Raw genomic sequence first — 230686 nt, 5'->3', positions numbered from 1 at the left:
CGTCTATGCACCAAGATGTGCAGCATAAACGTCAAACAGAAATAGAAAACATTAGTGGTTATGTGGTGAGCCAAGGGGAAAAGTTATCGGTATCCACCCCAGCAAATAGCAGTTTACTTGAACAGATAAGAAAAATAGAGACTTATTACAAGTAAGAATAAGTCTCTATTTGACTAGAATGTGATTAGTTATTCCTGAGTGCCCTGAGGTCTCATGTGCGGGAATAAAATAACATCTTTTATGGTTGGACTATCAGTGAATAGCATCACCAAACGGTCGATACCAATACCTTCACCAGCAGTAGGAGGAAGACCATACTCAAGCGCCGTTATGTAATCTTCATCAAAGTGCATGGCTTCGTCGTCCCCAGCATCTTTTTCTTCTACTTGCTTTTTAAAGCGCGCAGCTTGATCTTCAGAGTCATTCAACTCCGAGAAACCATTGGCTAGTTCACGTCCACCCACGAAAAATTCGAATCTGTCGGTAACAAAGTGATTTTCATCATTACGACGGGCCAAAGGTGAAACTTCCCATGGGTAAGCCGTGATAAACGTAGGTTGGATTAATTTCTCTTCCGCAGTTGCTTCAAAGATTTCACACAAATATTTACCAGCGCCCCAGATACCATCAACTTCAGGCTCTTTAATTTTCAGCTGTTTAGCCATGGCTTTCAACTCATCCAAGTGATTTTCTGGATCTTTAATTGCCGCTTCATTGGCTTCAGGCCAGTATTTCAGAACTGCATCGTTCATAGTTAGGCGTTCGAATGGCTGACCAAAGTCATATTCAACTTCACTGATAACATTGCCTTCAATGTCTTTTTCAGTGCTTTTGATAATAGTGCTACCTAAAACATCCTGGGCCAATGTGCGCAGCATGTCTTCGGTTAAATTCATTAGGTCGTGATAATCAGCATAGGCCTGATAAAACTCAAGCATGGTGAATTCAGGGTTGTGACGAGTTGACAGACCTTCATTACGGAAGTTTCTGTTAATTTCAAACACTCGCTCAAAACCACCGACCACAAGACGCTTCAAATATAGCTCTGGAGCGATACGTAAATACATATCAATATCTAAGGCATTATGATGAGTAACAAAAGGTTTGGCCGTTGCACCGCCAGGAATAACCTGCAGCATAGGTGTCTCAACTTCCATGTAATTTCTTTGGGTTAAGAAATTACGGATACCGGTCACAATTTTACTGCGGATCATAAAGGTATCACGGGTTTGGGTATTGGTGATCAGATCCACATAACGCTGACGATACTTGGTTTCTTGATCTGCCAAGCCATGGAACTTCTCAGGTAACGGACGCAGAGATTTTGTGAGTAATTGATACTCATCCATGTTGACATACAAATCGCCTTTACCAGATTTATGCAACACACCCTTTACGCCGATGATGTCGCCAATATCCAAACTACCGTAACGGGCTTTAATATCTTTTTGGGTATCTTTTGCTGCGTATGATTGAATACGCCCAGTCATGTCTTGTAGCAACAAAAATGGACCACGTTTAGCCAGTATACGACCTGCGATACTAACCACTTTGCCTAACTCAGCAAGGACATCTTTTTCGTGCTCGCCAAATTCGTTTTGTAAATCCTGGCTATAAAATTCACGTCTAAATGAATTTGGAAAACCATTAGAGCTACACTCACTACGAATTTGCTCTAGTTTGCTGCGGCGTTCCGCAATTAGTTTATTTTCATCTTGCTGAATGTCAGTCATCGACTTTCCTGAAAGTGTTTAATCTGTAAAAAGACTCTATTTGTTAAAGACCAGACTTTAAGCTGGCCTGAATGAATTTATCTAAGTCGCCATCTAAAACGGCTTGGGTATTTCTGGTTTCAACACCCGTTCGTAAATCTTTAATCCGCGAATCGTCTAATACATAAGAACGAATTTGACTGCCCCAACCTATATCGGACTTACTGTCTTCCATGGCTTGTTTCTCGTCGTTCTGTTTTTGCATTTCGTATTCGTGTAATTTAGCTTTTAACTGTTTAAAAGCCTGATCTTTATTTTTATGCTGTGAACGGTCATTTTGACATTGCACCACAATATTTGTGGGTAAATGGGTAATCCGTACCGCTGAATCTGTGCGGTTTACGTGTTGCCCACCGGCTCCCGATGCGCGATATGTATCAATACGTAGATCAGCTGGGTTAATATCAATTTCGATATCGTCATTGATTTCTGGATAAACAAAAGCCGATGCAAATGACGTATGACGACGGTTACCTGAATCAAAGGGTGACTTTCTCACTAGTCGGTGCACCCCAGTTTCAGTGCGTAACCAACCAAATGCATACTCTCCTGCAAAGCGTATGGTAGCACTCTTGATCCCTGCTACATCACCATCAGAAACCTCAATTAGTTCTGGTTTAAAACCGTGGGCTTCGCCCCATCGCAAATACATACGCAAAATCATATTTGCCCAATCTTGGGCTTCGGTTCCGCCAGATCCCGATTGAATATCAAGATAACAATCATTGCTATCATTCGGCCCTGAAAACATACGACGAAATTCAAGCAACTCCAGTTGCTCAACCAACTGATCAAGTTCAGCTTGGGCTTCGTCAAAGGTTTCTTGATCTTCAGCTTCAACGGCCAATTCAATAAGGCCTTCTACATCTTCGGTACCTTGATCAAGTTTTTCAATAGTTTCAACAACTTGTTCTAAAGCTACTTTTTCTTTACCTAAAGCTTGGGCACGGGATGGCTCATTCCAAACTTCGGGATTTTCTAGTTCGCGGCTAACTTCTTCTAATCGTTCTTTTTTAAGATCGAAGTCAAAGATACCCCCGAAGCAATGCATTACGCTCTCTAACGTCTGCTAGCAAATTTTGTATAGGATTGATTTCAAACATAAATCTTATTTGAGTATTTTAAATTAGGGCGTGGATTCTACCGGATTTAGCGACGTTTGGACAGATAGCAAACAGGATAAAGGCAGTATTAATGATACTGCCTTTATTTGATCTAAGCACAATGGCTGGTTTTTCAGTTAGTCGCCAAATGTATCCCGCGATTTTAAAAATGTAGCATCCTCAGTTACATTTTCTCTAAGGTGCTGATACCTAACAAATCTAACCCTGATTTAATGGTTTTAGCCGTCAGTGCAGACATCGCAATTCGGCTGTTCTTTTGCTCGTCACTCACACCATCTTTAAATATAGGACAGGCTTCGTAGAAGGTCATGAAGCTGCTGGCCAATTCATAAAGATAGGTACATAACACGTGCGGTGTCGCTTCACTAACCAGTAAATTTAATGCTTCAACATACTGTAATAATTTCACCGCTAAAGCACGTTCTTGAGGGCTTTGTAACTCAATATTGGCAACAAATTGGGTAATATCACCAGCCCCATCTTTAAATATTTTATTGGCTCGCGTGTAAGCATATTGAATATAAGGGGCTGTATTGCCTTCAAAACTCAACATGGAGTCCCAATTAAAAATATAATCAGTGGTTCTATTTTTACTTAAATCTGCATATTTAACTGCGCTGATACCAATTTTTTCCGCGATTTCTTGGCGTTCTTGAACACTGAAATCAGATTTTCTGGCTGCCATTAATTTTTCAGCACGTTCAATCGCTTCATCCAATAAGTCAGCTAACTTTACAGTGCTGCCGCTGCGCGTTTTAAAGGGTTTTCCGTCTTGCCCTAACATCATCCCAAAAGGACAGTGTTCATAGGTTTGTTCAGGAGCAATGAAGCCCGCTTTACGCGCCACAATCTCAGTTTGTTTAAAGTGCAATGCTTGACGTGCATCGGTAAAGATTAAGGTTCTGTCAGCCCCTAATGTTTGACAGCGATAACGAATTGCAGCTTGATCTGTGGTTGAATATAAATAACCACCACCGGATTTTTGAATAATGTATACCGCAGGATCGCCATCTTTATTGGCTAACTCTTGGATGAATACAACTAACGCACCTTGATCTTCAACAGCAATGCCCTTTTCAATGAGTTCATCAACTGTCGGTTTTAAGTCGTCGTTGTAAGCACTCTCACCCATTATATCTTTGCGGGTAAGGGAAACATTTAGCTTGTTGTAAACTTCTTCACTGTGCTTAATTGAGATATCGATAAAATCTTTCCACAATGACAAGCAGTGGGCATCACCACCTTGCAGTTTCACCACATATTGACGTGCACGGTCGGCAAAACCTTCTTCTTCGTCAAACCTAACTTTAGCTTCACGATAAAAATCTTCTAAATCGGAAAGTGCGGTTTCCGCCACTTGGTTAGAGGCTATTTTGTCACTTAAGTGTGCCAACAACATGCCAAACTGCGTACCCCAGTCTCCCATGTGATTCTGACGAATAACATTATGCCCCATAAACTCAAGGGCCTTGACCACGGCATCGCCGATAATGGTGCTGCGCAAATGGCCTACATGCATTTCTTTGGCAAGGTTAGGTGAAGAATAGTCGACCACAACAGTTTGCGCTGGTTGTTTCTCTACTCCTAAACGCTCGTCAGCATAAGCTGTTTGTAACTGGCTAGCTAACCATTCAGGCTTTAGGTGAATATTGATAAAACCTGGACCGGCAATCTCTAACTTTTCTACGACGTCATCAAGCTCCACCGCTTCCACTATTTTCGTAGCGATATCTCTGGGCTTTTGCTTTAATAACTTTGCTAACGCCATAGCGCCATTGAATTGATATTCACCAAACTCTGGACGCGTGCTTTTGGCTAATGGCGCTGGCGCGTCTTCAGGTGCACCTATCGCTACTAATGCGGCTTTAAAACGGTCTAATAAGACAGTATGTAAATTCATAATTTAAGCTTAATTTCTTTATAATTTAATGAATATTAGTGTTCACGAGTAGTATGGAACTCTATATCCGGATAGCGTTCTTGGGATAAATTTAAGTTCACCATAGTGGGTGCGATGTAGGTCAGGTTATCACCACCATCGAGGGCTAAATTCACTTCAGCCTTACGTCTAAATTCATCTAATTTTTTCTCATCTTTACTGTAGACCCAGCGTGCGGTACTGACATTTACATGCTCATATAATGCATCCACATTGTACTCTGCTTTCAAACGAGCGACGACCACATCAAACTGCAATACACCCACAGCGCCAACAATCAAATCATTGTTCACTAAGGGTCTGAAAACCTGCACAGCCCCTTCTTCAGATAACTGTATTAAGCCTTTTTGCAGCTGTTTTTGTTTCAAAGGATCACGTAATCGAATACGTTTAAATAGTTCTGGTGCAAAATTCGGAATACCGGCAAAACGGAATTTATCCCCCCAAGTGAAGGTATCGCCAATTTGAATAGAACCGTGATTGTGTAAACCGATAATATCACCGGCATAGGCTTCTTCTAACAAAGCTCGATCTCCGGCTAAAAAGGTAAGCGCATCTGAAATACGCACATCTTTACCAATCCGAGTTTGGTGCATTTTCATGCCTTTTTCGTATTTACCTGACACGATACGGCAAAAAGCAATACGATCTCGATGTTTCGGATCCATATTGGCTTGAATTTTAAACACGAAGCCACTGAATTTATCTTGCTCAGATGACACTGGCCCATCATTAGATTCCCTACCCTGGGGTTTAGGAGCCCATTCCACCAACCCATCTAGCATGTGATCGACACCGAAGTTACCTAAAGCCGTACCAAAATAGACTGGAGTCAGTTCACCATCTAAAAACTCTTGCATATCAAATTCATGTGAAGCGCCTTTGACCAACTCTAGCATTTCACGGATTTCTTCAGCATAACTACCAATGGCTTCATCCAATTGAGGGTTATCTATACCTTTGATAATTCGCTCTTCTTGGATTGTGTGTCCCATGCCAGTTTGATAAAGAATGGTTTCATCTCTGAGTAAATGATAAACACCTTTAAATTCTTTACCCATACCAATTGGCCAGGTTATAGGTGCACACTTAATTTTCATTACATCTTCGATCTCATCTAAAAGATCAATAGGATCGCGAGTATCTCTATCTAGCTTATTCACAAAAGTAATGATTGGCGTATCTCGTAACCGAGTCACTTCCATCAGCTTAATGGTTCTAGCTTCCACCCCTTTGGCGGCATCAATAACCATCAAACAAGAATCCACGGCAGTCAATGTTCGATAAGTATCTTCAGAGAAGTCTTCATGTCCTGGTGTATCGAGTAGATTCACTAGGTGATCTTTATATGGAAATTGCATCACCGAGGTTGTCACAGAAATACCCCGTTCCTTTTCCATCTCCATCCAATCAGACTTAGCGTGCTGACCTGATTTTTTACCTTTTACAGTACCTGCTTTTTGCAACGCATTACCGAACAAAAGCACTTTTTCAGTGATAGTGGTTTTCCCCGCATCGGGGTGAGAGATGATAGCGAAAGTTCTTCGCTTATTGATTTCATTAAGAAAATCGGCGTTTGCCATGTATCTAAATTCCCGTTTTGTACAACTATTTGTACAAAAAAATAAAGTTAACTCTAAGCCCCGATGTTTCACTCAATAAAGAGCCCAAGCAGATTGCCACGGCCTACAGCCAGCAAAACCTCCCATCAAAGCATTGAAAAATTTGAGCGCTATTCTAGCAAAATAACTAAGTACTATAAATCAAACATTCAGTACTTCTTTTAGCTTTTCTAGCGCTAGCTTATGTTTGTCATCTGGCATTTTGGCCAGATTAATCTGTTTCCATTTAATGGCCGGAAGCTCACTTACATAATCAAGACCAAGCAACGCCCAATCCGGCTCACGGTTTTTAAACGACAGTAAAAAGCCTTTCTCACTATCGGTTAGCCCTTGGTGAATAAGCTCTACCAAACGCTCTCTCACGGCCACCAGCTCTTCAAGCGGTACGTCCGTCTCGGCCATATTTGTAAATTCACCTGCATAAATAGCCGCTATATCTTTAAATTGCGGCCTTAACAATTCGGCCATCGGCCGATTGTGACTTGAGAGATAGATTATTAGTGCTTTTCGTATCTCATCCGTCATACCTTCATTTTCCAAGAGCCACTTCACATCAAACAAGTCTCTTGGGTGCTGCCTATCCAGTGCGGCGCATATTTTGCCAGCATAAAGATCAGCCAAGGCCACCACAGGCACTTCTGCATAACCAAATTCATTTTCTACGGCGGCGCATACTTCCATCAATTGCGGATCGTAAACCGTGCCACGTAATACGGGCGATAACTCCACTTTAATCTGCACGCCATTACGGCCAACGATTAATCTCAGTGCATCGCGCTTTGATTTATAGGCTTCTGTAAGCTCTATATCTTTAAACGCGGCTTTTAAATCTGCTCTTATGGCATCTAATGCATCGCTGATTTCCTGCAATGCTGCATCACGGCCTTTCATGGGTAGATAAACCAAATCAATATCAACCGACAAACGCGGAAACTCTCTGACAAAGAGATTAATCGCCGTACCGCCTTTAAGCGCAAAGCACTCTTGCTTGGCGACAAAGGGCAAAACCTGCATCAATAACTGCACTTGCTTGTAATAAATACTGTTTCTATCTCTCATTTTCTAATCAGGGCTAGCTTTCGCTTTACATTACCAAATGTGACGGCACAGTGATTAAAAAATCTGTATCCAGTTTTCCGCTTTTGGCTACCACACGCTTACCAGAGCCTAAGTCATAGTCCTTGACGTTTAGCTTGCTAAACCAAGGATAGGATTGGCGTTTAGCCAACCAGAAAAACAAGCGCTTGGCCTTTACGCTCTTACAAGCTTTTAAAAGCGTATCGAGCTTTCTAGGCGATAGGTTCACAAGCCCCTGCATAAGCTCGTCAGAATGCTCAAAGGTCACAGTCTCTGGCAAATCCATCAATAATTCTAATATCGCCTTCTCAGGGCATGAGAAATATACAGGCGGTAATTCAGCCTCCCACTCATGCTCTTTGATAAAAGCTTTGTCTGATAACAGGCTTTCAGGCCATAACCTGCTTGTACTGTGCCCTTCAAACTCAAAAGGTAATGACAAACGCGCCATCCATGTCGGCAATTTACCTGCCGCATAGAGATGAATATGCGTTTTATTGCCCAATGACAAATACTGCGACAATCCAGACAAAGAAAGCGCTGATAACCCACCAACCACTACGGGCGTCATACCCTCCCCCTCGTCTTGCTCCATACGCTGCATAGAGGCAACTACGCCTTCCCAGCTCACAGAACGGGAGTACTGGCTATATACACCTGCTGCGAGTAACAACAAGGTTTCTGTTTTTACGGCATTATCTATGGCATGGGCGCTTAAGCCCTGCTTGGCCAGCCACTTTTTAGTGGCCAACATACCATAAGGTAAAAGCGCTTTAAGCGACTGCTTATATGCGCCTTTTACGCCATCGTCCTGTAAAGTTGTGCTATTCACTAAGCGCACTGACCTTTCTATGGTTTTTGGCTATCAAGCCCACTAAAACATCAAAACAGTTTATAACTTATACTATTCGCGGCGCTAATCGCCGTAAATATCAATAGACATAAACTAACATAATTCAAATAAGTTTACCAATGTTATTTTATCCGGCGTTAATCGCCGCATAAATAACAAAAAACAAACCAACAGGTTTAATAAAAAGCGTTTTTAGGTACTGAAAGTACCGAAAACCAGCCTTATTCAAACTTTTGGGGCGGAAGCCTGACGACAGCGGAGACAGTACAGCGAAGCATGAGCGGTATAGGCCGACAGGTCTCTTAAGCCCCAAAAGCGCGCAAGCGTTGCCCCTGCCCCAAAGGGCAAGGGCTCCTCGTGTTAATGGTTCCAGAATATATGAACTTCCCGTTTCCGGCTACCGTTGTAGTAATACCGCAACGAATATGTCACCTTACCCTTTGGAGATACGCGAGCGCATAGTCCATCACGATCAGCTTTAACAAGTTCTTTGGTTTTTGTTTTACCGTACTGCGCTTTTAACCAAGATTCAGTGAGTGCCATACCTTTTCCTCTAAGTTATTGAAAACCAAGAAAAGGTACAAAATTTATTTAAGCCCTTTGCACACAAGAATTTATACCCAAATTTGTACCCATTTCCAGTGATTCAGGGTGGCAAAAGTAGGCTTTGATGGTCAATATGACAACTCAAAGTGCTTAATAACATTTTGTTTTTATTAATATTTATGTCTTTAGGTGGCTTACGTTGTCTTACCGGTTCAAGTCGGGGTGCGAGATGATAGCAAAGGTGCGACGTTTATCGACTTCTTGCTGATATGACATGGGCCCTTCAATCTAGCTAAATAATTACAAAGAATTTTGGGCGCGAGTTGTATATGAGATAGGCGAAAAAGTCCCGCAGCTTATGAGCACTTTCAATTATTTTGACTAATTAGTCTAAATTTTACAAAAATAAAGTAAAAAAATGAAATTTTAGATTTACTGTTAGGTTTTTTTAGCTTATATTTTAAGCTGGTAAGTTTTTTACCGATTCTTATTTATATTGGAAATGTCGATGTCACGAAGAAAGAGGTTTAGCGGCGAGCAGTTGCGTTCTTTGAGAAAAGAAGCTGGTTATACTCAGGAAGAACTTGGTCTGAGAGTTGGGATCAGCAGAGAAACTGTATCAGCCATAGAAAATGACAAACCTGAAACCATGAATAGTATTGGTGTAGAGGTTATCAGTAAATGGTGGTCTGTTTGTCGTCAAAGGGCCTCTGAACAAACGAGAGAGTCATTTTTCTCAACCGTGATGGATTATTTCGGCTTTTCACAAAGCTGATGCTACTTTCTCACTATTTACCCAAATTGATTACAGCCCTCTTAGGAGGGCTTTTTATCTTTGCGGGTATGTATACTTTTGGCACCCCCCTTTTATTCGATAGATTATTTATCTGTATCCTAGTGTTTACTGCAATCGTATGCCGGAAAAATATCAATATCTTAGGGGTTGTTTTAATTTTGGTGCTTCAGCGATTAGTTGAAGAAACGGCCTGGTCTATCAGCGAACTAGAATTTACTGATTTAATCAAAGCATCTTTTTATCTCCTAAGCATCGCTGTTTACTGCAAGATCAAATACGACAAAGCTAGTAGACTCCTGTTGCTAAGTCTAATTATTTCAATATTTGCTGAATTTTATTGGATATTTTATCAAATAATCGCCCCTGAAATTTACTGGTATATTACTTTACAGTCATCTTATTTGTTTGCTCGCCATCTTTTTTTCATGCGTGTTGCTTACATGTCTGATTTATTGCCAAAGCAACAAGTCGAATCCGTAAACCTCGATTGGCAAATGTACAAACTCAATGCACTATTCGCCGCACTGCAAATGTTTATGATTATTGAATACATTATTCGAACTGTATTTGGCTATACAAAAGTAATGTTGATTTGGACTTCATATCCATACCTAGCTCAACTTTGCTATACCTACCTGATCTGGATAGTTTTCTACGAAAGCTATAAATTACTCATTCCCAAACTACTTCGCGCATAAATTACTGCAAAATTGTTTAAAAAAAACGCATACTGTTACACTGTGTGGATTTAAATCCACATTTGAGTTTGAACAATATGTAAGGAATACAATGAAGCACGAAAGCGTAATCAAACATATTCAGTTTGCGTTAGTCCTATCCACCACCCATGTGGTTAGTCGTGCACGCGCAAGTCTTAAACTAAAATCACTTTTTGCCGAAACAGATAAACCAAGGGTTTGTTACGGCAATGCCCCCAATATTTCAACTATTAAAACTCCATTAACTCATTACTTTATTTAAGGAAAGACCATGAAAAACAAAACTCTTATCAAAGCCGCTATGTTGACACTAGCCCTGACTACTTCTGTTGCTGCCACTCAAGCACATGCAGGCTCTAAACAAAAGCCACCCATTGGTACTGAAGAAACTAGCAGCTGGTATGGCAACATTCTTGATTTTTTCAGCTAAGTAAACACCACTAACCCATTAATAAAAGTAAGGAAATATTATGAAACACAACACTCTTATCAAAGCCGCTATGTTGACACTAGCCCTGACTACTTCTGTTGCTGCCACTCAAGCACATGCAGGCTCTAAACAAAAGCCACCCATTGGTACTGAAGAAACTAGTAGCTGGTATAGCATTTTTTGGAGCTTTTAAAGGCGTGATCTGATTTTTTAAAAAAATTAGTACAAACTTAAGACTACTTATTTAGGGATACTTTAAGTGAATGGTAATCCAATATTACTCACCTTAAGTATTAAAGTATAAATAAGTAACTTAATAGCGCGATCATTCCAACAAAGTAATACTCCGTTACTTTGAGGCTAAATTCGTTTCAGAAAGGTGCTATAGACATAACAAAAGCACCTTCTTCCCCCTTTAAATCCATTTTTTTGGATAAAATCATCTTAATCGGTAATTTATTTACCTATAAAAAACAAACAGTTATAAATTAAGGATGATTTTTTACACAATGTGGAATTCAATCCACAAAACCTTGCATACAATATGTTTAAAATTAAAGCAGACAATAAATATTTTAACGCCAATTCAAATATTGTTTGCTACATATATAACAATAAATGGAGTAGGAACCTTATGTATATAACGGGTAGTGATTTGCGTAAAATGCGTTTAGAGGCAGGTTTAACAACAGTTCAAATGGCTAAACTTGCAAATGTAAAAACCAGAAAGACTTATGAAAACTGGGAAAAGAATATTGGCAGTCCAAGTATGAATCAATTCATAGCCATGTGTACTGGATGTCAATTCAACTCTTCTACAATAGTTCAAATGGCTATGGAACGCTCTGATACAAGCCAGCAAATGAATTTAGAGAGTGCTGCTGTAAGGTAATTATTGCTTTATAGTTGCTTTCATAATCAGGCCGTTTTCACGGCCTGATTTAGTTGGGTAGTAATCTTTTCGAACTTTTACAAACTCGAAAGCACTTTTTGTATAAAGTGTTACGGCTGCTTGATTCGATTCTCTCACTTCCAGCCAAACCTCTTCACAATTAAATTGGTCACATTGCTGCATAAAATGATCTAGCAACTGCTGACCGAAGCCTTTACCTCGACATTCTTCCCTTACACCAAGATCCATTAAAGTTGCTTCACCTGCCACAGTGAGCCCAACGTAATAGCCAACAACTTGATTATCGATTATCAATTGAAACGCAAAATAAGGTTTACTTAGGCTATCCATAAAAACAGATTCTGACCATGGATTAAGATGACAAGATTGCTGTATACAAAATGCAGTTGAGTAATTGCTTTTATTTATCTCTTGAAGTGCCCTATCCATAACAACTCAAAACAACTGATGTAAAATTTGCCACAATTGTTTTTTGTCTTGGCTAGACGTAATTTGATCTGGGGCTGGAGCAGTTAACACCAAACCATTGATAGAGATTTTTTCACCGACCTGCCAGACTAATTTGAAATCAGCATAATCTTTTGGATCTGCGCTTTCTTCAAACATACAGTCTGTCATGCTTAAATCTGCAAACACGAGTATATCGGACAAAAGCTGACTTGTTTTGCACTCAGGCAAACACAAAAGCACATCATGATTTACAGATTTACGTGTAGTTTCAATTTTCTGTCTTAGCCTTTGCAATCCAGCCTGTTTTTGCTCTTGACTAAGCATTTGAGGCTCAACACTAGATACGTCGTTTTCATTAGGCCGCTTGCTTTCCAGATTAACTGGATCTTGATCGTTGGATTTTAATTGCCACGGCACAATTCCCATATGGGTAAGCATGGCAGATTGATATTTGCTTAATGGTTTCGAGGTAAGTTCGGTCATTCTTTAAGACTAACAGAAAAATTGGCAGGGGTGGAGAGATTCGAACTCCCAACCGTCGGTTTTGGAGACCGCTGTTCTACCAATTGGAACTACACCCCTGCAGAAGAAGCAGCATTATACTCATGGATAATAAAAGGTAAAGTAGTTTGCACAGCAATTTAGTAAAATTTATTCACTTTTCTTGAACTTAACTATTTCCATCGCCTAATAAAATGGTTTTTGCCGCTTCTTTCCACAAGTCATAAGTCAATTGTACAATAGGAAATTGTTTTTGGAACTGCTCGAATACAAGGTGTTCGCTTAATTCACAAAATTGAGCATAACTATACTGCAAGGTTATCATCTCATGATGATCCATATCATTTATTAGTGCACATGAGGCTAAATCAAAATAGCGATTACCTAAAGATGCGTACTCCCAATCAAACACGAAAGCGGGCTCATGAATAGCCACATGTTCCATGGCAAGATCGTTGTGGCAAAGTACTTGATCAGTTTTGTGCGTTTCAATCCAACTTGGTTTACATCCGTTTATCCTTTGCTGCCAATACTCTTCATCATCAACACTGGCCGCATGCAAATAAATTAGCCAGTCTTTGGGTAAGTCAATTGAGGTAGCCAACGTTGGTAGAGAATGGATTTCACTTAGTACTTTTGCCAATATTTGAATTTTGTCATTTTTTGGTTTGTTTACGTTTAATAAGGAAACATGCTCAATCCAATACTCAACTTGAAAATCATGGGCTTTGGATAGGTAAATCGGCTGTGAAGTTATTCCTAGTTCACTCAATTGCTGTTGTTGAATAAACAAGGCTTGCCTGTCTGTGGGGGTAATATGATTTAGTTCAAAGGTCTTTAGAAAATACACCGCCGATTGAGTAGTGAGGCGATAGCTTAAGTTCACCGCCCCACCCTTTACAGGTTCTAAAGACAAATGTTGTCCAAAAAGTTGACTCGCTAACAATTCATCAATGATTCGGGCCTTTTTCATTATATTATCTCTAATCTAGGAATGTCAGCATACGCTTGCTATGCAACCGACTCAAGTTAGGTTTTATAGGTAAACCTCTTTGCCCACGGAGTCAGCGAGGTAGTCTTTTCGCCACTTCAGATAACCGTAAATAGCTAAACCAAAATACCAAATAAACATAACACCCGTGAGTAGCAGCCCATTAATAAAGTACAAATAAGCAGCAAAAGAGTTAATAACAATCCAGAATAGCCAGTTTTCTAGCACCTTATTGGCCATTAAGTAAGTGGCATACACACTAAATACGGTTACCAATGCATCTAGATATAAGTCTGCTCCCTGCCACGATAATGTCACTAGATGTGGCAACGCTACCCCAACCATTACTAATAAAGAAACAATCCATAGGTGAACAAATAGCGGTTTAACCGAGACCTCTAGAGCTTTATCTTGATCTTTCTTTTGCCATTTTAGCCACCCATAAATTGCCATCATTAAATAGTACAGATTAAGAACACTATTAAAGGGTAAACTGACTTCCCAAAAGATATAGACATAAAGTGTTGTGCTAATTAATGCCGCTGGCCAGCATAGAATATTTTGTCGAGCTGCCAACCAAGGGTAAAGCAGTGAAAACATCACAGCCACTACCTCTAACATTGATTGTTGCTGAAACTGTTCCAACAGAACAGCATAAAGTTCGCCCATTAGTTAGATTCACCCATGGCATCACCATTTAGGAACTTGCAAACAAAAATAGCTTGGCCCACTTCCGTATAAGTCTTTTGCATTTCAGTATTCAAAATACCCATTAACTCCGTCATGTCTCCGCGCACTATGGTACTAGTGTCGCTAGTTGACGTAGTTAACTGGGGGTAACTGTTAAGACGATCAATAAAATCTTGAATCGGAGCTAAGTATTTTTGGTTAAGTGGGTATAACGAGATTTCGACTACGGATTTCATAATAAGCGTCCAATATAATTAATAACGTAAACTTGCAGTCAGTCCAAATTGGCGACCATCACCAAGCTGTAAGTAAGGTTCAGGTGTCGCATATTCGTCTCTTGGATCATTACTAAACCCGCCAAAACCACGAACATAGTGTTCACGGTCCAGTATATTTTTACCCCATACTGAAAACGTCCAGTCTTGCCAATCTAGACGCAGTTGGGCATTGACTAAGACCGTAAAAGGAGACTCCACATCATGTCCATCTGAAAAACGATAATTATCTTTTCCATCTGCTTCTATACGCACACTTAAATTTTGGGATATATAGCCTAACGCTGCTAGGTTAAATGAATTTTTTGGTGCTTGAGCTTGCCATTGTTTATCAATATAGGTGCCATCGGCTTGGGTGTAACCACCAAAATAAGCATCTAGGTATCCATAATTTGCACTAAGGTTGATGGAGTCCGATACTTGCCAATCAAGCTCCACTTCTACCCCTTTGTTTGTGCCTACGTCAGCATTACCAATAATATCGATAAAACTCGGTATTCCTTCTTCACTTATTTGTACGTCGTAATCGCTAACCTGTGTATCCTCTCTATCCATGTAGAAAAGCGCTACCCGCACAAAAAGTTGATCTTCGAATGCTTGCCCTTTTATACCAATTTCGTAGTTCCAATTATATTCAGGAGCAAATAAACGACTTTCCTCGGTGACTCTTTGATCAGGATTAAATCCGCCAGCTTTATACCCTCTAGACACACTCGAATACACAGAAGCTTGATTTATAGAATATTTAAGTACAACTTTACCGCCTACCATGGTGTCGGTTTGTTGCTCCACATACCCCTCATTATTGACATAATCCATTTTAAAACGGTCAGCTCTAAGGCCTAAGCTCAAACTTAGATTCTCGTTAAACTGAGTATCAGTTTGCCCGTAAATGCCTAGATTAATGGGGTCGTATTGGCTGCTAAAATCTTGTTCAGCATAGGTGTAATTTCTGCGGGTGTTTTCGTCAATATCTCGGCCGAAGAAGCCGACTAACCACTGTGTTGTGTTATCAAAAATCAAGCCCTTATCATTTGATACCACTCGCAAATCAACGCTGGTTAAGTCTCTTTCGCGAAAGTAGTAATCCGTTGAACTATATTCCCACGGGTGAAAGCCCACATAAGTCCAATCTTCGTCATAGCCATACACAGAATCAGATGTGGTGTGATTTAACGAACCAATTAGAGTGGATTGGGAAAACTCAATTTTCGCTTTCATACCAAACGCATGAGTTTCTTGGGTATCAACACCGGGTTCATCTGAACGGGTGATCCCGTCATTATCAAGTGAAAAAGCATCGTAGCCGTTATCAATATCAAAATACTGATAATTAAAATCTATTGTTGTATTTTCAGTCGCTAAATATTTCAACTTCAATCGAGCAGTTAATTCATCAAGATTATCGGTATCATCCCTATCAAGAAATTGATTATAGATAAAGCCGTCACTTTTAAACTGATTAATAGCAACACGATAAAACAGCTTATCGTTAATTTGATTTCCGTAAGCGGCACCAACATTCCAAGTACCTTGCTGAGCAACAGTAGCTAGAAATTTGGTTTGTTGCTGATCATCAGCTTCAGTGGTTTTTATTTTAATGGTTCCAGCCATACCTGCCGCGCCAAACTCAGTGGCTTGCGGTCCACGCAAGATTTCGACTTGTTCAACATCAAACAAAGTGCCTAAACCTGCAAACCCAGAAAAATCGAAATCATCAACCAGTAACCCCACTGATGGGTTATTTGGTTCAGAATACTGACTGCGCTCACCAATACCTCGGATTTGAATAAAGCGTCCTCTAGAAGCCCCACTACTAAAATTTATATTCGCGCCCATACCTAAAATATCTTCAAGATGAAATGCGTTACGTTTTTCGATGATATCTTCAGATATAACACTCACACTGGCGGTTACATTTTGAATATCGTTTTCTCTAAAATCAGACGTAACAGTAATCACTTCTAGACTTTCAGCAGACAAGGCTAATGAGGGGATAGCGCATAAAAAAGTAGTGTAAAGTACAGGAAATTTCAATTTCATTTGGATCTCTTCTAATTAATGAAAAGATCCGGTATTTCGGCAGTAAATGGAAAGCTTTAAAAAATTCTTGATGACCATTCCTACGCCGGTATTATCCGGATCAGGTATAAGGGTTTTCAACAGTTTGAATCTCAGCAACGAGCACCCCTTGGTGTAACAAGTTATTGTTTAACTTGAACAATCAGATGATAGCAAGGGCGCAATCGGATCTCCATGAATAAATGAGTGTTTTTTAGAATTCACCTGTTCCTATGCTACTTTAACCAAGAAGCCTCCCTTTTCGTCAGCCAATTTCAGAAACATGGGTTAACCAGTTGAATAGTCTAAACTTGTAAAAATACGCTGAAAGTAAGGGAAATTATTGAATATATGAATGACAGTTAATTCATACATTCAACTTGAATTTCTCACTTAGTGGTTCAATATAGATAATCGAAACCTTTCAGCTTCTTAACCTTATTTTGGATTTGAAAATGCAAAACTTTATCTACTACAATCCTACTAAAGTTGTTTTTGGAAAAGACACTATTAGTAAGTTATCTTCCTTATTACCCGACGCCAAAATCATGTTGATATACGGTGGAGGGAGCATCAAACATAACGGTATCTACCAACAGGTTGTTGAACAACTTGAGGGCCATAATTGGTGTGAGTTTTCAGGCATAGAGCCCAACCCTGAATATGAAACTTTGATGAAAGCCGCTTCAATGGTTAAAGCTGAAGGTGTGGATTTTATTCTTGCAGTTGGTGGCGGTTCAGTCATTGATGGGGCTAAGTTTGTTGCTGCAGCCACACATTACGAGGGAGATCCTTGGGACATTCTAGCCAAGGGGAAAAAAGTTAAACAGGCCACTGCCCTAGGATGCATTTTAACATTGCCAGCCACGGGTACAGAAACAAACACGGCCGCGGTAGTAACACGGCGACAGCACAACCTTAAATTGTCCTTTATGTCTGAACATGTCAGGCCTAAATTTGCGGTACTTGACCCAGAAGTGACCTATTCTTTACCACAACGGCAACTAGCTAATGGCGTAGTCGATGCCTTTGTTCATGTTATTGAGCAATATCTAACTTACCCTGTGAATGCCAGTGTTCAGGATCGCTTTGCGGAATCAATTTTAAGTAATCTAATTGATATTGGTCCACAAGTTCTCAATTCAAAAGAGTATGATTTACGAGCCAATCTGATGTGGAATGCTACACAAGCATTGAGTGGCTTAATTGGTGTAGGTGTTCCTCAAGATTGGTCTACTCATATGATAGGACATGAATTAACTGCACTCCATAACTTGGATCACGCAGTTACATTGGCAATTATTTTACCCAGAGTGATGCAATATCAACGAGAGCACAAACGAGAAAAGTTGCTTCAGTACGCCGAACGTGTTTGGGGGTTAAGTCGCTATGACGAAGAAGGTGCAATTAATTTAGTAATTGAAAAAACTGAACAATTCTTCCGTGATATGGGAATAAAAACGACACTTTCTGAATATAATATTGACTCAGATGTGGCTGATAAGGTTGCTTCAAGGCTCGAAAAAGCGGGTATGACAAAAATTGGGGAGAGACAAAACATCACCCCTGAAGACGTTAAAAATATAGTAAGTGCAAGCGTATAAATCAAAACATGCCGCTTACGTTGAATTAAAATCTCATCGTTAGCGGCATTGAACCAACTCATTATTGTAATTTCGATTAAATGAAAAGGAATTAATCGTTTAAATTTAATGATCTCAATTCTTGTTTCGTTTGTTCTTCCAGCTCTTTCATCGATTTGCCATGGGGGATTGGCTCTCTGGTTGCTGGATCTAAACTTACAAAAACAATATCATCTGCCATGCAGATGGTTTTTTTAGTGGCTTTGTTTCGAACCATACAAGAAATGGTAATGGAGGTACGTCCCACTTTTTTAGTCGCTAAGCCAAACTCCACAACATCACCTTTCAAAGCCGGTGATTCAAAAGTAATTTCACCAATATGTTTTGTTACCAAAACATTGGTTTCTAACTGACAAATTGCGTAAATAGCCGCTTCTTCGTCAATCCACTCTAAAGCACGCCCACCAAACAAAGAGTCCGCATAATTTAAATCTCCAGGCATCACTAATCTTCGCGTTAGAAAGCGCATTCGTATTCCTCAATTTTATTCAATACACTAGGGGAAATAAACTATATCAAGAATTTAACTAAAAAAGCATATGACAACAGAAGTAAAATCTTGGCTTGCAGAACGAAAGCGGCATAAATGCCATCGACAATTGTTAGTCATATCCGGTACGCAAAAGTGGGTATACGACTCAATTACCCAAATATTTGCTGCTAATGGGCCTTCAACAAACATTTGTGTAGGTCAAATAGCGGGTTTGAATAATATTCAAAGCAAACAATATCGAAGTGTCTTAGGTCAGGAGTTTGAATGGGTCATATATGACGGTTTTGCTGAACTAAGAGGCAATGCACTACTGGCTATGAGTGGTTGTGTTAGCCAAAGTGGGTTAATGATCCTACTTTGCCCCGATCTAGAAACTTGGTCGACATATACCAAAACCCAAAGTTTAGTAGAAGGCTTAACCAGCGATAAAAGTAGTCAGCGCTCTGCATTTATTGATTGGTTAGTTGAACATATAAAATCCTTTCCTGAGGTTTCAATTTGGCAACAACATCACGCCAAGCTCACTCAAGTCAAAGGGGTAAATGTAAACGAGCAACGTTTCCAAGACGAAGCCTGTAAGACTGCAGACCAATACCAATTGGTGGAATATATAAAGTATGTACATGGCAAAAAAAACAACCAGATAGTTGTTCTAGCTGACCGAGGTAGAGGAAAATCTTCAGCCCTAGGCATTGCAGCAGGACAACTAGCCCAATCAACTACGTCTAGATTTATAGTTACCTCCGCCCATCGCTCAATGACTCAGCAAATATTTAATCAAGCGGCTAAATTTATTGAGTCTAAAAAAGAGGACGTTGCCAGTAGTAATCAGCATGTTAATCCAATCCAGTACCTTGCATTTGACAAAATAATTAAATCGCAACCTAAAGGGGACTGGTTGTTCATTGATGAAGCTGCTTCTATACCAACAGAAGTGCTGGAACAATTAGTATCACAGTATCCGAACGTTATACTTAGTACCACAATACACGGCTATGAAGGCAGCGGAAGAGGATTTGAGCTGCGCTTTAAACCGTTCTTAAAAACTCACTTTGCAGGCTTTCGTGAATTTGTGTTACATACTCCGATAAGATGGTTTGAAAATGATCCACTTGAAGCGTTTTGGCATCAGGTTATGGCCCTTAAAAACACCACTGAAAACACGTTATCACAACAACCAACAAGCCAAACGCCCTCTGTTCAAGGGGGATCTAATCAACTATTGACGAGCACAAACAACAGTAAAGGTTTAGCTGACTCAATAAGTTATCAAACCTATAATGGCCACCAATTGATTTTGCAGCCAGCACTGCTACATGGAATATTTGAGCTTTTAGTCGACGCCCATTACCAAACTACACCAGACGATTTAGTCAGAATGTTGGACGCCAACCAACATATACATGTAATACATGATCAGCATTTAGACCCTATTTGCGTGGCTCTTACGGCATTAGAAGGTGGAGAATACCTGAAGCCGTTGGCCATAAACATTGCACAGGGCAACAGAAGAATCCCTGGGCACCTAATCCCACAACGATTAGCGTTTGACCATTGTGAACCTAAATTCATGGTAGACAGCCACCTACGCATTGTTAGAATTGCGGTCAAACAGCAATTTAGACATCAACATTTTGGCTCTACGATGCTGAAGCTGATTAAACAAGACGCTGTAAAAAACCATATTGACTTCTTAGGGAGCTCATTTGGATTAACCAAAGCACTGGCGAGATTTTGGTTTAAGAATGATTTTCAGCTGGTAAAGCTTGGTATTAAACAAGATGCTTCAAGTGGTGAATTTAGCGCGATTATGCTCACCCCTCTATCGTCAAGAGCAAAGGGCTCAATACAATTTTTAAGCCTAATTTGTAATCAACAAATAAACTATCAACAAGATTATCGCTTAAAAACCCTCTCCCCTGAATTAATTGCACTGGTACAAAAAAACCTACCGCTTAATCTCCCACAACAAACAAACAACAGCCAGGAAACAAAAAACTATTGGCTGAGTCTACTAAAGCAATTTATAGCCGGAAACCGCCCCTTATACAGCGTGGAATTTGCCATATTTCATTGGCTAGATTCCCTTAATATAAATTCTGAAAGGCTAGCGCCACATTTAAGGCAATCTAATAACTTCATAAATGATGTGCTCGTAAATAAGAAGAGTTATGAGTACATATCCAGAGAGTACAAACTTACAGGTAAAAAGCAGATTGAGAGTTATCTTCATGAGCAATTAAGACTGCTGATAGAACAATACCTCTAATCCTTAATATATTTTAATAATGTCTGAGCACCAATCTAATCTCTCTCGCTACACAAAAACTTGTTATAACAAGTTAGGTATCACACTAAAAGTTTCATAAAGACGCCCTATTCCCCTTAGGTATACAAACTCAAAGTTAATGTGTTTAGTTTTAAATAAACATTGGGAAAACATATTTAATGGGGAACCTAATAACACGCAGGATTCGTAAACGTATTTCAGGAAGGAACAAAGCGAAATAAAAAAGGCTTCGATTAAGAAGCCTTTTATGAATTCGGATATGTAAGTCGTTTAAACTAGACTTTAATACCGCGATTTTTTGCTTTTTCTTTGATATAGGGTTCCCAAGCTCTCGCAGTACGTGCAACGTTTTTGTCTTTCTTCGCGGCACGAACATGAACCATTGCTTGACGGAAGTTACCAGTATAAATATTTGCTTCCATCATTGCGATATGAATACGGCCAGTTTGATCTGCTCCGTTATCTAACGCTTTCTGTAAAGCATTTATAGAACCTTTGTAATCTTCAGCAGCTAATAATAAAATACCTTGCTTACGATATAAGTCAGCATCGTTTTCTACCTTAGCGGCCTTTTCGTAATAACTAGCAGCTGTCTTATACTCTCTAGCTTGATGATAAGAATTAGCAAGACTCGATAAAGTCTGAACAGATTCTTCTATCAAACCCGACTTCATATGCTTTTCCAAAAGCACTGCTGCTCTATATGGAATTTCATTAGTCGCGTAAAGTTGAGACAACGCTTTTATTTCAGACTTCTTAGACAGATAACCCTGATTATATGCAATTTCAAATGTAGAGAGAGCCTTTTTATAGTCCTCTACTAACATGTAGAAAAATCCTAATTGTGACCACCACTGTTTATTATCAGGAAATATACGCACTAGCTCTTCAGCAACAGCAACAGTTTCCGGATACATTTTACGTTCGTAAAATGATTGTAACTTTAAAACATACGGGTTTTTATTAGGTTTTTCATATAAAGCAATGGCTTTATCAGAAGGTGGTACCATCTTAGGAAGCTCTTTCAACTCATAATAAGCTTGCGCCATACGAGTATAGATATCAGGATCTTCCTTACAAGTGAACTTCATCCACTCTTGATAGTACTTAACTGCTTTACCGTATTCCTTTTCTTGCATACTAAGGTCAGCAACAAGTCTTACGGTATTAGCATGCTCAGAATCATTAAGCGCTTTAGGATTAACTGAACCTTCAAGATACTCTAAAGCTTTAGCTCCTTTGCCATCCTGACCAGCCAACATCTTACCGATAAAGTTATCAGCAAACGCTTTGTCGTATCCATCTTTAGCATCAACTTCGTACAGAATTGCTAATGCTTCATCAATCAGATCGTTGTTATATGCTTCAAGCGCCTTCTGGATCTTTTTACCAACGCGCTCACCAACGATGTTGGTTGTGCCACGCTTGTAATCTGCACAAGCAACGGGTGCCGACTGAGCTGCTGCTGAGTTTGATAGCAATGTAGCGGCACCTAAAGTTGCTATCGCAGTAACATTTAATACAAACTTTTTCATTAGCCTTGATCCAATTTAAAGTCCAATTGCACTTTCATATTGAACTGTTTTTCAGGTTTCCCATCGACGATTTTTGGCTTGTATTTCCATTTACGTAATGCGCGCTTAGCTTCACGGTCGAAGATACGTTTAGGATCTGCATCCAAAACATCAACATCATCCACGCCGCCTACCTCATTGATAGTGAAAGATAAGATAACCCATCCTTCCTTACCATCACGAGCAGCTTGCACTGGGTATTTAGGTTCAATACGAACAATTGGAGTTGCTTCACCATCGCGTTGCATATTTCCAACGCCACCAATATCAATCGACGCGCCACCCACATCTACAGCTGGCATATTAAAGCTTACACCGTCTGCGTTTGCATCTTCAACATCAGGTTCAACCGGCTGAATTTTAGGCGGTTGCTGAGGCGGAGGAGGAGGTGGTGGTGGAACACGTTGACGAGTTTGAGTAGATTCGTCTGGGTCCGACATTACAATATCAATAACAGGCGACTCAGGTACTTCACTTGCTGGTTGCGAAGAGTTCGCTACCAGTTTAGCCATAATTACAAACAGGCCAAAAGCGACTACTGCACCAAGCAATATAGAGACAATTACTCGCATAATTAAGAAGCTCCTCTTGCTGCTACTGAGATTTGGTCGATACCTGCGGCTTTGATTTGATCCATCACTTTAACCACAATACCATGTTCAGCCTTTTCATCTGCTTGAATAATAACAACATCTGAAGGCTGTTCGGCTAAAAGCTTTTCAAGGTTAGCTTGAATAGATTCAACCTTAACTTCGCGCTTATCCATCCATATAACACCGTCTTCCGTGACAGCAATAAAGATATTAGCGTTTTTAGGTAAAAACGCCTGGCTAGCGCCCGGTTTATTCACTTGTATCCCTGCTTCTTTCACGAAAACAGTGGTTACAATGAAGAAGATAAGCATGATAAACACGATATCAAGCATCGGTGTCATATCAATCGCTGCATCTTCCTCTGGTGCACGTTCTTTACGAGCCATAAACTTCTCTCTTAATGGTGAGGAAGGCTGTCAATCAGCTTCTCTTTGGCGATTTTTACTTTTGATTCCAAACGAGAACTAAAGAAAACGCCAGACAAAGCTGCAACCATACCTGCCATAGTAGGAATTGTTGCCATCGAAATACCAGCTGCCATTAATCGAGCATTACCGGTTCCTTGTGTAGCCATAGTTTCGAATACGTTAATCATGCCCCAAACTGTACCTAGTAAACCTATTAGCGGACACATTGCCACTAAGGTTTTAATCAACAACATGTTGCTGCCTAGTTTGTCTGAAGCTTGAGAAATCCAAGCATCACGGATTCTATGCGCGTACCAGGAGGTGGTATCAACTCTGGCATCCCAATCTTTGATGATATTCTTTCTCATCTTAGGATACACAGAATTCAAAAACCAAAAGCGCTCTATCATTAACACCCACATGAGAAAGAGCGCTAAAGCGACGAGATATAAAACCCCGCCTCCTGTCGCGATAAACTCCCTGACGGAATCCCATAATCCAATCAGGTCAGCCATATTATGCTTTCTCCGACTCTGCGTGAGCAGCTACTATGCCCGCAGTTTGTTCGTCAAGGATATGCACGATTGATTTACTACGACCAGCAACAATGCTGTGCATAAGAATTAGCGGTAGTGCCGCGATAATACCTTGAGCTGTAGTTACCAATGCCATTGAAATACTTCCTGCCATCAATCTTGGGTCGCCAGTACCAAACAATGTGATTTGTTGGAAGGTAGCGATCATACCAAGTACCGTACCTAGTAGACCTAGTAACGGAGCGATTGCAGCAAAAATCTTGATGATGTTAATTCCACTTTCTATCGTTGGAAGTTCTTTCAGAATTGCTTCATCAAGCTTCATTTCTAGATTTTCAGTGTCAGCTGTTTTATTTTCGTTGTAAACCTTCAATACACGTCCAAGAGGGTTAGACGATGAAGGTGAGCCTGGGTTACTCAACTGTTTACGCATTTTGCCACTGATAAGGGTAAGAGTGATGATTTTGTAGAAACCTATCAATAAACCAATTACTAACATTACAGTGATAGTGTATCCAACCGGACCACCAGCATGGTAACGTTCTTCCCAAGTCGCTTTTTGCTTCAATAGACCTAGGATTGCACCGCTTGAAGGATCCACAAACGTAGGAATAACGCCTGAAGTAGAGGCATATAGTTCGCGAGCTGTTTCAGCTTGGAACTCATCAGGTTGACGACCTAGAGGTTGAACTTTTTCTTCTTGATCATCATATACTAAATAACCAACTTCACCCACTAAGTTAAATGCACCGATGCGCACGACTTCTTGTTGTGAAGAACCACCTTCTAGGTTAATTACTTCAGTATTAAAACGAGCAATTTTACCAGATTCAGTCATTTCAGTTTGAAGTGCAATCCACATATCTTCTAGTTCGCGGATATTTGGAAGACCTTCAGACTCTTCTGACATTCTCTTAAGGAATGCAGCACGACCTGGGAACTGAGCACTTACAATTGAAGTAGCGATACGACCGTAAGACTCTGAAGCTGCTTGACGTACAACACCAAACATCTCACCAAGGTCACCGGTAGCCATGTCAAGCTCTGTGCTTTTCTCTGTTAACGTTACTTCATTATCAGAAAATTGCTTAGCAAGACGGTCACCACGATCTTCTTCAGCTTTTAAGTTAGCTTTAGCTGTTCTAAGTAGTGCTTGTTTATCGGCACGTGCAGATTGGAACTCTGCTTCGCGTTTCTTATCAAGCTTCGCTTCAGAAACACGATTTTGTTTTACTTCTTCTAACAGTTGGTCAAGGCTTGACTGAGCATGGGCGCCAGATGCTAAAAGTGTAACTGCTGTTGCAGCAAATACGGATTTAAATGTTAATTTCATTTCTTATTACTCCGCTGCTGGAATGGGTAGTTTAACTAGATTAACTGGCAATTGTTTTCTTGCCATACGAACTGCAGCGATACTAGATTCAAGGTATTCACTTCCTAGCTCTACCCAGGTGCGCTCTGCGGTATCCCACATCCATGCATTTTTCTGGTCAAGAGATAAGGCAATTAACGCAGTACGACCAAGGTTGAAGAAATCAACCGTAATGTCTGTACCATTATAAGTCATGTTACCTTGGTAAGCTGAAATCTTTGAGCCGTAATCTAATTCAATTTGGTAAGCTTCGATAACTTGGCGAAAACGCTCTGATACAGTTACATTCGAGTTACCCATAACGTCACGTAAACGTTCTACACGTGCACGTCGCTCTGCCATTTTAATTGGCACGTCGGCTTCGATGAATTTTTCAAGACTGTCGATCATTCTGAAAAGTAAAGGAACGATACCACGCTTAGTTTCATCAATTTGATCGATTTGTTTTTGTAGAGAATCGATACCGCGTTGTTGGTCAGCAACTAGAGTTGCAACATAATCATTGTAAACTTTCAGATTTTCTGTTTCGTCTACAACTGCACGATAATCTACTAAAAGTTCTTGTGATTGTTGAAAGAGATTATCAATTTTCTCTTGAGATTTTGCTGCAGCAACATGGATTTTAGCTTCTTCTTTGTGAAGATCATTCAATGTATCTGCAGAGACTGCACTACTACCAAGTGCAAATGCACCCACAACGGTAGAGGCAATAAGGGTTCTCTTGCTCATTTTGGACATAGTTCCCAACCAATTTTCTTGTTATGAATCCCAGTCTAGGTGAAAAGTTCACTGACAAGGGGCTATATAATTATTTTTAGGATTATAGTGTTATTCCATAAATCGATTTAACACTATTGCACTCGAATGTTCACACGGAAGTTATCGAGTTGTCAAGATATCGTATGCCACACTTTAGCATTTAGTGACTAACGGTAGTTTTTATAATCAATGGCGGATAAAAAAATCCTTATTGTCAATATAAATGAGACTTGAAGCACTATTTTCATAATACATTCTTAGTGAATAATTCAACCTTTTTATGAATAGAAATAGCGCTTTTACGACAATTCATTCAAAATTAGCGATAAAAAGCTGGTAAGACCATTTGAGTAACCTACCTAAAATAAGCTTAGGCCACTTTTTCACTAAATGCACCAATCATTTTGTTGATTTTATAGGTAATAAATCAAAGGCCACTGACATTCTCTCTTGAGAATCTTCAAATGCTTCTGTTCCGTGCCAAAAATACGAAGGAAATAAAACTAACTGGCCAATTTGGGGTTTAACCCATTTTTGTTCAGCTAACGGATCAGGCAGGCCAATGCCAGGTTTACCAAAATGCAGCCAACCTTGTTTACTTGTTTCATCAATTACCGAAGGTACATGCACATAAAATGCACTGCTCAACCAACCTTTAGGGTGTACATGGGAAACATGGAACCCTTGGTTACTTAATTTAACTGACCAATTGGCTGAAAATTCGATTGCTTTGCCAGCATGCTGATAAAATGGGTGGGCCTGATCTGGTTTAAGGCCAACCAACAATGAATCAATGGTATTTTTAAGGGCTCCTCTAAGTTGTTGAATGATAGGAACTTGTTGTGAAAATAAGTTGCCCATGGTCTGAGTGCCATGACGTAACGATTGATCTAAGGGATTGCGTTGGCTCACGTGAATTTCATTTAAAGCTACGCGTAAAGCCTGGCTAAATTGTTCGATATTTTTATATTGATTTGGCAGTATTATAGGCTGCTGGAAGACCATATTCTGATAATCACATAGGTACTCATATTCAAAGCTTTGTAACTGTCTTAGCGCTGTTGTTTTCAAAGCCCAAAACAGTTGATCATTAGGGGCTAATTGCAACATATGTTCAAGCAGTTTAAGCCCCTTCTGATTTTCACCTATAGCTAGGTAGGCTTTTACTAACTTTTCATTTTCGGAAATTGATAAAACCGCTTTTGATGAAATTTTATCCCTAAAATAGCCAACGATATCGTCATGCTTTTGCTCTTTTTCCCATAACATTAGCTGCAGATTTTTGGCTACGCCTTTTTTATCGGCATGGACAAATAGTTCATTTACAAGTTGCTTAGCCTTAGCAACTTCATCAATTTTAACTAGACCCACAATATAATCGGCAATTAATTCATCAGACATTTTTTCGAATGCTTGTTGGCGATAATGAGATAAATGGTCATCTTCATTCATTTCATATTTCAAAGCACTAAACAATTGGTTTAGCTTGCGATTATCCGGTGCTCTTTGGATACCCTGCTTAAGGGTATCCATGGCGTTTACAGGTTGCTGAAGGTCTAAGTAAACTAATGCTAAGTCTTCATAATATTCAGGATTAGTTGGCTCAATCGTTAATCTTTTTTTGAATAATTCTGCGGCCTGTGGATAATTGCCTTGGTCTTTTTGTAACCAGCCCAATTCTGATAGCACCCGTAAATTATTAGGTTCGATTTTATCAATGGCAATTAATAACTCTTCAGCTTTTTTATGTTCATTTCGTTTCTGTAAAATACGGCTGCGTCCAAGCTTAGCCTCAAGTGAGTTAGCTTGCAGTTTTTCACAGTTGATAAAAGCTTGTTCAGCTAATTGCAACTCGTCCATATGAAAATAGGTCTGACCCAGCTTTAACCAAACCTGCGGATTTTTATTGTCAAATGAGAGGCACTGTTTGAAATAGTTAACTGCTTGTTCAAAAGCTTTTGAAAAATAGGCTATCTTGCCTAAAGCATAATATAAATCAGGTTGTTTGGGATTAAGTAACAAAGATTCGGAAAAATAACGTTTAGCTTCGCTGTTATTTCTCAAGCGTTCATAAGCGGAGCCCATGGCTCTGGATAAGCGAAAATCTTTAATACCAACATCTTTTAGAATTAGGAAATGAGATAACGCTTGTTCAAATTGGCCTTTATGCATTAACTGCATTGCCAAGTTCAGCCTTTGTTGTGCGCTTAAGTTTGGATTTTGCATATTTGGATTTTGCATAAAAGTCAGATACTAGAATCAGGTTACAAGTGGGTATGAACCAAGTTGCGAATCAAGGTAAGATACCACTTAATGAAATCCAACCCAAGATTAAATCTATTACCTATTGTTATCTGATGTTATTAAACTATCTGCCCAAATGAATTACAAAGCATTAGGCGACAAGATGCAACAAACTGCACAACCACTTTAAATATTGAACGAATGTTATACAGTCAGTGAATCTTCCTTGATGTGTAGTTGTAGTAACGGTAAGAAGTGATTGCAGCTGACAGTAAGTCACTAAATCTATTCGCTAATAGCATTTTTAGCATGTATTTTTATATACTTTAGGCTAAAGCCAATTATCTATTAGAATGTTAAAAGGGGTCAAGTAAGTTTTTACATTAAACTTACTTGAAACCCTTATTATGTTTAAGCTTAAATTAATTTTCTATTGAACAAGGCCCTACTCCTGGGCAATTTCCAGGTCCTGAACCTCCTCCTGAGCCACCACCAGATCCACCGCCAGATCCACCGCCATTATCTATATACGCGTCCACGCTCTTGAAACGCATAGTAGAGGAATATACACCGTCGCGAACGGTGGCTCTAACTGTAATTGGACATGCATAATAGTCGAAATTGAAGGTATTACTAGCACCTGATTTCAAGTATTCCCACTCAGCATTGTCCGAGTTGGTCACATCACACCACTTGTTACCGTTCGCTCGCTCTCTTACAACTGCGTCATGTTTTATTTCCCATAAATAATTTATGGGTTTATTTTCTCGCCCGTATTTTGAATAAGTGTCTATCGAACCACCATTTGCTGTGAAAGTCCCAATAATTCTATTTCCGATCTCGTTATACTGAACAGTAAGTGAAGAAAGTTCAGGTGATTTTTGAACCCAGATACCTTCTGCTGAACACATACCACTAGCTCTAGCCACCCACACGAGTCCGTATCCATAGGTGTTAGGAAAGCTCATATAGTGATAAGCATTTGCGTACTCATCTGACTTATCTGTACCAACATACCCCATTTCTGAATTATAAAATTGAACATTTGCTAGTATATCAAAAAGGTTTCCCTTAGCTCTGAATGAGCTTCCTTGAATGACGTGTTTAGGTGCTTCAACCCTCAAATAATCGTACCCATCAACAATATTATATAGACTAATCAAGAAATTACTCCAAGCCAAGTAGCCTGCTCCCGTGACAGTACTATCATTGTATATGTCGTAACCAGATTCCAGAGCTGTGTTTAACTCATCTCCAGCTATATCGTAGCTTTCCACTCTACCGTATTCACATCCAACAGGTAGTTCATAGGATTGAGCAAGCACCTCGTTACTTAAAGAAACTGAGACTGTAGATAAAAGCAATATTTTTCTAAGCATAAAAAATCCTTTTATGGTTCAGTTAAGATTAGAGCTAACCGGTAAATTAACTCACCTTGAATTTAAAGTTTAATGCTCCTGAATGCAACTAAAATATCACTCTTAGCTATAGATTAATTAATATACACCAATGGGCATTAAGACTTAACAACTGCTGTCAGATGGTGCCAATTAATAGGAGGAAAGCTCTTGCTTTCTCACCGTTGCGAACAGTCGTGAGTAACTTTACGCCTTTCTCATACAGTGTGTCTTCCAGATATATATTGGATCCCTTTTATCACCATAAAATTTGTTAGGTAGACACTCAGCAAGGCACTCGATTGCTTTAATGTTAAGTGGGCTTGAACATTTGCTGTGTTACTGTAGCTATTACTAATTAACCATCATCATTGCGACTAGAATGTTACTTGAATCTCCCCATCGAGCTATTGCCTCGCGGTGCAGGGCTACAGAACTTTTATGATGGTAAAACAAATCATATGACGTAATTATAGATTATTAGAGTCAATAGTAAATTGCAGTTGAACTTACCTTTAAGCGCGCATCGGTCCTTCCGGGCGAGGCATAACCGCGAAAACCTCGTTTAGCTCAGTAAATCAGTGAGAACACTTTTATAAAACTTTTTTACAAGACCAAGATAGTAATTTTGACAATGTTATTATTGTGACAGGTGTAGTGGAGCACGGTGAAAGAATCGAACAAGGAACGAGCATTTAGTTCAATTTTCTCGAAGGAGATTAATAGTAATATGGTAAAAACTTTCCTTATTGGGAGCGTACTATTGGAATGTTCGACTTTGGGCTTAGGAATCCTAAAGCAGTATATAGAGAAACTGCGACCACTTCTAATATGAGATAAAGCGATATAAGCATAGTTCTTTTATCCGATTAAAAACCCTAAACTTGTAAGCGTTAAGTTAACTGCTAGCTAGGACGCCATTCACCAGTTAAAAGGTAACCTATTGCCTTTCCTTCCTGTATGACTACATCACTATTGATATTCGTAAATCCGTTGTCGAACAAAGTACTAACTAGTTTGTCTTTATCGTCATTGCTAAGCGCGGATTGAAGTAAATTTTGTAGACGATTAAACTGTCCATGCATTTCTCTTTCAAAGACTAATAACATTTCTTTTTTTTCACTAAAGTTTTTATCTTTTTTCATAACTTCTTTTAAAAACCTTGGAAATCCGGTGCCAAAAAGCCCCTCTTCACTCTTTTCAACACATTGCTGTAAAGCTGAGTTAAAAGCAGCCCTACATCGCTCAGCTTCTTTAGAATACTGTCCGTATTTTTCCAATACGTCAATCAACTGGTGCAACATTTTAATTGGACCATTATTTTCTTGTAAAGCAACCAATATAGTGTAAATAGAACTATTTGGTTTGACTATGGAACTTTCCATATCATGTATTACCCAATGTATTTTACCGCCGTTTTTCAATATTCGTGCGCACTCAACAATAGATTTATCCAAATCACTATATTCTATGCCAAATTGTGATACGACATAATCAATTGAGTTATCGCTGAAGGGTAAAGCTTCTGCAGGCGTTTCAGGATAAAAAGTTACGTTTTGTTTATTCACTTTACTGTTTACATATAATTTAGCAGAGTCAATGCCATAAAATAGAGCATTTGAACAACCTACTTTATTTACTGCTATATCAATTAATGCGCCATTTCCAGTACCAATATCAATCACTACTGCATTGCTGCCTTTTATAGGTTCAAAGTAAGCATGCCAACAGTCAAACAATGCCCCCTCATAATTGTCCTCAATATCTTCCCCGAAAGAAGTTAAATGACCTTGTTTCCAATAGTCTGTCCAGTAGCTACTCATATACATACTCTTGTCGTTGAATTGTTCTACATTAAGTAAACGCTAATTGATTATTAAAACGCTCAATAGACTTCATCGTCATTTTTATTTATTTTACGACCCTAACTACCAATATATATCAATATTAATTTAGCTACCATTACTTTGGCCTCCTTTAAAAATAGTCTCTTTCTTAGCAAATATTCGTACTCGACAATACAAATTCCTGAATCTATTTTGATTATTATATCTACTCTTATCTGAAAAAAGTCAGTAAAGAAGGCTTTATAGGAACTATGGGGTAATATGCTCAATGAAAACGTTTATGATCGTTACCAGAACTACCTAGCAGAACGTATTAATGTCATATTGAAGACATAGTAACTGCGACTAAAAAGAAAGGATATAGAAAAATTTTGGCAAATGCTTAAAGAGTCAATAGTGTTTATAGTAGTCGTCGGCAACATATGGCCTTAAAATACAAAAGCGCCCGATGAAGTACATCGAGCGCCTAAATTAAAGCAAAAATTAACTTATTTCCGAACTAGTCAGAGTTAAAGTTTACAGTTTCAGCTATTAGAAGCTAATTTGGTAATTAATGCGGTAATCGCGACCAAAGTTATTATATAGATCTTGATCATCCCAAGCTCCTGTCGATGTTAGAACAGGATCTTCATCAGTCAAATTATTGACTGTAAGAGTAACCGCTCCATAGCTTCCAGCATTATAAGTATAAGTCAAGTTGTGAATTAACCAGCTGTCTAACTTACCAGATTGTACAAAATAACCATCATCACCAGCTGATTCATTTTCAGATGTACTGTCTGTATAAGTCAAGTTCCATGCAAGAGAATGATCTTCTAATGCCCAAGACAAGGTTGCTACAGATTTGAACTCTGGCTGACCAGACCAACCTGCAGTATCTTGAATTAAACCACCAACTTCTTCTTCATATGACATGACAAAACTGTTGACATTTGTAAAGCGGAAGTCACCAAATTCAGTCTCAATATTAGCATTGATGGTGAAATCAATCCCTTCAACTGTAAAACCGACACCATTAAAATATGATGTTCCAGCTTCAACTAAAGTACCTGAAACTGTACGTTTCAAATAGAAAGTATCAGTGGTGTCTTCATCTGCACCATATGCGGTGATCAAACCATTTGCTTCATCTGAAAGCAAATCTTGCAATGTCTTTTGTTGAATAACGTCTTGTATATCAAGATTGAAATAATCTAATTTCAGTCCTACATTATCATTAATGTCCCATGCCACACCGATATTAATATAATCAGATGACTCTGGACCTAGCTCAGAGTTAGCTGCATAGTACGTATCGTACTGCTTGGTTGATGAAGCACCTTGAGAGTAATCAATTGCACCTTCAGCTGAGAAAGTTAAAGCAGCATTTAAAAGGTCAAGGCCCGGAGCACGGAAAGATTCTGAGTAGGATGCACGGAAAATCAAGTTATCCATAGCTTCCCAGCGGGCTGAAATTGCAGGAGAAACTTTATCACCAAAATCAGAATAATCATCATAACGAGCTTTAACGTTCACCTCAACAGTGTCTGAAACAGGCAATACTGATTCAAAGAATAAGGCTGTAACATCACGTTCACCAAGGGACGAATTACCAGCAGAGCCGCCAACTATACCAGCTTCAGATTGACCATCGTAGATGTCTGCATAAGTTTGTTCAAAGTACTCAGCGCCAAAGTAGTGTGCTACCGTTCCACCACCAAGCTCGAACATATCGAAACCAATACCAGCGAAGAACTGATTAAATGTAGATTGCGAATTCTGTAATGTCGTTAAACGAGTGTTAGCAATCCCTTCTTCACTTCTTAAAGGAATATCATTCGCCTCATTATACGCTAAACCACCGTAAGACAAATAATAATCACCAACTGATTTATTATTTGCGCTATTGTAGTGATAATAAACTTCCCAAGAAGCATCATTCCAGTCTAGATTACCACGTAAGCCAGTAGTGTAATCTTGGTTATAGTCGTCAACATTACCGTCACGAACACCAACGTCTGCCCATCGAATATAAGTACGGAATGAAGTTTCATCCCATGGGTTATATGTTGAACTAAAGTATCCTTCATCTTCAGAACCGACCGCTCCAATACCATCTATAGCAGCAGCAGGAGGAGCATAACGCCCAAATGAACTGTTTTGAACAAACATAGCTTGACCAAACCATTCTACGTCTTCTGCAACTTCATAATTAGCATTAATATATAGGGTATTGCGGTCTATTGACGCAGTATTAAATGAAGCATTAGCAAAAGCATACATACAGTAAGTAGAGCCTTCACTCCAGTCGTCATCAGCTGCAGTCTCTAAAAATGTATCGGAGCCAAACTCTGCAGTCAAATCATCACAAACGGGCGATGCCAACGTCATTGAGGCATCAGCATTTGTCGCTGTTGCACCATAAATCGACCAACCAATAGTTTCTGAATAAGCTTGAATAATACCGTCACCATCAAGATCGTTGCGCTGAGCTGAAGTGTAAACTCGATCAGCATCAGCAATACCTTTACGCTTCTGGTGATCAAACGAGAAGGTGATATTTCCTTTATCGTTAGACACACCGCCCACGATAGAGAACTCATTTGATGTAGTGCCTTCATCATTATCGCGGTGACCCGCACCTATATTGAATGTGAGGCCTTCAAAATCATCTTTAAGGATAACGTTAACAACACCAGCCATTGCATCTGAACCATAAATAGCAGACGCACCTTCAGTCATGATATCGATACGCTCAACAGCTGCCATTGGAATAGCATTCAAATTAGCAGAAGCTCCACCTAAAGTAGGTGAACCTGGGAAACGACGGCCGTTCAATAGAACTAGAGTACGTCGAGAACCAGCACCACGAAGGTTAATCGTTGCTTGAGACTGTGCAGAGCTACCAGAACGCTCAGAGAAAGAACCAAACGAGTTCAAAGAGCTACTACGCAAGGCATCAGCAACAGTAAAATCACCTTCCATTTTTATATCAGCAGCGCTGATCGAAATTACTGGGGATGCGCCTTCAAGGTCGGTACGTTTAATACGTGAACCGGTTACAGAGATTTTCTCTACGCCAGCTGAATCTTGTGCAACAGCTGTTGCAGGAGCCAATACTGCTGTTGAAGCAGCACCGACGGCTAGAGCTAGACGAATTGACTTCGTTAACTTTGAATTTGTATACATGTATGTCTCCCTGGACCACTATTTTATAGTGTTAGTTTTATCGCTTATGCGACTTTTTATTAGTAAGGTAGTGAACCTCGCATTGAATAATAAACACATCATAGTGCCGTGGTCAACTCGTTGTATTAGCCTATTACATAAAAGTTCAACATATTTCATAAAGGAATAAGTAACTAAAAGTTTACGCTTTCGATCTTGGCTAAATTTAAAAGAATTGCTTCTGTTAATAACAAGTAGAATTTTTAAAACCAAAACTTTTCGACTAGTTGTAACTATTTCATCTAGCCAGTCTTAACTTTCGGTTTAAAAACTCCAAGCACACATCTTGTAACAGTATGAAATCAAATGAAATAATAATTACATCTGAACTTTAAGAAAGCCGTTGTCCCTGTCTTTTCCTATTTTGACTGAATAGAATTATGAGTAAGAAGAATATTTATCATCGGTCTTCAGCCCACTTTAAGCAGGTGTTAACAGCGTGTTAAAAAGCATTAGAATTATTAGACAAATGTATTTTTGGTTTTTTGAGGCTAAATTTAAACAACCACATCGATTGATTATAAATCAAACAGCCTGGGCCTTTACAGAAAGCTATTGGTATTATCAAACGATTCCACTAAGCTAATATTTTGCAGAAAGATTGAGCGAGAGCCAGTAATAATGAAACTTGATGATGACATCCACAATTATTATGAACATCTAGTATTAGAAAGAATTGAATTGTTGGAGTTGGATAACTTTAAAGCTTCAGACTATATCGCAGACTTGTGTTGCTTAGCACTTAACCAATTACCGCCAAGGTATATAAGGTTTGACGTGGATATGTCTTTTTACCTTCCGCAAAGTGAACGTGAGCAAATGGAAAACAAAGTGATTAATGCTGTTTCTAAAGCTATGAGCTATTTAGATGATCCAGAGTCGGTAGATTCCTAGATATTAATGAATTGATGCTTAATCAGTATAAAAGAGGGAATGTATTTAAAATGGAGAATTTGGGTGGCGGCCCATCAGCCACATTCCGGCACATGAGTCGTCTGCTGCGGCTGCTCCCTTCCGGGCCTGACCGATTTCACAGAGTATCATTGCGGAAGGACCAACAGGCCACCATTGAAACTCAGATTCAATAAACTTAGCCCTAAGCAAGAGTCATTGAATCGGCGCGCATTATGACCAAAGCCGTATTAATATGCAAGGTTGAATTCACATCCAAACAATTAGTTGCTGAATTTTCAGCCTACAATAAGGCAAAAGCTCATTTAGCGCCCTATAAAAAACCTATTCTGCTAAAAAGCGCTCTTCTGCCATACGATTGGAAATCACATTAGTTGCTTGCTGCTCTGCCGCGGCACGCTCATATATTTGGGTTAATGTATCTGCTATACCTTCAATATGGTTGCGCATGGCTTCAGCAGTACTGAGCATGCGTTGATGGTAGATATCGATAACGCCACCAGCGTTGATCACATAATCGGGGGCATATAAAATACCCTTTTCACGCAATAACTCCCCTATCGATTCCTGGGCCAATTGATTATTCGCCGCACCAGCAATCACTTTCGCTTTAATTCTGTTGAGGGTTTGATGATTAACAGAGGCCCCCATGGCGCAAGGCGCGTAAACATCAACATCAAGATCAAAGATCTCATCGGGACTAACCGCTGTTGCAGCAAACTTTTCAATCGCTAGGTTTACATTGTCTGGATAGATATCAGTGACGTATAGTTTTGCGCCATGTTGATACAAATGTTCAGCTAATCGAAAGCCCACATGCCCCATACCCTGTATTGCTACTTTTACACCTTGTAAATCCGAGCCTAACCCATATTTAACTGACGCTTCTAAGCCTTTAAATACACCATAGGCAGTAGACGGTGCCGGATTGCCATCGGCTTCACCACCATCAACTCGATATTTCGCCTGAATTCCTGATACATGGGCGGTATTCTGCGCCATCATTTTAATATCGGTTACTGCAATGCCTGAATCCTCGGCGGTTATATAGCGACCGCCCATTTGCTCTACAAAGGTTCCCATTGCCGCCATTAGCTCTGGACTTTTTTGAGTGCGCGGGTCGCCAATAATAACCGCTTTACCACCGCCCAACTTAAGTTGCGCCATGGCAGCTTTATATGTCATCCCTTTTGATAACCTGAGTACATCGTTGAGGGCTTCTTCACTGCTGGCATAAGGCCACATTCTACATCCACCTAGCGACGGACCAAGATTAGTATTGTGCACGGCAATAATTGCCTGCAACCCGGTTTTTTGGTCATTAAAAAACGCCACTTGCTCATGGCCATCAAATTCTAAGTGATCGAACACAGACATTACTAAACCTTATAAATAGTTTGCTATTTTTAAGTATAGTAGCGCAAGGTATTGAGGATATGTTTTGCTAAGAATTTTACGCTAGCAGAAAACGCGCAATTGTGTAACGATTGGATTCCAACATTTAGGATAATTATCCTAGTATCTTTCCTTGAAAAAGATAAAGATTTTGCGCATGCTCCACTATTAAATTAAATAATCCAGTTTTGACAAGATCATCATATGAAGTTTGATAAATTTGACCGTGAAATTCTACGAGTTTTACAAAAAGACGCCACTGTATCTATGGCCGAGTTAAGCCAAAAAGTAGGTTTGTCTCACACGCCATGCTGGCGTCGAGTAAAACGCATGGAAGCCGATGGTATTATTAAGCAAAAAGTAACCATATTAGATAATAAAAAACTTAACCTAGGTGTTTCAGTATTTATTTATGTTACCTTGAAAAATCATGATGGCGAATCACTCAACGAATTTGAAGCATCAGTGCAAAGTATTGATGAAATAGTTGAATGTCACACCACCAGCGGCGACAAAGATTATCTTTTAAAAGTCATCGTTGAGAGTATTGAAGAATATGAGCACTTACTAAAAAGTAAACTCACCAACTTACCTTTAGTCGATCACCTTAGCTCTACGTTTGCCCTTAAGCAGGTTAAGAACACCACAGAGCTACCCATTAAAAATATATAATCTCAGCTCAAACTGCATCTACCTGATTTTCGGGTTTGGCATCGATAAATGCTTGCAATTGATTACAATTGTCTGCGACCCGCTGAATTAAGGGAAACTGCTCCATATCCACGCCATATCGTTCAGCGTTATAAACTTGAGGTACTAAACAGACATCGGCCATGCTGAGGTCGAAACCAAAGCAGTAGTCAGCAACGGTATTTACCATGCGCTTTTCGATTCCTTTAAACCCCGTTTCAATCCAATATTTACACCATGCAGCATTATCTTCTTCGCTGGATTGAAAGTTCGTTTTTAGATGGCGCAATACACGTAGGTTCGTAATGGGCTGAATATCACAAGCAATATCCTGTGAAAAACTGCGCACTCTTGCACGGTCTAAGCGATGAATAGGTACTAATTTCACCGGCTCTTCATAACGCTCATCAATATATTCAATAATCGCCATCGACTGATTTAGAAAAATATCTTCATCATCATCGACAAAAGTAGGCACTAAGTGCGCTGGGTTTAATGCACTATATTGTTCACTAAACTGTGCGCCACCGTCTTTAGTTAAATTAACCGGAACATAGGTATAATCTAATTGTTTTAAATTAAGTGCTATTCGAGCTCTATAAGAAGCAGAAGAACGCCAGTACCCGTGTAAATATAAACTCATTTATTATCTCCTCGAACTAAGTATATTCCATGTTTCAAAAAACCATGCTATTAACCCAGATTAGCCTTTATAACTTTCTGTTCGATACTGCCAAATATAGAACTTCCCTGCTCATCCTTCATCTCTATTTTAATGTGGTCACCAAACTTCATAAACTCAGTACTGGGTTTGCCGTCTCGAATTGTTTCTATCATTCTTACTTCCGCAATACAGGAGTAGCCTACTCCGCCCTCAGCTATACTGGTTCCGTATTCGGTACCTTGTTTGTTAGATACAGTACCAGACCCAATAATAGTGCCGGCACTTAAATTACGACTTTTCGCGGCGTGTGCTACTAATTGGGAAAAATCAAATGTCATATCCACACCCGCTTGAGGACAACCAAATAGCTTATGGTTATATTCAGAGATCAAGGGCAGATGCACTTTATTATTAACCCATTTGTCACCCAACTCATCAGGCGTAACGGCAACAGGGGAAAATGCAGATGCAGGTTTAGACTGGAAAAAACCAAAACCTTTGGCTAACTCCCCAGGAATCAGCCCTCTTAGAGATACATCATTAACTAACATGATTAATTTAATATGTTGGCCAGCGTTTTCGGGCGCTGTGCCCATTGGAACATCGTCTGTCACCACAGCGACTTCCGCTTCAAAGTCCACGCCCCATTGATCGCTGGGCAGAACAACATCATCTGTTGGGCCAATAAAGTCATCGGAGCCACCTTGATACATGAGGGGATCGTGCCAGAAACTCTCGGGAATCTCTGCACCTCTGGCTTTTCGAACCAGTTCCACATGATTAACATAGGCGCTGCCGTCGGCCCATTGATAAGCTCTAGGCAAAGGAGACTCACACTTTTTACTGTCGAAGGACAAAGCATGTTGCAGTGTTCCCGCATTTAATTGTTGATATATTGACGCTAATTTCGGACTTGTTTGCGCCCAATTATCCAGAGCCTGCTGCATAGTGCTGGCAATATCAGTGACTAAAACACACTGAGTAAGGGTTTTGTTTACGACTACCAGCTGACCATCTCGGCTGGCATTTTTATAACTTGCTAATTTCATGGCAATCCTTTTCAGATAATTATTTAACTTGCCAACTATTTACATAGTCAGCATTTTCAACCAATGAGGAAACTTCCGCCACTTGCAACGCATCCCGTGTATCCAACATTACCGCCACTTCATCGGTGAAGGTCTTTTTATGGGCACGACCTGCGGCAAACGCTTTTGGATGAGGTCCGTGGGTAAAGCCAGCTGGATGGAATGAGACCATTCCTTTTTCAATATTATCTCTAGAGAAAAAGTCACCTTGGTGATAAAACAAGACTTCGTCATAATCGTCATTATTATGATAAAAAGGAACCTTTAACGCCCCAGGATCACTCTCTATGGGTCTGGGTACAAAGGTACAAATCACAAATCGATTGGCAACAAAGGTAGTGTGCGCCGAAGGTGGCAAATGATATCGGTGACTCATCAATGGACGAATATCCCGCCAATTAATTCGCACCACACTCAAATCACCATGCCAACCAATGGCATCAAGGGGGTTAAATGGGTAAGTCACTTCGGAAATCTGGTTATGCCGTTTGATTTCCACTTGCCATCTTTGTTCGCTGTACTGCTGTTTGAACCTATCATTGATTTCAGGGACATCTAACATCCCCGCATCAAAAATCGCATGGGGACCCACTAACCCTTTTTCTGGTAATTGATAGCTATCATTAGTGGCTTCAATCATCAAGATTTGCATGTGTGAATCAGGCTCTATTCGCCATAAAGTCGAACGGGGGATCACCACATAATCCCCTTCTTTGATGGACAAGTGCCCATAGTCACAAAACAACTGCCCGCTACCTTGATGAATAAATAACAATTCATCACCATCGGCATTTCGGGCGAGCTTTTTCATTGCCCCATGACAATGCCAGATGCGATAGCGACAATGAACATTGAATAAAATGTCCGGTGCACTCCATGGGGAGTTGCCGTTTATAGCTACCTTTTTTTCTGGCAATAAATTTAAATCAAAAGCTCTAGGACGCAAAGGCCCGTGCCAATCAATCCATCCCGTTGGTGCATGGGTATGATGGAGGTGAGTAGCAGGTCCAAAAAATCCATTACGGCCAATTTCCCGTTCGAAAATGGCTTGCTCAGGAAAGTCAGCATGGGCTTGACGGGAACAGGTGCCCGCTTGGCGAGGAAAATGAATCCATCTACGCATCTGACTTTTCACCGTTATTTTCGATCACGCCACGTCGAATTTGATCTTGCTCAATGGACTCAAACAAGGCTTTAAAATTACCTTCTCCAAAACCTTCATTGCCTTTACGTTGAATAATTTCGAAAAAGACCGGCCCAATCACGGTATCAGTAAATATTTGTAGTAAAATCCCGTCTTTCATAGGTGCGCCATCAATCAGCACTTTTAGCTCTTGCAAAGTGGCTAAATCTTCTCCGTGTCCTTCAACACGTTTATCCACATTCTCATAATAAGTATCAGGCGTATCCATGAACTTAAGTCCACGTGCTTTTAAGGTTCGCACAGTGTCGTAAATATCTTCCGTAGATAAAGCAATATGTTGAATACCTTCACCATTGTATTCACGGATGAATTCTTCGATTTGCGATTTATCGTCAGATGACTCATTGATGGGAATACGGATTTTACCGCAAGGAGAGGTCATAGCTTTACTCACTAACCCCGTTAACTTGCCTTCAATATCGAAATATCGGATCTCGCGAAAGTTACCAATTCGTTCATAAAAATTAGCCCAAACCGCCATATTCCCACGTTTCACATTGTGAGTTAGGTGATCGAGTACCGCTAACCCCGCATTGGCTTTTTGCATACGCTCTTGCCAATCAGGATAGAATTTGAAATCAATGCTATAAATTGATTCGTCACCATAACGGTCCACAAAATATAGCGTACTTTCGCCAATACCGTATACGGCTGGAATATTGAGTTCCATAGCCCCTAAATTACCAATAAATTGCTTAGCGCCGTTTTTGACTGCATGTTGCAATGCTTTGCCTGCATCCTTCACCCGAATTGCCATGCCACAGACACTTGGTCCCCGTAAACGGGCAAATTCTTCAGCTTGAGATGCAGGTTCGGCGTTCACAATAAAATTAATATCACCTTGTTTAAACAACCAAACACGTTTAGAGCGATGTTGGGCAACTTCTGCAAAGCCCAGTGATACGAAAAGATCTTTTAGATCTTGAATCCCTTTTTCATCTGCTGCGGTATATTCCACAAATTCGAAACCGTCACATTGCAAAGGGTTAAAGTGAATGTCAGTAGTCATTGATATTTCTCGCAAAAGTTAAACAAGTAGAGGGCTATACTTAAGCGTATTATTTGCCAGAACTGAAGAGTCTGCTACAGGATAGTTGTTAACTGAAAAACCCATATTTTGTAACGTAATTCTTACATCTGATAGAAGGCATTAAAAAGCCGCTAAAAAGCGGCTTTATATGTCAACAAAAATGAACACTGCAAAAATAACTGTATCTAAAGTTTTACAGTCTTCTTATTTATCCCATATTCCCGTAACTTGTTGGCAATCGCGGTATGACTCAAACCTAACTTTTTGGCGAGTTGACGAGTACTGGGGTAATAAGGATAGAGACGCCTCAACAAACTTTTTTCGTAGCGCTTCACTTCTTCTTCCAAAGAGCCTTCGAACTCTTCAGGAATGAAATTCAAGTTTGTTGAACTGCTGGGCAGTTGAATATGCTCTTTACACATCTCATTTCCTTCGAGCAAAGACAATGCTCGATATAGCGCATTTTCAAGTTGTCTAACATTGCCGGGCCAAGAGTAAGACTGTAAATAATCAACACAGGATTTACTTAATTTTGGCGCGCGACGACCAAGTTTCATACAATGTTGTTTGATGAATCTATCGGCCAACGGAATAATATCGGATTTACGCTCACGCAACGCAGGGACAGTTAAACTCAACACATTAAGGCGGTAATAAAGATCTTCTCTAAACTGCCCTTCTTCCACAAGTTTAGCTAAATCTTTTTGCGTGGTGCAGACAATTCTCACATCCACAGTCACTTCATTGCTATCACCTACTCTGCGGAATGTGCCGTTTTGCAACACCCGCAACAGTTTAGATTGCAACTGATCTGACATATCCCCCACTTCATCTAAGAAAAGGGTGCCACCTTTAGCTTGTTCTAAAATACCCTCTTTGCCCTCTGCTTGCCCAAACTCTCCAGGGGCGTAACCAAATAACTCGGTTTCAGCCACATTGTCCGGTAATGAAGCACAGTTAAGGGGTAGGAATTGACCACTGGCTCGGCGACTCGCTTCATGACAAGCTCTAGCTAACATTTCTTTGCCGGTACCGGTTTCACCAAATATCAAAATAGGCCCATCTAACTCGGCCATGCGGGTGGCTTCTTTAACCACCTTTTTCATCACATTGCTACTAGCTTGCACCGAGGCAAAACTATCGTTACTGATTTGGTGGAAAACGGTAAGTTGCTGTTCCAATCTAAACTCGGATTTAAGCATCAGCAGTGCACCAGCTAGAATCGAGGAGCCACCAGCATCGGGGATCATGACTGGCAATATATCTGCTAAAAAGTCTTGTTCTAAAAAACTAACTTTTTGAGTCTGAGCGGTTGTCGGGTTACCTTCAAACCATTTTTGAAAAGTGAAACCGCGAACAAATTCACCAATTTCTTCTCCTAACAAACTTTCAGAGCTTTGCTCAACGCTAGCGGTTACTGCCTCATTAACTAGCAAAATCCGACCTCTGGTATCTAAAGAGAAGATGGGGTCAGGTAAAGTTTGTAGCAGCGCTCGTAGCTGGTTTTGTTCTCTCTCAATTGGCATAAAAGGCGTTGTTTTAACATCTTCTATACCTTTAATACGCCGAATTTCAGGCATAAACTGCTGAAAATCTTCAAATTTAATATTGGGAAAATTTAAGAAAATTTTCCCAGCGATATCTATTTCAATACCACGTAAATCAATTTCGTAATTGACTAATATGTCTAATACATCTTGCGCTATGCCCAATCTGTCCTGACAGATAATTTCCAATCGCATACAGTCACGATCCATTTAAAAAGGTGTAAAGATATTATTACAAATTTAGAGGGTTGTCTTCAAATTCAGTGAGGTAGTTAACCTAAATTTGAGACAAAGGGAGAAATACGTGCTTTTTGTAGGAACCATAGCTAACAAAAAGCACGATATAGTATAGCCTGCAATTTTAAGGTTTGCCTTTAAACCTATTGCAAATTAGCTGACTAACTTGTCCTTAGCTTCAAACAGCGGTGCTTTTAAACCTAGTTTTTTAGCTGCGTTCACTAAAGCCATAATGTCGAGTTGGGTTAATTCAAACAATTGTTCAAAGTGATTAAGGGTAAAGTAGATAGGCTGCATAATGTCTATTCTATAGGGAGTTCGCAACGCCTCTAGAGGAGACATTTCTTGTCTGATAGGCTTATCACTTTCTAGGGCATATATAGTTTCACTTGGTGACGATAAGATCCCTCCCCCATAAATACGCATTCCTTCAGAGGTGTGCAGTAAACCGAATTCAACGGTGAACCAATACAATCGAGCCAAATATGCGCGATCCTGTTTACTGGCGGCTAACCCCAATTTACCGTAGGTATGCGTAAAATGCGCAAAAGATGGATTGGTCAGTAATGGACAGTGACCGAAAATTTCATGGAAAATATCAGGTTCCTGAAGATAATCAAAATCTTCACGACTGCGGATAAAGGTGGCTACCGGAAATTTTTTATTCGCCAATAATGTAAAAAAGGCATCGAAATTAATCAATGATGGAACTTGCTCCACTTGCCAGCCAGTTGTGGCTGCCAACACTTCATTAACTTCACCTAATTGGGGGATTCGATAGGAAGGTAGATCAAGTAAATTAAGGCCCTCCATAAACTCATCACAGGCTCTATTTTCAATAATAGCGACTTGTCTTTTAAATAAGGATTGCCATACAGAGTTTTCATTTTCCGACCAATCCACTAAACCATTTTCATCCATACTACGAGAGTAATATTTTGTTGATTTTGCCATCTGTAATTCCTCGGCCTCAAATTTAACAGAAGCCATTTTTCGGTTACATTTTGTGGCTAACCACAGTAGAAACCGTTTTAAATTGCTGTACTTCAATTCCTTTAAGTCTACTTAAATCAACACAAAGGAACAGAAACAGAGGCATATACAGCTCACTCAAAAATGTAACATTACTTTTACATTTTTGAGTGTTTTTATAATTATTTCAGTAAGTTATAAAGTAAGTTTTTTTAGGTCAGCTAACAATTGTTGGCTTAATTTAGATAATCCAGGAGGTTTGCTGGCTATCCAAGGTAATGGACGGCAAGCACGCATCGCTTTTACTCCTATTCTTGTGGTTAACACACCGGCTCCTAACCCTTGCGCGACCCGTGATGATAATTTGCCAGTCACCCCAGCTCCAAGAGCATAATTTCCGGCGTCACTTATAATCTCAGCCGCGCCAGCGATTAACATCGATTTGAAGACCCGCTTAATCAAACTGATTCTTCCCCAGTATCCCAACTGTATTCCATAACATTGGCTCACTTGTTTGAGCATCACTAAGTTACGCCATAAAACCACTATCATATCTAGCAAAGCAAAGGGACTAACTGCAATCATGGCTGCCGAAGCGGAGGCGTGTTTGGTTACGCAGGCCAAGGCTTTTTCATCAACTTTTTGTAATACTTTTTGCTCAAATAATTGTAAGACTTCACTGTCTACATGGTGTGCTTGCAATGCATTTTTCCACTGACTAATTTCCTGCTCATATTCTTCAGCAGGCAGATTAGCAATGAGCTTTTCACAAAACCCTTCTGACTGACCAATAGTGGGTGCAGCAATCAATTGCTGGGCTTGTTGTTTAAATTGCTCGTGACGTTTCAGATGAGCCAACCCTCGCCACTGGGAAAACAACTCTTTGCCTGCCATTAGTACAATAAGTGCAAACAACACAAGCCAGATAGCAGATAAATAGTCCTTATATACCATTACTTCACGAATAAACAACACCAGCTCAACGCATCCAAGGCCTAACATCATCAACAGTAGCCAGAATAACTTGGAACTTTTCACTGTTTTAGCATCTTGCTCAATGTCGAGATCATCATGTTGCGCATTCGCAGAGTTACTTTCTTCCCACTCCACTTCGTCAGCTAACAATGTCGCTGGTTTTAACCTATTCACACCCCCTTCGTTGGGCGCACTAGTAACATTGTCTTGTTCTTCGCTCAGAATCAGACTCGATTGAATACTGTCTTTGCCCGCTTGATCAGATTGACTCATAATTTCACTCCAGCTTGTCACCCAACACAAACTGCAATACATGATCTAAGCGTATGTGTGGAAAGGCTATTTTATTGTCGCTTTTAGGCATCGGCCGAAAATTTGGAAAAGCAAATCCTTGATGTTGCCAAAATGACTGATCAGGACACTCTTTAGGTACTTCCCCAGGAAACAAGGTAATACTTTTACCTTCAATTGTTGTGCCCTTGAGTACCTGAATAGGTTCTCCATTTAAGGCACTACTGCCAACCTGCGAAGTGCGAATAGCACTAAAAGCAGTAGACTCTGTTTCTACGCCTTCGTATTGAATATGTTGCCTGGCCTCATGGATCATTGACTCTAACAGCATCACTAAATTCGACTGTTGTTCGGGGGTGATGTGGTCAGACTTACTTGCGGCAAACATAAGTTTGTCAATATTAGGTGAGAAAATCCGCTTTAATATATTGCTGGTTCCATAATGAAAACTGCCCAATAACCAATTTATCGCTTTACGCAAATCGTTGAAGCTGTGGGCACCCATATTTAATGCGGATAAACAATCGACTAAAATTATTTGTCGATCGAAGCGTTTAAAGTGCCTTTTGTAAAACGGTTTAATGACTTTCTTTTGATATTGTTCAAACCGACTATTTAATAAGCCCAATAATGCATTATGCTCACCTTTTTGCTGATTTTCTGTTACCCATTTAAGCTGAATAGGAGTTAACGGGAAAAACTGCAAAACCGGTGCTCCGAGCAACTCCCCAGGAAGCACAAAACGTCCAGGTTGAATAAGTTGATATCCTTGCTCTTTGCATTTATGCAGAAACTGGGTAAACACCTCTGAGATACGCTGAATTTGCATTTCATCAGCCGTCTCAGTTAAATCCAAAGTCGCTAACTCGGCTTTAAAGTTTTCAGCCAAAGAACTTTTGATTTGATCATGTAAGTCATCCCAGAATTTCTGACACCATTGTAAATAATCCAATTCTAATAAAGGTAAATCAAGCAGCCACTCCCCAGGATAATCGGTAATATCAAGGGTTAAAGTGCTATGCTCTGAAACTAATCTGCGCAGTCGAGACTGATTGCGATATTTAATAAGTAGTCTTACCTGAGATACGCCATTGGTGGATTCCGGCCAGCGTGGTGGTTCGCTATTAAGACTTTCGAGCCCTTGCTCATAAGCAAAACGAGCAACGGTGACATCGGGTTGAACATCACGTTTAACACCAATAAGTCGATCTTCGGAGACGACGGAAAAAAACGGTAACTCGGATGATCCTCGCGCATTTAGCAATTGATTGACCAAAGAGGTAATAAACGCTGTTTTGCCACTTTTACTAAGACCAGTTACCGCCAAGCTGACATGATGGTCCATCAACCGATGGCCTAGTACCTTGGCTTGGCTTTGAAAACGTTGCATGGAAGCATTTTGGGATAATTTAGATAGCAATCAAATGACTCCTGAAATCACAAAACAGGTTAGCGAGGGAAGTATAATAAAGAATCTTACCTTTGTTTAATTGAGAAACAAACGCTCTGGCTAGTTTATGACTCAATAGGATTAGATGTTTGCCGTTTAGGTAACATTCAAACTCATTGTAGTTACCTAACCGAATGGCTGCACCTGAATAATCAAATTCTCGGTGCAGTTATGCATAGTAATGCAAGTTGTGAGCAGAATAAGTGTTTACAGTTTATTTATTTCCCTATTCAATTGAAACTCAGATGAAGTTACATAGGTTTCAATTTTTCTCAAACGAGCTTCAGTGCGCAAATATTGTTGTTTGATATCATAAAAAGCTTGTTTTGGTGGCTCTCCAGCCTGCCATACCTTTGCTTTAACAGATACTTTTTTATCAGCATCATCAATATCATTGTGCCAGCCTTTAACGCCAGATTTACCGTGAAAGTGATGTTGGCTTTGGGCCGCATGCTTAGATTCAGGTGATTTTTTATCTAAAATAAACCAAGCTGCGATATAAAATACTGGGATAAAAGGCCCAGCTAACAACAACATAGCAGCTACAGCTGAAATGCGAACTAACCAAGTCTCTATTCCGAAGTATTCAGCAATCCCTGCACAGACACCGGCTATTTTTCCATTTTCCGAATCTCGCTGTAATTGCTTGCGTGCTGTCATGATTTATTTCTCCAATCTGGTGATTCTGCATCCAAAATAGCTTCTAACGTTTGAATACGATCCGCCATTATTTCAGCCTTATTGGATAACTCCTGTAATGACTTATATTCATCTTCAGATAACCCTTGGCTGACCTGCTTTTTGCTTCGGTAATGCAAAATCAACCAAATAGGTGCGACAATTATCATGAAAATAATAGTAGGCACACCTACAGTCACAATCAATATATCTTCCACAGTCTTACTCCTTCCTGGCTACAACTTTTATTTTTTAGCTTTTGTATTTTTAGTCTGTACTTTTTTCTTAAGTGCCGCCAGTTCATCATCAATCACATCGTCAGATTCCAAATCAGCAAACTCATCAGCTAAGGTTTTCTTACCTAGATCATAGGCATCAACCTGTGATTCTAAATCATCAATTTTACGTTCGTATTGTTCAAAACGTCCCATCGCAGCATCAACTTTACTATTATCTAAAGTACGTTTCACTTCAAGACGAGAGCTCACTGTCTTCTGACGCATAATAATCGTTTTCTGACGAGCTTTGGCATCCGCCAATTTGTCTTGTAGTTGACTAATTTCGCCTTGCAGCTTACTGATTTGCTCATCAATAAGTGACAATTCGTTAGCAAGAGATTCACTGTGCTCTACACATTTTTTCTTCTCTTGTAGGGCTGCCCTTGCAAGGTCTTCACGGTCTTTGCTTAGAGCCAATTCCGCTTTAGACTGCCAGTCTTCTGCTTCACCATTTAATTTGGTGATTTGCGAACTTATATCTTTTTTGTTCGCTAAGGTTTTAGCTGAGGCAGAACGCACTTCAACTAATGTATCTTCCATTTCTTGAATAATGAGACGAACCATTTTTTCTGGATCTTCAGCCTTATCAAGTAATGAATTAATATTTGAGTTCACGATGTCTGTAAAACGCGAGAAGATACCCATAATCTTTTCCTCTACTTCAAGTTATCAAATAAATGCTTTTGGCATTTGCTGCATTAACTTATTCAATATACAGGCCAACTAATCAATTAATATTAACCTTATGATTTTTAAATAAAAATAATTTTATTCCTTAACTTTGTGATTTTAGCGTATTATGATTATCAACCACATATTAGCGGATTAGACCACTTTTTATTTTGATGTACACATGAACGAGTAAAAACTTTGGGGTTTTATCTCTTTGAACATGAATAGCATCTTCGATAAAGTCGTTTAATCTCCACAACTTTCAAATAGAGGACACCTGTCAATGAGCCGATTTCGTCAACAAGACAATCTGCTGGGACAATCCAACAGCTTCCTTGAAGTACTTGAACAAATCTCTCAAATTGCTCCCCTAAATAAACCGGTTTTAATCATTGGAGAAAGGGGGACAGGTAAAGAACTAGTGGCCGCTCGGCTGCATTACCTATCTAAGCGTTGGGAACAAAATTATTTAAAGCTCAATTGCGCAGCCTTGAGTGAAAGTTTATTAGAAACCGAGCTTTTTGGTTATGAAGCGGGTGCCTTTACAGGCGCACAAAAACGTCGTGAAGGTCGTTTCGAAGTAGCCAACAATGGCACCTTGTTCTTAGACGAGTTAGCCAATACCTCTGGTCTGATCCAAGAAAAGCTACTTCGAGTCATCGAGTATGGTGAATTTGAACGTGTGGGCGGTTCCCGCTCGGTAAAAGTGGATGTTCGAATTGTCGCGGCCACCAATGAAGACTTGCCGTCTTTGGCTGCTTCAGGGGAGTTTAGACCGGACTTATTAGATCGACTCGCATTCGATGTTATTACGCTCCCTCCTCTGCGAGAACGGCTTGATGATATTATGATGCTGGCAGAGCATTTTGCAATAAACATGGCTAGAGAATTAGAAATGGAATTGTTTAGCGGCTTTACAGAAAAAGCTAAACGCACATTGCTTGAATATGAATGGCCTGGCAACATTCGTGAATTGAAGAATGTAGTGGAACGAGCAGTATATCGCAGTAACAACCCCCATGTGCCCGTTCATCAAATCATTATCGATCCCTTTGAGTCGGTCTATCGCCCAACAGGCAGAATAAAAACCCAAGACAGAATTACCGCTGTTGCACCTACGCCAACACCCCCTCAACCAGTTGCAATAGACAATTCAAGCAATAATGATGAACCCAAACTAGCGGCAAAGGACACAAAGCCCTTGCAGTTCCCCGTTGATTTAAAAAACCTATCCCAAGACTTTGAAGTAGATTTAATTAAACAAGCTCTAGCAGATAGTCAATTTAATCAAAAAAAGACCGCAGAGAAGCTCTCTTTGACGTATCATCAATTACGCGGCTATCTGAAAAAGTATAATTTGTTGGATACTTCCCCGGAAGATATAGAAGATTAAGGTAATGCATTTTAAAAACGCCAATCGATTTTTGCGCTCCACATTTGCTGCTTTTTCAGCAGTAATCGCGCTGAGTTTAAGCGGTTGCTTCGATAAAACCACAGAAACATCTCCTGTTACGGGTGTGATTTATTGCTCTGAGGGAAACCCTACTAGCTTCAACCCCCAACTGGACACCTCTAGCACTACCTCGGATGCATCTTCCCATCAAATCTACGATCGTTTGCTCAACTTCGATCCGCAATCTGGAAAAATCGTCCCCGCATTGGCCAGTAGCTGGCTGATTAGCCAAGATGGCCTGACTTACACCTTTCAACTTAGGCGGGGGGTAAAATTCCACGATACAAAATACTTTTCTCCCTCTAGAACCTTCAATGCTAATGACGTTATTTTCAGTATCGAACGCTGGCGAGTCCCTACTCATCCATATCATTATGTCTCTGGCGGAAATTATCCGTATTTTACGAGCATTGGCTTAATTGACTTAATCTCAAAAGTAAAACGGATAAATGGATACCGCGTGGAAATTACCCTATCCCGCCCAGACAGTTCTTTTTTAGCTAATTTGGCCACTGACTTTGCCGTGATTCTTTCAGCTGAATACGCACAAAAACTTACCCAGAGTAAGCAAAAAGAACGAATCGATAATTATCCTATCGGTACAGGGCCTTTTAAATTTGTAGAGTACAAAAAGGACCACTATATTCGCTACAAAAAGCACCAAGATTATTGGCAGCATAAAAACGCACCGGAAAAACTGATCTTCGACATAACCACCACTAGCTCACTCCGGTTAGCCAAACTGATGACCGGAGAATGTGATGCTATCGCTTTTCCAGCCCATAGTGAATTAGACACTATCCGTGAAAGAAAAGATTTAACCTTAGATGGTAGGCCTGGTCTAAATGTTGGGTTTTGGGCGTTTAACACTTCAAAATATCCATTCAATAATCCTAAAGTAAGACGGGCATTGGCCATGGCCATTGATAAAAACACCATACTAGATGCTGTGTATTATGGCAGTGCGGTAAGTGCAAAAAGTTTACTGCCTGAGTCATCGTGGGCTTTTCAGTCTGATATTAGTGAAACTAATTACAATCCAGTGCTATCCCGCAAACTACTAAGAGAAAGTGGCATAGATGAAGGATTCACCATGAATATTTGGGCCATGCCAGTTGAAAGAGCTTACAACCCTAATGCTCGAAAAATGGCTGAGCTAATGCAAAACTATCTTATTCAAGTGGGGATTCAGGTTAATATTATAAGTTATGAGTGGACAACTTTTCGCGAGAAGCTCAAAGAAGGGCAACATGACTCGGTACTCATAGGTTGGTCAGCTGACAATGGCGATCCGGATAACTTTTACCGCCCTTTATTATCTTGTTCCGCAATAGAGTCCGGCACAAACCGAGCCATGTGGTGTTCAGATGAATATGACTCTCTTATCTATCAAGCGTTACAATACTCTGAAATAGAACAAAGAATTGAATATTATAAATTGGCCAATAAATTGTTAGCCGAACAAATTCCTTTGCTGCCATTGGCCCATGCGTATCGCTATCGAGCACATCGACAAGAGCTTAATGGCTTAGTCATTAATCCATTTGGTGCAATTCGTTTTGGGGATGTTGACAAACAATGATGCTGATCCAAATTATTCGAAAATTCAATTTGCTGATTCTTACCTTATTTGTATTAAGCGTTTTGTCTTTTTCGTTAGTCTATTTATTTCCTGGCGATCCACTAGTCAATTTAACTGGTATCAAATACACTTCTGACGAAACCTATCAATATCTAACACAACTCCATGGTTTCGATCATTCTTATATTTATCAATATTGGGTGTATTTAAATAACCTTGTAGAGGGGCAATGGGGCCTGAGCTTTAGTTCTGGTAACCCATTATGGGAAGAAATCTCTCAAACCCTGCCAGCTAGCATGGAATTAAGTGCTTACGCGTTACTACTTTCACTACTAATTGGTGTCCCTTTGGGGTTTCTAGCAGGTTTTCAGCACTACAAAGCTTCTGATTATAGTTTGCTAGCGGCAAGTGTTATTGGCTATTCCACACCGGTTTTTTGGTTGTCGCTAATTATGATTTTGGTGTTTTCGTTGCAGCTAGGCTGGTTTCCATTGTCGGGGAGAATCAGTTTACTGTTTGATATTCCCCATCAAACTGGCTTTATGTTCATAGATATTTTTTTGAGTGATTTTGAATATAAAAACGATGCCGCTCAAAGTGCCCTGCAACATTTAATTTTACCGACTTTATCTTTAACCATAGTAACTGCATCTATTATTTTTCGGATTACCCGTCGTTCGGTTATCGATGTGATGGCAAGCCAATATATTCTGACCGCTTACACTCGTGGGTTAAGCGGTTTACAAGTGGTATTTCGTCATGGGGTTAGAAATGCGCTGATTCCTATTATTCCATTATTTGGGATGCAATTTGCCGTGCTTCTTACCAACGCCATGATCGTTGAAGTAATCTTCTCTTGGCCAGGCATTGGAAATTGGTTAATTCAGGCCATTTATCAGCGAGACTACCCGGCGATAAGAGCCGGGATGCTAGCGGTATCAACTATAGTAATTATATTAACTGTCTGTACCGATTTATTTGCAAAACTGCTTAATCCAGCACTGACGGGAGAGCGTCGTGCCCAAATTTGATATCTACCAAGAAGAGTTTCATCCATCACCATTAATTCATACGTGGTGGGAGTTTCGTAAGAGCCATATTGCTGTCCTAGGCTTATGGATTCTGGCATTTTTTGTTTTTCTAGTGGTTTTTGGCCCCCTTATCGCGCCTTTCGACCCCGTTTTGCAAAACCCCAATGCATTTTTAGTCAAACCGTCTTGGGATGTAAACGGCTCTATTCGCCACTTGTTTGGTACCGACAGTTTAGGCAGAGACCTCCTTTCGCGACTGATTTACGGCTGCAGAATGACCCTGGGGATTAGTTTATTGTTAGTCTTATTAGCCATGCTGATAGGCGTGGCATTAGGAGCGCTTGCGGGTCTAACTCACGGCGTACGTTCTAGTGTGTTGAACCACTTATTAGATTCTATACTAGCTATACCGACGCTGCTTATTGCTATTGTCATAGTCGGTATTTTAGGGGTGGGTTTGGTGAACAGTATGTGGGCCATCAGTTTGGCACTGATCCCACAGTTTGTGCATAACACCCGAGAAGTGGTTAGAACAGAAATGGCGAAAGAATATATTTTGGCCTCTAAATTAGATGGCGCAAAAAACACCTATCTATTCTTTTACTGTATTTTACCCAATATGTACGAAATGTTGGTTGTACAGGGAACCATGGCTTTATCCATTGCGATTTTAGATATTAGTGCTTTAGGGTTTTTAGGTCTGGGGGCACAAGCGCCAGCACCAGAGTTGGGAACAATACTTTCTGAAGGCTTGCGTGTAGCTTACAAATCTCCTTGGAGTATTGCCTTGCCCGGCAGCGCGATATTTTTGATGGTGTTATCAGTTAACGTAGTAGGTGACGGACTTCGCTCTGCCCTTCGAAATAGGCTGCAACGATAATGGCTTTACTAGACATTAAAAACCTGACCTTGGAAATCAACGGATCAACTGGTTGGATAAAAGCCCTAGATAAAGTTAACTTGCGTATCGAAGAAGGGGAAATCCGTGCCCTCGTGGGTGAATCTGGTTCGGGTAAAAGTTTAATCGTTAGAGCTGTGGTAGGAGCAATACCCGAAAACTGGCGACTAACCGCTGATAGGCTCACGTGGAAAGGACGAGACTTACTTAAAATTAGCCAATCTGAAAGACGTAAAATAATGCGCAGTGAAATAGCGGTAATATTTCAAAACCCCGTCGCGTCACTCGACCCCTCATCTACCCTTGGTGAACAATTAATAGAAAGTATTCCAGGACATATTCTAAAGGGGAAGTGGTTTTGGCAAAGAAGCCAACATAAACTGCAAATCGCAATAAAACTGCTGCATAAAGTTGGCATTAAGGATCACAAAAAGTATTTACAGGCTTACCCTAATCAAATTGCCGATGATATAGGTCAGAAATTTTTAATAGCCTGCGCATTAGTGTCATCTCCCCAGTTATTAATCGCTGATGATCCTACCCGGGGCATGGAGATCACTACGAAAATACAAATATTAAAATTGCTTTCGCAACTAAATAAGACCCGTAATTTAAGTATTTTATTTGTAAGTCACGATTTGCTCGCCATCTCCAGCATGGCAAATAAAATGACCGTTTTATATTGTGGGCAAACCGTAGAGGACGGCAAAATGGCGCAGTTGCGCAAGCGTCCGTTACATCCATACACTAAAGCACTGTTAGACAGTGCGCCAAGTTTTAGAAAAGACTTACCACCTAAATCGCCTCTTTCGACCCTTGATGGCACCATCCCTACTTTGCAACATTTACCCATAGGTTGTCGTTTAGGCCCACGCTGTCCTCGAGCCCAACGAGAATGTGTTAAGGTCCCTGAGCTGCGATACGTTCAAGATCATTTTTACAGTTGCCACTTCCCTTTAATACGAGAAAAAGAATGACAGCTTTACTGAAGATTGAAAACCTCGAGTACATCCAAAAACCCGTAAGAAGTCTGTTTAAGAAACAGTCCGGATTCACCTTAGGTAAAGTAAACTTCGAGCTTAATGAAGGAGAAACCTTAGCCATACTCGGCGAGAACGGTTCGGGAAAATCACTATTAGGCAAGCTTTTAGTGGGAGCTGAGAAACCTACGTCAGGTAATATTTACCTGAATAATCAGAAGTTATCCCCGCATAATTTACGACAGCGCTGTTTAAATATTCGCATGATTTTTCAACACAGCAATGAATCCTTAAATCCAGGCATCAACATCGCCAAAATATTGGAAGGGCCGTTAATTCTCAATACCAAACTAAATGCATCAGAACGACTACAAAAAATTGAAGAAACCTTAAAGTTAGTTGGCTTATTGCCTGACCACATGTTCTTTTATCGACATATGTTATCCGATGGTCAACGACAGCGTCTAGCCTTAGCCAAAGCCCTGATTCTAGACCCTCAAGTCATAGTTGCCGATGAACCTTTTGCAGCCTTAGATCCGTCTGTTCGTTCACAAACCATAAACCTAATTATGAAATTGCAAAAAGACCTAGGTTTGGGGTTTATCTTTATTTCCCATAATTTAGGCATCATTCGTCATATTAGTGACCGCGTGTTAATTCTTCAAAACGGTAATTTGGTGGAAGCGGGTAAAACCGATGTGGTATTTAACTGGCCTAAAAGTTCATACACCGAAAAACTTGTCAAATCTCACCAGTCTCTTATTACCCCCAATTAACTTTGCGCATAAAAAAACCCGCAGTGATGAACAGCTGCGGGTTTTGTCGATGATTTTAACCAGTCGCTAAGTTAGCCAACCAAAGCTAGCAATATACCTGCAGCTACAGCTGACCCTAATACGCCTGCTACATTAGGCCCCATGGCATGCATCAGCAAAAAGTTATGGGGGTTTGCTTGCAGCCCCACTTTATTAACAACCCTTGCCGCCATAGGAACAGCTGAAACGCCTGCTGCACCGATTAATGGGTTAATATTTGCCTTGCTATACTTATTCATTAATTTAGCCATTAGAACGCCTGTGGCGGTTCCTATTGCAAATGCAACGGCACCTAAAGCTAATATACCTAGGGTTTCTGCTTTCAAAAATTTATCAGCAGACAATTTAGAGCCTACTGCCAAACCTAAGAATATCGTAACGACATTAATCAACTCGTTTTGCGCGGTATTACTTAGTCTATCCACTACCCCACACTCTTTCATTAAGTTGCCTAAACAGAACATACCAACTAAAGGCGTAGCTGTAGGTAAGAACAGAATAGTCATCAGTAGCACAGCTAGTGGGAAAACGATTTTTTCTCGTTTTGAGACGATGCGTAATTGCCCCATTTGAATTTGTCGTTCTTCTGGGTTAGTTAGTGCTTTCATAATTGGCGGTTGAATTATCGGCACCAAGGCCATGTAGGAATAAGCGGCGACGGCTATAGTTCCTAATAATTCAGGGGCTAGTTTTGACGCTAAGAAAATAGCTGTCGGTCCGTCTGCCCCACCAATGATGGCGATAGCTGCGGCGTCTTTTAAAGTAAACTCAAGACCTGGCACAAAATTAAGTAGTATTGCCCCTAGTAAGGTGGCAAAAATACCAAACTGTGCTGCAGCGCCAAGTAAAAGCATACGCGGGTTTGCAATAAGCGCACTAAAATCAGTCATTGCTCCTACGCCCATGAAAATAAGCAGAGGGAACACCCCTGTATCGATTCCAATAACATAGATGTAATGCAGTAACCCACCAGCTTCACTAAAACCGGCTAACGGGATATTGGTTAATAGGGCACCAAATCCGATAGGCAACAATAATAATGGTTCGAATTTTTTAACGATGGCCAGATAAAGCAGCAATAGGCCAACCACCATCATGATCACCTGACCGGCTTCGAAATGCGCAAGGGCAGTGCTTTGCCACAGGATTTCTAACTTCTCCATGGAATTATCCTACACTCAATAAAGGTTGGCCAGATTGAACAGCTTCACCTTCGGCAACAAACACTTCGGTAATAGTGCCGCTTTCGGTAGCTCGTATTTCTGTCTCCATTTTCATCGCTTCCATAATGATGACCACATCACCTTCACTTATCTCATCTCCTTCACGGACTAAGATTTTGAAAATGTTACCGGCTAAAGGTGCGTTTAATTCAGCACCTTGAACTGGGTATAAAGTAGGAATGGGAGTTTCTGAACTTTTCACTGAAGACAACTGACCACTGGGTGCCACTTCAACTTCATAAGACTTACCATCAACCCGTACTGAGTAACTTTCCGCTTTTCCTTGGGCCGGTGCTGCAGCAGTTGCCTCGGGCTTAGTGTCAGCCACACCAGTAGGTACAGGTTCAAATGCGTCAGGATTTCCTCTGTTTTGCAAAAACTTAAGTCCAATTTGTGGAAACAGTGCGTAAGTCAACACATCATCCACTTGGTCATCTGCTAAGGTGATATTTTGCTGTTGAGCAATATCTGTCAACTCAGCCGTTAAGCTAGCTAATTCAGGCTCAATCAGATCAGCCGGTCGACAACTAATAGGTTCCTGACCATCCAGTACTCTGGCTTGTAATTCTGCATTCACAGGGGCTGCAGTTGCGCCATACTCACCTTTAAGTACGCCAGCCGTTTCCTTAGTGATACTCTTGTATCGCTCGCCTGTTAGAACATTTAAGACAGATTGAGAACCAACAATTTGTGATGTCGGCGTTACCAAAGGAATAAAACCGAGATCTTCTCTTACCTTAGGAATTTCTTTAAGCACCTCATCCATTTTGTCTTCCGCACCTTGCTCACGAAGTTGATTTTCCATATTGGTCAACATTCCGCCAGGGACTTGGGCGATGAGAATTCGAGCATCGACGCCTTTCAAGCTTCCTTCGAATTTAGCGTATTTTTTCCGTACTTCTCGGAAATAACTAGCGATTTCAGCCATTAAGTGCAGATCTAAGCCAGTATCTCTGTCTGTACCTTCAACAATTGACATTATGGTTTCAGTGGCACTGTGTCCGTATGTCATACTCATAGACGAGACAGCACAATCAACCATATCAATACCGGCATCAATGCCCTTCTGATAAGTTGCAGTACTTAAACCAGTAGTGGCATGGCATTGCATTGCAATAGGCACACTGATAATTTCTTTCAAGCGAGTGATTAACTCTTCACATTCATAAGGCTTCAACAAGCCAGCCATATCTTTAATACACAAGGAATGAATCCCCATATCCTCTAAAGATTTAGCCATATCTAACCAGCGCTCAAGAGTATGTACAGGGCTTACAGTATAAGAAATAGTCCCTTGTGCATGAGCCCCCACTGAAACGACAGATTTTATTGCAGTCTCTAAGTTGCGCGTATCATTCATAGCATCAAAAATACGGAAAACATCCACACCGTTGGTATGCGCTCGCTCTACAAACTTTTCAACCACATCATCAGCATAGTGACGGTAACCTAAAAGGTTTTGCCCTCTTAACAACATCTGTTGAGGTGTGTTTGGCATCGCTTTTTTCAATTGACGGATACGATCCCAAGGATCTTCACCAAGATATCGAATACAAGAGTCGAATGTAGCGCCTCCCCAAGATTCCATTGACCAAAAACCAACTTTATCTAATTTATCTGCGATGGGTAGCATATCGTCCAAACGCATTCTGGTGGCTAATAAAGATTGATGTGCGTCGCGCAGTACCAATTCAGTTATTTTAAGGGGGTTACTCATGGAGGCTCCTAAAAGATCGATTTATTTAGTCTATCTATTCTTTCGATATTGATGAACTGCTGCGGTTATAGCTGCAATTGGTACAGAAGAACTTGATTTATCAGTAGTGACTTTCCTTTGCGTCCTAGCGGCAGCCGCAGGTACGACTTCTTCAGGAAGTCTACGGTTAATGGCAGCAATTAAATTGACTGCACCGATTAGTAGCGTTAGAAAGACAAACACCACAACCATGCCCACTACCATCAAGTTGGCAGCTTCAATTAGTAATTCAGAAATGGACGCTTGCATATAATTCACACTATTATTTATTTAGGTAAGGATAAGTATCACCTAAGCATTGAAAACTCAACTAAAATCCACAAAGTGAACTTTAATTTTGCGGTATTTATTCAACTTTTTTGAATCTTTACCCAAGCATATTAATCATGTGGCTAGTTCCAGCAATCAATTAGTCAGCCTGTTTATTTGAATATGGCGAACATCTATTGCTTCTATAGCTAAGTTAATTTTAATGCAAAGGCAGGCTATCATATCAATCGTGACGTTTAGATTAATATTATTTATTGGGAATTACTTATAAATATTTAATTTAGTTTAATTTACAGGCATAAAAAAACCGCTTTTAAAAAAGCGGTTTTTTTAAAATCGTTCCTGACGATTTTGTCGAACCTCCTACGGAGCTTCGATTCAATGTGGCGCGTGTGGAAGGATTCGAACCTCCGACCGCCTGGTTCGTAGCCAGGTACTCTATCCAGCTGAGCTACACACGCGTGGTTTCTAACTTACTCGTACTAACCGTTAAAATCTAAAAGCGATTCTAACATTGTCGAACCTCCTGCGGAGCTTCGATTTAATATGGCGCGTGTGGAAGGATTCGAACCTCCGACCGCCTGGTTCGTAGCCAGGTACTCTATCCAGCTGAGCTACACACGCGTAAAACATTTATCAACCATCTCTAAAAAGAAATGGCGGAGAGAGAGGGATTCGAACCCTCGATAGGGCTATAAACCCTATACTCCCTTAGCAGGGGAGCGCCTTCAGCCACTCGGCCACCTCTCCAAATGTGGGAGCGAAGTTTACTGAATCACAAAAGGAAGTCAAACCTTTTTTTACACTTTACTACCTGTATGCTGGGATTTTAAACGATCAGCTTAAAACTGCAATGTTATGCTGGCTTTTTAAGCGATTTTTCAGCGTAATAAATATTTTCTGCCCTGAAATTTTTTTAAAAATAATTGGAAATAATTAAAAAAATCAAAAAAAAAGACTGGTAAACCAGTCTTTTTTAAAGTGTTTTGCTTCGTTTTACTCAACATCTTCGCTTGAATTGCCAGAACGTTCGCTAGCTGTTCCATTTTTTTCTGCTTGAATGCGCATGTAAATCTCTTCTCGATGCACAGATACTTCTTTAGGAGCATTGACCCCTATTCTTACCTGATTCCCTTTAACACCCAATACGGTTACGGTGACTTCATCACCTACCATCAAGGTCTCACCTACACGACGGGTTAAAATTAGCATTCTATTGCTCCTTTTGCGTTATACCACAATGTTCCCTAGTTAAAATTAGCATATTTACCAGTTCACTCCAGAAAATACACAATTAGCATTCCTTGTTTTTGTCGTCACTTACAAAAACTCTCTAATAAATACTTATAAGCGTTCTTCTAACCAACTATGTACTGAGTTAATAGCTGCCTCTAGGTTTTCAGGCTGACTCCCTCCAGCTTGCGCCATATCAGGTCTGCCACCACCTTTTCCACCTACTTGGCTGGCTACATAATTAACTAACTCGCCAGCTTTAACTTTGCCAACCAGATCTTTGGTTACACCAACAATAACACTTACTTTATTATCGGCTGGTAACCCTAGAACTATGACACCACTGCCTATTTGATTCTTCAGGTCATCGACCATTGTACGCAAAGTTTTAGATTCTACCCCTTCAACTTTAGTCGAAAGAACTTTCACTCCCTTCACATCAGTGGTCTGAGACGCTAAATCGGTTCCAGCTTGAGCAGCCATTTTCTGCTTCAACTTGGACAATTCCTTTTCTAACTCTTTAGCATGATCAATTACAGTCACGATTCTACTTTGTAAATTAGCAGTGTCTGTTTTAAGTAGACCCGAGACATTGCTAATTAATTTCGATTGGTCTTGCACATATTGTAGTGCAGCTTGGCCGGTAATCGCTTCTATCCTTCTCACACCAGAGGCGATGCCACTTTCGCTGACAATTTTAAATAAACCGATGTCACCTGTTTGGTTGACATGTGTGCCTCCGCAAAGTTCCATTGAGAATGACCCCATGGTTACAACACGGACATCGTCGTCGTATTTTTCACCAAACAACGCCATTGCACCGGCGTTTTTAGCTTCCTCTAATCCCATCAGTTTAGTGTTTAAACGATGGTTAAGGCGAATTTGATCATTTACTAGTGTTTCAATCTCTTCAAGTTGCTGTGCAGTCACCCCTTCCATATGAGAAAAGTCGAAACGTAAACGCTCAGCGTCCACCAAGGAACCTTTCTGATTAACATGCTCACCTAAGATGGTTTTTAACGCCGCATGCATTAAATGGGTGGCACTATGATTAAGTTTGATGGCAGCACGACGTTGTCCGTCAACTTGTGCTTCAACCATATCCCCAACTTTGATATCACTTTGGGCAATACCTTTGTGAGCCACGGCATCATTTAATTTAATCGTGTCGGTAACTTTGAATTCAGTGGACACACCTTGCAACACGCCAGTGTCACCAACTTGACCACCCGACTCGGCGTAAAATGGTGTTTTAGTTAATATAACCATGCCTGACTCACCCGCTTTGAGAGATTCAACAGAACCGTTTTCAGCAAATAACTCGGTAACTTCAGAGCTATCCGTCTCAGAATCATAACCGCTGAATTCGCTAATGGTTTTAGCATGCAAAGTGTCATTATAATCTTTACCAAAATTGCTGGCCTGTTGAGCGCGTTCACGCTGTTGTGCCATCGCTTGGTCAAAACCATCCTGATCAATAGTAAAACCTTTCTCACGAGCCACATCATTGGTTAAATCAGCAGGGAAACCATAAGTATCATAGAGTTTGAATGCTAACTCTCCTGGCAGCACTTCACCTTCTAACTCAGACAATGCTTCATTAAGTATTGTCATACCGCGCTCTAATGTACGAGAGAATTGCTCTTCTTCAACTCGCAAAACTTTTTCAAGCACAGGCTTTTGCGCGATAAGTTCAGGGTAGGCTTCGCCCATTTGAACGCCTAATTCATCAACTAATTTATAAAAGAAGATGTCTTTCGCACCTAACTGATAACCGTGTCGCACCGCTCGACGAATAATTCGACGAAGCACATAACCACGGCCTTCATTGGATGGCATTACTCCATCACAAATTAGAAATGCACAAGAACGAATGTGGTCAGCGATTACTCGTAACGATTTATCCTCTAAATCTTTAGAGCCTACGATTTTGGCGGCAGCAGCAATCAATTCTTGAAAAATATCGATTTCGTAATTGCTGTGCACGTTTTGCATAATTGCCGAGATACGTTCTAGCCCCATACCTGTATCAATTGATGGCTTGGGAAGTGGATGCATAACGCCATCAGCAGTGCGATTAAACTGCATGAATACCAAGTTCCAAATTTCAATGAAACGATCACCATCTTCTTCTGGTGAGCCTGGAGGTCCACCCCAAATATGTTCGCCGTGATCATAGAATATTTCAGAACAAGGTCCACAAGGCCCGGTATCGCCCATTGACCAGAAATTATCTGAGGTAGCTATGCGAATAATCTTTTCCGCTGGAATACCAATTTCTGTATTCCAAATATCAAATGCTTCATCATCTTCATGATAAATAGTAACCAGTAACTTTTCTTTTGGTAGCCCAAGAACATCAGTTAAAAAGTTCCAAGCATAATGTATCGCTTTTTGCTTAAAATAGTCGCCGAAACTAAAGTTACCCATCATTTCAAAAAATGTATGATGACGAGCAGTATAACCTACGTTCTCGAGGTCATTATGCTTTCCACCTGCACGCACACAGCGTTGTGAAGAAACTGCTTTATTATATTTGCGAGTTTCAGTGCCTAGGAAAACGTCTTTGAATTGATTCATTCCGGCATTGGTAAACAAAAGCGTAGGGTCATCCGCCGGGACCAATGAAGAACTGGGTACAATTTGATGACCTAAATTGGCGTAATAATCCAAAAAGGCACTTCTAATTTCAGCGGTAGTTTTACTCATTCATTTTCCTGATTATCAAGTTAGTTCCGACAAGTACTAAGACTTGCTCGTAAAGGGCTATAGGCGGCGAACGATAGCATAAATTAGGGAACCTTGTTAAGCCGTGAATTCGTTATGCCCTATTGTTAATTCTTATTCATCCGATTCGCCTTTTAATGCAAGTCGAATTTGTTCATGGTTAAAACCACGATATTGCAAAAAGCGCATGCGTTTTTGTTTGTCTTGCCAGTCCTGTATTGGTTTACTACCGTACTTTTTACGGTAAGCTTGAATCGCTGTCTCAGCAAAATCTGTTTCACTCTCTGCAAGGGCATTTGAGACGGTTATTTCGTCAATATTATGTTGTTGTAATTCAACTTGGATACGCTTCAGCCCCTGCCCTTTGAGTGCACGATGTCGAATAAAGGCTTCCACAAAACGTTTATCACTTTGAATATCTTTTTCAGCAAACAGCGCAATTTGCTGTTTTAGCAAATTCCTATCTAGCCCTTTTAACGCCAGCTTTGTCACTAGCTCATGTTGGCTGTGTTCTCGACGAGCCAATAGACGAGTTATAGAATGATTGATGATCTTCACATCATAGTCTGACATATTAATAGCCTATCAACTTGATTCATCGGAACCTTTGCTTTGTTTTTTCAATTTATCCATTCAACCGACGCCATCCCCAAACAGATCTGGGATGATTTAAATCAAAATCAAGCACTGTTTTGCAGATATGAATTTTTAACCGCCTTAGAACAGTCGGGTTCTGTTGGCGGTGACACAGGTTGGACACCCCATCATTTGATAGCTTATCAGGACGACAAAGTTATCGGTATCCTACCTATGTACCAAAAAAGTCATAGTTATGGAGAATATGTGTTTGATTTTGCATGGGCGGAAGCCTATCAGCGCTATCAAAAACAGTATTACCCCAAATTAATCAATGCTATTCCCTTCACACCTGTTACCGGTATTCGTTTGTTAACGGATCATGCAATCGACCCTAAGGTTTTATTAGGCAAGATGTATGAATTTATTAAACAACAACTGCCTGTATTAAACCTATCGTCGGTACACTTTCTTTTTCCGCAGGAGCAAATTAGTCATCAACTACAAAATTTTGGCGCGGTGCAAAGACGAAGTGTCCAATTTCAATGGTTTAACCGCGACTACCCGCATTTTGATGATTTCTTAGCCACCTTTACTGCAAGACGCAGAAAAAGTGTGCGTAAAGAAAGGCAAAAAGTGGCGCAGCAAGGGTTAACGGTAAAACGTTTTCACGGCGATAAGTTAACCTCGGTAGAAATGGACTTCTTTTATCTTTGTTACTGCCAAACCTATTTAAAACGCAGCGGCCACAGTGGTTATTTAAGCAAATCATTTTTTTCACAGATTCTCGACACTATGGCAGACAACATTTTGTTAGTCATCGCCTCTGTGCAAGATACTCCCGTTGCTGGGGCACTTTATCTATATGACCAAAATCAGCTTTGTGGACGCTATTGGGGCGCCCTGGAAGAATTTGATGGCCTTCACTTTGAGTGTTGTTATTACCAAGGCATTGAATTCTGTATTGAGAAAAAAATAAGCAGCTTTAATCCTGGCACCCAAGGTGAACATAAAATTCTAAGGGGCTTTGAGCCCATATTCTGTTATTCAAACCATTGGCTGCACGATCCCTCGTTCCAAGACGCTGTATCACGCTTTGTTGAACAAGAACGGCCAGGTATTGAAGCCTATAAAGTGAATGCAGCTGAAGTGTTACCCTTTAAAAAAGCACAAGACTAACAAACAAGCTTATTTACGCCACACTAACAAATGATTATTAGCCGGCATCTGAATCATATCATCTAAGGTTAGAGGCACGGCCCAGCTTTTTAACTCGGTAATGTCACGGATGCCACCATAACCTCGCTGACGCAAACTTTGATCAAATTGTGCATTGCTATCACTGGTAAAGTTACCGTCAATTTTAAACGGACCATACTGACAAAACACGCCAGACTTGGGCAAGTTAACCGCGATAGTTTCCATCATTAGCTGGGCTTCATGTGGCTGCATAATATGGGTAGTGTTCGCGCTAAACACACTATCAACACCACTGAACGTCCATTTATCCCTGCCAATAAAAAACTCTACAGGCGACAACACATTGCTGCATTGTGATTCCGCTACCCAAGCATTTATGCTGCCATGGTTGTCTGGAATATCGGTAGGTTGCCAAGTTAAATGAGACAATGCAGGGGCGAAAAACGCCGCATGCTGTCCTGTACCTGAACCAATTTCCAATACTTTGCTTTGATTGGCAAAATGCTCTCGCAGCTGCGTTAAAATAGGTGCTTTGTTATTCTCACAAGGTTGGGAAAAATCTTTGTTATCGAACATCTATCACCTATATGAAATCAAATTAACCGTTTAGATTCGGCGCTAACCACTTCTGTGCAAGTTCTAACGTCCAGCCTTTACGCTGTGCGTAGTCTTCTAGCTGATCTTGTTGAATTTGCGCAACTGCAAAATAACGGGCATCTGGATGAGAGAAATACCATCCAGATACGGCAGCACCTGGCCACATGGCATAGGACTCTGTTAGTTGCATACCTGTTGCGTTTTGGGCATCTAACAAATCCCAAATGGTTTGTTTCTCAGTATGTTCAGGACACGCTGCATAACCTGGAGCGGGACGAATTCCTTGATACTTTTCTCGGATCAAATCGTCATTGCTTAACTGCTCATCGTCAGCATAACCCCAGATTTCCTTTCTGACTTTTTCATGTAGATATTCCGCAAAGGCTTCAGCTAAACGATCGGCAATGGCTTTGACCATAATCCCGTTGTAATCATCACCATCATCAATATAGGCTTGCGCTAACTCATCTTCACCAATACCTGCTGTCACCGCAAAAGCACCAATATAATCCGCTTTTTTACTGGCTTTAGGGGCAATATAATCACTTAAGCAATAATTGAATCCTTTCGGCTTTTGGGTTTGTTGGCGTAAATGATGGGCAACATGAATTACCTCTTGGCGACTGTCATCGGCGTAAATTTCTACGTCATCGCCCACTCGATTGGCAGGGAAGATGCCCACTACACCTTTAGCAGCCAAGCTACCTTCTGCACAAAGTTTATTGAGCATATTAGTGGCATCTTGAAATAGCTTTTTCGCTTCTTCGCCAACTACTTCATCTTCGAGGATACGAGGATATTTCCCGGCTAATGACCAGGTTAAGAAAAAGGGTGTCCAATCAATGTAATCAATCAAATCCGCTAATTCAACATCGACAGTTTGCACACCCAATGCCTTAGGCACAGGAGGATGATATACCTGCCAATCACATTCAAAGCGATTTTCTCTGGCAGACTCCAAGGTCACCGGTTTAGAGCGCGGCTTTTTGCGGGCGTGCTGTTCCCGAACCACATCATATTCTTTTTGCAATTGGGCAATATATTCAGGTCTAAACTCATCAGAGATCAGTTTTTGGCAGACCCCAACCGCACGGCTGGCATTCGGAACATAAACCACAGGTCCTTGGTAATTTTGTTCTATTTTAACCGCGGTATGGGCTTTTGAGGTGGTAGCTCCACCAATGAGTAGAGGTAAATCTAACTCTAAACGCTGCATCTCTTTCGCCACATGCACCATTTCATCTAATGACGGAGTGATTAGGCCCGACAAACCTATCATGTCAACCTTTTCATCTTTGGCTACCTGCATAATTTTAGCCGCAGGCACCATCACGCCTAGGTCGATAATTTCATAGTTATTACACTGTAAAACCACACCCACAATATTCTTACCAATATCGTGTACATCGCCTTTTACCGTGGCTAATAATATTTTGCCGTTGCTGCTGCTTTGGTCTTTTTCCAATTCGATGTAAGGTTCAAGATACGCCACGGCTTTTTTCATTACCCGCGCTGACTTAACCACTTGAGGTAAAAACATTTTACCCTCACCAAATAAATCCCCTACTACGTTCATGCCGTCCATTAACGGCCCTTCAATCACATGCAAAGGTTTATCAGCTTCTAGCCGTGCAGCCTCGGTATCTTCGATAATAAAGTCGGTGATCCCTTTGACCAACGCATGTTCCAGGCGCTTGTTAACTGGGTATTCCCGCCATTCTAGGTTTTCTTTGACTACGGCTTTGCCATCACCTTGATATTTTGGCGCTAAGGCTAACAAGTTATCGGTGGCATCTGGATGGCGGTTAAGGATCACATCTTCAACAGCGTCTTTTAATTCTTTAGGAATATTATCGTAAACTTCTAACTGACCCGCGTTGACGATGGCCATGTCCATACCGGCTTTGATGGCATAGTACAAAAATACCGAGTGCATCGCTTCACGAACCGGATTATTACCTCTAAACGAAAACGAGATATTCGATAAACCGCCGGATATATGGCAATGGGGTAAGTTTTGTTTTATTTGACGAGTAGCTTCGATGAAATCAACCGCATAATTGTTGTGCTCTTCAATACCGGTTGCAACAGCAAAAATGTTCGGGTCAAAAATAATGTCTTCTGGTGGAAAACCAATTTTTTCCGTCAACAGCTTATAACTGCGCTCACAAATTTCGTATTTTCTAGCTTGGGTGTCGGCTTGACCTTTTTCGTCAAAGGCCATGACCACAGTAGCCGCGCCATAACGCTTTAACAGTTTGGCTTGTTTTAAAAATGGCTCTTCACCTTCTTTTAAGCTAATAGAATTAACTATGGCTTTACCTTGAACGCACTTTAATCCCGCTTCGATGACACTCCATTTAGAGGAGTCGATCATAATAGGCACGCGGGAGATATCCGGTTCAGAAGCAATCAGACTTAAAAAGCGTACCATTGCCGCTTCCGAATCCAACATAGCTTCATCCATATTAATATCGATAACTTGTGCACCGTTTTCAACCTGCTGACGAGCAACATCTAAGGCTGTCTCATAGTTATCTTCGAGGATCAGGCGTTTAAACATTGCTGAACCTGTTACGTTGGTACGTTCACCTACGTTAACAAAGGTTGCACTGGAATTTTGTTGTTGTTGAGACACGAAAAGCTCCTGTTAATGCACGAAGGGTTCTAAACCAGACAAGCGCATTCTAACTTCTTTTTTAACTGGGACTCGAGGCGCAATGCCTTCTACGACTTTGGCAATTTCTGCAATGTGTTCTGGTGTACTGCCGCAACATCCGCCGACAATATTAACTAACCCTGATTTTGCCCACTCTTGAATATGTTCTGCCATTTCGTGTTCATCCATATCGTATTCACCAAACTCGTTGGGTAAACCCGCATTAGGGTGCGCTGAAACCAAACATTCTGCTTGATTGGCAATCTCTTCCACATACTGGCGCAATAGATCGGGTCCAAGGGCACAGTTGAGTCCAAATGACACAGGGTTGATATGTCGCAAAGAGTAATAAAAGGCTTCGGCAGTTTGCCCCGATAGGGTGCGGCCAGAGGCATCGGTAATAGTGCCTGAAATCATAACCGGTAAACTTATGCCTAGCTCATCAAACACAGTGTCTACAGCAAAGGCTGCGGCTTTTGCATTTAAGGTATCAAAAATGGTTTCGATTAAAATAATATCCGCGCCACCTTCAATCAAACCGTGCGTTGCCTCTGAATAGGCTTCGACTAACTGATCAAAGTTAACATTACGTTTGCCAGGATCATTAACATCGGGAGAAATAGACGCCGTTCGGTTAGTTGGCCCTAACACGCCTGCCACAAAACGTGGTTTATCTGGTGTTTTCGCAGTGTATTCATCTGCCGCTTTACGGGCCAACTTTGTGGCTTCAATATTGATTTCTTTGGCCAGTGATTGCATATCGTAATCAGCCATGGCAATAGTGGTGGCATTAAAAGTATTAGTCTCAATGATATCAGCGCCAGCTGCAAAGTACTGGCAATGAATATCATAAATAATTTGCGGTTGGCTCAACACCAATAAATCGTTGTTGCCTTTGACATCACAATGCCAATCAGCAAAGCGATCACCTCGGTAATCGTCTTCTTCCAGTTTATGCCGCTGAATCATTGTTCCCATTGCGCCATCAAGAATAAGAATTCGTTCTTTGGCAATAGAATACAGTTTATCGGTGTTATTTTGCGCCACGCAATTACCTCTTATTTTTTACTTGGAAGATCTGCAAGATCAAATGGTGTCGTCTGATAAACATAGTAGTTTAACCAGTTTGTTAACAGAAGCGAACCATGGGAGCGCCATGTTACATGATAGGGCTGGCTAGGGTCATCATTTTCGTAATAGTTTTCTGGTACCTTGGGGGTTAAACCATTATTAATATCCCGCTTAAACTCCTGCTCCAGAGTATCAGGGTCATATTCAGGGTGCCCCGTTACACACACCATGCGTTTATCTTTCGAGGCAACTAAGTAAGCCCCAGCTTTTTCCGAACTGGCCAATACATTCAGTCCCTCAACACTTTTATATATGTCGATGGGAATTTCCCCAAAGCGAGAATGCGGTGCATTAAACTGCGGATCGAAGCCACGCATTAACGCATCGTGGGGATCATTCACATTATGGGTGTAAACACCAGATAGCTTATCGTCTCTAAGTCGACGATTGTGGCCGTAAAAATGGAACATCGCCGCATGGGCAGCCCAACAGGAATACAGCGTCGACTGCACATGACGTTGGGTCCACTCCATAATAGTGGTGATTTTGTCCCAATATTTCACCGCAGAATAATCTAGATGAGCAAGGGGCGCGCCTGTAATAATAAAGCCATCGTAATTTTTATGGGCCACATCATCAAATGACAAATAAAACGCATCCATATGAGCTTTAGGGGTATTTTTAGGTGCCTGATTATCAATGCGAATAAGGTCTATATTAATTTGCAAAGGCGTATTGGAAAGCAGACGCAGAATCTGAACTTCAGTTTCAATCTTATTTGGCATTAAATTCAAAATCCCCACTTCTAGAGGACGAATGTCTTGCTTAGCAGCGGCTTCGCTGTCCATCACGAATATATTTTCCGCGTTCAAGACCCCTTGGGCGGGAAGATCACTAGGTATTCGAATAGGCATAAGTTCTCCAATGTGGTGGTAAGGCAACAAATTTCGCTCATTCACACTGAAAAGTCAACATCTTTACGTCTAGACGTCTAAACGTTTATCCGGCTTATAATGTTTATAGTTGAATTTTTCTCACTCTCACATCCTAATTAGCCTTATTGCCACATTTAACTCATTCATTACCTAAATCTAAATTGAAGCTAATTCATTCATGTTTAACGGTTCATGAGCACAATTTACAATATTGAAAATTTGTTCAGCACTTTTTCGATCTGAGTTAGATATTTTGAATAATTTAATATTTTTGATGCTTTAGATAAAACTTAATGCTGGGGAATATACTGGTATTTAATAATATTGCCCTGAGGTTTATGAAGCTGCGGTTTGGGACACCCTTGTATGCGACTAGCGGTATTTAATAATACCCAATCATTACGGTGAGCAAACCCAAGATGTATGGCTTTATTTTTATCAAAACAAAGCCCCTCAACTAACTCAAAACTTAACAATATAAATCGGTTTTTACTGTTACCTATCCATTGGTAAGCTGCTTTGACTTGCTCTGCATTGTCAGTGTGATAACCAAAATGAGTAATAGGATAAGGGGAAAATAGAATAAATTGCTCAGCAAAATCGACAAGCCCTAATTCTGCATTTTGGGAGAGCACTTGTTGGCTAACCAGTTCTTTCTGTATTTGGCTAAATATATGTTTAGGGGTTTTAACCGCTTCGAGTAACCCGTAGCCCCATGTGCAATACAATATCCATAAGCCACTGAAAAATATCGGCCAACTCCACCACTTTTGCTGTTTGTAGGTAATAATGGTGCCCAAAAGCCCCACCCAACCAATACTCATAAAAAAGTACCAAGGTGAAATAGCGTATTCAGTCACCAGTTTTTCGGTAAAACTGGCATTGTTTAATCCAGCGAGCGCAAAAACTAATAATCCAGTAGATAAACCAACCACCAGTCCCCATACAATCCAATTAACTGCCCTTCGCTGTAAAACTTGTCGCACATAAGGTGCACTGATCAAGGCTAACATTGGCAAAGCAGGCAATATATATACGCCCCTTTTGCCAGGGCTGATACTGAAAAACACTAACACTAATACAATCCAAGCTAACGGCAGAATGACACGGGCATCTTGCTTTTTGATTGCCCGTAGCCAATACGGAATTAACCACGGAATGAGAATACTTAGGGGTAACCAAAAGGCTGGGATTACTGCAACAAAATAGTACCAAAACGGTTTAATATGATGCCAAGAATCCGCATAACGAGTGACGGTTTGTTTAAACAAAATGTTATCGCGATATTGTTCTAGTAACGGATTCTGGCTTAGTTCAACCAATGACAACATAGGTACAAACCACAAACCTATTGCTAATAACATCACCAATAGTCCCATCAGCCACTTAACAATAGACTCATTATTCGGTTTAAGTATTAAGTGACAGTGGCAAATAAAGCGCATAAGCAAATACGGGATCAGTATCAATATCGGTAAAAAGCCTACGCCTTTGGTGATAACCCCAATTCCCATAAAAAAACAGGCCAAATAGAACCATCGCCATTTAGGGTCAAATAACAAAAATCTCAACAAACCATAACAACCAAGGGTGATCCACGCACACTCCATTGCATCAATTTGTGCACTTTTAGCCTGCAACATAAATTGAAAGCTAAACACTAATAACAGACCTGCTATAAAACCAGTTTCTGGATTCCAGAGCTTACGTCCAACATCAAAGACTAAATAAATAGTCAGTAGTGAGCACAAAGCAGAAGGTAATAAGAAAGCTATATTTAATGAGCCGAGCAATAGGTAAAAAATCGCAATTGACCACATAAACACAGGGGGTTTATCTGGATAAAATTCACCAGCTCTAGCGGGGAAATACCATTGACCAGTTTCTACCATCTCTTTGGCAATTTGTGCGAAACGAGGTTCATCTGCAGGCCATGGATCGCGAAACCCTAAGCCGACAAAGATCAATGTGATGGCAGTAATAAAAAGCAACGCCAACAGTTGCCATTCGCGAGCATGTTTTTGAGAGGATAATTGGAACAGAAACACATTAACCATCATCTTATTGTTTATGACCATTGCTAGGGCTTAGATGTAGGCTACTTTGAGGGTTAACCCTGGTGTTTAAATATTTATCAGTCTTAAACTTTTTATAGACATAAAGACTTAACAAACTGGATATGGCGAGAAATACAACACTGAGAATTATTTTCCAATAAGATTGCACCACCACACCTTTTCCCATAAAGGCGAAAATAGCCATCTGCGGGACGTAACCAAACATAGACCCCATCACAAACGGCCAAATTTTAATTGTGCTAACCCCGGCAGTGATATTAGTAATGAGGTTATTACCTACTGGCAACAACCTAACAATTATAGTTTTCAGAAAAACTTGATTGGTCAAAAATCGATTGAGATCCATCACCTTGTTTGGAAAAAAGTGCATGACCACAGGTTTGGCATAAAAACGAGAAGCAAGGGTAGTGAGTAAACAACTTAAGGTAATGGCAAAAGTCGAATAAATCACACCTTCTGTAAAGCCAAAAGCATAGCCGCTTAAAAACGCAATAAATTGTCTAGGAGCGCCTAATGAAGCGAATAAACAACTCAACAAAACAAAATTCGTTATCCCCTTCCACCCATTATGTCGGGTATGAGCATCTATCCAGGTTTGATTAAAGCTGTCGATAGATGGGATCTGCGCTAATAATTCACTGCCAATTAAGCAAATTAACAACAGTGGTAAAAAACGCCCTAGAACACTGACACATAACCTTAAAAAGTCACTGTTCATGAATGGTTTCAACCAACGCGGAGTTGCTGCGTCTTTGTAACCACATCACCCCAAGTAAATCCACGATCCCGACCCGTAATCTCCCCAACATATTATACTTGGAAGTACCTGATTGACGGTCTCGGTGGCTGACCGCAACCACCACTATAGCGCCGCCAAGACGGCGAACTAACGCCGGAAGAAAGCGGTGCATATGATCGAAGTATGGAAGTTGTAAAAAAGTATCTTTGGGAAAGATTTTTAAGCCGCAACCGGTATCAGGGGTATTGTCACCCAAAATTCGACTCCTAATATTGTTGGCAATCTTAGATTGCATGCGCTTCCAAGCCGTATCTTTGCGGTTTTTGCGGTAACCGGCGATACAGAAATCAGTGCCAACGGGAAATTTTTGAGCTTCTTTCAATAACTGCGGAATATCAGCAGGATTGTTTTGGCCGTCGGCATCTAGGGTAACGATCAGCTTTCCCTTGGCATAACTGACGCCGGTATGAATCGCTTTGCTTTGGCCAACAGAATACTTATGTCGAATAGGATTTACTTGCGGATAGTCACCTGAAGCAGCTAAACACAAGTTACTATAGGTATTATCATCGCTGCCATCGTCCACATAGACTATTTCAAACTGGTTATTGCTATCAAGAACAGCAACAATTTCTTTTATCAGTGGAATGATATTGTCTTGTTCATTTTTTGCGGGGATAACAACAGAAATATCCACAATATCAACTCTCCGAAGTGTATTGATTTGATGTTTGTGGACTATATCCAACTAACCTTAAGATTAACTGAAGTTAAAAAGATATTGTTTGGGAAATACCAGTTTGTATTTTCAAGTAACGGTTTTCTTTACGTTTCTGCGCGGCTTTGCCAGATGAGTTGAGTCATTGCTTTGCTGGTTCCTCTGGAGAGAAATAAAGGTAACAATATTAAATTCACTTTTCTTCGTCACGTAAGGTCAACACTTTGACCCCCGTTGCTGTAACTAAAACCGTGTGCTCCCATTGCGCGGATAACTTGCGGTCTTTGGTGATCACCGTCCAGCCATCTCTTTTTTGTTTGGTTTTAAAGCTACCTTTTATGAAAGTCTTACCTATAAATAAAACAGGTATGTGTATATGAGAGCTTGTGAAAGCGCTCCATGCAATTAAAGGTTAATTTAGTGGAATGACTTATTGCTGATGTAGGGGGCGAATATATTGTCAATAATTTCCTCGGTGGGCACTTGTGCGCCATACACTCTGATATAAGTGCGTAGTCCCGAAAAGTTGATTTGCACATGCCGAGCAAGTTTTTTGCTGTCCTGACTCTGATTTAATTCACCGGCTAATTGCGCTTCAATTATCAATGTTTCAAAGCTGCTTTCCATTGCTTTTAATGAGGCTTTAGCTTGCTCTAACAGTTCGGCATTCTCGTCGGTTAATTCCGCAATCGTTTTAGCTAATAAACAAATACAAGTGGGAGACGACATTTGCGTGTCTGTCACTCGGCTGAGCATAAAAGCTTTTAATGCCGATAATGGTGATGTGGTTTTAGAGCGGCATTGTTGTAAATGTTCTGAGCCAAGCTGGGTATATCGGATAAGCGCTTGTTTGAATAGGCCTTCTTTACTGCCAAATGCAGCATAAATACTACCTGGCCGCATATCAATTTCATCCTGCAATACGCGCATAGAAGTACCATGAAACCCGCGACGCCAATAAAGTTGCAATGCTTTATCAATCACCTGATCACGATCGAACTTCGTATTGTTTGCCATCCATAACCTCCTTTGAACATCTGTTCAATTTTAACTTGAACGATTGTTCAAAGCCAGATATATTAACGCCATCGAACAATTCGTTTTGATTCGATACAGCTAAACTAAGTGTGTTTTAAAAATTTATCTAAGAACTCAAATTCGAATCTAGTTGTCTAGGTCCAAATTCAAACACCCCATGCAACTAATTTTCCCACCTTATTAATGTAGCGAGTACCCATGAATTTTAATGTGTTATCCCAATACTTACGTTTTTTGTTATTAAGTGTTGTTTTAGTGACTGTCAGTTTTACTAGCCAAGCAGCGAGTAAACCCAAAATCATTGTATTTGATGTGAATGAAACCTTGCTTGACCTTGAGTCTATGCGCACATCCATTGCAGAGGCATTAAATGTCAAGGACGATCTCATCAGCTTATGGTTTTCAACGATGCTACATCACTCACTTGTAACGACTGTGACTGGCGAATACCATGATTTTGGCAAAATTGGCGTTGCCGCACTTATGATGGTGGCAGAAAGCAACGATATAGAGATTACCCAAGAGCAAGCTTTAACGGCTATTAAAACGCCCCTATTATCGCTGCCGCCTCATCCCGATGTTAAGGCTGGTTTAGCTGCTTTAAAGGCTCAAGGTTTTATGATTGTGAGCTTGACCAATTCATCAAATAAAGGGGTAGAGACACAATTCAAAAACGCCGGTTTAACCGAGTTTTTTGATAAACGTTTGTCCATTGAAGATATTAAAATCTACAAACCAGACCTGAGATCCTACGCTTGGGCACTGGAAAAACTGGGAGTGAAGCCTGAGGAAACATTGATGGTTGCAGCTCACGGTTGGGATGTTGCCGGTGCGAAAGCAGCTGGCATGCAAACCGCGTTTATTGCACGTAAGGGAAAAACCCTCTACCCGCTCGCTGCAAAGCCAGATTATATTGTTGAAGATTTGCAGCAACTAGTAACAATTTTGCAATCGAAATAAAAACATTCATCATGAAAATGAGCAATCTAAATTATTCGAAAATGGGTGTTAATAGGCACTGATAACATTCGCTCATATCAGATATTACAGGTTGAATGAATAGACCTCTTTCCTTCAACTAAGCTGATATGAGCAAATAACAACAACGGTCTTTGTTCCCCCTAACCTAGTAATGCCAGTGTTACACCTTTTCGTAAAATCCACATATTTTAAAGAGACGTTTTATCTATTTATTTCAAAAGCAGCATCTTTTCGAGTAAGCCAGTCTTTTAATATGGCTTGGGTAATTATCGGCCGATCGGAATAGAAGCCATGTGCTCCTCCTGGCACCACAGCCAGCTCAGCCCCCGACGTTAGTTTGATATAGTCTTGCACAGTATCAATGCGCGCCGAATCATATTGGCCGATCATAAAAAGAGTGCGGCTGCCATCAATCTCAGTCAATAAATGAGTGGCATCGTAGTGTTTAAGCACACCTGTAGAAGAAAACTCACTTGGCCCCCACATTTGATTATAAATAAGCGGATTAAACCCTTTTCCACCGACGCTTTCGTAATACGCTAAAGCCGCTTCAGTGGGTGGTTTAGGCTGGTAATAAGATGAATACAAAACGGTGTAGGCATTATCACAAATATCTTGGTTCGGAGGCGAGTCAGATTCACAGTGTTTAAGGGTTTCTCTTATTGTTTTCGGTGCGGCTTTAACAAGCAAGTTGGCATCCATGATCCAGTGTGGCGTAGAGATAAATGTTCCCCCCAAAACCGTGGATACAGTATGCTGTGGGTATTTAGCCGTATATTCTAGGGCCAGCGCAGAGCCCCAACTATGTCCAACCACATGCCAGCGTTCAATTTTAAGTGCTAGGCGTATTTTATCCAATGATTCTACAAAGCGTTCAACTCGCCAATTTTCTGGGTTATTAGGCTGATCAGATATACCACTGTCGAGCTGATCATACATTATCACCATACGCTCACTCGCCAGTCCTAGCATTTCAGCAAAGCCGTTATGTGTGCCACCAGGCCCTCCATGTACAAAAATAACCGGGATAGCATCACTGTGAGAAAGGCCATTTAGCCGGACATACACTTTACCGCCTTCGACTTCGACCATTAATTCCTGTTCAGGTGGACCAAAAGGCTCTGTGATATCGGTGCTGCTTTCAGCTTCAGTACCTGTTGCTACCAATGGCATTAGGGTAAATTGAACAGCCATTAAAAAAGCCAGTATGTGTAAAACAGTGGTTTTCATAAATGTATATCTCATTAGGGAAGTTTTAGTGACTGCATAGGGGAATAACACCATGTTAAATCAACCTATCAACGATAAAGATAGTCTGCTGATATTACAGAACACATTGATTAGTTATCCCATAAACCGACAACCAGAACAAGGGAAAAAGATTTTAAAGAATAGAAAGGAAAAACTGCCAATAACAGAGGTTAGGGAAATTTTACTGGGGCTTTTTAACCGCTAGTAGCAACTCTGCTTCTGCTCGGGGAAGTTCGCACTCGCGCATGAGTTCTTCTACACTGGCACCCGCATCAGCCATTTTAGCCGCTTGTGAGTATAATTTAGTGTCAGGATCTAGAAATTCAATTTCTTCTAATTTATCTTGCATCAAGCCTATTTTAACTACCAGATCCTTCACTTTCGCAGCCACCCCCATGGCTCCCGAGCGCACTTCATGTAGTTCTTCTTGAGAATAGGAAAGTTGTTGCTGTAATTGTTGCATTTGTAGCTGCAACTCCTCAATGCGCTGACCGTTTTTTTTATTGCGGAGGGAAAAAACATAACTAACCACAGCAATGAGAATTACGAAGAAACACACCATTACGATAGCTGTTAACTGCCAAGTAAGCATTCAACGATTTCCTTTAGCCAAAATAAAACGACTTACAAACCACTAATTTCATCCCATTCTTCATCACTGAGCAATTTATTCAAATCCACCAAAATGAGCAATTCACCATCACGATTACTCACCCCTTGAATAAATTTGGCACTTTCTTCGGTGCCAACATTAGGTGCACTATCAATCTCAGAGGAACGTAAGTAGACAACTTCGGCAACGCTATCAACAAGAATACCTACAACCTGTTCTTCAGACTCAATAATAACAATGCGTGTGCTATCTGTAATTTCGTGAGGGGGAAGTCCGAAACGCGTTCGCGTATCAATGACAGTGACGACGTTACCACGCAAATTAATAATACCGAGCACATAATCTGGCGCACCAGGAACAGGAGCGATTTCTGTATGCCTAAGCACTTCTTGTACTTGCATCACATTAATGCCATAGGTTTCATCACCTAATCGATAGGTTACCCACTGCAGTACTTCATCGTTACTAGCAGCAGCGTTTTTAGCATTTCTTTCATCACTCATTTGACTCGCTCCCTACAAGCTGGGTCTAGTTATCATTGCTATTTTGGCCCTTGTCTAACAATTTAATCAATTGTTTCACATTAACCAGTGCACACATTTTATCTTTTACCATTCCAGCCAACCACGGACGCTTGTTGTTGGCCTTACGCCATTTAACATCACTTGGCGCTAGCGTTGAGGTGGTAATTAAACTTTCACAAGCTAATCCCCAGCCACTTGAATCTAACATTATCAAATATTGGTAATTCAATGATTCTGCCAGTTCATCTGTATATTTTTCTGGCATCACCCATAAAGCTGTATCTACAACTTTTAATTTTTCGTCTCTATGAAGCATAACACCTTTGAACCATTTAGGTTTAGCAAACAAAGGGCCCACTTTTTTAATTTTATGAATCCCCCCCAGCTCCGTAAGAGGTAATGCCAATGTTAAGCCTGCCACTTCAAAAAATAACGCTTGAAAATCAGAGGTGGGTACAGGTAACTCTTCGTCAACAAAGACACTTTCTGTTGTATCTTTTGTAGTTTCGACCGCGTCATAGGTTTCTTTAACTTCCGGGACCTGAGGTGCCACAACAGGGATACTAAATTCCTCTTGCTCAGACACAATATCAGCAGTTGCCAGTAGCTTAGCAACACTATCTAACTGCACCGCATCTTCAACGACCTCGTCAGTCAGTAATGACGTCAGATAATCTTCAACAATATCTTCTTTTGCAAAAGTACCTTTACTCATTTGACATAATCGATTTTATTTTTAAGTTGTGACAGTAAATTTTTATACGCAAAAACCCCTCGGGTTTTAGGACTAAATAACGAAGGAGGAGACTGAGCCTGACTGGCATCCCGAAAGCGCGTATCTACGGGAATAATGCCTGACCACACTCTCCCCTTATAATTATTGCACAAATCTTTATATGCATCAGAAGCCGCATTCACACGTTTATCATACATAGTAGGTACAATAATATAATCAAAATCCCGTTTTTGCGACCTCGACATTATTTTTAATGTCTGCATCATTCGCTGCAAGCCTTTGAGTGCAAGAAATTCTGTCTGCACAGGTACAATTAATTTGTCGCAGGCGGCAACGGCATTCACCATCAATACACCTAAAACAGGCGGACAGTCGATTAGCACATAATCAAATTCATCTTCAATTCTTGCAAAGGCCTTTTTTAAGATCAGCCCCATACCTGGACGTGTACCCATTGTTCGATCTAAAGTAGCTAAGGCCATTGAAGCGGGGAGAATGAATAATGAATCAAGCTTAGTTGAACACAAACTGTCAAGTACTACATCTTTGTCTAAGTCATCTCCAGCGACAAAAACGTCGTGAACACTGTGGGATAATTCTTCTGCGTCAACCCCAAAGTAATAACTCAAAGATGCTTGGGGATCAGTATCAACCAATAACACCCGCTGACCTTGTTGAGCTAAAATGCCCCCTAAGGTTACAGTTGTTGTGGTTTTTCCGACACCACCTTTTTGATTAGCCACCGCCCAAACTATCACCAGATAACTCTTTCTAAATGGCGGACTAAAATCATCATTTTATCCGCATTTCCAACATTATACTCTTAGCGATATCAAATAATGGTAAGTTGCGCTCAGAAATATACGCTTTAGTAATAGCTTGAGGCATACCATAAACGACACTTGTCTGCTCATCTTGAGCCCAAATTTTGGCACCTTTTTGTTTTAATGCTGCACAACCTTCTTTTCCGTCTGCGCCCATCCCCGTTAAAATTATCCCTAACACTTTATCGGCGAACACCTTACTCAAAGATTGAAACGTTAAATCTACACTTGGCTTGTACAAATGATGGTCTCGATTAACATCCTCAACTATTTTAACTCTAGCACGGCGGCTTGTTCCCTCGATCAACATTTGTTTACCACCAGGTGCTAAATATGCACAACCACCAACAAGCTGTTCACCTTGTGTGGCCTCTTTCACAGTGATTTTGCATATCTGATTCAATCGGTTGGCAAAGGCTTTTGTAAAGCTACCTGGCATATGTTGCACAAGAACAATGGGATGGGGAAAGTGCTCTGGTAATTCGGTCAGAATATTTTGCAATGCAATGGGCCCTCCCGTGGAAGTGCCGATAGCTAATAATTGATACTCTTTTCCAGAAGAGCGACGAACGCTAGTCAATGTAGGTTCTAATTTTGTTTGTGCTGTTGCTGGTGCGACTGCAAAGCTAGAACTTGTCATAAAGACTTGGGTTTTTGCTGTTTTGCCAGGAGAATTAAATGCGGTATTCGATCTTGCTCCTAGACGACGAGCAACCAGTCCTCGTTTAGAGGCTAAAGTTCGTACCCTAGATTGCAGTAGTTCACTAGACTCTTTACTATTTCTAGCAATGTCTTCAAATTTTTTAGGTAAGAAATCCAACGCACCCGCATCAAGGGCGTCTAAAGTAGCTTGAGCCCCCTCTGAGGTTAAGGATGAAAACATTAAAATTGGCAGCGGGTGAGCCTTCATGATTCGCTTAACCGCAGTGATACCATCCATCACGGGCATTTCCACGTCCATTGTCACAACGTCCGGTTTTAACTCAGCGACCATTTTAATTGCTTCTTCACCATTGCGAGCTATACCTATCACGTCTAGCAAGCGGTCTTGGTTTAGAATATCTTTTACGCGTCGGCAAAAAAAACTGGAATCATCAACAACTAATACCCTATATGCCATTACGAAAAAGCGTCCTATTATTCATTTAGTTGTTATTTCTTTTTAGCGTATCGCTTTAATAAGCTAGGAATATCAAGAATTAAGGCAATACCGCCATCACTAGTAATGGTTGCGCCAGCCATGCCAGGAGTACCTTGTAGCAGCGCGTCAAGGGGCTTGATAACCACTTCTTCTTGACCTATCAAGCTATCTACAACGAAGCCAACTTGTTGCGTACCAATTTGCACAACCACCACATGCCCTTGATTTTTATCATCACCACTAGTTTGTTTCATTAACCAGTCGCGTAAATAAAAAAGAGGAATCGCTTTTGAACGCACAATCATTGTCAATTGACTATCAACCGTATTGGTTTTAGTTAAGTCCATATTGATAATTTCATTGACCGCGCCAAGGGGTAAAGCAAAGGTTTGTTTACCCACTATAATCATCAGCGTAGGTAAAATGGCTAAGGTCAACGGCACTTTGATTTCCAAGCGTGTGCCTTTACCTAACTCGGAACTAATATTAACCGTTCCATTAAGTTGATTGATCTTAGTTTTGACCACATCCATCCCTACACCGCGTCCAGAGATATCAGATATTTCTGTTTTGGTGGAGAATCCTGGAGCAAATATCAAATTGAATGCTTCTTCATCCGTCATTCTAGCCGCCGCATCAGCATCTAGAACACCTCGGCTGATAGCGATATCTTTTAACTTATCAGGATCCATGCCCTTACCATCATCTTCAATGGTAAGTAGTATGTGATCACCTTCCTGGGAAGCTGCAAGTTTTACGGTTCCCAATGAGGGTTTGCCGACAGCTACGCGTTCTTCTGGCATTTCAATGCCGTGATCGACAGAGTTTCGCACCAAATGGACGAGTGGATCAGCCAAAGCTTCAACTAAATTTTTATCTAAATCTGTTTCTTCACCTTCAAGATTTAAAGAGATTTCTTTTTTAAGACTTCGCGCTAAATCTCTTACTACGCGAGGAAAACGACCAAATACTTTTTTGATTGGTTGCATGCGGGTTTTCATCACCGCACCTTGCAAATCTCCAGTGACAACATCAAGGTTAGCAATGGCTTTAGTCATGCTTTCATCATTGATGTTAACACCTAAACTTAATAGCCTATTTCTAACCAATACCAACTCACCTACCATATTCATAATCTGGTCAAGACGCTTAGTATCTACCCTGACAGTTGTCTCACCTTGAACACCGGCAACTGGCTTTTTATCTTTTTCATCTTTTTTAACAGCAGACTTAGCTGCTGTTGGTTTAGGTATAACAGGTTTTTCAGCCTTAGATACTGACGTTTGGGGCTTGGGTGTTGATATTGGTTTTACAGGTTGTTTTGCTGCAGCAGTGGGAGCAGGCGGTTCTGCCTTAGGTGTTGGACTCACTGCGGGTCCCTTACCTTCCCCATGCAATTGATCAAGCAATGCTTCAAATTCATCATCTGAAATATCATCGGAGTCGGCACTACCATCTGATACGGAAGGTGTTGGTGCTACCGACGAAGAAGGTGCTTTAGCAGTCACTGACTCCTTCGAAGGTTGCGAAGGCTCGGGAGTCTCCGCTTTATCAGTTGAAAAACTGCCTTGGCCATGAAGTTGATCAAGTAAAGCTTCAAATTCATCGTCAGTAATATCTTCATCACTGGCACCACTCATAAGATCCAACGGAGTGGAATCCCGATCTGGGGTGGAGCCTTCAGCCTGAGAAGATCCTTCAGCAGCATCCTCTCCTAGATCTGATTTGTCCGTAGAAAAGCTTTTAGAACCATGCAGCTCATCCAACAAGGCTTCAAATTCATCTTCTGTAATGTCTTCCATATCATCATATGATTCGTCCTTTTGCACCTCAACCACTTCTTCAGGCATTTCAGGGACGTCAGGAAGTGCCGTAGGCGTATCTTCTGATTCGGGTTTACTTAAACGGTGCAGGGTTTCTATCAGTTCAGGGGCTGCGGCTTCCAATGGTTCGCGTTTTTTTACATCTTCGAACATTTGCACAACCACATCTGTGGCTTGTAAAATGACATCCATTAACTCAGGCGTTAAGGTGCGTTGTCCATTACGCATGGTATCAAAAACATTTTCCGCACCATGACAAATATCTACCAGTTCAGTGAGTGATAAGAATCCGGCACCACCTTTAACAGTATGATAACCGCGAAAAATCGCATTTAATAAATCAGAGTCTTCAGGGTTGTTTTCAAGATCAACAAGTTGCTCTTGCAATTGCTCTAATAGTTCACCTGCCTCAACTAAAAAGTCTTGTAGAATTTCTTCGTCAACTTCAAAAGACATGAATACGTTCCCCTTAAAAACCTAGGCTAGACAATAGGTCATCTACATCGTCTTGACTGGTCACCACATCATTTCGCGATTCTGCATCAATAATTGGCCCTTCAGCTTTCACAACATCTGTCTCAGCTTTCGATTTATGAGAAGTTTCATCTGCTTTTGCAATTAATGCACTGGTTTCAGAAGCGCCAAAGACAGTTAACATATGAACTAAACTGTCTTCCACTTCTTTTACCAAATCAATAACCCTACGAATGACCTGCCCAGTAATGTCTTGATAACCTTGTGCCATCAATATATCGGTCAGCAATCCAGTTAATTTATCTGTATCTTTTGAAGACTGCTCTAATAAATCATCTAGATCGGTACACAAGGATTTAAATTCTCCCAGTTGTAACTCTCTGGTCATCAACTTTTTCCATTCCGGCAGCAAATTAGTGATGCCCGTATGCAGTTTGTCAGCAATAGGCATGCTCGCTTCCACGGCATCCATAGTGTTATTTGCTGCTTTTTCAGTAGTTTCTAAAACATAGTTAAGGCGACTTTGCGCATCAGGAATATCTTCATTAGCTAAATTAGAAATGCGCTCATCAAGTTGAAAACTGTTGAGAGAATCATGGAGTTGACGGGTTAATTTACCCACCTCAGCAAATAACTCAACAGAATTGGTCAAAGAGGTTTCTTCCAGTAATTCACTGGCAGCCTGATTATCTCCATTTTCCAGTAACTCAACTAACTTTCTAGCATCATCAAGAGACATTGGAGCTTTATTAGAGCCGGTCATACAGACACTCCTAACTTCATTACAGATTAATTATCAACCGAGTCTCTCAAAAATTTTGTCTAGCTTTTCTTTCAGCGTTGCCGCAGTAAAAGGCTTAACAACGTAACCGTTAACACCGGCTTGTGCTGCCGCTACGATTTGCTCTTTTTTCGCTTCAGCAGTTACCATTAATACGGGTAAATGTTTTAAACTATCATCTGCGCGTATTGCTTTGAGTAAATCGATGCCTTGCATTCCAGGCATATTCCAATCAGTTACCACAAAATCAAAATCGCCTTGTTGCAACATAGGTAATGCAGTACTGCCATCATCGGCTTCTTGAACACTGGTATAACCCAGATCTTTAAGTAAATTCTTGATAATACGTCTCATGGTTGAAAAGTCATCAACAACAAGGATTTTCATATTTTTATCCAAAACCGTCTCCAATGAGGATTAAATCAAATGGTATTTTATCATTCTTCGTTAGCTCGCCAAGATTGCATTTTGCTTTTCAGCTTTAACATGGCTTGGCTGTGAATTTGGCTGACTCTAGACTCACTAACTTCGAGCACTTCACCAATTTCCCTGAGATTCAACTCCTCATCATAATACAATGACAGTACGATTGCTTCCCGTTCCGGTAAAGTAGTAATAGCATGTGCTAATGCTTTTTGAAATGAGCCTTGTAACAAATCTTGAAATGGCGTGTCGCTACCTTTATTTTGTTCAGTAGAAATAACATCTTCGGTAATTCCTAAATCTTCGATACCAATGATTTTACCGGCGTTAACCTCATTCAACATCTGATGATATTCGGCGAGGCTAACGTTTAACTTTTCAGCAATATCTACGTCTCTGGCATCTCGGCCGGTTTCACGCTCAACTTCATTGATAGCCTGAGTTATTGCCCGACCATTTTTATGCACAGACCTAGGTGTCCAGTCGCCTTTACGAATTTCATCAAGCATGGCTCCGCGAATCCGGATACCAGCAAAGGTTTCAAAACTGGCACCTTTAGAACCATCGAAATTTTTTGCAGCTTCAAGTAAACCAATCATGCCAGATTGAATTAAGTCATCCACCAATACACTAGCAGGTAACCTAGCTAATAAATGATGTGCAATACGCTTAACCAAGGAAGCATGTCTTTCTACAAGTTGAGCCAAATCGGCTTGTTGTTGATAAGCTGCTGCCTTTTTAATCACCGTTGTTCACCTACCACTTTTTCGGCAACAAGTTGTTCCAGGAAGAACTCTAAATGTCCACCGGGTTGATTAGGAATGGTCCAATGCATCGCTTTATCGGCAAGCCCTTTGATGGCGATAGATGCCGGAGAACCTGGAAAGGCATCAACGATAGCTTTTTGCTTCCGTACTGAACGACGAATATTTTCATCGTATGGCACCGTGGCGACTAGCTCTAAAGCAACATCAAGAAAGCGATTGGTGACTTTAGATAACTTAGCAAAGAGTTCTTGTCCTTCGCGCATGTTGCGCACCATATTGGCGACAATTTTAAAGCGAAATACACCATGTTCTCTATTCAGTAACTTAATCAGTGCATAGGCATCAGTCAGTGACGTGGGTTCATCACACACCACCATCATAATATCCTGAGAGGCCCGAGAAAAGCTCAACACCATGTCGGAAATACCCGCTGCGGTATCTACAATAAGCACATCTATATCGGTACGCAATTCACTAAAAGCACGAATTAATCCAGCATGTTCGGTTGGACTAAGCTCGGTCATTGATTGGGTACCAGAGGTTGCAGGCGCAATCAGTATGCCATGCGGGCCCACAACTAAGACTTCATCCAATGTACACTCACCAGATAAAACATGGGAAAGGTTTTTTTCTACTCGCAAGCCTAACATTACGTCTACGTTTGCCAACCCTAAGTCAGCATCTAGCACCATAACGCGCTTGCCCATTTTAGCCATTGAAATAGCCGTATTTAAGGTGATGTTCGTTTTACCAACTCCACCTTTACCACCGGTTACCGCAATAACTTTAATTAATCGAGATTGATTCATTCGTCTTAAGCTTCTCGCTTGGTCGTCGATCATATTGCTAATGCCGATTTATTCTGTTCTGACTTAGCAGTATGGATCAAACCATATTTTTTATAAAGCTTAGCCGCCGCAGAGATTAAAAACTTCGCATCTGCTACTTTAATATCTTCAGGGACACGTTGCCCATCAGTTAAATAACTTACAGCTAGCTTGTGTTCAATTGCTACACTTAACGCTTCTCCGAGACTATAACTCTCATCGAGCTTGGTTAAAATACATCCCTGCAAATCAATTGCGCTAAATGCGCTAAGAGTATGTTCCAAAACTTTATATTGAGCATTGGCTTGAATTACAACATACTTCTTGATGTTAGCACATGAATGTTGATTTAAGGTATCTAACTGTTTGATTAATCGAGAATCTCTTTGTCCAAAACCAGCAGTATCGATTAGTACCAAACGTTTGTTGCGTAGTTGAAAGAGTATATCTGACAATTCTTCTGCATTTTGTGCTTTTTTTACGCTACAGCCAATAATTTTTCCATAAGTGGCCAATTGTTCAAAAGCGGCAATCCGATATGAGTCAATTGTTACCATAGCAATTTGATCTGCACCATACTTTTGAGCAGCTCTAGCAGCCAACTTAGCAATAGTAGTGGTTTTTCCGGTACCTGTAGGACCAACTAAAGCAACCACTCCTTTATCCGCCAGAATAGCATTACCTGTGGTTTGAATTCGATTAGACAATAGTTTAAGTAAAAATAACCAAGCTTGCCGTTCATCGGCGTTCTCTGGTGTATATGACACTATGTCGTCAGCAATTTGACTACTAATCCCCATATCCATCAATCTTGAGGTTAAATAGCCGTGCATTGGGTGCGCACTTTGACGCTCTTGTTTAAGTAAACCAGAGACTTGAAATTGAAGCACATTGCGCAACGAGTTCAATTCGCTTTTTAGTTCATTTATCGCAGAATCAGATACGCTTTCAGGGGCTGAGTGTTTCTGCCTATTAACATTATTCGCCACTTGATGATTATCAGTATACTGCGATTCAGAGGCATTTGCAGAAGCTTGTTTTTCAAGTAATTCTCGTAAGCTGTCTGGTCCAGAGTCACCAATAATTTCGCTCAAACTCGGTACCTTTTGCGTTGCTGCACGGGCACTTTGCGGCTGAGCTGATTTTGCATTGCCTGCTCCTGCATGCATTGACATAGATGCCGTTTTGTTTTCACTAGCAAGTTTACTTCTTTGATTAGGCTCACTATTAGCTTCCGGCTTGGCTTGGTCGTAGGCCGCTACAATTTCAATGCCTTCAGAAGTTTTCTTGTTGGACATAATGACCGCATCACCACCAAGTTCTTTTTTTACTTGGTTAAGCGCATCGCGCATATCTTTTCCAATAAATCGTCTAATTTTCACATTGTTCCCCAAAGAAGCATTTGGTCTGGTTTAAATAAATTAGTTTGTGCCATTTTATTGACCCACTGCACTTACAATTCGAATTTGTTTGTCGCTTGGTATTTCTTGATAGGAAAGTACGTGCAATCCCATCACTGAGTGTTTGAAGAACTTTGATAACACCGGTCTTAGCATGCCTGAAGTAAGCAAAACAGCTGGTTCACCTTCTAGTTCTCTTTGCTGTGAAGCTTCGGTTAAGGACGTTTGCAATTTTTCGGCCAACCCGGGTTCTATTCCGGCACCATCTTCTCCACCGGCTTGCAATGATTGATGCAGCATCTGCTCTAGATCAGGTGCCAAGGTTATAACAGGCAATTCTTGTTCGTTATTGTTGATTTCCTGCACTATCAAACGTTTTAACGATATTCTGACGGCAGACACCAATACATCCGGATCTTGAGTTTTAGGGCCATATTCGCAAAGGGTTTGTACAATACTGCGCATATCACGAATGGGCACACCTTCATAAAGTAAGGTTTGCAGTACTTTCACTACGGTACTCAAAGGTAAGACTTCTGGTACTAAACCTTCAACTAATTTAGGACTGTTTTTAGCCAGCATATCGAGCAATTGTTGCACTTCTTCATGACCTAATAGCTGATAAGCATTGTTGGTGAGCAATTGGCTAAGATGTGTGGCAACAACGGTGGCTGCATCCACAACGGTGTAACCTAATGTTTGAGCGTGCTCTCGCTGTTGAGGGCGGATCCAAACGGCTTCTAAACCAAAGGCAGGATCTCGAGTTGCTTTACCGTCTAACTTCCCAAAGACTTGTCCGGGATTAATAGCTAATTCATCGTCATGACTAATTTCAGCATCTCCCACCGTTACCCCAAGCATGGAAATGGTGTAGCTATTTGGGTTTAGGTCAAGGTTGTCACGGATATGTACCGGTGGAATTAAGAAGCCCAACTCTTGAGACAACTTTTTACGCACACCTTTAATACGAGTTAATAGTTCACCACCTTGGGTTTTATCTACCAGTGGAATAAGACGATAGCCCACTTCTAAGCCAATAGTGTCAACATGTTGCACATCATCCCAACCGAGCTCTTTAATTTCTTGAGGTTGGCTTGGCTCCTGCGTATTTTCTAAGGCTTGAGGCTCAGTAGCCTGTTTCTTCGCGTTCCAAAAATTATAATACGCTACAGCGCCAACAAAGGCACTAAAACCAAGAAATGCTAAATGCGGCATCCCTGGTACTATGCCCATTACGAACAATATTGCTGAGGTCACGTAAAGCGCTTTTTGATTGCCTAATTGACGTCTCATTTCCTGACCCATTTCTTGAGAGTCATTTTCGCGCGTCACAATAATTGCAGTAGCTACTGAGAGTAATAACGAAGGAATTTGTGCTACTAGACCATCACCTATAGTCAAAATTGTGTATATTTCAATGGCTTCACTAAATGCTAAGTCATGTTGAATAATACCAATAAACAGCCCACCAACGATATTGATAAGCATAATGAATAAACCCGCAACGGCATCGCCTTTAACAAACTTTGATGCACCATCCATTGAGCCATAAAAATCGGCTTCGCTGGTAATTTCTAAACGTCTTTTTCTTGCTTCGTCTTGATCAATATAACCCGCGTTTAAATCGGCATCTATTGCCATTTGTTTGCCAGGCATTGCATCCAAAGTAAAACGGGCACTGACTTCAGAAATACGCCCAGCACCAGCGGTTACGACTTTGAAGTTGATGATCAGTAAAATAGCAAATACCACTATACCCACGGCATAATTACCACCGATCACCACTTCACCAAAAGCTTGAATAACCTTACCGGCGGAATCACCGCCTTCATGACCTTCTAACAACACAATTCGAGTGGAAGCCACATTTAGGGCTAAACGCAATACTGTCGCCACTAACAAAACTAGAGGGAAAATGCCAAAATCGACGGGTTTATTAGTAAACACCGCCACCAAAATCACCATAAGTGATAATGCAATATTGAAACTAAAGAGTATATCCAGCAGAAATGCAGGCATCGGCAGAATAACCATACCCATAATAGCTAGCACTACGATAGGGGCGCCAATCCCATTCATAAAGCTTTTAACCTGATTTTTATCTACTCGATTGAGGTAACCTGCAAGTTCCATAAACAATTTTTTGACGGTTGTGAATATGATCTTGAGTTTTGCAACAAACGCGCCAAAAATATCGTCTGTTAATTGACGTTTTCTCGAACCAAATTTACAGGGAGTACTGAAAAATAGAATCAAGGGTTCTACTGGGCTCAAAACCCGTGAGCTGACTATTAAAATACGGAGAGAGTAATTGACTTTAACCAGGTTATAGGCTTTACATATTTGCGTTTTAATTAACACAAATAGAAGATAAAAACAGTGACCGTTTAGTTAACTAATAAAATTGCAGGTTGTCACAAGTAATCATTTAAACAGGCATAAAAAAACCCGGCAACTGCCAGGTTTTTTTAAAACATCACTGTGACTTATTTAGCAGCAATTTTTCTGCGAACTAATAAACCAAGACCTGCTAGCATAAGAACCAATGCTGAAGGCTCTGGAACATAAGTTACATCACCTAAAAATGTATCGGCCAATACAATTGGGAAGTAGATACGGTTGCCATCACCATCGTAAGAAACTTCATCCAAAATTAGACCACCAACAAAATCACCAGCAAGTAATAGTAAACTGTAATCAGGCGTATCACCAAACAAATCAAATACTACCTCAAAAACTGCTAAACCAGTAGTCATATCAAATGGGTCAATACCTGCCACAAGTGAATCACCATATTGCCCAACGTAGCTATCAGCCAAGGTTAAACTCAAACTACCTAAGGATAAATCTAATTCAGCGGTACTTAGAAACCCTGCAGGATCAGCATCTTCAGTATTATAGGTAATAGAACCAATAGATTGATAACCCTCAGTTAAACCATATGGGTTTGGATCCGCTATAAAAACATCTGCATAGATATCTTGTTGAATAATTGCGCCAGCGTTAGCTGAAAGAGACATTCCTAATGTAGTGGCGATAAGACCTGTTGCGAGCAAAACTTTTTTCAAATACTTCATACTAGTGAACCTTAATTATTGTTTTAAACGATTTCGTTCATTATTTATTGTTATTGTTTTATTGTTTTATTGTTTTTCGGTCACAATCTAAGCAGTGCGACCTCTGCCACTGAATAAAGCAATTACTGAACCACTTTATTTTTATTATATTAATCAGTAATTTATTATTACCTAGTAGAATTAGTAAATGAAGATCGTTAAAATCTTTGACACCTAACTGCTTTATCACTGTTCACTTTCTGATGATTTTTTGGACATATCATCTTGTTTTGAGGGTTTTTTCTGAGTCGATTCAGACCCTTTATCCGCTGATAAGGGAAAATCACAATCAGACTCTTCTTGGTCGCCTACTACATCCTCTAGTCGAACTTTATCAACACTTCGGAACGTATTGATTGGTCCCGCTAGCGCATACAAAGCGAAGACTAAAAACAAAACTAAAGAAGGTGCTGTGGCAACGATAATGAACACCAGCATTACAATGAGTAAACCAACAAAAGGGACCTTACCGTGCCAATCCACTTCTTTAAATGAATTGTATTTAAAGTTACTTACCATTAATAAACCTGCTAGACCAGTTAACACCGCGACCACAAGGCCAAAGTCTTTACCGTCAACATCGTATTCCACTCCTACCCAGACCATACCAGCCACCAATGCAGCTGCAGCAGGGCTCGCTAAACCTTGGAAGAAACGTTTGTCTGCTACCCCTAACTGGGTATTAAACCGTGCCAATCTAAGTGCGGCCCCAGCTACGTATATAAATGCAGCCAACCACCCTATCTTGCCTAGATCAGTTAATCCCCAATTATAAGCAACAAGAGCCGGTGCCATTCCGAAAGACACCATGTCGGCCATAGAATCGTATTCAGCACCAAATTCGCTTTGGGTATTTGTCATTCGCGCTACACGACCATCAAGGCCATCAAATATCATTGCCACAAAAATCGCGACCGCAGCGGCTTCAAATCGATCGTTCATTGACGCGACTACAGCATAAAAACCAGAAAACAGACCAGCCGTTGTCAGCAAGTTCGGTAACAAATAAATACCTTTACGTTTAGAATCCGACATTATTCCCCCTTAAAAATGAGCGCACAAGATAGCACAACCCTGAATTAGCTCAAAATCATACACACTCTTGCACGTACTAATTTTAATGCTGCTTTGAACAAATATACTTTTTCTTTTTAAACAATGTTGCCTATTTGAGCGTTTCCACATAACAGTAGGCGCTTATATCGCCAAATACCTATGCTACGAAAGTCATACAGAATTCCCGTTAACTCCGTGTTATGCTTGGCGTTAGAAAATTAAGAATGATAAAACTTTACCATGTCGCCACTTGAAACTAGGTAACTTTTTTACTGTCAATTATTTTTACAGGTAGACAAATTAACCTGGAGCAACACAATCAAAAAAGCACTTAAGCTATTGATTATAAATAAAATTAAATAACTGGTTCGTTTATTGCTTAACCTCTTGCGTTAAAAGTCTCGACCTTTTGTTTGGAAGATTTAGGAATATAAAGTTATGGTTAAAAAAGTATTAGCAGGTTTATTTGCAATGGCGGTAGCAGGATACGCTTCAGCTGGCACTACAACCTATGAAACCCAATCTTGGAACTTAAAGTCTGGTGGTAGTTGGGGTTCTAATTCACTTAGCTTTACTTCTGGTACAGTTGGTATGACAGTAACGGCTTGGTCATCAAGCGGTAACACCGGCTCATGTCACTCTGGTCCAGAATGTAGCTCTAGCAATGTATCTTATGACCGAGACCCGTTTATTGAGAGCGCTGCATTAAAGAGATACACTCATGGGTTAGGAGCAATAAATAACGATGAGAATAATAGCGACCCCCATCATGCGCTAGATAATTATGGTAATTCCAGTAATTGGACTGATTATGACATGGTGTTGTTTGAGTTTGACACGGCGGTTGAATTAACCAGCGTTCAAGCCGGTTGGTATAGGAATGATTCTGACGTTAGTATTGTCGGTTATACAGGTACCGATGATTTAGGTAGTACACCATTTTCTTCAAGCAGTAAGTGGAGTGACTTGGTTGATGATGGTTGGACGTATCAGACTGATAAACATAATATTGGTACTAACGTTGCCAATATCTCACCGGGGTTTGAATCTAAATACTGGTTAGTCGGTGTATATAATTCAGTGTTTTCTGGTAATGCTGGAGATAATTATTATGATGCGATTAAATTAGCAAACATCACAACAACTAAGAGCGAAGGCCAAACCCAAGTTCCTGAGCCAGCAACTTATGCGTTATTGCTGATTGGTGTGGCAGCTATATTCAGACGTAAACTATCTGCCTAATCCGATAGTTTATTTGAAGAAGACGGTTCGCCGTCTTTTTTTATGCCTAATTATTAATTTTTAAAGGATACCTCTTGTGTCTAGGTGCATAATTTTATCCACTAACGTTGTAAAGTAAGCGAGCTTTACGGTATCTTGTCATACAACATTACAATCCATACATACATAATGATAGAGAGATATTAAGTGGTGAAACTGGCCAAAAAACTAACCGTAGCAGCCTTCCTTTTAATCAGCAGTCAGGTTATCGCTCAAAGTAGTAGTGAGTTTTACGAAAAAGCGTTAGCTTCATTTGAAGAAAATGATTTTGATACAGCTTATATTCATCTAAAAAATAGCTTAAAAGAAAACGAAGATAGCCTCCCAGCTAAAATACTCATGGGTAAGGTATTATTAATTAGTGGCTATATGTATGAGTCTGAAGAAATACTAGAAGAAGCACTTGCTATGGGTGCAGACCCAAGTTTAGTTGTCGATACCCTTGGGAAAGTTTGGCTCTACACTAAACAAAACGAAAAAATCATAGATAGTCAATTTAATAACTTAAATACCAAAAGCTTTAATGAATGGCAAATTATTAAAGCCACAGCTCAACTTAACCTCAATAATATTGATGCCGCACGTAAAGGCTATGAATTAGTCTTAAAGAATGACCCAGCTAACATGCGTGTACTCAATGCACTTTCTTCGCTTGAAATGCGAGATGCACAGTTTGATAAAGCCTTGTCTTATTTAGAAACGTCCATTGCTTTAGAGCCCAACAATCCACAAACTCTGCGGATCATGGGGGATTTATTTCTTTATCAAAAGGAAATGGATGAAGCGATTAAATATTATCAACAAAGTTATGCTGTAGAACCGGAAGATCCCATTATAAAGCGTTCATTAGTCAGTGCCTATTTGCAAAACCAAGATATTGATTCGGCCAAACAGCTATTAGACGAAATACTAGAGCAGACTCCAGGTGATCCTACAGGCATGTTATTGAAAGCGTGGTTATTAGCTAAAAATCAGCTAAATGAGGATGCCGCCAGTGAACTGGAAAAATTGAGTTCGCAACTAGCAGGTTTAAGCGAAGAAAGTTTACAGGATGACCCATCACTGTTTTATGTTAGTGCTTTATCTGCTTTTGCCTTACAAAACTATTTGCAAGCAAAAACTTTTTTCATTCAATACCTTAATTTCGTGCCTGATAACATCGAAGCTATCGCATTGCTCGCACAAACTCATTTGAAGTTGAATGAGCCTAAACTTGCTTTAGACGTTATGCAGCGTCACGAGAGTAAACTTAGTGAGAAGCTAGATAATGCTTTGCTGCTTGCCGAATTATATTTAGCTAACGATAAAGCCTTTAAAGCGGTAGAAATATCTGGAAAATTAAAACGGCAGTATCCAGAAAATCCAAATGTCGAATTATTGGAAATTAAAACCTTAAAATCGAGAGGCAAACTCGAAGATGCTTTAGCCAAATTAGACCAATCCAAATATGCAAAAACAAATCTTCGTTTTATTATTTTACGCAGTGAATTGCTAATGGATTTGGGTAGGCTAAAAGAAGCGGATGAAATTGCCGATGCACTGCTACAAGCGGTACCTGAAAATATAGACTTTTTGAATCTAAAAGCGGGTATACAGATTCGTTTGGGTAACCCTTTAGTTGCTGAAACATTCCTAGATAAAGCACTAACCATAAACCCTGAACATTTTTCAGCTCAATTCAACAAGGCTAACCTATTGAGCTCTCGAGGCGAGCATAAAGACGCGCTACACATTATCGAAAAGCTTAATGCCATTCAACCAGACAATATTCGTATTCTAACCTTATTGGCCCGTTGTCAATTCAATGCAAACATGGTCGAAGAAGCAGAAAAAAACTTACAAAGAGTACTGCAAAAAGATATTAATAATTTAACCGCTCTTGAATTATTGGCAACAATTTATACTCAACAAGGTGAACTCGAAAGAGCTATAAGGCAGTTAAATATAGCGATTAAAGCGGAGCCCGATGCGGCTGTATACCTAATGCGCCGAGTAGAGTTATATATTGCTTTAAAACAAACAGACCGAGCTGCCAGAGAAATCAAAAAAATTAAATCATTAGTTCTAGGTAACGCTACTGGTTTACTCGAATTAAGTAAACTGCAATTCAGAGCCGGACTAGTTGACGACGCTAAAACGAGTATTGCTGAAGCTTATGATATTTATCCAGACAGCTTGTTCTTAGGTATTGAATATATTCGTTTACACTTGGCCAGCAACGATCTGAATAGCGCAGGAGAGATGGTTGCCACTTGGTTAAAAAAAGCCCCTCAAGAGGCTAGGCTGTTGATATTGTCTGGAGACGTCAACGTCGCTAAGAATAACCTAGAAGGCGCATTTGAAAACTACCAAAGCGCGTTGGAAATCAATAACCTAAATAGAAACGCTATATTCAAATTATACCAATTGGCGTCCAGAAATATCCAAAGCAAAAAATTTGAAGACTTTACACAAGCTCTACTAGAGCAGAATCCTGAAGAACACTTTCAACGTAGTTTATTTGCAGATTTTCTGCTAAACCAAGGCCGCATTGAAGAAGCATCTACTCATTATGAGAAGTTGATCAAGGTTGACAACATTCCTAATAAAGCGTTTATGCTCAACAACTTAGCGAATATCACAATTGATAAAGACTTGTCTAAGGCAAATCAATATATAGAACAAGCATTGGCTATAGAAGCAGAGAATGCTGCGCTTTTTGATACTCAAGGTTGGATTAAAACCTTGCAGGGTAAATACGAAGAAGCACTTACCATCTTACGCAAATCCTATGCGATGGATTCTAATTCCCCTTCTAACCAATATCATCTAGCCGTTACTTTGCAAAAACTCGGCAGAACTGAGGAAGCTAAAGCCTCTTTGGAAAGAGCCTTAGATTCAGATCAGGACTTCCTAGAAAAGAAACAGGCCCAAGGCCTTTTAAAACAGCTTTAACGCAACCACTTTGCTGCATTACAGAATATGTAGCAAATATCTAAAATTAAAAAAACGCCGTCTATCAATCAATATACGGCGTTTTTGTTAGTTGCTTTGCACTGTCCTTAATAGGAATGCTAATGAGTTAATTAACTAATTTTTAATGCATCCCCATCCATATCAATTCGAATAGTGCTATCAGCTTGAATATCTCCTGCTAGCAAACGTTGTGCTAAGGGATTTTCAATTTCAATTTGAATCGCTCGTTTAAGGGGTCTTGCTCCATACACGGGATCAAAACCAGCTTCAGCAATTTTTTCTAGGGCAGCAGCAGACAAGTCTAATTCGAAGCCTTTTTCCAGCAAGCGTTCACGTAAGGACGATAACTGTATTTTCGCAATTGCTTTGATTTGCTCCAAACCAAGTGGGTGGAATACCACCACATCATCGATACGGTTGATAAACTCAGGTCTAAATTGCTGCTCGACAGTTTGCATCACCATACTTTTCATTTCATCATACTGGCTCTCTTGATGTTTATCTTGTATCACGTCAGAACCAATATTAGAGGTCATGATGATAACCGTATTTTTAAAATCCACGGTTCTGCCTTGTCCATCAGTCAGACGGCCATCATCAAGCACTTGTAGTAAAATATTAAACACATCAGGGTGCGCTTTTTCCACCTCATCCAGCAAAATTACCGAATAAGGTTTTCTTCTCACCGCTTCGGTCAAATACCCGCCTTCTTCGTAGCCCACATACCCAGGAGGTGCACCTACTAAACGAGAAACAGAGTGTTTTTCCATAAACTCTGACATGTCTATACGAACCATTGCCTGCTCTGTATCAAACAAGAAGTTGGCTAAAGATTTACATAACTCGGTTTTACCCACACCGGTAGGACCTAGGAACAAGAATGAACCTATAGGTCTACTTGGATCAGATAGTCCCGCTCTGGAACGTCGAATAGCATTACTGACCGCATTTACCGCCTCGGTCTGACCAATCACACGACTTTGCAGCGCTTCTTCCATGCGTAGTAATTTGTCTTTTTCTCCTTCAAGCATTTTGCTTACCGGGATCCCGGTCCAACGAGACAATACATCGGCTATTTCGTTTTCGGTCACTTTGTTTTTTAGTAACTGAGTTTCCGTTTGTTCAGCTTCCGCTGCTTGTTCTAGTTTTAACTCTAGTTCAGGAATACGGCCGTATTGTAATTCTGACATACGATTAAGATCAGACGCTCGGCGGGCTATTTCCATATCCAGTTTAGCTTGCTCAAGTTCTGATTTTATATGTTGAGTGCCTTGCATGGCACTTTTTTCAGTATTCCAGATGGTTTCAAATTCAGAAAATTTGTTTTCCAGCTGTTCACGTTCCAACTCAATCAACTCTAGACGTTTATGACTGGCATCATCTTTTTCTTTCGATAACGCCTGCTCTTCCAGCTTCAACTGTATAATTCTGCGCTCTAACCGATCCATATCTTCGGGTTTAGAATCCATCTGCATACGAATACTTGACGCAGCTTCATCAATTAAATCAATGGCCTTATCTGGTAATTGTCGGTCTGGAATATAACGATGAGACAATGATGCCGCAGCAACAATCGCCGGATCAGTAATATCCACTGAATGGTGCAGTTCATAACGCTCTTTCAGTCCACGTAAGATAGCTATGGTGTCTTCGACACTAGGTTGATCAACAATGACTTTTTGGAAGCGACGCTCTAAGGCAGCATCTTTTTCAATATATTGACGATATTCATCTAATGTAGTCGCCCCCACACAGTGTAACTCGCCTCGGGCTAATGCAGGTTTGAGCATATTGCCGGCATCCATAGCGCCTTCGCCTTTACCCGCTCCCACCATAGTGTGCAATTCATCAATAAACAGGATGACCCTGCCCTCTTCTTTAGAAAGTTCGTTCAATACCGCTTTTAAACGTTCTTCGAACTCCCCTCTAAATTTCGCACCCGCGATAAGTGCGCCCATGTCCAGTGACAAGACCCGTTTATCTTTTAATCCCTCAGGTACTTCAGAATTAATAATCCGCTGGGCTAAACCTTCAACGATGGCGGTTTTACCCACACCAGGTTCACCAATCAATACTGGGTTATTTTTGGTTCGACGCTGTAGAACTTGAATCGTGCGGCGAATTTCCTCATCTCGACCGATTACAGGATCAAGCTTGCCTTGCTCCGCTCGTTCGGTGAGGTCCGTTGTGTATTTTTCAAGAGCCTGACGGACATCTTCAGCATTAGGATCTGTTACTTTCTGACCACCGCGCATGGTCTCAATACCTTTTTCGATTTGCTCTTGAGTAATGCCCAACTGACGGAAAATCTCGCCTAATTTGCCTTTATCTTGTAACGCTGCCAATACAAATACTTCAGAACTGATGTATTCATCTTTGCGTTTCTGCGCAATCTTATCGCTCAGGTTAAGCAAAACAATAGTGTCTTTACTGAGTTGCACATCTCCGCCGATACCTTCGACTCTAGGCAATCTCTCTATTGCTTCAGCCAAGGACGAGCGTAATCCATTCACATTCGCTCCAACACTATCAAATAGCGGCCGAATAGAGCCTCCCTGTTGATTAAGTAGAGCTGTCATTAAATGTACGGGATCAATATATTGATGATCTCTGCCCAATGCTATCGATTGTGCGTCAGAGATTGCCATCTGAAATTTACTGGTAAATCTATCTAATCGCATAAAATTTCCTCAAAAATGATTTACTCAATTAATGGGTACTTTTTATAACCAATTCAAGGTAAGCAATGAATATTGATTGATCTAGATCAGTAAAATAGCGAAAAATGCGGAGTCATTTACGGTTGAATATTTAAAACTGATAATTAGGAAGCTTTATGCAATGTGAGGTCATAATTGTAGGATTTATTGCAAATAAATCCCACACACAAACCGACCAGTTTGAGATTGATCATGATGCTGAGCGTAGCGATGAGAGTAAAAATCACCGTGATGAACATAGGTGCAGATACCGCTTTCAAAAAAGCTTGTTATGCCAATAGCTCGGCATTTCTCGCGGGCAATCTTGGCTAAACTGCACAAGTACTTTCCCCGTTCAACATCGCGTACAAATGCCTCTGGATATTCAGCAAAAACTTGTCTGAGATCTTCAGATACTTGGAAATGCCGTTGCGATATATGTGGACCAACCCAAACTGTGAGTGTCTCTGGTTCACAATTCATAGCAGCAATCGTATTTTCAATCACACCATTTACCAAACCTCGCCAACCGGCATGAATTGCGGCAACACAAGTACCCGCCTTATTCGCGACTAAAATGGGCATACAATCCGCGGTCATCACCGCACAGACAATTTTAGGGTCAGTTGTAAAACTAGCATCTGCTTTGGCTATTTCTAACGGAACAAAATAATCTTTTGTAACACGTAGACAGCGAATGCCATGGACCTGAGTTAACCAAGCAATTGAATCACTCAGGGGTAGAGCATCACGATTGAATTGCACGTCAGCGGCGTTATCGCCAACATGCATTGCCAAATTATTACTGTCGTAAGGAGGCTGACTCGTGCCCATTTTTCGCGTGGTATAAAACGCCTTAACCCCTTTAGGTAGGCTCCAATGAGGGGTGCGAATAGGACTTGATAAAACAGCCTCAGTCATCAGCTATCCCATGCTCTTTGGTATCTTCTTTTAGTACCGATAGTAGTGCTACCATATCGTCAGGTAGTGGCGCTTGCCAACTCATCCATTCGCCTGTTGTTGGGTGAGAGAGTTCTAATTGAATAGCGTGCAATGCCTGGCGTTTAAAGCCCCTTAACATGTTAATCATATCTTCAGAACAGGCCTTAGGTAAACGAGGTCTACCGCCATACAACACGTCTCCTACTAAGGGGTAACGTAAATGAGACATATGCACACGAATTTGGTGGGTTCGACCGGTTTCTAGCTTTAATCTCAGGTGAGTATGGGCTCGAAACTTCTGTTTTATACGATAGTGAGTAACCGCTGGTTTGCCGGTCTCGCGCACCGCCATACTGGTTCGTTTAGTTGGGTGGCGACCAATGGGTGCGTCTACGATTCCACCAGCCACCATAGTGCCGTAGACTACCGCTTCATATTCTCGACTAATTTCTCGAGCTTGAAGCTGCTCAACAAGGTGAGTTTGAGCTGGAACAGTTTTGGCGACTACCATCAACCCCGTGGTATCTTTATCAAGACGATGGACTATGCCAGCTCTAGGTACACTAGCAACCTCGGGAGCATGATTTAAAAGAGCATTTAATATAGTACCGTCTGCATTTCCAGCGCCAGGATGAACAACCAAGTCTGTGGGTTTGTTAATCACTAAAATATGCTCATCTTCGTAAACTATGTTCAACTCAATATCTTGTGCTTTGTGATTTTCCTGTACTTGCAACAATGCATCGATGAAAATTTGTTCACCACCAAAGACTTTTTCCCTTGGTTTGTCACAAACAGAGTCATTTAAACTGACATTTCCGGCTAAAATCCATTCTTTTAAGCGAGATCGTGAATAATCAGGGAACAATTCGGCTAAAGCTTGATCTAACCTTTTGCCAATTAACGTTTCTGGTACATCTGCAGAGAGTTTTATCGCTTGTGGATCGCTGGGCATGTAAAATTGTGTCCTATAAGAGCTGTAATAATATAATGTCCCGCAACTGGCGATTTGATTTACATTATGCGGGGACAAATGCAAACACCAGGTATCACCGTAAAGTGATTTATAACAAAACGTGCATCCCATGGATCCCTAGGGTAGAATGCCTCGGATCGATGGATTACTGAAAACAAAGTTTAGCGGATTTTTTAATGCCTGCTAAATCCCTGTATAGAATAAGAGTAACATGACATTTAAAAATTCATTCTACAAACTAATCGTTCTAATTTCTGTTGCCACTATGTATGGCTGTTCATTTTCACCTGATGAAGAAGACATCTTAATTGGTAACAGAAGTGAAAGTGCGCTGTATGATCAAGCAAAAGAAAGTATGTCGCAAGGTAATTTCAACGTTGCCACTGAAATTTTAAGTACGCTTGATTCCCGATTCCCTTTCGGTCCCCATTCACATCAAGTGCAATTAGATCTGATTTACTCTTATTACAAGGTAGGTAAAACAGACGAAGCTATCGCAACTATTGATAGATTTGTGCGCCTCAATCCTAATCACTCTGATGTGGATTATGCATTATACATGCGTGGTCTAACAAATTTGGATGCCGATAAAAACCTTTTCCAAGAACTCGTTGGTATTGACCGTTCGGATAGAGATCCGAGCCGCTCTAGAGAAGCATTTTCTGATTTCCGTCGTTTAATTAACAAATTCCCCGACAGTAAATACGCTGCCGATGCCAAAAAACGCATGGTATTTATTAAAAATCGATTGGCCAAATATGAAATAGCCATCGCACGTTTTTATATGCGTAGAGAAGCTTATGTTGCTGCAGCTAACCGTGGGCGCTACGTACTTGAATACTTCCCTGACTCCAGCGAAATTCAAAATGCGCTAGAAATCATGGTTGAATGTTATGACCAACTAGAACTTGACGATCTGAAAAATAACGCTTTAAAAACGTTAAGACTGAACTATCCAAATAGTAGTTATGTGAGTTAGTTTTCGAAGCAACAACATTTTCTTTGAGTTAAATAAAAACCGCCATTAACTATAAAATTAACGGCGGTTTTTTTAGCCTGTCTATTTCCCTAGAAGACTAAAAAAACAAATGGCTAAAGGGGTTCAGTAAACGAGCAATACCCGAAGTAAAGTGCAATGGTGCATCGACAATAGTAAACACTAAACATCCCTCACTAGCTTCAGAGTATGGTGCATGGGTGTTATTAGAATCCATCAAGATAAAGTCACCAGTGTCGTAGTGTGATATACCGTCACTAAACTCACCATCAATTACTAAGGTCAATTCTGTCCCTCTGTGAGTGTGCTCAGGAACTCTGCCATCTTTTTGCATGAAAATAAAATTGGCTTTGCCTACAGGACCTAGATCAACAGGAGCTTGCCAAAGATTTCCTAAAAGGTGTGAGAAGTTACCCGTTTTTTCCACATAACGTTTCAACGCTCGCGGCACAGTAAATTTGCGGCCATCCAATTCGATTTGATGGTTCTGACTATTTACATTTGGAACCTCTGCCGCGGGAAGACAAGTAATATCAGCCAGCATAGATGCGAAATCGACAGCTTGCTCAGAACCACCTAGTAATTTTGGTTCATCAAGTACTTTCGCAGACTCGCTTTCCATTTGAGAAAGTTGATTTCTACATTGGGGGCACATATCCGCATGAGCGGAAATAACCAACGAAAGCGCTGGTGCACACAAGCCTTGGGAAAATTCTCTCAACTGTTGTTGAGAAGGATGGAAATTAATCATCGTCTTTAATCAACTCTTTTAAACGCTGTAACGCTAATCTAGTACGAGACTTAACAGTCCCTAAAGGAATATCCAATTCGGAAGCAACTTCCTGTTGTGATTTTCCTTCTATGTAAATAGCTTCTATTACTACTTTTTGCTTCTCTGGCAGAGAATCGAACATAGTATTGATTTGCTGCATCGTCATTTGTTGTTCTAACGATACCTCGTCGACATCAGCGGTGTGCTCGCACAACACGGGCCATAAGTCATCTGAGCAAATATCTTCTTTGCGATTTTGTTGTTTACGCAACATATCAAATCGTAAATTTCTAGCGATCGTAAAAATCCAAGTGGAGGGTGACCCCTTCTCAGCATTGAACAAATGCGCTTTCTGCCAAACGTTGGACATGGTGTCTTGCACCAACTCCATGGCTATTGCTTCATTACCCGTCTGTTTTAAACAGTAAGACCTGAGTCTGGGGGCAAAATAATTGAAAACTTCAGCAAATGAACGCTTGCAACGGCTTTCAGCCACAGTAACCAAATGTTGTGACATTTCTTTTGCGCATTCTTTGGGCGTTGGTATGTTTGCATTTTTCGACTGCAATGGAATTCCGACTAACATGCGTATTTTCCTGAAATCAATCTAGTTTCAGTTTTTACGCGCTAAAATAGGTAAGGATCACTTTACCAGTTGTGATATAAATTCCAAGGCTGGGAGGCAATCTTTCTGTTCTAAAAATGCTTGTTTCTGATCTGCATCGACTGGCAGCAGCTCTAACCAGCGATAAATGACCCAAACGGTATTATCAAATTCTGGCTTAGGATACAAAGACATCACTTCAGGGTACTTTTCGAAAATTTCTTCCAATTTTAAATCAATATTAGAATCCCCCATGTCGGCTTCTGGAGATGTCCAAACTTGTTGTTTATGACACTGGCCTACCCTAAGGTCGTCTTTTGCCGTTTCAACAGACTCAATAAAAACACAAAAGTGTCCCTTTACAGTGATACCAAGCAAACCGTCTTCTAATAAATCAAAATCTTCAACGGTGACGAAAGTCCCGATAGGATAGAAATGTTGATTCAAGGTTTTATTTCCCATTGCATTGAACATGCAAATAACGAATCCAGACTTTTGCGCACAAGCCTCTTTTACCATGCGAATGTACCTAGGTTCAAAAATACGCAATGACATTACTCCGCCAGGCAATATGTGAGCAGATAATGGAAACAAAGGGGAGGTTAAAATTTCAGAAGCCAAATTACTGTTCCTATTAATTCATCACAGTCACTTACGCTATGTGACGCAAATTAGATCCAATTAATTCTCCTGATTTTTCAGTGTAATTTAAAATTAACCGCAAACTAGACTATTTTTAGTTTAAATATGATCCCAATGAAAGTGACCTAAGTAATTCTAGACATGGTCGAATAAAAAATGATTGTTTATGAGTTTACTAAAAGAGTTCGAAAATTTTTATCGAAATATGTCTGTGACGTCAATTGCACGCTTGGGTGACATTTATGCTCAAAACGCGACTTTGATTGACCCACTGAGCGAACACCAAGGTCTTGAAAATATTCAAGGTTATTTTGAAAACTTACTTACAAACACATCCAAATGTGAATGTTCAATTCAACATATCACGCAACAAAGTACGGATATTTTCGTTACTTGGAAAATGCTAATTGTGCACCCCAAGTTAAATTCTGGAAATGAGTTTTATATTGACGGTATTAGTCATTTAAAGAGTAATGATGAAAAAATTATTTTTCACCGAGACTACTATGATTTAGGTGAGATGATTTATGAGCAAGTGCCAGTCTTAAAATTCGTAATTAAAACTCTTAAAAAAAGGCTAGTTTCGTGAAAACAATCTTAATTACTGGTGCAACTTCAGGAATCGGCAAGGCACTGTCACTTTTGTGTGCTCAAAAACACTATAAGGTCATTGCTTGCGGACGAAATGAAACTGAACTTGAAATGCTGGCAACACATGACAATATTTCAACCCTCAAATTTGATACATCAGACCAACAGCAAGTAGCCGAAACGTTAACCGATGTTAACGCAGATATTGCTGTAATGAATGCCGGAGTATGCGAATATGTTGATGTAGATACCTTCGACGTAGCGCTTTTTAAAAGAGTATTCGACGTCAATTTTATGGGCGTAGTGAACTGCACAGCAGCTTTACTCAACGAATCCCAGCCACCCGCGCAAATCGTCATAGTAGATAGCTTAGCAAGATTGCTCCCATTCACCAAAAGTCAGGCTTATGGAGCAAGCAAAGCAGCACTGCATTATTATACGAAGTGCATGGAAGTTGATTTAGCAGCCAAAAACATTTTGGTGCAGAGTGCTTCACCGGGTTTTGTAGAAACGCCTTTGACCGATAAAAATGATTTTGAAATGCCCATGAAAATTGGTGTCGAAGAGGCAGCCCAGGCGTTCTTACACGGTATTGAACAACGTCATTCGAGTATATATTTCCCTAAAAAACTAAGTTTAATTTTGCGCTTTTTAAATCTCTTTCCTGCGTGGGCAAAATTCAAAATTAGTAGTAAATTAAAAAACAGTCAGGACAGTAAATGAAAAAGCGAATAGCGATTATTGGAAGTGGTATTTCAGGCATGACATGTGGTCACTTGCTCCATGAAAAGTTCGATATCACTGTTTTTGAAGCGAATAACTATATAGGCGGACATACCGCAACTGTTGATGTGGAACTTGAAGGAAAACAGTACGCCATAGACACGGGTTTTATTGTGTATAACGATTGGACTTATCCTAATTTTATTAAACTGCTGTCGAAAATTGGGATCCAAGGTCAGCCCACGGAAATGAGTTTCAGTGTTAAAAATCTCAGTGAAAATTTAGAGTACAACGGCAATACGATTAATAGCTTATTTGCCCAACGTCGAAACATTTTCCGTCCTAAATTCCATCGAATTGTCAGAGACATTCTGCGTTTTAATAAGTTATGCAAACAGCTTTTTCAAGATCAGACTCCAGAACAGATTGGTGATATCACCCTCGGTGAATTTTTAATCCAACATAAATTTAGCGAAGATTTTAATCATAACTATATTTTACCTATGTGTGCAGCGATTTGGTCGGCAACTTTGGAAGACATTAAAGGGTTTCAGCTGGCATTCTTTTTACAGTTTTTCAATAACCATGGACTCTTGAATATCACTGATAGACCACAATGGTACACCATTATCGGGGGCTCTAGAGAATATATCGCCCCACTAACAGCAGGCTTTAAAGACAGAATTTTACTGAACAGTCCCATAAGTCAGGTGGAGAATAAAGATGGAAAATACGGTATCTCTTTGGCTAAAACCGATGAAGATAATAATGCTAGGTTACTTGAATTTGACGAAGTTATATTTGCCTGTCACAGTGATCAAGCACTTAAAATGATTAAAAACCCCACGGATTCTCAACAAGAGATATTATCGGCGATGCCCTACAGCGCCAATGAAGTGGTGTTACATACAGACACCTCAGTGTTACCCAAACGCAAGTTAGCATGGGCTAGTTGGAATTATTTGCTCAAAGGAAATTCAAACGAGCAACAAGAACCCACATCGTTAACCTATAACATGAATATTTTGCAGCGTTTAACGTCAGAACATACGTTTTGTGTGACCTTAAATAATAGTGAGCATATTGACCCACAGAAGGTTCTAAAGAAATTCGAATATCATCATCCGCAATTTAGTTTACAAAGCGCCAATGCTCAATCCCGTCGAAACGAGATTTGTGGCAAAAATGGAATGCACTTTTGCGGCGCTTATTGGTACAACGGTTTTCATGAAGATGGCGTGCGCAGTGCGTTGGACGTTTGTCGTCGATTTGGAGTTGAACTCTAATGCACAGTGCGCTTTATACCGGCCAAGTTTTTCATGCTCGACATCTTCCCAAAAAGCATGCATTTAGCTACAAAATATTTATGTTTTGGCTCGATTTAGACGAAATTGATGAGCTGTGCGAAACGGTGAAAGGTTTCTCTAAAAATCGCTTTTCCGTGATTAGATTTAAACGTTCCGACTATTTAGGTAAGCCGCAACACGACCTCAAATCATCAGTAGTACAAAGGATGTCAGAATTAGCAGAAAAACCCCTCACGGGAAAAGTCTTTTTGCTGGGGCAATTGCGCATGTTTGGTTTGTATTTCAGCCCAGTGAATTTTTATTATTTACAGCAAGCCGATGGTACTTTTAGTCATTTGCTAGCTGAGGTAAGCAATACACCATGGAATGAAAGGCACCATTATCTCGTTGATTTATCCGTCCAACAAGATTGTGATAAAGCATTTCATGTTTCGCCATTTAATCCTCTGGATATGCAATATAAATGGAGTGTGCAGCAACCTGACAACAGGCTCAAACTTGCCCTTAGCTGCTTTAAAAAACAGAAACATTTTGAAGCCCACCTAAATCTAGTGCGTGAGCCATTGAACTCAAAACACCTTTTACGCGTATTACTAAGCATCCCAAGTATGACAATAAAAACCGTTGTAGGTATTTATTGGCAAGCATTGAAATTGTTTGTTAAAGGTGTGCCTTTTTATGGCCATCCCGGCAATAAGGAAAAAAAAGCAGATGTTAAATAGCGAAAACACCCTGACAGGAACGGAAACTTTATCCGCAACGGACCGTATTTGCAGAAATATATTGCTTAAAATTTTCAGTCAAATCCCCCAAGGAATGATGACAATTAAAGAGCGTGGCGTGTTAGTTGACAGGTTTGGTGATGCCAGCTCAGACCTTCATGCCGAAATTAATTTCCTCGACCTCACTGCTTATCGAAAATTACTGTTTGGCGGCAGCGTGGCTTCGGGAGAAACCTTCACTGACAATCTATGGGAAACCCCAAATTTAACCGACGTAATTCGCATTTTTGCCAGAAACCTACCAATGCTAGATGCTTGGGAAGCAAAAATGAAATGGTTAGCCACTCCTCTTCGCCAACTAAGCCATTTAAAAAATAAAAACTCTAAGCATCAAGCAAAAAAGAACATCTCAGCCCATTATGATTTAGGTAATAAGTTGTATACGGAATTTTTAGATAACAGCATGATGTATTCTGCGGCCATTTATCCCACAACTGATACTAGCTTAGAGCAAGCACAACAAGTAAAACTAAAAACCATCTGTGACAAATTGCAATTAACTGAGCACGATCATCTGTTGGAGATCGGCACAGGTTGGGGAGGACTGGCGGTATTTGCCGCTAAACATTATGGTTGTAAGGTCACCACCACCACGATTTCAGATGAACAATATGCCTATGCACAACAATGGGTGGAACAGGAAAACCTATCAAATCGCATCACTCTGCTGAAACAGGATTACCGCGAGTTAACCGGTAAATTCGATAAGTTAGTATCCATAGAGATGATAGAAGCCGTTGGTAAAGAGTATTTACCTAATTTCTTTGAAAAGTGTTCTTCGTTATTGAAAGATGATGGTTTGATGCTTTTACAATCTATCACCATCGACGATCGCCGCTACGAAAGTTACAGCAAAGACGTCGACTTCATTCAAAAACATATCTTCCCAGGTGGATTTTTACCCTCTCAGTTTGAGTTGAATCGCCACTCAAAATTGCATAGTGATTTAATGATCCGCGACTCACATGACATCGGTCTCGACTATGCACAAACCCTCAATCATTGGCACCAACGTTTTTTAGCTAAACGCGAAGTGCTGGCCAAAGAAGGTTACGATGACAGGTTTGTGCGTATGTGGCGCTACTACTTCAGTTATTGCGAAGGTGGCTTTTTAGAGCGCACCATCTCTACTGTGCAGCTAGTACTTAGTAAACCATCGTTTATCGGACAAGTGGTCAGATAAACGATGTTTAAATCTTTCGGATTTTATTTCATTTTAGTGTTGAGCATTAACCCAGCGAGTTTAGTCATGGCAAGTCCAATTGCGGAGCTAACAAAAGTTGGCTCAGCCAAGTTAGAAGTGTTCTTTTTCGATATTTATTTCTCCACCTTGTACAGCAAAAGTGGCAAATATAATGAAGAAGAACGGCCATTAGCACTACAGATAAAATACCTAAGAGCAATTAACAGCGACGACTTACTGGAGCGCACCGAACAAGAATGGCAAAAGCTAGGCTATGCCTCTGAAAATGTACAAAGCTGGTTGCAATCACTTGACTCCATTTGGCCAAACATCAAAAAACACGACGTACTAACGTTAAGGGTTAAACCTAACGGTCACAGCGAGTTCTTTTTTAATGATGCGCCCATAGGGGTGATAGAAGATTCAAACTTTGGACCAAGCTTTTTAGCCATTTGGTTGGATGAAAACTGCAGTTACCCGAAGCTTCGTAAGCAACTCATTGGAGGTTAGGCATGAATATTATTCGTTACACTACCCTATGCGCAGCAATCATAGGTTTAACCGGCTGTTCAACCTCAATAGATGATTATCAAAACACCACCCCAGAGTTTAATCTAAAGGAATACTTTTCCGGCAACGTTACTGCTTGGGGAATTGTCCAAGATTTCAGTCAAAAAACCGTGCGTCGATTTTGTGTCGATATTATTGGTACTTGGCAAGGTGATAACGGCAAACTGCACGAAACCTTTTATTATGCTGATGGTGAAACCCAAGTTCGAGTATGGCAACTCAATATCCAGCAGGATGGCTCTGTGACAGGCTCTGCTGGAGACGTAATTGGCCAAGCAAGTGGTGGAGCAACTGGCATGAGTTTCAATTGGAATTATACTCTCAGAGTACCTATTGATGACTCTGAATACGATATTAAAGTCGACGATTGGATGTTTATGATGGATGAAAGCCGGATGATGAATCGTTCCTACATGAGTAAGTTGGGCATCAGCGTAGGGGAAATATCCATCTTCTTCGATAAAACCCAGCCCGTCAGAAAATGTCAGTAAAAAATTCGATTACGCCATTTGCCTTTAGGGTTCAACCACTGAGATAGGTTTTGAATACATGGGTTTACCTTGGTTAATGGCAATTTCTACTCGACGATTTCGGCTTCTATCGCCAGAGTTTTCATTAGTAGATAAGGGCGAGGTATCGGCTTTACCCACTACCACCATGCGCTGTTCGTCGAAACCATCAGCTTTCCTAATTTCTTCAGCCACCGCCACAGCTCTTTGCGCCGACAAGTCCCAATTAGAGCGATACAACTCATTGGATATCTGCTGACTATCACTGTGGCCAGAAATTTCAATTTCGCCAGGAACATCTGCTAATAACTCACCGATAGTTTTCAAGATAGGTCTGAACTGGGGTTGCAAAAATGCTGAACCTGCTGAAAATGAACCATTTTCTCGGATCCGAATAATAATTTGTTGACCTAACGACTCCATTTCAATAGAACCGTCGAGTATTTGTTTTTGCAACTGTTGAGCAACTTTTTTCATCAGTTCATTGGTTTGCTCTTGGCTGGATTGTTGTTGCGCAGAGGAAGACGATTGATCAGTGGCAGTTTGTTGTGCCGCACCACCTCGTTGTTCACCCCGTTGTTTTTGACGTCCTCCGGCAGAGTCTTCGTCCCCAGCTTGGAATTCCAGCATTTCTTGCGTCATATCAACAGTCTGTTGTTGGATATTTTCAATCGGTGTGGGATCTGGCCTACCAGGTCGAAATTCCATGGCAATAACACTAGTACCTTTAGGAATATCTTTTACTTCGATTTTATTTTGAACCCCAAAAGCGAACTTCATAGAGCCGGCAATTTGTTTAAATTTCAACACATCCATTTCGGAAAACGCTAACAAAAGCACAAAGAAGCACATCAGCAGAGACATTAAATCCGCAAAAGTTCCCATCCATGCAGGAAGTCCCTCGGGGGGACATTTGGGGCATTCTTGCTCTGCCATTGATTATTCTTCCTCTGTCGCCGTACCGCGTTTATTCGCAGCAAGATAACTTTTCAATATCCCTTCGATAACCCGTGGGTTCTGCCCATCGGCAATACCGATAATGCCATCTAAAACCAAACTTTGATTCAGTTTTTCTTCATTGGCACGGTTATTCAATTTAACTGACATGGGTAAACAGATTACATTGGCAAAAAAGGCACCATACAAAGTAGTTAGTAGTGCCACTGCCATTGCCGGGCCGATTGCTTTTGGATCATCCATATTCGATAACATGGCGACCAAACCGATCAGGGTTCCAATCATCCCCATAGCCGGAGCGACATCTCCCATGCCTTTATAAATAGTTGCACCGAACTCATGGCGTTCTGTTGTCATTGCAATATCTTTAGCAAGGGTATCTCTAACCACATCGACATCGTGGCCATCCACTAACATGTCGACACCCTTTTGCATGAATGCATTTTCTATTTCAGCTTCTTCAAGGGCTAAAAAACCGCCTTTTCTTGCTGCATCTGCCATTTCTACAATTTTTTCAATCAGATCATCAGGCGATTCAATTTTAAACATGAAAGCTTTCCCGCCGATTTTACCCGCGCCGAAAAACTGCCCTAGCGTGTACTGTGATAACACCACAAACAAGGTGCCCCCAAATACGATTAGGATAGATGGGACATTCATAAACATACTAATGTCGCCGCCCATAACCATAGCCATGACGACGAAACCGATTGCACCAAGCATACCTATAAGGGTCGCTAAATCCACATTGTCCTCCCTAGGATTCGATAAGCTAATCGAAAAAAGACCCGATTACCTTGCTATATTTAGGCATTTGACCGGATAAGTCACTGAATTATTCCATTTTATCGACTGTACAAGCCAATTCTAAAGGAGTTATCTCCAAGTTATAGGAAAACATAGCATATACAATCCCAGTTTGGCATAAATGAAACACTAAATTTATTCCATTCCATCGCTTTCAAAGTACTGAGTTAGCGTAAAATCCATTGACCATAAATGGAGGCTCAGGTATCGTTCCCCACTTTCAAAATATTCGCTATTTAAGGACACTCTACCAGATGAGTAAAGACAACGAACTGCCTGAAAATTCGTTTGAAGATACTATGCAAGAGCTCGAGCAACTGGTTGCAGAAATGGAACAAGGAGACGTGCCCTTAGAGCAAGCACTAGCTAAGTTTGAAAGAGGTATTACGTTGGCTCGAAATAGTCAAAAAATGCTTAAAGCTGCAGAGCAACGAGTTCAAATACTAATGCAACAAGATCAAGAAGATATTCTTCAGGATCTCGATCAACAACGGATAGATGAGTGAACCCTTTAGTTCAAAACCAGAAGCGTTACCACCTCCGCATTGACAACCTACTCAATCAATATTTTGTAGAGCAAACGTCTGCAGCACCTCGATTGACACAAGCAATGCAATACGTTTTGCTTAATGGTGGTAAACGAACTCGTCCGTTTTTAGTCTATGCAACAGGAGAAATGCTAAGCGTTCCCTTAGAGAAACTGGATGTGCCCGCTTTTGCAGTGGAGTGTATTCACGCTTATTCATTGATCCATGATGATTTACCGGCAATGGATGACGACGAACTAAGACGTGGCAAGCCAACTTGTCATATTGCATTTGATGAGGCAACGGCTATTTTGGCCGGTGATGCATTGCAAACCTTAGCATTTGATATGCTAGCTTCACCAGATTCAGTTATACAAGATCCGAGTAAGCAATTAAAATTAGTGAAATTGCTCGCTGAGGCATCAGGAATACATGGCATGTGCGCAGGTCAAGCCCTTGATTTAGCGGCCACTGACACGCCAATTTCCCAATCTGAATTGCAGCAACTACACAACTTAAAAACCGGTGCATTGTTCAAAGTATCTGTTTCAATGGCCACCATCCTAGCCGACGAGCTCGATCCAAAAGTGACTCAAATGCTCGACCAATATAGTCAAGCGTTAGGCTTAGCATTTCAGGTTCAAGACGATATTTTAGATATTGTCGGTGACTCAGATGTAATCGGAAAACCCCAAGGCTCGGACCAAGCTCAGAATAAATCCACCTACCCTTCCTTGTTAGGATTAGAGGGTGCAAAAACATATTTGCAACAACTTCATCAACAAGCACTTCACGCATTAGACGCTTTGCCATACAATACAAGGTTATTGCGCGAATTTTCCGATTTTGTTGTTAATCGACGTTTTTAAACTCGCTCGCCACAAACATAATTAATACTAGGCAAAACATGACTCTAGATTTAGCTCACTACCCTATCTTGGCAAAGGCCAATACGCCTGAAGATTTGCGTAAATTACCGCAAGAACAATTAAGACAGTGTGCAGATGAATTGCGTCAATACCTTTTGTCTTGCGTGAGTAAAAGTAGTGGTCATTTCGCGTCTGGTTTAGGAACTGTTGAGCTAACAGTCGCCCTGCATTATGTGTATAACACTCCCTTTGATCGCTTGATTTGGGATGTGGGCCACCAAGCCTATCCACACAAGATCCTTACTGGTCGCCGAGAAAAAATGACAAGCATACGTCAAAAAGATGGTTTACATCCGTTTCCTTGGCCACTAGAGAGCGAATACGACACCTTTGCTGTAGGTCACTCATCTACCTCCATTAGTGCCGCTTTGGGTATGGCTGTAGCAGCGGAAAAAGAAGGCAAAGATCGTAAAGTAGTAGCAGTAATCGGTGATGGCGCGATGACCGCGGGTATGGCCTTTGAAGCTCTAAATCATGGTGGCGATATAAATAAAGACGTGTTAGTGATTCTCAACGATAACGAAATGTCGATATCAGAAAACGTTGGAGCCCTGAATAGTCATTTAGCACGACTGTTAACTGGCAACTTTTTTAACTCTATTCGCGATGGTGGCAAAAAGTTATTAAGTAATGTCCCACCAATTAAAGAATTTGCCAGCCGAGCAGAAGAACATATTAAAGGTATGGTGGTACCAGGCACTATATTTGAAGAGCTTGGCTTTAATTATATTGGCCCCATCGATGGCCATGACGTTAAAGGTGTGGTTGAAACCTTACGCAATATGCGCTCAATTAAAGGCCCACAAATTCTTCACGTGGTGACTAAAAAGGGCAAAGGCTTTGAGTTGGCTGAAAAAGATCCGATCAAATTCCACGCTGTGCCTAAATTTAATCCAGCCGACAATGGTTTACCCAAGTCGGCTCCAAGTGGCCCAACTTTCTCAAATGTCTTTGGTGACTGGTTATGTGATATGGCTGCATTAGACTCTAAATTGATGGCCATAACACCTGCCATGCGTGAAGGTTCTGGCATGGTTAAGTTCTCTCAGGAATTTCCGGAACAATATTTTGACGTGGCTATTGCCGAGCAACATTCAGTGACCTTTGCTGCAGGTCTAGCCAAAGAAGGATTAAATCCAGTCGTAGCGATTTATTCAACATTTTTACAGCGCGCATATGATCAATTAATTCATGATGTCGCCTTACAAAACCTGCCGGTACTTTTTGCAGTAGACAGAGCAGGATTAGTGGGAGCGGATGGCCCAACTCATCAAGGGGCATTTGATATCCCATTTATGCGCTGTATTCCAAACTTAGTTATCATGGCCCCTTCTGACGAAAATGAATGTCGTCAAATGCTTTACACTGGCCATAAATTAAATCAGCCAGCAGCGGTACGTTATCCCCGCGGTACTGGTGTGGGTGCTAAGATTGAAAAATCCATGGAAAAAATTAGCATTGGTAAATCTCGTACCCTCAGACACGGCAGTAAAGTCGCTATTCTTAATTTTGGCACCTTATTACCTTTTGCCTTAGAAGCAGCTGAACAACTCGGTGCAACTATGGTCGATATGCGCTTTGTTAAACCCCTGGATACGGCTGTGATTGACACATTGGCTGAAAACTTCGAGTTGTTCGTCACCCTTGAAGATGGTGCCATTGCCGGTGGCGCAGGCAGTGCTGTAGCAGAATATCTACTCAGTCAAAAATACAACAGTAAGCTATTGCAACTAGGTTTACCAGACGAGTTCATTATGCAAGGTACGCAACAACAAATGTATCAAGAACTGCAACTAGACGGTGCGGGAATTGTTGCGAGAATAACGGACTTTCTAGACTAATTGAGAATGTTTAATTCGGCATGTTAAGTTGGTTAATGTGCCTAATGGGCACAGCGCGGGGTAAATTAAGGTTTGTTTGAAGATTTTAAGACTAAGAGCTAAGAAATAAGAAATGATGACAATTTTGAGTGCCATTTTATTTCAATAATGTACTTAAGTCAGTAGCTTAAAGCACACCGAAGTTCAGTAACAAATGTAAACTCAATAACGCTGCAATACCGGCCAGTACATCGTCAGCCATAATCCCAAAGCCACCATGGACATACTTATCTAAGTAACTAATTGGCCAAGGTTTGAGAATATCAAACAAACGAAATAACGCGAAACCCACCAGCATGGTTTGCCAACTCAGTGGTACTGCAATCATGGTAATCATCATGCCTGCAACTTCATCCCAAACGATAGATGAATCATCATGCACCCCCATATCATCGGCGGTTTTACCGCAAATCCAGATACCGGCAATGCTGGCTAACACACATAATAAAATATAGATATTTAGGGAAACGGATTCGAGTAACAACCAAACCAATGGCACGGCCGCAAGGGTGCCAAAGGTACCTGGCATTTTAGGGGCAAGACCAGAGCCTGCTCCTAAAGCCAAAAAGTGTGCTGGGTTACTTAGCGTAACGCGGCTTCGCTGTTCAGTGTTCAAGCGCTGAAGTGCTCAAAACATGCACCCTGTTGTTCATAAGGCTCGTCATCAAAAAACAATTCAAGTTTTCGTTTTACGCCTGTCAGTTGACCAATGCAAGTGGCATTTATATTGGCGTTAGCTAAACCAGTTTCTAAGTTGCCTTTTTGTTCTTCATTCACCGTAAATAACAGCTCATAATCATCACCAGAGCTAAGGGCGTATTGAATGGCTTGATCTAAATCCACCGTTTCTTTCAAGGCGACTGATAGAGGTAAGTTGTTAACATGAATTTTAGCCCCACATTCAGAAGCATTCAGAATGTGCTGAAGGTCTTGTACTAAGCCGTCGGATATATCAATGCAAGAACTCGCCGTACGCCGCAATGCGGTGCCTGCTAGTAATCTTGGAGCAGGATAATTCAAGCGGTTTAACAAATAGTTAGCCGCCAGCTCAGAGCTCGATAAATTACCTAATTTAATATCCAGTCCTGCCCCTGCATCACCTATAGTGCCAGTAACATAAACCAGGTCGCCAGGCTTGGCCGTACTACGCATTAACGCTTGCTCTTCAGGTACAAAGCCCTGAGCAGTAATGGTAATGGCTAAAGGACCTTGAACGGTGTCGCCACCAATTAATTGGATAGAGTAGTATTTTGAGATTTCGAATAGGGATTGAGAAAAGGCTTCCAGCCAGCTTTCATCTATCTCAGGTAATGATAAAGACAAACTGAACCAAGCAGGTTCGGCCCCCATGGCAGCTAAATCACTTAGGTTAACCGCTAATGCTTTGTGTGCTATCGCTTCCGGCGGTGTATCAATGGGAAAGTGTACGCCACTAATTAGGGTGTCTGTTGTAATTGCAAGGTTTAAACCTTCGGGCACTCGAGTGACTGCACAGTCATCTCCAATGCCATGAATTACATCTTTGCGTGATTCTCGCTCTTGTTTAAAAAAGCGATCGATAATGTCAAATTCTTTCACGTTACTCTTTTGAAGATAGTTCGTGTTTTCTGAGGGTTTTAATCGCTTTATCAAGCACACCATTAATAAATTTATGGCTTTCGTCGGCACCAAAAGATTTGGCCAACTCAATAGCTTCGTTAATAACGACTTTATAAGGGACATCAATACGCGCGGTAAGTTCGTAGGTAGCGATGCGTAAAATCGCTTTTTCAACCACATCTAACTCTTCAGGTAAACGCCCTAGGTATGGTTTCATAGTCTTATCTAGGCTTTCATAGTCTTTGACAACATTTCGCAACAATTCTTGAAAATAAGCCATATCAACTTTTTCCATATTGTTACTTGTGGCAATTCCCAATTCGATTTGTTCAACAGGGTTTTTACTCATTTGCCAAGAGTAAACAGCTTGTACTGCAAGTTCCCTTGCTTTTCTACGTGCAGATGGCTTCACGTTTATGCCTCTTCTATTTGCGCAATAACATTAACCATTTCCAGTGCACCCATGGCCGCGTCAGCGCCCTTGTTACCTGCTTTGGTACCTGAACGCTCAATGGCTTGCTCAATGCTATCGGTAGTAATCACCCCAAAAGAAACTGGAATGCCATATTCCAATGAAACCTGCGCTAGACCTTTATTACATTCACCTGCTACAAAATCAAAATGCGGAGTTCCGCCACGAATAACTGCACCTAATGCAATAATTGCATCATATTTTTTTTGTTCAGCTAATTTTTTAGCGACTATGGGTAGCTCATACGCGCCAGGAACTCGAACCAAGGTAATATCTTGGTCACTGACTTCACCCACACGATCTAGCGTGTCTAATGCTCCGTCAACTAAGCTCTCAACAACAAAACTGTTAAAGCGAGATACAACCAACGCAAACTTTTTGCCTGTTGCGCGAACATTACCTTCAATGATATTCATGTTTGTGAAGCCCTGTAAGAAAAACGGCGCGGATTATAGCACAACACCATGGAAACCCAAATGGATTAATACACGTAATCCACAACTTCTAAACCAAACCCTGATAAGGCGTGATATTTTTTTGGTTTACTAATTAAACGCATCTTGCGCACACCCAATTTCGCTAGAATTTGACTGCCCACACCAACAGTTCGCGATGTTCCTTGATTTTTTGTGGGAGTAGCTCGGCTACCGAGATCTTCTGCCTCAAATTGTTTGACCTGGGCGATCAAATCTTCTTCCTTACCCAGCAATACCAACACGCCACCTTCATCAGCGATTTTTTCCATTGCCTCAGGTAGACCAACACTGCGCTCGGCCGATCTTTCTGAAGCAAACAAATCATTAAATGTGTTATGCAAGTGAACACGAACCAAGGTCGCTGAATCTCCGTCGATTTCGCCTTTGCACAAAGCGAAATGCACCTGATCGTCAATCACATCTTTAAAGGTATGCAGGTCGAATTCACCAAAACGTGTGGGTAATTTGCAGCTAGCAACATGCTCAATAGTGGTTTCATTCAGGTTTCTATATTCAATTAAATCGGCAATTGTACCCATTTTCAAATTATGCTTTTGGGCAAATATCTCCAACTCCGGTCTACGAGCCATGCTACCATCATCATTTAAGATTTCGACAATCACTGAAGCTGGCTCTAAACCTGCTAATCGCGGTAAATCTACACCCGCTTCGGTATGTCCCGCGCGATTTAATACCCCACCTTCTTTGGCAATTAACGGAAATATATGACCAGGCTGAACAATATCTTCGGCTTTTGCGTCTTTATGCACTGCCGCCAAAATAGTTTGCGCTCGATCTGCTGCAGAAATCCCAGTCGTCACCCCCTTAGCCGCTTCAATGGATACAGTGAAATTAGTTGAAAATTGGGCGCTATTGTTATCCACCATCAATGGCAACTTTAAACGCTGACAACGTTGTGCAGTCATCGGCAAACAAACCAATCCTCGGGCATGGGTGACCATAAAATTAATCGCCTCTGGCGTCACATGTTCAGCGGCCATAATCAAATCACCTTCGTTTTCCCGATCTTCATCATCCATCAGGATAACCATTTTGCCTTGTTTGATGTCTTCGATTATTTCTTCGATGCTATGCATTGCCATTGTGTGGGGTACTCTATTTTTTAAATTATTCAGTTTTAGTTTGGGTTACTTCAAATAACCATTCTCAGCTAAGAATTGAAGATCTATGCCCTGTTGCTTTTGACTATGTGCGGCTTTATCTCCTAAAATCAACCGCTCTAGATAACGGGCTATCAAATCCACTTCTAAATTCACTAAGCTACCAACTTGGTAATGACCTATTATGGTTTCTTGCAGTGTATGCGGGATCAAAGTCAACATAAATTTAGCACCATCCACATCATTAACAGTTAAACTAACGCCATCAATGGTTATAGAGCCTTTCTCGGAAATATATTTGGCCAGTTCGTCGGGAGCTTGGATCCAGATTTCTAACCAACGATCGATAGGATTGATGGCAACTATTTTGCCAACTCCGTCAACGTGGCCACTAACAATATGGCCACCGAAACGTGAACTCGCTTGCATGGCTTTTTCTAAGTTTACTTTGTCGCCGACGGTGTAATTAGCAAAACCAGAACGTTTAATTGTTTCAGGAGAAACGTCCACGCTGTAGTGCTTATCTGAAAAATCCACAACGGTTAGGCACACGCCATTAGTGGCGATACTGTCACCTAATGCCACATCAGACATATCTAGCTTCTGCACGGCAACGGTCAAGCGAATATCATCGCCCTTAGGTTGTAATTTTGCGATGTGACCGACATCTTCTATTATTCCAGTAAACATTTTTTATAATCCGATATTTGCAGAAGTTTAAATTGCTATTCAGAGGCTAAGTTAAAATGGGCAATCATTTTCAAATCATCACCTACCATTCGAACCCGAGACCATTTTAATATTTTAGCTTGATTCATTTGTGTCAGTTCATCCATCACAAATAAATTCTGACCTTTGTCACCTAATAGTTTGGGCGCCTGATATAAAATCAATTCATCCGCTAGATTTTGTTGTACTAATGTTCCAGCGAGCATGCCACCAGCTTCAACCCAAATTTCATTTAATTGTTTGTCAGATAAAACCTGTAGCATCGCCACCAAATCAAGTTTATTGCCAATACTGTCTATCTGCACTTGTTCTACGCTGTCTCTAATTAACGGGTTCACTTTACGATTGATAATCAAGGTTTGACCTTCCAGATCGAACATTTTGAGATTGTCAGTGAGTTGATTTTTACCATCTAAAATAATTCGTAAGGGTTGACGAAGCTCAGACTCTAACACCCAATTTTTAGCATGATTTAATTCGTTAAATCTTACATTTAAACTTGGATTGTCAGCCAAAACCGTCCCAGATCCAGACAATATTCCACAGCTTTTAGCCCTATGGTCTTGCACATCCGCTCTTGCATGTGGGCCAGTGATCCATTGGCTTTTGCCATTTGCTAACGCCGTTTTACCATCTAGACTAGCGGCTAGTTTAACCGTTACCCAAGGGCGCTTTAGTGTCATTCGTTTAATAAAACCACGATTGAGCTGATGTGCTTGCTCACTCAATAGACCGTGAGATACATCAATTCCCTGTTCGGCTAACCTTTTGAGCCCCCTTCCCGCGACGTTAGGGTTTGGATCCACCATAGCTGCGACCACTCGTTTCACCCCCGCTTGGATAAGCGCATCGGCACAGGGTGGCGTTCGACCAAAGTGACTGCAGGGTTCTAGAGTAACGTAGGCGGTTGCGCCTTGGGCTTGCTTTCCAGCTTGTTTTAAGGCGTGTACTTCAGCGTGGGGAGTCCCCGCTTTATGATGCCAACCTTGGCCGATCACTTCACCATTTTGATTAGCAATAACACAGCCGACATTAGGGTTTGGCGTGGTGGTATATTGACCTTTTCGAGCCAACTTTATGGCAATACTCATAAAGTGGTGATCTAAAGTCGAAAAATTGTAGGAAGGCATTAGGTTACAAATTCCCTAAACAGATAATTCAATCAGGGTTTTTCACCTAATTTGGCAATTTCTTCACCAAACTCTCGAATGTCTTCGAAAGAGCGATAAACCGAAGCGAAACGCACATAAGCCACTTTATCTAGTTCTTTAAGAGCGTCCATTATTAAGCTGCCTAAAAACTCGCTACTGATTTCCCGCTCTCCAGTTGCACGCAAAGAAGATTTCAGCTGACTAATGCAATGCTCTACTTTTTCAGTGCTCACTGGACGCTTTTCTAACGCTCGTAGCAAACCAGCTCGAAGTTTATCTTCGTTGAAAGGTTCTCGCGAACCATCCCGCTTGACCACGCGAGGCATGACTAATTCTGCAATTTCAAAAGTCGTAAATCGCTCGTGACAGGTTGTACATTCTCGTCTGCGACGCACCTGATGACCTTCGGCAACCAATCTGGAATCGATAACTTTAGTTTCTTGTTCAGAGCAGAAAGGACAAAACATAGTCTTATTTTCTTTTCACTATCTATAGATGCTCGCTAAACTAGCATAAAAAAGCAAAAAGGTGATATATGCAAAGGTTAATTTATCTATTATCTATAGTGATAATTATGCTGGGTTCATCAGCAACATCTGCCGATTCAAAATGTGTTGACCTCTCTCAACTGCATTGGATTGTAGGTGACTGGCAAACGATGCCTGATGGTAATACCCAAGAAAAATGGTTGCAAATAAGCGAGGATACATTCACCGGTTCAGGTAGTAGTCGAGATGCTTCTGGGGATTTACAGCAACAAGAAAGTATGCGTTTAGTGCAGATGCAAAGAGAAATCTTTTATTTAGCAAAAGTAGGCCACAATAGTCTTCCTGTGGCCTTTAGAGCTAAAAACTGCGAGCCAAATAGCGTCACCTTGGAAAATCCAAACCACGACTTTCCAAAACAAATAATTTATCTACGCAAGGGTAACAAACTCGTGGCCGAGGTATCAGGTAACAATGGCAAAGGATTTACAGTGCATTATGAATTGAAGCCCGGTAATTGATCATTGTGCTGGTTAGATAGATTCATCTTTAACCAGCTCAAACCCTTCATTTAACCATCCTGTTATACCACCAATTAATTTTTTTACTGGGCGTCCTAATTCAGCAAGCTTTAGGGCTGCCTTGTCAGCACCATTACAATGGGGACCGGCACAATACACCACAAATAAGGTGTCGCTAGGATATGATTGAACAGTCTCTGGTTTAATATTCTTGTGGGGTAAATTTATTGCGTTGGGTAAATGTCCTTGGTCAAAAAGCAATAAACTTCTTACATCTAGTAGCACAAAATCTTGACGGTTATTGCTGATGGCAAAATGCGTGTCCCAACAATCCGTTTCTAAACTAAGTAAGCTCGCAAAATGAGCTTTAGCGACTTCCGCTGCAGCCGCAGGGACTCTTGATACTACTGATGACATAAACGCCTCCATTAAAATGTGAATTTTATTATCAACAACTTAAATGGAATGACCAAGTACCTTGTCGGCCAAATAACGAAGCTTTTGAGACAAAAAAGCCGCTTTAAAAAGCGGCTAATTTTTATTTTGAATAAATGCTAGCCGTAGACTGGGAATTGCTCACACAATGCAACAACTTCAGCTTTTACTCTATCAATGGTGTCAGTACTTTCGATATCATCCAGCACATCACATATCCAATTGGCCACTTGTTTGGCTTGCTCTTCGCCAAAACCTCGGCGCGTAATAGCTGGAGAGCCAATGCGTAAGCCACTGGTTACGAAGGGTGAACGAGGATCATTTGGCACTGAGTTTTTGTTCACTGTAATATTGGCACTGCCCAAAGCAGCATCAGCGTCTTTACCAGTGATATCTTTGTCAATTAAATCAAGCAAGAATAAATGGTTATCCGTGCCATCAGAAACGACTTTGTAACCACGTTCTTGCATCACGCTCACCATGGCTTTTGCATTTACCACAACTTGTTTTTGATATTCTTTGAATTCTGGCTCTAAGGCTTCTTTAAACGCTACCGCTTTTGCCGCAATCACGTGACATAAAGGACCACCTTGATTGCCTGGAAACACAGAACTGTTTAACTTTTTATATATAGTTTCATCACCACAAGCTGACAAAATCAATCCACCACGAGGGCCTGCCAAGGTTTTGTGGGTTGTAGTGGTAACAACATGAGCATGGGGTAATGGATTAGGGTAAATTCCCGCAGCGACTAAACCTGCAACATGGGCCATATCAACTAACAAGTAAGCGCCTACTTTGTCGGCAATCTCACGAAATTTCTGCCAATCAACAATGCCTGAATAGGCAGAGAATCCACCAATAATCATTTTAGGTTTGTGCTCTAGCGCTAACGCTTCTACTTGCTGCATATCAATTTCGCCAGTATCTTCATTTAGACCATATTGCACAGCATTGTAGGTTTTGCCTGAAAAGCTTACATGGGCTCCGTGGGTAAGGTGACCACCATGCGCTAGACTCATTCCTAACACAGTGTCTCCGGCGTCAAGTAACGCCATAAATACCGCTGAGTTAGCTTGAGAGCCTGAATGTGGTTGTACGTTGGCGTAATCAGCACCAAATAGTTGTTTAGCTCGCTCTATGGCTAAATCTTCGGCGATATCCACGTATTCACAGCCGCCGTAATAACGCTTATGTGGGTATCCTTCTGCATATTTGTTGGTAAGTTGAGAACCTTGCGCTTCTAATACGCGAGGACTACAGTAATTTTCAGATGCAATAAGCTCAATGTGATGCTCTTGACGTTGAGTTTCTTTTACGATTGCATCATATAACTCGGGGTCAAAGTCAGCAATATTCATATTACGTTTCAGCATGGTGTCTCCTCAACAACTCGGCACAAAGTTCGGGTGAAAACGCTTAACTTCACCCTCGCAGGGATAAAAAATGAGCGCTTATTCTAGTCATTTTGATTGTTTTGTACATACCTTTGCAGAAAAATGATCCAAACCCTTAAGTATAATTTATAGCTGTTAGGTAGACACCTGCAAAATTCTTCACCAATAGGTGATTTATACCTGGATAATCAATCGAGGGACTCGATGACCTCTGGGTATTTGAGATGTATCTGTTGGCGAATTGTATCTAAGGTAGTCATTACATTAATACTGTCTGCGTGATTCATTCTTGGATCACAACTTCTCTCAAGGAGAATTGACTGCATGGTAGATTCTATTTGATATTCAAAACCATTGACTGGATGAGGAAAATCCAATGTGCGGGTCAATTTATCGCCTTGGTATAACTGTGCTTGTCCACCCGTCCAAAAAAAAGCAGGGACGGATATATACCCTTTCTTGCCGTGTATACTCATGGTGTTCGAACATTGAGCTGCCATCGTGCAGGTAAATTGGCTTATCACTCCAGAAGGATAAGTCATATTGACAGCCGTATTTAGGTCAAGACCATCTTCAGATAGTCTGGCCGTAGCCTGAATATCGCTGGGGTATTCGGCTAATAAATATTGACTTAAGCTAACGCTGTAGACCCCTAAATCTAATAAAGCACCTCCTGCCAATGCAGGATCGGTCATACGATGATTTTTTAGGTGTGAAAAAGCAAAACCGATTTGCGAATTTATATATTCTATTTCACCAATTTGCTGTTCCTCAATCCACTCTTTAAGCTGCTCGAAACACGGCATAAAACGGCTCCACATCGCTTCTTGAAATACACATTGGTGTTGTTCACTCAAGCTGACTAACTCCTTAGTTTGCTGAGCATTAACGGTCAGGGGTTTTTCCACCAACAAGTGTTTACCCGCTTTGAGGCATGCTTTTGCTAAGGGAAAATGCTGGGAATGGGGAGTGGCAATGTAGATCACATCAATGTTTGGGTCGGCAATTAGCGATTCGTAATCTCCGTAGGCCACAGAGGCTCGGTATTGTTCAGAAAATGCCTTAGCACGTTCTAAGCTTCGGCTAGCAACGCCGTACAATTTTCCTTGTACAGAACTTGCTAACGCAGTCGCAAATTGATTTGCGATACCACCAGGTCCAATGACGCCCCAATTCAACATTATTTATCCTTATTTAGTTACCTTGCTGTTTATTCTGAAGTCAGGGAATAAAAATTCAAGCTTTTGATCCTAAGTTTTTAACTGTAAAACAGTCTAACTAATAGTTAGCTGCAAACGATACTTCAATATTCAATACTACATGGTACTTAAAAAATATCCTTTCACCATTGGACTGCGAGCCGGTCTGGATTACACTATCGTTTTATCCTTCACTAAATTGGCACTATGGCACAATACGTATATAGCATGCACAGGGTGGGAAAAATTGTCCCCCCGAATAGACACATACTCAAAAATATTTCTTTAAGCTTTTTTCCCGGCGCGAAAATTGGCGTTTTAGGTCTAAACGGTGCAGGTAAATCAACTTTACTACGCATAATGGCTGGGATTGATAAAGATATTGAGGGAGAAGCTAGACCCTCTCCCGAATTAAAAATTGGTTACCTACCCCAGGAGCCGCAGCTTGATGAAAGTAAAGATGTGCGCGGAAATATTGAAGAAGCCGTTGCCGACGTTGCTCACGCCTTAAAACGTTTAGATGAAGTTTATGCAGAATATGCAGAAGAAAATGCAGATTTTGATGCGTTGGCAAAAGAACAAGGTCAACTAGAAGCGATCATTCAAACCAAAGATGGGCACAATCTTGAAAACGCCTTAGAACGCGCAGCAGATGCCCTTCGCCTTCCCCCTTGGGATGCAGATGTCAGCAAGCTGTCAGGTGGTGAAAGACGTCGGGTAGCTCTATGTCGATTGCTTCTAGAAAAGCCAGATATGTTGCTTTTAGATGAACCAACTAACCACTTGGATGCAGAATCAGTGGCATGGCTTGAGCGTTTTCTTCACGATTACGAAGGCACTGTTGTGGCTATTACCCATGACCGTTACTTCCTTGATAATGTAGCAGGCTGGATTTTGGAGCTTGACCGTGGTGAAGGAATTCCTTGGGAAGGCAACTACTCATCTTGGCTAGAACAAAAAGATCAGCGCCTTGCTCAAGAAGAGCGCACTGAAAGTGCTCGTCAAAAATCCATTCAACAAGAATTAGAATGGGTACGTTCAAATCCTAAAGGTCGCCAAGCTAAAAGCAAAGCAAGAATGGCAAGATTTGACGAATTAACCACAGGCGACTATCAAAAACGGAATGAAACCAATGAGTTGTTTATTCCCCCCGGAGAGCGTTTGGGTGACAAAGTCATTGAAGTAACCGGACTATCCAAGTCTTACGGTGATCGACTACTTATTGATGATTTGTCTTTCAGCATACCCAAAGGTGCGATTGTCGGTATTATTGGTCCCAACGGCGCGGGGAAATCAACGCTATTTCGTATGCTCACAGGTCAAGAGCAACCTGATTCCGGTGAAATTGTGTTAGGTGACACCGTACAATTAGCAAGTGTTGAACAGTTTCGCGATCATATGAACGAAAAAAATACCGTTTATAAAGAGATTTCCGATGATTCAGATATTATCCGAATTGGTAACTTTGAACTAAACAGTCGTGCTTATTGCAGCCGTTTTAATTTTAAGGGCACGGATCAACAAAAATTTATCAAAGATCTCTCTGGTGGTGAACGTAATCGAGTTCATCTGGCCAAGCTATTAAAAGCAGGTGGCAACGTATTGCTGCTAGATGAACCTACCAACGATCTAGATGTTGAAACCTTACGTGCCTTGGAAAATGCGATTCTGGAATTTCCAGGCTGCGCTATGGTTATTTCCCATGACCGTTGGTTTTTAGATAGAGTCGCGACTCATATCATGGATTATCGAGATGAAGGGAAAATAAACTTATACGAGGGTAATTACACTGATTACGAAGCTTGGTTAAAAGAAACTCTAGGCGAAGATGTAGTTGAACCTCACAGACTTAAATACAAAAAAATAAGTAAATAGTCTTAACAACATTGGTTAAATAGTAAAAATAATGTGCTCGGGGTAAAATCTTGGGCGCATTTACGCTTTTTTTATGCTTAAATATTGTGATTAATGGCAACGTTGAGGTTTATAATGGAAAAACGTCAATTTAACCGCGTAGAGTTTTCAGCTCCCGCCATTTTATTTCAGCAAAATCACCATTGGCAAACCCATATCATTGATATTTCGTTAAATGGTGCACTTATTGGCTATCCGGATGACTTTGTCGGCAATTTAGAGCATGAGTTTGAGCTGAATGTTGAAATTGAAGGCACAGGACAGGTAATCACCATGTTTGGTGAAATTGTGCACAATGCTAACCATTGTTTGGGTTTCCACATTAAGTGCATGGATATTGACAGTATTTCTGATCTACGCAGATTAGTGGAACTAAATTTAGGTGACACATCACTATTGCAGCGAGATTTAGCATCTTTGGTATCTTAACCTTAAGTATAATAAACATAGGTTTAAATTTTGGATACACTTCGTGAAGAAATAATAATAAGATCATAGTCAAACGTTATAAAGTGTTTTGTGGAATAAACTTAAGAAAGGAGTTTGAGTTATCTTCAGAGTTGTTGATCAGTTATTTGAAAAAGACAAAGTTTTGATTCTTATTGTAGAAGACGAACCCATTAGTGCTTTAATTGCATCTAAAGCTCTTTCAGATAATTTTATTACCCATCATGTTAGCTCAGGGCAAGAAGCATTAAATTTTTGCGATTATAGGCCACCGGACATCATATTGATGGATATTAACATGCCTGTAATGGACGGCTTAACTGCGTGTAGAAAACTTAAAGATAACGAGAACACCCAAGAAATACCGATAATATTTGTTAGCTCTCAAAACTCACCAGAGGCCGAAGACGAGTGCTGGGAAGCTGGCTGCACAGATTTTATTACTAAACCCTTTTCAGTGACAACATTACGCCACAGAGTAAATTCACATTTAGCTGCTAAAGTAATGTCAGACAAATTGAAACGCTTGGCGACTATCGATAGTTTAACCGATGTGCAGAATCGCCACTATTTTGATGGTTTTTTAGCTGACCAAATGAAGTTGTGTACACGCATGAAACATCACTTAGGCCTTATTTTAATCGATATCGATAATTTTAAGCTTTACAATGATACTTATGGGCACATCAAAGGTGATGAATGTTTACGCGAAGTGGCGGATACTTTAAGGAAAATATTAAAACGTCCCACCGACTGCCTAGCAAGATATGGTGGAGAAGAGTTTGCTATTGTTCTTCCCCATACTGACATTAGCGGCGTTAAATATATTGCCGATAATATGCTAAGAGCTATACGTGACTTAAATTTACCCCATAAATTATCAAGTTTAAACCGTGTGACTATTAGTGCTGGCGGTATTTGCGTCTCACCTCAGAATTTAAGCCAAACGGCACTCATCCAAAAAGCTGATAAAAACTTGTATACCGCAAAAGACGCGGGACGCGATCAATTTATTATTGCCTGAATTCCGTTTAGGGATTTATAGGGCTTCCAACGCTTCCGAAAGGCGCGACACTGCAACGATTTCAATACCCGCTATGGGTTGTTTAGGTTTATTGCCTTTTGGAACAATTGCGCGTTTAAAACCGTGCTTGGCTGCTTCTTGAATGCGTTCAGTGCCATTAGGTACTGGACGTATCTCACCTGCTAAACCAACCTCACCAAATGCAATTAACTCTCTGGATAAAGTATGATTTCTAAAGCTTGAAATCATAGCCAATAAGAGGGCTAAATCAACGCTAGTTTCAGCAATACGTACACCGCCCACTACATTGACAAACACATCTTGATCGTTCATTTGTACGTTACCGTGACGGTGTAATACTGCCAACAACATAGCTAACCTATTAGCTTCTGTACCTACGGCAACGCGCTTAGGATTTGCCATTTGAGAATAATCCACTAGGGCTTGAATTTCCACCAGCAAAGGACGAGTGCCTTCCCAAACAACCATGACAATGCTGCCTGGTGATTGCTGTTCTTCACGACTCAGAAAAATCGCAGATGGATTGCTCACTTCTTTTAGACCTTTATCGGTCATCGCAAACACACCCAACTCGTTTACTGCGCCAAAACGGTTTTTATTACCTCGTAAGGTTCGGTAACGACTATCACTTTCACCCTCAAGCATCATTGAACAATCTATACAATGCTCCAGCACTTTAGGACCCGCTAAATTTCCCTCCTTAGTAACATGCCCCACTAAAAACATCGCAATGTGATGTTGTTTGGCAAAGCGAGTTAAAAATGCAGCACTTTCTCGCACTTGAGAAACACTGCCAGGAGCGGATTGAATATCACTCACATGCATAACTTGGATGGAATCAATTACCATGATGTCGGGTTTATGTACCAGCGCTAACTCGCAAATTGTTTCTACATTCGTTTCAGCTAGCACTTTCAATTTAGAGGTAGGCAGGCCTAAACGTTGGGCTCGCATTGCCACTTGTTGCAGGGACTCCTCACCAGTGACATATAACGTATTTCGCCCTTGGGCCAAATGACACATTACCTGTAATAAAAGCGTACTTTTACCTGCCCCGGGGGATCCTCCAATTAACATTGCAGCACCCGGTACTACACCGCCACCTAAAACTCGATCAAGCTCTTTAAAACCTGCACTGAAACGCGGTAAAGCTTGTAAATCAATTTGATCGAGGGTTTCTACTTTTGCGTGGGTTTGTCCTGCATAACCTTTTAAGTTTCGTTCTGGCGAATGTTTATCATTACTAAGAACGACTTCAGAAATTGTGTTCCATGCCTGACAATCATTACATTGTCCTTGCCAGCGAGGGAACTCTGCTCCACAATCAGTACATACAAAAGCGATTTTACGTTTAGCCATAAGTTATTGAACTACATTAAATTAGGGCTAGTTGATTAATTCAACTAAACCGGTAAGTTGGGATCAAAGGTTATTTATTCGTTGCCGATAAAAGAATATCATAACGACGCCTTAACCATAGCGAACATTTGATTGGCATGAGTCAAGATTTAGAAAAGTACCAAGACATTATAGAACAGTTAAAACCAATGATAAATGAACCTGAGTTCAATCAGGTACTATCACAGGTAGCTTCGGGCATCCCGAAACAAAAACGCTTCTTAATCAAAATGGAGTTAAAACGCCTATCTCGCCCATGCCTGCGTCTCATCGATCTCAGAGGCCAAGTAGCTGGTGACTGTCGAGAATTTACGTATCAAGATAAAACACATTATTTAGATGATACTGCCATAGATGTTTTCGAAAAGCAGGTGCGACTCTTTGGTGAATATACTATGGGAGTATATGAGGCAGTTAAAAATACCGAAAACAGTTATCGCGTGATTTATCAAAAACAACGCGAAGAAGCTGAAAAAGAAGGGGCTGTAGTAGAAGAACGCAAACCCCACCACGCACCTGTTCTGCGCTTTGGGGAATATGCTAAACGCTGCGAAGAGCGTATGAACTTCGCAGTCAATATTGAGTTGTTTACGGAATTAAATAAAAGTATTCAAGCCACCACTATAGATGTTTCAGTAAGTGGTTTAAAAGTTAAAGTCGCCAATGAACATCTGTTTAAAGTAGGTGATCGCGTAACCGTTCAGTTTAGAGGATTAGAAGGCGAATACTCCATAGATCGTAAAGCCGGTGTGGGATACAACATTGTTGATGTAGAGAGTAGCAAACGCGAACAGCGTATCTCATTGCAAAAAAATGATGAACAAGCTCAGCACTCTTTTAAAGACTTTTTTGAAAAATTTATACATGGGAATAAACGTCGCTACAAAGTAAATATGGATAATACGCTCACTGCGATTAACCTGAAAACCTACGAACAATATTTCATTCCTAATGTAACCACAGTTCCCATTTACATAGAAAAAGTCAATGATGTTTATGTGCCTAAATACGCTTTAATTAATAACTGCAATAAAGATCCTCTATATTATTGGAGTGATGAATTATTTGAATTGCGGCTAGGTTATGTAATTGGGCATCAGCGTGTTGCAAGGCTTTTGAGCCAACCTGAAAATAATCAAGAAACCATTATCTACTCGTTCAATCATATAAAAGATGACAAAGTCTATTTTTATTCTGCCACCCAAGAAGAGCTGTTTGAGCGTCCTGATTTGATGAAGGTTTTTCTAGGCTATGGTGGCCGGAAAGCAAGTTGGCGAGTGTTCAAGTTACAGATAACAGATGTTGATCTAAACCAAGTCCATATACCACTTTCGTTGCCCGATTCGGTTAGCAACGCAGTTAAACGACAAAATCACCCTCCTGCACCGAGATTGATGTCACGTCTTAAAAATCTTAGGTACATGGCACTTTTAACCGATATTACAGATGAAGTCGGCACGCAGAATTATGAAAAAATCCCCATTCGGCGCGGGGAAATATCGCAATTAAAAGTATTCGGACATCCAAGGAATAAACTACCTCCAACAGTGCAAATGTTCCGTTTTAAATACCACAATCAACGCAAAGAAACCCGTTATCAATTGCGAACTAAAGTGCAATTAAACTTTGGAGATATGACAATTGAAGGTAGCAGTGAAGATGTTTCTACTCGAGGAATCCGCATTGAGTTAAATGACTTCTTCCATGGTGAAGAAAATGATTTAGTTAAACTTAATTTTCCACTTTTGCAGAATGTCACCAAAAAATTTAATCTTTCCGACTTACCTTATACCGTCAAAGGTATTTCTTACGGGCGCAATGTTTTGCATCTGCAAGCCATTGTCGATTCGGTCAACAAAACTGCACAACGCTTTTTTGAGGAGCTTATTCGCAACAACCGTGGAAAATTAAAAGCCCAAAACGAAGAAGAAGAAATACCAGGAATTGGCTCAGCATTGCGTAACCTTTATGCTAAGAATGTCCTCAATACCGCTTTTTTTATTCGTAAAGAAGGAATTGATTTCCTACCCGATGCAATTGTAACAAGTAACCCTAACAGTCGACTGAATAATCTATTAGCTTTTGACGCTGAAAGTGGTCAGTACAATATGCATTTTTTATATTCAACTTATGGAGTTGAATTAGACTTTATTCAATACACCCTAAAACGAATTAAAACCAATAAAAAACCAGTAATGCGAGAAATATTTGTGGCCTTTGATCCAAGTCGTGAATTTATTGATGAGGCCATTAAAAGCCGTTTTTCAGACCAATTCCATGGCGACAAAGAACGCAAGAATTTTATCAATCAAGCCCGTGAGACAGGTCAATTTATTGCGGTCAAAGTGTTTCTGGCCAGAGCTGGCCGTCCCGATATTGAGCGCTTAGAAGCAGAAATTAGTTATGTAGGTATTTATGCTATTCATAAAGCGAAATTACTTGAAGAGCAACTTTGGAATATTATAGGTGTAGGTGATTTAGTCGATGTAACCGATGAAGTATTGATTCGACACAACTTTAGCCAACAACAGATCATTGATAATCAGCAAATGCCGGCTTATCACAAAGTAAATTCAGACAAAATTGAAAATCTATTAAAAGCCTAGTCCGTATTACTAGAATTTGATTGCATCTACACGCAAAACTGGTAGACTTCGCGGCGAAATTTTGTGCGGTTTTGAAATCAATAGATAGCTCAAAACTGCTCGTCCGTTCTTTTAAAAATTGGTGGTAACTTATGCATCCTATGCTGAATATTGCGGTGCGCGCTGCTCGCGCTGCTGGAAATGTGATAACTCGTGGATTTGAAAATCGTAATGATCTGTTGTTGGAAAAAAAAGGTGAGAACGATTTCGTCACTAAAATCGACAAAGAAGCCGAAAAAATCATTATTGAAAAAATTCAGCAATCTTTCCCGGATCACTCATTTTTAGGTGAAGAAGGCGGCATAGTTGAAGGCAGTGATGAATTTAAATGGATCATTGACCCTCTAGACGGTACCACTAATTTTATCAAAGGCATTCCCCACTTCGCTGTATCCATAGCCCTAATGCACAGAGGTCGTATTGACCAAGCAGTTGTATTTGATCCAATCCGCGGTGAATTATTTACCGCAAGTAAAGGCGCTGGTGCTCAATTAAATGGTTTTAGAATTCGTACTGGTAAAGCAAAAGACCTGAACAGCACTGTTCTTGCCACAGCATTCCCATTTAAAGCCAAAGAAACATCTGATGATGCCATCGCTCGGTTCTCAAACATTTTCAAACAATGTGGTGACGTTCGTCGTTGCGGCTCTGCAGCCTTAGATTTAGCTTATGTAGCTGCAGGTCGATATGACGGTTACTGGGAACGCGGTATCAAGCCTTGGGACATTGCTGCCGGTGAACTATTAGTTCGTGAGTCAGGCGGCCTGGTAACCGACTTTAAAGGCGGGAACGATCCTCTACATAAAGGTGAGATAGTAGCAGGTAACCCTCGCGTGGTTCAGTCACTGGTCAAACACTTAAAATAATTAGTGATGACAATCCCAGCTGATTAATTTCGTTTTCAGCGATTAAAAAGGAAGCCTTTGGCTTCCTTTTTTGTTTAACTTTGTCCCATCCTGAACTACGTTGACATAAAGAGGGCTTCTTTATCTCAATATCAAATAAAATACGCAGTAAACGCTCAAAACGAGACTAAATTATTTAGCATTCACTATTGTCTTGTTTGCTTAATATAAAAACTGAGTGGATTACAAATATAAAAAAACCGAGTTAAAAACCCGGTTTTTTTGAAACACAAAAGGATTAAGGAAGAGGATCTAAGTCCGCACCTTCTTTTTCCACCACTGTGGGCATTAAATCTTCGCGACTTATCCCCAACATTAATGCCACCAAACTGGCTACATAAATAGACGAGTAGGTTCCGATTACCACACCAAATAGTAATGCTGTAGCAAAACCATGTATAAGTGCGCCACCTTTATAAAATAATGCCATCAAAACCAAGATAGTGGTCAATGATGTAATAATGGTTCGATTTAAGGTTTGCGTCAAAGAGGTGTTAATGATCTCTTTAGGCTCACCTTTGCGGATTTTACGGAAATTTTCACGAATACGATCCGACACAACAATGGTATCGTTTAGTGAATAACCGATTACCGCTAGCACCGCAGCCATAACCGTTAAGTCGAATTCAAGTTGTAACACTGAAAACAAGCCTAAGGTTAAGATCACATCGTGAGCCAACGCAATAACCGACCCTAATGCAAAACGCCATTCAAATCGCATAGCAACGTAAATAAGAATACAAATCAGCGCGACCAACATAGCGAGGCCGCCCTGCTCTGTTAATTCTTCACCAACGTTTGGACCAACAAACTCAATACGACGCATGTCAACATTGTCGCCCGCTGCCCGCAAAGTACTCAATACTTGGTCACCCACCTCTTGTGCTTTCACACCATCACGAGGAGCTAGACGAATTAGCACATCTTCGCTACTACCGAAGTTTTGTACTATGGCATCACCAAAGTCAGCGGCTTCAAGTTGCAGACGAATTTGGTCTAACTGAGCTGGTTTGTCATAACCAACTTCAATCAAGGTACCACCAGTAAAGTCCAAGCCCCAATTGAGCTGATTAACTCCCAAAGAGACTAACGAACCGATAATCAGTATTCCCGATATAATCATGGCGGGAATGCGCATTGACATAAAATCAATACTTTCTTTTAGTTTAAAAAATCGCATGTCCGGCTCCTAAATCGACAATTTCTGAAGACGTCTACCACCCCAAACACCGTTTACGATTACACGGGTTAAGATAATGGCAGTAAACATCGAAGTAGCTATACCTATCATTAACGTGATAGAAAAGCCTTTGATTGGTCCGGTTCCCACTGCAAAAAGAATAATTGCAGCAATAAAGGTCGTTATGTTCGCATCTAAAATGGTAGAAAACGCACTATCATAACCGTAATGGATAGCTTGTTGCGGGCTTCGTCCTTCACGTATCTCTTCGCGGATACGCTCGAATATCAACACATTGGCATCAACAGCCATACCAACTGTCAGTACGATACCAGCCATACCAGGCAGCGTTAAGGTAGCGCCAGGAATCATTGACATAACACCCACAATCATCACTAAGTTAGCCGCCAGTGCAAGGTTGGCAACTAACCCAAAGGAACGGTAGTAAAACAGCATAAAGGCAAGAACTAAGGCAAATCCCCATAAAATGGCTTGCATGCCTAAGTCTATGTTTTCCTGTCCCAAGCTAGGGCCTACGGTACGCTCTTCAACAATAGTGATAGGCGCAATCAAAGCACCAGCACGTAACAATAAGGACAAATCACGGGCTTCTTTAGGTGAATCTAAGCCAGTAATTTCAAATCGACTTCCTAACTGCGCGCGAATGGTTGCCACACTAACAACTTCACGCTCTGGAACGAAAATGATTTTACCTTTTTCGTTCTTTTCACCCGTTGCTTTATATTCAATAAAGACGGTTGCCATGGGTTTACCGATGTTACCCTTAGTGGCTAAAGACATTTTGCTGCCACCAGCAGAGTCTAATGAAATGGACACTTTTGGCATGCCGTATTCATCAACGCCAGCGTTTGCATCAATAATGTGACTACCTTCTAACATGACTTTTTTAAGCAGTAATTGCGGCACACCTTGTTGGTCTTCAACAATTTCAGAACCCGGAGGTACACGCCCATTTAATGCATCACGTAAATCGTGTTCTTGATCTAGCATTTTAAATTCTAAGGTAGCAGTCGCATTTAGAATTTCTTTTGCGCGGGCTGTATCTTGAATACCGGGTAACTGCACAACGATACGGTCAGCACCTTGACGCTGAATAACAGGCTCAGCAACACCAAGTTGGTTTACTCGGTTACGCATTATGGTAATATTTTGTTTTACCGCATAATCCCGTATCTCAGACAGTTTCTGTTCTGACATTTTGGCCACGAGAATCAAATCACCTTGCTCAACCAAGGTAATATCACGGTTACGATTTTTAAGGAAAAATTCAGCTTTATCGAGAGTATCCTGATCGCGAAAACGGATTTGAACAGACTCATCAATAATACTCACACGTGAATAACGGATTTTTTCTTCCCGTAGTGACGTTTTAAAATCACCTTCCATATCCGTTAAAGATTTGGTGATGACCGAATTCATATCCACTTCCATTAAGAAGTGCACACCGCCACGTAAATCCAAACCTAACTTCATGGGTGTACCGCCTAAGCTGTCCAACCAATCAGGAGTATCAGGGGCTAAATTCATCGCTACTGTGTAGTCTTTGCCTAATGATTCGGCGAGGGTTTCGTTAGCCAACCTTTGTGCACTATCATCGTAAAGACGAACCAGTATTTGCTCATCTTCAAGTACGATAGACTTTTTTTCGATACCGGCATCGGCTAAGTCTTGATTAACTTTATCTATCAAAGGCAAATCTAGGACTGCGTCACGACCAGCAGATATCTGCACAGCATAATCTTCACCATAAAGATTAGGGGAGGCGTATAAAGCGCAAACGGCAACAACCATCAACACTAAAATATACTTCCACAGGGGAGTTTTATTTAACACTTGCTATTCCTTTTCTACTTAAACGAAAAAGGCAAACTTGCGTTTGCCGTTCTCAATTTAGTTAGATTGATTTCATTGTACCTTTAGGTAGCACAGCAGTGACTGCGCCTTTTTGAATCACAATATTGGTATTGTCATTTAACGAAATCTCAATAAAGTCCTTTTCTTCAGACACTTTTGAAACTTTACCAACCATACCACCTTGCGTAAGTACTTCATCACCTTTACCGATAGAAGCTACTAGGTTTTTATGCTCTTTAACCCGTTTTGCCTGTGGACGATACAGCATAAAATAGAAAATTAATCCGAAAACACCTAACAAGATAAGCATTTCAAAACCACCGCCTTGTGCGCCAGCTTCTTGTGCGTAAGCATTAGAAATAAAAAAACTCATAAATTCCTCATATATTTTTAGTTATAAAGCCGGAACCGGCATGTTCTTCTGTGCGTAAAATTGTTCAACAAACTGATCAAGTTTTTGTTCAGCTATAGCATCACGTAACCCTTGCATAACTCGTTGATAGTACCGCAAGTTATGGATGGTGTTTAATCTAGCACCGAGTATTTCATTACATTTGTCCAAATGATGTAAATATGACCGTGAATAGTTTTTACAAGTGTAACAGTCACATTTCTCATCTAAAGGTCCAGTATCTGTTTTATGCTTGGCATTACGTATTTTAATAACACCCTCCGTAACAAATAAATGACCATTTCGGGCATTTCGAGTTGGCATAACACAATCGAACATGTCGATTCCACGGCGAACCGCTTCAACAATGTCTTCTGGTCGTCCCACTCCCATTAAATAACGTGGCTTTTCAGCAGGAATTTTATCTGCTGTGTGATCTAAAATCCGAATCATATCTTCTTTTGGCTCACCTACGGATAAACCACCAATGGCATAACCATCAAATCCGATATCTTCTAGACCTTTCAAGGATTGATCGCGCAGACCTTCGTACATGCCACCTTGAATAATACCAAATAACGCTGACGGGTTACCTTCATGAGCTTGTTTACTGCGTTTAGCCCAACGTAAAGATAACTCCATGGAGCGGCGAGCTTCAGGCTCAGTGGCGGGATAAGGAGTACACTCATCAAAAATCATCACGATGTCTGAGCCAAGATCACGTTGCACTTCCATAGACTTTTCTGGAGTAAGCAGTATTTTTTCACCATTAATTGGCGATCTAAACGTGACCCCTTCTTCAGTGATTTTACGTAAATCTCCCAAACTAAACACTTGGAAACCGCCACTGTCCGTAAGGATCGGCTTATCCCAATGCATAAAGTCGTGCAAATCACCATGTTGCTTCATGATTTCAGTGCCTGGACGTAACATCAAATGAAAGGTATTCCCTAAACAGATGTGCGCACCTGTCTCGTCTAACTCTTCCGGCGTCATTCCTTTTACGGTGCCATAGGTGCCAACGGGCATAAACGCTGGGGTTTCAACCACACCTCGGTCAAACACTAATCTACCGCGGCGTGCTTTGCCATCGGTTGTATCTAATTCAAATTTCATTTTTAACCTTTTAAAATTTCTGCATACCGGAAAACAGTCCAGTGCTGAAAAACAGCGGGGATTATAAAGGAATAATGAGCAAGCTGAAATCATCTAAAGAGAATTTCAGCTTGAAAGTTGCCTTAATAAGCGAAATGAGACGACTTATTCGCCTAAATTTACACATCAGTGGTTAGGATTTTTCAATAAACATGGCATCACCGTAACTGAAAAAGCGGTATTCGTTTGCTATTGCTTGCGCATATGCACCCATCACGTTTTCTCTACCCGCAAATGCACTAATCAACATGATTAATGTGGACTCGGGTAAGTGAAAATTAGTCAGCATTGCATCGACAATTTCAAATTGATAACCGGGATAAATAAAAATATCAGTATCGTCAAAAAAGGCCTCAAGGGGTTTACCTTTTTTAATGCTTGCAGCAGCGGCAGATTCCAATGAACGAACCGACGTTGTGCCTACAGCAATGACTCGTTTACCCTTGGATTTAGCTAAGTTAATGGCATCCACAACATCTTCAGGCACTTCAGCGTATTCAGAGTGCATGTGGTGATCTTGAATATTATCAACCCTTACTGGCTGAAAGGTACCAGCACCAACGTGCAGGGTAACAAAGGCGGTATTAACCCCCTTATTTTTTAATGCCTCAAGAGTAGCTTCGTCAAAATGCAAACCTGCGGTAGGTGCAGCTACCGCTCCGGGTTTTTCAGAATAAACCGTCTGATAACGTTCCTTATCTGAATCTTCATCTGGTCGGTCGATATAGGGAGGCAACGGCATGTGTCCGTATTTTTCTAATAGACTCAAAACAGGTTCTTGATTAACAACCTTTAATTCAAACAGTTGATCGTGACGCAACACCATTTCCATTTGGATATGTTCTTCTAGTACCAATAAAGCCCCGGGTTTTGGGGATTTGCTAGATTTCACGTGGGCTAAAACGGTTTTTTCATCAATAATGCGTTCAACCAACACCTCAACTTTTCCGCCGGTTGATTTTTTCCCAAGTAAACGCGCAGGTATCACTCGAGTATTATTAAAAATAAGTAAATCACCTTCATCCACTAAATCAACAAAAGCAGAAAAATGGGTATCTTTTAAACCGCCAGTTTTACCGTCTAAACACAGCAACTTGCTGGCGGTTCTTTGTTCTGTGGGGTATCGAGCGATCAACCGCTCAGGTAAATCAAAATGGAAATCAGATAGTTTCATGAAGTCTGGTTAGCCCAACTGTAAGTTAATATTCAGTATTTTACGTATTAAAAAATATACCTGCAACGCTTTATCGATACTCGGTTTTCCTTGAGTTTTGGCGCTGACAGTATAAATTATAATCAACTTATTATTTCGATGTTTCTCCCAAACATAGTTTCCCCAGCCGCCCTAGCTGGTTTTTTTTGTGCGTTTTTCAAAGCTCATCTTCATCTAATGAAATTTGCATATCCGCAAATATCTCAATGATATCTTCACGCTCAATTCGACGCATTTTTAAAACGTACATAATTTGTAAAAGTAAATCTGCGCCTAAAATTCCCTTATTTACCTTATTACGTAAGTTATCTGCGCTTTGAACAACCCCAATTGAATTCAATCGCTCGCTGAGGTCTTGATATTTCACCCCGCGCTTAGACATTTCAGCCTTAATAATACGTTGAACTAGTTGTCGCCAATTTGCGTTATCGTGTTTTTTCGCCACTTTTCACTCACTCTAAAATGAACAACTTTGTGAATTATAATTTACAAAAATAAACTATACAACTCAAAAAAGTAAAATAAAGTTTGACATTAAAAATCATTTGTCAGTACAATCTGCCCCGTTACAAAAAAACTTACAATTCATTTTGAACTGATCATGTTTTTTCGTATACAAAGGTAACATACTATAGTCATTACACTGACAGGAGAGTAGGCATATGACTTGGGACCTTGATCAACTTGAGACCCTATTATCAGATAACGACAATATTGTTGTCACCCGTGAAGAAAATTGTTTATTGATCGGAAATGGTGATGGTTTAGATGCATGGTTAGCACTCAGTGGAGAGCAAATTATTATCGAATCCATTTTATTTTCAAGTTCAGAAGTCAAAGACAAAGCGGCCTTGAACGAAGAGATATTGAAAACCCATATGTTGTTTCCATTAACAACGATTGGAATATCTCAAGTTGCTGAGCAAGATTATTACACTGCATTTGGCGCATTAAGTTCACAATCTAAAGCAGAAAGCATCAAAATTGAACTCGATGCCTTATTCCACAATGTGGCTGCATTTTTAGATGCTTATCAAGAACATTTGCACTAAACATTTAGGTATTTTGGAGAAGATTATGTCGGTTTGGAGAAAGTTAGTTACAGCTGTTAAAGGTGGCGCAACAGAAGCTGCTCAATCCGTTGTTGACAGTCAAGCCATTCGAATTCTAGAACAAGAAATTCGTGATGCAAAAGAAGAATTGCGTAAGTCAGACCATGCTCGAACGCAAATTTTAGCAAAATGTAAATTGGCTAAACAAAAGGTTGATAGCCTCAAAGTATCAATCGGTCAATATGAAGAACATGCCCGCAAAGCCATAGGCTCAGATCGCCAATTGGCATTAGACTGCGCGCAAAAAGTAGCAGATTTGACTGCTGAAATGGAAACCGAACAAGAGTTTTTAGACCAGTTTACTCAATCAGAAAAGCAACTTGCTGCCAATATTAACCAAGCAAAAGACAACTTGAAGCGTTTAGAACAGCAGGTTGATATGGTTAAGGCAACAGAATCAGTGCAAAAAGCACAGGTTGCTGTTTCATCCAGACACATGGGTGCAAATAGTAAAATGAAAACCGCTACTGAATCTTTAAATCGCATTCAAGACAAGCAAAAGTTACGCAGTGCAGAGCTCGAAGCTGCGGAAGAGCTTGCTTCTAGCGACTCATCCACTGATTTAGAAAAGCGCTTAGCTGAAGCTGGAATTAAGGGTGGTAAAAGCTCTGCTGATGACGAGCTGAAACGCATTTTAGGCGAATAAATTGGTTAGCCTCTAAATGTTATTAGTCCTTAAAGTACGTAAAGTACTCACCCGAGTATTTTCCGAGATGCGCTGGTACACCATTGTACTAGCGCTTTTGTTTTATGCCCTGAGCACATGGATTTTATTATATGTATCAGGTGAAGATGCCCTGCTCAATATTAACGACTTTATTTATTGGCTAGTCGTCACCGGTTCTACTGTTGGATATGGTGATATGTCACCGGTCACAAGTGCGGGTAAATATATCGTTTCTTTTTATGTAATCCCCTTAGGGTTGAGTATATTTGCCTTAGTGCTAGGACGCGTAGCTGCTTGGGTATCTATGCAATGGCAAAAAGGAGTGAAAGGTTTGAAACCATTAGATCTTGAAAACCATGTTTTGGTAATTGGCTGGAATGGTCAGCGCACCATTCAATTGCTTAATTTGCTGCTTAAAGAGCGGGCAGAAACGGAAAACAAGCCAGAGATTGTTTTGTGTGTTAAAGCTGATATAGACAATCCCATGCCCGATAAAATTGAATTTATCAAAGTAATGTCATTTAACAATGATAAAGAAATGGATAGGGCTTGCGTAGATAAAGCTGCGGTTATTGTCATGGATAATGAAGAAGATGATGTCACTATGACCACTTCTTTATATTGCAGCAAAAGGAATAACAGCGCCCATCTGCTAGCTTACTTTAAAGATGAGTCCTTAGTGGATTTATTACAGACTCATTGTCCTAATATCGAATGTACCCCCAGTGTCGCCGTTGAAATGTTAGCTAAATCGGCATTTGATCCAGGCTCTAGTTTATTGCAACACGACTTATTGACAGTTCAAGAGGGACAGGCCCAGTTTTCAATTGAAGTGCCAGAATCCGTTCCTCAAATATCCGTTGAAAAACTATTTATCACCCTTAAACAACGCTATAACGCCACCTTCATTGGCTTTGTCGAACCAAGCGTTCCCGCTAAAGTTACTTTAAATCCTAATTTTGATGAGACTATCTTGCCCAAATACAAACTTTTTTATATTGCTGAACAGCGTATCAATCATTTTGATTGGCAAATATTGTCGGAATAAAAAGTCGCAATAACTGGACAGATTAAAAACGGAGAAATCATGTTTTCAAAATGGTTTAGCAAAAAGAACAAGCAAGCTGACATAAAAGCGCCGGAAATAATGGGGTTGTATTTAGGTGGGTCTTTTGAGCTTGATGATTTAAAACTCAAACTTATAGAGCCTGAACTGGTAATTGAAGGGGCAGCTAGACATCATTTGATTCAAGCTGTGGGCGAAGCTCATTTGGATACAGGCGGCAAAATTCTACGTTATTACACCGATGACGATGCTTTTTTACAGGTAGTATTAGATGGTGGTGACACAGAAAACCATATCACTGATGTGAAGTTATGGTACTTTTACGATACACAAACCGTGGGTACCGATAAGCAATGGAAAGACCTCATTGCCCAACAAGTTTCTCAGCCCCATTATCAAATTGAAAGTAACAACTATAGCCGTGTATGGAATGCTGTTGGCGAGGAGTCACCTCCGGTAGCAATGACAGAGAAAACCTTTGAACTTGATGGTGATACCAGTCAAACGGACCAATTTGTGATGTTATATGAACGACAAATAGATCACGACGCCTTCGAAACCTTATTGGTTTGTGCAGAAGAAAAAATTGTCGATAATAATCATGATCGCTGCCTAGTTATTAGCACTGGCTTCGATATTTTGCCCGCCGATATTAGAATAAACGGTTAGCAAATCTACATTTACACAGAAAAGGAAAAGTCGATGGATATATTATTGGAATCAATAGCCGGATTGGGTAATTTTGCAATCTATTTTGTGGTCTCAATAGTGCTTTTATTTTTATTCAAAATCGTTTACGCATGGGTCACGCCCCATGATGAATGGAAATTGGTGAAAGAAGAAAAAAACACAGCTGCAGCAATTGGGTTTGGCGGTGCTATCGTCGGTTTTAGTATTGCATTATCCGGTGCTGTAACTAATTCAACGTCTCAATATGACTTCGCTATTTGGGGCTTCATTGCACTTATCGCGCAGGTGTTAGCGTTTTTACTATTGCGCTTCACTTTTATGCCTGCCATCGCTGAAAGGATTGATAATCAAGAAGTGTCAGCTGGCGTCATGTTAGCGTCTATGTCCATCGGCGTTGGTTTACTCAATGCGGCTTGCATGACCTACTAGGAGGCATAAGCATGACACGTAAACGCAGTGAACAAATCAATCTAAGCAGAATGCGTAAGCATTTTTCCCCTAAACCTTTGGCCATTGGTGTTGCCTCAGTATTCTTGGCCGCTTGCACCGGTAATCGTCAAGAAGCGACCATCTACACCACGCCCGAAGATTGTGCCAAAGAGAATCCAGAACAGGCACAAGTGTGTGAAACCGCTTATCAAGAAGCTTTGGCAGAAGCGGAACGAACAGGGCCTAAATATAATACGGAACGGGATTGTGAAAGTGAGTTTGGGCCAAACCAATGTCGTCAGGTAGAGCGTAGTTCGGGCTCCTTTTTTATGCCTTTTATGGCTGGCTACATGTTAAGTAACCTGTTGTCGCCTAATCGCTACCAGTATCAACCCATGTTTACCTCTTATTCTCCCTACTCTCCTTATCGTTATCGGTGGATTGGCGCTGGAGGATACGATTATGGTTCATTGGGTAAGCGCAACCACAAAGTCAGTCCAGATGCATTCAAACCTAAACCGGCGGTCACTCGAACAATAAAACGAGGTGGATTTGGCAGCTCTGTTCGAGCTAAATCAAGTTGGGGAAGTAGAAGTGGCTCTAAAGGTGGTTGGGGTGGTTAACCCCGTTCCACTGGCAACATTAATCCATGCAGCCATTGATCAACAACACCATTAATCCACAGCAATAGAGTCCCGATGTTCAGAATACCTAGTGATCCCCGTAAAAACTGGCAACAAAAAGCAAAGGACTTTGGCTTTTCATTCCATAGTATGTACGGCGAGCCATATTGGGATGAATCTGCATATTATCAATTCAATTTACAGCAAATTGAAAATGACTTAGAAGATCCTAGCGTCGAAATTCACCAAATGTGTTTACAAGTTGTAGACAAAGTTGTGAATAATGACACTTTATTGTCTGCTTTTAAAATTCCAGAAGACTTCTGGCAAGGGGTGAAAGATTCCTGGCGCAAGCAGGATCCGTCGTTATATTCTCGACTCGATTTTGCCTATGATGGTAGTGGTCCGGCTAAGTTATATGAAAATAATGCTGATACACCGACTAGTTTATATGAATCGGGATTCTGGCAATGGTTGTGGCTGCAAGATTTAGTGGATGGCAATCAACTTTCTCGTCAGGCAGATCAATTTAACTCCTTACAAGAAAAATTAATTGCACGGATAGATGAAATCGCTAGACATTATCAAACCGAACATATCCATTTTGCCTGTTGTCAGGACACCATTGAAGATCGTGGCACCGTTCAATATTTGCAAGACTGCGCCGCAGAATCAGGCCTGCATGCTCCCTTTGTTTTCATTGAAGATATTGGTTTAGGAGAGTCCGGTCGTTTTACCGATTTGAAAAATAACCAAATCGATACTTTGTTTAAACTCTATCCTTGGGAGTTTATGCAGCGTGAGGAGTTTGGGGATTTTGTGGAAAGTTCACAAACCAATTGGATTGAACCGCTATGGAAAAGTATTTTATCTAACAAAGCACTGATGCCCATGTTGTGGAAGATGTTTAAAGGCCACCCTAACCTGTTACCTGCTTATTTCGAAGATGAACTGCATTTATGTGACCACCAGCGCATTGTTAAAAAGCCGATATTTTCCCGAGAAGGGGCAAACGTTAGTATTTTAGAAAAAGGACAAGAGATTATACATGCCGATGGTCCTTATGGTGAGGAAGGCTTTATTTATCAAGCATTCCATCCGCTTCCTAAATTTGACAATAACTACACATTAATTGGTTCTTGGTTAGTTAACGACAAAGCAGCCGGAATTTCAGTACGAGAAGATACCTCTTTGATCACACAAGATATGTCCCGATATCTACCACATATTATTTTAGGGTAACCTCATGGGCGCAAAAACAACGGTTCTAGCATCTCAATTGAAATTCGTTTTGTATTTGATGTTATTTTTTACGCTTATAGAAGGCATCAATATTGTTTTTGGCCGCAGCTTAAATGTCTTTGGAATATACCCACGTGAACTCATTGGTTTGCGCGGCATAATCTTTAGTCCCTTTTTACATGGAAATTTAGCCCATTTCGCGTCAAATATTGTCACTTTAGGAATATTTAGCCTACTTGTAATGCAGTACGGCAAAAAAACTTACATGGCTGTCAGTATCTATTTAATCTTTAGTATTGGTTTACTGGTATGGCTGTTTGCACGCCCAGCCATGCATATTGGTGCCAGCGGTATTATTTACGGCTACTTTGGTTTTTTAGTGCTAGGTGGCCTAATATCTGGGCGCATAAAGCTCATTATTATTTCCCTCATCGTCGGCTTTTTTTATGGCGGTTTGATATTTGGTGTATTCCCTACAAACAGTTTCGTTTCTTGGGAGTCCCACCTCTTTGGTTTTATTGCGGGTTTATGCGCAGCAAAAATTTGGGCGAAAAAGCGCTAAAACTCTACTTTACTTACATAGAGCAACACGTCTAAGTTTGATTAAAGTCGTAGTGGATTGATTGGGAGTTAGATATACTGACAACAGTTATAATATAGTTTGATGATTTTATGAATAAGCCAGCAGCAAACGAATCGACTCAAAATCCTAAGAAGAACCCACCACAAAACAATGGGTTTATGGGTAACCTTGCATTCAATATTGTTATTCCGGTATTAATTTTATCCTATCTTAGCGGCGAAGAATATTTAGGCCCAGCGGTAAGTGTGGTCTGCGCCTTAGCGTTCCCCATAGGTTACGGCATTTGGGATTTAAAAAAGTCTGGCAAGGTAAATGGTTTCTCTATATTAGGCATTATTAGTGTCATACTCACTGGCGGTATCACCTTGTTGAAACTACCTGCCGAATATATTGCCATTAAAGAAGCTGCCATCCCCGGAATTTTAGGGATTGCAGTGTTGATATCTCAATACACCAATCGCTCTTTAGTGAAAATTCTTATTCTCAATGAAAATGTGATTAATTGGCCAGCATTAGACGAGGCTTTAGAGAAAAAACAAAATACAGCCTTATTTAAGCGCAAAATAACCATCAGCTCGTATATCGTTGCCGCGTCGTTTTTTGTTTCTTCGTTCTTAAATTATATATTGGCGAAAATTATCTTAGTCAGCGAACCTGGCACAACTGCGTACACTGAAGAATTAGGGCGGATGACGGCATTAAGTTACCCGGTAATCATGGTGCCAAGTTTAATTATGCTGTTTTCTGCGCTGGCTTATTTAATCATTCAAATGAAAAAACTAACTGGTGAAGATTACCTATCCTTTATTCACGAAGAAGGATAAAGCTGAACAAGTAGAACAACTGGCGGTGCAATGATTAAAATTGAAGCCTTATCTAAGTCATATCAAGATGGCAAACAATTTACTCAGGTTTTAGATAATCTAAACTTAAATATTGCCCCCAAACAACAAATTGCCATTACTGGCGAATCGGGTTCTGGAAAGTCAACCTTACTGCATTTGTTAGCCTGTCTGGATAAACCAGACTCAGGCTCAATAATCATAAATGGGCAGGATATCTGTTCATTCTCCCCTCGTTCAAGTGATGCCTACCGGCAAAAAACCGTGGGCATTGTGTTTCAAAAATTCAATCTAATAGAATGTTTATCCGTATGGGAAAATATTTGTTTTCCCGCCCGTTTAAATCAAAATCTAGACGAGCCATATCTGCTTAACTTGTTACAACAATTAGGTATAGCAGAGCAACGGCATAAAATGCCAGTGGATTTATCTGGCGGAGAGCAACAACGAGTTGCTATCGCAAGGGCCTTATCCCACAAACCCGAGTTAGTTTTAGCGGATGAACCCACTGGTAATCTTGACGACAAAAATAGCGATAAGGTCGCCAACTTACTTTTTTCTTTATGTAGTATGCATAACGCGATGCTGGTTATGGTCACCCATAGTCAACAGTTAGCGAAACAAGCCCATTACCATTATCACTTGAGTGATAAAAAGTTAACGCTACAAGCAAATGACTAAGCCAATTCTTTCGGTATTGTGGGTAATAGTAAAAAGTTATAATCTGCAAAAATATCGACTTTTTTTAGTGCTAATGGCGATGATAATTGGCTGTGCTGGCTTCTCGTCTGTGCTTGTTATCAATGAAACGGCTAAGCGTAGTTATAACCAACCCAATTTTCCCTTAATAGAAGACGTACGCTACGCTATCTACCCTAAAGAAGGTGCATCAATCACTCAGTCAGACTATGCCGATTTACGCAAAAGTGGAAATCGAAATATAATAGCCGTATCAACTTTGGAAATAGGGAGCAAAAACAACAAGCTTGACTTTGTGGGGGTCGACTATTATGCCTTAATGAGTTTAGATGTAAGCCAACAAGGTACCGATAGTGCTGAAAAAGAAGTCGTTTTATTTACCTCAAGTATCAATTCATCTGAGATAGACGCAACAGAAAATAAATTCATTGTGGATCCCGCCTATGCAAAAGTATTGCGCACACAAAAGCTGCTTACGAGTGATAATTTTTTACAGCTCAATTCGCAATTCCCAATAGGCCCTGTATCCATAGCCAAAGGAACTGGCTTTGGTCAGCAAATTGTTTGCGACATTGAAACCTTGTTTAATCAATTCACTACTCAGGAGATTTCTTACCTAGTGGTGGTTGGTAAATATAATGATAAGAACCCTGTCACCGTGCAATTGCCTGCACACCTCAAGTTAGTCAAGTTAATCTCAACAGAAGATACCGAACAATTAACCGCAAGCTTTCATCTTAACCTGTTTGCCATGGGTCTACTGATGTTCGTTGTGTGCATGTTTGTGGTATTAAACGCGTTAAATTTATTGATAATTAAACGCTTGCCGACGTTTAAAATTATAAGACAACTAGGTGTTCCAATTGTCGCGATTTTCAGCGCTAGCATAATAGAAATGCTGTTCTTAGCCATAGTTTGTAGTGCAATGGGTGTCACCTTGGGTATTGAAGCAGCCAAATTACTGTCCCCTGCCGTTAATCAAACCCTTGAGAGTCTATATAATGTGTCTTTAGGGTTTGAATCATTTTCATGGCCTAGTTTATATAGCCGAGTGCTACTGGCTAGTATTCTGGGATTGAGCCTAGCCGCCGTGCTCCCATTGCGTTCTATAGACAGCCACTTAGCCTCAATAAAACTTACACCTCAGGTGGTTTATAATGAGAACAGATGGTTAACAGTTTCTGCAATATTGCTGTTAGTGAGTTTAATTTTGTATTTTTGCTACGCAAATATCCTTAGCTCTTTTGTGATCATCGGGTTGCTGATAACCAGTGGGTGTTTCATGGTGTTGTTTATATTGCCCAAGTTACTTGTATTAACACAACCCTTTATTCCATCAAACGCGCCTAGTTTAAGCTGGAGTTTTGCGGATGCTAAACGAGTATCAAACAAAAGCAGTATCGCTCTTTGTGCCTTTTTCATTGCTGTTACGGCAAATGTCGGCATGAATTTAATGGTCAATAGCTTTCGAGTTGCCACTGATACATGGATAACCCAGCGACTTGACGCCGATGCTTATATTTATACTCAGGATGCAGATAAAGCAAGTACGCTTATCAAACTAAATTTCCCGAAGATTTCAACTTTTGTCAGGCTGGCAGAAAAGGTCAGCTATCAGGGCAACGACCTGCAAATCCGCTCCTATCCAAGTCAATTAAAACACCGCCAGGCACTATTATTGGAAGATGCTCTGGATACTTCTTGGGACAAGTTTTCAAATGGATATGGGATTTTTGTCAATCAGCAGTTTGCCCTTTCCAAGCAGCTTAAATTAGGCCAAAAACTAGAAATTAGTCGCCAAGATAATACCCAGTTGGCAGTGCAAGTGGTTGGTATTTATTATGATTATGGTAACCCGAACGCACAAGCTCTAGTCAGTGAGTGGTTAATTAAAAATCCACTAGGCGGCAGACAGGTTATGGCTTTATATAACCAAGGGGCTCACCCACTTGAGTGGACTGAACTCAAGAAGCAGTTAGGGTTGAACATGCCTGATGCACAAATGATGGAAACCCAAACATTGCTGAAAGCCTCAATGCAAACCTTTGATAATACTTTTGTGGTAACCCAAAGTCTTAATATTATTACCTTATTGGTCGCCGCATTCTCGTTAGCTTCCTCCCTGATTGTGATCGACTTTGATAATAAACCTCAACGAGCTTTGCTTCGTGCTATGGGTGTACCTGCAAGTAAAGTACTGTTATTGACCTTGTTCCAATACACCCTGTTGTGCTTATTTATCTGTGCTATTGCTATTCCTTTTGGCATATTATTAAGCTGGCTTTTGATCAATTTAATTAATGTGCAGGCTTTCTATTGGTCCTATCCGCTGGTTATTGAATTGGAAACCATTGTTCAGCTAGTTTTTTCAAGCTTAACTGTCGTGCTGTTGGCTGTATTATTGCCCGCAGCTAGGGCAATATTAATACCGCCTATTGAGGATATAAAATGGCTCAATGGTTAAAGTTTAGAAAAACACCTTGGCTATTAACAAGCCTATTGTCGGCCAGTATAGTGTTGTCGGCCTGTTCAGAGTCCGATATTCCCTCCTCTAGCATGTACGGGGGGATGCTTGATCAGGAGAACTTTTCCAGTGCAAAAGCCAATACCGAAATAGCCATTGAATTTCCGCGAGATCATCTCAGTCACCCTGAATTTGCTATTGAATGGTGGTATTTAACCGCTAACTTGTTTGATAGTCAGGGCAATCAATATCCAATGCAATGGACATTGTTCCGCTTTTCAGGAGGAGCTAGCGACTCCAATTGGAGTAACGGACAATTATATATGAGTCACGGTAAGCTGAGCTCAGATAAACAAGATTGGTTTGAAGAAATTTTTGCCAGAGGTGGAGTTGGCAACGCTGATGTTTCACTACATGAGGAAACTAACAATTTTGAGGCATATTTAGATGATTGGCATTGGCGTTCATCGTCCGCGGATTTATTGCCAGCGTCTTTGAATTTTAACCTCAATGGGCAGGTTAATATAATGCTGAACATGCACGCAATAGGTCCGTATATTTTAAATGGTCAAAATGGCTACAGTGTTAAATTGGCGAATGAACAACATGCTTCTATGTATTACAGTCAGCCCTTTATTGATATTGATGGGTCCATTGAATTGCTAGATAAAACCATTAAAGTCTCAGGAGAAGGTTGGTTTGACCATGAATGGAGTGCGGGACTTTCCGACCAAAAAACGCAAGGCTGGGACTGGTTCTCTTTACATCTAAATGACGGCCAAAAACTGATGCTGTACCAGGTTCGACATAGTGAGTTGAGCAATGCGTGGTTTGGCAGCTTGATCAGCCCTGAGGGCGATAAAATTCATTTAACAGCAACAGATATCAAAGGGACCATTGATAGTTATGCAACGGTTAACGGTATACAGGTGCCACTTAATTGGTCCCTATCGTTACCTCAATATCAAATCCATATTCGCGTTTCAGCGTTTAAACAAGATCAATATAATCACGGAATGTTTCCCTATTATGAGGGTGCGGTAGTGGTTGAGGGCAGTCATCAAGGTATCGGCTTTATGGAACTAACGGGATATTAGCAGTCAAACTCGTTACCTAACTTGACTGCTAATATAGATAGCTTAAAGCTATTTGGATTGCATTAACTCAAAAATAATTTTTGGAATATTAGTGTTGTCCATATGACCACGGAAATGATCTTTTCCAGCTCCCATAGCAAAAATTTGTACATCTACGGCTGTGTGACCAGAGCTAGTCCAACCTGTATTTGAACGGATATCCATCAACTTCTTAAGCTGTACATATAGCGCTTTACTGTTAGTCATATCAACTTTCTGTAAAAGTGACTTTTCAGTTTCGTTTAGCTTGTAGCCCAACCCCGCCTCAGCTAAATCCATTGGTGTTTTGCTGTTTACCATTGATTTTGCCAAAGAGCTTAGTGATTGTGTTACAGCTTTTAACGGTTCAGGATCCCATTGGTAGTTACCATTGGCAGCAATAGTGAAACCACCTGTACTATGATCGGCTGTCACGACCACTAAGGTATCGGGATTTTTTTGTACATATTGCTCTAACCATTCCAATGTTAACGCTAGGTCATGCATTTCAGCCATAGCTGAGGCAATATCATTGGAGTGTCCAGCCCAATCAACTTGACTGCCTTCTACCAATAAAAAGTAACCTTTGTCATTGGTTAGTTGTTTAACTGCTGTTTCAACTAATGCTGGTAAGCGCTGCTTGTCCGGCATATCCAGAGCCCAAGGCATGCCCTCATCGCCAAATAGACCGATTACAGGTCCAGGCTTAAGACTGTCTAATTGCGTTAAGTCATCAATATATTGATAACCTGCTGATTTAAATTCATCAACTATATTGCGGTCATCACGAATAAAATACTTCCAGCCGCCACCTAACATTACATCAAGAGCAAACTGCCCATTCACTTTGTCATCAAAATAACTATTTGCAATCGCATCATAGTTACGACGACTTTCATTATGAGCAGAAAAAGCCGCAGGAGTTGCATGATTGATTTGCGACGTCACCGCAACGCCAGTTTTCAAGCCATTAAGACGCGCTTGTTCTAAAACGGTTTTTACCGATTGTTTATTCTCATCTACCGCGATAGCACCATTATAAGATTTCACACCTGCAGATAGTGCGGTCGCACCGGCAGCAGAATCTGTTACATAGCCACTTACTCTAGCAGGGTAAGTACTAGCCATTCCCACAAGATGGCGATCAAACACTGTTGGCTCAATCATCGGTGAAGTTTTTTTATCTGCAAAATAGCGATAGGCAGTGGTGTACGCAGGTCCCATACCATCGCCGACTACCATTATAATGTTTTTAGGTTTTTCTTCACTCGCTTGTGCTACGGAAACAAACAGCAATAATGTAAAAGCCGAAAGCCACTTCATTTTATCTCCAAATTTACCAATAATTTACTACGCAAATGATACGTGAAATTGAAATCTTATAAATCGATTTTTACTAGATTGCGCAAAGTTATGTATGACCTACACGCCTACACTGTGAAACCTTGCTTAACATCTGTATCGCCGTTCATCCAATACGCTCATCTCAATTCAGGTGCCACAGCTAAACACCTTCCATCCAACACGAGCCCAAGCTCTACTCACAATATCCACAACTTTGTTGTAGTAAAAACAGTAACGGTGTCGACTAAACATTGAAAAATAGCAAAAGATCGGTAAATAAATCATCCTGACTATTCTTATTTCAATTTACATACTGTTTTTATTAGTTAATGAATAATCGATTGATCAAACTTTACTCTCTGATTTCTAAGGATATACAAACCCACATTCACAGAATCTATTTCGAAAATCATTAATATACGTTTTTTTTATTATCCTTGAAGGGCTAGGATAATTGCATCGACACAAAATAATAATCAGGTGAATCGATACCGGTCGTCTAGATGTGTTCACAATAATTATGCACTAGACCTCAGTTCCCTACACATGTAATAGAAAAAAGGAAAATATGATGTCTCAATATCAAAATGACCTAAACGCTGTAAGCCAGCTATGCCAAAAGAATGGTTCTGGATGGAATGCGATTAACCCTGAATATGCGGCAAGAATGAAAGCACAAAATCGTTTCCAAACTGGACTTGATATAGCTAAATATACCGCAGCTATCATGCGTAAAGATATGGAAGAGTATGATGCAGATTCTAGTCAATATACTCAATCTTTAGGTTGCTGGCATGGTTTTATTGGACAACAAAAAATGTTGGCTGTTAAAAAACATCAAGGTACAACAAATAAGAAGTATCTATATTTATCAGGTTGGATGGTTGCAGCACTTCGCTCTGAATTTGGTCCTCTTCCTGATCAATCTATGCATGAAAAAACAACAGTCTCCTCATTAATCGAGGAACTTTATACCTTCTTACGTCAAGCTGATGCTAAAGAACTAGGTGAATTATTTCATGAACTTGACGCAGCGCGAGCTGCAGGTAAAAGTACTTCAGAAATTCAAGCCAAAATTGATAATTATGAAACCCATGTAGTGCCTATTATTGCTGACATAGATGCAGGTTTTGGTAACGAAGAAGCCACCTATTTGTTGGCTAAGCAAATGATTGAAGCGGGTGCATGCTGTATTCAGATTGAAAACCAAGTATCTGATGCAAAACAATGTGGTCACCAAGACGGTAAAGTAACTGTACCTCACGAAGACTTCCTAGCAAAAATAAATGCCGTCCGTTATGCATTCCTTGAACTAGGTGTAGATGATGGTGTTATCGTTGCCAGAACTGACTCATTAGGCGCAGGCTTAACACAAAAAATACCAGTATCTACTTCAGAAGGCGATTTAGCGTCTAAGTACAATGCATTTTTAGATACCACTGACGTTAATTCGGTTGATGATTTGCAAGATGGTGACCTAGCCCTTCGCCAAGACGGTAAACTGGTTAAGCCGATTCGTTTACCTAATGGCTTGTTTAAATTCAAAGAAAATACCGGTGTTGACCGTGTAGTGCTTGACTGTATTACTTCACTTCAAAATGGTGCAGATCTGTTATGGATTGAAACTGAAAAACCCCACGTTGGTCAAATCGGCGCAATGGTTGACGAAATCCGTAAAGTGGTTCCGAATGCGAAGTTGGTATACAACAATTCACCTTCATTTAACTGGACTCTTAACTTCCGTCAACAAGTGTTTGATGCTTGGGTTGAAGAAGGTAAAGATGTTAGCGAATACAACCGCGATGAGCTTATGCAGGTGAAATACGATGACAGCGAATTGGCTCAAGTAGCTGATGAAAAAGTACGTACATTCCAAGCTGATGCTGCCCGAGAAGCAGGTATTTTCCATCACTTAATCACCTTGCCTACCTACCACACTGCAGCGTTATCTACTGATAACCTTGCAAAAGGTTACTTCGGTGACGAAGGCATGTTGGCTTATGTTAAAGGTGTACAGCGTCAAGAACTGCGTCAAGGTTTAGCCTGTGTTAAACACCAAGCAATGGCAGGTTCAAATATGGGTGATGATCACAAAGAATATTTCAGTGGTGATCAAGCCCTTAAAGCAGCTGGTGAAGATAACACCATGAATCAATTCGATGTCGCTTAATTAAGCGGACGTGTAACTCCAAGGAAAAGCAAGACTAATGTCTTGCTTTTTTTTTGTGGCAACCCTTATAACCATGGGTATAATCAATGAGAACTCAATATAGAAGTGAAGTTAATTTGAATATTGCTAAAGTTGATCTAAATTTATTGGTATATCTGGATGTGTTATTACGAGAAGGAAGCGTAACCAAAGCCGCGAATCAACTCAGTATCACTCAACCCGCAATGAGCAACGGTCTTAAACGTCTCCGTGACTTGTTTAATGATCCTCTTTTAGTGCGTACCACTGAAGGTATGACACCAACAAAACGCGCATTGGAACTGCAACCCATTGTTCGTGATGTGTTAGCCAAGTTAGAAACCACCATTCAACCTGAAACCGAGTTTATTCCTAGCACTAGCCAACGAACGTTTCGGATCATGGCCAGCGACTATGCTGAATCCACCCTATTAATTGAAGTCATTCGTCAACTGGGAAAAATAGCGCCGAATATTACCTTAGACGTGATCACGCCTAGTGATGTGACATTCCATGATGTGGAACACGGTAAAGTAGACATGGCCATTAATCGCTTTGATGAACTGCCCCTTTCATTCCACCAAAAAGTCATTTGGTATGATGGATTTTCCTGTGTACTGAAAAGTAGCAATCCAATGGTTTCCCATTTTGATTTAAGTAGTTATTTGTCTGCACAACATATATGGGTGAGCAAAACCGGATTTGGTGTGGGTGTTGGGGTAGATCCTAACGAAGTTCAAAAACTTGGCTGGGTTGATGCGGAATTAACAAAACTTGGTAGAAAGCGGGACATTCGCGTGTTTACCCGACACTATCACGTGGCATTGCAGTTAGCTAAAGCTCAAAACCTAATTGCCACTCTGCCTAGTAAGGCAGCTAATTTATATCGCAACGATCCTGACGTGGTTATTTTGGAGCCGCCTTTTGATATTCCTCCCATTGGCTTAAAAATGGCCTGGAGCGCACTGTTGCACCATGATGCTGGACATATTTGGTTCCGTCGTCTTATTAGTGAAGTTGCTAATCAACTTAGTTAGTTGGCGTTTTCACACCCAACATTCACCACATCTATGGCAAGGATAAACTCCATAAATTAAACATATCCATCAGAAGTCGGTAGTATTAATCCATTGGACAGCTTTGGAGTATTACTATGCAAAATTATATATCGCGCGGAAAATTGCAGATAGCAGAAGAATTAGATTTTTTCATTAAAGATGAAGCAATTAAGCAAACCCAAGTAGAGTTAGATGTTTTTTGGGATGGATTTGAACAACTGTTAACTGAGTTTATGCCAGAAAATCAAAAGCTTTTACAGAAGCGTGATGATTTACAGGCAAAAATAGACAATTATTGTCAGCAAAATCCCCAGTATAAATTAGCCGACTACAAAGCTTTCTTAGAAGAAATTGGTTATCTTTTACCGCAACCTAAAGCATTTCAAATTACCACTGAAAACGTTGATCCAGAAATCGCAACTATGGCAGGTCCACAATTAGTTGTGCCAATCAATAATGCGCGTTATGCCATTAATGCGGCAAATGCGAGATGGGGCAGCCTTTACGATGCCCTTTATGGAACCGATGTTATTAGTGAAGAAGGTGGAGCCCATAAAAGTGGCCCTTACAATAGTGTTAGAGGTCAAAAAGTTATAGAGCATGGCCGTCAATGGTTAGATGTTGCAGCCCCCCTTGAAACTGGCAGCCACCAAGATGTAACCGCTTATTCAATTGAAACGTCAAGCTTGACTTGTACATTGAGTAATGGCGAACAAACTTGTCTACGTGACCCTAAACAGTATGTGGGTTTTGTTGGTGAAATCAGTGATCCAACATCTATTTTCTTAAATCATAATGGGCTACATATTGAGTTACAATTCGACCGCGCTCACCCAGTAGGCGAAGCGGATCCAAGTGGATTAAAAGATATCGTCCTTGAAGCGGCTTTAACCACTATCATGGATTGTGAAGACTCTGTTGCCGCCGTTGATGCAGAAGATAAAACCTTAGTTTACCGAAATTGGTTAGGTTTGATGAAAGGCACACTTTCCACTTCTGTGCAAAAAGGCCAAAAGACCATTGAAAGAACACTTAATAACGATAAGGTTTTTACAAATCTAGATGGTCAAACGACTAGCTTGAAAGGTCGCAGTTTGATGTTTATTCGAAATGTTGGCTTACTAATGTCAAACGATGCCATTTTGTTTGATGGTGAGGCAATACCTGAAGGCATTATGGACTGCATGATCACCTCTTTGATAGGTAAACATGACTTATTGGGACATAGCCCATTTTCGAACAGTGATAAAGGCAGTATCTATATAGTGAAACCTAAGATGCATGGCCCTGAAGAAGTTGCGTTTTCAAATGCCTTATTCGCAAAAGTCGAAAAAATACTGGGCTTAAAGGAAAACACTATCAAAATGGGTATTATGGATGAAGAAAGACGTACTTCTGTTAATCTCAGCGCCTGTATCGAAGCCGCGAAAACTCGGGTAGTGTTCATTAATACTGGATTTTTAGACCGTACCGGTGACGAAATCCATACTTCTATGCAGCTAGGTCCATTTGGTCTAAAAGGTCAGCTAAAAACACTACCTTGGATCACCGCATACGAAAAAGATAATGTTGGCCATGGTTTAGCCGCAGGTTTATCTGGCAAAGCACAGATTGGTAAAGGAATGTGGCCAATACCGGATCATATGGCTGAAATGATGAAAGCGAAAATACAACATCCTAAAGCTGGCGCGAATACAGCTTGGGTGCCCTCGCCTACGGCTGCCACTTTACATGCATTGCATTATCATCAAGTTGACGTATTTGCGATTCAATCATCACTTAAAGAACAGCATAGTAACGGTTTAGACGATATCCTTACCGTTCCTGTCATGGAGGCCGGCACAGTGCTTGATGATGAAGCCAAAACCCGCGAACTAGACAATAATGTTCAAGGCATATTAGGTTACGTTGTTCGCTGGGTAAACCAAGGTATTGGCTGTTCAAAAGTTCCAGATATCAATAATGTGGGACTCATGGAAGACAGAGCCACCCTCAGAATTTCCAGTCAACATATTGCCAATTGGTTATTACATGACATTGTGGATGAATCTCAGGTAAATGCGTCTTTAAGCAGAATGGCGAAACTGGTAGATGAACAAAATGCTGGGGACCCTGAGTATATCAACATGTGTCCCGATCTTGATAAATCTATCGCCTTTGAAGCAGCTAAAGCATTGATTTTTGAAGGAGTAGCCCAGCCCAGTGGGTATACCGAACCTTTACTACATAAAATGCGTCGTAAAATGAAACAGCAGTTAGCCTCATAAGGCTGACTGAACCACAAATAAAAACGCAAGGTGACTTATATTAAGTACCTTGCGTTTTTTATTAGGAATTAGAAAGTGATTAACTTACATTGAAGTAGTCTTTATACCAACCCACAAAGTTTTTAATTCCCGTTTGAATTGTTGTCTGTGGACGATAATCAACATCTTTTACTAAAGCTTCAACATCCGCGTAAGTATCAGGAACATCGCCCATTTGCAGAGGTAAAAGCTCTTTCTCAGCGGTTTTACCTAGATTATCTTCCAAAGTCTCAATATATTCCATTAACTGAACAGGTGATTGGTTACCGATATTGTAAACCCGCCAAGGTGCTTTACTGGTTCCAGGATCTGGATTTTTACCAGACCAATCTGGATTAGAATCAGCAGTGTGATCTAGAGTACGGATAATACCTTCGACAATGTCGTCAATGTAGGTGAAGTCACGTTTATGATTACCGTAATTAAATACCTTAATGGGTTTATCTTCTAAAATCGCTTTAGTGAATAAGAACAGCGCCATATCTGGACGTCCCCATGGACCATACACAGTGAAGAAGCGTAATCCCGTTGTTGGTAAGTTAAATAAGTGACTATAAGTATGAGCCATTAATTCATTGGCTTTTTTACTTGCTGCATATAAAGATACAGGATGGTCGACGTTATCGTGCACAGAAAAAGGCATGGATTCATTAGCGCCATAAACTGAGCTAGAAGATGCATACACTAAATGCTTAATTTTATTGTGCCGACACCCTTCCAATATATTCATAAAGCCAACAATATTAGCATCAATATAAGCATGAGGGTTTTCAAGTGAATAACGCACACCGGCTTGAGCCGCCAAGTGCACTACCTTGTCAAATTTATGTTCCTCAAACAATTCAGCCATTGGCTCTTTGTCTTCCACAGACATTTTAACAAAGGTAAAGTTATAGCTATTTTTATGTTGCTCTACTCGTTTCAATCTATCTAATTTGAGGTTCACGTCATAATAATCATTGAGGTTATCTAATCCTACAACCTCTTCACCCCGTTCAAGCAAATATAAACTTACGTGAGATCCAATAAAACCGGCAGCCCCAGTTACTAAAATTTTCATTTACTTTTCCTAAAGTCTTAAATCAACTATTTCTTTATCAATAATATATTTCAAGTCAAACACAACACAATTATCTTTGCCTAAACCACGTAATTCTTGGCTAGACATTTGTTTAAACTCTTGGTGAGCAACAGCTGCGATGATAGCGTCGTATTTGCCAACTTCCGGTTGGTTAACTAATTTTAATCCATACTCAGCATCCACTTCCTCGGATTCTGCCCACGGATCGTATATATCAACATTTACATGGTAATTATCAAGTTCAGTGGCAATATCCACCACCTTGGTATTACGAATGTCTGGACAATTCTCTTTAAAGGTAATTCCCATTAAGAGTACATTGGCACCGTTAACCATAATTTTTTTGTTTAGCATTTTTTTGACTAATCGGCTTACCACGTATTCACCCATTTGGTCATTGATACGGCGTCCAGCCAAAATCACTTCAGGGTGATAACCAATTTCTTCGGCTTTATGGGTTAAATAGTATGGATCAACACCGATACAGTGGCCACCCACTAACCCCGGGCGAAATGGTAAAAAGTTCCATTTACTGCCGGCTGCGAGTAACACTTCTTCAGTATCTATCCCAAGTCGTTCAAATATCATCGCTAATTCATTGATTAATGCAATATTCAAATCTCTTTGGGTATTTTCAATCACTTTGGCCGCTTCGGCGACCTTAATGGAAGAAGCTCTATGGGTACCCGCTTCAATAATACTTAAATACAATTCATCGACTAAATCACCAATTTCAGGTGTAGAGCCACTGGTTACTTTGATGATGCTTTCCAAGCGATGGGTTTTATCCCCAGGGTTAATTCGCTCAGGACTGTAACCAGCATAAAAGTCCTGGTTGAATTTCAAACCAGAATGCTTTTCGATAAGGGGAATACAGACTTCTTCTGTAGCACCTGGATATACTGTTGATTCGTAAATAATAGTCGCACCGGCTTTGATTACTTTACCAATCATTTCACTGGCTTTTCTTAACGGAGTTAGGTCAGGCTGTCGATTTTTGTCTATTGGTGTTGGAACGGTAACAATAATAAAATCGCACTTGGACAGATCTTCGGGTGCAGATGAAAACGTTAATGAGGTAACACTTTGCAACTCTTCAGGAGAAACCTCTAAGGTGTGATCTTCACCTCGATTAAGCTCTTCAATTCGCTGTTGATTGATATCAAAGCCAAGGGTAGAGAATTTTTTCCCAAACGATACAGCTAATGGTAAACCAACATAACCTAACCCAATGATGCCTATGCGCTTTTCATAGATATTATCCGTCAAACCTAACCTCTCTTTTAAGCCCAGAAAATGATTATTGCTAGCATCATAGTTTGCACTTAAATTAACAGAATTAGTAGTACTAATTGAGATACCTAGGTATCTATTTTATTTAAGTTTGCAATCAAAATATCCACGGATTTTTTTGACTATGTGATTGAAAGTATGAGATTAAGTTTAATTTTAGCGTTCGATAAAAAGATCAAAAGTAAAACCAGCAGAAACCTAAAATATTGAAATTACCAATTGGGATTTTCGGGTAATTTCGGATCAAAATGATGTTTTCCCATAATTTGATCTCGAATCGCAAAAAATGTCTTAAATGCAAAATGTTTTATCAATACGTTAAACGGCATTTTTATCCAGTGACCACGCAAATATACCAATTTTTTAGCCCAACGAACCTTTGTAGTTAAAAGCAAGTCATGTTCTGGACAAATTGCGGGGATAATAGCGTGATTCATTAACCAAACTTGTATCTTAGTCATTTTGTAACGAGCAATGTAATCATTTGCTATCTCAGGAATAGAGATATCGGTATAAAATTTTAGTGCGTGCATACAACAAACGAACTCGAATTCGAAATCAGTCTGCTTTGACAAATCAATTAATGACTCCCAAAAATCCTCGCTTTCATACTCTTTTATTAACAAGGTAATATCAAATAAGTCCCTAATCCAACTGCTACTATCTTCATTGGCAAATAAATGAATAATGCTATGCATAACAGTGGTTGCGGGCTCCAATACAAAACAACCAGAAGTCGTTTTTAAACGTGAAGAGATAAATTGATCAATATTTGTGGTTCGTCCACTAATTGGCGGATATAGATTGTGGTGCATATCAACCACAGTGGCTCGATTAATATGGATTAGTGGGGGTACTTCATGGGCCCACTGGCGATAGTACTTTTCATCGTAATCACTTAGAACTTCAGACTGCCAACGATTGTTCTTGAGGTGTGCTTCGGCAATACTCAAGTCTTTTTTGTTCACCAAAACATCAATATCAGAACAAACTCTTCCATGACTATTCAAACTATTACGCAGCGTATATCCGGCTCCTTTTAAAAAGACAGCGGTAATACCAACCTGTTCTAATTGTAAGCGAAACTCAACAGCTTCAAAGAGAATTTGCTGAGCTTGTCGCTTTGCATAAACCTGTGCAGAGCCTAAGTGGCGTTTTACAAACTCAGGATATTGCTCAAAACATCCATCTCGCAAAGCCACATGATACAAGCTAGCTAATAACTTACTCTCACGGAAAATGAAAATAACATTCTGCCATTGAAGCAAGGTTAACGTCAGGCCCAAACGGGGTGATAACAATAGTTGAAATAGTAATTTAGTGTCTAACAATTTATTACCCGATCACATCTTCACTGAGAAATTCATTGACTTCATTTAAGTCACTATACTGAATTTCAAAAAGTCGACAAGATTTAATAATTTTAGCAACGGCATCAAAAGCCTCAGCGCCAAGTACATTGTAGTTAAACGCATTTTTACTCAAGGTGTTGAAGGCATCTAATTGAGTTAATTGGTAAATATTTAGTGTAGATTGGGCTATATATTTTGGAAAAACCACAGCAACAATTGGGGCTTTTTCAAACATCTGATATTGCGTCCAATTCAGTACTTTAACGTGAGCGACATCGCCCTTTTGAGTATCTTTACATATAGGTGAGAAGTAGGCTTTAGGATGCCAAGACTTAATCAGATCGATTGAATTATTCTTAAGACAAACCGGCCTAAAAAGAGGATTAACCATAGAGGTTGAAGTGTCAATAATAGCCATTTCATCAGAATAAACATCCCAACCTGACAATCCCAAGTGGGCAGTAAGTGTGCTCTTTCCCGAGCCAGGGAGAGCAGGAAAAATAATTGCTTTGCCGTTTTTAACGAGTACGGCTGAATGAATTAATAAACGCTCAAATTCATGGGCAGCAATACACCAGTTCATTCCCCACTCCAGAACGGCTGCGGCTTGAGATATTGGTAGAGGTTTAAACGGAGAATGTTGATCAGAGTAAAAACTAATTTGCGGTTTAATAAATCGTCTTAATATTGATTCGTAAACTAAACGGATAGAAAAATCGATAGGCCCTTCAACATTGCCAGAGTCGAAATACAAACTATTAGCAACGGTTGAAACGTGTTTAACATCTGACTCTAAAGAAAAGCGGTAAAGACCGGTGTCAATAATCTGCATCTAGCTCTACAACTTTTTGAAGTACCTTCTTCTTAACTAAATCATGGAAAACGAATTCAGCTTCAGACTGATTTAAACCAAGTATAGATTGAAGTAATTTTGCATCGAAGGTTGACTCAATATTGAGTCCAACCTTCTTGGGAGCTTCTAAATGTTTAGAATTGATGAACAGAGTATTGCTATCATAACCAGAGTATATTCCCAGACCACTTCCATCTTCAAAAAGATAAACCCGTGATCCTAGAGTAAGATTATAATAACTCACTTCTAATTAATTTCTTATAATGGTTCCCAATTACTCAGATTATGATCGTCTGTCATACCTAACTCAATATCAAGTACAGGCGTATCAGTTTTGTCTTTCACATACATAAACACAAATACTTGCTTGCATAATTCTTCGGCTTGAGCGATACCGTCGTATCCTGAATAAAAACCAAAGGCAGCGTTTAAGAATACTGCACCTAATTTTTGGTAGGTATGTCCACAGTTTCCGCTTAATAAATTTCCACAACTATCATCGCTGTAACGGAAGAATTCCTTCGGAAGATTGAGAGAGTAGCCTTTAACAGCGTCAATATTAGCAATATACTTATCTCGTTCTCTCTTACATTCGTCAGCACTGCTATGATAAGAACCCGAACCGCTATTCATGTATTTTAGCTTTTTAAACATACTGTCACAGTTGTTGTCGAGATCTTTCCACTTATGTGGGCGGCATCCGTCATCTAACGGAGGAATAGTACAGGTTTTTTCGTGTGTACTGGTTGACAAATTGCCTGACAAATTACCTGACACATTGCATGTGGTTCCCCAGACTGATTTGGCTGGAAGGCTAACAATCACTGCTCCGGTGGCCGACTTTTTAAGAAAATTACGGCGCTTATTCACAGCAGAAACATCCTTTTTATACGTCTTATCGAATTCATTCATTGATTAAAACCCTTTTTATGCGACTTCTAAAACGCAATTAACTTTATTGACATCATACAAGCAAAAACCACACCAAAACAACAACTCATTGATTTATATATGTTTAATTTGTGTAATATAGTGGAACTGTAAATTTTTTCGACAAACTAATTTATATCTACATTAGCCGATCGCAAAAGCTGTTTGACATATTTTACAGGTATTGAGTAAGTAATTCCACTAGGCTCGGATAAAATAGTTTCTTTTGTTTCCTTTACAAACACTTTATTAATAACTGCAACGACTTTTCCAGTCTCTACTTCGTATACGGCACTACCGCTATTTCCTGGGTAAGCAGTTGCATCCATTTGGTAAACTAAGTATGGCTCTCGCAACCGTCTTAATGTTTTTGCATCCAATTGACTAGAATGTTCTGTGGGGACAATCACTGGCGTCGATGATGCGATAATTCCCCGATGTGTTGCTGGGTATAAACCGAGAATTGCACCAATAGGAAACCCTGTGAAAGCCACTTCTGACCCATCTGGAATCAAATTACTACCGGCTAACTGAAAAGGCTTTAATTTAGTGCTAATTCGCAGTAATGCTAAGTCATGTAATTCATCGACTTCTACTATATATGCCTCAAACATTTTAGGATAACGGCCAACACCCGCTAAAACCACACGCTTTTGTTTCGCTGTATCATCTAAAGGTTTAGCAATGACATGATTGTTAGTCACAATATATTGCCCGTTTGCTACAACAAACCCAGTGCCGTGTAAACTTGTTTGCGGCGCCTTAATTGGATCATAAATTCCAATTCCGACCACAGATTGTTTCGCCTCTTTTACAATATCAACAATATTGTGGGCGTAACTAGCCGAATGTGTAAGTAAAATTGCAAAGGCAAACAAACTTTTAACCAAAATAGACATAAAAGATGCGTTCCGTTAAATAACAAAAAAGTTGTGCAAAAAATTGAATTCTAAGTCATATTTGCATGGAGACCAGCTTTAAACGAAGTGAAGTAGCCATGTCGCAACCATACAATAACAATAAAAGTCAGATTGTACCTATTTTTTCAGGCGGAGGCACTCGGTTGTCTTGCCATATTGGAATCCTCCAGGCTTTACTTGAAATGAATTTATCATTTAGTCACGTCGTGGGGATCTCCGGTGGTTCTATCATCAGTGCTTTGTACTGTAGTGGCATGCCATTGGAAAAAATATTAGCCTTATCGCTGGAGACTGACTTTAAACAATTTAAGGGGTATTCAATATTTCGCCTGCTAAAAGAGGGAGGATTAAGTTCAGGAAACCAATTCGAAAAATGGATGGATAAGCAATTAGAAGGTAAAACCTTTTCGCAGCTCTCTACGGAGTTAAGTATTGTCGCTACAGATGTTAATGGCGGCGGTCCAGTAATTTTTAATCATCAAACCACGCCAGATTTAAAAGTTTCTCAAGCTGTTCGATTTTCTATGTCTATTCCATTAATTTTTAGTTTTAAAACCTATGGAGATCACCTTTTAGTGGATGGCGCAATTTTGGCGGAGGATGCTCTTTTCAGAAATTGGACGGGAAGTGACGCTAAAAATGTTTGTTTCAGGTTGAAAAGTCAACAGATACAACAGGTACGGAAACGGCAGGTATTTTTTCATTTACCTGAATATATATTTATGCTGATAAAGACCTTTATGACAGCTCTATCAAGAGAATATGTGCATGCTGAGCATTGGCATAACACGATAATAGTTGATACTGGAACCTACTCTTCAGTTGATTTTTCACTGACGATAGAACAAAAAAAAGAGCTTTATCAAATTGGCTATGACACTGCCCACGAATTCTTACCCAAAAAAATCACACCATTGTAGTAAATTCTAATAATCTATAGTTAGTTAAGCTGCGTTCATAATTTATTGATAAATAACTTAATCATTATTTACTTAACATTGCACTCAATGGTAGAAGTACAATTTGCGCCATAAATAACGGCACATTTCCTTTTAAATACCCCACACATATGTGGCTGACTTTAGCACCATTGCCTGACATAGCAACTTCTGGCGTGACAACAATATTCAACACGTCATTGCTGCGTAGACTTTCCAACTGTCGTTTATCAATACATAATTTGTGTGACGAATAAATCATCGGATCCTTTATTAAGTCGTGACCGATGGCTTGGGCGCGCTCCAACAAAGCCGAAGATAGCAAACTCATTGGATACATTTGTGGAAAGCGAACTTTATCAGCGAATTCATCGATATATTCAGATTGTTCGCCAAAAGCACTGGTTAAGAAGTTTTTCGCATTACCAACAATCATGTATTTACGTTTCAAAAAACATTGGCTTGCTTGATCAAATGTGCGGTCTGCACGCATTCCCCAATCAACGTCCTCAGGAAAGTTATCGGGCAGTTGAATAGGATTATATTCAGACTCACGCTTAAATCCCAAAATAACGGCTTTGTCATTTGCTTTTAACAAAAGACGATTAGAGTGCAACTCTCCGTCATTACTCTGGCTCTTTTTGGTGGCTTTAATATCTAAACTTAAAGTATCACCTGGATTGACAACGCCAGCAAAAGTAAATTCGAAAATACTGAAAGGTAATCTTTTAGTATCCTCATCGATATTCAATTCAGTTTGTCTATGTTGAAATTGAGTTTCGATAAAGCACCCCAATTGAAACCCTAAAGCAATAGGCCCCTCAAAGGGGTTATCAACAATCCAGTTCCAACGATTCTTATCATGAAATAGGTTAAAATCGTCTGTTGAGTTTCGCGCCGTTTCAATGTGAATTTGAGATAACTGATAGCTTTTCAATTAAAATCCTCTCTCGAATTATATTCAACCAATGTTTAAACTAAGGTATAACACAGAAAATGCGGTATTTGTTTGACAAATAAGGACTTTAACCCGACACTTTAGTATTAGCATAGTTTTTATTTTGAAAGATCCCCTTATTAATAATGGTCAATAAACATAACAAAGGAAAGTTGTAATGACAGAAATTTCTGCAGACAGTATTTCGGGTCATTTTTCCGATTATTTAAAACCGGTGTTTTCGGAGTCTGAACAACACAAAAAGCACTCTTTTGGTATACGCCATCAAGTGTATTGTGAAGAACTCCATTTCGAGCCTGAAAATATACAGAAAATTGAAACAGATGATTTTGATGATCATGCGTATCACTGTTTAATCCAGCATAAGTCTAGTGGACAATATGCTGGAACGGTCCGGCTTATCACCTCAGAAAATAATGATCAAAAATTACCCATTGAGCTTTATTGTCAAAATGCAATTCAGCGACCAGAGCTTTTTCCGAATAATTTTGATCGCAACGATATTTGCGAAATATCACGCCTAGCAGTTCCTTTAGAATTTAGACGAAGAAAAATGGATAATTTCGACGGTGCTGCGCTCGGTGTGATAAATAAAGAAATATATTCAGAAACAGAACTTCGCTGTTTTCCTTTTATCGCCGTTGGATTATATCTATCTGCAACAGCAATTTTGTTAAGTAAAAACATCCACCATTGCTACGTAATGGTGGAGCCTAGATTAGCTAGAAGTATGCGATTTGTTGGGTTACCTTTTGAACAAATTGGCCCAGTTATCGATTACCACGGAAAACGTGCTCCTTTTTACATTCAACCACAGTCTGTTGAAGATAATCTTAAACCGGATTTTAAAGCATTGTTGAACAATATAACGGCTGAAGTTACCCCACAGATATAGATCATGAATAAGGGTTTAAGCCTTTTGACTACAAGCTGAGCAAAGACATAACGGAAAGCGAATCATTTGCCGTTATTAATCTACAATACCTAACACATTGAGAGTGAGAGTTATGTTTAATTATAAAGAAGCATTTTCACGTAATATCGGCTGGATGACCGAACAAGAACAAGAGGTACTTAGAAATACCAAGGTTGCAGTTGGTGGATTAGGTGGTGTAGGCGGAGACCACGCTATAGTTTGTGCAAGGCTTGGTATAGGTAACTTTCACATTTCTGATATGGATCAGTACGACTTAGTAAACTTCAACCGTCAGGCCGGTGCTTCAATGAAGACGTTAGGTCAAGAAAAATCTAAAGTTATGGAAGACATCTTGGCGAATATCAACCCCGAGTCTAGTGTCAAAAATTTTGACAAGGGGATTAATGATGAAAACCTTGAAGACTTTTTGGACGGTGTGGATTTATATATTGATAGCTTAGATATATTTGCAATGGATATCCGTAGAAAAGTTTTCAAACGGTGTTATGAAAAGAATATTCCATGTATTACTGCAGCACCAATGGGAATGGGAACCGCAGTACTGGTTTTTATGCCCGGTAAAATGTCATTTGAAGAATACTTTTGCTTAGAAGGTTTAGAGCCAGAAGATCAGTTTTATAATTTAATTATGGGCTTATCTCCAGCGATGTTGCAGCTAAGCTACCTAGTTGATAAAAGCAAAGTTGATTTTTGGGCAGGCAAAGTTCCATCGACCCCCATGGGGATTTCTTTGGCTGCTGGTGTATTAAATTCTAATGTATTGAAAATACTACTGAAACGTGGAGAAGTGTTGCATGCCCCTTGGGGTTGGCACGTAGACGCATATAAAAATAAATCGAAAAAAACCTGGCGTCCTTGGGGTAATAAAAACCCTATCCAGAAGTACATCATGTTTCCAATGGTCAAAAAAGCAGTTGGTAAAACCAAGCCTAGCTAAGTTTCTAAGCGCTTTTATTTGACTAAATATTAGCGCGCCATAACCTAACGTAATCCACTTCTGTAGACCATTTCCCGCCATTATTTAGAGTTTTTAAGCTCTAACTCCGTAATTATATTTTAAATAGATATACCTTGTAGAGAAGAGCTAGAACTTCAGGTTTTGCTGGTCTGAAACCATTACAATTTAAATATTTCACTACCAAAAACCGTTTACTCTTAATCAATGAGTCTTAGGTGAGTCAAATAACTATTATATCAAGCAACTACATTAGAAGTTTGAACCTTTCGGCCATAATAAAAGAGCATAAGATAAGGTTGTTTTTAGGGTTAGGAGCTAACTTGGATATTGGCAGGAGATTGAACGTAAAGCTACGAAGAAATGTTAAGTTAAATGAATTAAGTAGAATAATATTTATTGCTTTGTAGGACTATCAGGAAATAAAAAACCCGGTGATTAAACCGGGTTTTTAATGTACTTTAAAGCAATCTTAGCTTTTACGTCTGCGAGCTGCACCAGCAAGACCTAGAAGACCAAGACTCAAAACTGCTAAGCTTGAAGGCTCAGGAATTTGGAATGAAATTGAACCGTCGTGGTTACCATTTAGAGTATAAGTACCGTCTAAGTTATCAGTAACTTCTACATCCTTAGGGTCAGTGTTGAAATCTACGAATGAGAAGATATCAACCATATCGCCTAGCAAATCAGTCATTGAACCGTCAGCGAAGTTAAATACGTCACCTGCGGCAACACCGTTAACTGTACCTGCACCTACAGAAGAAACAAGAGTCTTCAAAGAAGGACCACCAGAACTCTGAACAATTGAAACAAAATCAAGAGTAAATAACTCTACGAATTCAGAAGTGTCAGCGAAGGTAGGTTCAAAATAATAAAATGTAATATCACCTGAAGAGTAGTTAGTTGCCAAAGCCGGACCAAGTTCACCAGATAGTTCGAATTGGAAGGTTAAACCCCAATCGCCGTAATCGTTGTCACTTTCAGGACCAAAGCTGTTTGGTAAGAAACCTTCAACAGCATTAAAAGCAATCGCTGAACTTCCCTTTGGACCACTAATGAATCCACCAGTAGTCGTAATTGCGTCACCATCGCTAAGACCGTTTGCGTCAGCATCTGTAACAAGGGTCTCAGATTGATAGTTGTAAGTCGCTTGTTCTAACCAACCTGTACTAGTTGCACCAGCAGCTTGGTTTCTTAAGTTATCGCCGAAATCAGCACCAACATCGATGTAAAATTGGTCAGCCATAGCAACAGAAGAACCCGTTGCTAAAATTATTCCTGCTATTAAGGATTTAGTTTTCATGTCTATTCTCCAGCTTAAAGTAATTTATAAGTTTTAGGTTGCAAAGTTGCCAATATTTCACAAGCTTTCCATGGCTAAAGATAATGCACATAGCGGGCCAACTTTTAAGTTATTGTTTTTTAACACTTTTATCATTCCACCTTTTTACCTCTGTTAAAAAAACTGACACTTTAATTACCCTTAACTGAGCATTTATTGATTAGCCTTAAGAGAATTTTCATAATGTACACGGTAAGTTTGATTGCTAGGTTCAATATCAAACGCTTTTTTACTTATTTCAATAGCGCGCTTAATTTGCCCGTCATTCAATAACGCAACTCCAAGGGTATCCAACAACTTAGGGTTTTCTGGACGTAATGAGACCGCTTTTTCCGCGTAAGTAACGGCTTTACTGCTGTCACCAGATTCTGAATATAACCACCCTAAATTATTCAAGGCAATTATATTTTCTGGTAAAAACTTCACTACCATTTCGTAATGTTCAATTGCTTTTTCAGGCTGTTTGTCCATATAAGTTTCTGCTAAACGTCCCCTTACATTCACGTCATTAGGACGTTTCACTAAGTGATTTTCAAGGAAATCTATTGCAGAGTCAGCGTTTTCTAAGTTAGCTTTTGCTTTAGCTATTAAAATTGCAAAGCGACCATCTAAACTCGCATTATAAGACTCTTCTAATAGAGGTAATGACTCTTTAATTTTACCTTCAGCAAAAAGTATCTGACCATTAATACCTTTTACGGTTACTACTGACTTAACTTGCTCTGGCAGACTATTCATCAATCTTTTGGCCACCAATACATTACCGCTCATTAAGCTATAGTGTATTTCCATTAGTTTCAGTTCAGGATCATCCTGATGGTGCCCTAACGCACGTTTAACTGTATCTAGTGCGCTTGAAAAATCTCTCAAACCATCATTAATATAAATTGCACCACTCCAAGGATCTCTTCTTTTAGGCTCTAGTTGCTGCCAAGTTTCATAAACATTAAGTGCATCTGATGGTTTATTGAGGGCTAAATAACTGTCAGCTTTGCCCTTCCAATAGATTAGAGGCATATCCTTAGTCGGTTTTATATCCTCTAAAATAGTAAGTGCTTTTTGAGGTTCAACTGCCAATATAAGTGCACGAGCGTAGTTTAGCTGTTTCATCAAATCGTCTGGCTGCTTTTCATACATGGACTTAATTAAATTCAATGCTTTCGCCCGCTCATCTTTTCCTTGTTGTGATGCTTCAACATAATAATCAAAAGAACCTTGAACATACTCAGGGTTGTTCTCAGCAGCGGTTTTAAGAAGCGTAAGCGCTTCTTCGTTATTTCCGTTTTGCTTCGCTAATTCAGCCATAAACTTTAGTGACGATGGGTTATTAGGCGCCAGTTCCAGAATCTCATTATGGGTTTGTTCGGCCAACGTATTTTGTTCAGACACCTCATAAATTTCTGCTAATAAGTTATGTGCTACAACTTGCTTTGGAGCATAGGCAATCCAATTTTTAGCTACCTCTATAGCCATTTGGTAGTTTTGTTCACTCACGTATGCTTGCGCCAACATCAATCTTGCAGTATCCATTTCAGGAGATAGCTCAATGGCTGATTTTAAATTGTCTTTACCTGAATCATCTTTAAGGGATAGTTTTAAAATACCAAGACGAGTTAACTCTTCGGCGTTAGTAGGATCAGTTTTCTTAGCCAACTCCAACATCTTTTGCGCTTTTGAGTCATCTCCACTTTTAATTAAATCGAATCCAGCTTGAGTAAACAATGTCAAATCATTCAAGTCATAATTCCCCATACCACCAAGAGTCTGAGCTGCGTCTGTGCTATAGCCTAAACGCAATTGAATTTCAGCAAAGAGTCTCTTTGCAGGGTGTGACAGAGGAAGTACATCTTGGACTGCAGCTAAGTGGTTATGCGCTTGCTCTAACTTCTGCAAGTTATAGGACGCTACACCTGCGATTAGGCGAGAAGTTGGGGAGTTTGAGCCAGAGGATATTGCTTGCTCCATTGATGTTTTGGCCGCAGAGTAATCTTTGTTATGGAATTGAACTATTCCAATAAACTCATTAAGCTTTGGATTATCAGGCAGCTTTTTAAGCAAGCTAACGGTAAGCGATTCTGCTTTGTCGTATTGCTCATCTCTTAGTAGTGCATCGATAAGCAAAAAGTTCCCTTGAGCATCCCCCGGCTTTTGCGCAACATATTCAGTAAAATCTTTGATTGCGGTCGCATAATCTTGCTGCTGCATACTTAATTGCCCTTGCAGTAATACAGCTTCCATGAACTTAGGATCGTCAACCAGTAACTCTTCAAGAATAATTAATGCATCTGTAACTTCACCATCATTTAAGGCATGGTATGCTCTGCCTAGGCGGCTGTATGAGGAGTCGGGGTAAAGTTCTGTAGCACGTTTAATAGCTAATTTAGCTCGTGACACTTCGTTTTTACGAAATAAAGCTAATCCTTTATATACTTGAGCTATGGCCTCGGTTTCGCTAGTAAGTCCGGTTAATCGTTCGGCCACTTGAATGATTTCATCATCTCGATGTAAGAAGTTGAGCGTCCCTAAATAAAGGGGTAAAACTTCATTTTTAAAATAACCGCCTTCGAACGCAATCTTAAGTTCTTTTTCCGCGGATTCAGAGTTGCCACGCTGAAAGTATACTGAGCCTAGTAAAAATCGTGCTCTTAAGTTTTTAGGGTCCGACGATAGAGCGTTTTTAAGAACGATGACGGCACTTTCTGTGTCATTTTGTAAAATCGCTTTTTCCGCTTCATCGATGTATTCGGAAGGTGTTTTTTGACTACACCCCATCATTACCAGAACAACAAGCAATACTCCGTATTTTTTAACTGAACACATATGTTTCTCTTTAAAGTTGGTATGAATTTTAACAAATAAGAAGACCCTAAAAAGGGTCAAACTATGATGATGTTAGCACTGAAATAGGTCAACAACTAGGCAATTAGCCCACTAGAATCTATTAGTACTTTGGTATTTAATTGAGTCTTATCAAGCCCTTTAAACTGCTTGTGATTCACTAATACAACGACGATATTGGCTTGTTCTAGGGCTGATTCAACGGGTAATAACTCAATATCGGCCGCGATTAATTTTTCCGGTAACTCATGAATATTAGGTTCTACGGCGAGCACCTTACCCAAGCCCATTTGCGCTAGTTTAAGCGTTATATCTAATGCAGGGCTTTCCCGCAAATCGTCTATATCAGGTTTGAATGCTAGCCCTAAACAGGCAATAACCGGTCGTTTGAATTCGTCTGCGGCCTTTTCTATTTTATCAATAACAAAGCCAGGTTTTCCGTCATTAACTTCCCTAGCTGTACGGATCATTCTAGCAGTGTCAGGAGCTGAGTCGACAATAAACCAAGGGTCAACTGCAATACAATGTCCACCCACACCAGGACCTGGGGTTAGAATATTCACTCTAGGATGGCGATTTGCCAATGCAATTAGATCCCACACATTAATATGCAATTCATCGCATATCATTGATAACTCATTCGCAAATGCAATATTCACATCACGGAAGCTATTTTCAGTCAGTTTGGCCATTTCCGCAGTACGAGCGGTGGTTTTTAAACAATTACCACGTACAAATACATCGTAGAGCTCGATTGCTTTGTCACTGCATTCGGCTGACATACCACCAATAATGCGGTCATTTGAGACAAGCTCTTCTAATACTCGGCCTGGCAAGACGCGTTCTGGACAATGAGCCACGTACATATCCGGTTCTTGACTGCTGTGCCCAGGAAAGTGCAGGTCAGGACGAAGTGCTTGTAGCCATGCAGTTAGTTTTTCTGTAGCACCAACTGGAGAAGTAGACTCCAAAACAATGAGGTTACCTTTATCTAAGACTGGAGCGATGGCATTGGCCGCTTGTTCAATAAAGCTTAAATCTGGCTTTTTGCCTTCTTTAAATGGTGTGGGGACAGCTATCATAAAAGCATCAGCGGGTTCGGGCGTTAATGACGCCTTGAGTTTCCCCATAGTCACTGCGGCTTGCACAACCATGTCTAAATCCGGTTCAACAATATGAACTTTACCTTGGTTAATGGTATCAACAGCTTTTTCAGACACATCAATACCAATGACTTCGACACCACGAGAAGCGATTACTGCGGCGGTGGGTAGACCAATATAGCCCAAACCAATAACTGAAACTTTAGCAAATGCCATGTTTTTCCCTTAGTTATTTATTATTAAATTCGCTATTCTTCGACATGCTTTTCCATCTCCGTAAGGGTTATGGGCAAAAGACATGGCCTGATAAGCTTCCTCATCATTTAACAACGAAAACGCATTTTCGACAATCTTATCGTAATCGGTACCAACTAACTTAACTGTACCAGCCTCTACGGCTTCCGGCCTTTCCGTAGTATTACGCATTACCAGTACAGGCTTACCAATTGATGGCGCTTCTTCTTGTACCCCACCGGAGTCAGTAAGAATGATATGCGCTCGACTCATAAGGTAGACAAAAGGAAGATAATCTTGAGGGTCGATTAAAAATACATCTGGCGTGTTGGCAAGTAAACGATTGACAGGTTCTTGTACATTTGGATTTAAGTGTACCGGATAAAGAACCTGTACATCTTCTTGTTCAGCTAAGGTTTTTAACGCTCTACAAATATTTTCAAAACCATCGCCAAAACTCTCTCGTCGATGACCAGTGACCAATATCAGCTTTTTATTTTCATCTAAAAACTCAAAACGGCTAGCAAGTTCATTATTCAAAGTATCATCTGTGGCGATTTTACTTTCCACTTGAATCAGCGCGTCGATGACCGTATTACCAGTTACAAAAACAGAACTCGATGGTACATTTTCAGCCAACAAATTCGCTTCAGCCTTAGGTGTAGGGGCAAAATGTAACTTAGTTAGTGCACCAGTTAACTTGCGGTTAACTTCCTCTGGCCAAGGGCTATAAATATCACCTGTGCGAAGCCCCGCTTCAACGTGACCGACAGGTATGCGCTGGTAAAATCCAGCCAAAGAAGCGGCAAAAGTGGTGGTGGTGTCACCATGAACTAAAATCAAATCGGGTTTAGCTTCACTGAATACGTCCCGTAAACCTAACAGTGCTCTAGTGGTGATATCATAAAGATCTTGACCAGGCTGCATTAAATCTAAGTCAAAATCTGGAGTAAGTTCAAAAAGTGATAAAACTTGATCAAGCATTTGTCGATGTTGCGCAGTCACACAAACCGATACATTTAAGTGATTATGCTTTTTCAGTTCGATAGCTAAAGGTGCCATTTTAATTGCTTCGGGACGGGTCCCAAACACCAGCATGATATTTTGATATTTCATAATGACTCTTTACTAATAGGAAAGGATTAAACTTTGGTTTCAACAAATCCGCACAATGCGCCAAAGGTTTCAAATATATCTGCACTTATTTCATCATCATCCACTTCAACACCAAAGGTATCTTCTATAGACGTTAGCACTGTTACAACAGCCATTGAATCAAATTCAGGTATTGCTCCTAACAGTGGTGTATCTTCATCAAATTCAACATCACTGGATAATTGTAAAACATCAATTAAAATTTCTTTCACAGACGCGGCTGTATTCATACTCTCAGTACCTGTATTATTGTAATTTATAGATAGATCGGACATAAACCTCTATCATCCGTTGATGTATTGTTCCATTATTTAAAGTAATAAGAAATAGTTGCAACCCATAAACAAGAGATTAGTATTAAAAATGGTCACGTTTTTTGATGAGTTAGTATCTGAATCTGCTAAGCAGTATGCTCAAAAGTCAGCCTTAATATTCAAGCAAACGAAAATATCCTATGCAGAACTTGACAGCAAAATCTTAAATTTAGCTGCTGGTCTTCAATCTATTGGAATAAAACGCCACGAACGGGTTGCGGTTTTCTTGCCTAAATTACCTGAAACTATAATTAGCTTATTCGCAATAAGTCGAGCAAATGGTGTATTTGTGCCAGTAAACTCGGTTTTGAAAGGTCCACAAGTTCGACATATATTAAACGACTGCGATGTTAAAGTGCTTATAACTAGCAGTGACAGGCTCAAATCTTTAGAGCCTGCACTAGCTAACTGCCCAGCCCTGCAACACGTGATTCTAACCGACAAGCTACCCGCGTTTGATATTGAAGGTATCACTTTCTCTTTAATGGCTGATTTAGAGACTCAAGCATTAATTCAAGTTCATCGCACTGATAATGACATGGCGGCAATATTATATACATCAGGCAGCACCGGCAGACCAAAAGGGGTGGTTTTATCTCATCGCAATATTGTAGCAGGCGCAATAAGTGTTGCTGACTACCTTGAAAATGATCAATCTGATGTAATTTTAGCTCTGCTACCTTTGAGCTTTGATTATGGGCTAAGTCAAATTACTACAGGCTTGTTATCCGGGGCGACTGTGGTTTTGATGGACTATTTTTTGGCGGGAGATGTGGTCAAAGCAATGGCTCAACATAATGTGACTGGTTTAGCTGCTGTGCCCCCCCTATGGCAACAACTTATGAAAGCCAAATGGACAACTGAAGCAACCGAGAGCTTACGCTATTTTACTAATTCCGGCGGCGCTATGCCGCAAGTAACACTAACACTTATTCGTTCTACTTTCCCTAATGCTAAGCCCTACTTAATGTATGGTCTAACCGAAGCATTTCGCAGTACTTATTTACATCCCACCTTGGTGGACGAGAAAATAGGTTCCATGGGTAAAGCTATTCCTAATGCTGAAGTCATGGTTGTTCGCGAAGACGGCACTGAATGTGATGTCGATGAACCCGGTGAATTAGTGCATAGAGGTCCTCATGTTAGTTTAGGGTATTGGAATGATCCTGAAAAAACGGCTGAACGTTTTAAACCTGTACCAGCGCAATTGGACGGTTTAGTACTTCAAGAAATGGCTGTTTGGTCGGGAGACTCGGTCAAACGAGACGCTGAGGGCTTCCTGTATTTTGTTGGACGCAAAGATGAAATGATTAAAACCTCTGGCTACCGAGTCAGCCCCTTGGAAGTCGAAGAGGCCTGTTATCAAGGCTGTAGTGATATTGCTGAAGCCATAGCCAGCGGAGTGAAAGATACAGAATTAGGTCAAGCCATCACCCTGTTACTTGTTCTCAAAGAGAATTCCGATCATAGCGAAAAAGAAATTTTAGCAATGTGTAAAAAATCTATGCCTAATTTTATGCATCCAAAGTACGTCGAATTCAGAACGTCGCTTCCGCGCAATGCTAATGGTAAGGTTGACCGCAGTTTGCTCACCAAAGAAGTAAAGGAAAAGTACGAAAATGTCTAAGCCAGTTCCCGTGCACGCTCCCATGGATCAATTTGAGACCAAAGATCAGCAAATTTTAGTGGGTGGAAAAAATCTTGACACCATTGAGGCGATAATCGATAAGTCTGTTTTTTATGCCTACGATAAAAAAATCGTACAAGCACAAATAGACAAATTTAACCAAGCAATACCAGATGCCATTAAGCTGCACTATGCAATAAAAGCTAATCCCTACCCGCCATTGGTAAACGTTATGTGTGACTGGGTTGAAGGGTTTGACGTTGCATCACAAAAAGAAATGCTAATCGCTCTACAATCTGGGATGCCGGTAAAAGACATTAGTTTTGCAGGCCCCGCAAAACAAGAAAACGAACTTAAAAGCGCTATTTGCGCTGGCGTAACCTTGCATGTAGAGTCAGAATTAGAATTATCAAGAGCCATGGAAATCGGACAAAAGGTTGGTATTCTGCCGATTATAGCCTTCCGAGTTAACCCCGCCTTTGAATTAAAAGCATCAGGTATGAAGATGGGCGGCGGTCCAAAACAATTCGGCATTGATGAAGAGCGCTTGTTCGAGATTTTGCCAACCCTAGACTACAGCAAAATGCAATTTCGGGGTTTTCATATATTTTGGGGCTCTCAAAACCTAAAACAAGAAGCTATTATTGACGCTCACAACAATACTTTTGAATTAGCCCAGCGTCTTCTGGATGTTACCCCTGTTGACGTCGAAACAGTGAATTTAGGGGGCGGTTTTGGTATTCCCTATTTTCCAGGAGAAACCCGCCTAGACCTAGCTCCAATTGGTGATAACTTAGCTTCACTTTTATCCCAATACCCCAACTTAGCTCAGCTAGAACTGATCATCGAATTAGGGCGCTTTATTGTTGCAGAAGCCGGAATTTACGTGAGTAAAATCACAGATAAAAAAGTCTCTCGGGGTCACACTTACCTAATGACTAATGGTGGCTTACACCATCACCTGTCTAATTCAGGGAATTTTGGACAGGTAATTCGCAAAAACTATCCAGTGGCTATAGGTAACAAAATGAACTTAGACAAAGGTGTAGAAGCGGTTACCGCTGTTGGTCCATTATGTACTCCGTTAGACACCTTGGCCGATAAAATGATGTTATCAGACCCTCAAATCGGTGATTGGTTAGTCGTATTTCAATCCGGCGCTTACGGCCCAACGGCAAGCCCTCAAGACTTCCTCGGACATCCTCATGTAGTTGAAGTTTTGCTTTAATTAATCGTTAATGAAGAGCAATAAACGCGGCATGAAAAAGCTCGCCATTGCAGCATTTACCGGGATATTTCTCGCATCCTCTGCGGCGGTGATATTTATGCAGACAGATTATGCAAAAGAGTTGACGATTAAGGGCCGTCAGTATGTACAAATTAATTTGCATAAAAACTGGGGAATAAGGCTTAACCTGCTAAAAGGCTTAGACTTGCTTCTGGGCCTCACCCTGAATTCAGAATTAATTCCATTTGATAAAGCAGCTTCTGGAGTTGGCTTTGATAAAACCAAAATAATTGATTCTCACAGTATAAATGCAATGTCATTACAGGCTTCCCACTTTCATCCGGTACAGAATACGAAAGAGTTACGATCTGCAATGTTGAAAGCTCAACAAGGTGACGTAATTCTGCTAGCTCCAGGTCAATATTCAGTGCTTAAACGCCTTGAAGTTAGACACCATGGTACGAAAAAACAACCTATTCGCATGATAAGCAGTGTCCCTGGTAGCAGTGTTCTAAAAATTCAGAATACAGAAGGTATCTACTTAAATAAAAGTAATTGGCACATAGAAAACATTGTTTTTAATGGCGATTGTGGTGAACAAAGGTATTGCGAACACGCAATTCACATCTATGGTAATGCTGACAACACGCAATTAATTAATAATCTATTCGTCGATTTTAATGCTGCCTTAAAGTCCAACGGAAATTACCAACAGACACCCGCAACCTTTGCTGACAATGTACTAGTACAATACAACGATTTTTACAATCAAAGCGTGCGCGAAACAACCACTCCTGCTACACCAATTGATGTAGTTGGTGGCAATAATTGGCTTGTTGATAACAACTTTATTGCTGACTTTACCCGTCAATCCACTGGAAAAATATCGGTAACCTATGGTGGGTTTATGAAAGGAGGAGGTTCAGAAGGAGTGTTTAGTAATAACGTTGTGAATTGTGCTTGGCACCTACCCTATCAATCAAGCTTAGATGTTCGCGTGGGTTTGTCTTTTGGAGACGGCGGAACTCAACAGCAATTTTGTCAAAACAACGATTGCTACTATGAGCATTCCGGTGGGGTGATCAAAAATAACTTAGTGCTCAATTGTATCAATGACGTCAGCATTTATTTGAACAAAGCCAGTGAAACAGAAATTAGCGGCAACACCCTATTAAACTCTACCGGCATAGATGCACGCTTTAAACAAACGTCGGTGAAAATAAATAACAATAGAATTGAAGGCAGAATAAAAGCTAGGGAGAATGCATTTATAAGTGCGCGTGACAATGATATGGTTAATTAATCACTCTCGGCTTACCCTGTAAATATGAAAAACCTATTTATATTTTGTTATTTTTTAGTATTTTTCGCTCTACCCAGCAAAGCAGAAATATTCGACAACAGCGTCACTTATAATTACGCAAGCAATGCGGCTCGCATTTATTGGCCTGAAGGCAACTTTGCAAAATTTCACAAACAATATGCCCAACATATCAATAAATTTGACGTCCAAGATGTGGATCGTGAGCATACGGTTAGCATTGACTTATCATCGGTGAAGTTAACCAATCCGCTTGTGCTTACCCTTTCTGCAGCCCCAGGAAATAAGGGGGTAACTGATTTTTTTAGCGTAGAAAAAGGAGGGTATAAAGCGCCACAACTAACTTTCCTCGAAGGGGACAAAAAGCGTCTACTATTGGCTGAAATAGACACATTTGTGGCTAAGAAAAATCGTAAACCAAGTGGTTCCAAACCGATTGTTAAGGCCGGTGGTGGCCATACGGTTTTATTAAAATTCCAATTTACTGAAAATATTGATTTAAATTCTCTGAAACAACTTAAATTACTCCTCACCACGACGAATCGTCAATACGGTAAATCTTCACTACAAACCCATCAAATACATTATGTTCCACCATCTAGGCAACCAAATACTGAAGGAATTGCAAGCAAGTACCCCCTAGACAAAGGAATAGAGCAAGACAGCGCAGTTTACTATGCCGACGATTTTAATAAACAGAGCTGGTTAAGCGATATAAAACAAAGCATAGGTATCTCTGAACCTATTTGGCAAAACACTGGAGGACTACAATTTGTGGAGCATCAACAGGTAAGGCATTTCAGCGGTCAACCAGGAAACAGTGTAAAAATGCCCTTCACAACCTCTCGAAATCTGGCAGGAAATCTCGACTTCTATTTTGCCAAACAGTCGGGAAGTGAGCCCGAAGAAGCCTATTTTAGATACTATTCCATGTTAGCCCCAGGAGCCAAAGTAAGCGGTGGAGGAAAGTTGCCAGGATTCGGTGGAACCTACAATAAAGCCGGCTGGGGAGGACGCGCAAACAATGGCAAAAATGGTTGGTCTGCTCGAGGTTCATTCTTCAAGTCAGTATCTCCTTCAAATACAGACTGGGGAGGGCGAATGCCAATTGGTAGCTATATTTACGAAGTGGATACTAGAAACAAATATGGTAAATCAATACCTTGGGGAGATGAATTGTCAACTATGCAACCAGGACGTTGGTATGCAATAGAACAATATGTAAAATTGAACTCCCCCGGCAAAAAAAATGGTATTTTCAAAGTCTGGATTGATGGGGTACTAATTTATGAGCGCCATAATATGCATTTTAGAGACACTGAGAAACTTAAAATAGAAAAAGTGTGGCTGAACTACTATTTTGGAGGAGTTGCCAAACCTAAAAACAACTTCAATATGTACCTTGATAATATCGTGATTGCATCAAGTTACATCGGGCCAATAAGAAAATAGCCGCCAATATAGGCGGCTACTGTTAGAAGTAAAACTCCATACTTAGTTGTACAAAATCATCACGCCGATATTGATAAATGGGCTCTTCAGGAGTATCACTAGAGAAAAACCATGCATCAAGTCGCCACTTCCAGTTATCGCTTATACGGCTAGACGCTTCAATAAAACCCGAACGACTATTGCTTTCATCTAAATCTTGCACTATACCCATCAAAATTTCAGTCCCGTCAATGTCATTGTAGACAATTCGGGTTCCAAGCATTAAATCGTTCTGAGACGGGGTTAACAGAGTATTGTCTCGTCCATCGTATTGGTATTCCATCAGCCAGCCCAAATCGAATTGGCTGTCAAATACACCCACAGTGGTATATTCAAACCCGCCTACCAAGGCACTATAATCTTCAGCCGTTGTACTACGACTAATACCTTCGAACTTGAACAACCAGGATCCCATAACTGCAAGAATATCGACTCCAGCTTGTTGCATTTGTGGATAATAAGGTCGAAGTGCTGCTGACTCGTCATTAAACTCAGGAACTAAAATAGGCTCTCGAGAGGTACCATCAAAATAGGACAGACCGATTTCCCAATTACCAATAGAGTGCTGCCAACGCGCTGCCCAATCGATATTGTTTTCTTCGTCGCTGGATTCAAATATCGGGTTATCGGTATCAACGTTTAAAGCAAATCTAGGTCGCCCATCTACTCCAGCAAAAGTGCGTTCACGGAAGTAAGGTAGAACAAAAATGGAGGTGGTTCCCCATTCTTTAATTAACGAAAGGTTCACCATGGGTTGGCCAAGTTTATCCTCCCCATCGATTGCTTCTATTGAATCAGTTTGGTTAATCACATCAACCAAATGAAGGGACTCTGTTTGCCCCCAAAACACTTTCCCGACTCCAGTACGCATTTCCCAACTGTCACCGACGTGCAACCAAACCAGTTCACGAATATCAGCATGAGTTCTTTCATCGTCATTTTGATCTATCCGGTAGAAAGGCTTGAAGGAAATGCTGTCATCCCCATCATTAAAGGCTTTATAAATTTCAGCTTCACCATAAACTGAAAAATTTGCTCGGCTTTGCTCTTCATACAGTGCATCTTGCAGAAAATAACGTTGTTCAATAACCGCCGAACCACGAACTTCAATATCACTGGCCACTGCACTTGCACCATTAAACAATAATGCCAGCAATGCAAAAGTTGCAGGATTACCTTGCCCTTTTGAGACTATTCTTGTCAAAGTCACCGTCCTCTAATCCAGTTTTAAACTCAATTTCATGAGTAATGAGCTCAGTACTTTTTCCATTTTGCTCATTAAACATTTCAGTGCGCAATGCGCGCCAATATTTATCTAAGTATAAAGTATACTCATCCAATTCAAGGGTTTTTAATAAACTATTTTTCTTATCGTAGAATTCAATTTTGTATGGAATATAACGTTCCTGATCAATCCACACTTTTTGTTTTGCATAACCTGAGAATTCATCCACCGGTGTTTGTTCAACAACAAACATTTTGCGATTTTGATAGGTTTCATCAGCAATGTATTTAAAGGTGTATTTTTCAACTTCGAAAGCGGTCATATCTTCATAAGCGAATTCACTACCCATAAAAGGACCTGATTTATTTCGAGAAGCGATACGTTTGACTCGCTTCAAAGCGGGTAGATAAATCCATTGTTCATCGGGCTTTTTCGCATGGGAGAAATTGAGGAAAGCCGTTCCTTTGACGTCTTTAGGCTCATCGAAAATGGTTAAGGATTTATCGCCCCCATCCAATACTTCAAGGCCTTGCAAGCGCATAGCTCGCTCAGTTTCCTGACCTTGAGAATTACGCAACACCATAGTAAGTTCGGCTACTGAATCCCCCCAACCACGATCTCGTAATTTACGCTCTTTAGCGATTTCTAAACCTTTTTCCTGTGGAGATTGCGCGAACCCCTCTTTGCTGATTGTGCACAAAGTGAGTAACGTAAATACAATACTTAAACGCTTAATGTGCATGTGATTAATTTTCATTGCTGGCTTCCTCAGACAAATTTTGTTTGTCAAACATCAATAGAAACGCGGGTAAAAACAGGAAATCGACCGCTAAAGCAACCACTATAATAATTCCTGTTAGCAGTCCCATATCAGAATTTAGTGCAAAGCTGGATAAAGTTAACACTGCAAACCCTAAAGTTAACACCACAGTTGTAACCCAGAGTGCTTTTCCAACGCTTGCAAAAGCATACCTTACTGCATTTTCAGCGTTTTCATTCTGTTGCCGTGCGTGCTGATACTTACTCAAGAAGTGAACTGTGTCATCAACTATTATACCTAAAGCCATGCTTAATACGACCGACAACCCCATATTAATTTCACCTGAGTATAGACCCCAGATACCGAAGCCGATAGCCGCTGGCAATAGATTGGGAATTAAACTAATGACTCCCATCTTCCAAGATTTCAATGCAAACATTAAAATCACACTAATTAAAACTAACGCGAGAACGGTCCCTCTGAGTAGGCTATTCATATTGGCTTCACCTATATGGGCAAACATCAAGTTCTGACTACCAGCAGTAAGTCGTAACTCGGGAGCATTTTCCTCCACCCATTGGTAAGCTTGCTGTTCAAAAGCAGTAATTTCTTTACTGCCAAGAGTTTCCATAGTGACAAATATACGGGTTCCCGATTTATCAATATTCAACTGGTTATTTAAGTCTAAATTAAAAGGCAGTGACATTTCATACAGTAACAAAAACTGTGCAGCCATCGGCTGGCTCTCTGGCAATCGATAGTATTCAGGATCATCACCATGCATATTTTTATTCAAGCGCAAATAGACGTCACTGATAGAGGACACATTATCAACCTCTGGCCGAGCTTTTAACCACTGACTAAATTCGTGAATATGTTTAAGGCTGGTAGGTTCGTTTATGCCAGACTCTTGTTCCGTAAATAACGCAAAATCTATAGTTGTCATGCCACTTAGAACTTGTTCTTGATAATCTGCCGCTATTTTAAATTCAGCACTGTCATCAAAATATTCAACGGGCGTATCATTTATTTTGTTCATAAATGAGGCCCCTATGGCAGCCACAACCACTATGACAGTAAACGGCAATATGCGTTTATGATGGGTAATAACCCACTCTCCAATCTTTATGAAACTATCATTTCCCGATTGAGATTCGTTAGTCACCTTAATGGGTAAAAGTCTTAATATTGAAGGGAGAAAACTAATCGACATAACAAACGCGATCATTACGCCTATTGCTGTCAATGTTCCTAAATCAGCCAAAGCCGGCACATTTGAAAAGTTTAAGGTTAAAAAGCCAATAGCGGTCGTTGCGCTGGTAATAAAAATGGGTTTGACATTCAGCTGCATACTGGTTCTTATTGCTTCTACTTTTCCTTTCCCTTGTCGCAATTCGTATAATAAAGAGGCGATAACGTGCACACAATCCGCAACGGCTAGGGTCATTACTAGTGTAGGCACGTTTACTGTCGCTGTGGTTAAATCAAAGCCAATCCAGCCACCAACTCCCATTGTAGATGCGATTGAAAAAGCCACCACTAATAGCGTCACAAAAGTGCCCACAAAAGATCTGAGTAACACACCTAACACCACCAAAATGACAATAAACATGAGAGGAACTAAAGTACCAGCATCACCTTTTGCTGCAGTTTCGAAAGCAGAATTCATAAACACGATCCCAGTATGATGGAACTCGTGATCTGGATATAGCGATTGATATTTATTAGTTAATTGTTTGAGGAACCCAACAATTTCACCCGTTTCTTTGGTTTTATCCCCATCAGGAAGATTAACTGTCACCGATACCAGAGCCACTTTACCCTGTTCATCCACTAACCGGTTAATTAAATTAGGCTCGGCTAAAGCTACCCGTTTTACTCGCTCGACTAACTCATGATCTATGCTGTCAGAATCAAGAATGAGTTGTTCAACGATCATGTCATCTTCTTCAGCCCATGTATGCTGAAAATTAGCGATTGAGTCTACCCGGCTAGACAAAGGCGTTTGCCAAGCATCTTCGGTAAAATCAGAAATCAGTTTCAATGTAGTTGGGTTAAAAACACTTCCGCTTTTCGGTGAAATGAGAATATTTGCATTTTCATTCTTACTGAAAATAGCCTGCATTTCTTCAAATGCAATTCGCTGGGGATTATCTTTTTCAAAATAAACTTTGTAATCACCATTGAAGGCTAATTTCTGTGCTCCAGTGGCGCATATAAAAACAAACAATAGACTTAAGAAAATTGTTAACCAAGGTCTATTTAAAACGATATTCAACCACAAATTGCGCATTGTTCATCCTCTAAAGGGGTAAATTGGTCGCTTTGCAAACTTTTAATATTGATAGCTAACAATACATCAATACAGTTACAAATTCTTGATCAGGCTAATGATTAAGATAATAATTTAATCCTTGAACAAATACCTCAATAGAGGTATCCAAGTTACTGTATTTTGAATGAATTAATATTTATTGATACCCCTACGTTCGTTGTAAACAAGCTCAACTCCTTGTTAATTCCATACTTCAATTAAGCAGTCCCTTTGCATAATCGCAAATTTCGATCATATTTTTTGCAGTTTATTTTGATCTTTTGTTAAAAACATGTAGTATTAATCTCAACTGGTCAGATGAGCGGATGTGTTAATTATGAGTATTAGAACAAGTTTAAAGAAAGTTTTACCCCCTATTTCGGTAACCGAACAAGAAGCCTTAGATGCTGGTGATGTTTGGATTGAGTCTTCAATTTACCAAGGCAAGCCGGATATGCAGGCCTTGAGGGATATTCCAACAGCAAAGCTGAGCAAAGATGAACAAGCCTTCTTAGATGGGCCTGTTAAAGAACTCTTAGGAATGATTGACGATTTTGAATTACAAAATAGCAAGCATATTCCAGACGAAGTGCTTACCTTCTTAAAAGTAAATAAATTTTTCGCATTAATAATTCCTAAGAAATTTGGCGGATTAGAATTCAGTCCTTATGCAAACTCAACTATAGTAGCGACTATCGCGGCCACCAGTGGCGCAATAGCGGTTACGGTTATGGTGCCTAACTCATTAGGCCCTGGTGAGTTGTTAATGCACTACGGTACTGAAGCACAACAAAACCAATGGTTACCTAAGTTAAGTATTGGTGAAGATATTCCTTGTTTTGCGTTGACTGGCCCTGAAGCGGGTTCAGACGCTGGTGCAATTCCTGATGCAGCCTACGTTACAAAAGGTACATGGGAAGGCGAAGAAGTCATTGGCTTAAGTGTCAGTTGGGACAAGCGTTACATTACCCTAGCCCCTATCGCCACAGTGCTTGGTTTAGCATTTAAAGTGTTTGACCCTGAGCAACTATTGGGTGACTCCCTTGAGTTAGGTATTACCTGTGCTCTTATCCCTAAAAGCCACCCAGGTGTTGAATTAGGTAATCGCCATGATCCAATGGGCGTGCGTTTTTACAATGGTACTACCCGTGGTGAAAATGTTTTCATCCCTATGGACTTTATCATCGGTGGCCAACAAAATATCGGTCGTGGATGGCAAATGTTGGTGGCATGTTTAGGTGCTGGCCGAGGAATTTCACTTCCGGCAATGGGTGTTGCTACAGCACAAACTGCCTTTAAATCTACTGCCGAGTATTCTTTTGTCCGTGAACAGTTTGGTGTGCCTATTGGGCGCTTCGAAGGTATTCAAGAAAAGCTAGCCGATATTGCCGGTAAAACCTTCGTGTTAGAAGCGATGCGTGTGTTAACCACAGAAGGCCTTGGTTTAGGTTTAAAACCCTCGGTTGTAACAGCCATTGCTAAATATCACATGACAGAGCTAGGTCGAGATGTATTAAACTCGGCTATGGATGTGCAAGCAGGAAAAGCGATTCAACGTGGTCCTCAAAATACCTTGGCCAATGGCTATGCCGCATTGCCAATTGCAATTACCGTTGAAGGCGCGAACATTTTAACTCGCAACCTAATGATATTTGGTCAAGGTGCAATGCGTTGTCATCCTTACCTTAAAGAAATGGTTGATTTGATCCACAGTGACGACAATGCCGCTGATGCTGAATTTAACAAAGTGTTGGGCAAAACCGTCAAGTTCAGTGTGGCCAATTCGTTCCGTTCTATGTTGAATAGCTATGTACCTTTTGCTCGTTCGGCTAAAAGTGCTATGCCTGAAGTAAAAAAATACGAAAAGCGCTTGAATGCATTATCTGCAAAACTCGCACCGTTGGCTGATTTATCACTATTAGTGCTAGGTGGCGACCTGAAAAAAGCAGAACTTTTATCTGCTCGTTTAGGTGACATCATGAGCTACACATATGCAGCTATGGCAGTTGTGCGCTTTTACGAACAAAAGGTGTCTAATCGTGCTGAAGCTTTGCCATATTTTGAATACGCTATTCAATGGTGTTTACAACAAGGTGAACAAGCACTGGTTAATTTTGTTAGTAACTTCCCCAACACGGCGACGCGTGGTTTGATGAGAGTACTAACTAATACCTACAGCTCTTCAGTAAGAGGCATTTCTGATGACTTAGTTCGCCAGCTTTCATCAGCGACTATGCAGCAGTCGAGCATTAAGAAAGAACTGACACACTTAGTACACTCTAACGTAGGTGATGGTAATTACATTAATGAACAAGCATTTGATGCTAAACACGCAGCCATGCCTGTTCTTAAAAAGATTCAAAAACAGTTACGTCAAACTCCAGTGGTTCCAGCGTTAACCTTTGAACATATTGTGAATACTTTTGCTGATAAAGGTCTATTAACCACTGATGAAGTTAACTTGGTTATGGATTACAACGAAAAACGTAAACTTGCCGTTAGAGTTGATGAATATACTTTTGAATTAGAATTAGTGGATATTCACCAAACATCAGAATCGGAACAAGCCGACGCAGCTTAAACAACTTAACCGTCATCGGCGGGACATTGTATAGAAATTAAAAAGCAGATAGTGATATCTGCTTTTTTTTGTGCAATTTTTGTTTAATTTGCTCTGTAATTATGTAAAAAATCTAAATGTGATGCAGGATAACTTCTCCATTGATAGCATCACTCCCAAAAAAACGCTACCATCAGTGGTAACACTAGAAGAATATTGTTTAAACAATATTTCGATTCTACCCCATCAAAAAAATCAAGATTTTAAAAGGCTGGATGAGACGTAATGGCAAACGAGCGATTAGATAACGATCTACCCAACATCGTTCTAGATAAAGAAGATAGAGAAGCTTTTCAGCGCACAAGAGCGAAAGAAAAAACCAAAACTAAAAAAACCAGTAGTGCTAGTAAAGAGTCCAAAAGCGGCGTATCAGGTGCTTGGTTGTTCTTAGTATTGCTGATTGCCTTGGCGGCGTGTGGAGCCAGCTACTGGCTTTACCAGCAAAAAGTTCAAAGTGATGCAGAGTTGGCCAATGCCATCAGTCGCGTCTCCGAGTTGGAACGTCGATTGTCTGCAACCGGTGAGGAGATGGACCAATCCGCTGGAGCCTTAAGAGTCACAGTATCAGAGTTGACTGAAAAGACAGATGAGTTATGGGAACAAATGGATAAACTTTGGGCCTCAGCGTGGCGCAGAAATCAAACCGACATCAACCAACTTGCTGAAAATGTTAAACAACAAAATAGTCAAACTCAGAAAAAGTTAGGTGTTATGGAAGGCGACTATTCTACGGTTTCAACTAATTTAGCCATTTTGGAAGAGCAGTTATCACAACAAGCAAATGAGTTGTCGCAATTAAGTACATTGTTAGCAGAAGTGAAATCCACCAGTAATAATAGCGCCAGAGAAGTAGGCGATATTCAGGCCAAACTGGTAGCCCTTGACCAAGTAAATGGTGCCTTAACTCGCAGAGTGGCTGAATTGGAAAAGTGGCGCAGAGAAGCTCAAGTCACAACAACGGTTCCATAATCACTCTTTATACACTGTTGCTAATATCAAAAAGGCTCAATATTTTCATATTGAGCCTTTTGCGTTTTAGCTTCACTGCTAGGCTAACAACCCCAGCAATACTCACTAGATGACAAAGAGCTACTGTTGTCTTTATCCCAAGCCTTCCTGCCATCACTATAAAAATACACATTGCCATCACCTGCTTGAGAAGTGCCTGTAACAGGAGTAGCCGTTATCATATAGCTACTTCCAGATGCTGAAACAGTTTCAATGGTGAGGTCATACTTTTTATTCGCTGCAGGCTCGGAAGAAGGTGAATAACTGTGGAAGATGGCAGGTTTACCGGTATCAGCCGCTGATTCTGCAGCTCCTTTATAGGTATAAGTGGACGCTTTATGACGCTCCATTGCCGCAGCTAAAGCCATTAAATCAGACTGTGCAGCTCCTCTATTACTGGTTTTTAAATAACCTTGGTAACTTGGGTAGGCAATACTGGTAATAATACCGATTATTGCCACCACTATCATTAATTCAATTAAGGTAAAGCCTTTATTTAAATTACGTTGCATTATCATTCCTCTTGTTACTCCCGCTCAACTTCGGTTTTCCAACTGTTTTTTAGCACCCGTTCAAAACGTCCGTAAATATTTTCCGCTAAACATTCGAATGCGGTACCACATGCTAGAGGTTCTCCATCCTCATCCACATCAATCACCGCTGAAGTACACTCTGTACCCAAGCACACCACTGGGGTAGTGATATCTTCAATAAGTATTTTAGTTTCCGGGGCAATACCGGTTTGCTGTAGTTGTGCATACCTGTCTTCATTGGAGAACTCGTCATCATAATTTAAATCTGTGACAGCATTAGCATTGACTAGGTTAACCAAGTAAGCACGGCTATTTCCGGTAGGCGGTGCACAGGAACTATCGCTGGCAGTGGCTGGCAGATAGGTGGTAAAGAATAATTTATAATCAATGATCAAAGGTGAGGCTAAGACTTTTTCACCGCCAGCTCCAAGGGTCAGGTACCAACCATGTTTACTGGCAAATTCCGAAGTGGCAATTTCCTTGGTCGTTTCATCACTAGAGGTCAACGAGTGTGCTGTCGCATCGTATAAGTCAGAAATCAGGTAAGGCGTCGCGGGCATCGTATAATTACCATCTTCATCAAGGGTAAACACACCTTCATCTTTAATCATATAAAAATGATCTTGAATGACGCTGTTCAGAGGTTTTGCCCGATAGCCAGATCCAAGCGCTACTGCATAATAATGATCTGTCCCAAGATTAATCTCTGATACGTCAGGACCATAAAAGAAGCGCCTATTATCTGCGGCTGAATCGCCGCCAAATTTAGCCATTACCGCGCCAGTTACAAGCTCATTAACACTACTGCCATTATGTATGTCTAATCTAAACAGTTGTCCGCCCATATCAGCAACATACATGTGATCAGCAAAGCCATCCCCTTCCCTATCAATCACTGATACTCGAGCGGGAATACTGTACTGCATATCCGTTAAGACTAAGTCTGCATCAGAGTTACTGGCAGTCCACAACAAGCTCCCTGTGTCTGCGTCTACCATATAGACAGCGTTACCCACAGCATCAGCACTGCGAAGTTCTTTTTCATCTTGTGAGTTATCATAACCACCAGCAAAAATTAGCACATCTTTTGTTGATGAACCGATTTTAACTTTGGTTACAGTCGGTCTTGACCAGCTTTGCCCTAATTTTTCAAATCCAGTGCTACCACCACGTATTTCAAACTTTAAGGAAGGTTGAGTTTTATTTGTGATATCAAATGCGTAATAATTTCTACCACCTCGACGCATGCCAACATAAAGATACATACTGCTGCCCACATTGCGTAAAACCATATCACCATCTAAGCCGTAGATATGATTGTAAGAAGAACCATCTTTGTACAAATCATATTGGTTCGAGAGTAGCTCTTTAGGCATCACCGCAAAGTTTTCACTGCCCGAAGTTGGATCGAAAGAATGCAATAAACCATGGTTGGTAGCCACTAAAATTGCACTGTCTGTTGACGTGTAGTTGACTATTATGGGCTGTGAATGGATCGGGTCCCCCATGGCTAGACGAACATCTGAATAATCACCATCGCCATCTTCATCTCTTACATCTACGCCCCTAACCCATTTCAGAATATCGCTTCGTAACTCTGCAGAATCGGGTAAAGATGAAACCGCGAGATCATCCTCAGTGATATTTGAGTTACTTTCATGGATTTGATTGGCATCAACAGCTATTGCCCCTGCGCCCTCAAAAGCATATATATTCCGCGTGAGGTTCATTCTGCTAGCGGCACCACCTTCTCTAACATCATTTCCATCAGCTAACACAGACCAATAACTATGGGCATTTTCAGAAAAGAATCCGGTACCTTCATCTACTGCTTCTATACCATTTTGATCTAGCACTTTATCGCCGTCTATTCGGTAACGTTTTAAATTTCCTGGCCATATTGCGCCTTCAGAAGGCTTAAAGAGAGCAAAGTACAACTCGTCATTATGGGTCAAACGATTTAATTGATTGACCGCTACACCAGGAGAAACAAAGGTAGTATTAACATCTTTAACCGTTTTTAAAATTGAAGAGAAGGCTGTAACCAAATCAGCGGAGTTATCAGCTTCATAAAATCCACCACCACCATTAATAGCAAGTTGGTTTAAAAAAGCACTGGCATCGCTACTGGTAGCAAAACCAATAGTGTGGGTTATGATCCGCGTATCTATGGCTGAATCACCCAAATCACCAATATTTGCAACTAAATCAACGCCGCATTTTTCACCACCACTACCGGTACAATTTTTACCTAACAATGTTTGAATTTTGGTTACGCTGTGATTGTAATTGGCTTCACCATCAGACAATAAAACAATGTGATTATTAGTTTGGCATTGTTGATCTTGGATTGGAGTATCATAGACAGCGCCGGAAGGTATGTACTCACTAACACAGTAACTTGAACTTAAGTTATCTTCAGTACAACCATAGGGAAGTACTGAATTATCACCGATATAAGATAATCTGTGGCTTACCCTTGTACTTTTTCTTACAGAGGATGACACCGAGCTTGGTCCACGCTGTAATCCATAATCTACAGCGCGGCCACCATAATAGTTAGTTGCCTCAAGTAGAGTATCAACTATAGGCGTATAACCATTTGCTGTTAACTCATCTACCTTTCCAATTAAATGTTCCCTTACTGTAGAGGTACTTCCTGGCGTAGACAGCCCTTCATATTCCACCACCAATATCGGTGCAGCAGAAGGTTTGCCTTTATAAGAATAAGCGCCTCTGTTACCTGTAATATTAGACACCACAAACGACATATCATTACCAGACTCCCAATCCCCGCGGTCCACTAACTCTTGAACAATAGCCGACAAATCAGGCGTTTCGTAAGTGTAGTTTTTGTACCAACTTGGAATGCTACCCCAGGTTACCGACGCAGAGGTTTTAGGATCATTTTTAAGTCGATATCTTGAAAAATATTTGAAGCTACTTGGATCAGCCTCATCAATCCCCCGAATAACAAAAGATGCTCCGCTACCAGTGCGATTTTGATACCCTGTAAAACGAATATAAGCATTAGTGATGACTGCATTTTTTGGCAAAGCCAAATTTCTAAAGCGCATTCCAACATAGGCGTTATAATACGAGTTGAAGGTTAACTCAGTGCCTGTAGATTCATAACCATTGGTGCGCTCCTCCGCGTTGTCATCATTGGAAGCCACTTGATAAGTACTGCTACCTCTTATACAACCTGCAGGCGAAGAATTATCGTAAGCAACAACTAATTGCACACCTGAGCCAGAACCACCCTCAAAAGACTCAACTTTGCGGTTACTCGAGCTATCGACACTTGAACCTTCAATAATCACGTTTAAGTCGTTTTGGCCACACCAACTCGTTTGATCAATAACCTCTTGCAATACATTTGAAATATCAGGTGAAGGTATAGTTTCACCGGCTAAGGGCCAACTATTATCACTGCTCCACTCAACCTCGTTTGCTGTAAGGGTTCGACCAGAGATGTCAAAATTAGTATCAACAAATTCAGTTCCATCAGAAACCAACTCCGCGCGTATTTTGAGTGTTGTGGCTGAGGAGTTCAGTTGTGCCGAAGTAAAGCGTAAATAGGCGCTAGTAATAGTTGCACCTTGGGGGATATTCAACTCTTGAAAACGAAAACCGCTTGTAACCAGTTCAGTTCCATAAGAAAGTCGCACATCAGAACTCGTTAAATTTACACTGCCCGAAACTTCGTGGGCGTCATCATTGCCACTAACAATAGTTTTAGTTATTACTGGCAGTACACTCGAATCTATTTGACTTACCGGATAAAGAACTGGCCCCCCGTAGTCGGAAAAACGCATTAAGCCTGCATTGATGTTAGTAACTGAACCTAAGGTTTCTTTCAACGCATTTTGCACTCGTAACATACGCGTTTCACCGGTACCGTCTTTTGAGTCCATACTGCCTGAAGTATCCATGATAAATAATACATTTGGATAATATTCAACAGCGGCATCAGAGCTACCAAGGTAAATTTCTAAATCATCCGCAAAGGCGGAAAACATAATCATGCAGGAGAAGAGACAAGCAATTCCCGTATGCAGCGTTTTTTTAATAGACATAATACAACCTCGTTATTGTGACGCCGGCGCAAAAACCGATGCACTTAACGTGTTAGCCACGGCAAATTTAGAACCTTCCATTCTCCCGCAACCTTTAATAAGAAAAACATGACAATTAATGTTACTTCCACCTATAACATTACTTGATCCCAAACATGCACGTTCTGCAATAAAGGCCGTTCTAGACCAGCTCTTAATAGCCGGGTTATCATCGTATAACCCCTCGGCCACATGAACAGTATTTGTGCTTAATCCGTTGGCGGCAGTAACGGCACGATTAGTCCAATCATCATCATTGAAACACGTCATATCATCATTGACTAAATCTACGGCATCGCCCATTCGGGCTTGAGATAACGGATCCAGCTTATCTGGATCAGATAGCAATACTTCATCCTCGGATTCAAATACCACCCCTGCAATGGCAGACTCAGCGGCGTCAAAAGCCAAAGATTGTTTTTCCATCGATACGGCCATTTTATTTTGCATTAAACTACTGGATACCGAAGCCACACCAAGCACGGTTAAGCTCATTAACACCAACAGTGCAAACACCATTACTAAACCTTGTTGTTTCATATTTTTCTACTTCGCATTAGATTCTTCGCATTTCGTAAGGTAATTGTGGTTTCAAATAACTTAAATAGACGCTTATCAGAGGGGGAAATGGCCGTTTCATTTAATAGTTTGAAACTGGGTACTGAATTTAACGAGACTTCAGCATCCCCTTTAAGTAAAACCGCAATTCGAATTGCTACCACCTGACCATTATCTGCCAAAATAGCGGGTAATTGATCCGCTGTAACGTAACTAACCGGTCTGCCGGAGTTATCTCCGGTTATCAGATTATTGGTATATCCATATTGAACTTGAAAACTCTCAACTTCATCTAAGATGATTGTTGGCGAATGCCCATCATGTTCTACAGCAACTTTTTGACCGCGTAACACCCGCCCATCAAAACCTCTACATTTAAGGACTTTGCCATCAACAAAATATTCATTAACAACAAAAAACTCCTCGTCAGCGGTGTAACCTAGCTTATAACCGCGGCAGTCGGTTTGTGCTTGTAAAGCAATTGCGACTTTATCATTTGCACCTTCAGCTCCTTGTGCTGAGCCAACATCATTAAATACAGCAAAGTCGCCAGGTAAAATAACCGGGTGGTTGGTAACGAATGCACTTTCTAACACAATATCTTGATCAGTATTTAAAGCAGGATCTAAAACATCATATAAACCCGCCATTAAAAATTCGTTGCGTAAGCGGGTGATAATAAAGCGCCCGCTTTCTTGGGTAGATGCTAAAGAGCGATTAAGTCTTTCAGTTAAACTGTTGCTCACCAATACTTGGATAATCGCTCCTGTGATAAGCAGACCCAATGCCAAGGTAATCATTATCTCAACCAAACTAAAACCACTTTGCGAACGAGTAAATACTTTCATAACAACACGTCCAGTTTGACACAATCACGAGGTTCATCTTCGTCAATTAAGCACTCGGCATTTAGGGTACGATCAATATTCTTCCAATTTTCTATTGGCCAAGATAAAACGATACTCACCCTAGATCCGGTGCTACATTCCTCAGCATCAATGACATTGTTATCGTCACAGCTAACCGAAAGGGTTACCGTAGGATTGGATGAAACCGCCGAACAAGATGCTTCATAACCATCATAAACCGCAAATTCAGCCGCGCTACACTGGCCACCATCACAATCTGGTATATCGGCAGGTTTTGTCAAACAAAAACAATTGTAGTCTGAAGCAGAGGATCCACATGACAGGTTTTTAAAATTGTAAACATCACTATCAAAGTAGTTTTCATCCACTACTAAGCCATCGCCAATTAGAGACATTCTTGCACTGGCACGAAGTCGCTCACTCAATTGCTGTGCAACCATTACAGATTGTGATCGATTTAAGGCATCCGAGTTCGAAAAGGAACTAATAAACTGTAGGGAAGCGACGCCCAATATGCCAATTGACAGAATAAATAGCGTCACTAACACTTCAATCATACCTACGCCTGATTGGTGTAGAGATTTGTGTTGACTAGTTTTGCTATCGATCACACGCATTGCTCAATTCTCATATTGTTTAACGCCTTCCGGTTAACTACGGTAACCAGTTAACATGCTTCCTACTTAAAGATTCTCTTGATGGTAGTAAATTTAGCTTACTTAGGACAGGTTTTGGTTATCTGAAGCGCGGCTTAGGTATGAAAATAAAGTAGTAAGACAAATATAGATACAAATGGCAGGTTTTAAACTTCCTCTTTAAAATACATAAATTGCCTTTAAAAACGAGGAGTTAAATTAGCGATAGGGTGACAACAATCGAAGCTCAACCGCCTTTTATTATGATTTCTTATACTTAAAGGCTGAGGCAAAAGAAAAACCTAGATACATCACCCGCTGAATGAGTAACAACGGGTAATTAACAGTTCAGTTATAATTGGCGGACTCTGAGTTCTTTAGGTACTGCAAACTCGATATTTTCTTCACGACCTGGGCGCTCATGGGCTTGACTGGCTCCCCAACTTAGCAGTTTGTCGATAACTTCTTTTACTAGCACCTCTGGAGCTGAAGCACCCGCGGTTACTCCAATATTCTTTGCGCCATCTAACCATTCTTTTTGAATGCACTCAGCACTATCAATTAGATGAGCTTGAGCGCCAATTTTTTCAGCAAGTTCACGCAAACGGTTTGAGTTAGAGCTATTTTGCGCGCCTACAACAAGCAACACTTCACAGTCAGAAGAAAGCTCTCTCACTGCATCTTGGCGATTCTGGGTGGCATAGCAAATATCGTCCTTGCGAGGACCTTCAATAGCGGGGAATTTCTCCCTGAGGGCATCGATAACATCAGCAGTATCATCGACTGACAATGTTGTTTGACTGCAATAATATAATTTTTCCGGGTTTTTCACCGGCACATTGGCAACATCGTCTACCGACTCAACCAAGTAAATGCCACCCGCATCATTATTATATTGCCCCATAGTACCTTCTACTTCAGGGTGCCCTTGGTGACCGATTAAAATACACTCGGTGCCCTTTTTACTGGCTCGCATCACTTCCATATGAACTTTAGTGACCAACGGACAAGTAGCATCAAACACCTTCAAGCCACGACTATCTGCTTCATTCCTCACGGCTTGAGAAACGCCATGAGCAGAAAAAATCACGATACTATCGTCAGGAACTTCACTTAGCTCATCGACAAATTTAGCCCCCCGTTGTTTCAATCCATCGACCACAAATTTATTGTGCACAACTTCATGGCGCACATAAATGGGTGGCGCAAATATTTCCAGCGCTCTTTCAACTATCGTAATAGCACGGTCAACACCGGCACAGAAACCTCTTGGATTGGCTAAATGAATCTGCATAAGTTACACACTTAGCTTACGCTAAGGATCTCCACATCAAAAATGACCGTTTGACCGGCCAAAGGATGATTAAAATCGACGGTTACTGAGTCTCCAGCTACATCGCGAATAATCCCAGGAATTTCACTACCATCAGGCTGACTAAAGGCAATAATAGCGCCAACTTCAATGGGCGTCTCAGCAGAAAAACGAGACTTATCCATATGATGAATATTATCGGGATTCGGCATGCCAAAGGCTTCTTCTGCTTCTAAGGTAAAAGCTTTCTTGTCACCTTCTTTTAAACCCAATAAACAGGATTCAAAATTAGCGGTTAAACTGCCGTCTCCCATTTGCAGCTTAGCGGGTTTGTTATTCACCCTAGTGCTATCTGCAGCTGAACCGTCAGACAATTTAAGATCAAAGTGCATTAGCACCTCACTGGATTGATTAATTTCCAGCATTATCGGTTTCTCCATCTTTTTCTTTATTCTTAAACATGTCAATAATTAGCAAAAACGCGCCTAAACAGATGGCACTATCAGCAATATTGAATACAGGCCACTCGTACTGTTGATAATAGACGTGTAAAAAGTCGATTACGTAACCATATACAATGCGGTCGTAAACATTACCTATTGCTCCACCTAAAATCAGACAAAACGCCACAGGCAACATTACCTGATGTTTCTTAGCACTTTTTAACCAACGTAAAATCACCACACTAACGGCTACGGCTATTGCGGTAAACATCCAACGTTGCCACCCACTAGCATCATTTAAAAAACTAAATGCCGCACCGTAGTTACGGGTATGGGTAAAATTAAAAAAAGATGTAATTTGGATAGATTGATACAGCTCCATGCCTGCTAATACAGCATGCTTGCTCCACTGATCTAACACCACTGTAAGTACAGCGAGCCATAAGAAGCGTAATCCAGTTTGCGAGAATAAACTAAGCATATTGTCTCGACTCGCCAGCACCTTCTACGTTATCGATGCAACGATGGCACAATTCAGGATGAGTCTCATCACTGCCCACATCTTCACGGTGATGCCAACAGCGAACACATTTAGCTGCCTCTGACTTGGCAATATCTAACCACAATTCAGGAATTTCCGTAGAGATTGCGTTATCTGGCTTGGCGCTCACTTCTACTACCTTAGCGGTAGAAGTAATCAACACAAAACGTAACTCATCTTCTAACTGCAACAATTTATCGGCTAACTCTTTGCTAGCGTAAAGGGTCACTTGCGCTTCAAGGGAAGCACCTAATTTTCCGTCTTTACGTTGTTGCTCTAACGCTCGGTTCACTTGCTCTTTAACGGCAAGAACTTGTAACCAAAATTCGTTGTCGAACTTGCCAGAACTAGCTTGTTTTGGCAATTCATCATACCAAGTGCCGGTGAAAACAAACTCATCACGTTTACCTGGCATTTGTTGCCACAACTCTTGTGCAGTAAAACTAGTAATAGGCGCCATCCAACGCACTAGGGCTTCAACAATCCGATATAAGGCCGTTTGACAAGAGCGTCTAGCGTGACCGTCAGCCTTAGCTGTGTACTGGCGATCTTTGATGATATCGAGGTAAAAACTACCTAGTTCAATGGAGCAGAACTGCATCATTTTCTGACTCACCACCAACAAATCATATTGTTCGTATGCTTGAATAATCTCTTTTTGAACTTCTGCTGCGCGTCCCACAGCCCACTTATCCAATTCAACCAACTCTTCAAAAGGCACCAAGTCGGTTTCTGGATTAAAGCCATTCAAATTCGCTAAAAGAAATCTGGCTGTATTACGTATGCGGCGATAAGAATCCGCCGAGCGTTTCAATATTTCATCAGATACCGCAATTTCACTGCGATAATCTGTAGATGCTACCCAGAGGCGCAAAATATCGGCGCCTAACTTGTTAATCACTTCTTGGGGAGCCACTGTGTTACCAATAGATTTTGACATCTTTTTGCCTTCACCGTCGACGGTAAAGCCATGGGTTAACACTTGTTTATATGGCGCATGCCCTTTTTCAGCGACACTGGTCATCAATGACGACATAAACCATCCACGGTGCTGATCAGAACCTTCAAGATATAAGTCGGCAGACGCAGGGATATCATCACGGCTATCAACCACAAAGTGGTGAGTTACGCCAGAATCGAACCACACATCTAAAGTGTCAGGGACTTTCACGAACTCTGTTGCATCGTCACCCAAAAATTCTTGGGTATCGATATCCCACCACGCTTGGATACCACTTTCTTCAACTAATTTGGCAACTTTTTCCAAAAGCTCGTCAGTATTAGGATGCAAATCACCCGTATCTTTATGAACAAACAAAGCAATAGGCACACCCCAGGTACGTTGGCGTGAAATACACCAATCAGGACGACCTTCCACCATACTTTCTATTCTGTTTTGCCCCCACTCAGGGATCCATTGAGTTTTGGCTATCTCGTCTAATGATTGTTGGCGTAGACCATTTTTATCCATACTAATGAACCACTGAGGGGTAGCACGGAAAATGATAGGCGTTTTGTGACGCCAGCAATGGGGATAGCTATGAGTGTAAGCATGATGATGTACTAGAGCTTTGCGCTCAACTAATACATCGACAATGTGCGAATTGGCTTTTAAAACATGCTCACCTTCAAATAATTCAGTACCAGGTAAATAGACACCATTTGCACCTACAGGGTTGGCCACTTCTAAACCATACTTAGCACCAACGTTAAAATCGTCAACACCGTGACCTGGAGCCGTGTGCACACAACCTGTACCAGACTCAGTGGTAACGTGGTCACCTAAAATAACCGGTACCGTAAAGTCGTAGAATGGATGCCATATTTGCTGATTCTCTAAAGCATCGCCGTGGCAGTAGCCTAGTGCGTGATAATGTTCAAAACCAAATCGATCCATACAAGCACTAACTAGGTCAGAGGCTATCACTAATCGTTCTGGATTCTCGCCTTCAACTTGCACTAAGGTATATTCTAGTTGTGGGCTGACACAGACCGCTCGGTTTGCCGGTAACGTCCAAGGTGTTGTGGTCCAAATAACCACTGACACAGGGCCTTCCCCAACATGATTTTCGGGATGTTTAAACGCTTTCGCTATGGCGCTTTGATCTTTTGCACTAAAGCGCACATCAATGGATGGAGATTGTTTATCTTGATATTCAACTTCTGCTTCAGCTAATGCTGAACCACAATCTGTACACCAATGAACTGGCTTAAAGCCTTTCTCCAAATGGCCTGAACGAACAATACCGCCTAGCGCTCGAATAATGTCAGCTTCAGAGGAGAAATCCATGGTTTTGTAGGGTTTGTCCCATTCTCCTAATACGCCTAAGCGGATAAAATCACTTTTTTGTCCAGCAATTTGACGCTCTGCGTATTCACGGCACTTTTGTCTAAACTCTGCAGCAGTGACTTTCTTGCCGGGTTTGCCGACTTTTTTCTCAACCTGAAGCTCGATAGGAAGTCCATGACAATCCCACCCTGGTACATAAGGTGCATCATAATCAGATAAGGTTTTAGATTTAACAATAACATCTTTAAGAATTTTATTTACCGCATGACCGATGTGAATATTACCATTCGCATAAGGAGGGCCATCATGCAATACGAAAGGTGTCTTACCTTTTTTAGCATCGCGAATAGCGTGATATAGTTTTTTCTGAGTCCACTGCTTCAGCATTTGCGGTTCCCGATTGGCCAAATTTCCGCGCATTGGAAAATCGGTTTCGGGTAAATTCAACGTATGTTTATAATCGCTCATTAAGGCTAAAATCCAATTCTTAAATCTATTTTAATCAGCGCACAAAAGCTCGCGAGCTATTTGTGCATCAAACTCTATTTGTTTCTTCAATAATTCGAATGACTCGAATTTAATTTCGTCTCTTAATTTCTTAATAAATTCTACTTGAATCAACTGTCCATATATTTGCTGTTTAAAGTCAAATATGTGGACTTCAAGTTGAGAGCGTTCTCCATTCACCGTAGGACGCTTCCCCACGTTAGCTACACCATTTAGATAAGCGCCTGCAAACCTGACCTTTACGGCAAAAACACCTTGTATAGGTGTTTGACAACGTTTCAGTAATACATTGGCGGTAGGAAAACCTATAGTTCTTCCCCGTTTTGCACCATGCACCACTTTACCAGCAATAGCAAAAGGTCGACCTAACATGGCTTCTGCTTCTGCAATATCGCCATTTGCCAAAGCCATACGAATTTCAGTAGAGCTAATGCGACAATCTTTACGCAAAAAACTTCGCGTGCTAACAACCTTGTAGCCGTGCTCTTCAGCATTTTGCTGCAATAATGCAAAATCCCCTTGGCGACCCTGCCCAAAACGAAAGTCATCCCCGACAACTAAAAACTCAATACCCAACTTTTCGATCAACAAATGTTTGATGAAATAATTAGCGCTTTGACTGGCAAACTCCCGGTCAAATTTGATGCATAACAGACGGTCGACACCAATTAATCTAAGTTGTTCGAATTTATCCCGTAATCGACTGAGTCGTGCGGGAGCATCATCGGGCGTAAAAACTTCCTCAGGCTGAGGTTCAAAGACCATGACAGTGGAAGGCAGCCCAAGATTTTTAGCCTGTAGGACTAAATTTCGTAAAACGGCTTGATGACCCAAATGAACACCATCAAATTTGCCTATTGTTAACACACATCCTTTATGGCTCTCGCGGATGTTGTGTAAACCTCGGATTAATTCCACTGCTTTCCTCAATTAAAAAACTAAATTTTTTTCACTTCGTTCAAGGGCGGGAATTATAACGAACTGTACACGTAAAGAAAGTCTATAGGTGTTATATACTAGCAAAAGTCTGTATTAGGCGTTAAAACTCTCTAAAAACGAAGAATTTGCCGGTGTAAATAACACTATTTTTACGCGTTATGGTTTTAGCGAACTTTGTGTGTTCCAACAAAACTACTCACTCTGACACCCACTAAAAGTAAAGTGACGACAAATGAAAAGAATCCAAATATTATTAACTTAGCTAGCTCAATAGCTTTAGATAAGGTATCCATGCTTCTCCACATGGCGATATCGGAATTGAAGTACTGAATAACGAATACCATAACAACGCAACCAACTAACACTTTAAGCAAAAACACTAAGGTATTGGCTGTAATTTGAAACACCCCTAAACGGTGTAACTGCACATATAAAAGAGTCGCATTCATCGTTGCTGACATAGCGGTTGCAATGGCAAGACCGACATAACCATAAGGAATTGCTAAGGCAATATTGAAAAATATGTTTGCTACCATGCAATAGATACCAAAGCGAACTGGGGTTTTCAGATCTTGACGAGAATAAAAGCCTGGCGCTAACACTTTTACTAACATAAAGCTTAATAATCCCGTGGAATACGCCATTAGACTATATGACGCCATAGTTGCATCTTCCGATGTAAAAGCCCCACCGTAAAAAATGGTTAACAACATAGGTTCTGCCAAAACAAATAAACCTGCGGCAGCTGGCGCACCAAGTAGGCACACAACTTTTATTCCCCAATCCATACTGTTACTAAACGACTGCCGATCTTTGCTCACATATTGTTTTGATAACGTCGGCAATATCACTGTCGCAATGGCAATACCAAAAAGTCCTAAAGGAAACTCTAACAATCTATCTGAATAATATAGCCAGCTTACTGATCCCGTCATTAAGGTGGTGGCGATCATAGTGTCAATAAGCAAGTTAATCTGACTCACGGATACACCAAATAATGCAGGTATCATTAAGGTTCTAACTTTACGAACTTTAGGATCCGACCAAGCCCATTGGGGTTTTACCAATACCCCCGCACGGTACAAAAAAGGAAGTTGAAATAAAAGCTGCATCATTCCACCGATAAACACCCCCCAAGCCAATGCAAATTCAGGGTTGTCAAAATAAGGTGATAAATACAATGCACAGCTAATGATGGCAACATTGAGTAAAACAGGCGTAAACGCCGCCACGGCAAATTTATTGAGGGTATTTAAAATGGCACCAGATAGACCAGTCAGAGAAACAAAAAATAAATAGGGAAAGGTAATTTTTAACATCAACGCAAAAGGTTCGAATTTATCGGCCTGAGGACCATCATTTAAGTAGTCCACAAACCACCCTGCGCCAAATAGCGCAGCTACCACTGGCGAGCCAATAACGCCTAGAACAGTGACTACGGTTACAATAACACCTAAGGTACCTGAGACCTTTGCGATAAATAGTTTTAGGTGGGCTTCATCCCCTTCACCTTTCACTTCAGATAGCACCGGAATAAATGCTTGAGCAAAAGCGCCTTCAGCGAAGAGTCTACGTAAAAAGTTGGGGATTTTGTTGGCCACTAAGAACACATCGGCGGCCGCACCAGCACCAAGCATATTGGCCACCACCACATCACGAATTAAACCAAGAATCCGCGACAAAAACGTCATAAACGAGACAATTACACCGGATTTAAGCAGCTTTTTTGACAAGAATGATTCCTTTACACCGTATCCGGTAAAAACTCAGGGGACTATATTACTATGTGTGTGATATTATGCGTGATAAAGGTGAACTGAGTCTATACTCAGTCTCGAATCCAAGCTAAATTAACTTAGTTGTTGTAAATATCAATTATTCCATTAAAACTGTTTGACAAAGGCTTATCAAATAGGCACAATCTGCGCCCTTGAATTTTGACTAGATTTTTTTCGGGAGTTTCAAATTGGCTAACATTAAGTCTGCTAAGAAACGCGCAATCCAAGCTGAGAAACGTCGCCAGCATAACGCTAGCCGTCGTTCAATGGTTCGTACTTACCTTAAGAAAGTAATCGCTGCCATTGCTGCTGGTGATAAAGAAGCTGCTACAGCTGCTTACACTACAGCTACTCCTTTGCTTGACCGTATGGCAACCAAAGGTTTGATCCACAAAAACAAAGCTGCTCGTCATAAGAGCCGTCTTGCTTCACAGATCAAAGCTCTGTAATTACGCGTTTTAGGTAATACATTAGAAAAAGCGCTTATGGCGCTTTTTTTATGCCTGTTTTTACCCTTTCCAAAACGACTATTGCACTAACCAATCGCTTATATCCAAAAGCAGTGAATTAGCCTGTCATCATTTATTCAAATAAACGTCACTAATCTGTCAATCCCCTAGGTTAACTTGCAAAACCCATAAACAAACTTAAATTTGTTGTTGCTTTAAATAGTAGCGAGGAACTTACTTTACTTGGTTTTTACTTCACGTTTATGGTGCGCGCATGAAAAAGCAATACAAAACAGTCTGGTTGTCAGATATTCATTTAGGTTGCAAAGATTGTAAAGCTGAGTATTTACTCGACTTCCTAAATAACCACCAATTTGAAACGATTTATTTGGTGGGAGACATTGTTGATATGTGGGCCATGAGTAAACAATTTCGTTGGCCAGACAGCCACAATCAGGTTTTACACAAAATTTGGCAATTATCTCAAACAGATACCACAGTCATATATCTCCCCGGAAACCATGACCAACCACTGCAAAAATACAACGGCATGGAGTTTGGCCATATCAAAGTCCTCCGTGAAACAATTCATGTTACCCAAGACGATAAAAAACTCTTAGTTTTACATGGTGACCAATTCGATGAGGAAGTATGTTTCGGACCATTTCATGCCTGGATTGGAGATAAAGCTTACGATTTATTATTGTTTATAAATCGTTGGTTTAACCGTATTCAAACCTTTCGCGGTAAACCCTATTGGTCCCTCGCAGGTCATATCAAAAAACATATTAAAGGCGCTAATTTAGCCATCGATAGATATAAACAAGCCTGCTGTAACAGAGCAAAAACTCACGGACTTGATGGCGTTATTTGTGGTCATATTCATCACCCAGAAATATGTTCAAAACGAGATGTTATTTATGTCAATGATGGGGATTGGATCGAAAATTGTTCAGCGCTAACTGAAAATGAAGAGGGCCATTTAGAATTAGTGTATTGGACAAATTTGGCTGAAAAAGCCCAAGTAATACCGATTAAACAGGCAGGTAAGTCGAAAAACTCACAAGCCGCTTAAAGCCATTGTCAGAAAACTTAACGTCACAAATTTGCAAGAAATGTGGCGTTAAATTGTCATATTTGCTAGGTAACATCCGCAAAAATGCAGATACATTTAGGTTTGAATATGTTCACTGTTGAAGACGTTATAAAAAAACATTATCCACAAGCAGAAAACAACCCTTGGTTATCAAAACCCCTACAATTCGCTTTGAGACATCTACTTCATGAAAAAGAGATGTTGGAATTTGGACAAACCTACCCAAACATCCAAGGCATAGATTTCATCGAACAAGTCTTAGCGTATTTCAATATCAGTTACTCAGTCAGAGATATTGAAAAAGAGCGTATTCCCAGTTCTGGGCGAGTGGTAGTAATAGCGAACCACCCTATAGGCTCGTTGGATGCCTTGGCGTTATTAAAACTATTATGTGAAATAAGACCAGACGTAAAAGTCGTAGCTAATCAAATGCTGATGACCTTAGATCCCCTGCAAGATATGTTGCTCCCAGTCAATAATATGCAAGGCGGTACGCCCAAAGAACATCTGCAAAATATTCATCAACACCTTAAACAAGAAGGGGCTGTATTAATCTTTCCTGCTGGCGAAGTGTCACGTCTACGCCCCCAAGGTGTCAGAGACACTCGCTGGAATTCAGGATTTTTAAAAATCGCGCGATCAACCAACTCCCCTATCCTGCCGACCTTTATTGATGCTAAAAACTCGCCTCTTTTTTATGGCGTATCCATGTTGTACAAACCATTAGCCACCGCACTATTGGTAAAAGAGATGTTTAAACAAAAGCGTAACCACTTACCCATTAGAATCGGCGAAATCGTGCCCGTAGAGTCATTCAATCACAATACCTTGACGCGCTCACAACATGTCAAACTGTTTAAAAAACACCTGTACAAAATCGCTTCGGGCAAACGTGGGGTATATAAAACCCAAACAGCAATTGCACCTCCTGAGGACCGTAAAGCCTTATCCAAAGCCATAAAAGCTGAATGCGAGTTATTGGGTGAAACCGGTGATGGCAAACTCATTTATTTGTATCAATATAAAAAATCGTCGCCCATTATGCGCGAAATAGGTCGATTGAGAGAAGTTGCCTTTCGAGCTGTGGGAGAAGGCAGCAATCGCCGTAGAGATATTGACAAGTTTGACAATCACTACCTACAACTCATTTTGTGGGATAGAGATGATCTAGAAATAGCTGGAGCTTATCGTATAGGAGATGCAAAAAGAATTGTCGAAAAATATGGTGTAGACGGGCTTTATTCAAGCACCTTGTTTAATTATAGAGACAGTATGCAGCCATATTTTGAGCAAGGTTTAGAGCTAGGCCGCAGTTTTGTACAACCTCGTTATTGGGGTAGACGTAGTTTAGATTATTTGTGGTATGGAATTGGGGCTTTTATTCAGAAAAACCCTCAATATCGCTATTTATTTGGCCCTGTGAGTTTAAGTAACACATACCCAAATGCCGCCAAGAACCTCATTGTGCAGTTTTATCAAATGTATTTCCCTTGCCAAACATGCCTAGCTAGTTCGAAGCTTCCGTTTGAAATGAGCGAACAACTCAACTCACCTTTTAGGGGGAAAGACTACAAAGAAGATTTCACAACCTTAAAGCATTTGTTGGCGAATATCGGCATGCTAGTGCCAACCCTATACAAACAATATTCTGAAACCTATGATGACAATGGCCTACAGTTTTTGGATTTTAATATTGACCCTGACTTTAACGACTGTATTGATGGCTTAGCATTAGGTGATATTTCAAAAATGAAAGCCAAAAAGCAAAAACGGTATTTGCAACAAGAGATCAAAAAAGCCAGCTAATGGATCAACATCAACTTATACACGCAGCAGTCAAGAAAGTGGGCTCTACTGGTACTTCTAAACCTAACAACTAAGCTGCGGATATTAACGATTCAGCATTGACTATTGCAACGGAATCGCTATATCGTTGCTGCTAAGTGAACTACTTAAGTTACTGAGTAGCTCTACGCTGATGTTAGGAGAAATACTTTGCTGCGCTTCTTATTTTTAATACCCATTGCGCTATTTTTGATTTGGATAATTTACCTAAAAACCCATGGCTATAGTTTAGATGATGGCAAAAAAGGATTTATTAAAATTCTGGTGATTTCCTTAGGGATTGCGGCCACCTATCTACTGTTAATGTGGATACTGTGAACATGCCCCTCATCTAAAGAACTTGCTGTTACAGGCTTTAGCGTTTACGTCACCCAAACAATTTATTTGACGCTTGTTACCAGCAACCTTTTGGCAAACGTTGCATTGATTGATTAATGCTTAACCGGCTACAGGCCGAGTCTTTTTTCTGGTTATTTTGCGCTGTCGCAGTTAATACAAAGGTTATTCCTCCTTTGTTTTCTGTCGCAAAAATATAGTGTTCAGAATTTTTTAATCCCAACTCTTCTGCATTTGCGTAACGACCATGAGTCAAGCGAAACTGTCCTTGCAAAAGGGTGCTTTCAAATAACTCATTTTGCGCCTGCTGTCTGCGAGACTTTAAAATATTACTGCTAAAAACGTTACCCGATACCGCGACCAGAATGGCAATGATAGCCAAGGTGATCATTAATTCAATTAAGCTAACTCCCTTGCTCATAAAACTGTACTCCATGTTTTTTAAATTTTCATATACTCAATATCAGTAAAGCACATGGAAAAATTCAAAGGGTATTGAAAGTGCGTATAAATCAAAAACATCAGTTTAAAAGGACTTCCTTTGAGGGGTTTACCATTTTGGAAGTCATGGTAGTGCTATCAATTATTGCGTTGCTTTCGGCAGTTGGAGCTCCGTCAATCATGCAAACCTTGCGTCACCAGCAATTAAAAGGCTCATTACAGACCAGCTACTTTTTATTGCAACAAGCGAAATCAACAGCCATAACTCAGAATAAAAAAGTAACCGTTCAATTTGAAAAAGGAAAAAACTGGTGCATAGCACTTAGTGATAGTGGTCCTTGTGATTGCCAATTGCATGCCACGTGCAAAGTAGATGAAATTGAATATCGGGTTTCCGCTGACGATTATCCAACGGTTTTATTTTCAGATATGACCATGGGAAAGGACCAAGCTATTATCTTCGATGGTGTGAGAGGAACAGCCATTGGCAATGCAGGTTCTGGCGTATTTAGTAATGGCAATGAAGCAGCCAAACTTATCGTCAGTAATTTAGGGCGCGTTAGAATTTGCATGCAACACGGACACTTAGGCGCGTTCCAAGCATGTTAAGTTCATTATCAAAGCAGCTCGGATTTTCACTCATTGAGTTACTCATTGCGATGACAATAGGCTTGGCTGCAGTATCGAGTTTAGCCGCATTTGTGGGTAACAGTGCAGCAACCAATAGCAAATTTTTGATGCTAATGCGCTTACAGGAAGAGCTCAATACAGTTGCAAATCTGATCTCTACGGATATACAAAGAGCAGGTTTTAATGCTGACATTAGCGCTGCAATAAAGAGTCCAGATATCTACCTAAGTCAATATCATCATCCTATTGTAATAGCCATGCACCCGAAAGAACCTGACAGTAGCTGCATTTTATATGCCTATGATAAAGACAAAAGTGGCATTATCAATATCGAAGGAAATAACGAAAACTATGGATTTCGACTCCGCAATAATGCTGTGGAAATGCGACAAGATGGTGCCGACTGTGCAGCCGGTGGTTGGCAGGATCTTACAGATAGCAGTGTAACTCATGTGGATGAGTTACGATTCACTATCATTTTCACCTCCCAATCCACAGTGGCGATTCGCTTGCATTTAGCTGCTTCGGTGAAACAGGACAGCAAGCTCAGTAGGCAGATAGTTCGAGATGTGTTTCTGCAGAGTCAATACGATGTATAAATTTTCTCCTGCAAGGCAAGTGGGCGCAATAATGTTAGCAACAGTCACATTGCTGCTTCTCCTTAGTTCAACCATCTTGGCTTATTCAGCAAAAATCAGCATGGCTAAAAATAGAATTAGCCTAAACACACAAAACCATGTAACTGCGGAAAATTTGGCGGCAATGGGAAGCTTCCAGTTGCTATCCCAAATTAGCGAGCAGCCATTGGAGAAGCTAAGTGAACAAACCCTAATGATAAAAGGCCAGGGACAAATTGTAATTGACATGCAGAACACCCAAACCGAACGCTTTAATCAGCAAATGCATATCATTGAAATTCGCTCCAAAGGGACTTCGGTAGATAACTTAGCCACTGTAAATTTGTCCCAGCTTGTAATCTCTTACCCGTTACTCCGTACTTTACCTAAAGCACCACTAATAGTCGGTAAGTCTTTGTCTATCGAAAGCAAATTAACCTTAGTCGCCGACCCTAACGGTGCAGGAACTGGGTTACCCTTGTCCCTATGGATGGCAAATGAGTTAGATATGGCAACGTTAGAACTGGTGAGCTGTCAGTTGTATGAATATTTAACTAACGACTGTGAAGTATCGCCTTTAAGTGGAGAACATAACAAAAACAGTGACATCATTGATAATCCCGACACTTTTCCCAATGATATTTTTGCTTATCTAACTAACTTACCTGCTAAATACAGAACACAGTTTATGGATGAAGCCGATAAGGTTATTTCTCGTTGTGAGGATCTTAGCCGTGCAAATTCAGGCTTAATATGGGTAAAAGGCAATTGTAAGCTTTTAAAAGACACCACAGTAGGTACAACTGAAGACCCTGTCATGTTGATTGTGGATAAAGGCAGTTTAACTTTCGCTGACAATACAAAAATCGTGGGGATGGTAATGATGTTGACCCCCTTAGACTCTATTTTAGCTGCGCAAATCCATGTTAATGGTGCAGCAGTGATTGATGGAGCCTTGATTGCAACAGAGTCAATTGCCGTTAACAATCAGCCGTTAACAATCAAATACAATGCTGATGTCATAAATAATTTCCATCAAGATCCAAACAATTGGCGAATTGCCCGTGTACCTAGCAGCTGGCGAAACTTCTAATGGCTCAAGATAACCATATACGACTCACTGTAAACTATGGCTTTTCACTTATCGAAGTGATGATAGCCTCTTTAATACTCCTTGTAGGAGTAACCGGCTTCGCCACAATGCAAACTCATATAATGACTTCTAAACAGTCCTTAGACATGCATGCCACTGCGGTGCAAATTGCAAAACAAAAAATGATTGAGCTAAGATATTTTGAGCAAAATAGAAAGTCTGAATTTATACAGAACTTTCAATCTATCGCCGACGATCAAGGCGGAATTTCTCATTCCGGTGAAATGGAAATAGTCGAAAATACTCACACTGAAAATACCCTAAAATTTAAGCAACACTGGCAAGTAAGGGATCAATATTTTGTTGATTCAGATGAAGATGGTAAAGCTGATAAGTGGGTTACCAGTGAGTCTGAGATTGCACCTTCACCATTACCGCTATTGCCTGCTAGAAAGGAAGTTAACATTCAGGTTAGTTGGATGGATGAAAAAGGTGATTCGAAAAAATATGAGTTAACCAGTTTTATTGCTCCAATTCCTACCCATAGGAGTTACCACGCTTTTAATAAGACTGTAGATTCTGAAGTAACCCCTGAACGACAAATACCATTAACGCCTTATAAAGCGCAAATGTTCCATAAAATAGATAAAAGCACACTACAAACCAGTCATCCTATCCAACTCGATAAGCGACAACCAATTAGTCGGCTGGATACATTTAAGCTTGTTTACGATGAAGATCCCAAACTCAGAACAGTGCAACAACAAAGAGAATTAGTTTTTAGCCAATGTCGATGCAAATTATCTGTAAATAGTATCGCTAAGACACCGGCCCAAATTATAATTGATGCAAACCAACTTAACGTTCAGTCTGGCAAATGGATAAGCAAAATGACAGGTATACCAGAGCCTGGGCAATCGCCGTTGTGTTCCTCTTGTTGCCGGGATCACCATGATTCAGAGGCAATGTTAGAAGAACAAAATTACTATAGAGAAGAATCTGGTTCGCCACATAAACATTACAAATTAACAGTTGATGGAAAATACCTTAAGGCAATTAATAGCGGTGACCAATACGATGAGCTATGCCGATTTCAGAGGGTAAATGGAGAGTTCGAAATATTAGCGGATTTGCAGTCTTTGCAAACTATCGCTTTTCTTAAAAATCAAATGACAACAGTATTCAACTCCGAGTATCAAAAACACGTTTCAGACTTGCTTAAAAATTATATTTTAGGCAAAGATCTCCCCGTATCACCATTGGAAAAAACGGTGACGCTTGTGCCTTCTGCTGCGCCATTGGAGTTAAGAAGCCTCTATATAGAAAGGCTTACAGAAGAACACAAAGTAACACTTCAACACATGATCTTAAAAGGCGACTCTGATTGGCTGAAACTCACTCCATTTTTAGATGTCGAATTAACCATGCATGCTGATTGGAACAGCGGTGACGAAGCGGTTGCCCAAATCACGAATCAACCAAGAGAAACTACCTTTTCTCCTAAAGACCAACTATATGCTTCTTATAGCAAAGGGCGATTAGTTGCACTCGCTGCAGGAAACACAAAGCTAACCAATACCCTAAACAGAGGTAACGAGGGACTTACTGGCTCTCCAGCAATTTCTGTGTTTAATCAATCTCAAGCTACTTCAAGTAGCCCCATACAGCTAAAAGTAAAAGAAGTTAACATGCATGGTCTAGTTGTAGACATATATTGTGTATCGTTAGAAGCTGATCTCGAGAAGCCCTGCTCTGGTACTCAAATGCTGGAGTTGAATAAACTAAAAGTTACCCCCGAGAAGGAAGGCTTTAACTGCACTACTGAAATAATAGCTCAACCAAGTACAAGCTTTTTCAATTGCTCAATGGTTCCTAATGGTTGGATAGGCACTATTACTGTAGATAGCAGCCTGTTAGAGGCAAAGGTAAGTCTATTTTGGAAAGATCCCAGCGGTAAGCTCACACCAGGCAATAACTTGGGTCTAGTAAACCCCATAACCGCAACATCACACTCTGAGTATTGGCTGATAGTAGAATTTAGCAGTTAATCTGAATATTGCTTTTTTAGCTTATATTCTAACTCTTGAAAATTCAGCAATTGAATTAAAGACAGAAAAAAGGCCAGTGTCACTGGCCTTTACAAATTAATTTAAAAACAATAATTTATTGTATATAAACTTCAATATCTGCATTTGCTTTCAATGCTTCGATTAGGTTAGTAATTTCTATTTGCGAGTGCATTTGCCCTAATTGACGTTGCATTACTGAAAGTTGCTCTGCTGAATATGCTTCCGAGCTATTTACATGATTCAACTGAACTACACTGATGTCACCGTTAGTTAACTCAACCACCGCTTTGTTTTGCTCTTCGTTGAGGGCCAACTGAAACACCTTGTCAACTACTGCCGCAGGGACGTCACTACCAAAACGAGTAAGGTCAGCTTGCAACTCCCAGCCGATATTTTTTTCTGTGAGTTTATCTGTTATATCAGAGCCGTTTTCTAACTCTGCTAACACCGATTGTGCCCAGACTTTCGCAGCTTCCTGCGCTTTTTGAGCCGTGAGTTGAACAACAATCTCTGGCTTAACTTCCTCTAATGACTTGGTACGCTCTGGTTCATGCTCTTTAACACGAATGATCATCACATTATTTTCACCAATGGAGATCACTTCACTGTTGACTCGATCACCAATTAACTCATCTGAGAAGGCTTGATTAACGACTAACGGACTGGAAACTTCAGTTGGCGGAGCGCTTTTAGTAAACAACGCTGTAGATTTTACTTCAGTGTCTAATGCATCTGCTACTTCGATTAAATCGTTTGGCATTTCAAACGCCAGTTCTGCAGCCGTATTTTGCAATATGAAAAACTCTTCAACTGCTTTTTCACGTCTAACCTGCTCTGCCAATGTGTCTTTGACCTCAGCAAAAGGAGTAACTTGTTGATCTTTAATATCCGTAAGCTTGATAATTTGTAAACCAAAATCTGATTCAACAATATCGGTAATGTCACCAACATTTTCTAAATTAAATGCTGCATCTTCAAACTCTTCGTCCATGTCTCCACGTCCGATATAATCAAGATCACCACCATTTTCGGCTGAAAAGGCATCATCAGAAACTTCAGACGCTACCATCGCAAAATCTTCACCGCTACGTAAGCGTGTTAACGTGGCTTCAGCTTTCTCTCTAGCTGCATCTTCATCTTCACCAAACTCAATAAGAATAAGTGAAAGCCTTCTCTGTTCTTCAGTTTGGAAATCATTTGAAGAACGATTGTATAAGTCTTCTACTTCTTCATCGGTAACGTCAATTCCTGCCATCAAATCATCGGCGTTAAGCTCAATATATTCTAAGCTTACTTTTTCTTGGGTATCAAACTGAGTCAGGTTTTGTTGATAATAAACTTCAATATCCTGATCACTAATTTCAACGGAATCAGAAAAACCGCTAGATGCAACGGTGAAGTATTGAATATCTCTAGTCTGAAATTGCAAAGCAAGAATTTTAGAGGCTTCAGACTCAAGGCTAAACTCGCTGCCTAACATCGCACTGACAAACTGCTGACGTGTCATTTCGCTGCGTAAATAGTCTTTAAACGTACTAGGTTGAAAACCAATTTGACGCAATGTAGCTTTGAATCGTTCATTATCAAAAGACTGTCCAACCTGAAATTCAGGCATACTCGCAATGCTTTTAAGAACTTGTTCTTCACTAACACGCAAACCAAGTTCTTCGGCTGCTTGCTCCATCAATTTATCGGCAATTAATCTGTCGATAATATTTTTGCGAAACTGACTTAAATAAGCGCTATCGGCAGCTAGTATGCTGAAACTTTCTCCGTATTGCGCTTCCATTCTTGCACGTTCATTTTGATACGCACGATCGAATGTCGTTTGGGAAATTTCACTTCCATTTACTGATGCAGCCGCATTACTAGATGAAGATACATAACCACCAACGCCCGCGAAGACGAAACTTAAAATAACTAAACCTAGGATCACAATAGCCCAAGTGCCTTGGGATCCTTCTCTAATTTTTTCCAACATATGCGTCTTTTATCTCCGACGGACTAATGAATTCAACCGTATTAAATTTTTTCAAACGGTAATAAAGCGGCAGGATTATAACGTGAAAATTGGTTTGATCACCAGTGATATACCCAAGTAAACGGAATTCAGTCAAGGTTTATTTTGATTCCATCACAATTATCTGGATCCGAAGCCCGATTACCTAATATGTAACGAATAAACCATTGGGATTTGTTCGTTGCAGTATTGCTATATTACACATACAAAAAGGGCGATGATTTCTCATCGCCCTTTTTTAAAAAGACTAAAATTCTTAGTTACAAGAATCTTTAAGAGCTTTACCTGCTTTGAAAGAAGGTACTTTCGCTGCAGCAATCTGGATAGTTTCACCAGTTTGCGGGTTACGACCACTTCGAGCTGAGCGCTCACGAACTGAGAATGTACCAAAGCCAACTAGCGCTACTTGATCGCCGTCTTTAAGAGCTGCAGTAACTGCATCGGTAAATGAATCAAGAGCACGACCAGCAGCTGCTTTAGAAATATCTGCACCAGCAGCAATACTATCGATTAGTTGAGACTTGTTCACAATAGATCCCCTTCATTTGTTTTTATTTATTGTTCCGTACATTTTTTATTACGGTGACGTTATAGCAAGCTTAATTTATAATTTCAAGCATTGATTTACAATTTATTTACACTTAATGAATCGTCTCAATCCCTTTTGTGATAAGGCTTCTGACGAATCTGTTCTAAAGGCTACCATATCTTTTAACTTAGTGAAGCCCTAAACTTCAAAAAATATAAAAAAAATAGCCGTTATTGGCTATTTTTTCTTCGATTGTGCTTTTTCAGTGCTAAAACCTTCAGGATTCTCCTGCAATGCCAAGCTTAAAACTTCATCAATCCACTGCACAGCGTGAATATCTAAGTCTTGCTTAACGTTGTCAGGAATCTCTTCTAGGTCACGCTCGTTATCTTTAGGAATGACGACTGTCTTAATTCCACCACGATGAGCAGCAAGTAACTTTTCTTTTAAACCACCAATGGCGAGCACTTCGCCACGAAGCGTAATTTCACCAGTCATTGCCACTTCAGCTTTAACCGGATTACCTGTTAACGATGAAACTAACGCCGTGCACATGGCAATACCAGCACTTGGGCCATCTTTCGGTGTCGCGCCTTCAGGAACGTGAACATGTATGTCCCGTTTTTCATGGAAATCTTCATTTATGCGTAATTTTTCAGCACGACTGCGAACCACTGTCATTGCCGTCTTAATTGACTCAAGCATTACGTCACCCAAAGATCCCGTAAAGGTTGTTTTACCCTTACCAGGTACTGAGGTTGTCTCAATTGTTAGTAAGTCGCCTCCTACTGACGTCCACGCAAGACCAGTGACTTGACCTATTTGATTACTACCCTCAGCTTTTCCGTAGTCAAAACGTTGCACACCTAAGAAGTCTTTGAGATTTTCTTGGTTAGCAACGACTTGTTTTAAAGATTTGTCGAGTAAGATGTTTTTCACTGCTTTACGGCAAATTTTGGAAATCTCTCGCTCTAAACTACGTACACCGGCTTCACGAGTGTAATAACGAATAATACCGATAATGGCAGAGTCTTCGATTACCAACTCACCTTTTTTAAGTCCATTTCGAGACATTTGTTTTTCAACAAGGTGACGGGTCGCAATATTTAGCTTCTCGTCTTCTGTGTAGCCTGATAAGCGAATAACTTCCATACGATCCAATAAAGGGCCAGGAATGTTCATACTGTTTGACGTTGCAACGAACATCACATCTGATAAATCGTAATCCACTTCTAAATAATGATCGCTGAATGTGCCATTTTGCTCAGGATCTAACACCTCAAGTAAAGCTGAGGAGGGATCACCACGCATATCAGACGACATTTTGTCGATTTCATCGAGTAAAAATAGTGGGTTTTTAACCCCTACTTTAGCCATTTTTTGGATTAATTTTCCTGGCATTGAGCCGATATAGGTTCGTCTATGTCCACGAATTTCAGCTTCATCGCGCACACCACCAAGGGCCATTCTCACGTATTTACGGCCAGTTGCTTTAGCAATTGACTGCCCGAGTGAGGTTTTACCTACACCAGGAGGCCCAACTAAACATAAAATAGGTCCTTTAAGCTTTTTCACACGCTGTTGAACGGCTAAATACTCTAGGATTCGTTCCTTCACTTTTTCCAAACCATAATGGTCGGAGTCAAGAATATCGTCTGCTTTGGCTAAATCTTTTTTAACCGCACTACGTTTATGCCAAGGGACATTAGCGAGCCAATCAATATAGCTTCTCACCACAGTAGCTTCAGCCGACATAGGAGACATCATTTTAAGCTTGCGTAGCTCAGCTGTTGCCTTATCCTTCGCCTCTTGAGGCATCTTAGCATCTTCAATTTTTTTGGCTAACGCTTCAAATTCGTCAGGAGTCTCATCAAGCTCGCCCAATTCTTTTTGAATGGCCTTCATTTGCTCGTTTAGATAATATTCACGCTGACTTTTTTCCATTTGCTTCTTAACCCGAGTACGGATTTTTTTCTCTACTTGAAGCAAATCAATTTCATTTTCCATGAGCGCCATCAAATACTCTAAGCGTTCGTTAACGCCTTCCATTTCGAGTACTTTTTGCTTTTCAGACAATTTCAGGGGCATATGCGCGGCCATTGTGTCTGCTAAGCGAGCCGCTTCTTCAATACCACTAAGAGAGGTTAGTACCTCTGGTGGGATCTTTTTGTTGAGTTTAACGTAACCTTCAAACTGAGAAATGGCAGAGCGTATCAATACTTCCTGCTCGTTCTCAGCAACCTCTTGATCTTCTTTACGCACAACCTCTGCCACAAAAAAATCATCAGTTTGTAAAAAGGTTTGAATTTGACCTCTAACATTCCCTTCAACTAACACCTTTACAGTGCCGTCAGGTAGCTTTAGAAGTTGTAATATGGTCGCGATGGTACCAACTTGATACACATCCTCGGTTTCTGGCTCATCTACGCCAGCGTCTTTTTGGGCAACCAAGAAAATCTGCTTATCTTTGTCCATTGCTGCTTCTAAACAACGGATAGATTTTTCTCTGCCAACGAATAATGGAATAACCATGTGGGGATACACCACCACATCACGCAATGCCAATACTGGCATTTCAATGCGATCAACTCGCTCATCTGTCATGCTACATCTCGTTTTAGTTAACTGCTAGAAAGGTATTGATTATGTATATGGGGTTAACACAGTAAAGTTCAATTGAATAACATTACGATACTATGAATTCTTATTCAATTTATATTTTTGTCTTTAAAAATCATAATGTTAAATAAACTCATAATAAAAAAATAATTTACCTACTGATAATCGAATGAGGTTTACTTAGAAGTAATCGATGAAGATTAGGAGGGGCGCACGCTTGATGAAGTGATATACAACAATAAAGGCTCCGAAGAGCCTTTAAATTTCAATATAGATTATTCTGATGCAGCTTTTTTATCGCCACTGTCGTAAATAAGAATCGGTTTAGACTCGCCTTTGATAACCGTTTCATCAATGACGACTTTACTCACACCTGTCATCGACGGTAAATCATACATGGTTTCTAGCAAAACACCTTCCACGATAGAGCGTAGTCCACGGGCACCGGTTTTGCGTTCCATTGCTTTGGCAGCAATTGCATGTAAGGCATCTTCACGGAACTCTAACTCTGTATCTTCCATAGCGAACAACGCACCATATTGCTTAGTAAGGGCGTTTTTAGGCTCTTGCAGAATTTGAATTAATGCTTCTTCGTTTAACTCTTCTAAACTAGTTAGAACTGGTAAACGACCAATAAACTCTGGAATCAATCCATATTTAACCAAGTCTTCAGGTTCTACTTTTTTGAATAATTCGCTGGCAGCTTTTTTGTCATCTTTATTTTTGACCGTAGCGCCAAATCCAATACCTGAACCTACAGCTGCACGCTGCTCAATCACTTTATCTAGACCGGCAAAGGCACCGCCACAGATAAATAAGATCTTAGAGGTATCAACTTGTAAAAACTCTTGTTGTGGATGCTTACGCCCACCTTGAGGGGGAACTGAAGCAATAGTCCCTTCAATCAGTTTCAATAATGCCTGCTGAACACCTTCACCTGAAACATCGCGGGTAATCGAAGGATTATCTGATTTTCGAGATATTTTATCTATTTCATCAATGTAAACGATACCACGTTGTGCTTTTTCCACATCGTAATCACACTTTTGCAGTAACTTTTGAATAATGTTTTCAACATCTTCACCCACGTAACCCGCTTCGGTTAGCGTAGTCGCATCTGCCATGGTAAAAGGTACATCCAATAGTCTTGCAAGTGTTTCAGCAAGCAGAGTTTTACCACTACCGGTTGGCCCGATAAGCAAAATGTTACTCTTACTTAACTCAATTCCGTTGTGCACATCACCGCTTCGTAGTCGCTTATAGTGATTATAAACCGCAACAGACAAGACTTTTTTAGCATGTTCCTGACCAATTACATATTCATCTAGGTGACTATGTATTTCTTTCGGTTTAGGTAATGCATCTTGCTTTTTCTTCGGTGAAATTTCTTTAATTTCTTCGCGAATAATATCGTTACAAAGTTCGACACACTCGTCACAAATGAACACCGAAGGTCCAGCGATAAGTTTACGCACTTCGTGCTGACTCTTACCGCAGAACGAGCAATACAATAGCTTGTTGTCGCCGTCTGTGTTTTGCTTATCACTCATTTAACAATTGCCCCTTCCATTTCGTCATATCGTTTTGTATTTGACTATTTAACTCATATTGACGATATGAGCTATACGATATACTACTTAAATTACTATTTGGTATTTAGCGCATCTGCTCGACTTGTCAACACTTGGTCGATCAAACCGTACTCTTTTGCTTCAGAAGCACTTAAAAAGTTGTCTCGGTCAGTGTCTTGAGAAACTTTCTCATAATCCTGACCGGTATGTTCAGCCAACAAACGATTCAACTTCTCTTTAATAGACAGGATTTCTTTAGCATGTATTTCAAAATCTGATGCTTGTCCTTGAAATCCACCTAATGGTTGGTGAATCATCACCCTAGAGTTAGGTAAACAATAACGCTTACCTTTGGCTCCACCTGATAACAAGAATGCGCCCATGCTGGCGGCTTGCCCTACACATACAGTACTCACATCAGGTTTAATAAAGTTCATAGTATCATATATGGCCATACCGGCAGTAACAGAACCACCTGGAGAATTAATATATAAAAATATATCTTTTTCTGGGTTTTCAGCTTCTAAAAATAGCATCTGCGCTACGATTAAGTTAGCCATATGGTCTTCAACTTGACCAACCAAGAAAATGACATTCTCTTTTAACAGTCTAGAATAGATATCGTAAGAGCGCTCACCCTTTGCAGTTTGTTCTACTACCATGGGGACAAGTGCGTTGAGTGGATCGATTGGATTATTCAACATAAAATTACTTCTTCAAAAATAAAAATGCTCGGTAATTACCGAGCATTTAATCAGGTGCTGACTATTGAAGTCAATTACCAAAGGCTTAAATTACTGTTGTTTGTTCATGATATCGTCAAAAGCGGTGTCAACTTCTTTAACTTTAGATTGACTTAGAACCAACTCAACTGCTTGCTCTTCAAGGGCAACGTTTTGAATTTGCTGTAGTAATTCATTATTTGTTTTGTAGTACTCAATAACTTCTGATGGATCTTCGTATGCAGAAGCAGTAGTTTCAATTAACTGCTCAACTTTTGCGTCATCTACTTTAATTTCATTGGTTTTAATGATTTCGCCTAAAATAAGACCAATTGAAACGCGACGTTTAGCATTTTCTTCGAACAAATCAGCTGGTAATTCAGGCATATTTGCAGTATTGCCACCTGATTGTTGTTGGAAACGTTGCTTCGCTTGTTCACGTAAAGCTTCAATTTCTTGTTCAAGAAGTGCTTTAGGAACTTCAATGCTGTTTTGCTCAAGCAAACCAGAAATCACATCTTCTTTTAATTTAGCTTTAAGAGTTTGATCAAGTTCGCGTTGCATGTTTTTACGGACTTCTGCTTTGAGGTCTTCAATATTGCCGTCTTCGATACCGAACAACTTAGCAAACTCTTCATCGACTTTCGGTAGCTCTAAACCTTCAACCTTAGTAACAGTGATAGCGAACTCTGCATCTTTACCTTTAAGGTTTTCAGCATGGTAATCTTCAGGGAAAGTTACTTTAGAAACAACTTCTTCACCTTTCTTAGCACCAACAAGTGGCTTTTCGAAACCAGGAATCATGCGATCTTTACCAAGCTCTAAGGGAAAGTCTTCAGCTTTTCCACCGTCGAACTCTTCACCATCGATAGTACCAACAAAGTTGATAGTTACTCGATCATCTTTCTTCGCTTTACGCTTAACTTCTTTCCAGTCAGCGTGTTGCTTGCGCAAAGTATCCATCATGTTATCAAGATCTTTGTCGTTAATTTCAACAACAGGCTTTTCGATCTCAATTTTATCGATACCTTGAACTTCTAGTTCAGGATAAATTTCAAAAGAAGCAACGAATTCTAGATCTTCACCGTCTACATCTTTTTTCATTTCGAAGCTAGGCATACCCGCTGGGTTCAATTTTTCTTGTACCACTGCTTCGTAGAAGTTACGTTGCATGGCTTCACCAGCTACTTCTTGACGAACCGCTTGACCAAAGCGTTTTTTAATTACAGTGACTGGCACTTTTCCTGGGCGGAAACCATTAATACGTTGGGTTTTAGCCAACTGCTGTAAGCGTGACTTTACTGCTGAATCAATAGAATCAGCAGGAACAGATATGGTTAAACGGCGCTCTAGGCCTTGTGTCGTCTCGACTGAAACTTGCATTATTATTCCTCAACTATGCGTCACATAACGCGTAATTCGAACTCGCAGCAACTGATAAATAACGTTTTAGTTTGATGTATTTATTTAATGTAAAAACAACAGGCTATTTTAGATACCAATACTGCCGTATGGTGCGGACCTTGTTGGTCCACCTCGGTTAAAAAAGACGCGACAGTATACAGGCTGAGAGTTGTATAGTCGAGGGTAAAAATTAATTTAAATGGTCTGATTTATATGTGTACTAAAATTGTTCGAAAAACAAAGGCGCCACTGCTTAAAGTTTTCGCCTCAGGGGAAACCCTAACCCTGATTGCATAACAGCTTAATATGTGGAATATTAAATTTAGAAAAGTGACTATATCCCCGAGCCCAATTTGAACCCAAGAGATATGCTTTTGCATCATTTACGATGCATATTAACGATTGCTGGTGCGAAACATATTAGTATGTTTCATCCCCAATTTAATTGGAAATCAGATCGCGTATCTGCGAGTTCCGTTGAGCCCATTCCGCAACTCTCAAACACTGAAATCAGTTTATTTAATACTAAACAAACAATACGAGAATCGACAGAAAAAGAATTAATAATCAAACAGATAGATGAAAAAAACATACTAATTCAAGCCTCTGATTTAATTTCCACCAACATAGGCGGTTTAGCTCATAATGACACTGATGCTACTTTGTCAAAACCAACGCTTTCTCGTCGCACCCCGATAAAGCCTTTTAACCGCGATCAGTTTTATTTTATAAAAATAGAATTTAGTCACACTTTACCATCTTGGTTATTACCACCTAACAATAGTTTAGACGGGTCGAACTCAACATATGCGGCATTTGAACAGTTAATTGTCTCTGCTGGTATGCAAAGCAAATTAATCAGTGACTATGTGTTTTTACTGTCCGACCCCCTCACTAATTTATGCTCTAGGTCGGTTCTACAAAGTAAAATTGCTCAACTTAGCCAATCCTATTCCATTGGTTTGGTGATGGTTCACTGTATTGACTTTCATCAAATCAATAAAAAATTTGGGCATCAATTTGGTGATAACGTCATTCAAGAGATCGCCAGTAACCTCAATGATATAACACGCGACGGAGACATTTTATGTCGATTTGGTGGTGCACTTTTCGGGGTTGCATTTCCTGTTAATGAACAAACTGATGTCGCCAGCCTCGCAAAAAAACTACAGCGAAGTTTACAGCAAAAACAATATTTAGATGGTGCAATCAACTTGCTTTTCGATTTAGGTGCAGCAATTGTCGAGCACAATCCACAAGTTGGTAGCGAAAGTGAGAGTGCTAACACGTTAATTAATCGCGCGGATCAAGCGTTAAAAGTTGCCCAACAAGAAAATCAGCCTTCGATAATTACCTGGCACAAAGATGATTTTAATTTGTATCAGCAACAGTTTAATTATTTAGGTGGAATTTTCACCGCCGACACTGTCACTGATTACCGTAACATGTTGTTATTATGGGATATATCCTCACTAATAGCTGACAAGTTTAACTTTTCACAATTGTCCCAAAGTGTGGTGCAACGTTTAGCCCAAACCTTCGATTTTATGTGTGCCGGGATAGTGAGCAATGAAGAGCAAAACCAAAATGAATTTAAATATTCAATAGATTCCAATGATAACGCAATACCCTTAACGAATAAGGACCGTGCATTTTTAGCTGAAATCAAGCAAATGCAAGAAGTAGCGATTGAAAGTCGCAAGCCGTCTGAGCGATACATGGGCAATATACTTCTATTAGTTTTACCCCTTGAAATTGAAACCCAAGATTGCTTTTTCATTTGTGGGAATGCAGAGCGATTTGAAGTGAAACACGATACCAAAGTTCTTCTGTCCGGTTTGACTCGGCAACTTGGTAAAGCGCTGCGCAGAAGTCGTTTAGAAGAAGAGCTGAATAGAAAATTAGAAAGTCAAAACGAACAACTACAAATTGAATTGGCGCAATTAAAAGAAGGTCTACAAGTCAGCAGTATTATTTATCGCTCTCAGGCTATGGAAAACTTGATGCGCCATGCTAAACGTGCGGCGCTAACCGACACAACAGTATTAGTGACAGGTGAAAGTGGCACGGGTAAAGAACGATTAATCAATGCGTTACACCAAATGGGAAATCGCAAAGACAAAGCCTTGGTGATAGTAGATTGCGGATCTATTCCCGAAACATTGATTGAATCTGAGTTATTTGGGCACGTTAAAGGAGCGTTTACCGGAGCGCAAAATACAACTTCAGGAAAAGTGTTAGATGCCAATGGCGGCGTTTTGGTACTAGATGAAATTGGCGAACTGCCCCTTAATATGCAAACTAAACTGTTGCGCTTTGTTCAAGAAAAACACTTTACCCCCGTAGGCGGAAATAAAGTCATCAATGTTGATGTAAAAATTATTGCGGTTACCAATCGAGATTTGGCCCAAGAAGTAGAACTCGGTCGTTTTCGTAAAGATTTATACTACCGATTAAATGTTCTGACCTTACATAATCCGCCTTTACGCGAAAGAGTCGAAGATATTGCATTATTGGCAACTCACTTTTTGAAGAAGTTTGCTGAACAATTTAAAGTTGAAAAACGCACTTTAGCGCCAGAAACACTTGAAAAAATGATGCATTATCCTTGGCCTGGTAATATTCGCGAGCTGGAAAATCGTTTGATGCAAGCGACATTGCTTAGTGAGAACAGTACTATCGATTGGGAGCTATTGAATATTCATGATAATGGTTTCGAAAATTCAACGCCCCATATCGTCCCCCCTCAAACCACACAAATTGACCTCCCCCCAAATACGTCGTTGACTTCTCACCACCAGAGTAAAACATCCATAAAACCAGCAGCGCTGGAAGAGCCTAGTTTTACGGCCGCTCAACCTTCAACAATTGTGCAGCCAAATGAACAATATTCTGTAAAAAAGATCAATCCCGAGCTGTATTTTTCTGAGTTGTTAGAAATATTCAAACACATGTTGGCAACCTCAGGACAACATCCTAAGTTTTTTAATGCTCCCTTTGGCATCTGGATTGAAGATGAATTAATTTTAAAAACGTATTTAGCGACTGACCGCAAGATGCGACTAACCGCTGCTAGATTATCCATATCGCAAAGTACAGCGCGTAGAAAAGTCGACAAAATTCTAAAGGACATAGATGAGGGTTCATTAGAGCGTCCAGCGGACTGGAGTCAATTTAGTGAAGTATTGATGCCTATTGCTACTGGAGGTGTCCACATAGCCAATTGTGTGGCCAAGATAAAACTACTCGTTCTAGAAGCAATTTTACATACGCCGGTTTATAGCATGGCCCAGGCGGCTGAAATGTTAGGGGTGAGTGAACCCACATTTTATAAGCTAAAACGTGAACTAGATAGCGCTGATTAACAGTCTTTAAATCACAAATAATCAGCTAACGATAACCCGTAAAATAAGCATAGAATGTACCATGCAGTTGACGCCTACCTAGTTTGATTTGAAACACGATTTAGCTTCAAATAATCTTATCGACGGCGCGATTTAATATCTAGAATTTTCGAATCTTTAGTTAGATTTGTTTGTACAATTCGCACATAACCCTCATCAATGACGTTATCGATATTCTGGGTCAGAGTGTTCATGATACCTACGGGTGGCATTTCTTTTGATTGAATAATCCCAGTCCATTGATTCCGCCCAGATTCTTTGGACTTGTACAAAGCATTATCTGCCAATAGATGCACCTGCTCCCAACCTAGCGAGTCGGGGTAATGGTGAGAAAACGGATAAATACTATAGCCAATTGAACAAGAAAGGTGCATTTTTTGCTTGAGGTCAATGTCAAAACCGTAACCGGCAATTTTACTTCTTAAACGCTCAGCTAAAAGCTCAATTTCCTTAACTTCTTCAACTCTGCCCATCACTAAAAATTCGTCCCCCCCCCAACGTATTACGGTATCAGACTTACGGCATACCGCTTTTAATAAATCACTTACCTGACAAATGACTTTATCACCAGCATCATGACCATAAGTATCATTAATGGGTTTGAAGCCGTCTAAGTCAAACATAAGGAAAAACAATCTTGGTCCACTGTCTGCATCGAACTTTCCAGAGTTGAGTGATTGTTCAAAATCACGGAAAACACTCGCGCACTGCTGCTCCACAATACTATTTAAATAGCGCCTGTTATGCAGTCCGGTTAATTGATCAGTGACACTTGCGTTGAGTAACTGCTCATTAACTTCGCGTAACTCTGTCGTTCTACTTTTCACTTCTAACTCAAGTTCATGACGATAATTTGCTTCTTTAGCCAATTTGTTAATATAAGAGCGATAGACTAAATACATTACACCTAGAAGCAATAGACCATAAATAGTATAAGCCCACCACGAATACCAAGGTGCGGGCAGTACGGTAAGAGCCACATCAGCACCTTGTTCATTCCAAAGGCCGTCGTTGTTAGACGCTTTCACTCTAAATAAGTAATTTCCTGCCGGCAGGTTGGTGTAGGTAGCCTTTCGAATATCCCCGGCTTCAATCCAGTCATTATCAAATCCTTCTAATTTATATAAATAACGATTATTAGTAGGAGACGCGAAGTCTAATCCAGCAAATTCAAAAGCAATCAAATAATCTTTATGAGAAATTTGAATATGGTTACTTTTTTGTCCAGAAGAGTCCAACGCAAAGACTTCATTCAACTTTTGGAATTTGGTCAAAACAACCGGGGGAACATGTTGATTAGGCGCAATTTGTGAAGGATAAAACGAGGTTGCCCCGTTGGTTCCGCCAAAATAAAGTTTGCCACTTTTTGACTGGTAGTAGGCTCCATTGTTAAACTCATTACCTTGTAAACCGTGAGAACTATCGTAATTTAGAAGTTCAAAAGTTTCGGGATCCAGCTTACTAATGCCTCGATTGGTGCTTAACCATAAGAACCCAGATTCGTCTTCTAGAATGCCAAAAACACTGCTACTCGGTAAACCTTCATAACGAGAAATCCGTTCGAACTCAAATTTTCCTAACTTTCGATTCTCAGCGGAAAGTTTTGCAACACCAGCGCCTCGGGTACCAATCCAAATGTTTTCTTTTGAGTCTTCAAAAATCGTCCAGACTTCTTGACTACCTAAGGAGGTTGGATCATCCATTTCATTTGGGATCCGCATAGCAGTGCCCGTCGTAGGGTTGAATATATTTAAGCCGGCTCCCCAAGTACCAATCCACAATAGACCATTTTTGGCCTTGTAAAGGGTCATTAACCTATTACTGCCTATGGTCTGCAAATCGGTATCATCGGATAAATACCGAGTGAACGTTTGGCTTTTAATATCGAACAGATTCAATCCACCACCAAAAGTAGTAAGCCAAAGTTTGTTATTCCCTGCTGATTTAATCGATGTGACACCAGGAGCGGACAAAGCCTGAGGGTTTGTTTTATCTGCTGCATAATGAGTAAAGGTCATTGTTCGAGTATCAAGCATACTCATTCCTTGGTCTTGATAACCGATATATAGCTGATCACCATTTTCAGAAAACAGGGACATAACAGTATTGCTACGTAATGTATTATTGTCATTTTCATTGGCTACAAAATGTTGGATATCGCCAGTCTCAACATTTAACAGATCTAAACCACCTATAGACCCAATCCATATCTGATTGTCTCGACCATCAAAAAATGTATTAATGTAACTACCGCTTAAGCTTTTCGATTTATCAGCCCCCTCACGAATATGATCAAAGTTAGATGTTGCGGTATTCCACTTGTTCAAACCTTTAATACTACCTACCCAAAACACATTGCCTCGGTCTTGAAATAAATAGGTTAGCTTGCCATCAGAAAGGCTGTAGGGATTTTGCTTTTCAGGCTCAATATGCAAAAAAGTTTGGTTATCATTTTCCAATCTAAACAGGCCGTCAGAGGTTGCGAACCAAACTCGATCACTGCGATCTTGGTAGATATGATTAATTTTTTGTTCAATTAACGCCTCAGGTCTCCACACCCTTGAGACACCCTCCCCTACATCCGAAAACGTAATAGCTGTCACGCCACTGTCACCACCCAACCAAAGCCTTTGCTGGTTATCTATAGTTAGGGTTTTTATTTGTTCAGATTGAACACCAGTGAGGCTATTCATTTCAATTGCATCGACGAGAACCTGATAGTTACTGGTATCAAGTTTGATAACCCCGAGGCCTGAAGCCGCTACCCACAAATTGCCTTGATGATCTTCGGCAATACTTTGAATAATAAATTTCTTTGATTCATCAGAGGTAATCGGCACATTAGTAAAATCATCGGTTGCTGGATTATATATATTTAATCCTTTGTCACTGCCAAGCCAAATTTGGTTTTTCGATGAATGGTACAACACTCTAACCGTATCTGAATTTATACTGTTGCTATCATTCGCCTGAAATCGATAGTGCTTGAAGGTTTGCGTACCTTTATCAAAAACATTAACACCATTGCGTGTACCAATCCAAAGCATGTTTTCTTGGGGTTCGATGATTGAATATATCCAGTCAGAGCTTAAGGATTCTTTATTTCTTGAACTGTAAGTGAAAACTTTAAATTGATAACCATCATATCGATTTAGTCCTTCTTGAGTCCCAAACCACATGTAACCTTCGGAATCTTGAAATGCGGTTAATATATTTTCTTGGGATAGACCCTGATCTAAGGTAATTCGTTGAAATTTAATATTTTCATTGTCTGCTATTGCGTTAAACGCACTAACTATTGCTAACAAAGCAAGAACTATTTGCAAAGTTAAATGTTTAACTGGCATCAATGACTTCATGTATCCATTTTATCCTAATTGTTGAACATCTGAGCATCATAGGTGCCCTACACAGCTTGAGCAACTAAAATTAACACGCCTTTATCTAAAACAGCCAAGCTGCACTTTATAAATGCAGCTTGGTTTCTTAGTTACTCGTTGTTGATTAATCTAAATCAATATCTAGCAATTTATCAGATACTTGGTTATCGTATACAGTGGACTCGTCTATCAGAGTTTGCTCAACAGACTTAACCGAATAGCTACTATCCCAAATTGAACCTTCGATTGCAGATGAATTATCCCAGATTGAACCTTCAAGTCTATTGGTGCCATCCCATATAGAGCCTTCAAGACTTGATAAACCGTCCCAAAGTGATCCTTCAAGTTCTATAGAGCCATCCCAAATTGACCCTTCTAGTACAGAAAAACCATCCCAAAGCGAACCTTCAAGTATTGTAGAGCCATCCCAGATTGAACCTTCAATTGCAGTAGAACCGTCCCAAATAGATCCTTGAATTGTTGTAGAGCCATCCCAGATTGAACCTTCAATGGCAGTAGAACCGTCCCAAAGTGAACCTTCAATAGCAGTAAAACCGTCCCAAATTGATCCCTGAGTCGTTATAGTATTACTCCCGCTTGAACTTGATAGAGAAACAGTGCTTGAGCTGTAGCTGGAGCCTGAGCCAGAGCTGTAACTTGAGCTTGAACCTGAGCTGTAGCTTGAGCTTGAACTTGAGCTGTAGCTTGAGCTTGAACCTGAGCTGTAGCTTGAGCTTGAACTTGAGCTGTAGCTTACACCTTGTAGAGAAGTACTAATTCCCCAAATAGAGCCTCCAATTGAACTTAAACTATCCTGAATAGAACTTTCAGCTACGAAACCGCCATTGCCAAGTGCTACCAATAATTGACCTTGCTCAGTTACGCGAGCTGGACCTTTAAAGTGAGCAACACCGTTCAAGTCAGCCTCAATATCTAACCCTACGTTTGCGCAACCGTAGGCATCGCTTGTTACCGCTGCATAGGCGTTGATTAGACCTGCACCTTGAGTGAAAGGACCATAATACTCACCTGTTGTAGGATCTTTTACTGCCGATGCAGAATCAATTAAGCGACATTTCACATCATCTGGAGACAAGCTAGAGTCGTACTGCAACATAAGTGCTATTGTACCAGTTACCACAGCTGCGGCCTGCGATGTACCTGAAACTAAGTGGTAATCTTCACCTGTATCAGATTCAACAAAATTCTTATTTTGAAGTAAGCTTTTGTTCATTTTAGAAGCGATGTGACCACCAAAAGCAACGATTTCAGGTTTAACAAATCCTTCTACCGAGGGGCCTTTCGACGAGAAAGTAGTCATACGATCATCGCTAGTGTCGTATGGTGTATAACTATCAGTTAATGCGCCAACACTAATAATGTAAGGGTTGTTTCCAGGTACCGTCACAGTAGCATAATCAGAACCTGAATTACCGACAGAGGTTACAACTACAATACCTGCATCCCACAACCGCATGACAGCTTGGTTAATCGGGTCGCTCCAATAATTTGATTGTACACTAGCGCCCAAAGACAAGTTCAACACACGAATACGATAACGATTACGGTTTTGATAGATATAATTTAATCCATCTAATATATCGGTGTAGCTACCATTACCTGATGCATCAAACGCCTTAACTGAAAGTAAATAAACATCCGGAGCAATACCGTTGAATTTACCTTCATCTGTTTTAAGGCTACTAGCAATAATGCCGGCAACGTGGCTACCATGACCATTCTGATCATCGTTTAAAACTCTATTTTTCCTACTTTGGATTGCGTCATATTTATAAAACGCACGTGAGCGCTCATATTGATTTTGCAATAAGTATTTACCCTGGCTTCCGCCCATTAATGTGCCGCTGTCTAATATGGCTACAGTCACACCAGCTCCAGTAATGCCCATTTCATGCAACAAATCTGCTTGGGTTTGAGTAGCAATATTATTATCGATAGCGAACTTTTTAAGTTGGCCTGCAGTATTTGCTAAATTACCTTTGCCATTCCCCATGGTCATCACATTTCTATCTTCAGTGACGTTCAATCCGGAAATATTAGCCAATTCATCTACTTGTGAAATAGTTAAGTAAGCACTGATTGCGTTAATAATGGGGAATTCTCTAGCGACCGCTCCGCCAACTCGCTCAACCGCAGAAACCAAAGCATCACGACCTAAACCTTGCAGTATGTAAGATTGCTCTTTTGCTACGTTATGATTTACCACCATTTGAGGGGTATTGCCCGACTCAGTGAAGAAAGGTACGCTGCTACTGTTGGCTTGAGTTGTCAGCATCACTGTAGAAACACTGCTGAAGAAGGAAAGGGCTCCGACTATCAATGTTCTCTTATCTGTAAAAAAACTCATTTTATGACTCCACTTCGGATAAATTTTAATCTCTACATCCGTTAATGCACAACGTATGCCAACTTAAAATAAATTTATAAGCTGTTGTTATTAAAGTATATTTAAATTATCCATTTATTTACAACTTAAAATATGAATCAATAAGTTAAAATATGAATTAAAATAAAAACCAAAATTCATTTTTTAAGTCACATATATCAGTCTAATTAAATTACCATCTGATTAGGTGTACAGCCGCCTAGCTAAATGATTTTTAAGTAAACATACAGACATGATCTGTAGCTGATGAAATGGAGTTTTAAATTAAGTATTGAGAACCAAGCCAGTGATGGGTATCCTGCTGATACGACAATAACATCACACTCACGAGTCGTTTCCATGAGTAATAGCAAATTCATTCTCTCTTTCTTGTTTATCGCTATAGCCGCGTTGTGCTATATCATGTTTGGATCGTCCAATCACCAACCTGTTGAGCTTTCGGATGAGGTCAAAGGTGAGCTGTTAAAGACCTCTGAGCAATTAGCAGAACAGCAACCTAATACCCCTAATGATCAAGACGGAGTTAGCGAAGTAGATCTGGAAGGGTTGCCGCCTAGCTCGTTAAATATTTCATTAATAGGTGTGGTGGCAAGTGATGTGGATATGGAGGCCTCAGCAACTATTGAATCTCGCTTACAAGTTCGCACTTACTTTATTGATGATCAAATCGCTTACACCAACGCGGTTATTCAAGAAATCAAAAATGATAGAGTGATATTGTTAAATGAAGGTCAACGGCAAGTTTTATTACTCAGAGGGACAACGTCAGGGGATAACAATTCAGCAACAGCAAACGCTACTAATAATCTAACCGAAGATTATGATAACAATACCAATAACCTAGACACAGCCAGATCAATTGGTAACCGTCCTAAGCGATTAGAGCACATTATCACTATTTCACCTTTCGACAACAATGACATATCTGCAGGTTTCAATGTGCTTCCAGGGATGAACCCCAAACTCTATCGTAGCGCAAAATTCAAACCAGGAGATGTTTTACAAAAAATTAATGGTAACGATATTACCACTGAAGAGGGTCTTGAAGCCGTTCAAACATTACTTCCCACAGCACAAACTTTGATGTTCAGCGTATTGCGAGGTGGTCAGGTAATTAGTTTGTATTTGGATATTCCGTCTGAAAACCTAAGTATTCAAAGAAATTAGAATTTGGATGATAAACAAGGATGTTTAACAATTAACATTGTTAAAATACAGAAGATGAAAAAGGGAATAATTACGATTTAACTAGTATTTGAATAATACTAAAAGATAGAAACTAACAATGGTGCGGAAGGAGAGACTTGAACTCTCACGCCGTGAAGCACTGGAACCTAAATCCAGCGTGTCTACCAATTCCACCACTTCCGCAAGTGGGGTGGACGATGGGGTTTGAACCCACGACCACCGGAATCACAATCCGGGGCTCTACCAACTGAGCTACGTCCACCACTGTGTTACTCTTTTTACACTACTTTATTTTTACTTGCCAGATAAATAACTATCTGTTCACTCTTTTCACTTCGTCAAAAATAAATTATCAAAAAGTGTCACTAGATATCAAATTCATATCCAACCGTTCCGCTGGCGCGTCCGGCAGGATTCGAACCTGCGACCACCCGCTTAGAAGGCGGGTGCTCTATCCAGCTGAGCTACGGACGCTCTACGAATCTGAACAAGCAAAAAAATGGTCGGTGAGACAGGATTCGAACCTGCGACCCCTTGGACCCAAACCAAGTGCGCTACCAAGCTGCGCTACTCACCGAACAATCGTTGCGATAAAAACCTCATCGCTTCGAGGGGGCGCATATTACCCACTTGCCCTAACCTCGTCAAATACTTTTTTAGAGATTTTTTCCAACTGGCTAATTATAAAACAATTAGTCTATAAAATATGCGTTTTATATACTCGCTTTCTAGAAAAATGACGATTTAGCATAAAACCGAGAAAATCATTTTAACAAAGCATGATCAGCGGGTAGTTTATTTTTTATCCATATCGCTAATCTATGTTTCATACTGAGCAAATCTTCAGAATCCTCCCCCAAGGACGCTATTAATTTATCGTTCACTAATAATCGATAGATAATTTCAACTTTCTCTTTTTGTCCCATGGTGTCACTGAAACCGTCAAACCCACGATTCTTCGCATAGGTTTCGCCGACACTAATCGCCATTTTTAGTAATTGCTGCTCATTTTTTATTTTCTTCAAAGTAATTCCTTACACCAGAAATAGACACTGTGTTTATTTGGGTTAGTAAATTTAAACACTTTTATTTGAATCAGGATAAAACCATATACCATTCTTCTTTGGGGAAAAACCCAACTGCACCAAATAGTTTTCATGTTTCAAGCTGTCTGCCTTTGCATAAACATCAGCATAGTCAAACTGAGTCTTT

200 protein-coding genes, 8 tRNA genes, 1 other RNA gene, 1 pseudogene and 1 riboswitch (2 of these 211 only partly in view) are annotated in these 230686 nt (G+C 40.4%); of the genes and pseudogenes, 71 read left to right on the top strand and 139 right to left on the bottom strand.

The annotated features are described in order from the left end of the window. Positions 1–155, top strand: the 3' end of a protein-coding gene (locus tag AB6T38_RS01310; RefSeq protein WP_372545485.1) for a ketopantoate reductase family protein. The gene continues 745 nt to the left of window position 1, outside the view; the window shows 155 of its 900 coding nt (coding positions 746–900); its start codon lies beyond the left edge, outside the window; it ends in the stop codon at positions 153–155. A gap of 33 nt (positions 156–188) precedes the next feature. On the opposite strand, the gene lysS is transcribed toward AB6T38_RS01310, so the two are convergent. The 6 genes from lysS to AB6T38_RS01280 form a co-directional block, all read right to left on the bottom strand. Further along, entirely contained in the window at positions 189–1733 is a 1545-nt protein-coding gene (gene lysS / locus AB6T38_RS01305) for a lysine--tRNA ligase (protein WP_372545484.1), read from the bottom strand. A 43-nt stretch (positions 1734–1776) separates the two neighbouring features. Then, a protein-coding gene (gene prfB / locus AB6T38_RS01300) for a peptide chain release factor 2 (protein WP_348490241.1) occupies positions 1777–2875 on the bottom strand; the annotation gives its coding sequence in 2 pieces (ribosomal slippage) (positions 1777–2799 and positions 2801–2875; 1098 coding nt in all). 184 nt (positions 2876–3059) lie between these two features. After that, a complete protein-coding gene (gene argS / locus AB6T38_RS01295) occupies positions 3060–4796 on the bottom strand; it encodes an arginine--tRNA ligase (RefSeq protein ID WP_372545483.1) in 1737 nt (578 codons plus the stop codon). 35 nt (positions 4797–4831) lie between these two features. Continuing rightward, on the bottom strand, positions 4832–6418 hold the full coding sequence (prfC, locus tag AB6T38_RS01290) for a peptide chain release factor 3 (RefSeq protein ID WP_372545482.1): 1587 nt from the start codon (positions 6416–6418) through the stop codon (positions 4832–4834). 180 nt (positions 6419–6598) lie between these two features. After that, complete coding sequence (locus AB6T38_RS01285) at positions 6599–7516, bottom strand: nucleotidyl transferase AbiEii/AbiGii toxin family protein (protein ID WP_372545481.1); 918 nt, start codon at positions 7514–7516, stop codon at positions 6599–6601. A 25-nt stretch (positions 7517–7541) separates the two neighbouring features. Then, a complete protein-coding gene (locus tag AB6T38_RS01280) occupies positions 7542–8366 on the bottom strand; it encodes a type IV toxin-antitoxin system AbiEi family antitoxin domain-containing protein (RefSeq protein WP_372545480.1) in 825 nt (274 codons plus the stop codon). A 1075-nt stretch (positions 8367–9441) separates the two neighbouring features. Here AB6T38_RS01280 and AB6T38_RS01275 point away from each other — a divergent pair. The 6 genes from AB6T38_RS01275 to AB6T38_RS01250 all read left to right on the top strand — a co-directional run bounded on the left by AB6T38_RS01275 (position 9442) and on the right by AB6T38_RS01250 (position 11770). After that, positions 9442–9708: a helix-turn-helix transcriptional regulator gene (locus AB6T38_RS01275; RefSeq protein ID WP_372545479.1), complete on the top strand. Its 267-nt coding sequence runs from the start codon at positions 9442–9444 to the stop codon at positions 9706–9708. After that, on the top strand, positions 9708–10427 hold the full coding sequence (locus tag AB6T38_RS01270) for a hypothetical protein (RefSeq protein WP_372545478.1): 720 nt from the start codon (positions 9708–9710) through the stop codon (positions 10425–10427). Before AB6T38_RS01275 ends, AB6T38_RS01270 begins: the two co-directional genes overlap by 1 nt. 91 nt (positions 10428–10518) lie before the next feature. Next, on the top strand, positions 10519–10710 hold the full coding sequence (locus AB6T38_RS01265; RefSeq protein WP_372545476.1) for a hypothetical protein: 192 nt from the start codon (positions 10519–10521) through the stop codon (positions 10708–10710). A gap of 9 nt (positions 10711–10719) precedes the next feature. After that, entirely contained in the window at positions 10720–10878 is a 159-nt protein-coding gene (locus tag AB6T38_RS01260; RefSeq protein WP_372545475.1) for a hypothetical protein, read from the top strand. 40 nt (positions 10879–10918) lie between these two features. Then, entirely contained in the window at positions 10919–11071 is a 153-nt protein-coding gene (locus tag AB6T38_RS01255) for a hypothetical protein (protein WP_372545473.1), read from the top strand. Positions 11072–11422: 351 nt separating this feature from the next. After that, positions 11423–11770, top strand: a complete 348-nt coding sequence (locus tag AB6T38_RS01250; protein WP_372545472.1) for a helix-turn-helix transcriptional regulator — start codon at positions 11423–11425, stop codon at positions 11768–11770. On the opposite strand, the gene rimI is transcribed toward AB6T38_RS01250, so the two are convergent. The 7 genes from rimI to AB6T38_RS01215 form a co-directional block, all read right to left on the bottom strand. Beyond that, positions 11771–12220 (bottom strand): ribosomal protein S18-alanine N-acetyltransferase, encoded by a 450-nt coding sequence (gene rimI, locus AB6T38_RS01245; protein ID WP_372545470.1) that lies wholly within the window; start codon positions 12218–12220, stop codon positions 11771–11773. Positions 12221–12226: 6 nt separating this feature from the next. Then, the gene (locus AB6T38_RS01240; protein WP_372545469.1) at positions 12227–12724 is read right to left on the bottom strand and encodes a hypothetical protein; all 498 of its coding nucleotides are present in this window, start codon (positions 12722–12724) and stop codon (positions 12227–12229) included. 22 nt (positions 12725–12746) lie between these two features. After that, positions 12747–12823 (bottom strand) — tRNA-Trp (locus tag AB6T38_RS01235). An 88-nt stretch (positions 12824–12911) separates the two neighbouring features. Continuing rightward, a complete protein-coding gene (locus AB6T38_RS01230; protein ID WP_372545467.1) occupies positions 12912–13715 on the bottom strand; it encodes a phosphotransferase in 804 nt (267 codons plus the stop codon). A gap of 63 nt (positions 13716–13778) precedes the next feature. After that, the gene (pnuC, locus tag AB6T38_RS01225) at positions 13779–14402 is read right to left on the bottom strand and encodes a nicotinamide riboside transporter PnuC (RefSeq protein ID WP_372545466.1); all 624 of its coding nucleotides are present in this window, start codon (positions 14400–14402) and stop codon (positions 13779–13781) included. Then, a complete protein-coding gene (locus AB6T38_RS01220) occupies positions 14402–14659 on the bottom strand; it encodes a YkoF family thiamine/hydroxymethylpyrimidine-binding protein (RefSeq protein WP_372545465.1) in 258 nt (85 codons plus the stop codon). Before AB6T38_RS01220 ends, pnuC begins: the two co-directional genes overlap by 1 nt. Before the next feature lie 18 nt (positions 14660–14677). After that, entirely contained in the window at positions 14678–16741 is a 2064-nt protein-coding gene (locus AB6T38_RS01215; RefSeq protein ID WP_372545464.1) for a TonB-dependent receptor, read from the bottom strand. A 60-nt stretch (positions 16742–16801) separates the two neighbouring features. Continuing rightward, positions 16802–16900: riboswitch (TPP riboswitch) on the bottom strand. Between the two features lie 314 nt (positions 16901–17214). Between AB6T38_RS01215 and AB6T38_RS01210 the strand changes: the two genes are divergently transcribed. Then, entirely contained in the window at positions 17215–18363 is a 1149-nt protein-coding gene (locus AB6T38_RS01210; protein ID WP_372545462.1) for an iron-containing alcohol dehydrogenase, read from the top strand. A 91-nt stretch (positions 18364–18454) separates the two neighbouring features. Here AB6T38_RS01210 and AB6T38_RS01205 read toward each other — a convergent pair whose 3' ends face one another. Beyond that, on the bottom strand, positions 18455–18871 hold the full coding sequence (locus AB6T38_RS01205) for an acyl-CoA thioesterase (protein WP_372545460.1): 417 nt from the start codon (positions 18869–18871) through the stop codon (positions 18455–18457). Between the two features lie 70 nt (positions 18872–18941). Here AB6T38_RS01205 and AB6T38_RS01200 point away from each other — a divergent pair, with 70 nt between their 5' ends. Next, positions 18942–21164, top strand: coding sequence for a GNAT family N-acetyltransferase (locus AB6T38_RS01200; protein ID WP_372545458.1), 2223 nt, complete (start codon positions 18942–18944; stop codon positions 21162–21164). A 296-nt stretch (positions 21165–21460) separates the two neighbouring features. Here AB6T38_RS01200 and AB6T38_RS01195 read toward each other — a convergent pair whose 3' ends face one another. From AB6T38_RS01195 to AB6T38_RS01150, 10 genes are all read right to left on the bottom strand, one after another. After that, positions 21461–22720 carry a tetratricopeptide repeat protein gene (locus AB6T38_RS01195; protein WP_372545457.1) on the bottom strand — a complete coding sequence of 420 codons (1260 nt, stop codon included), beginning with the start codon at positions 22718–22720 and terminating at the stop codon, positions 21461–21463. After that, positions 22720–23334, bottom strand: coding sequence for an energy transducer TonB (locus AB6T38_RS01190; RefSeq protein ID WP_372546030.1), 615 nt, complete (start codon positions 23332–23334; stop codon positions 22720–22722). Before AB6T38_RS01190 ends, AB6T38_RS01195 begins: the two co-directional genes overlap by 1 nt. Beyond that, on the bottom strand, positions 23334–23738 hold the full coding sequence (locus tag AB6T38_RS01185) for a biopolymer transporter ExbD (RefSeq protein WP_303477528.1): 405 nt from the start codon (positions 23736–23738) through the stop codon (positions 23334–23336). The genes AB6T38_RS01190 and AB6T38_RS01185 overlap by 1 nt, the downstream gene beginning before the upstream one ends. Positions 23739–23749: 11 nt before the next feature. After that, positions 23750–24274, bottom strand: a complete 525-nt coding sequence (locus AB6T38_RS01180) for a MotA/TolQ/ExbB proton channel family protein (protein WP_348492147.1) — start codon at positions 24272–24274, stop codon at positions 23750–23752. Between the two features lies 1 nt (position 24275). Continuing rightward, complete coding sequence (locus tag AB6T38_RS01175) at positions 24276–25628, bottom strand: MotA/TolQ/ExbB proton channel family protein (RefSeq protein ID WP_372545455.1); 1353 nt, start codon at positions 25626–25628, stop codon at positions 24276–24278. 6 nt (positions 25629–25634) lie between these two features. Further along, complete coding sequence (locus tag AB6T38_RS01170) at positions 25635–26396, bottom strand: DUF3450 domain-containing protein (protein ID WP_372545454.1); 762 nt, start codon at positions 26394–26396, stop codon at positions 25635–25637. A gap of 429 nt (positions 26397–26825) precedes the next feature. Beyond that, positions 26826–28667 (bottom strand): putative 2OG-Fe(II) oxygenase, encoded by a 1842-nt coding sequence (locus tag AB6T38_RS01165; RefSeq protein WP_372545452.1) that lies wholly within the window; start codon positions 28665–28667, stop codon positions 26826–26828. Between the two features lie 425 nt (positions 28668–29092). Further along, positions 29093–30049 carry a hypothetical protein gene (locus AB6T38_RS01160; RefSeq protein WP_372545451.1) on the bottom strand — a complete coding sequence of 319 codons (957 nt, stop codon included), beginning with the start codon at positions 30047–30049 and terminating at the stop codon, positions 29093–29095. Positions 30050–30972: 923 nt separating this feature from the next. Then, on the bottom strand, positions 30973–31890 hold the full coding sequence (locus AB6T38_RS01155) for a class I SAM-dependent methyltransferase (RefSeq protein ID WP_372545450.1): 918 nt from the start codon (positions 31888–31890) through the stop codon (positions 30973–30975). 555 nt (positions 31891–32445) lie between these two features. After that, positions 32446–35082, bottom strand: a complete 2637-nt coding sequence (locus AB6T38_RS01150) for a TonB-dependent receptor domain-containing protein (RefSeq protein ID WP_372545449.1) — start codon at positions 35080–35082, stop codon at positions 32446–32448. Between the two features lie 660 nt (positions 35083–35742). Between AB6T38_RS01150 and AB6T38_RS01145 the strand changes: the two genes are divergently transcribed. Beyond that, positions 35743–36015 (top strand): late competence development ComFB family protein, encoded by a 273-nt coding sequence (locus tag AB6T38_RS01145; protein ID WP_372545448.1) that lies wholly within the window; start codon positions 35743–35745, stop codon positions 36013–36015. A gap of 69 nt (positions 36016–36084) precedes the next feature. Here the strand turns inward: AB6T38_RS01145 and ffs are convergent. Together ffs and AB6T38_RS01135 are read right to left on the bottom strand one after the other, a co-directional pair. Further along, positions 36085–36181: signal recognition particle sRNA small type (gene ffs, locus AB6T38_RS01140), an RNA gene on the bottom strand. Positions 36182–36357: 176 nt separating this feature from the next. Beyond that, the gene (locus AB6T38_RS01135; protein ID WP_372545447.1) at positions 36358–37410 is read right to left on the bottom strand and encodes a Glu/Leu/Phe/Val dehydrogenase dimerization domain-containing protein; all 1053 of its coding nucleotides are present in this window, start codon (positions 37408–37410) and stop codon (positions 36358–36360) included. A 222-nt stretch (positions 37411–37632) separates the two neighbouring features. On the opposite strand from AB6T38_RS01135, the gene AB6T38_RS01130 reads away from it, so the two are divergent. Next, a complete protein-coding gene (locus AB6T38_RS01130; protein ID WP_216050112.1) occupies positions 37633–38100 on the top strand; it encodes an Lrp/AsnC family transcriptional regulator in 468 nt (155 codons plus the stop codon). Positions 38101–38107: 7 nt separating this feature from the next. On the opposite strand, the gene maiA is transcribed toward AB6T38_RS01130, so the two are convergent. From maiA to pspA, 11 genes are all read right to left on the bottom strand, one after another. After that, complete coding sequence (gene maiA, locus AB6T38_RS01125; protein WP_372545446.1) at positions 38108–38761, bottom strand: maleylacetoacetate isomerase; 654 nt, start codon at positions 38759–38761, stop codon at positions 38108–38110. A 50-nt stretch (positions 38762–38811) separates the two neighbouring features. Continuing rightward, positions 38812–39831: a fumarylacetoacetate hydrolase family protein gene (locus AB6T38_RS01120; RefSeq protein ID WP_372545445.1), complete on the bottom strand. Its 1020-nt coding sequence runs from the start codon at positions 39829–39831 to the stop codon at positions 38812–38814. 19 nt (positions 39832–39850) lie between these two features. Continuing rightward, positions 39851–40993: a homogentisate 1,2-dioxygenase gene (locus AB6T38_RS01115; RefSeq protein ID WP_372545443.1), complete on the bottom strand. Its 1143-nt coding sequence runs from the start codon at positions 40991–40993 to the stop codon at positions 39851–39853. Then, the gene (gene hppD, locus AB6T38_RS01110) at positions 40986–42083 is read right to left on the bottom strand and encodes a 4-hydroxyphenylpyruvate dioxygenase (RefSeq protein WP_372545442.1); all 1098 of its coding nucleotides are present in this window, start codon (positions 42081–42083) and stop codon (positions 40986–40988) included. The genes AB6T38_RS01115 and hppD overlap by 8 nt, the downstream gene beginning before the upstream one ends. Before the next feature lie 206 nt (positions 42084–42289). Continuing rightward, the gene (gene tyrR / locus AB6T38_RS01105) at positions 42290–43846 is read right to left on the bottom strand and encodes a transcriptional regulator TyrR (protein WP_372545441.1); all 1557 of its coding nucleotides are present in this window, start codon (positions 43844–43846) and stop codon (positions 42290–42292) included. 195 nt (positions 43847–44041) lie between these two features. Beyond that, complete coding sequence (gene phhA, locus AB6T38_RS01100; protein ID WP_372545440.1) at positions 44042–44842, bottom strand: phenylalanine 4-monooxygenase; 801 nt, start codon at positions 44840–44842, stop codon at positions 44042–44044. A gap of 213 nt (positions 44843–45055) precedes the next feature. Continuing rightward, complete coding sequence (locus tag AB6T38_RS01095; RefSeq protein ID WP_372545439.1) at positions 45056–46108, bottom strand: YcjF family protein; 1053 nt, start codon at positions 46106–46108, stop codon at positions 45056–45058. Positions 46109–46112: 4 nt separating this feature from the next. Continuing rightward, positions 46113–47546, bottom strand: a complete 1434-nt coding sequence (locus tag AB6T38_RS01090; protein WP_372545438.1) for a YcjX family protein — start codon at positions 47544–47546, stop codon at positions 46113–46115. 237 nt (positions 47547–47783) lie between these two features. Then, positions 47784–48236, bottom strand: coding sequence for an envelope stress response membrane protein PspC (pspC, locus tag AB6T38_RS01085; RefSeq protein WP_372545437.1), 453 nt, complete (start codon positions 48234–48236; stop codon positions 47784–47786). Further along, positions 48233–48472, bottom strand: coding sequence for an envelope stress response membrane protein PspB (pspB, locus tag AB6T38_RS01080; RefSeq protein ID WP_348492118.1), 240 nt, complete (start codon positions 48470–48472; stop codon positions 48233–48235). The genes pspC and pspB overlap by 4 nt, the downstream gene beginning before the upstream one ends. A gap of 27 nt (positions 48473–48499) precedes the next feature. After that, positions 48500–49177 (bottom strand): phage shock protein PspA, encoded by a 678-nt coding sequence (pspA, locus tag AB6T38_RS01075; protein WP_372545436.1) that lies wholly within the window; start codon positions 49175–49177, stop codon positions 48500–48502. Positions 49178–49487: 310 nt separating this feature from the next. Here pspA and pspF point away from each other — a divergent pair, with 310 nt between their 5' ends. The 6 genes from pspF to AB6T38_RS01045 are packed head-to-tail and all read left to right on the top strand — an operon-like array spanning position 49488 to position 55924. Further along, entirely contained in the window at positions 49488–50597 is a 1110-nt protein-coding gene (gene pspF, locus AB6T38_RS01070) for a phage shock protein operon transcriptional activator (protein ID WP_372545435.1), read from the top strand. Positions 50598–50601: 4 nt separating this feature from the next. Next, positions 50602–52239, top strand: a complete 1638-nt coding sequence (gene sapA, locus AB6T38_RS01065) for an ABC transporter substrate-binding protein SapA (RefSeq protein WP_372545433.1) — start codon at positions 50602–50604, stop codon at positions 52237–52239. After that, complete coding sequence (locus AB6T38_RS01060) at positions 52239–53270, top strand: ABC transporter permease (RefSeq protein WP_372546029.1); 1032 nt, start codon at positions 52239–52241, stop codon at positions 53268–53270. Before sapA ends, AB6T38_RS01060 begins: the two co-directional genes overlap by 1 nt. Beyond that, entirely contained in the window at positions 53257–54150 is an 894-nt protein-coding gene (locus tag AB6T38_RS01055) for an ABC transporter permease subunit (RefSeq protein WP_372545432.1), read from the top strand. Before AB6T38_RS01060 ends, AB6T38_RS01055 begins: the two co-directional genes overlap by 14 nt. Further along, a complete protein-coding gene (locus AB6T38_RS01050) occupies positions 54150–55145 on the top strand; it encodes an oligopeptide/dipeptide ABC transporter ATP-binding protein (RefSeq protein ID WP_372545430.1) in 996 nt (331 codons plus the stop codon). Before AB6T38_RS01055 ends, AB6T38_RS01050 begins: the two co-directional genes overlap by 1 nt. Beyond that, positions 55142–55924 carry an ATP-binding cassette domain-containing protein gene (locus AB6T38_RS01045; protein WP_372545429.1) on the top strand — a complete coding sequence of 261 codons (783 nt, stop codon included), beginning with the start codon at positions 55142–55144 and terminating at the stop codon, positions 55922–55924. Before AB6T38_RS01050 ends, AB6T38_RS01045 begins: the two co-directional genes overlap by 4 nt. Positions 55925–55995: 71 nt before the next feature. On the opposite strand, the gene AB6T38_RS01040 is transcribed toward AB6T38_RS01045, so the two are convergent. The 9 genes from AB6T38_RS01040 to AB6T38_RS01000 form a co-directional block, all read right to left on the bottom strand. Further along, positions 55996–57126, bottom strand: coding sequence for a sodium ion-translocating decarboxylase subunit beta (locus AB6T38_RS01040; protein WP_372545428.1), 1131 nt, complete (start codon positions 57124–57126; stop codon positions 55996–55998). Positions 57127–57130: 4 nt separating this feature from the next. Continuing rightward, positions 57131–58903, bottom strand: a complete 1773-nt coding sequence (gene oadA, locus AB6T38_RS01035) for a sodium-extruding oxaloacetate decarboxylase subunit alpha (protein ID WP_372545426.1) — start codon at positions 58901–58903, stop codon at positions 57131–57133. A gap of 30 nt (positions 58904–58933) precedes the next feature. Then, positions 58934–59191 (bottom strand): OadG family transporter subunit, encoded by a 258-nt coding sequence (locus AB6T38_RS01030; protein ID WP_348492103.1) that lies wholly within the window; start codon positions 59189–59191, stop codon positions 58934–58936. Between the two features lie 405 nt (positions 59192–59596). Beyond that, positions 59597–59673, bottom strand: a tRNA-Arg gene (locus AB6T38_RS01025). A gap of 86 nt (positions 59674–59759) precedes the next feature. Beyond that, positions 59760–59836: transfer RNA gene (locus AB6T38_RS01020), tRNA-Arg, on the bottom strand. Between the two features lie 33 nt (positions 59837–59869). Further along, a tRNA-Ser gene (locus tag AB6T38_RS01015) sits at positions 59870–59962 on the bottom strand. Positions 59963–60208: 246 nt separating this feature from the next. Continuing rightward, on the bottom strand, positions 60209–60424 hold the full coding sequence (gene csrA / locus AB6T38_RS01010; protein ID WP_216050093.1) for a carbon storage regulator CsrA: 216 nt from the start codon (positions 60422–60424) through the stop codon (positions 60209–60211). A gap of 132 nt (positions 60425–60556) precedes the next feature. Continuing rightward, entirely contained in the window at positions 60557–63154 is a 2598-nt protein-coding gene (gene alaS, locus AB6T38_RS01005; protein WP_372545425.1) for an alanine--tRNA ligase, read from the bottom strand. Positions 63155–63286: 132 nt separating this feature from the next. Further along, positions 63287–63745 carry a regulatory protein RecX gene (locus AB6T38_RS01000; protein WP_372545424.1) on the bottom strand — a complete coding sequence of 153 codons (459 nt, stop codon included), beginning with the start codon at positions 63743–63745 and terminating at the stop codon, positions 63287–63289. Positions 63746–63784: 39 nt separating this feature from the next. On the opposite strand from AB6T38_RS01000, the gene AB6T38_RS00995 reads away from it, so the two are divergent. After that, positions 63785–64927, top strand: coding sequence for a GNAT family N-acetyltransferase (locus AB6T38_RS00995; RefSeq protein WP_372545422.1), 1143 nt, complete (start codon positions 63785–63787; stop codon positions 64925–64927). A gap of 9 nt (positions 64928–64936) precedes the next feature. Here AB6T38_RS00995 and AB6T38_RS00990 read toward each other — a convergent pair whose 3' ends face one another. The 9 genes and pseudogenes from AB6T38_RS00990 to AB6T38_RS00950 all read right to left on the bottom strand — a co-directional run bounded on the left by AB6T38_RS00990 (position 64937) and on the right by AB6T38_RS00950 (position 74762). Further along, the gene (locus AB6T38_RS00990; RefSeq protein WP_372545421.1) at positions 64937–65524 is read right to left on the bottom strand and encodes a DUF938 domain-containing protein; all 588 of its coding nucleotides are present in this window, start codon (positions 65522–65524) and stop codon (positions 64937–64939) included. A gap of 22 nt (positions 65525–65546) precedes the next feature. Continuing rightward, positions 65547–68183, bottom strand: coding sequence for a methionine synthase (metH, locus tag AB6T38_RS00985; RefSeq protein ID WP_372545420.1), 2637 nt, complete (start codon positions 68181–68183; stop codon positions 65547–65549). A gap of 12 nt (positions 68184–68195) precedes the next feature. Continuing rightward, positions 68196–69251, bottom strand: a complete 1056-nt coding sequence (locus tag AB6T38_RS00980) for a homocysteine S-methyltransferase family protein (RefSeq protein ID WP_348492097.1) — start codon at positions 69249–69251, stop codon at positions 68196–68198. Between the two features lie 11 nt (positions 69252–69262). Beyond that, positions 69263–70189: a homoserine O-succinyltransferase gene (gene metA, locus AB6T38_RS00975; protein ID WP_372545419.1), complete on the bottom strand. Its 927-nt coding sequence runs from the start codon at positions 70187–70189 to the stop codon at positions 69263–69265. Positions 70190–70500: 311 nt separating this feature from the next. Next, positions 70501–72288 (bottom strand): ArnT family glycosyltransferase, encoded by a 1788-nt coding sequence (locus AB6T38_RS00970; RefSeq protein WP_372545418.1) that lies wholly within the window; start codon positions 72286–72288, stop codon positions 70501–70503. Next, positions 72272–73006 carry a TVP38/TMEM64 family protein gene (locus AB6T38_RS00965; protein WP_372545417.1) on the bottom strand — a complete coding sequence of 245 codons (735 nt, stop codon included), beginning with the start codon at positions 73004–73006 and terminating at the stop codon, positions 72272–72274. Before AB6T38_RS00965 ends, AB6T38_RS00970 begins: the two co-directional genes overlap by 17 nt. Continuing rightward, positions 72996–73724 carry a glycosyltransferase family 2 protein gene (locus AB6T38_RS00960; protein ID WP_372545415.1) on the bottom strand — a complete coding sequence of 243 codons (729 nt, stop codon included), beginning with the start codon at positions 73722–73724 and terminating at the stop codon, positions 72996–72998. The genes AB6T38_RS00965 and AB6T38_RS00960 overlap by 11 nt, the downstream gene beginning before the upstream one ends. A gap of 214 nt (positions 73725–73938) precedes the next feature. Next, positions 73939–74082: pseudogene (locus tag AB6T38_RS00955) on the bottom strand (type I methionyl aminopeptidase); the annotation flags it as partial. Between the two features lie 80 nt (positions 74083–74162). Continuing rightward, positions 74163–74762, bottom strand: coding sequence for a TetR/AcrR family transcriptional regulator (locus AB6T38_RS00950; RefSeq protein WP_372545413.1), 600 nt, complete (start codon positions 74760–74762; stop codon positions 74163–74165). Positions 74763–74981: 219 nt separating this feature from the next. Between AB6T38_RS00950 and AB6T38_RS00945 the strand changes: the two genes are divergently transcribed. Next, complete coding sequence (locus tag AB6T38_RS00945) at positions 74982–75743, top strand: haloacid dehalogenase type II (protein WP_372545411.1); 762 nt, start codon at positions 74982–74984, stop codon at positions 75741–75743. Positions 75744–75965: 222 nt separating this feature from the next. On the opposite strand, the gene AB6T38_RS00940 is transcribed toward AB6T38_RS00945, so the two are convergent. The 15 genes from AB6T38_RS00940 to pssA form a co-directional block, all read right to left on the bottom strand. Further along, the gene (locus AB6T38_RS00940) at positions 75966–76994 is read right to left on the bottom strand and encodes a proline iminopeptidase-family hydrolase (protein WP_372545410.1); all 1029 of its coding nucleotides are present in this window, start codon (positions 76992–76994) and stop codon (positions 75966–75968) included. A 202-nt stretch (positions 76995–77196) separates the two neighbouring features. Next, the gene (locus AB6T38_RS00935; RefSeq protein ID WP_372545409.1) at positions 77197–77607 is read right to left on the bottom strand and encodes a DUF2802 domain-containing protein; all 411 of its coding nucleotides are present in this window, start codon (positions 77605–77607) and stop codon (positions 77197–77199) included. A 32-nt stretch (positions 77608–77639) separates the two neighbouring features. Then, a complete protein-coding gene (locus AB6T38_RS00930; RefSeq protein WP_372545408.1) occupies positions 77640–78131 on the bottom strand; it encodes a chemotaxis protein CheW in 492 nt (163 codons plus the stop codon). A gap of 25 nt (positions 78132–78156) precedes the next feature. After that, positions 78157–78867, bottom strand: coding sequence for a chemotaxis protein CheW (locus tag AB6T38_RS00925; RefSeq protein ID WP_372545407.1), 711 nt, complete (start codon positions 78865–78867; stop codon positions 78157–78159). Continuing rightward, positions 78864–79646, bottom strand: a complete 783-nt coding sequence (locus AB6T38_RS00920; protein WP_372545406.1) for a ParA family protein — start codon at positions 79644–79646, stop codon at positions 78864–78866. The genes AB6T38_RS00925 and AB6T38_RS00920 overlap by 4 nt, the downstream gene beginning before the upstream one ends. Positions 79647–79680: 34 nt before the next feature. After that, positions 79681–80832, bottom strand: coding sequence for a chemotaxis response regulator protein-glutamate methylesterase (locus AB6T38_RS00915; RefSeq protein ID WP_372545405.1), 1152 nt, complete (start codon positions 80830–80832; stop codon positions 79681–79683). A 32-nt stretch (positions 80833–80864) separates the two neighbouring features. Continuing rightward, entirely contained in the window at positions 80865–83132 is a 2268-nt protein-coding gene (locus tag AB6T38_RS00910; RefSeq protein WP_372545404.1) for a chemotaxis protein CheA, read from the bottom strand. Positions 83133–83145: 13 nt separating this feature from the next. Beyond that, positions 83146–83913, bottom strand: coding sequence for a protein phosphatase CheZ (locus AB6T38_RS00905; RefSeq protein ID WP_372545402.1), 768 nt, complete (start codon positions 83911–83913; stop codon positions 83146–83148). 33 nt (positions 83914–83946) lie between these two features. Next, a complete protein-coding gene (cheY, locus tag AB6T38_RS00900; protein ID WP_303474294.1) occupies positions 83947–84330 on the bottom strand; it encodes a chemotaxis response regulator CheY in 384 nt (127 codons plus the stop codon). 38 nt (positions 84331–84368) lie between these two features. Next, positions 84369–85100, bottom strand: coding sequence for an RNA polymerase sigma factor FliA (locus AB6T38_RS00895; protein WP_372545401.1), 732 nt, complete (start codon positions 85098–85100; stop codon positions 84369–84371). Further along, complete coding sequence (locus AB6T38_RS00890; RefSeq protein ID WP_372545400.1) at positions 85097–85963, bottom strand: MinD/ParA family protein; 867 nt, start codon at positions 85961–85963, stop codon at positions 85097–85099. The genes AB6T38_RS00895 and AB6T38_RS00890 overlap by 4 nt, the downstream gene beginning before the upstream one ends. Then, positions 85960–87330: a flagellar biosynthesis protein FlhF gene (gene flhF, locus AB6T38_RS00885; RefSeq protein ID WP_372545399.1), complete on the bottom strand. Its 1371-nt coding sequence runs from the start codon at positions 87328–87330 to the stop codon at positions 85960–85962. The genes AB6T38_RS00890 and flhF overlap by 4 nt, the downstream gene beginning before the upstream one ends. 54 nt (positions 87331–87384) lie before the next feature. Continuing rightward, positions 87385–89481 (bottom strand): flagellar biosynthesis protein FlhA, encoded by a 2097-nt coding sequence (gene flhA / locus AB6T38_RS00880; protein ID WP_372546028.1) that lies wholly within the window; start codon positions 89479–89481, stop codon positions 87385–87387. 353 nt (positions 89482–89834) lie between these two features. Further along, on the bottom strand, positions 89835–90425 hold the full coding sequence (locus AB6T38_RS00875; protein ID WP_372545397.1) for a PEP-CTERM sorting domain-containing protein: 591 nt from the start codon (positions 90423–90425) through the stop codon (positions 89835–89837). Positions 90426–90650: 225 nt separating this feature from the next. Further along, the gene (gene pssA / locus AB6T38_RS00870; RefSeq protein ID WP_372545396.1) at positions 90651–91499 is read right to left on the bottom strand and encodes a CDP-diacylglycerol--serine O-phosphatidyltransferase; all 849 of its coding nucleotides are present in this window, start codon (positions 91497–91499) and stop codon (positions 90651–90653) included. 459 nt (positions 91500–91958) lie between these two features. Between pssA and xdp1 the strand changes: the two genes are divergently transcribed. Next, positions 91959–92762 (top strand): exosortase-dependent surface protein XDP1, encoded by an 804-nt coding sequence (xdp1, locus tag AB6T38_RS00865; protein ID WP_372545395.1) that lies wholly within the window; start codon positions 91959–91961, stop codon positions 92760–92762. 186 nt (positions 92763–92948) lie between these two features. Next, complete coding sequence (gene prsT, locus AB6T38_RS00860) at positions 92949–95735, top strand: XrtA/PEP-CTERM system TPR-repeat protein PrsT (RefSeq protein ID WP_372545394.1); 2787 nt, start codon at positions 92949–92951, stop codon at positions 95733–95735. Between the two features lie 131 nt (positions 95736–95866). Here the strand turns inward: prsT (AB6T38_RS00860) and clpB are convergent, their stop codons facing one another. From clpB to rluD, 3 genes are all read right to left on the bottom strand, one after another. Then, positions 95867–98437, bottom strand: a complete 2571-nt coding sequence (gene clpB, locus AB6T38_RS00855; protein ID WP_348492072.1) for an ATP-dependent chaperone ClpB — start codon at positions 98435–98437, stop codon at positions 95867–95869. A 183-nt stretch (positions 98438–98620) separates the two neighbouring features. After that, entirely contained in the window at positions 98621–99376 is a 756-nt protein-coding gene (pgeF, locus tag AB6T38_RS00850) for a peptidoglycan editing factor PgeF (protein WP_372545392.1), read from the bottom strand. Next, positions 99369–100352: a 23S rRNA pseudouridine(1911/1915/1917) synthase RluD gene (gene rluD, locus AB6T38_RS00845; protein WP_372545391.1), complete on the bottom strand. Its 984-nt coding sequence runs from the start codon at positions 100350–100352 to the stop codon at positions 99369–99371. The genes pgeF and rluD overlap by 8 nt, the downstream gene beginning before the upstream one ends. Positions 100353–100584: 232 nt before the next feature. Here rluD and AB6T38_RS00840 point away from each other — a divergent pair, with 232 nt between their 5' ends. Beyond that, on the top strand, positions 100585–101352 hold the full coding sequence (locus AB6T38_RS00840; protein WP_372545390.1) for an outer membrane protein assembly factor BamD: 768 nt from the start codon (positions 100585–100587) through the stop codon (positions 101350–101352). A gap of 97 nt (positions 101353–101449) precedes the next feature. On the opposite strand, the gene AB6T38_RS00835 is transcribed toward AB6T38_RS00840, so the two are convergent. The 3 genes from AB6T38_RS00835 to AB6T38_RS00825 are packed head-to-tail and all read right to left on the bottom strand — an operon-like array spanning position 101450 to position 103367. Continuing rightward, complete coding sequence (locus AB6T38_RS00835; protein ID WP_372545388.1) at positions 101450–102121, bottom strand: ChrR family anti-sigma-E factor; 672 nt, start codon at positions 102119–102121, stop codon at positions 101450–101452. Further along, positions 102114–102728, bottom strand: a complete 615-nt coding sequence (locus AB6T38_RS00830) for a sigma-70 family RNA polymerase sigma factor (RefSeq protein ID WP_372545387.1) — start codon at positions 102726–102728, stop codon at positions 102114–102116. The genes AB6T38_RS00835 and AB6T38_RS00830 overlap by 8 nt, the downstream gene beginning before the upstream one ends. Before the next feature lie 57 nt (positions 102729–102785). Next, positions 102786–103367 (bottom strand): LON peptidase substrate-binding domain-containing protein, encoded by a 582-nt coding sequence (locus AB6T38_RS00825; RefSeq protein WP_372545386.1) that lies wholly within the window; start codon positions 103365–103367, stop codon positions 102786–102788. Between the two features lie 187 nt (positions 103368–103554). Between AB6T38_RS00825 and AB6T38_RS00820 the strand changes: the two genes are divergently transcribed. From AB6T38_RS00820 to AB6T38_RS00790, 7 genes are read left to right on the top strand one after another with little or no spacing between them, the layout of a single operon-like run. Further along, the gene (locus tag AB6T38_RS00820) at positions 103555–103977 is read left to right on the top strand and encodes a nuclear transport factor 2 family protein (RefSeq protein WP_372545385.1); all 423 of its coding nucleotides are present in this window, start codon (positions 103555–103557) and stop codon (positions 103975–103977) included. Continuing rightward, entirely contained in the window at positions 103974–104702 is a 729-nt protein-coding gene (locus AB6T38_RS00815; RefSeq protein WP_372545384.1) for an SDR family NAD(P)-dependent oxidoreductase, read from the top strand. The genes AB6T38_RS00820 and AB6T38_RS00815 overlap by 4 nt, the downstream gene beginning before the upstream one ends. Further along, complete coding sequence (locus tag AB6T38_RS00810) at positions 104699–105988, top strand: NAD(P)/FAD-dependent oxidoreductase (RefSeq protein ID WP_372545383.1); 1290 nt, start codon at positions 104699–104701, stop codon at positions 105986–105988. The genes AB6T38_RS00815 and AB6T38_RS00810 overlap by 4 nt, the downstream gene beginning before the upstream one ends. After that, entirely contained in the window at positions 105988–106731 is a 744-nt protein-coding gene (locus AB6T38_RS00805; RefSeq protein ID WP_372545382.1) for a DUF1365 domain-containing protein, read from the top strand. Before AB6T38_RS00810 ends, AB6T38_RS00805 begins: the two co-directional genes overlap by 1 nt. Continuing rightward, on the top strand, positions 106721–107974 hold the full coding sequence (locus tag AB6T38_RS00800; RefSeq protein WP_372545380.1) for a class I SAM-dependent methyltransferase: 1254 nt from the start codon (positions 106721–106723) through the stop codon (positions 107972–107974). The genes AB6T38_RS00805 and AB6T38_RS00800 overlap by 11 nt, the downstream gene beginning before the upstream one ends. Positions 107975–107977: 3 nt before the next feature. Continuing rightward, positions 107978–108484: a chalcone isomerase family protein gene (locus AB6T38_RS00795; RefSeq protein ID WP_372545379.1), complete on the top strand. Its 507-nt coding sequence runs from the start codon at positions 107978–107980 to the stop codon at positions 108482–108484. Between the two features lie 2 nt (positions 108485–108486). Further along, positions 108487–109035 (top strand): DUF3833 domain-containing protein, encoded by a 549-nt coding sequence (locus AB6T38_RS00790; protein WP_372545378.1) that lies wholly within the window; start codon positions 108487–108489, stop codon positions 109033–109035. 24 nt (positions 109036–109059) lie between these two features. Here AB6T38_RS00790 and AB6T38_RS00785 read toward each other — a convergent pair whose 3' ends face one another. Together AB6T38_RS00785 and pomA are read right to left on the bottom strand one after the other, a co-directional pair. Further along, the gene (locus AB6T38_RS00785) at positions 109060–109989 is read right to left on the bottom strand and encodes a flagellar motor protein MotB (RefSeq protein ID WP_372545376.1); all 930 of its coding nucleotides are present in this window, start codon (positions 109987–109989) and stop codon (positions 109060–109062) included. 3 nt (positions 109990–109992) lie between these two features. Continuing rightward, the gene (pomA, locus tag AB6T38_RS00780; protein WP_348492055.1) at positions 109993–110757 is read right to left on the bottom strand and encodes a flagellar motor protein PomA; all 765 of its coding nucleotides are present in this window, start codon (positions 110755–110757) and stop codon (positions 109993–109995) included. Positions 110758–111071: 314 nt separating this feature from the next. Between pomA and AB6T38_RS00775 the strand changes: the two genes are divergently transcribed. Genes AB6T38_RS00775 through dxs form a run of 3 tightly spaced genes read left to right on the top strand, consistent with a single transcriptional unit; the run spans position 111072 to position 114114 of the window. Next, positions 111072–111323, top strand: coding sequence for an exodeoxyribonuclease VII small subunit (locus AB6T38_RS00775; protein ID WP_372545374.1), 252 nt, complete (start codon positions 111072–111074; stop codon positions 111321–111323). Next, positions 111320–112213, top strand: a complete 894-nt coding sequence (gene ispA / locus AB6T38_RS00770; protein WP_372545373.1) for a (2E,6E)-farnesyl diphosphate synthase — start codon at positions 111320–111322, stop codon at positions 112211–112213. Before AB6T38_RS00775 ends, ispA begins: the two co-directional genes overlap by 4 nt. Before the next feature lie 38 nt (positions 112214–112251). Continuing rightward, positions 112252–114114, top strand: a complete 1863-nt coding sequence (dxs, locus tag AB6T38_RS00765; RefSeq protein WP_372545372.1) for a 1-deoxy-D-xylulose-5-phosphate synthase — start codon at positions 112252–112254, stop codon at positions 114112–114114. 166 nt (positions 114115–114280) lie between these two features. Here the strand turns inward: dxs and AB6T38_RS00760 are convergent, their stop codons facing one another. The 8 genes from AB6T38_RS00760 to nrdR form a co-directional block, all read right to left on the bottom strand. After that, a complete protein-coding gene (locus AB6T38_RS00760; RefSeq protein WP_372545370.1) occupies positions 114281–114769 on the bottom strand; it encodes a phosphatidylglycerophosphatase A in 489 nt (162 codons plus the stop codon). Then, entirely contained in the window at positions 114766–115731 is a 966-nt protein-coding gene (gene thiL, locus AB6T38_RS00755) for a thiamine-phosphate kinase (RefSeq protein ID WP_372545368.1), read from the bottom strand. The genes AB6T38_RS00760 and thiL overlap by 4 nt, the downstream gene beginning before the upstream one ends. Position 115732: 1 nt before the next feature. Then, the gene (nusB, locus tag AB6T38_RS00750) at positions 115733–116164 is read right to left on the bottom strand and encodes a transcription antitermination factor NusB (protein WP_372545366.1); all 432 of its coding nucleotides are present in this window, start codon (positions 116162–116164) and stop codon (positions 115733–115735) included. A 2-nt stretch (positions 116165–116166) separates the two neighbouring features. After that, positions 116167–116640, bottom strand: coding sequence for a 6,7-dimethyl-8-ribityllumazine synthase (ribE, locus tag AB6T38_RS00745; protein WP_348492047.1), 474 nt, complete (start codon positions 116638–116640; stop codon positions 116167–116169). 65 nt (positions 116641–116705) lie between these two features. Further along, on the bottom strand, positions 116706–117803 hold the full coding sequence (gene ribBA / locus AB6T38_RS00740; RefSeq protein ID WP_372545364.1) for a bifunctional 3,4-dihydroxy-2-butanone-4-phosphate synthase/GTP cyclohydrolase II: 1098 nt from the start codon (positions 117801–117803) through the stop codon (positions 116706–116708). A gap of 45 nt (positions 117804–117848) precedes the next feature. After that, a complete protein-coding gene (locus AB6T38_RS00735) occupies positions 117849–118511 on the bottom strand; it encodes a riboflavin synthase (RefSeq protein ID WP_372545362.1) in 663 nt (220 codons plus the stop codon). Positions 118512–118546: 35 nt separating this feature from the next. Continuing rightward, positions 118547–119680, bottom strand: coding sequence for a bifunctional diaminohydroxyphosphoribosylaminopyrimidine deaminase/5-amino-6-(5-phosphoribosylamino)uracil reductase RibD (gene ribD / locus AB6T38_RS00730; protein WP_372545360.1), 1134 nt, complete (start codon positions 119678–119680; stop codon positions 118547–118549). A gap of 32 nt (positions 119681–119712) precedes the next feature. Then, entirely contained in the window at positions 119713–120168 is a 456-nt protein-coding gene (gene nrdR, locus AB6T38_RS00725; RefSeq protein ID WP_372545358.1) for a transcriptional regulator NrdR, read from the bottom strand. 68 nt (positions 120169–120236) lie between these two features. Between nrdR and AB6T38_RS00720 the strand changes: the two genes are divergently transcribed. After that, the gene (locus AB6T38_RS00720) at positions 120237–120707 is read left to right on the top strand and encodes a DUF6265 family protein (protein WP_372545356.1); all 471 of its coding nucleotides are present in this window, start codon (positions 120237–120239) and stop codon (positions 120705–120707) included. A 12-nt stretch (positions 120708–120719) separates the two neighbouring features. On the opposite strand, the gene AB6T38_RS00715 is transcribed toward AB6T38_RS00720, so the two are convergent. From AB6T38_RS00715 to AB6T38_RS00705, 3 genes are all read right to left on the bottom strand, one after another. Next, positions 120720–121124: a rhodanese-like domain-containing protein gene (locus AB6T38_RS00715; protein ID WP_372545355.1), complete on the bottom strand. Its 405-nt coding sequence runs from the start codon at positions 121122–121124 to the stop codon at positions 120720–120722. Between the two features lie 137 nt (positions 121125–121261). Then, on the bottom strand, positions 121262–122518 hold the full coding sequence (gene glyA, locus AB6T38_RS00710; RefSeq protein ID WP_372545354.1) for a serine hydroxymethyltransferase: 1257 nt from the start codon (positions 122516–122518) through the stop codon (positions 121262–121264). 209 nt (positions 122519–122727) lie between these two features. Next, a complete protein-coding gene (locus AB6T38_RS00705) occupies positions 122728–123720 on the bottom strand; it encodes a Gfo/Idh/MocA family protein (protein WP_372545353.1) in 993 nt (330 codons plus the stop codon). 225 nt (positions 123721–123945) lie between these two features. Between AB6T38_RS00705 and ettA the strand changes: the two genes are divergently transcribed. The 3 genes from ettA (at position 123946) to AB6T38_RS00690 (ending at position 127123) form a co-directional block, all read left to right on the top strand. Beyond that, on the top strand, positions 123946–125613 hold the full coding sequence (ettA, locus tag AB6T38_RS00700; RefSeq protein ID WP_372545352.1) for an energy-dependent translational throttle protein EttA: 1668 nt from the start codon (positions 123946–123948) through the stop codon (positions 125611–125613). Between the two features lie 114 nt (positions 125614–125727). Continuing rightward, positions 125728–126081 carry a PilZ domain-containing protein gene (locus AB6T38_RS00695; protein WP_372545351.1) on the top strand — a complete coding sequence of 118 codons (354 nt, stop codon included), beginning with the start codon at positions 125728–125730 and terminating at the stop codon, positions 126079–126081. 163 nt (positions 126082–126244) lie between these two features. Continuing rightward, complete coding sequence (locus AB6T38_RS00690; protein WP_372545350.1) at positions 126245–127123, top strand: diguanylate cyclase; 879 nt, start codon at positions 126245–126247, stop codon at positions 127121–127123. 15 nt (positions 127124–127138) lie between these two features. On the opposite strand, the gene radA is transcribed toward AB6T38_RS00690, so the two are convergent. After that, positions 127139–128503 (bottom strand): DNA repair protein RadA, encoded by a 1365-nt coding sequence (gene radA / locus AB6T38_RS00685; protein ID WP_372545349.1) that lies wholly within the window; start codon positions 128501–128503, stop codon positions 127139–127141. A gap of 137 nt (positions 128504–128640) precedes the next feature. On the opposite strand from radA, the gene AB6T38_RS00680 reads away from it, so the two are divergent. Continuing rightward, positions 128641–131148 carry a PilZ domain-containing protein gene (locus AB6T38_RS00680; RefSeq protein WP_372545347.1) on the top strand — a complete coding sequence of 836 codons (2508 nt, stop codon included), beginning with the start codon at positions 128641–128643 and terminating at the stop codon, positions 131146–131148. Between the two features lie 131 nt (positions 131149–131279). Next, positions 131280–132053, top strand: a complete 774-nt coding sequence (suhB, locus tag AB6T38_RS00675) for an inositol-1-monophosphatase (RefSeq protein WP_348492034.1) — start codon at positions 131280–131282, stop codon at positions 132051–132053. Between the two features lie 277 nt (positions 132054–132330). Here suhB and secF read toward each other — a convergent pair whose 3' ends face one another. The 6 genes from secF to AB6T38_RS00645 form a co-directional block, all read right to left on the bottom strand. Beyond that, complete coding sequence (gene secF, locus AB6T38_RS00670; protein WP_372545346.1) at positions 132331–133272, bottom strand: protein translocase subunit SecF; 942 nt, start codon at positions 133270–133272, stop codon at positions 132331–132333. Positions 133273–133281: 9 nt separating this feature from the next. Then, complete coding sequence (secD, locus tag AB6T38_RS00665) at positions 133282–135126, bottom strand: protein translocase subunit SecD (RefSeq protein ID WP_372545344.1); 1845 nt, start codon at positions 135124–135126, stop codon at positions 133282–133284. Between the two features lie 61 nt (positions 135127–135187). Continuing rightward, on the bottom strand, positions 135188–135520 hold the full coding sequence (gene yajC, locus AB6T38_RS00660) for a preprotein translocase subunit YajC (RefSeq protein ID WP_348492031.1): 333 nt from the start codon (positions 135518–135520) through the stop codon (positions 135188–135190). A gap of 21 nt (positions 135521–135541) precedes the next feature. After that, positions 135542–136654, bottom strand: coding sequence for a tRNA guanosine(34) transglycosylase Tgt (gene tgt / locus AB6T38_RS00655; protein WP_372545343.1), 1113 nt, complete (start codon positions 136652–136654; stop codon positions 135542–135544). A 172-nt stretch (positions 136655–136826) separates the two neighbouring features. Next, positions 136827–137867, bottom strand: a complete 1041-nt coding sequence (queA, locus tag AB6T38_RS00650) for a tRNA preQ1(34) S-adenosylmethionine ribosyltransferase-isomerase QueA (RefSeq protein WP_372545342.1) — start codon at positions 137865–137867, stop codon at positions 136827–136829. A 196-nt stretch (positions 137868–138063) separates the two neighbouring features. After that, positions 138064–138351, bottom strand: coding sequence for a DUF6471 domain-containing protein (locus AB6T38_RS00645; protein ID WP_348492028.1), 288 nt, complete (start codon positions 138349–138351; stop codon positions 138064–138066). Between the two features lie 217 nt (positions 138352–138568). Between AB6T38_RS00645 and AB6T38_RS00640 the strand changes: the two genes are divergently transcribed. From AB6T38_RS00640 to AB6T38_RS00585, 12 genes are all read left to right on the top strand, one after another. Further along, positions 138569–138958, top strand: a complete 390-nt coding sequence (locus tag AB6T38_RS00640) for a DUF2170 family protein (RefSeq protein ID WP_303474361.1) — start codon at positions 138569–138571, stop codon at positions 138956–138958. A 25-nt stretch (positions 138959–138983) separates the two neighbouring features. Next, positions 138984–139664 (top strand): PspA/IM30 family protein, encoded by a 681-nt coding sequence (locus AB6T38_RS00635; RefSeq protein ID WP_348492027.1) that lies wholly within the window; start codon positions 138984–138986, stop codon positions 139662–139664. Between the two features lie 16 nt (positions 139665–139680). Beyond that, a complete protein-coding gene (locus tag AB6T38_RS00630; protein ID WP_372545341.1) occupies positions 139681–140733 on the top strand; it encodes a potassium channel family protein in 1053 nt (350 codons plus the stop codon). A gap of 39 nt (positions 140734–140772) precedes the next feature. After that, complete coding sequence (locus AB6T38_RS00625; RefSeq protein WP_372545339.1) at positions 140773–141420, top strand: YjfK family protein; 648 nt, start codon at positions 140773–140775, stop codon at positions 141418–141420. 33 nt (positions 141421–141453) lie between these two features. Next, entirely contained in the window at positions 141454–141870 is a 417-nt protein-coding gene (locus AB6T38_RS00620) for a DUF350 domain-containing protein (RefSeq protein ID WP_348492024.1), read from the top strand. 11 nt (positions 141871–141881) lie between these two features. Continuing rightward, positions 141882–142493 (top strand): DUF1190 family protein, encoded by a 612-nt coding sequence (locus AB6T38_RS00615; protein WP_348492023.1) that lies wholly within the window; start codon positions 141882–141884, stop codon positions 142491–142493. A gap of 75 nt (positions 142494–142568) precedes the next feature. After that, positions 142569–143735: a glutathionylspermidine synthase family protein gene (locus tag AB6T38_RS00610; protein ID WP_372545338.1), complete on the top strand. Its 1167-nt coding sequence runs from the start codon at positions 142569–142571 to the stop codon at positions 143733–143735. Positions 143736–143739: 4 nt separating this feature from the next. After that, positions 143740–144297, top strand: a complete 558-nt coding sequence (locus AB6T38_RS00605; protein ID WP_348492021.1) for a rhomboid family intramembrane serine protease — start codon at positions 143740–143742, stop codon at positions 144295–144297. A 110-nt stretch (positions 144298–144407) separates the two neighbouring features. Further along, positions 144408–145142: a VC0807 family protein gene (locus tag AB6T38_RS00600; RefSeq protein WP_348492020.1), complete on the top strand. Its 735-nt coding sequence runs from the start codon at positions 144408–144410 to the stop codon at positions 145140–145142. Between the two features lie 30 nt (positions 145143–145172). Beyond that, positions 145173–145841, top strand: a complete 669-nt coding sequence (locus AB6T38_RS00595; RefSeq protein WP_372545337.1) for an ABC transporter ATP-binding protein — start codon at positions 145173–145175, stop codon at positions 145839–145841. Beyond that, positions 145834–148323, top strand: coding sequence for an FtsX-like permease family protein (locus AB6T38_RS00590; RefSeq protein WP_372545335.1), 2490 nt, complete (start codon positions 145834–145836; stop codon positions 148321–148323). Before AB6T38_RS00595 ends, AB6T38_RS00590 begins: the two co-directional genes overlap by 8 nt. Beyond that, positions 148308–149420, top strand: a complete 1113-nt coding sequence (locus tag AB6T38_RS00585) for a lipocalin-like domain-containing protein (protein ID WP_372545334.1) — start codon at positions 148308–148310, stop codon at positions 149418–149420. The genes AB6T38_RS00590 and AB6T38_RS00585 overlap by 16 nt, the downstream gene beginning before the upstream one ends. 48 nt (positions 149421–149468) lie before the next feature. Here AB6T38_RS00585 and AB6T38_RS00580 read toward each other — a convergent pair whose 3' ends face one another. Then, a complete protein-coding gene (locus AB6T38_RS00580) occupies positions 149469–150761 on the bottom strand; it encodes an alkaline phosphatase (protein ID WP_372545333.1) in 1293 nt (430 codons plus the stop codon). A gap of 592 nt (positions 150762–151353) precedes the next feature. Here AB6T38_RS00580 and AB6T38_RS00575 point away from each other — a divergent pair. From AB6T38_RS00575 to AB6T38_RS00565, 3 genes are all read left to right on the top strand, one after another. Then, entirely contained in the window at positions 151354–152952 is a 1599-nt protein-coding gene (locus AB6T38_RS00575; RefSeq protein ID WP_372545332.1) for an isocitrate lyase, read from the top strand. 116 nt (positions 152953–153068) lie between these two features. Further along, complete coding sequence (locus AB6T38_RS00570; protein ID WP_372546027.1) at positions 153069–154007, top strand: LysR family transcriptional regulator; 939 nt, start codon at positions 153069–153071, stop codon at positions 154005–154007. A 116-nt stretch (positions 154008–154123) separates the two neighbouring features. Further along, complete coding sequence (locus AB6T38_RS00565) at positions 154124–156295, top strand: malate synthase G (RefSeq protein ID WP_372545331.1); 2172 nt, start codon at positions 154124–154126, stop codon at positions 156293–156295. 79 nt (positions 156296–156374) lie between these two features. On the opposite strand, the gene AB6T38_RS00560 is transcribed toward AB6T38_RS00565, so the two are convergent. The 7 genes from AB6T38_RS00560 to AB6T38_RS00530 form a co-directional block, all read right to left on the bottom strand. Then, positions 156375–157394 (bottom strand): NAD-dependent epimerase, encoded by a 1020-nt coding sequence (locus AB6T38_RS00560; RefSeq protein ID WP_372545330.1) that lies wholly within the window; start codon positions 157392–157394, stop codon positions 156375–156377. 9 nt (positions 157395–157403) lie between these two features. After that, positions 157404–158684: a Vi polysaccharide biosynthesis UDP-N-acetylglucosamine C-6 dehydrogenase TviB gene (tviB, locus tag AB6T38_RS00555; RefSeq protein ID WP_372545329.1), complete on the bottom strand. Its 1281-nt coding sequence runs from the start codon at positions 158682–158684 to the stop codon at positions 157404–157406. Positions 158685–158920: 236 nt separating this feature from the next. Continuing rightward, the gene (locus AB6T38_RS00550; RefSeq protein WP_372545328.1) at positions 158921–160039 is read right to left on the bottom strand and encodes a nucleotidyltransferase family protein; all 1119 of its coding nucleotides are present in this window, start codon (positions 160037–160039) and stop codon (positions 158921–158923) included. Between the two features lie 4 nt (positions 160040–160043). Further along, positions 160044–160892 carry an HprK-related kinase A gene (locus AB6T38_RS00545; RefSeq protein ID WP_372545327.1) on the bottom strand — a complete coding sequence of 283 codons (849 nt, stop codon included), beginning with the start codon at positions 160890–160892 and terminating at the stop codon, positions 160044–160046. Beyond that, on the bottom strand, positions 160879–161157 hold the full coding sequence (locus AB6T38_RS00540; RefSeq protein WP_372545326.1) for a hypothetical protein: 279 nt from the start codon (positions 161155–161157) through the stop codon (positions 160879–160881). Before AB6T38_RS00540 ends, AB6T38_RS00545 begins: the two co-directional genes overlap by 14 nt. A gap of 14 nt (positions 161158–161171) precedes the next feature. After that, positions 161172–161825 (bottom strand): hypothetical protein, encoded by a 654-nt coding sequence (locus AB6T38_RS00535; protein ID WP_372545325.1) that lies wholly within the window; start codon positions 161823–161825, stop codon positions 161172–161174. A 146-nt stretch (positions 161826–161971) separates the two neighbouring features. Further along, entirely contained in the window at positions 161972–162742 is a 771-nt protein-coding gene (locus AB6T38_RS00530; RefSeq protein WP_372545323.1) for a serine protease, read from the bottom strand. A gap of 98 nt (positions 162743–162840) precedes the next feature. On the opposite strand from AB6T38_RS00530, the gene AB6T38_RS00525 reads away from it, so the two are divergent. After that, the gene (locus AB6T38_RS00525) at positions 162841–163683 is read left to right on the top strand and encodes a patatin-like phospholipase family protein (RefSeq protein ID WP_372545322.1); all 843 of its coding nucleotides are present in this window, start codon (positions 162841–162843) and stop codon (positions 163681–163683) included. A gap of 64 nt (positions 163684–163747) precedes the next feature. Here AB6T38_RS00525 and AB6T38_RS00520 read toward each other — a convergent pair whose 3' ends face one another. Next, positions 163748–164638, bottom strand: coding sequence for a hypothetical protein (locus AB6T38_RS00520; protein ID WP_372545321.1), 891 nt, complete (start codon positions 164636–164638; stop codon positions 163748–163750). A 178-nt stretch (positions 164639–164816) separates the two neighbouring features. Here AB6T38_RS00520 and AB6T38_RS00515 point away from each other — a divergent pair, with 178 nt between their 5' ends. Together AB6T38_RS00515 and AB6T38_RS00510 are read left to right on the top strand one after the other, a co-directional pair. Beyond that, on the top strand, positions 164817–165554 hold the full coding sequence (locus AB6T38_RS00515; protein ID WP_372545319.1) for a PEP-CTERM/exosortase system-associated acyltransferase: 738 nt from the start codon (positions 164817–164819) through the stop codon (positions 165552–165554). A 112-nt stretch (positions 165555–165666) separates the two neighbouring features. Beyond that, the gene (locus AB6T38_RS00510; protein ID WP_348492459.1) at positions 165667–166533 is read left to right on the top strand and encodes a ThiF family adenylyltransferase; all 867 of its coding nucleotides are present in this window, start codon (positions 165667–165669) and stop codon (positions 166531–166533) included. Positions 166534–167023: 490 nt separating this feature from the next. Here AB6T38_RS00510 and AB6T38_RS00505 read toward each other — a convergent pair whose 3' ends face one another. The 5 genes from AB6T38_RS00505 to AB6T38_RS00485 all read right to left on the bottom strand — a co-directional run bounded on the left by AB6T38_RS00505 (position 167024) and on the right by AB6T38_RS00485 (position 173498). Beyond that, positions 167024–167854: a PEP-CTERM sorting domain-containing protein gene (locus AB6T38_RS00505; protein WP_372545317.1), complete on the bottom strand. Its 831-nt coding sequence runs from the start codon at positions 167852–167854 to the stop codon at positions 167024–167026. A gap of 192 nt (positions 167855–168046) precedes the next feature. Next, positions 168047–170713, bottom strand: coding sequence for an XrtA/PEP-CTERM system TPR-repeat protein PrsT (gene prsT / locus AB6T38_RS00500; RefSeq protein ID WP_372545315.1), 2667 nt, complete (start codon positions 170711–170713; stop codon positions 168047–168049). A 95-nt stretch (positions 170714–170808) separates the two neighbouring features. Next, a complete protein-coding gene (wecC, locus tag AB6T38_RS00495; RefSeq protein ID WP_372545314.1) occupies positions 170809–172050 on the bottom strand; it encodes a UDP-N-acetyl-D-mannosamine dehydrogenase in 1242 nt (413 codons plus the stop codon). Between the two features lie 9 nt (positions 172051–172059). Continuing rightward, positions 172060–173184 carry a non-hydrolyzing UDP-N-acetylglucosamine 2-epimerase gene (gene wecB / locus AB6T38_RS00490; protein ID WP_372545313.1) on the bottom strand — a complete coding sequence of 375 codons (1125 nt, stop codon included), beginning with the start codon at positions 173182–173184 and terminating at the stop codon, positions 172060–172062. Positions 173185–173210: 26 nt separating this feature from the next. Beyond that, complete coding sequence (locus AB6T38_RS00485) at positions 173211–173498, bottom strand: acyl carrier protein (protein WP_372545312.1); 288 nt, start codon at positions 173496–173498, stop codon at positions 173211–173213. A gap of 88 nt (positions 173499–173586) precedes the next feature. Here AB6T38_RS00485 and AB6T38_RS00480 point away from each other — a divergent pair, with 88 nt between their 5' ends. The 4 genes from AB6T38_RS00480 to AB6T38_RS00465 are packed head-to-tail and all read left to right on the top strand — an operon-like array spanning position 173587 to position 179165. Beyond that, on the top strand, positions 173587–175164 hold the full coding sequence (locus tag AB6T38_RS00480; protein WP_372545311.1) for an acyl-CoA ligase (AMP-forming), exosortase A system-associated: 1578 nt from the start codon (positions 173587–173589) through the stop codon (positions 175162–175164). Continuing rightward, on the top strand, positions 175157–176392 hold the full coding sequence (locus AB6T38_RS00475) for a pyridoxal-dependent decarboxylase, exosortase A system-associated (RefSeq protein ID WP_372545310.1): 1236 nt from the start codon (positions 175157–175159) through the stop codon (positions 176390–176392). Before AB6T38_RS00480 ends, AB6T38_RS00475 begins: the two co-directional genes overlap by 8 nt. 31 nt (positions 176393–176423) lie before the next feature. Beyond that, positions 176424–177695, top strand: coding sequence for a chondroitinase-B domain-containing protein (locus AB6T38_RS00470; protein WP_372545309.1), 1272 nt, complete (start codon positions 176424–176426; stop codon positions 177693–177695). A gap of 24 nt (positions 177696–177719) precedes the next feature. Next, complete coding sequence (locus tag AB6T38_RS00465) at positions 177720–179165, top strand: polysaccharide lyase (RefSeq protein ID WP_372545307.1); 1446 nt, start codon at positions 177720–177722, stop codon at positions 179163–179165. Positions 179166–179187: 22 nt separating this feature from the next. Here the strand turns inward: AB6T38_RS00465 and AB6T38_RS00460 are convergent, their stop codons facing one another. The 3 genes from AB6T38_RS00460 to AB6T38_RS00450 are packed head-to-tail and all read right to left on the bottom strand — an operon-like array spanning position 179188 to position 183482. Further along, a complete protein-coding gene (locus AB6T38_RS00460) occupies positions 179188–180414 on the bottom strand; it encodes a hypothetical protein (protein WP_372545306.1) in 1227 nt (408 codons plus the stop codon). Continuing rightward, on the bottom strand, positions 180377–181186 hold the full coding sequence (locus tag AB6T38_RS00455) for an outer membrane lipoprotein-sorting protein (RefSeq protein WP_372545305.1): 810 nt from the start codon (positions 181184–181186) through the stop codon (positions 180377–180379). The genes AB6T38_RS00460 and AB6T38_RS00455 overlap by 38 nt, the downstream gene beginning before the upstream one ends. Further along, complete coding sequence (locus AB6T38_RS00450; RefSeq protein WP_372545304.1) at positions 181176–183482, bottom strand: RND family transporter; 2307 nt, start codon at positions 183480–183482, stop codon at positions 181176–181178. The genes AB6T38_RS00455 and AB6T38_RS00450 overlap by 11 nt, the downstream gene beginning before the upstream one ends. Before the next feature lie 358 nt (positions 183483–183840). On the opposite strand from AB6T38_RS00450, the gene AB6T38_RS00445 reads away from it, so the two are divergent. Next, on the top strand, positions 183841–186084 hold the full coding sequence (locus AB6T38_RS00445) for an acyl-CoA dehydrogenase (protein ID WP_372545303.1): 2244 nt from the start codon (positions 183841–183843) through the stop codon (positions 186082–186084). Positions 186085–186348: 264 nt separating this feature from the next. Then, on the top strand, positions 186349–187092 hold the full coding sequence (locus AB6T38_RS00440) for a hypothetical protein (RefSeq protein WP_372545301.1): 744 nt from the start codon (positions 186349–186351) through the stop codon (positions 187090–187092). An 83-nt stretch (positions 187093–187175) separates the two neighbouring features. On the opposite strand, the gene AB6T38_RS00435 is transcribed toward AB6T38_RS00440, so the two are convergent. From AB6T38_RS00435 to murJ, 11 genes are all read right to left on the bottom strand, one after another. Next, positions 187176–187643, bottom strand: a complete 468-nt coding sequence (locus AB6T38_RS00435; RefSeq protein ID WP_372545300.1) for a type IV pilin protein — start codon at positions 187641–187643, stop codon at positions 187176–187178. Between the two features lie 14 nt (positions 187644–187657). Further along, entirely contained in the window at positions 187658–191743 is a 4086-nt protein-coding gene (locus AB6T38_RS00430) for a PilC/PilY family type IV pilus protein (protein ID WP_372545298.1), read from the bottom strand. A 12-nt stretch (positions 191744–191755) separates the two neighbouring features. Beyond that, positions 191756–192322 carry a PilX N-terminal domain-containing pilus assembly protein gene (locus AB6T38_RS00425; RefSeq protein ID WP_372545297.1) on the bottom strand — a complete coding sequence of 189 codons (567 nt, stop codon included), beginning with the start codon at positions 192320–192322 and terminating at the stop codon, positions 191756–191758. Beyond that, positions 192319–193188: a PilW family protein gene (locus AB6T38_RS00420; RefSeq protein WP_372545296.1), complete on the bottom strand. Its 870-nt coding sequence runs from the start codon at positions 193186–193188 to the stop codon at positions 192319–192321. Before AB6T38_RS00420 ends, AB6T38_RS00425 begins: the two co-directional genes overlap by 4 nt. Continuing rightward, positions 193185–193826: a type IV pilus modification protein PilV gene (gene pilV / locus AB6T38_RS00415; RefSeq protein WP_372545295.1), complete on the bottom strand. Its 642-nt coding sequence runs from the start codon at positions 193824–193826 to the stop codon at positions 193185–193187. Before pilV ends, AB6T38_RS00420 begins: the two co-directional genes overlap by 4 nt. A gap of 370 nt (positions 193827–194196) precedes the next feature. Further along, positions 194197–195138: a 4-hydroxy-3-methylbut-2-enyl diphosphate reductase gene (ispH, locus tag AB6T38_RS00410; RefSeq protein WP_372545294.1), complete on the bottom strand. Its 942-nt coding sequence runs from the start codon at positions 195136–195138 to the stop codon at positions 194197–194199. Positions 195139–195149: 11 nt separating this feature from the next. Then, positions 195150–195581, bottom strand: a complete 432-nt coding sequence (gene fkpB / locus AB6T38_RS00405; RefSeq protein ID WP_348492480.1) for an FKBP-type peptidyl-prolyl cis-trans isomerase — start codon at positions 195579–195581, stop codon at positions 195150–195152. Next, positions 195568–196080, bottom strand: coding sequence for a signal peptidase II (lspA, locus tag AB6T38_RS00400; protein ID WP_348492481.1), 513 nt, complete (start codon positions 196078–196080; stop codon positions 195568–195570). Before lspA ends, fkpB begins: the two co-directional genes overlap by 14 nt. Then, entirely contained in the window at positions 196073–198898 is a 2826-nt protein-coding gene (gene ileS, locus AB6T38_RS00395; RefSeq protein ID WP_372545292.1) for an isoleucine--tRNA ligase, read from the bottom strand. The genes lspA and ileS overlap by 8 nt, the downstream gene beginning before the upstream one ends. Positions 198899–198928: 30 nt before the next feature. Further along, positions 198929–199855 (bottom strand): bifunctional riboflavin kinase/FAD synthetase, encoded by a 927-nt coding sequence (gene ribF / locus AB6T38_RS00390; protein ID WP_372545291.1) that lies wholly within the window; start codon positions 199853–199855, stop codon positions 198929–198931. A 185-nt stretch (positions 199856–200040) separates the two neighbouring features. Continuing rightward, positions 200041–201609, bottom strand: coding sequence for a murein biosynthesis integral membrane protein MurJ (gene murJ / locus AB6T38_RS00385; protein ID WP_372545290.1), 1569 nt, complete (start codon positions 201607–201609; stop codon positions 200041–200043). Between the two features lie 233 nt (positions 201610–201842). Between murJ and rpsT the strand changes: the two genes are divergently transcribed. The 3 genes from rpsT to AB6T38_RS00370 all read left to right on the top strand — a co-directional run bounded on the left by rpsT (position 201843) and on the right by AB6T38_RS00370 (position 205005). Next, entirely contained in the window at positions 201843–202103 is a 261-nt protein-coding gene (gene rpsT, locus AB6T38_RS00380) for a 30S ribosomal protein S20 (protein WP_303474411.1), read from the top strand. Between the two features lie 274 nt (positions 202104–202377). Continuing rightward, positions 202378–203178 (top strand): UDP-2,3-diacylglucosamine diphosphatase, encoded by an 801-nt coding sequence (locus AB6T38_RS00375; protein WP_372545289.1) that lies wholly within the window; start codon positions 202378–202380, stop codon positions 203176–203178. A 108-nt stretch (positions 203179–203286) separates the two neighbouring features. After that, positions 203287–205005 (top strand): GNAT family N-acyltransferase, encoded by a 1719-nt coding sequence (locus tag AB6T38_RS00370; protein WP_372545288.1) that lies wholly within the window; start codon positions 203287–203289, stop codon positions 205003–205005. A 433-nt stretch (positions 205006–205438) separates the two neighbouring features. Here the strand turns inward: AB6T38_RS00370 and AB6T38_RS00365 are convergent, their stop codons facing one another. Continuing rightward, positions 205439–205801, bottom strand: coding sequence for a type IV pilin protein (locus AB6T38_RS00365; RefSeq protein WP_372545287.1), 363 nt, complete (start codon positions 205799–205801; stop codon positions 205439–205441). 80 nt (positions 205802–205881) lie between these two features. Here AB6T38_RS00365 and AB6T38_RS00360 point away from each other — a divergent pair, with 80 nt between their 5' ends. From AB6T38_RS00360 to AB6T38_RS00345, 4 genes are read left to right on the top strand one after another with little or no spacing between them, the layout of a single operon-like run. Continuing rightward, positions 205882–206430 carry a GspH/FimT family pseudopilin gene (locus AB6T38_RS00360; RefSeq protein WP_372545286.1) on the top strand — a complete coding sequence of 183 codons (549 nt, stop codon included), beginning with the start codon at positions 205882–205884 and terminating at the stop codon, positions 206428–206430. Then, positions 206424–207050, top strand: a complete 627-nt coding sequence (locus AB6T38_RS00355; RefSeq protein ID WP_372545285.1) for a prepilin-type N-terminal cleavage/methylation domain-containing protein — start codon at positions 206424–206426, stop codon at positions 207048–207050. Before AB6T38_RS00360 ends, AB6T38_RS00355 begins: the two co-directional genes overlap by 7 nt. Before the next feature lie 31 nt (positions 207051–207081). Then, complete coding sequence (locus AB6T38_RS00350; RefSeq protein WP_372545284.1) at positions 207082–208161, top strand: hypothetical protein; 1080 nt, start codon at positions 207082–207084, stop codon at positions 208159–208161. Next, complete coding sequence (locus tag AB6T38_RS00345; RefSeq protein WP_372545283.1) at positions 208161–210209, top strand: prepilin-type N-terminal cleavage/methylation domain-containing protein; 2049 nt, start codon at positions 208161–208163, stop codon at positions 210207–210209. The genes AB6T38_RS00350 and AB6T38_RS00345 overlap by 1 nt, the downstream gene beginning before the upstream one ends. Positions 210210–210324: 115 nt before the next feature. On the opposite strand, the gene AB6T38_RS00340 is transcribed toward AB6T38_RS00345, so the two are convergent. From AB6T38_RS00340 to tig, 6 genes are all read right to left on the bottom strand, one after another. Next, complete coding sequence (locus tag AB6T38_RS00340; protein WP_372545282.1) at positions 210325–212211, bottom strand: SurA N-terminal domain-containing protein; 1887 nt, start codon at positions 212209–212211, stop codon at positions 210325–210327. Positions 212212–212506: 295 nt separating this feature from the next. After that, entirely contained in the window at positions 212507–212779 is a 273-nt protein-coding gene (hupB, locus tag AB6T38_RS00335) for a nucleoid-associated protein HU-beta (protein ID WP_008844220.1), read from the bottom strand. Positions 212780–213016: 237 nt separating this feature from the next. After that, complete coding sequence (lon, locus tag AB6T38_RS00330; protein ID WP_372545281.1) at positions 213017–215383, bottom strand: endopeptidase La; 2367 nt, start codon at positions 215381–215383, stop codon at positions 213017–213019. Between the two features lie 290 nt (positions 215384–215673). Beyond that, on the bottom strand, positions 215674–216948 hold the full coding sequence (clpX, locus tag AB6T38_RS00325; RefSeq protein ID WP_348492494.1) for an ATP-dependent protease ATP-binding subunit ClpX: 1275 nt from the start codon (positions 216946–216948) through the stop codon (positions 215674–215676). 95 nt (positions 216949–217043) lie between these two features. Continuing rightward, positions 217044–217673: an ATP-dependent Clp endopeptidase proteolytic subunit ClpP gene (gene clpP, locus AB6T38_RS00320; RefSeq protein WP_372545280.1), complete on the bottom strand. Its 630-nt coding sequence runs from the start codon at positions 217671–217673 to the stop codon at positions 217044–217046. Positions 217674–217763: 90 nt separating this feature from the next. Beyond that, the gene (gene tig / locus AB6T38_RS00315; protein WP_372545278.1) at positions 217764–219074 is read right to left on the bottom strand and encodes a trigger factor; all 1311 of its coding nucleotides are present in this window, start codon (positions 219072–219074) and stop codon (positions 217764–217766) included. A gap of 395 nt (positions 219075–219469) precedes the next feature. Here tig and AB6T38_RS00310 point away from each other — a divergent pair, with 395 nt between their 5' ends. Next, entirely contained in the window at positions 219470–222460 is a 2991-nt protein-coding gene (locus tag AB6T38_RS00310) for a sigma 54-interacting transcriptional regulator (RefSeq protein WP_372545277.1), read from the top strand. Positions 222461–222576: 116 nt separating this feature from the next. Here AB6T38_RS00310 and AB6T38_RS00305 read toward each other — a convergent pair whose 3' ends face one another. Beyond that, positions 222577–225858, bottom strand: a complete 3282-nt coding sequence (locus tag AB6T38_RS00305) for a two-component regulator propeller domain-containing protein (protein ID WP_372545276.1) — start codon at positions 225856–225858, stop codon at positions 222577–222579. A gap of 145 nt (positions 225859–226003) precedes the next feature. Further along, positions 226004–228247: a S8 family serine peptidase gene (locus AB6T38_RS00300; protein ID WP_372545275.1), complete on the bottom strand. Its 2244-nt coding sequence runs from the start codon at positions 228245–228247 to the stop codon at positions 226004–226006. 285 nt (positions 228248–228532) lie between these two features. Here AB6T38_RS00300 and AB6T38_RS00295 point away from each other — a divergent pair, with 285 nt between their 5' ends. After that, the gene (locus tag AB6T38_RS00295; protein ID WP_372545274.1) at positions 228533–229453 is read left to right on the top strand and encodes a type II secretion system protein N; all 921 of its coding nucleotides are present in this window, start codon (positions 228533–228535) and stop codon (positions 229451–229453) included. A gap of 119 nt (positions 229454–229572) precedes the next feature. Here the strand turns inward: AB6T38_RS00295 and AB6T38_RS00290 are convergent. From AB6T38_RS00290 to AB6T38_RS00265, 6 genes are all read right to left on the bottom strand, one after another. Further along, a tRNA-Leu gene (locus AB6T38_RS00290) sits at positions 229573–229657 on the bottom strand. A gap of 3 nt (positions 229658–229660) precedes the next feature. Then, a tRNA-His gene (locus tag AB6T38_RS00285) sits at positions 229661–229736 on the bottom strand. Positions 229737–229871: 135 nt separating this feature from the next. Then, positions 229872–229948 (bottom strand) — tRNA-Arg (locus AB6T38_RS00280). Positions 229949–229974: 26 nt separating this feature from the next. Continuing rightward, a tRNA-Pro gene (locus AB6T38_RS00275) sits at positions 229975–230051 on the bottom strand. Between the two features lie 187 nt (positions 230052–230238). Beyond that, positions 230239–230499 carry a DUF5062 family protein gene (locus AB6T38_RS00270; protein WP_372545273.1) on the bottom strand — a complete coding sequence of 87 codons (261 nt, stop codon included), beginning with the start codon at positions 230497–230499 and terminating at the stop codon, positions 230239–230241. 51 nt (positions 230500–230550) lie between these two features. Next, positions 230551–230686, bottom strand: partial view of a hypothetical protein gene (locus tag AB6T38_RS00265; protein WP_372545272.1) — the end only. 506 nt of this gene lie beyond the right edge of the window; the window shows 136 of its 642 coding nt (coding positions 507–642); its start codon lies beyond the right edge, outside the window — the gene reads right to left on this strand; the stop codon is at positions 230551–230553.

Source organism: Aliiglaciecola sp. SL4 (assembly GCF_041538045.1).
Classification (GTDB): domain Bacteria; phylum Pseudomonadota; class Gammaproteobacteria; order Enterobacterales; family Alteromonadaceae; genus Aliiglaciecola.
The sequence above is the reverse complement of the archived record's forward strand: the minus strand, read 5'-3'. Positions and strand labels throughout refer to the sequence as shown.

Bases quoted from the DNA above. Each gene is read 5' to 3' on its own strand.
- queA (WP_372545342.1), bottom strand. From the start codon at position 137,867: ATGAAACTATCTGATTTCCATTTTGATTTACCTGAGCGGTTGATCGCT.
- dxs (WP_372545372.1), top strand. From the start codon at position 112,252: ATGACTCTAGATTTAGCTCACTACCCTATCTTGGCAAAGGCCAATACG.
- AB6T38_RS00935 (WP_372545409.1), bottom strand. From the start codon at position 77,607: ATGCTTACTTGGCAGTTAACAGCTATCGTAATGGTGTGTTTCTTCGTA.
- phhA (WP_372545440.1), bottom strand. From the start codon at position 44,842: ATGGCAAAATCAACAAAATATTACTCTCGTAGTATGGATGAAAATGGT.
- metA (WP_372545419.1), bottom strand. From the start codon at position 70,189: ATGCCTATTCGAATACCTAGTGATCTTCCCGCCCAAGGGGTCTTGAAC.
- ettA (WP_372545352.1), top strand. From the start codon at position 123,946: ATGGCACAATACGTATATAGCATGCACAGGGTGGGAAAAATTGTCCCC.
- AB6T38_RS00720 (WP_372545356.1), top strand. From the start codon at position 120,237: ATGCAAAGGTTAATTTATCTATTATCTATAGTGATAATTATGCTGGGT.
- AB6T38_RS01255 (WP_372545473.1), top strand. From the start codon at position 10,919: ATGAAACACAACACTCTTATCAAAGCCGCTATGTTGACACTAGCCCTG.
- tig (WP_372545278.1), bottom strand. From the start codon at position 219,074: ATGCAAGTTTCAGTCGAGACGACACAAGGCCTAGAGCGCCGTTTAACC.
- AB6T38_RS00455 (WP_372545305.1), bottom strand. From the start codon at position 181,186: ATGAAAATTAATCACATGCACATTAAGCGTTTAAGTATTGTATTTACG.
- AB6T38_RS01130 (WP_216050112.1), top strand. From the start codon at position 37,633: ATGAAGTTTGATAAATTTGACCGTGAAATTCTACGAGTTTTACAAAAA.
- AB6T38_RS00470 (WP_372545309.1), top strand. From the start codon at position 176,424: ATGAAAAAGCTCGCCATTGCAGCATTTACCGGGATATTTCTCGCATCC.
- AB6T38_RS01285 (WP_372545481.1), bottom strand. From the start codon at position 7,516: ATGAGAGATAGAAACAGTATTTATTACAAGCAAGTGCAGTTATTGATG.
- AB6T38_RS00615 (WP_348492023.1), top strand. From the start codon at position 141,882: ATGACACGTAAACGCAGTGAACAAATCAATCTAAGCAGAATGCGTAAG.
- AB6T38_RS01000 (WP_372545424.1), bottom strand. From the start codon at position 63,745: ATGTCAGACTATGATGTGAAGATCATCAATCATTCTATAACTCGTCTA.
- AB6T38_RS00910 (WP_372545404.1), bottom strand. From the start codon at position 83,132: ATGTCTTTTGAAGTTGACGAAGAAATTCTACAAGACTTTTTAGTTGAG.
- AB6T38_RS00930 (WP_372545408.1), bottom strand. From the start codon at position 78,131: ATGAGTGATGAAAGAAATGCTAAAAACGCTGCTGCTAGTAACGATGAA.
- ileS (WP_372545292.1), bottom strand. From the start codon at position 198,898: ATGAGCGATTATAAACATACGTTGAATTTACCCGAAACCGATTTTCCA.
- AB6T38_RS00905 (WP_372545402.1), bottom strand. From the start codon at position 83,913: ATGACCGGCTCTAATAAAGCTCCAATGTCTCTTGATGATGCTAGAAAG.
- AB6T38_RS01095 (WP_372545439.1), bottom strand. From the start codon at position 46,108: ATGAGTCAATCTGATCAAGCGGGCAAAGACAGTATTCAATCGAGTCTG.
- lspA (WP_348492481.1), bottom strand. From the start codon at position 196,080: ATGCTTAGTTTATTCTCGCAAACTGGATTACGCTTCTTATGGCTCGCT.
- glyA (WP_372545354.1), bottom strand. From the start codon at position 122,518: ATGCTGAAACGTAATATGAATATTGCTGACTTTGACCCCGAGTTATAT.
- AB6T38_RS00940 (WP_372545410.1), bottom strand. From the start codon at position 76,994: ATGAAAACCACTGTTTTACACATACTGGCTTTTTTAATGGCTGTTCAA.
- AB6T38_RS01250 (WP_372545472.1), top strand. From the start codon at position 11,423: ATGTTTAAAATTAAAGCAGACAATAAATATTTTAACGCCAATTCAAAT.
- AB6T38_RS01120 (WP_372545445.1), bottom strand. From the start codon at position 39,831: ATGAAATTAGCAAGTTATAAAAATGCCAGCCGAGATGGTCAGCTGGTA.
- AB6T38_RS01205 (WP_372545460.1), bottom strand. From the start codon at position 18,871: ATGCGCTTTCTAACGCGAAGATTAGTGATGCCTGGAGATTTAAATTAT.
- AB6T38_RS01175 (WP_372545455.1), bottom strand. From the start codon at position 25,628: ATGAAATTAACATTTAAATCCGTATTTGCTGCAACAGCAGTTACACTT.
- tgt (WP_372545343.1), bottom strand. From the start codon at position 136,654: ATGAAATTTGAATTAGATACAACCGATGGCAAAGCACGCCGCGGTAGA.
- AB6T38_RS01230 (WP_372545467.1), bottom strand. From the start codon at position 13,715: ATGAAAAAGGCCCGAATCATTGATGAATTGTTAGCGAGTCAACTTTTT.
- lysS (WP_372545484.1), bottom strand. From the start codon at position 1,733: ATGACTGACATTCAGCAAGATGAAAATAAACTAATTGCGGAACGCCGC.
- AB6T38_RS00915 (WP_372545405.1), bottom strand. From the start codon at position 80,832: ATGGCATATAGGGTATTAGTTGTTGATGATTCCAGTTTTTTTTGCCGA.
- AB6T38_RS00875 (WP_372545397.1), bottom strand. From the start codon at position 90,425: ATGAAGTATTTGAAAAAAGTTTTGCTCGCAACAGGTCTTATCGCCACT.
- AB6T38_RS00795 (WP_372545379.1), top strand. From the start codon at position 107,978: ATGTTTAAATCTTTCGGATTTTATTTCATTTTAGTGTTGAGCATTAAC.
- AB6T38_RS00580 (WP_372545333.1), bottom strand. From the start codon at position 150,761: ATGAAGTGGCTTTCGGCTTTTACATTATTGCTGTTTGTTTCCGTAGCA.
- AB6T38_RS00790 (WP_372545378.1), top strand. From the start codon at position 108,487: ATGAATATTATTCGTTACACTACCCTATGCGCAGCAATCATAGGTTTA.
- AB6T38_RS00465 (WP_372545307.1), top strand. From the start codon at position 177,720: ATGAAAAACCTATTTATATTTTGTTATTTTTTAGTATTTTTCGCTCTA.
- AB6T38_RS01220 (WP_372545465.1), bottom strand. From the start codon at position 14,659: ATGAAATCCGTAGTCGAAATCTCGTTATACCCACTTAACCAAAAATAC.
- AB6T38_RS00565 (WP_372545331.1), top strand. From the start codon at position 154,124: ATGCAAAATTATATATCGCGCGGAAAATTGCAGATAGCAGAAGAATTA.
- AB6T38_RS01150 (WP_372545449.1), bottom strand. From the start codon at position 35,082: ATGTATACAAATTCAAAGTTAACGAAGTCAATTCGTCTAGCTCTAGCC.
- rluD (WP_372545391.1), bottom strand. From the start codon at position 100,352: ATGCCCAGCGATCCACAAGCGATAAAACTCTCTGCAGATGTACCAGAA.
- AB6T38_RS00610 (WP_372545338.1), top strand. From the start codon at position 142,569: ATGTTCAGAATACCTAGTGATCCCCGTAAAAACTGGCAACAAAAAGCA.
- AB6T38_RS01040 (WP_372545428.1), bottom strand. From the start codon at position 57,126: ATGGAGAAGTTAGAAATCCTGTGGCAAAGCACTGCCCTTGCGCATTTC.
- suhB (WP_348492034.1), top strand. From the start codon at position 131,280: ATGCATCCTATGCTGAATATTGCGGTGCGCGCTGCTCGCGCTGCTGGA.
- csrA (WP_216050093.1), bottom strand. From the start codon at position 60,424: ATGCTAATTTTAACCCGTCGTGTAGGTGAGACCTTGATGGTAGGTGAT.
- AB6T38_RS00605 (WP_348492021.1), top strand. From the start codon at position 143,740: ATGGGCGCAAAAACAACGGTTCTAGCATCTCAATTGAAATTCGTTTTG.
- AB6T38_RS00425 (WP_372545297.1), bottom strand. From the start codon at position 192,322: ATGAAACAACAAGGTTTAGTAATGGTGTTTGCACTGTTGGTGTTAATG.
- AB6T38_RS00575 (WP_372545332.1), top strand. From the start codon at position 151,354: ATGTCTCAATATCAAAATGACCTAAACGCTGTAAGCCAGCTATGCCAA.
- maiA (WP_372545446.1), bottom strand. From the start codon at position 38,761: ATGAGTTTATATTTACACGGGTACTGGCGTTCTTCTGCTTCTTATAGA.
- clpX (WP_348492494.1), bottom strand. From the start codon at position 216,948: ATGAGTGATAAGCAAAACACAGACGGCGACAACAAGCTATTGTATTGC.
- AB6T38_RS01050 (WP_372545430.1), top strand. From the start codon at position 54,150: ATGGCTTTACTAGACATTAAAAACCTGACCTTGGAAATCAACGGATCA.
- AB6T38_RS00835 (WP_372545388.1), bottom strand. From the start codon at position 102,121: ATGATTAATTTCCATCCTTCTCAACAACAGTTGAGAGAATTTTCCCAA.
- oadA (WP_372545426.1), bottom strand. From the start codon at position 58,903: ATGAGTAACCCCCTTAAAATAACTGAATTGGTACTGCGCGACGCACAT.
- AB6T38_RS00945 (WP_372545411.1), top strand. From the start codon at position 74,982: ATGAATTTTAATGTGTTATCCCAATACTTACGTTTTTTGTTATTAAGT.
- AB6T38_RS00805 (WP_372545382.1), top strand. From the start codon at position 105,988: ATGCACAGTGCGCTTTATACCGGCCAAGTTTTTCATGCTCGACATCTT.
- AB6T38_RS00295 (WP_372545274.1), top strand. From the start codon at position 228,533: ATGAAATGGAGTTTTAAATTAAGTATTGAGAACCAAGCCAGTGATGGG.
- AB6T38_RS01195 (WP_372545457.1), bottom strand. From the start codon at position 22,720: ATGAAAAAGTTTGTATTAAATGTTACTGCGATAGCAACTTTAGGTGCC.
- AB6T38_RS00600 (WP_348492020.1), top strand. From the start codon at position 144,408: ATGAATAAGCCAGCAGCAAACGAATCGACTCAAAATCCTAAGAAGAAC.
- AB6T38_RS00345 (WP_372545283.1), top strand. From the start codon at position 208,161: ATGGCTCAAGATAACCATATACGACTCACTGTAAACTATGGCTTTTCA.
- ispH (WP_372545294.1), bottom strand. From the start codon at position 195,138: ATGCAGATTCATTTAGCCAATCCAAGAGGTTTCTGTGCCGGTGTTGAC.
- AB6T38_RS00545 (WP_372545327.1), bottom strand. From the start codon at position 160,892: ATGCAGATTATTGACACCGGTCTTTACCGCTTTTCTTTAGAGTCAGAT.
- AB6T38_RS00510 (WP_348492459.1), top strand. From the start codon at position 165,667: ATGTTTAATTATAAAGAAGCATTTTCACGTAATATCGGCTGGATGACC.
- xdp1 (WP_372545395.1), top strand. From the start codon at position 91,959: ATGGTTAAAAAAGTATTAGCAGGTTTATTTGCAATGGCGGTAGCAGGA.
- AB6T38_RS00475 (WP_372545310.1), top strand. From the start codon at position 175,157: ATGTCTAAGCCAGTTCCCGTGCACGCTCCCATGGATCAATTTGAGACC.
- pssA (WP_372545396.1), bottom strand. From the start codon at position 91,499: ATGTCGGATTCTAAACGTAAAGGTATTTATTTGTTACCGAACTTGCTG.
- AB6T38_RS01200 (WP_372545458.1), top strand. From the start codon at position 18,942: ATGACAACAGAAGTAAAATCTTGGCTTGCAGAACGAAAGCGGCATAAA.
- AB6T38_RS00340 (WP_372545282.1), bottom strand. From the start codon at position 212,211: ATGTTGGAAAAAATTAGAGAAGGATCCCAAGGCACTTGGGCTATTGTG.
- AB6T38_RS00595 (WP_372545337.1), top strand. From the start codon at position 145,173: ATGATTAAAATTGAAGCCTTATCTAAGTCATATCAAGATGGCAAACAA.
- AB6T38_RS00620 (WP_348492024.1), top strand. From the start codon at position 141,454: ATGGATATATTATTGGAATCAATAGCCGGATTGGGTAATTTTGCAATC.
- pspA (WP_372545436.1), bottom strand. From the start codon at position 49,177: ATGGGTATCTTCTCGCGTTTTACAGACATCGTGAACTCAAATATTAAT.
- AB6T38_RS01030 (WP_348492103.1), bottom strand. From the start codon at position 59,191: ATGCAAGCGTCCATTTCTGAATTACTAATTGAAGCTGCCAACTTGATG.
- AB6T38_RS00365 (WP_372545287.1), bottom strand. From the start codon at position 205,801: ATGAGCAAGGGAGTTAGCTTAATTGAATTAATGATCACCTTGGCTATC.
- fkpB (WP_348492480.1), bottom strand. From the start codon at position 195,581: ATGCTGGAAATTAATCAATCCAGTGAGGTGCTAATGCACTTTGATCTT.
- radA (WP_372545349.1), bottom strand. From the start codon at position 128,503: ATGGCTAAACGTAAAATCGCTTTTGTATGTACTGATTGTGGAGCAGAG.
- AB6T38_RS00640 (WP_303474361.1), top strand. From the start codon at position 138,569: ATGACTTGGGACCTTGATCAACTTGAGACCCTATTATCAGATAACGAC.
- AB6T38_RS00585 (WP_372545334.1), top strand. From the start codon at position 148,308: ATGGCTCAATGGTTAAAGTTTAGAAAAACACCTTGGCTATTAACAAGC.
- AB6T38_RS00705 (WP_372545353.1), bottom strand. From the start codon at position 123,720: ATGTTGAATTGGGGCGTCATTGGACCTGGTGGTATCGCAAATCAATTT.
- AB6T38_RS00305 (WP_372545276.1), bottom strand. From the start codon at position 225,858: ATGAAGTCATTGATGCCAGTTAAACATTTAACTTTGCAAATAGTTCTT.
- AB6T38_RS00485 (WP_372545312.1), bottom strand. From the start codon at position 173,498: ATGTCCGATCTATCTATAAATTACAATAATACAGGTACTGAGAGTATG.
- clpP (WP_372545280.1), bottom strand. From the start codon at position 217,673: ATGTTGAATAATCCAATCGATCCACTCAACGCACTTGTCCCCATGGTA.
- AB6T38_RS00965 (WP_372545417.1), bottom strand. From the start codon at position 73,006: ATGAACAGTGACTTTTTAAGGTTATGTGTCAGTGTTCTAGGGCGTTTT.
- AB6T38_RS01240 (WP_372545469.1), bottom strand. From the start codon at position 12,724: ATGACCGAACTTACCTCGAAACCATTAAGCAAATATCAATCTGCCATG.
- AB6T38_RS00505 (WP_372545317.1), bottom strand. From the start codon at position 167,854: ATGAAAACTAAATCCTTAATAGCAGGAATAATTTTAGCAACGGGTTCT.
- AB6T38_RS00350 (WP_372545284.1), top strand. From the start codon at position 207,082: ATGTTAGCAACAGTCACATTGCTGCTTCTCCTTAGTTCAACCATCTTG.
- AB6T38_RS00680 (WP_372545347.1), top strand. From the start codon at position 128,641: ATGAGTCAAGATTTAGAAAAGTACCAAGACATTATAGAACAGTTAAAA.
- AB6T38_RS00435 (WP_372545300.1), bottom strand. From the start codon at position 187,643: ATGCAACGTAATTTAAATAAAGGCTTTACCTTAATTGAATTAATGATA.
- AB6T38_RS01135 (WP_372545447.1), bottom strand. From the start codon at position 37,410: ATGTCTGTGTTCGATCACTTAGAATTTGATGGCCATGAGCAAGTGGCG.
- AB6T38_RS00535 (WP_372545325.1), bottom strand. From the start codon at position 161,825: ATGAATGAATTCGATAAGACGTATAAAAAGGATGTTTCTGCTGTGAAT.
- AB6T38_RS01165 (WP_372545452.1), bottom strand. From the start codon at position 28,667: ATGCAAAATCCAAATATGCAAAATCCAAACTTAAGCGCACAACAAAGG.
- lon (WP_372545281.1), bottom strand. From the start codon at position 215,383: ATGACAGATGAGCGAGTTGATCGCATTGAAATGCCAGTATTGGCATTG.
- rimI (WP_372545470.1), bottom strand. From the start codon at position 12,220: ATGGATAGGGCACTTCAAGAGATAAATAAAAGCAATTACTCAACTGCA.
- AB6T38_RS00695 (WP_372545351.1), top strand. From the start codon at position 125,728: ATGGAAAAACGTCAATTTAACCGCGTAGAGTTTTCAGCTCCCGCCATT.
- AB6T38_RS00810 (WP_372545383.1), top strand. From the start codon at position 104,699: ATGAAAAAGCGAATAGCGATTATTGGAAGTGGTATTTCAGGCATGACA.
- AB6T38_RS00355 (WP_372545285.1), top strand. From the start codon at position 206,424: ATGTTAAGTTCATTATCAAAGCAGCTCGGATTTTCACTCATTGAGTTA.
- pspF (WP_372545435.1), top strand. From the start codon at position 49,488: ATGAGCCGATTTCGTCAACAAGACAATCTGCTGGGACAATCCAACAGC.
- AB6T38_RS01180 (WP_348492147.1), bottom strand. From the start codon at position 24,274: ATGGCTGACCTGATTGGATTATGGGATTCCGTCAGGGAGTTTATCGCG.
- AB6T38_RS00300 (WP_372545275.1), bottom strand. From the start codon at position 228,247: ATGAGTTTTTTTACAGATAAGAGAACATTGATAGTCGGAGCCCTTTCC.
- wecC (WP_372545314.1), bottom strand. From the start codon at position 172,050: ATGGCATTTGCTAAAGTTTCAGTTATTGGTTTGGGCTATATTGGTCTA.
- AB6T38_RS01170 (WP_372545454.1), bottom strand. From the start codon at position 26,396: ATGAGCAAGAGAACCCTTATTGCCTCTACCGTTGTGGGTGCATTTGCA.
- AB6T38_RS00375 (WP_372545289.1), top strand. From the start codon at position 202,378: ATGAAAAAGCAATACAAAACAGTCTGGTTGTCAGATATTCATTTAGGT.
- prsT (WP_372545315.1), bottom strand. From the start codon at position 170,713: ATGTGTTCAGTTAAAAAATACGGAGTATTGCTTGTTGTTCTGGTAATG.
- AB6T38_RS00420 (WP_372545296.1), bottom strand. From the start codon at position 193,188: ATGAAAGTATTTACTCGTTCGCAAAGTGGTTTTAGTTTGGTTGAGATA.
- argS (WP_372545483.1), bottom strand. From the start codon at position 4,796: ATGAATTTACATACTGTCTTATTAGACCGTTTTAAAGCCGCATTAGTA.
- AB6T38_RS01265 (WP_372545476.1), top strand. From the start codon at position 10,519: ATGAAGCACGAAAGCGTAATCAAACATATTCAGTTTGCGTTAGTCCTA.
- sapA (WP_372545433.1), top strand. From the start codon at position 50,602: ATGCATTTTAAAAACGCCAATCGATTTTTGCGCTCCACATTTGCTGCT.
- pilV (WP_372545295.1), bottom strand. From the start codon at position 193,826: ATGCGTGTGATCGATAGCAAAACTAGTCAACACAAATCTCTACACCAA.
- nrdR (WP_372545358.1), bottom strand. From the start codon at position 120,168: ATGTTTTGTCCTTTCTGCTCTGAACAAGAAACTAAAGTTATCGATTCC.
- AB6T38_RS01145 (WP_372545448.1), top strand. From the start codon at position 35,743: ATGAAACTTGATGATGACATCCACAATTATTATGAACATCTAGTATTA.
- clpB (WP_348492072.1), bottom strand. From the start codon at position 98,437: ATGCGATTAGATAGATTTACCAGTAAATTTCAGATGGCAATCTCTGAC.
- AB6T38_RS01215 (WP_372545464.1), bottom strand. From the start codon at position 16,741: ATGAAATTGAAATTTCCTGTACTTTACACTACTTTTTTATGCGCTATC.
- AB6T38_RS00840 (WP_372545390.1), top strand. From the start codon at position 100,585: ATGACATTTAAAAATTCATTCTACAAACTAATCGTTCTAATTTCTGTT.
- AB6T38_RS00440 (WP_372545301.1), top strand. From the start codon at position 186,349: ATGGCAAACGAGCGATTAGATAACGATCTACCCAACATCGTTCTAGAT.
- wecB (WP_372545313.1), bottom strand. From the start codon at position 173,184: ATGAAATATCAAAATATCATGCTGGTGTTTGGGACCCGTCCCGAAGCA.
- AB6T38_RS00890 (WP_372545400.1), bottom strand. From the start codon at position 85,963: ATGATCGACGACCAAGCGAGAAGCTTAAGACGAATGAATCAATCTCGA.
- AB6T38_RS01210 (WP_372545462.1), top strand. From the start codon at position 17,215: ATGCAAAACTTTATCTACTACAATCCTACTAAAGTTGTTTTTGGAAAA.
- AB6T38_RS00635 (WP_348492027.1), top strand. From the start codon at position 138,984: ATGTCGGTTTGGAGAAAGTTAGTTACAGCTGTTAAAGGTGGCGCAACA.
- AB6T38_RS00925 (WP_372545407.1), bottom strand. From the start codon at position 78,867: ATGAGTAAAGGTACTTTTGCAAAAGAAGATATTGTTGAAGATTATCTG.
- alaS (WP_372545425.1), bottom strand. From the start codon at position 63,154: ATGAGTAAAACTACCGCTGAAATTAGAAGTGCCTTTTTGGATTATTAC.
- AB6T38_RS00515 (WP_372545319.1), top strand. From the start codon at position 164,817: ATGACAGAAATTTCTGCAGACAGTATTTCGGGTCATTTTTCCGATTAT.
- AB6T38_RS00480 (WP_372545311.1), top strand. From the start codon at position 173,587: ATGGTCACGTTTTTTGATGAGTTAGTATCTGAATCTGCTAAGCAGTAT.
- AB6T38_RS00630 (WP_372545341.1), top strand. From the start codon at position 139,681: ATGTTATTAGTCCTTAAAGTACGTAAAGTACTCACCCGAGTATTTTCC.
- AB6T38_RS00950 (WP_372545413.1), bottom strand. From the start codon at position 74,762: ATGGCAAACAATACGAAGTTCGATCGTGATCAGGTGATTGATAAAGCA.
- AB6T38_RS00530 (WP_372545323.1), bottom strand. From the start codon at position 162,742: ATGTCTATTTTGGTTAAAAGTTTGTTTGCCTTTGCAATTTTACTTACA.
- pspC (WP_372545437.1), bottom strand. From the start codon at position 48,236: ATGACAGCACGCAAGCAATTACAGCGAGATTCGGAAAATGGAAAAATA.
- AB6T38_RS00430 (WP_372545298.1), bottom strand. From the start codon at position 191,743: ATGTCTATTAAAAAAACGCTGCATACGGGAATTGCTTGTCTCTTCTCC.
- prfC (WP_372545482.1), bottom strand. From the start codon at position 6,418: ATGGCAAACGCCGATTTTCTTAATGAAATCAATAAGCGAAGAACTTTC.
- pnuC (WP_372545466.1), bottom strand. From the start codon at position 14,402: ATGGGCGAACTTTATGCTGTTCTGTTGGAACAGTTTCAGCAACAATCA.
- AB6T38_RS01260 (WP_372545475.1), top strand. From the start codon at position 10,720: ATGAAAAACAAAACTCTTATCAAAGCCGCTATGTTGACACTAGCCCTG.
- AB6T38_RS00525 (WP_372545322.1), top strand. From the start codon at position 162,841: ATGTCGCAACCATACAATAACAATAAAAGTCAGATTGTACCTATTTTT.
- AB6T38_RS00625 (WP_372545339.1), top strand. From the start codon at position 140,773: ATGTTTTCAAAATGGTTTAGCAAAAAGAACAAGCAAGCTGACATAAAA.
- AB6T38_RS00990 (WP_372545421.1), bottom strand. From the start codon at position 65,524: ATGTTCGATAACAAAGATTTTTCCCAACCTTGTGAGAATAACAAAGCA.
- ribD (WP_372545360.1), bottom strand. From the start codon at position 119,680: ATGCCTTCCTACAATTTTTCGACTTTAGATCACCACTTTATGAGTATT.
- AB6T38_RS00370 (WP_372545288.1), top strand. From the start codon at position 203,287: ATGTTCACTGTTGAAGACGTTATAAAAAAACATTATCCACAAGCAGAA.
- AB6T38_RS01185 (WP_303477528.1), bottom strand. From the start codon at position 23,738: ATGGCTCGTAAAGAACGTGCACCAGAGGAAGATGCAGCGATTGATATG.
- flhA (WP_372546028.1), bottom strand. From the start codon at position 89,481: ATGGAACTTGCAGGTTACCTCAATCGAGTAGATAAAAATCAGGTTAAA.
- AB6T38_RS01160 (WP_372545451.1), bottom strand. From the start codon at position 30,049: ATGCTTAGAAAAATATTGCTTTTATCTACAGTCTCAGTTTCTTTAAGT.
- AB6T38_RS00970 (WP_372545418.1), bottom strand. From the start codon at position 72,288: ATGGTCATAAACAATAAGATGATGGTTAATGTGTTTCTGTTCCAATTA.
- AB6T38_RS00775 (WP_372545374.1), top strand. From the start codon at position 111,072: ATGAGTAAAGACAACGAACTGCCTGAAAATTCGTTTGAAGATACTATG.
- AB6T38_RS00715 (WP_372545355.1), bottom strand. From the start codon at position 121,124: ATGTCATCAGTAGTATCAAGAGTCCCTGCGGCTGCAGCGGAAGTCGCT.
- AB6T38_RS01270 (WP_372545478.1), top strand. From the start codon at position 9,708: ATGCTACTTTCTCACTATTTACCCAAATTGATTACAGCCCTCTTAGGA.
- AB6T38_RS00800 (WP_372545380.1), top strand. From the start codon at position 106,721: ATGTTAAATAGCGAAAACACCCTGACAGGAACGGAAACTTTATCCGCA.
- ribE (WP_348492047.1), bottom strand. From the start codon at position 116,640: ATGAATATCATTGAAGGTAATGTTCGCGCAACAGGCAAAAAGTTTGCG.
- AB6T38_RS01045 (WP_372545429.1), top strand. From the start codon at position 55,142: ATGACAGCTTTACTGAAGATTGAAAACCTCGAGTACATCCAAAAACCC.
- ribBA (WP_372545364.1), bottom strand. From the start codon at position 117,803: ATGGCAATGCATAGCATCGAAGAAATAATCGAAGACATCAAACAAGGC.
- AB6T38_RS00785 (WP_372545376.1), bottom strand. From the start codon at position 109,989: ATGGCAGAGCAAGAATGCCCCAAATGTCCCCCCGAGGGACTTCCTGCA.
- AB6T38_RS01115 (WP_372545443.1), bottom strand. From the start codon at position 40,993: ATGCGTAGATGGATTCATTTTCCTCGCCAAGCGGGCACCTGTTCCCGT.
- yajC (WP_348492031.1), bottom strand. From the start codon at position 135,520: ATGAGTTTTTTTATTTCTAATGCTTACGCACAAGAAGCTGGCGCACAA.
- AB6T38_RS00560 (WP_372545330.1), bottom strand. From the start codon at position 157,394: ATGAAAATTTTAGTAACTGGGGCTGCCGGTTTTATTGGATCTCACGTA.
- AB6T38_RS01060 (WP_372546029.1), top strand. From the start codon at position 52,239: ATGCTGATCCAAATTATTCGAAAATTCAATTTGCTGATTCTTACCTTA.
- AB6T38_RS01275 (WP_372545479.1), top strand. From the start codon at position 9,442: ATGTCACGAAGAAAGAGGTTTAGCGGCGAGCAGTTGCGTTCTTTGAGA.
- AB6T38_RS01155 (WP_372545450.1), bottom strand. From the start codon at position 31,890: ATGAGTAGCTACTGGACAGACTATTGGAAACAAGGTCATTTAACTTCT.
- AB6T38_RS00820 (WP_372545385.1), top strand. From the start codon at position 103,555: ATGAGTTTACTAAAAGAGTTCGAAAATTTTTATCGAAATATGTCTGTG.
- hppD (WP_372545442.1), bottom strand. From the start codon at position 42,083: ATGACTACTGACATTCACTTTAACCCTTTGCAATGTGACGGTTTCGAA.
- AB6T38_RS00830 (WP_372545387.1), bottom strand. From the start codon at position 102,728: ATGTTAGTCGGAATTCCATTGCAGTCGAAAAATGCAAACATACCAACG.
- AB6T38_RS00450 (WP_372545304.1), bottom strand. From the start codon at position 183,482: ATGCGCAATTTGTGGTTGAATATCGTTTTAAATAGACCTTGGTTAACA.
- tyrR (WP_372545441.1), bottom strand. From the start codon at position 43,846: ATGCGATTGGAAATTATCTGTCAGGACAGATTGGGCATAGCGCAAGAT.
- secF (WP_372545346.1), bottom strand. From the start codon at position 133,272: ATGCGATTTTTTAAACTAAAAGAAAGTATTGATTTTATGTCAATGCGC.
- AB6T38_RS00735 (WP_372545362.1), bottom strand. From the start codon at position 118,511: ATGTTTACTGGAATAATAGAAGATGTCGGTCACATCGCAAAATTACAA.
- pgeF (WP_372545392.1), bottom strand. From the start codon at position 99,376: ATGACTGAGGCTGTTTTATCAAGTCCTATTCGCACCCCTCATTGGAGC.
- AB6T38_RS00445 (WP_372545303.1), top strand. From the start codon at position 183,841: ATGAGTATTAGAACAAGTTTAAAGAAAGTTTTACCCCCTATTTCGGTA.
- AB6T38_RS00590 (WP_372545335.1), top strand. From the start codon at position 145,834: ATGACTAAGCCAATTCTTTCGGTATTGTGGGTAATAGTAAAAAGTTAT.